At 48.1% G+C, this 184588-nt stretch carries 173 protein-coding genes; 78 read left to right on the top strand and 95 right to left on the bottom strand.

The features are described 5' to 3' along the window. Together BGO59_RS05295 and BGO59_RS05290 are read left to right on the top strand one after the other, a co-directional pair. The coding region (locus BGO59_RS05295; protein ID WP_293681652.1) for a fibronectin type III domain-containing protein at positions 1-1389 on the top strand (1389 nt) is incomplete at its 5' end. Between the two features lie 9 nt (positions 1390-1398). Beyond that, on the top strand, positions 1399-1836 hold the full coding sequence (locus BGO59_RS05290) for a hypothetical protein (protein ID WP_293681649.1): 438 nt from the start codon (positions 1399-1401) through the stop codon (positions 1834-1836). A 47-nt stretch (positions 1837-1883) separates the two neighbouring features. Here the strand turns inward: BGO59_RS05290 and BGO59_RS05285 are convergent, their stop codons facing one another. Both BGO59_RS05285 and BGO59_RS05280 read right to left on the bottom strand, forming a co-directional pair. Beyond that, entirely contained in the window at positions 1884-2870 is a 987-nt protein-coding gene (locus BGO59_RS05285; protein ID WP_293681646.1) for a glycoside hydrolase family 43 protein, read from the bottom strand. Positions 2871-2986: 116 nt separating this feature from the next. Next, positions 2987-3646, bottom strand: a complete 660-nt coding sequence (locus tag BGO59_RS05280; RefSeq protein WP_293681643.1) for an NAD-dependent epimerase/dehydratase family protein — start codon at positions 3644-3646, stop codon at positions 2987-2989. A gap of 205 nt (positions 3647-3851) precedes the next feature. Here BGO59_RS05280 and BGO59_RS05275 point away from each other — a divergent pair, with 205 nt between their 5' ends. The 3 genes from BGO59_RS05275 (at position 3852) to BGO59_RS05265 (ending at position 6136) form a co-directional block, all read left to right on the top strand. Next, the gene (locus BGO59_RS05275) at positions 3852-5225 is read left to right on the top strand and encodes an amidohydrolase family protein (protein WP_293681640.1); all 1374 of its coding nucleotides are present in this window, start codon (positions 3852-3854) and stop codon (positions 5223-5225) included. Positions 5226-5318: 93 nt separating this feature from the next. Continuing rightward, positions 5319-5831, top strand: coding sequence for an MBL fold metallo-hydrolase (locus BGO59_RS05270; protein WP_293681637.1), 513 nt, complete (start codon positions 5319-5321; stop codon positions 5829-5831). Continuing rightward, on the top strand, positions 5825-6136 hold the full coding sequence (locus BGO59_RS05265; RefSeq protein ID WP_293681634.1) for a hypothetical protein: 312 nt from the start codon (positions 5825-5827) through the stop codon (positions 6134-6136). The genes BGO59_RS05270 and BGO59_RS05265 overlap by 7 nt, the downstream gene beginning before the upstream one ends. A gap of 52 nt (positions 6137-6188) precedes the next feature. Here the strand turns inward: BGO59_RS05265 and BGO59_RS05260 are convergent, their stop codons facing one another. The 6 genes from BGO59_RS05260 to BGO59_RS05235 all read right to left on the bottom strand — a co-directional run bounded on the left by BGO59_RS05260 (position 6189) and on the right by BGO59_RS05235 (position 13422). Beyond that, positions 6189-7136 carry a hypothetical protein gene (locus BGO59_RS05260; RefSeq protein ID WP_293681631.1) on the bottom strand — a complete coding sequence of 316 codons (948 nt, stop codon included), beginning with the start codon at positions 7134-7136 and terminating at the stop codon, positions 6189-6191. Between the two features lie 101 nt (positions 7137-7237). Next, a complete protein-coding gene (locus tag BGO59_RS05255) occupies positions 7238-8830 on the bottom strand; it encodes an ABC-F family ATP-binding cassette domain-containing protein (protein ID WP_293681628.1) in 1593 nt (530 codons plus the stop codon). A 417-nt stretch (positions 8831-9247) separates the two neighbouring features. After that, positions 9248-9685, bottom strand: a complete 438-nt coding sequence (locus BGO59_RS05250) for a carboxymuconolactone decarboxylase family protein (protein ID WP_293681625.1) — start codon at positions 9683-9685, stop codon at positions 9248-9250. 63 nt (positions 9686-9748) lie between these two features. After that, on the bottom strand, positions 9749-10324 hold the full coding sequence (locus BGO59_RS05245; protein WP_293681622.1) for a Crp/Fnr family transcriptional regulator: 576 nt from the start codon (positions 10322-10324) through the stop codon (positions 9749-9751). Positions 10325-10333: 9 nt separating this feature from the next. Continuing rightward, positions 10334-11248 carry an aspartyl protease family protein gene (locus BGO59_RS05240; protein WP_293681619.1) on the bottom strand — a complete coding sequence of 305 codons (915 nt, stop codon included), beginning with the start codon at positions 11246-11248 and terminating at the stop codon, positions 10334-10336. Between the two features lie 272 nt (positions 11249-11520). After that, entirely contained in the window at positions 11521-13422 is a 1902-nt protein-coding gene (locus tag BGO59_RS05235) for an AAA domain-containing protein (protein WP_293681616.1), read from the bottom strand. A 186-nt stretch (positions 13423-13608) separates the two neighbouring features. On the opposite strand from BGO59_RS05235, the gene BGO59_RS05230 reads away from it, so the two are divergent. Then, positions 13609-15522, top strand: coding sequence for a hypothetical protein (locus BGO59_RS05230; protein ID WP_293681613.1), 1914 nt, complete (start codon positions 13609-13611; stop codon positions 15520-15522). Between the two features lie 141 nt (positions 15523-15663). Beyond that, the gene (locus BGO59_RS05225; RefSeq protein ID WP_293681610.1) at positions 15664-18375 is read left to right on the top strand and encodes a M14 metallopeptidase family protein; all 2712 of its coding nucleotides are present in this window, start codon (positions 15664-15666) and stop codon (positions 18373-18375) included. Between the two features lie 26 nt (positions 18376-18401). Here BGO59_RS05225 and BGO59_RS05220 read toward each other — a convergent pair whose 3' ends face one another. From BGO59_RS05220 to BGO59_RS05210, 3 genes are all read right to left on the bottom strand, one after another. Beyond that, positions 18402-19004: a hypothetical protein gene (locus tag BGO59_RS05220; RefSeq protein ID WP_293681607.1), complete on the bottom strand. Its 603-nt coding sequence runs from the start codon at positions 19002-19004 to the stop codon at positions 18402-18404. A gap of 62 nt (positions 19005-19066) precedes the next feature. Then, on the bottom strand, positions 19067-19306 hold the full coding sequence (locus BGO59_RS05215) for a DUF3820 family protein (protein ID WP_293681604.1): 240 nt from the start codon (positions 19304-19306) through the stop codon (positions 19067-19069). A gap of 29 nt (positions 19307-19335) precedes the next feature. Then, the gene (locus BGO59_RS05210; RefSeq protein WP_293681601.1) at positions 19336-20364 is read right to left on the bottom strand and encodes an LD-carboxypeptidase; all 1029 of its coding nucleotides are present in this window, start codon (positions 20362-20364) and stop codon (positions 19336-19338) included. Between the two features lie 252 nt (positions 20365-20616). Here BGO59_RS05210 and BGO59_RS05205 point away from each other — a divergent pair, with 252 nt between their 5' ends. The 4 genes from BGO59_RS05205 (at position 20617) to BGO59_RS05190 (ending at position 24469) form a co-directional block, all read left to right on the top strand. Continuing rightward, positions 20617-22005, top strand: a complete 1389-nt coding sequence (locus BGO59_RS05205; protein WP_293681598.1) for a DUF4403 family protein — start codon at positions 20617-20619, stop codon at positions 22003-22005. Positions 22006-22062: 57 nt separating this feature from the next. Next, the gene (locus BGO59_RS05200) at positions 22063-22854 is read left to right on the top strand and encodes a zinc-dependent peptidase (RefSeq protein ID WP_293681595.1); all 792 of its coding nucleotides are present in this window, start codon (positions 22063-22065) and stop codon (positions 22852-22854) included. Positions 22855-22922: 68 nt separating this feature from the next. Further along, complete coding sequence (locus BGO59_RS05195) at positions 22923-23714, top strand: DUF1080 domain-containing protein (protein WP_293681592.1); 792 nt, start codon at positions 22923-22925, stop codon at positions 23712-23714. Between the two features lie 320 nt (positions 23715-24034). Then, positions 24035-24469 (top strand): VOC family protein, encoded by a 435-nt coding sequence (locus BGO59_RS05190; RefSeq protein ID WP_293681589.1) that lies wholly within the window; start codon positions 24035-24037, stop codon positions 24467-24469. An 82-nt stretch (positions 24470-24551) separates the two neighbouring features. Here BGO59_RS05190 and BGO59_RS05185 read toward each other — a convergent pair whose 3' ends face one another. Beyond that, positions 24552-24854 carry a hypothetical protein gene (locus tag BGO59_RS05185; RefSeq protein ID WP_293681586.1) on the bottom strand — a complete coding sequence of 101 codons (303 nt, stop codon included), beginning with the start codon at positions 24852-24854 and terminating at the stop codon, positions 24552-24554. 186 nt (positions 24855-25040) lie between these two features. Here BGO59_RS05185 and BGO59_RS05180 point away from each other — a divergent pair, with 186 nt between their 5' ends. Further along, entirely contained in the window at positions 25041-26351 is a 1311-nt protein-coding gene (locus BGO59_RS05180) for an MFS transporter (RefSeq protein WP_293681583.1), read from the top strand. Positions 26352-26357: 6 nt separating this feature from the next. Here BGO59_RS05180 and BGO59_RS05175 read toward each other — a convergent pair whose 3' ends face one another. Together BGO59_RS05175 and BGO59_RS05170 are read right to left on the bottom strand one after the other, a co-directional pair. Further along, complete coding sequence (locus BGO59_RS05175; protein ID WP_293681580.1) at positions 26358-26849, bottom strand: DUF6169 family protein; 492 nt, start codon at positions 26847-26849, stop codon at positions 26358-26360. Further along, entirely contained in the window at positions 26782-26937 is a 156-nt protein-coding gene (locus BGO59_RS05170; protein ID WP_293681664.1) for a hypothetical protein, read from the bottom strand. Before BGO59_RS05170 ends, BGO59_RS05175 begins: the two co-directional genes overlap by 68 nt. A gap of 311 nt (positions 26938-27248) precedes the next feature. On the opposite strand from BGO59_RS05170, the gene BGO59_RS05165 reads away from it, so the two are divergent. The 3 genes from BGO59_RS05165 to BGO59_RS05155 all read left to right on the top strand — a co-directional run bounded on the left by BGO59_RS05165 (position 27249) and on the right by BGO59_RS05155 (position 30622). After that, positions 27249-29045, top strand: coding sequence for a peptidase (locus BGO59_RS05165; protein WP_293681577.1), 1797 nt, complete (start codon positions 27249-27251; stop codon positions 29043-29045). A gap of 234 nt (positions 29046-29279) precedes the next feature. Further along, complete coding sequence (locus BGO59_RS05160; protein ID WP_293681574.1) at positions 29280-29987, top strand: glycine zipper domain-containing protein; 708 nt, start codon at positions 29280-29282, stop codon at positions 29985-29987. Between the two features lie 179 nt (positions 29988-30166). Continuing rightward, on the top strand, positions 30167-30622 hold the full coding sequence (locus BGO59_RS05155) for a nuclear transport factor 2 family protein (protein ID WP_293681571.1): 456 nt from the start codon (positions 30167-30169) through the stop codon (positions 30620-30622). Positions 30623-30690: 68 nt separating this feature from the next. Here BGO59_RS05155 and BGO59_RS05150 read toward each other — a convergent pair whose 3' ends face one another. Next, a complete protein-coding gene (locus BGO59_RS05150; RefSeq protein ID WP_293681568.1) occupies positions 30691-31926 on the bottom strand; it encodes a multidrug effflux MFS transporter in 1236 nt (411 codons plus the stop codon). Positions 31927-32242: 316 nt separating this feature from the next. On the opposite strand from BGO59_RS05150, the gene BGO59_RS05145 reads away from it, so the two are divergent. Beyond that, on the top strand, positions 32243-33121 hold the full coding sequence (locus BGO59_RS05145) for an arylamine N-acetyltransferase (protein ID WP_293681565.1): 879 nt from the start codon (positions 32243-32245) through the stop codon (positions 33119-33121). On the opposite strand, the gene BGO59_RS05140 is transcribed toward BGO59_RS05145, so the two are convergent. Further along, the gene (locus tag BGO59_RS05140) at positions 33078-34976 is read right to left on the bottom strand and encodes a M1 family metallopeptidase (protein WP_293681562.1); all 1899 of its coding nucleotides are present in this window, start codon (positions 34974-34976) and stop codon (positions 33078-33080) included. The genes BGO59_RS05145 and BGO59_RS05140 overlap by 44 nt on opposite strands. Positions 34977-35145: 169 nt before the next feature. Here BGO59_RS05140 and BGO59_RS05135 point away from each other — a divergent pair, with 169 nt between their 5' ends. Further along, positions 35146-35370 carry a hypothetical protein gene (locus BGO59_RS05135; protein ID WP_155297196.1) on the top strand — a complete coding sequence of 75 codons (225 nt, stop codon included), beginning with the start codon at positions 35146-35148 and terminating at the stop codon, positions 35368-35370. Positions 35371-35491: 121 nt separating this feature from the next. After that, complete coding sequence (locus BGO59_RS05130; RefSeq protein WP_293681557.1) at positions 35492-35782, top strand: PIN domain-containing protein; 291 nt, start codon at positions 35492-35494, stop codon at positions 35780-35782. A 66-nt stretch (positions 35783-35848) separates the two neighbouring features. Here the strand turns inward: BGO59_RS05130 and BGO59_RS05125 are convergent, their stop codons facing one another. The 3 genes from BGO59_RS05125 to BGO59_RS05115 all read right to left on the bottom strand — a co-directional run bounded on the left by BGO59_RS05125 (position 35849) and on the right by BGO59_RS05115 (position 39748). Then, positions 35849-36487, bottom strand: a complete 639-nt coding sequence (locus BGO59_RS05125; protein ID WP_293681554.1) for a DUF892 family protein — start codon at positions 36485-36487, stop codon at positions 35849-35851. A gap of 159 nt (positions 36488-36646) precedes the next feature. Further along, a complete protein-coding gene (gene ggt / locus BGO59_RS05120) occupies positions 36647-38389 on the bottom strand; it encodes a gamma-glutamyltransferase (protein WP_293681551.1) in 1743 nt (580 codons plus the stop codon). 42 nt (positions 38390-38431) lie between these two features. Next, complete coding sequence (locus tag BGO59_RS05115; protein ID WP_293681548.1) at positions 38432-39748, bottom strand: gluconate:H+ symporter; 1317 nt, start codon at positions 39746-39748, stop codon at positions 38432-38434. 274 nt (positions 39749-40022) lie between these two features. Here BGO59_RS05115 and BGO59_RS05110 point away from each other — a divergent pair, with 274 nt between their 5' ends. Continuing rightward, complete coding sequence (locus BGO59_RS05110; RefSeq protein ID WP_293681545.1) at positions 40023-40391, top strand: hypothetical protein; 369 nt, start codon at positions 40023-40025, stop codon at positions 40389-40391. A gap of 161 nt (positions 40392-40552) precedes the next feature. On the opposite strand, the gene BGO59_RS05105 is transcribed toward BGO59_RS05110, so the two are convergent. Then, positions 40553-41701, bottom strand: a complete 1149-nt coding sequence (locus tag BGO59_RS05105; RefSeq protein ID WP_293681542.1) for a cellulase family glycosylhydrolase — start codon at positions 41699-41701, stop codon at positions 40553-40555. A gap of 200 nt (positions 41702-41901) precedes the next feature. Between BGO59_RS05105 and BGO59_RS05100 the strand changes: the two genes are divergently transcribed. After that, positions 41902-42765: a TIM barrel protein gene (locus tag BGO59_RS05100; protein ID WP_293681539.1), complete on the top strand. Its 864-nt coding sequence runs from the start codon at positions 41902-41904 to the stop codon at positions 42763-42765. A 157-nt stretch (positions 42766-42922) separates the two neighbouring features. On the opposite strand, the gene BGO59_RS05095 is transcribed toward BGO59_RS05100, so the two are convergent. Genes BGO59_RS05095 through BGO59_RS05085 form a run of 3 tightly spaced genes read right to left on the bottom strand, consistent with a single transcriptional unit; the run spans position 42923 to position 45971 of the window. Then, positions 42923-43666 (bottom strand): M15 family metallopeptidase, encoded by a 744-nt coding sequence (locus BGO59_RS05095; RefSeq protein WP_293681536.1) that lies wholly within the window; start codon positions 43664-43666, stop codon positions 42923-42925. 26 nt (positions 43667-43692) lie between these two features. Then, on the bottom strand, positions 43693-44748 hold the full coding sequence (gene bla / locus BGO59_RS05090) for a class A beta-lactamase (protein WP_293681533.1): 1056 nt from the start codon (positions 44746-44748) through the stop codon (positions 43693-43695). Between the two features lie 41 nt (positions 44749-44789). Next, positions 44790-45971 carry a cystathionine gamma-synthase family protein gene (locus BGO59_RS05085; RefSeq protein ID WP_293681531.1) on the bottom strand — a complete coding sequence of 394 codons (1182 nt, stop codon included), beginning with the start codon at positions 45969-45971 and terminating at the stop codon, positions 44790-44792. 225 nt (positions 45972-46196) lie between these two features. Between BGO59_RS05085 and BGO59_RS05080 the strand changes: the two genes are divergently transcribed. The 4 genes from BGO59_RS05080 (at position 46197) to BGO59_RS05065 (ending at position 48973) form a co-directional block, all read left to right on the top strand. Further along, entirely contained in the window at positions 46197-47117 is a 921-nt protein-coding gene (locus tag BGO59_RS05080) for a serine hydrolase (RefSeq protein ID WP_293681529.1), read from the top strand. Between the two features lie 142 nt (positions 47118-47259). Further along, complete coding sequence (locus tag BGO59_RS05075; protein WP_293681527.1) at positions 47260-48153, top strand: helix-turn-helix domain-containing protein; 894 nt, start codon at positions 47260-47262, stop codon at positions 48151-48153. A gap of 51 nt (positions 48154-48204) precedes the next feature. Further along, positions 48205-48624, top strand: a complete 420-nt coding sequence (locus BGO59_RS05070) for an ester cyclase (RefSeq protein WP_293681525.1) — start codon at positions 48205-48207, stop codon at positions 48622-48624. Positions 48625-48628: 4 nt separating this feature from the next. Continuing rightward, positions 48629-48973: a YciI family protein gene (locus BGO59_RS05065; RefSeq protein WP_293681523.1), complete on the top strand. Its 345-nt coding sequence runs from the start codon at positions 48629-48631 to the stop codon at positions 48971-48973. A 94-nt stretch (positions 48974-49067) separates the two neighbouring features. Here BGO59_RS05065 and BGO59_RS05060 read toward each other — a convergent pair whose 3' ends face one another. The 6 genes from BGO59_RS05060 to BGO59_RS05035 form a co-directional block, all read right to left on the bottom strand. Next, complete coding sequence (locus tag BGO59_RS05060; protein WP_293681521.1) at positions 49068-50294, bottom strand: DUF5009 domain-containing protein; 1227 nt, start codon at positions 50292-50294, stop codon at positions 49068-49070. 11 nt (positions 50295-50305) lie between these two features. Continuing rightward, positions 50306-51415 carry a family 20 glycosylhydrolase gene (locus BGO59_RS05055; protein WP_293681519.1) on the bottom strand — a complete coding sequence of 370 codons (1110 nt, stop codon included), beginning with the start codon at positions 51413-51415 and terminating at the stop codon, positions 50306-50308. Positions 51416-51611: 196 nt separating this feature from the next. Next, a complete protein-coding gene (locus BGO59_RS05050; RefSeq protein ID WP_293681517.1) occupies positions 51612-52022 on the bottom strand; it encodes a hypothetical protein in 411 nt (136 codons plus the stop codon). Positions 52023-52136: 114 nt separating this feature from the next. Then, positions 52137-53384: an MFS transporter gene (locus BGO59_RS05045; RefSeq protein ID WP_293681515.1), complete on the bottom strand. Its 1248-nt coding sequence runs from the start codon at positions 53382-53384 to the stop codon at positions 52137-52139. Positions 53385-53477: 93 nt separating this feature from the next. Beyond that, entirely contained in the window at positions 53478-54746 is a 1269-nt protein-coding gene (locus tag BGO59_RS05040) for an MFS transporter (protein WP_293681513.1), read from the bottom strand. Between the two features lie 71 nt (positions 54747-54817). Further along, the gene (locus BGO59_RS05035; protein ID WP_293681511.1) at positions 54818-55606 is read right to left on the bottom strand and encodes a sialate O-acetylesterase; all 789 of its coding nucleotides are present in this window, start codon (positions 55604-55606) and stop codon (positions 54818-54820) included. Between the two features lie 139 nt (positions 55607-55745). Between BGO59_RS05035 and BGO59_RS05030 the strand changes: the two genes are divergently transcribed. The 3 genes from BGO59_RS05030 to BGO59_RS05020 all read left to right on the top strand — a co-directional run bounded on the left by BGO59_RS05030 (position 55746) and on the right by BGO59_RS05020 (position 59642). Beyond that, a complete protein-coding gene (locus BGO59_RS05030) occupies positions 55746-56936 on the top strand; it encodes a hypothetical protein (RefSeq protein WP_293681509.1) in 1191 nt (396 codons plus the stop codon). Positions 56937-56973: 37 nt separating this feature from the next. Beyond that, positions 56974-57684, top strand: a complete 711-nt coding sequence (locus tag BGO59_RS05025) for a glycosyltransferase family 2 protein (RefSeq protein ID WP_293681507.1) — start codon at positions 56974-56976, stop codon at positions 57682-57684. A gap of 578 nt (positions 57685-58262) precedes the next feature. Then, positions 58263-59642: a hypothetical protein gene (locus BGO59_RS05020; protein ID WP_293681505.1), complete on the top strand. Its 1380-nt coding sequence runs from the start codon at positions 58263-58265 to the stop codon at positions 59640-59642. Positions 59643-59671: 29 nt separating this feature from the next. Here BGO59_RS05020 and BGO59_RS05015 read toward each other — a convergent pair whose 3' ends face one another. The 6 genes from BGO59_RS05015 to BGO59_RS04990 all read right to left on the bottom strand — a co-directional run bounded on the left by BGO59_RS05015 (position 59672) and on the right by BGO59_RS04990 (position 63648). Continuing rightward, positions 59672-60616, bottom strand: a complete 945-nt coding sequence (locus BGO59_RS05015; protein WP_293681503.1) for a hypothetical protein — start codon at positions 60614-60616, stop codon at positions 59672-59674. An 89-nt stretch (positions 60617-60705) separates the two neighbouring features. Next, the gene (locus BGO59_RS05010; protein ID WP_293681501.1) at positions 60706-61200 is read right to left on the bottom strand and encodes an NADH-quinone oxidoreductase subunit B; all 495 of its coding nucleotides are present in this window, start codon (positions 61198-61200) and stop codon (positions 60706-60708) included. Between the two features lie 4 nt (positions 61201-61204). Continuing rightward, positions 61205-61762 carry a hypothetical protein gene (locus BGO59_RS05005; RefSeq protein ID WP_293681499.1) on the bottom strand — a complete coding sequence of 186 codons (558 nt, stop codon included), beginning with the start codon at positions 61760-61762 and terminating at the stop codon, positions 61205-61207. Beyond that, positions 61759-62226 carry an NADH-quinone oxidoreductase subunit A gene (locus tag BGO59_RS05000; protein ID WP_293681497.1) on the bottom strand — a complete coding sequence of 156 codons (468 nt, stop codon included), beginning with the start codon at positions 62224-62226 and terminating at the stop codon, positions 61759-61761. Before BGO59_RS05000 ends, BGO59_RS05005 begins: the two co-directional genes overlap by 4 nt. A 120-nt stretch (positions 62227-62346) precedes the next feature. Further along, entirely contained in the window at positions 62347-62958 is a 612-nt protein-coding gene (locus BGO59_RS04995; RefSeq protein WP_293681495.1) for a porin family protein, read from the bottom strand. Between the two features lie 129 nt (positions 62959-63087). Beyond that, a complete protein-coding gene (locus BGO59_RS04990) occupies positions 63088-63648 on the bottom strand; it encodes a YqgE/AlgH family protein (RefSeq protein WP_293681493.1) in 561 nt (186 codons plus the stop codon). Positions 63649-63898: 250 nt separating this feature from the next. Between BGO59_RS04990 and BGO59_RS04985 the strand changes: the two genes are divergently transcribed. Continuing rightward, positions 63899-65137 (top strand): sulfite oxidase, encoded by a 1239-nt coding sequence (locus BGO59_RS04985; protein WP_293681661.1) that lies wholly within the window; start codon positions 63899-63901, stop codon positions 65135-65137. 3 nt (positions 65138-65140) lie between these two features. Continuing rightward, positions 65141-65548 (top strand): hypothetical protein, encoded by a 408-nt coding sequence (locus BGO59_RS04980; protein ID WP_293681491.1) that lies wholly within the window; start codon positions 65141-65143, stop codon positions 65546-65548. Between the two features lie 104 nt (positions 65549-65652). Here the strand turns inward: BGO59_RS04980 and BGO59_RS04975 are convergent, their stop codons facing one another. After that, complete coding sequence (locus BGO59_RS04975; protein ID WP_293681489.1) at positions 65653-66246, bottom strand: DUF4230 domain-containing protein; 594 nt, start codon at positions 66244-66246, stop codon at positions 65653-65655. Between the two features lie 96 nt (positions 66247-66342). Further along, positions 66343-67629: a glutamyl-tRNA reductase gene (hemA, locus tag BGO59_RS04970; protein ID WP_293681487.1), complete on the bottom strand. Its 1287-nt coding sequence runs from the start codon at positions 67627-67629 to the stop codon at positions 66343-66345. Positions 67630-67869: 240 nt separating this feature from the next. Here hemA and BGO59_RS04965 point away from each other — a divergent pair, with 240 nt between their 5' ends. Further along, entirely contained in the window at positions 67870-69078 is a 1209-nt protein-coding gene (locus BGO59_RS04965; protein WP_293681485.1) for a HAMP domain-containing sensor histidine kinase, read from the top strand. A gap of 83 nt (positions 69079-69161) precedes the next feature. Here the strand turns inward: BGO59_RS04965 and BGO59_RS04960 are convergent, their stop codons facing one another. Continuing rightward, on the bottom strand, positions 69162-69704 hold the full coding sequence (locus BGO59_RS04960) for a hypothetical protein (protein WP_293681483.1): 543 nt from the start codon (positions 69702-69704) through the stop codon (positions 69162-69164). Positions 69705-69742: 38 nt separating this feature from the next. On the opposite strand from BGO59_RS04960, the gene BGO59_RS04955 reads away from it, so the two are divergent. After that, positions 69743-70861: an acyl transferase gene (locus BGO59_RS04955; RefSeq protein WP_293681481.1), complete on the top strand. Its 1119-nt coding sequence runs from the start codon at positions 69743-69745 to the stop codon at positions 70859-70861. A gap of 68 nt (positions 70862-70929) precedes the next feature. Here the strand turns inward: BGO59_RS04955 and BGO59_RS04950 are convergent, their stop codons facing one another. Both BGO59_RS04950 and BGO59_RS04945 read right to left on the bottom strand, forming a co-directional pair. Then, positions 70930-72081, bottom strand: a complete 1152-nt coding sequence (locus tag BGO59_RS04950; protein WP_080054873.1) for a sigma-54 dependent transcriptional regulator — start codon at positions 72079-72081, stop codon at positions 70930-70932. A gap of 148 nt (positions 72082-72229) precedes the next feature. After that, positions 72230-75502, bottom strand: coding sequence for a glycoside hydrolase family 2 TIM barrel-domain containing protein (locus tag BGO59_RS04945; RefSeq protein WP_293681478.1), 3273 nt, complete (start codon positions 75500-75502; stop codon positions 72230-72232). A gap of 140 nt (positions 75503-75642) precedes the next feature. On the opposite strand from BGO59_RS04945, the gene BGO59_RS04940 reads away from it, so the two are divergent. Continuing rightward, the gene (locus BGO59_RS04940) at positions 75643-76590 is read left to right on the top strand and encodes an alpha/beta hydrolase family protein (RefSeq protein ID WP_293681658.1); all 948 of its coding nucleotides are present in this window, start codon (positions 75643-75645) and stop codon (positions 76588-76590) included. A gap of 69 nt (positions 76591-76659) precedes the next feature. Here the strand turns inward: BGO59_RS04940 and BGO59_RS04935 are convergent, their stop codons facing one another. After that, a complete protein-coding gene (locus BGO59_RS04935; RefSeq protein WP_293681476.1) occupies positions 76660-77199 on the bottom strand; it encodes a DUF2911 domain-containing protein in 540 nt (179 codons plus the stop codon). 82 nt (positions 77200-77281) lie between these two features. Here BGO59_RS04935 and BGO59_RS04930 point away from each other — a divergent pair, with 82 nt between their 5' ends. Beyond that, the gene (locus tag BGO59_RS04930; protein WP_293681474.1) at positions 77282-77770 is read left to right on the top strand and encodes a hypothetical protein; all 489 of its coding nucleotides are present in this window, start codon (positions 77282-77284) and stop codon (positions 77768-77770) included. 132 nt (positions 77771-77902) lie between these two features. Here the strand turns inward: BGO59_RS04930 and uvrB are convergent, their stop codons facing one another. Continuing rightward, on the bottom strand, positions 77903-79924 hold the full coding sequence (gene uvrB / locus BGO59_RS04925; RefSeq protein WP_293681471.1) for an excinuclease ABC subunit UvrB: 2022 nt from the start codon (positions 79922-79924) through the stop codon (positions 77903-77905). A 196-nt stretch (positions 79925-80120) separates the two neighbouring features. On the opposite strand from uvrB, the gene BGO59_RS04920 reads away from it, so the two are divergent. Both BGO59_RS04920 and BGO59_RS04915 read left to right on the top strand, forming a co-directional pair. Beyond that, positions 80121-80654: a DUF4234 domain-containing protein gene (locus BGO59_RS04920; RefSeq protein ID WP_293681468.1), complete on the top strand. Its 534-nt coding sequence runs from the start codon at positions 80121-80123 to the stop codon at positions 80652-80654. 33 nt (positions 80655-80687) lie between these two features. After that, complete coding sequence (locus BGO59_RS04915; protein WP_293681465.1) at positions 80688-81269, top strand: GNAT family N-acetyltransferase; 582 nt, start codon at positions 80688-80690, stop codon at positions 81267-81269. A 64-nt stretch (positions 81270-81333) separates the two neighbouring features. Here the strand turns inward: BGO59_RS04915 and BGO59_RS04910 are convergent, their stop codons facing one another. Continuing rightward, positions 81334-82107: an SDR family NAD(P)-dependent oxidoreductase gene (locus tag BGO59_RS04910; protein WP_293681462.1), complete on the bottom strand. Its 774-nt coding sequence runs from the start codon at positions 82105-82107 to the stop codon at positions 81334-81336. Between the two features lie 98 nt (positions 82108-82205). Beyond that, positions 82206-83864, bottom strand: a complete 1659-nt coding sequence (locus BGO59_RS04905) for a UxaA family hydrolase (RefSeq protein WP_293681459.1) — start codon at positions 83862-83864, stop codon at positions 82206-82208. Positions 83865-84039: 175 nt separating this feature from the next. On the opposite strand from BGO59_RS04905, the gene BGO59_RS04900 reads away from it, so the two are divergent. The 4 genes from BGO59_RS04900 to BGO59_RS04885 all read left to right on the top strand — a co-directional run bounded on the left by BGO59_RS04900 (position 84040) and on the right by BGO59_RS04885 (position 89019). Continuing rightward, entirely contained in the window at positions 84040-85242 is a 1203-nt protein-coding gene (locus tag BGO59_RS04900; protein WP_365981609.1) for a hypothetical protein, read from the top strand. Between the two features lie 22 nt (positions 85243-85264). Further along, positions 85265-86956 (top strand): adenine deaminase, encoded by a 1692-nt coding sequence (gene ade / locus BGO59_RS04895; protein WP_293681456.1) that lies wholly within the window; start codon positions 85265-85267, stop codon positions 86954-86956. Positions 86957-87044: 88 nt separating this feature from the next. Next, on the top strand, positions 87045-87644 hold the full coding sequence (locus BGO59_RS04890; RefSeq protein ID WP_293681454.1) for a sigma-70 family RNA polymerase sigma factor: 600 nt from the start codon (positions 87045-87047) through the stop codon (positions 87642-87644). A gap of 103 nt (positions 87645-87747) precedes the next feature. Beyond that, the gene (locus tag BGO59_RS04885) at positions 87748-89019 is read left to right on the top strand and encodes a replication-associated recombination protein A (protein WP_293681451.1); all 1272 of its coding nucleotides are present in this window, start codon (positions 87748-87750) and stop codon (positions 89017-89019) included. A gap of 71 nt (positions 89020-89090) precedes the next feature. On the opposite strand, the gene BGO59_RS04880 is transcribed toward BGO59_RS04885, so the two are convergent. From BGO59_RS04880 to aat, 4 genes are all read right to left on the bottom strand, one after another. Beyond that, positions 89091-89651, bottom strand: coding sequence for an OmpH family outer membrane protein (locus tag BGO59_RS04880; protein WP_293681448.1), 561 nt, complete (start codon positions 89649-89651; stop codon positions 89091-89093). 105 nt (positions 89652-89756) lie between these two features. Beyond that, entirely contained in the window at positions 89757-91007 is a 1251-nt protein-coding gene (locus tag BGO59_RS04875; protein ID WP_293681445.1) for a glutamate-5-semialdehyde dehydrogenase, read from the bottom strand. A gap of 105 nt (positions 91008-91112) precedes the next feature. Beyond that, entirely contained in the window at positions 91113-92147 is a 1035-nt protein-coding gene (gene proB / locus BGO59_RS04870) for a glutamate 5-kinase (protein WP_293681442.1), read from the bottom strand. A 36-nt stretch (positions 92148-92183) separates the two neighbouring features. Continuing rightward, positions 92184-92792 carry a leucyl/phenylalanyl-tRNA--protein transferase gene (gene aat / locus BGO59_RS04865; protein ID WP_293681439.1) on the bottom strand — a complete coding sequence of 203 codons (609 nt, stop codon included), beginning with the start codon at positions 92790-92792 and terminating at the stop codon, positions 92184-92186. A gap of 193 nt (positions 92793-92985) precedes the next feature. On the opposite strand from aat, the gene BGO59_RS04860 reads away from it, so the two are divergent. The 13 genes from BGO59_RS04860 (at position 92986) to BGO59_RS04800 (ending at position 111866) form a co-directional block, all read left to right on the top strand. Then, the gene (locus BGO59_RS04860) at positions 92986-94524 is read left to right on the top strand and encodes a biopolymer transporter TolR (RefSeq protein WP_293681436.1); all 1539 of its coding nucleotides are present in this window, start codon (positions 92986-92988) and stop codon (positions 94522-94524) included. 107 nt (positions 94525-94631) lie between these two features. Then, a complete protein-coding gene (locus BGO59_RS04855) occupies positions 94632-95555 on the top strand; it encodes a dihydrodipicolinate synthase family protein (protein ID WP_293681433.1) in 924 nt (307 codons plus the stop codon). A 48-nt stretch (positions 95556-95603) separates the two neighbouring features. Continuing rightward, positions 95604-96608 carry a 4-hydroxyproline epimerase gene (locus tag BGO59_RS04850; protein WP_293681430.1) on the top strand — a complete coding sequence of 335 codons (1005 nt, stop codon included), beginning with the start codon at positions 95604-95606 and terminating at the stop codon, positions 96606-96608. Positions 96609-96719: 111 nt separating this feature from the next. Then, positions 96720-97964: an FAD-binding oxidoreductase gene (locus tag BGO59_RS04845; RefSeq protein ID WP_293681427.1), complete on the top strand. Its 1245-nt coding sequence runs from the start codon at positions 96720-96722 to the stop codon at positions 97962-97964. 33 nt (positions 97965-97997) lie between these two features. Continuing rightward, positions 97998-99752, top strand: a complete 1755-nt coding sequence (locus tag BGO59_RS04840; RefSeq protein ID WP_293681424.1) for a DUF885 family protein — start codon at positions 97998-98000, stop codon at positions 99750-99752. Between the two features lie 110 nt (positions 99753-99862). Continuing rightward, entirely contained in the window at positions 99863-101425 is a 1563-nt protein-coding gene (locus BGO59_RS04835; RefSeq protein ID WP_293681421.1) for an aldehyde dehydrogenase (NADP(+)), read from the top strand. Positions 101426-101586: 161 nt separating this feature from the next. Then, entirely contained in the window at positions 101587-102435 is an 849-nt protein-coding gene (locus BGO59_RS04830; protein ID WP_293681418.1) for a glycoside hydrolase family 16 protein, read from the top strand. A gap of 144 nt (positions 102436-102579) precedes the next feature. Beyond that, positions 102580-104286, top strand: coding sequence for a beta-xylosidase (locus BGO59_RS04825; RefSeq protein ID WP_293681415.1), 1707 nt, complete (start codon positions 102580-102582; stop codon positions 104284-104286). Between the two features lie 98 nt (positions 104287-104384). Continuing rightward, positions 104385-106424 (top strand): transglutaminase domain-containing protein, encoded by a 2040-nt coding sequence (locus tag BGO59_RS04820; protein WP_293681412.1) that lies wholly within the window; start codon positions 104385-104387, stop codon positions 106422-106424. A gap of 2 nt (positions 106425-106426) precedes the next feature. Next, entirely contained in the window at positions 106427-108337 is a 1911-nt protein-coding gene (locus BGO59_RS04815; protein WP_293681409.1) for a DUF3857 domain-containing protein, read from the top strand. 58 nt (positions 108338-108395) lie between these two features. Continuing rightward, on the top strand, positions 108396-109010 hold the full coding sequence (locus BGO59_RS04810) for a hypothetical protein (protein ID WP_293681406.1): 615 nt from the start codon (positions 108396-108398) through the stop codon (positions 109008-109010). A gap of 166 nt (positions 109011-109176) precedes the next feature. Continuing rightward, positions 109177-110196 carry a PmoA family protein gene (locus tag BGO59_RS04805; protein WP_293681403.1) on the top strand — a complete coding sequence of 340 codons (1020 nt, stop codon included), beginning with the start codon at positions 109177-109179 and terminating at the stop codon, positions 110194-110196. 95 nt (positions 110197-110291) lie between these two features. Beyond that, a complete protein-coding gene (locus BGO59_RS04800; protein ID WP_293681400.1) occupies positions 110292-111866 on the top strand; it encodes a hypothetical protein in 1575 nt (524 codons plus the stop codon). A gap of 85 nt (positions 111867-111951) precedes the next feature. On the opposite strand, the gene BGO59_RS04795 is transcribed toward BGO59_RS04800, so the two are convergent. Continuing rightward, the gene (locus tag BGO59_RS04795) at positions 111952-112347 is read right to left on the bottom strand and encodes a hypothetical protein (protein ID WP_293681397.1); all 396 of its coding nucleotides are present in this window, start codon (positions 112345-112347) and stop codon (positions 111952-111954) included. A 263-nt stretch (positions 112348-112610) separates the two neighbouring features. Between BGO59_RS04795 and BGO59_RS04790 the strand changes: the two genes are divergently transcribed. Further along, positions 112611-113303: a type 1 glutamine amidotransferase domain-containing protein gene (locus tag BGO59_RS04790; RefSeq protein ID WP_293681394.1), complete on the top strand. Its 693-nt coding sequence runs from the start codon at positions 112611-112613 to the stop codon at positions 113301-113303. A 47-nt stretch (positions 113304-113350) separates the two neighbouring features. Here BGO59_RS04790 and BGO59_RS04785 read toward each other — a convergent pair whose 3' ends face one another. Beyond that, complete coding sequence (locus tag BGO59_RS04785; RefSeq protein WP_293681391.1) at positions 113351-115048, bottom strand: glycosyltransferase family 39 protein; 1698 nt, start codon at positions 115046-115048, stop codon at positions 113351-113353. 300 nt (positions 115049-115348) lie between these two features. Next, positions 115349-115894: a dTDP-4-dehydrorhamnose 3,5-epimerase gene (rfbC, locus tag BGO59_RS04780; protein ID WP_293681388.1), complete on the bottom strand. Its 546-nt coding sequence runs from the start codon at positions 115892-115894 to the stop codon at positions 115349-115351. Positions 115895-116009: 115 nt separating this feature from the next. On the opposite strand from rfbC, the gene pyrF reads away from it, so the two are divergent. From pyrF to BGO59_RS04760, 4 genes are all read left to right on the top strand, one after another. Beyond that, positions 116010-116831, top strand: coding sequence for an orotidine-5'-phosphate decarboxylase (gene pyrF, locus BGO59_RS04775; protein WP_293681385.1), 822 nt, complete (start codon positions 116010-116012; stop codon positions 116829-116831). A gap of 176 nt (positions 116832-117007) precedes the next feature. Next, positions 117008-118189 (top strand): site-specific integrase, encoded by a 1182-nt coding sequence (locus BGO59_RS04770; protein WP_293681382.1) that lies wholly within the window; start codon positions 117008-117010, stop codon positions 118187-118189. Between the two features lie 11 nt (positions 118190-118200). Beyond that, a complete protein-coding gene (locus BGO59_RS04765) occupies positions 118201-118620 on the top strand; it encodes a hypothetical protein (RefSeq protein ID WP_293681379.1) in 420 nt (139 codons plus the stop codon). A gap of 140 nt (positions 118621-118760) precedes the next feature. Continuing rightward, a complete protein-coding gene (locus BGO59_RS04760) occupies positions 118761-119279 on the top strand; it encodes a hypothetical protein (RefSeq protein ID WP_293681376.1) in 519 nt (172 codons plus the stop codon). Between the two features lie 68 nt (positions 119280-119347). Here BGO59_RS04760 and BGO59_RS04755 read toward each other — a convergent pair whose 3' ends face one another. The 17 genes from BGO59_RS04755 to BGO59_RS04675 all read right to left on the bottom strand — a co-directional run bounded on the left by BGO59_RS04755 (position 119348) and on the right by BGO59_RS04675 (position 129015). Further along, complete coding sequence (locus BGO59_RS04755) at positions 119348-119578, bottom strand: hypothetical protein (RefSeq protein WP_293681373.1); 231 nt, start codon at positions 119576-119578, stop codon at positions 119348-119350. Positions 119579-119599: 21 nt separating this feature from the next. After that, positions 119600-120346 carry a hypothetical protein gene (locus tag BGO59_RS04750; protein WP_293681371.1) on the bottom strand — a complete coding sequence of 249 codons (747 nt, stop codon included), beginning with the start codon at positions 120344-120346 and terminating at the stop codon, positions 119600-119602. 182 nt (positions 120347-120528) lie between these two features. After that, positions 120529-121788 carry a hypothetical protein gene (locus tag BGO59_RS04745; protein WP_293681368.1) on the bottom strand — a complete coding sequence of 420 codons (1260 nt, stop codon included), beginning with the start codon at positions 121786-121788 and terminating at the stop codon, positions 120529-120531. After that, complete coding sequence (locus tag BGO59_RS04740; protein WP_293681365.1) at positions 121778-122410, bottom strand: hypothetical protein; 633 nt, start codon at positions 122408-122410, stop codon at positions 121778-121780. The genes BGO59_RS04745 and BGO59_RS04740 overlap by 11 nt, the downstream gene beginning before the upstream one ends. A gap of 12 nt (positions 122411-122422) precedes the next feature. After that, on the bottom strand, positions 122423-123010 hold the full coding sequence (locus BGO59_RS04735) for a hypothetical protein (protein WP_293681362.1): 588 nt from the start codon (positions 123008-123010) through the stop codon (positions 122423-122425). 78 nt (positions 123011-123088) lie between these two features. Then, entirely contained in the window at positions 123089-123544 is a 456-nt protein-coding gene (locus BGO59_RS04730) for a hypothetical protein (RefSeq protein ID WP_293681359.1), read from the bottom strand. 26 nt (positions 123545-123570) lie between these two features. Further along, the gene (locus BGO59_RS04725) at positions 123571-123861 is read right to left on the bottom strand and encodes a hypothetical protein (protein ID WP_293681356.1); all 291 of its coding nucleotides are present in this window, start codon (positions 123859-123861) and stop codon (positions 123571-123573) included. Positions 123862-123864: 3 nt separating this feature from the next. Then, the gene (locus BGO59_RS04720) at positions 123865-124461 is read right to left on the bottom strand and encodes a hypothetical protein (RefSeq protein ID WP_293681353.1); all 597 of its coding nucleotides are present in this window, start codon (positions 124459-124461) and stop codon (positions 123865-123867) included. A 7-nt stretch (positions 124462-124468) separates the two neighbouring features. Then, entirely contained in the window at positions 124469-125188 is a 720-nt protein-coding gene (locus tag BGO59_RS04715) for a hypothetical protein (protein ID WP_293681350.1), read from the bottom strand. Beyond that, positions 125188-125520 carry a hypothetical protein gene (locus BGO59_RS04710; protein ID WP_293681347.1) on the bottom strand — a complete coding sequence of 111 codons (333 nt, stop codon included), beginning with the start codon at positions 125518-125520 and terminating at the stop codon, positions 125188-125190. Before BGO59_RS04710 ends, BGO59_RS04715 begins: the two co-directional genes overlap by 1 nt. Before the next feature lie 38 nt (positions 125521-125558). Next, complete coding sequence (locus BGO59_RS04705; RefSeq protein WP_293681344.1) at positions 125559-126098, bottom strand: hypothetical protein; 540 nt, start codon at positions 126096-126098, stop codon at positions 125559-125561. Positions 126099-126146: 48 nt separating this feature from the next. Beyond that, positions 126147-126278 (bottom strand): hypothetical protein, encoded by a 132-nt coding sequence (locus BGO59_RS04700; protein ID WP_293681341.1) that lies wholly within the window; start codon positions 126276-126278, stop codon positions 126147-126149. 106 nt (positions 126279-126384) lie between these two features. Continuing rightward, positions 126385-127032, bottom strand: coding sequence for a hypothetical protein (locus BGO59_RS04695; RefSeq protein ID WP_293681338.1), 648 nt, complete (start codon positions 127030-127032; stop codon positions 126385-126387). Positions 127033-127075: 43 nt separating this feature from the next. Beyond that, entirely contained in the window at positions 127076-127432 is a 357-nt protein-coding gene (locus tag BGO59_RS04690; RefSeq protein ID WP_293681335.1) for a hypothetical protein, read from the bottom strand. Further along, entirely contained in the window at positions 127419-127868 is a 450-nt protein-coding gene (locus BGO59_RS04685; protein ID WP_080057274.1) for a hypothetical protein, read from the bottom strand. The genes BGO59_RS04690 and BGO59_RS04685 overlap by 14 nt, the downstream gene beginning before the upstream one ends. A 2-nt stretch (positions 127869-127870) precedes the next feature. After that, the gene (locus tag BGO59_RS04680; protein WP_293681332.1) at positions 127871-128350 is read right to left on the bottom strand and encodes an LEA type 2 family protein; all 480 of its coding nucleotides are present in this window, start codon (positions 128348-128350) and stop codon (positions 127871-127873) included. Beyond that, positions 128347-129015 (bottom strand): hypothetical protein, encoded by a 669-nt coding sequence (locus BGO59_RS04675; RefSeq protein WP_293681329.1) that lies wholly within the window; start codon positions 129013-129015, stop codon positions 128347-128349. The genes BGO59_RS04680 and BGO59_RS04675 overlap by 4 nt, the downstream gene beginning before the upstream one ends. Before the next feature lie 110 nt (positions 129016-129125). On the opposite strand from BGO59_RS04675, the gene BGO59_RS04670 reads away from it, so the two are divergent. After that, a complete protein-coding gene (locus BGO59_RS04670) occupies positions 129126-129350 on the top strand; it encodes a hypothetical protein (protein ID WP_080057271.1) in 225 nt (74 codons plus the stop codon). 144 nt (positions 129351-129494) lie between these two features. On the opposite strand, the gene BGO59_RS04665 is transcribed toward BGO59_RS04670, so the two are convergent. The 6 genes from BGO59_RS04665 to BGO59_RS04640 form a co-directional block, all read right to left on the bottom strand. Then, complete coding sequence (locus BGO59_RS04665; protein ID WP_293681320.1) at positions 129495-130082, bottom strand: hypothetical protein; 588 nt, start codon at positions 130080-130082, stop codon at positions 129495-129497. A gap of 110 nt (positions 130083-130192) precedes the next feature. Beyond that, complete coding sequence (locus tag BGO59_RS04660) at positions 130193-130762, bottom strand: DoxX family membrane protein (protein ID WP_293681317.1); 570 nt, start codon at positions 130760-130762, stop codon at positions 130193-130195. Positions 130763-131300: 538 nt separating this feature from the next. Then, entirely contained in the window at positions 131301-132425 is a 1125-nt protein-coding gene (locus tag BGO59_RS04655) for an AAA family ATPase (RefSeq protein WP_293681314.1), read from the bottom strand. Further along, positions 132418-132912, bottom strand: a complete 495-nt coding sequence (locus tag BGO59_RS04650) for a hypothetical protein (protein ID WP_293681311.1) — start codon at positions 132910-132912, stop codon at positions 132418-132420. The genes BGO59_RS04655 and BGO59_RS04650 overlap by 8 nt, the downstream gene beginning before the upstream one ends. Further along, positions 132912-133073 (bottom strand): hypothetical protein, encoded by a 162-nt coding sequence (locus tag BGO59_RS04645; protein WP_293681309.1) that lies wholly within the window; start codon positions 133071-133073, stop codon positions 132912-132914. The genes BGO59_RS04650 and BGO59_RS04645 overlap by 1 nt, the downstream gene beginning before the upstream one ends. Before the next feature lie 280 nt (positions 133074-133353). Beyond that, positions 133354-133638 (bottom strand): hypothetical protein, encoded by a 285-nt coding sequence (locus BGO59_RS04640; RefSeq protein ID WP_293681306.1) that lies wholly within the window; start codon positions 133636-133638, stop codon positions 133354-133356. Between the two features lie 31 nt (positions 133639-133669). Here BGO59_RS04640 and BGO59_RS04635 point away from each other — a divergent pair, with 31 nt between their 5' ends. Beyond that, complete coding sequence (locus BGO59_RS04635) at positions 133670-134092, top strand: hypothetical protein (RefSeq protein ID WP_293681303.1); 423 nt, start codon at positions 133670-133672, stop codon at positions 134090-134092. Positions 134093-134234: 142 nt separating this feature from the next. After that, entirely contained in the window at positions 134235-135530 is a 1296-nt protein-coding gene (locus BGO59_RS04630; protein WP_293681300.1) for a DUF2851 family protein, read from the top strand. Positions 135531-135613: 83 nt separating this feature from the next. On the opposite strand, the gene BGO59_RS04625 is transcribed toward BGO59_RS04630, so the two are convergent. From BGO59_RS04625 to BGO59_RS04600, 6 genes are all read right to left on the bottom strand, one after another. Further along, positions 135614-136939: a Gfo/Idh/MocA family oxidoreductase gene (locus tag BGO59_RS04625; protein WP_293681297.1), complete on the bottom strand. Its 1326-nt coding sequence runs from the start codon at positions 136937-136939 to the stop codon at positions 135614-135616. 71 nt (positions 136940-137010) lie between these two features. Further along, positions 137011-137751 (bottom strand): DUF1080 domain-containing protein, encoded by a 741-nt coding sequence (locus BGO59_RS04620; protein WP_293681294.1) that lies wholly within the window; start codon positions 137749-137751, stop codon positions 137011-137013. Positions 137752-137833: 82 nt separating this feature from the next. Beyond that, on the bottom strand, positions 137834-138760 hold the full coding sequence (locus tag BGO59_RS04615; RefSeq protein WP_293681291.1) for a sugar phosphate isomerase/epimerase: 927 nt from the start codon (positions 138758-138760) through the stop codon (positions 137834-137836). A gap of 195 nt (positions 138761-138955) precedes the next feature. Next, complete coding sequence (locus BGO59_RS04610) at positions 138956-140659, bottom strand: RagB/SusD family nutrient uptake outer membrane protein (RefSeq protein ID WP_293681288.1); 1704 nt, start codon at positions 140657-140659, stop codon at positions 138956-138958. Positions 140660-140713: 54 nt separating this feature from the next. Next, positions 140714-143818, bottom strand: coding sequence for a TonB-dependent receptor (locus tag BGO59_RS04605; protein WP_293681285.1), 3105 nt, complete (start codon positions 143816-143818; stop codon positions 140714-140716). Positions 143819-143853: 35 nt separating this feature from the next. Further along, positions 143854-144642 (bottom strand): FecR family protein, encoded by a 789-nt coding sequence (locus BGO59_RS04600; RefSeq protein WP_293681282.1) that lies wholly within the window; start codon positions 144640-144642, stop codon positions 143854-143856. Positions 144643-145374: 732 nt separating this feature from the next. Here BGO59_RS04600 and BGO59_RS04595 point away from each other — a divergent pair. Continuing rightward, positions 145375-146028, top strand: coding sequence for a hypothetical protein (locus tag BGO59_RS04595; protein WP_293681279.1), 654 nt, complete (start codon positions 145375-145377; stop codon positions 146026-146028). 66 nt (positions 146029-146094) lie between these two features. Here the strand turns inward: BGO59_RS04595 and BGO59_RS04590 are convergent, their stop codons facing one another. Then, positions 146095-146544: an OsmC family protein gene (locus tag BGO59_RS04590; RefSeq protein ID WP_293681276.1), complete on the bottom strand. Its 450-nt coding sequence runs from the start codon at positions 146542-146544 to the stop codon at positions 146095-146097. A 314-nt stretch (positions 146545-146858) separates the two neighbouring features. On the opposite strand from BGO59_RS04590, the gene BGO59_RS04585 reads away from it, so the two are divergent. From BGO59_RS04585 to metK, 4 genes are all read left to right on the top strand, one after another. Next, on the top strand, positions 146859-147644 hold the full coding sequence (locus BGO59_RS04585) for a hypothetical protein (RefSeq protein ID WP_293681273.1): 786 nt from the start codon (positions 146859-146861) through the stop codon (positions 147642-147644). Positions 147645-147786: 142 nt separating this feature from the next. Beyond that, positions 147787-148665 carry a lipoyl synthase gene (lipA, locus tag BGO59_RS04580; protein ID WP_080054916.1) on the top strand — a complete coding sequence of 293 codons (879 nt, stop codon included), beginning with the start codon at positions 147787-147789 and terminating at the stop codon, positions 148663-148665. A gap of 84 nt (positions 148666-148749) precedes the next feature. Next, a complete protein-coding gene (locus tag BGO59_RS04575; RefSeq protein WP_293681268.1) occupies positions 148750-149946 on the top strand; it encodes a lycopene cyclase family protein in 1197 nt (398 codons plus the stop codon). An 85-nt stretch (positions 149947-150031) separates the two neighbouring features. Continuing rightward, a complete protein-coding gene (gene metK, locus BGO59_RS04570) occupies positions 150032-151309 on the top strand; it encodes a methionine adenosyltransferase (protein WP_293681265.1) in 1278 nt (425 codons plus the stop codon). Between the two features lie 134 nt (positions 151310-151443). On the opposite strand, the gene BGO59_RS04565 is transcribed toward metK, so the two are convergent. The 4 genes from BGO59_RS04565 to BGO59_RS04550 form a co-directional block, all read right to left on the bottom strand. Beyond that, on the bottom strand, positions 151444-151821 hold the full coding sequence (locus tag BGO59_RS04565) for an HPF/RaiA family ribosome-associated protein (RefSeq protein WP_293681262.1): 378 nt from the start codon (positions 151819-151821) through the stop codon (positions 151444-151446). A 207-nt stretch (positions 151822-152028) separates the two neighbouring features. Further along, positions 152029-153390, bottom strand: coding sequence for a cytochrome P450 (locus BGO59_RS04560; RefSeq protein WP_293681259.1), 1362 nt, complete (start codon positions 153388-153390; stop codon positions 152029-152031). Between the two features lie 62 nt (positions 153391-153452). Next, entirely contained in the window at positions 153453-154316 is an 864-nt protein-coding gene (locus tag BGO59_RS04555; protein WP_293681256.1) for an SDR family oxidoreductase, read from the bottom strand. 110 nt (positions 154317-154426) lie between these two features. Further along, positions 154427-155281, bottom strand: coding sequence for an SDR family oxidoreductase (locus BGO59_RS04550; protein ID WP_293681253.1), 855 nt, complete (start codon positions 155279-155281; stop codon positions 154427-154429). Between the two features lie 126 nt (positions 155282-155407). Here BGO59_RS04550 and BGO59_RS04545 point away from each other — a divergent pair, with 126 nt between their 5' ends. Continuing rightward, the gene (locus BGO59_RS04545; protein ID WP_293681250.1) at positions 155408-157120 is read left to right on the top strand and encodes a GMC family oxidoreductase; all 1713 of its coding nucleotides are present in this window, start codon (positions 155408-155410) and stop codon (positions 157118-157120) included. Between the two features lies 1 nt (position 157121). Next, positions 157122-157580, top strand: a complete 459-nt coding sequence (locus tag BGO59_RS04540) for a 3-oxoacyl-ACP synthase (RefSeq protein ID WP_293681247.1) — start codon at positions 157122-157124, stop codon at positions 157578-157580. Between the two features lie 177 nt (positions 157581-157757). Here the strand turns inward: BGO59_RS04540 and BGO59_RS04535 are convergent, their stop codons facing one another. Further along, positions 157758-159389, bottom strand: coding sequence for an amidohydrolase family protein (locus BGO59_RS04535; RefSeq protein ID WP_293681244.1), 1632 nt, complete (start codon positions 159387-159389; stop codon positions 157758-157760). A 214-nt stretch (positions 159390-159603) separates the two neighbouring features. On the opposite strand from BGO59_RS04535, the gene BGO59_RS04530 reads away from it, so the two are divergent. Beyond that, complete coding sequence (locus tag BGO59_RS04530) at positions 159604-160890, top strand: TolC family protein (RefSeq protein WP_293681241.1); 1287 nt, start codon at positions 159604-159606, stop codon at positions 160888-160890. A 43-nt stretch (positions 160891-160933) separates the two neighbouring features. Here BGO59_RS04530 and BGO59_RS04525 read toward each other — a convergent pair whose 3' ends face one another. Next, a complete protein-coding gene (locus tag BGO59_RS04525; RefSeq protein WP_293681238.1) occupies positions 160934-162001 on the bottom strand; it encodes a DNA topoisomerase IB in 1068 nt (355 codons plus the stop codon). A gap of 317 nt (positions 162002-162318) precedes the next feature. Next, entirely contained in the window at positions 162319-162759 is a 441-nt protein-coding gene (aac(6'), locus tag BGO59_RS04520) for an aminoglycoside 6'-N-acetyltransferase (protein ID WP_293681236.1), read from the bottom strand. A gap of 124 nt (positions 162760-162883) precedes the next feature. Between aac(6') and BGO59_RS04515 the strand changes: the two genes are divergently transcribed. Continuing rightward, a complete protein-coding gene (locus BGO59_RS04515; protein WP_293681233.1) occupies positions 162884-163729 on the top strand; it encodes a DUF1080 domain-containing protein in 846 nt (281 codons plus the stop codon). Positions 163730-163782: 53 nt separating this feature from the next. Here BGO59_RS04515 and BGO59_RS04510 read toward each other — a convergent pair whose 3' ends face one another. After that, complete coding sequence (locus tag BGO59_RS04510; RefSeq protein ID WP_293681230.1) at positions 163783-164157, bottom strand: hypothetical protein; 375 nt, start codon at positions 164155-164157, stop codon at positions 163783-163785. Between the two features lie 648 nt (positions 164158-164805). Continuing rightward, entirely contained in the window at positions 164806-165147 is a 342-nt protein-coding gene (locus BGO59_RS04505; protein ID WP_293681227.1) for a helix-turn-helix domain-containing protein, read from the bottom strand. Between the two features lie 126 nt (positions 165148-165273). On the opposite strand from BGO59_RS04505, the gene BGO59_RS04500 reads away from it, so the two are divergent. The 3 genes from BGO59_RS04500 (at position 165274) to BGO59_RS04490 (ending at position 167914) form a co-directional block, all read left to right on the top strand. Next, positions 165274-165684 (top strand): DoxX family protein, encoded by a 411-nt coding sequence (locus tag BGO59_RS04500; RefSeq protein ID WP_293681224.1) that lies wholly within the window; start codon positions 165274-165276, stop codon positions 165682-165684. 197 nt (positions 165685-165881) lie between these two features. Continuing rightward, a complete protein-coding gene (locus BGO59_RS04495; protein ID WP_293681221.1) occupies positions 165882-166808 on the top strand; it encodes a helix-turn-helix transcriptional regulator in 927 nt (308 codons plus the stop codon). 221 nt (positions 166809-167029) lie between these two features. Then, on the top strand, positions 167030-167914 hold the full coding sequence (locus tag BGO59_RS04490) for an NAD(P)H-binding protein (RefSeq protein ID WP_293681218.1): 885 nt from the start codon (positions 167030-167032) through the stop codon (positions 167912-167914). A gap of 86 nt (positions 167915-168000) precedes the next feature. On the opposite strand, the gene BGO59_RS04485 is transcribed toward BGO59_RS04490, so the two are convergent. Together BGO59_RS04485 and BGO59_RS04480 are read right to left on the bottom strand one after the other, a co-directional pair. Continuing rightward, on the bottom strand, positions 168001-171546 hold the full coding sequence (locus BGO59_RS04485) for a choice-of-anchor Q domain-containing protein (RefSeq protein WP_293681215.1): 3546 nt from the start codon (positions 171544-171546) through the stop codon (positions 168001-168003). A gap of 191 nt (positions 171547-171737) precedes the next feature. Then, positions 171738-173561: a helix-turn-helix transcriptional regulator gene (locus BGO59_RS04480; RefSeq protein ID WP_293681212.1), complete on the bottom strand. Its 1824-nt coding sequence runs from the start codon at positions 173559-173561 to the stop codon at positions 171738-171740. Positions 173562-173977: 416 nt separating this feature from the next. Here BGO59_RS04480 and BGO59_RS04475 point away from each other — a divergent pair, with 416 nt between their 5' ends. Next, the gene (locus tag BGO59_RS04475; protein ID WP_293681209.1) at positions 173978-175714 is read left to right on the top strand and encodes a hypothetical protein; all 1737 of its coding nucleotides are present in this window, start codon (positions 173978-173980) and stop codon (positions 175712-175714) included. Positions 175715-175833: 119 nt separating this feature from the next. Here the strand turns inward: BGO59_RS04475 and BGO59_RS04470 are convergent, their stop codons facing one another. Further along, a complete protein-coding gene (locus BGO59_RS04470; RefSeq protein ID WP_293681206.1) occupies positions 175834-176235 on the bottom strand; it encodes a hypothetical protein in 402 nt (133 codons plus the stop codon). Positions 176236-176447: 212 nt separating this feature from the next. Here BGO59_RS04470 and pgeF point away from each other — a divergent pair, with 212 nt between their 5' ends. Next, entirely contained in the window at positions 176448-177218 is a 771-nt protein-coding gene (pgeF, locus tag BGO59_RS04465; protein ID WP_293681203.1) for a peptidoglycan editing factor PgeF, read from the top strand. Between the two features lie 81 nt (positions 177219-177299). Next, a complete protein-coding gene (locus BGO59_RS04460; protein WP_020595199.1) occupies positions 177300-177542 on the top strand; it encodes a GlsB/YeaQ/YmgE family stress response membrane protein in 243 nt (80 codons plus the stop codon). A 76-nt stretch (positions 177543-177618) separates the two neighbouring features. Here the strand turns inward: BGO59_RS04460 and BGO59_RS04455 are convergent, their stop codons facing one another. Continuing rightward, positions 177619-178758, bottom strand: coding sequence for an acyl-CoA dehydrogenase family protein (locus tag BGO59_RS04455; RefSeq protein WP_293681195.1), 1140 nt, complete (start codon positions 178756-178758; stop codon positions 177619-177621). Between the two features lie 363 nt (positions 178759-179121). Here BGO59_RS04455 and BGO59_RS04450 point away from each other — a divergent pair, with 363 nt between their 5' ends. After that, entirely contained in the window at positions 179122-180453 is a 1332-nt protein-coding gene (locus BGO59_RS04450) for a UDP-glucose/GDP-mannose dehydrogenase family protein (protein ID WP_293681192.1), read from the top strand. Between the two features lie 244 nt (positions 180454-180697). Next, positions 180698-181678: a UDP-glucuronic acid decarboxylase family protein gene (locus tag BGO59_RS04445; RefSeq protein ID WP_293681189.1), complete on the top strand. Its 981-nt coding sequence runs from the start codon at positions 180698-180700 to the stop codon at positions 181676-181678. A 129-nt stretch (positions 181679-181807) separates the two neighbouring features. On the opposite strand, the gene BGO59_RS04440 is transcribed toward BGO59_RS04445, so the two are convergent. After that, the gene (locus BGO59_RS04440) at positions 181808-183157 is read right to left on the bottom strand and encodes a sensor histidine kinase (RefSeq protein ID WP_293681186.1); all 1350 of its coding nucleotides are present in this window, start codon (positions 183155-183157) and stop codon (positions 181808-181810) included. A 289-nt stretch (positions 183158-183446) separates the two neighbouring features. On the opposite strand from BGO59_RS04440, the gene BGO59_RS04435 reads away from it, so the two are divergent. Further along, the gene (locus tag BGO59_RS04435) at positions 183447-184202 is read left to right on the top strand and encodes a hypothetical protein (RefSeq protein WP_293681183.1); all 756 of its coding nucleotides are present in this window, start codon (positions 183447-183449) and stop codon (positions 184200-184202) included. Positions 184203-184588: the final 386 nt, after the last annotated feature.

Genomic DNA, 184588 nt, shown 5'->3' with positions numbered 1-184588 from the left:
ACCACCCTGAGTAATTCGGTCAATGCCCCTACCGAGTTGACGCTGACACCCTTGCTGGCCAACAATATGAACAATGTGTTGCTGAAATGGAAGGATAACGCCAGTGACGAAACCGGTTTCGAGATCGAGTCCTCGACCAACGGGACCAGCTTCACCAAAGCCGCAACGGTCGCAGCCAACACCACCCAGTACGAGATTTACCTGACCCCCTCTGCCCGAACCTACTTCCGGGTGCGGGCCATCAAGGGGGGCATCGTTTCTGGTTACACCAATGTGGTGGATTACGAGCTGGGTCCAGAGTCACCGCTGGATTTAAAGGCGACGGCTGTCTCCTCATCCCAGATTGATCTGGTGTGGTCGGATCGGTCGACCGACGAGACGGGTTATGAGGTAGAGCGTTCGGGAGATGGGGTAAGTTTCAGTCGGATTGCTGTTTTGGGTTCTAATGTGGTAAGTTATTCGAGTACGGGCTTGACGGCCAGTACGACCTACTATTATCGGGTACGTGGCCTGAAAGGCAGCGCAGGCTCTGCTTACACTCACATTGTGAATGCTAAAACATTTGAAAACCCGGGTACAATACTGCCAAGCCCTCCAACAAATCTGGTCGCTACTGCTATCAGCAGCAGCCAGATCAATCTAACCTGGACCGATGCCTCGACGAATGAAACCGGTTTTGACATCGAACGCTCAAGTGATGGCAAAAGCTTTACGAAAATTACAGAAGTTGGAGCCAATGTAACCACCTATCAAAACACTAACCTGACGGCCAATACACGTTATTACTATCGGATTCGGGCAATAAATCAATCAGGGGCATCTCCGTATTCGAACATTGCCGACGCGACCACCCTAACCGATTTAGGAGCACCGGGGGATCTGGTGGGTACCGCCGTAGGCAATTCGGCTGTATTATCCTGGAAAGATAATGCCAGTGTTGAGACAGGCTTTGAACTGGAACGGTCTGTAAACGGAGGGGATTTTGCGAAAATCAGCAGTTTATCCGCTAACACCACTACCTATAAAGACGAGCGTTTACGGGCACAGTCGCGCTATGCCTACCGTATTCGGGCGATGAACGGAACCAATACATCACCTTATTCCAATACAGCAACTGTTTTGGTTATCATCACCGACCTGTCATCTTCGGTTGCAGAAGGCAAACTGTATCCAAACCCTGCACAAAAAGTAGTTACTGTTGAAATGAACAGTAGTGAGCGTTGGCTACTAACGGTGCAAAATGCTGTTGGTCAATCGATTCTACAGTTTCAACAGGAGCGTAATAGCCGTGTGATGGATGTTTCGGTTGAGGGTCTGCCGACGGGTGTATATTATTTAAAAGTACTTGATAGCGAGCGGTATAAAGTGTTTCGGTTTGTCAAACAATAGCTACCATCCATGAAAACACAACGTGTCCACTATTTCTGTCTTTGCCTGTTTTTAGGGTTGCTGAGCCAATGCAAAGCCCCTGTTCCTGGCCCCGATCTTACTCGGAACTGGAAGGCTTCTGAAGTGAAGGAAGGTACGGTTATTGTGTATCGAGAGGGCTCATTGAGTAATATTTATCCCGGATATAGTCAGTTTCAGATGGCTTTTCAGCAGAACAGCGTCACCTACACTGAGTTTACAGGCGATACGTTTACAGGGACCTGGGAGCTTACAAATAATAACCAGAATCTTACGTTCCGGGGCTTGACTCCAGAGCCCTATGGCACGGAAGGATTGATTGAGTTTACCCTGCTGAAGTGGAGCACGAATCAACTGGTTATTCGCCGAAACACGCTCAATCCCAAAACTGGCGATCAGGTCAATGAATATACACTTATTCCAAAGTGAACATTCATCGTAGAAATCACCTGATGGCGGCAGATGTATTTTCGTGCCTAATGTAAAGGTCGCGCTTTAACGCCTTCGACGGTAATTTTTACAGGCTTAATGGCTCCTTTTTCGTCGAAATACATGCGATCAATGCAGGTTTCACGGTGGTTGCCATCGGTTTCGGTTAATGGTCGGCGGTGGTAAATAATATACCATTCGTCGGTTCCGGGAATCTGAATAACGGAGTGATGACCTGCACCTCTTGCTACCTGGGGGTCTTGCTGTAGAATCTTACCGACTCGTTCAAACGGACCAAACGGCGATGTCGAGGTGGCGTAGGCGACTGAATAATCGGGCCCTGTCCAGCCTCCTTCCGACCACATAAAGTAATAAACGCCTTTCCGAACAAACATGATTGGGCCCTCTACATAGTTCTTAGGCGTTATTTCGCGAAAGGTGGTGCCGTCGGGGAAAGGAAGGAAACCCGTAAAATCGTTTTTCAATCGAGCAATATTGCAGTGCCCCCAACCGCCGTAGATTAGGTAATACTGATTGTCTTTGTCTTTAAAAACAAACTGATCAATGGGTTGGGCACCATTGTGAATCTGGCCCACCAACGGTTTACCAAGGTAATCCCGGAACGGCCCCGCCGGATTATCGGCTACTGCTACGCCAATACCACCAATTTCGCCTTCATGCACGTCGTTGGCGCCAAAGAACAGAAAATACTTACCACTTTTTTCAACGATAGCGGGTGCCCACATGGCTCGTTTAGCCCATTTTATGGCGGTCGAATCCAGAATCCGGCTGTGCTTCGTCCAGTTTACCAAATCGGGCGACGAAAAGGCATCGAAAAACACCTGTTGATTATACGGAGCCGAATAGGTTGGGTAAATCCAGTATTTCTTGCCGAAAATAGTGCCTTCGGGGTCGGCATACCAACCTGGGAAAACGGGATTGCCCGACTCGGTTTTGCGGTTCTGTTGGGCCAGACTACCGAAAGAAATTGTGAAGAGAAAAACTAAGAATAAGACGGGACGTAAAAAAGGCATACGGGAATATGTTGTTGATTCAATTGGTACGACTAAGCTGAAAACAAGTAGTTTCTACCGTAGTACGCTCAGAGGGGCGAGTTGGCATAAGACGCTGAAACCTTGAAAGGGCCCTGTTAGCGTTTAGCCAGCTCGACAATGTCCTTCACCTCCAGAATTTGCTTTTCGTAACCTTTGGTAACGGTGTTGACCATGGCTTGACCAACTTCCTTCAGGGTACAAAAACCGGCTGGGTAAAGCGCCCGTCCGATGGGATATAACCAGGCTAAAAAAGTGTAATAACTCTTTATGTTTTTCTGGCCAGGAGTGGCTTTCATAAAGCCCGGTCGGAACATATAGGCTCGTTTGAATAGCCGCATCACGGCATTTTCGGTCGCTCCCTTTACCCGTGCCCACGCAACTCGACCCTGTTCTGAACTATCGGTTCCTGCTCCGGTAACGTAACAAAACGTCAGATCGGGGCTTTGCTTGGCCAGAAGCTCCGCAAAATTGAGGGTCAGATCGTAAGTCAGGTGCTTGTATTCCTCCTGGCTCATACCTACTGATGAAACACCCAGGCAGAAAAAGCAGGCATTATATCCCGTTAGTTGGTCGGCAATCGGCGTCAGATTAAAAAAGTCGTTGTGGACGATCTCGCGAAGTTTTGGGTGGGCAAAACCGCTGGCTTTACGGTTTATAATCAGCACCTGCTCCACATCGGGATGATTCAGGCATTCGAGCAGGACACCTTCACCGACCATACCTGTGGCCCCGGTAATAATTGTTTTTACTTTCATGAGTAGCTTGTTCGTGAATGAGTTGTCGGTTATTGATACTGAAATAAATAAATTTACCAACCTGATTGAGTGATTGTGCGAATTAGTGATTGAGCAATTGATTATCAGGATATTGTTTGCTCAATTACTTAGTATCCAATCGGAACGGATCGAAATTGGTTCACCATCGTTTATAGCTATTTCAGACAACAAACCCTTTCTTCCCATGCGAACCTTGCTTTCCCTTATACTTGGTGTACTGCTCCTGGCTCCCTGCGCCCTGCTCCCGGCACAAACCCTCACCAGCAATGCGCAACGTGACATTGTGTTTCGGTCGGTAAATGTGATCCCAATGGACCGGGAACGCGTAGTGGAGAATCAGACCGTTGTCGTGAAAAATGGTCGGATAACGGCACTAGGAAACGAGGGAAGCGTAACGTTTAGCAGGGATGCGCTGGTAATTGACGCCAAAGGGAAATACCTGACGCCCGGCTGGGCCGAAATCCACGCCCACGTTCCGCCCAACGATGATATTCAGGCTATGAAAGACGTGCTCATGCTGTATTTGGCGAATGGCATTACCACCATTCGGGGTATGCTGGGTCATCCTAAACATCTCGAACTACGCAGCAAAATTAACAGTGGTGAAATTCTGGGACCGCATTTCTATACCACGGGACCATCGTTTAACGGGCAAACCGTTAAAACTGCCGAGCGCGGTGCCGAAATGGTGCGCGAGCAGAAAGCGGCTGGCTACGATTTTCTCAAACTACATCCTGGTCTTACCAAAGAAACCTTTCCGGCTATTGCGAAAACGGCCCATGAAGTGGGTATTGGCTTCGTGGGACACGTATCGTTCAATGTGGGCGTCTGGCGAGCTATCGATGCGGGGTACTCGTCGATCGACCATCTCGATGGGTTCGTAGAAGCGATTGTACCACGCGCCGATACGCTGGCCGAGCCGGAAACGGGCTTGTTTGCGTCGTGGATTGCCTACCGGGCCGATGCGTCGCAGATTCCGAAACTGGTGAAGGGGCTGCGCGACAAACATATCCGGGTGGTACCAACGCAGGCACTGGCCGAACGCTGGCTTTCGCCACTATCTGCCGATGCCTTTGCGAATGCGCCTGAGTTCAAGTACATGAAACCGCAGGAGATAACGAACTGGTTAAATCAGAAGACTGGCTACAACAACAATCCTAACTTTTCGAGAGAACATGCCGAGAAATTGATTCAGATCCGCCGTAAATTGATTTATGAATGTCAGAAAGGTGGTGTCGAGTTGCTGCTGGGGTCCGATGCGCCACAAGTGCTTAATGTGCCGGGTTTCTCGATCCATCACGAAATGAAATACCTGGTCGATGCGGGCCTGACACCCTACGAAACGCTCCGTACCGGAACGATTAATGTGGCATCCTATTTCAATAAACCAGATTGGGGAACAATCAAAACCGGCAATGTGTCCGACCTGGTACTATTGAGCGGAAATCCCCTGAACGACATTAACCAGACCTGCAACATCGAAGGTGTCATGATCGGAACAAACTGGCTCTCGAAAGACTACATCCAGAGTGAATTGAAGAAGTTGGAGAAAAAGTAATTTTCTGACAGGATTGACAGGATGAACAGGATTGCTCTATCTGTAAAATCCTGTTCATCCTGTCAATCCTGTCGAAAGAAAAATGTGATGCCAATGCCCATAAACTATACCACCGACCAGACCATTTGCGCGACCTGCGGAACACAATACCCGGTCGGAAGTGTCTTACCCAGGCTGTGCCTGATTTGTAACGATGAACGGCAGTATATTGGCGATAATGGTCAGATGTGGACAAGCCTGGCTACATTGGCAAAAGATCGTACCATTCGGTTTAGTCAGATTAGCGACCAACTATACGACTTACGGATTACCCCCGCATTTGCCATCGGTCAGCGAGCCTTTCTGATTCTGTCCGAATCGGGCAATGTACTGTGGGATTGTCTGCCGTATCTCGACGAGCCAACCATTGCCTTTATCCGAGCGAAAGGTGGTTTGAAAGCCATCGTCATTTCGCATCCGCATTACTACAGCCTGATGGCCGAATGGGCACGGATTTTTGATTGCCCGGTCTATATCCATCAGAACGATGCCGTCTGGGTTCAAAACCTACTCCAGCCATCGAATTCTGGAACGGAGAGCGGAAGGCACTTTGGGATGGTATGGTGATCATCAATACGGGCGGTCACTTTCCCGGAAGCTGTGTATTCCTTCAGCCTGATTTGTCCGGGCATAATAATCTCCTGACTGGCGATACCATCTATGTAGCCCGCAGCCGACGACTCGTTACGTTTATGTACAGCTACCCAAATCTTATTCCCTTGCCCAAGAAAGCTATTGAACAGATTCGGGATCGAATGGCTGGGGTTTCGTTCGATCGGATGTATGGCGCTTTTGAGGGTATGCTCATTCCGGAAAACGGGCGGGCAGTATTCGATGCGTCGATCCAGCGCTACCTGTCTATTTTCGAATGATGTAGTGTTTGTTGCTCAACGATTAGTACGCATTGTAACACCCTTGCTATAACTATGCTGTTTCCAGGAATTTCTGCAAAGCGTCGGATGTTTGTCGGGCCTGGTCAACCTCCTGTTCAACTTGCTTTTTAAGCCTGCTTATCTCATTAACCAACTGGTTTTCGAGGGCCTGTGCCGTTTGAGCCGCCGAACGGATGCGTGACTGGACAGACAAGTCGGTAAAAATATTGTCGAAGAAAATATCCACGAATCGGGTAGTTGTATGGTCGAACCGCCATTCGGTCAGAAATGCCTGATTCAGATCGGCGTATTCGGCCCGGAACCGTTCCAGACTTTGCGTAACCCGGTACGACTGATCGCGCACATCGTCCAGTTTCTGATACTTGGCTATCGAAGCAATTGTCGATCCGCCCAGCATATCCCAGGTGCCCCAATTACGGGCCTGCTCAAGCAGTTTTCGTAGTCGGAACACTTCATTGAGTGCCTGTAAGCCTGCTTTATGGGCTTCTTCTAACTCCTGCCACTGCCGGTTTTGCGCCATGAGATTATCCAGGCGTTGTTGATACTGATTGCCCACGTAACCAGCCGAAAAGCTCAACGCAATTCGTTTCTCCTGAATGAATCGATCATAGTCAGTGTCGACGGTTGCATAGGCGGTGAGCCGATTTTTCTGCTCGGCCAGTTGTTGGGTCAGCTCATCGACCGAAGCCGTAACGACATCGTAGCGAAGCCGGGCCTGCTGTGCTTCCGCTTCTTCCTTACTACGCTGTTTTTCTTTTGTATTCAGTAAATCATAATACAAACTAGCCCAACTAAGCCGGTCCAGTCGGTCAACGTCGGCCTGTTCTGCCTGCCATTCGGTTCGAAGGTTGGCTTGTTGCTGCTGACGCGTAGTTAGCTCGGCTTGGGTCCGTTCCAGTTGTTTTTGCAAATGATCGCGTTCATTGCGACGCCGGATCACGTCCAGTAAGGCTTCCTGTTGTGCAGCCGTCCAGTTCATCGTTCAGGTTATTTTGCGACAAAGCAAGGGCTGATTGGCTGCCCATTCAATTAGTATGGGATAAGAGGAGTGTAGCGATGGCGAAATGCCGAAAAGCAGGATCAACTTAGCGCCATGGTCGAGTCGATACGGATCATGTCAATGAAGTACTGATCGTGCGAAATAACGACGATGGAACCGCTAAAGTCCTTAACAGCCGATGTAAGCACCTCCTGACTCTGAATGTCGAGGTTGTTGGTCGGCTCATCCAGTATCAATAGATCGGGCGCATTCGTACTTACCACCAGACAACAAAGCGTCAGCTTCATGTTTTCGCCACCGCTCAGTTCGTTGCAGTTTCGGTCCCAGGTTTCGCGGGGGAACTGGAAACGATACAGCATCATTTTCAACTCCGACTCCGGCAAATGGCGACTATTATAGTGCTGAAGTTGTTCATAGACGGTTAGTTTTTTGTTGATAAGCGAGTACTCCTGATCAATGTATGCAAAGCGAAAATCGGCCTGATAAAGGCTTCCTGTCGACGGCTGTAAAATGCCCGTTATCAGCTTGATCACCGTTGTTTTGCCAGAACCATTCTTTCCTGAAATGCGGACTCTGTCGCCGGAGCGGATCTGAAAACTTAGCGGAGACGACCAAAGCATTTCTTCACCAAAGGAAACGTTGATGTTTTGTGCTTCGACCAGAATCTTACCCCGGTGTAAATCCGACGGGTGAAGATCTATTTTCAGAATCTGATAATCCTGAATCTGGCTCCTGATTTGTTGCCGGTTGTCGGATAGGTCAGTAAGTTTTTCGTTCTGAACATCATTCAGTTTTGCTGTACTCAGCTCTGCCTGACTTTTTCGTCCGCCTGCAATGATCCGGGGAAGTGATTGTGTTTTGCCCTGCGCCTTCCCACGAGACTCCTGTTTTTGACGTTGTTCGGCCAGATCTCTGGCCTTTTGCTGAGCCTGCCTGAGCGACTTGGTATTTTCGTCAAGCTGGGCCTGTAAGGCATTTAGTTTGCCTACTTTCTGCTTCCGATAGAAATCGTAGTTGCCCCCGAAAACCTCAATGCCGCTTTTGCTTAATTCCAGCGTGGTATCGAGCCGATTTAACAAAGCCCGGTCGTGGCTAACCACCAGCATCGTCGCGTTGATTCTCTGAATAAACGTATACAGCAATTCGCGGCTTTGCGTATCCAGATGGTTCGATGGCTCATCGAGCAGGATAATACCTGGCTCATGGATGAGAATGCCTGCCAGAAAAACTTTCGTTTTTTCACCACCGCTCAGCCTGCGCATCGGTTGGTTCAGATCTACATGATCCAGATGCCAGTACGACAAAGCCGTTTGTACGCGCTCTTCGATATCCCATTCGTCGTTCAGTTGGGCGAATGTGTCCGCGCTTGCATCGCCTTCCAGGATGGCATGCAGGGCCTGTAGTTTCGTGTTCACTGCCAGGACTTGAGCGACCGTTTGAGCGTCGTATTGACCCAGATGTTGTGGGACATAATATAGATTCTCCGAGAGGCTAACTTCTCCTTCGGAAGGTATCCGCTTACCTGCAATGAGTTGTAATAAGGTAGATTTACCCGACCCGTTATGGCCAACCAGGGCTGCTTTGTCGCCAGTAGCTACCGACAGGTGGATGTGCTGAAACCGAATTTCTTGATCGGGATAGATATAGGAAAGTGCGTTCACAACAATACTCATGAGAGAGGAATGTAGAAGATGAATGTAAACAGCCATACGAGCCCCGATTAAACGGGCCGTATAGAGGAATCGTGGCCTTTGCGGGTATAAACCGGCCAATAGTTTAGCCAGGATGGCTCAGACGATAGTCGATTACATGATTGCTAAGTATAGGCCAACGCACAGAGGAACTGCTCGTTGACGATCTGACAAGAAGCTGTCAAACGTTCCGTTGGGCTGGAACTCAGGATGTGAGGAGTATCCTGTTACTTAGATCTTACATGTTGGGATGAGCTGGTTGTGTTAGCACTGCAAAGATAAGTAATTCGGTAGAGTTTTCTGCATGGATCAAATGGGTACGAACGCACAAGCCCAGGAAGAATGAAATTCTTGTCATTCTTCCTGGGCTTGTGACTGAAACGTTGTAGACGATGCGCTTTAGTCGATTGGCAGATTTGTACTGACAGCAATGCGGTTCCAGGCGTTGATGACCACAGCCGACATGATGATTTCGGCAATGGTTTCGGGGCTAAAGAATTGTTCAGCCTGTTGATAGGTAGCGTCCGAAACCCCATGCTGATGAATCAAGGTTACTTCTTCGGTCAGCGCCAGAATTGCTTTTTCTTCGGGGGTAAACAGATTCGTTTCTTTCCAGGCGTTGAGCAGGAAAATGCGTTGTGGCGTTTCGCCGAGTTTTAGTGCATCCCGCGTATGCATATTCAGACAGAAAGCGCACTGATTGAGTTGCGACGCTCTGATTTTGATTAGCTCTTTCTGAATCGGTGTTATGCTTAGTTGGCTGACACTGGCCGATAATCCATACATAGCCTTCCAGACCGCAGGGAGCGTTTGCTGGATAGTTACTCGTTGTTCCATTGCTGTGTTGTTTTGGTTGGAACAAAGGTAAATCCGCCCGTAGGCCAGACTTCTTAAACCAGTTTAAGAATGCTTCCGGCTTCTGATTTCACTCAGATATTCGGGCGTAAAACCCAGATACGAAGCGAGCAGGTATTGCGGAATTCGTTGCACAAACTCCGGGAAGAGCCGGGCGAACTCGTGGTACAGTTCCTCCCGTGAATGGTCGTAGTGGTACTTCATCCGATATTGGGCGGCTGCATGTGCCCGTTGGTGAACGAGCCGAAAATACCGTTCCAGACGAGGGTGCTGACTCAGCATCTCCTCATGTTGAGCAACGTCAATGGCCAGGACTTCCGACTTTTCGACGGCCTGAATCGAAAATACCGCAGGCTTTTGGGTAGAGAACGATGTATAGTCGGAAAGCCACCAGTTTTCAAGGGCAAACTGTACGGTTTGTTCAACACCCTTTTCATTGACGAAGAACATACGCAGGCAGCCGTTTACTACAAAGAAATTCGATTTGCAAACCTGTCCTTCAACCAGCAGATTTTCCTTTTTATTGAGATCGACCGACCGAAAGAACGTTAAGGCATCGGCAAGTTCCTGATCGTCGATGGTGATGAACTTTCGAATGTGCTTTTGTAGCGAATCGGACATGGCTCGACGTTAACTGGCGGAGTAAGCGGTTTTCAGCAATCGGTTCGGTTTCAGGTAAACATATTCGCGTTTGGCATCAATGATGAGGTTGAATCGCTTTAGAATATCACCGCCCAAGATGCTCATTTTTTGTCGGCCGAGGGCGCCTTTGAAGAAACCAACGGGCACATCGGCCAAGGTCTGACTCCCAATCGTCAATCCCGGCAGAATCGCTCTTTGGGTTTTTATGACGTTGCCAAAGGAGTCTTTTAACTCCTTTTCGCTAATCACGGTTAGAACGTCATCGAGTTTATGTCCAGCGACGAACTGATCGTCCAGCAGGATCGCTCCCGAATAACCCGAATGAATCAAAAACTGGTTCTTCAGCGTCTGATTGCCAACCATACAATGGGCTTCCAAAAAGAGCATGCCGTTGTCGACAATCAGTTTTAGCTTCTCATACTGACCAATTTTGTCGGGAAGCGTTTCGTGGATTGTCATTCGGTTGGTGTCGAAGTCCAGCTCAATCACCTTGCCTTCGAACAGGTCGATACCAAATTTGCCATCGGTTTCGGGTCCTGAGTTTTTGTTTTCCCAAATGGGCGTATTGGGCCACGTTTGCCCGCCAATCTGGAGTCGATTGTTCGTGCTGAACCGCGATGTATTGTTGGAACCGCCCCAGCTTTTTACACTGTCGGCTCCGGCGAAGGTCAGGCTTTTTACGGTTTTAAGTGCTTCTTCGGTCAGGGTGACAGCATTGGCAGCCGTATGAAACATCAGCTTTACGGTATCCTGCTCGTTGAGTACTGCTCTGACCGATAGGTTATTATGGCTGGTCAATTGAAACGGGATGCTGTACGGATAAGTCGTATTGGTCCGTTGCCCGAAAAGCACCTGACTAGGTAAAGCAAATAACAGCACCAGCAGAAGAAGGTAGTTGCGCATGATATAAGAGGGCTGGTAAGTAATGACAGAAAACTTTTATTATAATGTACTCTGTCACAAGAATTACTTGTTATGAAAAAGCTTTTGCTAAACACATTTAACAAAATCGACCGATACAGATGCAATAATGGCAATTTGTTCGATGGTGTAGTTTGTCTCAATTAACAAATAGCTCACAAACTTGCTGATGTTATCCATAGTAATGTCTTTGAGATTGCCCTCTAAATTATGCATTTGAGATAAAATACAAGAGATGGTGGTAGACTATCATCCTACTCCATCCATTCCCAGGCGCTTTGGTAGGTGTTCACGGATTCTGCATAGGTGATAAAGTCGGCGTAAAAGGGCAGGCTGGCCAGAGTGGCACTGTCGCCAACGATCACCAGCTTTTTACGGGCGCGGGTCATGGCAACGTTCATCCGGCGAATGTCGGACAGGAAGCCAATGTCGCCCTCGGTGTTGCTGCGGACCAGCGAGATATAGACAATGTCGCGCTCCTGCCCCTGAAAACTGTCGATGGTGTTCACCGAAATTTTATTGCCATAGGCCAATAGGTCCGGGTATTGCAGTAACTGCTCTTTCAGGATGTTGATCTGTTGCTTGTAGGGCGAGATGATCGCAATGGTCGGAAAGTTCTGTACGCTATAATGGCTCCCTAAATCAGCGACTTGCTGGCTCAGATGCCGCATCAGCAGGGCTGCTTCTTCGGGATTGGTCGAACTGGTGCCGTCCAGTTTTTCGTCGAAGCCACAACCGGCCGTGTCGACAAATACCAGCGACGTATCGCCCTCAAACAGCGAATGACGGGCCACCGACGCATGGGCTTTCAGCTTGTTTTCATAAAATACCTGCGACGAGTAACCCATAATGTGCTCATGCATACGGTACTGCTCATCCAGCAATGAGACGGCTTCGGGGTGTAGCTCCACGCATTTTTCGAGTAGGGTTTTAGCCAGACCTTTGCGGGCCGCTTCGGGCGATTTGATGGTGGGCGGAAGCTGACAATGATCTCCCGCTAATACCAGTTTCTGCGCTTTCAGAATCGGAATCCAGCAGGCGGGTTCGAGTGCCTGACCCGCTTCGTCGATGACTGCGGTATGGTATGTCAACTGGCGGACGGTGTAGTGGTTGGCACCGACCAGCGTGGCCGTAATCACCTGTGCTTTGGCAAGTAGATCGTCAATGACGTATTGCTCCGTATTGGCTACATCCTTCATGATCCGGTGGGCTTCGTCGAACAGAGCCTTGCGTTGTTCGCGCTCGGCTTTCCCGAAATTTCGCTTGTACTTATGGGCCATGTTTCGGAACTCGTTAGCCTGTTTTTTTAACTTTTTAGCCTCTTTCATGGCGCTATGCTCCGATACTTTATGGTCGAGCGTCAAGGCCATCAGGCGGTCGGATACGCGGGCCGGGTTACCGATTCGCAGTACGTTTAGTCCTTCGTCGTGCAGTTTCTCGCTCAACAGATCGACAGCCGTATTACTGGGAGCTACCACCAGTATTTTCTGATGCTCCTGTTTGATCAGCGTTTTAATGGCCTGAATGAGCGTGGTCGTTTTACCTGTACCCGGCGGTCCGTGAACAATGGCCAGTTCGTTAGCGGATACTATTTTTTCGACGGCTGCCACCTGACTTGGATTCAGACGGGGAAGCGTAAGTGTTGGGGTTTTCGAATGAAAGGTAGGGGCTTTTTCGCCCGTCAGAATCTGAATAAGCCGACTATCCGCTTTGTTGCTCAGGGTATTCGCCGTCTTCAGAGCCTGTTCCATTTCGTTGTAGCTGTTCTCATCAAACAGTACTTCGATACCCAGTTTGCCATCCCGCGACCAGTCGGGAAGTTCGTCGGTACGCAGCGTTATTTTGGCGCGGTTTCCGCTTTGGTGCGTAATCGTTCCTTCGACCCGGTCCGTTTTGGGATCGTGGTTGCTGAACAGAACGGCTGGCGCCCCAAACCGGAGCTGATGCGGAATATCCTGATGCGTCGTGCGTTCAACTTCAACCGTCAGGTAATCGCCCCGGCTCATCTCGGAGCCCCGAATGGCAATCGGATACCAGGCCAGGCCGTTGGCCCGTCGTTCGGCAATGGATGTGGTTTCGGTGAGTTTTTGGTATTGGGCGCGGTCTTCGGCTCGTTCAATTTTCAGAAGGTCGAGCAGATCGTCAAAATAAGTCATTCACAAAAGTAGCTACTTCCCCGATCATTGTCCGGGGCTATTGGGATAACACTATTTTGGCAAAAAAGCTTGCATGGGGCTACCGGGAAATAACAGCTACCATCTCACAAGGTCGTTCTTTCACAACGGGTATTATTTTTAAGTCTATTTACCCGAACATATAACGCTTCTAATACCAGACTACCCATGAAAAATTGCCTGTTGCTGCTGGGGTGTTTAGCCTGTTTCTCGATTGCCACTGCGCAGCACAGCGAAAAGCAGGTGCTTGAAGATAGTGTAATGGGATGGTACACTAAGCTTACGCCCGCCGACAAACCCGTGAAGCCTTTGCTGAGTGGTGGCAAAACGTTTTCAATCCGGCAGCAGGAAATTAACAACCTGTTTGTACAGTGGATGCAGCAATCCTACATACCCGTTGGGGGACTAGGCGTGTTCAAAAAACGGTATTATGCCAAAAAGGATGACTATTTTCCGCAGGCTTACGGCGTTTTCTTTCAGGCGTATAATGCTGAACTGGATGTGAGAGACAAGCAGGGGCGTCTGAAACCTGTCGATGAAACCTGGGTGCCGTTTCAGATTGCGGCCAATGTGGTGTTTGACATCAATCCGGCTTACTACCTCAACACGCCTTCTCAATACGTCTTTACGCAGCTGCCTGATGGGTATATGGACACCGATTTTTTTAAGAAGAAATTTAAGGATGCCAACCCGAAAAGCCACCCCAATATGGGTAAATACCTGACCACGATGACCAGTAATGGTATCACGGTTTATCTGGTTCCGGGAAATAAATTGCCCCTCCGTCAACTGACAAAAGGGGAGTTTCTCCAGCTTTCGGATGAGTCGTTTGACCGGCATTTGCAGCGTAAAAAAGAAGATGTGGTTGGTCAGTTCAGCAACGAACAGGCGCGAGCAGAGGTGATGGCGTTGGAGCGTGAAAAGGTAAAAACGTATCGGGAAAAACTTAAAGTGCTACGCGATCAATACGCCAATCGATTAAACGAACCGGCTGTTATTCGGGATATGCAGCCCACGATCTATACGGTCGAGGGTTCGTTAGACCCGTTTCAGATTGATCAATTCTCAAAGAATTTGAAGCATGAATATGGCGTGTATACCTACGAGCCGTCAATCTATGAAAAATGCCAAACCGATCAGCCGCAATGGATAGCCATTCACTTCCCGTATGCAACGAACGAGAACGGCCGGAAGGAGTATGAATTATACCGGGCTATTTCGGAGCATTTCAATTTCGAGTACGTATACAATTATTTTTTCGATCCCGACAAGGTGAAAGGACAGCCTTATCGCCCGGTCAACGAAGAGCTGTTGAAGCAAACCCTGGCCAATTACAGCAAACGGGCGTATTGGAAAAATACAGCCGCTACCAGCGCATCGTTACCCGCCGGAGTCGTATTTCTGGACGATTTTTCGGTTAATCAGCCCGGAGCGCGACCAGCAGGCTGGTATTTTTCGTCGTACGGGAAAGCGTCGCTGGTAACTACGGTGAAGAACCTGCCTGGCAAATGGCTGCAACTGGGTATCAACAACAAAGTAGACCCGACAGTTCTGCCTAAACCACTACCCGAAAATTTCTCGCTGGAGTATGACATCGCCACCGATGAGTTTAGCACCCGAACGGGTGGTGCTGTTGAACTGGAATTGACTGGCGGACTGAAAGGTGACCGCAAAAGTGCCTACACGCAGCTAAAACTTCAGATCACGGCGGGTAACGAAGCCGATTATCGTAACAACAACTACCGGGGGCTGGCCAAGATCGAGTTGGTAAGTTACCCGCTGGTGAAATCGAACACTTATGTTGAGGCTGGCGGGCAGTCGGAACAGCCGCTTCCGTTTTTCACCAATCGACAGACTAGTGTACATATCAAGCTTCAGAAGAAAGGAAATGAGGTAACCCTGTTCCTGAATAACAAGCCGTTTGCCACCTCATCCGACTTCAAAAGTAAGTACGGAAAACCCTGCGAGTACTGTATGATGTCGCCCGGCATCCAGTTTAACACCATCACCTGGCGAAACATGACCGACGATGCCGAGAATGTACACGTCTACATCAGCAATGTGAGGCATAGCAAAGAGTAGCGTCATTTTAATAATCTGTATTCTATTTGGTTTATATAAATTCCGTAGTTTCGGTAAATTGCCGAATAAAATTCCCTTGTTCGGTGCATATGCCTTTGGGTTGTGTATTCGCCGGAAAAGGGGAAATCTACAACCTGAACTATGCTAAAAAACGTGTACTTACGCAGGCAATTGAGCCTGCTCATGATTGGTTTGTATCTGCTGACTGGTTTGGCAAGTATCGCTCAGCAAAAGCCCATTCCCAAACCTGAAGAAACGCTCGGTTTTCCAGTCGGAGCCGATTATAAGCTCGCTACGTATGAACAGGCACTGAGTTATTTCAAAAAGCTCGATGAGGCTAGCGATATGCTCAAACTGGTCTACGTGGGCGAAACTTCCGAAGGACGACCGTGGTATTTCGCTCTGATTTCGTCGCCCCAGAACCTGGCTAATATCGACAAATACCGCAGCATTGCGCAACGGCTGGCTCATCCGGCTGGCCTTACCGACGAAGAAGCGAAAAAACTATCGCTGGAAGGCAAGCCCCTGGTGCATATCGACGGTGGTTTGCACGCATCGGAAGTGGCTGGGGCACAGCATACTATTTCTCTGGCCTATGACATGCTCAGTAAAGCGTCGGAGCCGAAAACGAAGGCTATTCTGGATAATGTGATTCTGCTCCTGTGGCCGTCGCTCAATCCCGACGGCCAGACCATGATTGGCGACTGGTACAAATCGAATGTGGGTACGCCTTACGAAATTGCGCCACCACCGTTTTTGTACCAGAAATATGTGGGACACGACAACAACCGCGACGCCTATATGCTCAACATGATCGAGTCGCGGGTGGTGGCCCGTACCTGGCGCGAGTGGGAACCGAACATCATTTTTGTGCATCATCAGACCTCCCCGTTTCCGACCCGGATCTGGCTACCACCCTTTGCCGAACCCGTTGCGCCCCAAACGCCACCCATCATTGCCCGTGAGGTGAATATGATTGGAATGGCGATGGCGCAGGCGCTCGAAAGCAACGGACAGAAAGGCGCTACACACATGGGAACGGGCTTCGACGCCTGGTATCCGGGGTATATCGACTACATGCCGGTGATGCAGAATATCCCGTCGTTCTGGACTGAAACGGCGCTCTATAACTATGCGACTCCGCATTTTTACACCATCCGCGATTTCCCACAGGACAAAAAAGAGTTACGGGTCGAATCCTTGTATTCGAGTCCGTGGCCGGGAGGCTGGTGGCGGATCAGCGATGCGATGGCGTACATGGAAACGGCTTCGCTGGCTACGCTCGACTATGCCGCCAAATACAGCGATGTGCTGCTGTACAATCGGTATCAGGCTGGTCGAAACACCATCCAGAAGTACGAACAGGAGCCTCCCTACGCCTATTTTATTCCGCAGAAACAACGTGACTCGGTGCGGCCTGTTGAACTCCTGCGCCGACTGGCCTTTCATGGCATCCGAATCGGACAGTTGACCAAAGAAATTCAGCATAACGGCCACACCTACCCCAAAGGGACCTGGGTAATTCCGATGAATCAGGAGTATGCCGAACTGACCCGGCAACTGCTGGACGTACAGGTTTATCCTGATCTGCGGGAGTTTCCGGGCGGCCCTCCCGAACAGCCCTACGATGCAGCTGGCTGGACGTTGCCCCTGCAATTTGAACTGAACGTTCAACCCGCCATGACGCCACTCACGGCCGATCAGAAAGCCGCCATTCAGCTGGTATCAGGTACGGCCAAAGACTGGCAGAAGGATGATAAAAAAGATGCGACACCCGCCGATTTTGTGGCGGGTATTGGCTTCGATACGAATCCGGTTTCGGCCGGGATCAACGCTCCGGAAGGGCGGTTGACGGGTTCGGGAACGACTGCGCTGGTAAGCCCTATTCAGAATAATTCGTTCAAGCTTATTGGCCGGGCATTGAAATCGGGCGGAACCGTTAAGTTCCAATCGGATAGTCAGCGGTATGCCGTCAGTGGCGTTAATACTACTACGCTGGAACAATGGGTGAAAGATCTCGGCATTACGGCTGAACGCACAGCCAACGCCAGTGGAGCAACCGTAAAGCCCCGCATTGCCCTCTACAAGCCCTGGACGGCCAGTATGGATGCCGGTTGGACCGAATGGGTGCTGGAGCAGTTCGACCTTCCCTTTGCGACCATCACCAATACCGATATGCAGGAAAATGATCTGAGCGACCGTTTCGATGTAATTGTGATGGCTTCCGATCGACCACAAACGATTAAAAATGGGTTTGCAAAGGGAGCGGTTCCGCCCGCTTACGAGGGTGGTTTAGGGGAATTGGGTAGTGCTAGTCTAACCAAATTTGTGAGCCAGGGAGGAACACTCGTTTGCCTGAACGCCAGTTGTGACTATGCTATTGAGGCCCTGCATCTACCCGTCAAAAACGTAGTTGCCGGGGTCGCTCGCAAGGATTTTTTCACGGGTGGTTCATTGCTTGAAGTCGAAACTGACCCAACGCATCCGGTGATGGCAGGGATGCCTGGCAAAGCCGCCGTGTTTGTGGACGGAAGCCCGGTTTTTGCCACGCTTGACGGATTCAAAGGGCAGGCCTTGGCAAAGTTTGCCTCCACGGGATCGCCGTTGCGGTCAGGCTATCTGCTGGGCGAAAAATACCTGCAAGGCTATGCGGCTTCGCTGGATGTGCAGCAGGGGAGAGGGCATGTCGTTCTGATCGGGTTCCGGCCGCAATGGCGTGGACAGCCGTTGGGAACATACCGGGTTCTACTAAACTCAGTGCTGTATGGTGGCGACGTAGCGAAAGGGAAATACGGGACGCCCGATTTCTGGAAATCTCCTTCTCAGAAGCCGAAAGACGAGGACAAGAAGTGATAGGTGCGATACGGCTACTTACTGGGTTAGCCGAAACGGGATAGTTTATAGGTACCGTCCTTCTCAAAGATAACTAGAGTACTCCCTCCGCCCCCCGTACTGAATCGTCGATTTCCTTCATTTCGCTTTCTATTGATATACGGAAGAACATCACTTGTCCAGCGTCTTCTAGTGGTTGGGCGCGTGAATACTCGATCGCCAATAATTTGTTCCAGACAACGGTTTAGAACAGCTTTATCGGCTGTCGTTTTTACGACACGCCCTGTTGAATCAGCATCATAAACTAAAATAATATCCCCTCTAAAGTCGGAGAACCGTAAAGGGGGGTTGTTTTTGTAAATATCGTCAATCGTAGCAGAAAGTATCCAACAGAGCTTATTTTCGGAGTTATGGAATTCGTATAAATGGACAATGCCTTTATCATAATTCGTATTAAACCATTGTTCTTTGACACAGTTCTGAATAAACTCAAAAAGGATTTTTTGTTTTATTGAGTCAGTCGCTATCGTGACTTGCTGTACGTCTGTACAGGGAGGAGGATTGCCTTGCTGGGCGTAGCTGTTGCTTAAAAATAGACAGCTTATAATAGGTAGCAATATTTCAACAATTAGTCTAGTGGGTATGTTCATAATGCCTTAATAAGGGCTAAACGGTACTGTAATTAATTGGCTTCGTTGCTTCGTTTATAAAATTATCCTCTTCTCTGAATCCGGGTCAATTCGTCCAGCAAGTAGTCTAGTCCGTTCAATTTGATTTCGTACATGGTTTGCAGTAGCATACCCAGTTTACCCGCTGGAAACCCTTTTTGGGCAAACCATTCCAGATACGAAACGGGCAACGCCCGAATCAACTGGCCTTTATATTTGCCAAAAGGCATCTGATAATGAAGTAATTCCTTGAGTAATTCGGGGTTTCCGTGTTCCTGAGTCATAAGATGGGGTTAGGCGTTAAACAAGTACGTTAACTGACTGCCGATTCCAGCAGTCGGATGGTCCCGGCGGTTGCGTCAATTTCGGCGTCGATACCCAATGGGACGGTAAATTTATCACGGATGTGGCCGATCATCGCACCCGAAAAAGCCGGTTTGTTCAAGGGGATGATGTGTTCGGTCAGAATGTCATCGAGTGTGAGGGAGCCGTAGCCACCGTTGCTAGGGTTGCAATCGCTGCATTTGCCGAACACAAACCCGGCTATCTGGTTCAGAATACCTGCCAGTTTAAGGTGGGTTAGCATCCGGTCTACGCGGTAGATGTCCTCGTGTGTGTCTTCCAGAAATAGAATGGTATTTTTCCAGTCGGGTAAGTAAGGCGAGCCAATCAGGTGACTCAGTACGGTCAGATTACCGCCCACCAGACGCCCCCGCGCTAAACCAGGCCGCAAGGTGGTAATTCGGTCCTGTACCTGGGTAAGATTGTCGCCTTTTTCAGTTGGGTTACGCATCGTCAGCGCTTCGCCATCCATCAGGAGCCGTTTGAACCAATCGACCGTATAGGCATTGAACGTCGCTGATCCCACCGGGCCGTGTAGCGTTACCAATCCGGTTTTGGCGTATATAGCCAGCAGTAAGGCCGTTACGTCGCTATAGCCGATGACTACTTTCGGATTGCGCTGAATCAGGTCATAATCCAGCAACGACAACAACCGTGCGCAACCCCAGCCGCCATGAATGGCCATAATGGCTTTCACGCTCTGATCGTTGAAAAAGGCATGTAAATCTGAGGCACGGTCGGCATCGCGGCCAGCCAAGTAGCCGTATCGGTCGTAAATATGCGGTCCGAGTTTGGTTTGGAAGCCAAGTGCCAATAGCGATTCCTGAGCGATTTTTACCGTTTCCTGACTGTAGGCGGGTGCGGCCGGACAAAACAAACCAACAGTGTCGCCTGGTTTTAAGCGAGCGGGTTTGATAAGGGCCGGAGGAGTTGCTGCAGGAAGTAACGAAAGAAAAGGGGCCAGGCTACCCGCCTGTAAGAACGAACGACGTGATGGCATACGACTAGTGAATTCAAGTTCAGAAAGATAACCGAAAGCACTGATATGACACGCAGGCTGAGACGATTCGGCGTATTTTTTCGATTCGTTTTGTGTATGTTTCTAAGCATGGTGCCATAAACCGAAGAATTGAACCGCCCGTTCAAAGGCTGGCTTTCAGGGGTCTTTGGTACAGACAGAAAAACAACTCGAAACAAGGACGGTTATTATTGATTGAACATGCGCTTTTTAGGCTGGCTAGTTCAATCAATAATGACAAAGTCACCATCACTACTTCATGGATGTTTCAGTTTTGTAATGGTTCTGCTGCTGAGCCATTGCCAGACCAAAAAAGCCCAGCCTCCACAGGCCGAAGGCTTCGATCCGCCTATACCCGAAACCATGTCGTATGTAGCCGGACCAATCGTTTTTCAATTAGGCGAACTTCAGGAGAAAATCAACCGGGAGTTAGATCCGGTATTGATCGGCAAGCAAACAAAAGACGGTAAAGTAAAAGGCTTTATGTCGTTTCGGGTCAAACGGTTAGGTCCTGTTCAGGTGCAGTATGCCAATCAGAAAGTCAGCTTGTCGGCTCCGCTGCAAATGTGGCTTACCAAACCCTTCAGTAAAGATACGACTCCCCCTAAAAAGCCATTTTGTGCGCTTCACGTTAATTTTCAGACCCCTATTCAGGTAACCTCTAACTGGCGACTCAACAGCCAGACCAAATTCACTGACTACACCTGGATTAAAGAGCCGGAAGTACGTGTGCTGGGCAAAGAGATTTCATTGGCGAAGGTTGCCCAGGACATCCTTGATAAACACCGGACGGATATTGAAACCATGATCGATTCGGCTATTCATCGGGATTTAAGGCTCGACAACATGGTAAAGCCGATCTGGCGTGACTTACAAAAACCGCTGCTTATCAACCGAGATTATGGCCTGTGGCTGGTGCCGATACCCGTTAGTGTAGCGGCTGGGCCCGTCACCGGTGATGCCCGCCAGTTGACGACCCACATCCGCATGGCGTTTCGGACGAAAACCGAACTGAAACCCAGCCCACCCGTACACCCTAAAACGGAACTACCCCGGCTACAGAAACGCGACACGGTTTCGCAGGTGTCCGATTTACACCTGATGAGTTTTATTCCCTATGCCGATATTAATCGCATCATGAAACTCACCATCAGTAAACAGCCCAAAAAAATGGCGTTAGGGTCGGTTACGGTAAAAGGCGTGTCGGTGTATGGAGCGCAACAGGCTTTGATTGTGAAAGTCGATATGGATGGACTGGTCGATGGGCCGGTTTATCTGCGGGGAAGGCCCGAATTTGATACCTTAACCAACACGCTGAACGTGAATGATCTGGATTTCGATGCCCAAACCAACAACTGGTTGGCCAGGAGTACTAAACCCGTCTGGCACAAACCCTTACAACTCATACTGAAGCAGTTGCTGACCATTCGGTTGGGAGACGACATTGCACAGTTGCCTCGCAAAATTAACGAAGCTTTCGAGAGTGGAGGAGCGGGGAAAAAGACCGATCTGAACATTCATTCGTTTCGGTTTGTACCCCAGAAAATAGCCATCCGACCCGATGGTATTCAGGCCCTGATTAAGGTTGAATCACAGGTTGGTCTAAAAATCAATCAGTTATAAACAGTCTTGGCCTGGCTTAGCCTGTTAGCGTGACCAGCTTACAGTTAATTTTACGCAATGGTTTTTCTAATAAGTATACCTGTTTTATTGCTGCTGGGCTGGGTTATCTGGCAGTATGCCCGGCCCCGAACGATCGATACGTCGGCCATTGCTGCAACCTATCCGCAACTTTTGCAGCAACATGTGGCTTATTATCGGTCACTGCCTGATGATCGCAAGAAAGAATTTGAAAAGCGAGTGGCTCATTTTTTGAGCACCGTCCGCATCGAAGGCGTTGGAACGACGGTCGACGAACTGGATAAAGTGCTGGTTGCCAGTAGTGCTATCATTCCCATATTTGGATTTACGGATTGGTACTACCCGCTCACGAACGTATTGCTGTATGCCGACCGATTCAATGAGGATTATCAGACTGAGGGCGATAATCGAATGATACTGGGCATGGTAGGCGAAGGGGGAGCCTTACAAAGTACAATGGTTTTGTCGAAACCAGCTTTGCATGAAGGCTTTGCCAACAAAACCAGCAAAGGAAATACCGGTATCCATGAGTTTGTGCATCTGCTGGATAAGGTCGATGGGGCTACCGATGGTTTACCGGAATACCTACTGGAAAAAGACCACATTAAACCGTGGCTACAGCTCATTCACAAAAGTATTCAGGACATCAGGGCCAATCGGTCGGACATTGATCCGTATGGTATCACAAACGAAGCGGAGTTCTTCGCCGTCGTGTCGGAATATTTTTTCAAACGACCTGATCTGTTACAGGAAAAGCACCCGGCCCTGTTTGCCCGACTGGAAGAAATCTTCCATCAGAATCCACTCGCTAATGATAAGACAGTAAGCTGAGCCGAAACGGGTAAATACAACCAATTAGCGGCTTATGGTAACACATATAAACCCGTCGCTATTTTCTCATGAAACTCGTTGTTGTGAAGTCATCCATGATTCGTCAGGCTCTTTTACTCACCGCATTGACCGGCCTTGTCTTGACAAAGTCGCTGGCGCAGATTGGCGTTGGGGCGAAACCTGCCAAAGGAGCCGAAGTGCTGTTTGACGGTTCCCGGAAAATGCTCGATGAGAAATGGACCTATTGGGAAGGCCCACGACTGGCGGCCACGTTACCCATCAAGTGGAAAATAGAGAAAGACCCAGCTGGGCCGGGTACAGTTATGAATACCAACGACCCAGCGGCTGCGGGGGGGAAATATGGTTCTGCGGATATTGTTACGAAAGAGACCTTCCGCGATTTTCGACTGCATATCGAGTTTTACATCAGCAAACCCGGTGGTAATAGTGGGGTGTATTTGCAGAATCGTTACGAAATTCAGGTATTGGACGGCGACTCCACCAGCCATGGCCTGGCGGCAGTAATCAACGAAACGCCATCGCCGTATTATGCCTACAATGGCGTTGGGAAGTGGAATGCGTATGATATTCAGTTTCGGGCCGCTCGATTTGAAAATGGCAAGCGGGTCGAACCGGCTATGGTAACCATGTACTTCAACGGTAAAAAGGTGCATAGCAATCAGAAAATCAGTCAGGTATGGGGCGGGCCTAATTCCGGCATTGATGGGGGCAACGACGGCGGCAAAGGCATTACCGACACGCCCGGCGGCTTAAAACTCCAGGCCGAAGGCCACGACGTATTCTACCGTAATATCTGGATCAAGCCCCTGGATCTGAAAGCCTCGAATACGGATTTTTGATTAGTACTAGTGGCGAGGGCTGGGCCATCGGAATGGTGAGTAGTAGGACAAAAGCTGACTCCTCTGCTGATTATGTCCTTTCGGAAAGATAGATGAATAAAAGGCGTATCGCGGGGCATTTAGGCTTTCTGAGAAGGTAAAATACCGCATATTGAAGGGTGTGCTTTTATACGATATACAGTTAGTAGACCCTTTAAAATACAGGGGCAGAGGTGCGCTGTGAGGTTGCCGCAATCGACCCGTTTATTGCCGCATTTACCCTCCTCCTTTTTCGGGCTTTCGAGGTATTTTTGTTACGTAAACATCAAATACAACTACGTATGGCAACGAAAATCTTTGTAAACCTGCCCGTTAAAAACCTGCAAAAATCCGTCGAATTCTTCACACAGGTGGGGTATACATTCAACCCACAGTTTACCGATCAGAACGGTACCTGCATGATTATCAGCGAAGATATCTATGTGATGCTGCTCGTTGAGCCGTTTTTTCAGGGCTTTACCAAAAAAGAAATCGTAGATACCTCAAAAGCTGCTGAGGCAATTCTCTGCCTGTCGGCCGACAGCCGCGAGGGGGTCGATGAACTGGTGCGTAAAGCCGTTGCGGCAGGTGCCACCACGCCCGGCGAGGCCGATGATCAGGGTTTTATGTACAGCCATGGCTATCAAGACCTGGACGGTCATTTGTGGGAGATTATTTACATGGACCCCAGCGCTATCAATCAGGAACAGCCAGCCGCCGAAGCCGGTGTTTCATGAGCGAATCGTATCCGGTGCATTCATGCAGATTGCCTATAAACTAAACTCCCCTGACCAGCATCTCGGTCAGGGGAGTTTAGTGTTAACTTTCAACAAATTCTCTATCTTCCAGAATCTGCACAACTTCAATAAGCGATTCGGTTTCGAGATCATCCCAGGTGAAGATCTCGTCAATTTTATTGTCAATAATATACGCTAACCCCTGTTCGGTGATCGCATTTAATTCCTGACCTTCGTATTCCCATTCTTCGGTCAAAGTTGCTTCAGCCATTACCTCGCCATGTTGATTCGTTACATTCGCACGATACAATTGGCTAATCATTGTTTTGATTTTTGTTCGAAAATCTTCGAGTTCTTCCTGCAGCGTAGATGTACTTTTTTTCATGGCTGTTTTTAAAGGTTGATTGTGAATGACTTATTTTGGTGAGTTGTCCCTTAGACGGGCTGCTGTAGGAATAGTCTCATGCTGGCCTGCATTATTTTGTATCTTTTAATTTGGGCGCAGGCGGAGGGGGGCGGAATACGTGTTGATTGGCTCTGCGCTGGCGAAAACTTGATAAAGTCAGGTATTATGAAAACATTTTATGCCGTCTTGGTAAATTCACTGACGGCTTCGTTAACCAATAACTCAGTGTGGTTTGCGATTACGTTTTGGGTGTATCTGGAAACTCAGTCGGTCGTGGCAACGTCCGTTATGGCAGGCGTTTATTCGGGTACGGTGGCGCTATCGGGCTTTTTTCTGGGTTCCCTGGTCGATCGGTATAAGAAGAAGCGAGCGATGCTACTCTCAAGTATTGCATCGCTTGGGCTGTATGCGCTTGCCCTGACTATTTATTTAACGACCCCCCAATCGACATTTACGAATCCATCCAGCCCTATTCTCTGGGTATTTGTGGTGGTGTCGCTGATGGGCGCAATTGCCGGGAACATTCGCTCCATTGCCTTGTCGACGCTGGTTACGGTATTGATTCCAGAAGAAGGTCGGGATAAAGCCAATGGACTGGTCGGAACAGCCAACGGCGTATCGTTTCTGGTTGCCTCAATTTTTAGTGGACTGATTATCGGATTTCTGGGCGTTTTCTGGATGCTTGTGCTGGCTATTGGGCTCACCTTCCTGGCGGCTATTCATTTAGTGTCGCTTACCATACCCGAGTCCGGAATTGCCCACGTTGACGGACAAACCAAACACATCGACATTCCCGGAACGATACGGGTTCTGCAAGGGAGTCAGGGGCTGTTTGCACTGATCTTTTTCAATATGTTCAACAACTTCCTGGGTGGTGTATTTATGTCGCTGATGGATGCGTATGGCCTGTCGTTGGTGTCGGTGCAAACGTGGGGTATTCTGTGGGGTGTACTGAGCCTGGGTTTCATTATGGGTGGATTGGTTGTTGCTCGGGTTGGTTTGGGTAGCAGGCCGCTTCGAACCCTGTTTATCAGCAACATCGTTATGTGGACGCTCTGCGTTTTCTTCACCATTCAGGCGTCGATTATCTTGCTGGCGATTGGTATGTTTACCTATCTGTGTCTGATTCCGGTTGTTGAAGCGGCTGAGCAAACGATATTGCAGAAATTGGTGCCGCCCGAACGGCAGGGACGCGTATTCGGCTTTGCACAAAGTGTAGAAGAAGCGGCATCGCCCATAACCGCCTTTATGATTGGGCCCATCGCGCAGTATATTTTCATTCCGTTTATGACCACTGGTGTGGGCGTTGACCTGATCGGCGGCTGGTTTGGTACAGGCAAAGACCGGGGGCTGGCATTACTGTTTACCGTAACAGGTCTGATTGGCCTGTTAATTACCATACTGGCTATGCGTTCCCGTGCGTATCGGCTGTTGTCTGAAAACTATCAAAACCAGGCCACCGAATCAGTTGTATAAGGGTAACTATTTATCAAAGGATTCGGTAAATCGGTTCCGTATTTCCTCCTCTGCCGGATGGTTATTTCGAAAAAGGACAGAGGTATAAATTCTGTTTTCGTGATCCGTAAAATCAAGTTTGACGAACTGGGTTGCCCCAGCCTTATGATACCACCTATGGAATAGTCTGCTGCGGGCTATTTGCTGGTCATTATCCAGGCTACAGACATAATTGATAACCGCATCGGGTAAAGCCTCAAACGTTAAAAGAATGGCCCTGATAACGGTTTGTTCAACACGTGGGTCTTTTTGCTTGACCAGCCCGGCTATAGGCGTTATAGAGAAAGAGAATATTGCATGGGCAAATGACGATTCAGACACATAGCCCGCGTCATTTGTAAACCGAATGGCGTACGTTGTACCGAATTCTGTTTCAAAAATGAAGCCTTCCTCAACGTTCTTCAGTGGGTATGGTAAAGGGCTTAACGAACTTAACCCCAACTGGTTTTTTAGACTCATCGCCACTTTTTAGGTATTCCTCAATTTGCTTTTTGCGCTCTAACATTTGCTTGGCGATGTTTTTCGGGCGCTCTGCTGTCGTTGCCATGATGTTTAGCTGCTTATGTAACTTAATTTGTGTTAAAGGTATGAATTATAAATTGAAATACGAATCTATCGTGCCCGTTACTGTCGAACATAAAACAAATAGATAAGGTGCGGTAAGAAGGCTTACCATTTATCCAACTATAGCTCCGTTAAAGAAGAGCTTATTTCATCGCATTTGCGACGTTCACTATCTTGTTAACGTTAACAAGTTTTAGCAAACGACCAATACCAATTCAAACCGGGAAAGACGTTATAGATGAATACATCAAGTCATCATAAATAGTCCTTCATCCATCGAGAATAGTATAGTACATGAAGATCATACGCCTTTTGATTCCGGCTGTTGCAGTCCTGTTTTTTCAATCTGCCATTGCCGACCCAACTACGCCCTTACGCTATGAGGTCAACCTCAACGACCGGGCCGACGACCAGTTTAAGGTAACCCTGCACGTCAGAGGCTTAACTGATGGCAATGCCATTTATCAATTTGCATCTACCGCACCCGGAACCTATCAGATTATGGATATTGGCCGATATGTTCGGTCGTTCAAAGCCTTTGACGCCAAAGGGCGTGAGGTGAAAACAGAACAGATTTCGACCAATCAGTGGAAATTGGACAAACCCGCTCAGGTTCGGACGGTTCGGTATAGCATTGCCGAAACCTGGGATACGCCCGTCAATGAGCACAAACCCTACAATATGTGTGGTACTTCCATCGAGCAGGATCACGTACTCATCAATGGGCAGGGCGTATTCGGCTATCCAACAGGGATGCAGGCAACTCCTATAGAAGTTAAACTCAACTATCCGACCGATTGGACTGTCGGTACGGCGCTGGAAAAAAACGAAAAAGGAAATTTCGTAGCTGCCAACTACGACCGGATTGTCGATTCGCCGATTTTGCTGGGCCGCTTGACCAAAGCGAGTACTACGGTGGCCGGGGCTCAGGTAGATGTGTATACCTACTCGAAAACCGATAAGATCAAGTCGGATCAGTTGCTGAACAATATGCAGGCGATGCTTACGGCAGCCGGGAAGTTTCTGAAACAGTTGCCCGTAAAACGTTACACGTTTCTGTACCACTTCGAAGATCAGGACTGGGGGGCCTGGGAGCATTCGTACAGTTCGGAATACGTGATTCGGGAGGAGGAGTTCTCGAAAAAGCTGGCCGATAACATGACCTCCATTGCGGCTCACGAATTTTTCCATGTGGTTACGCCACTGAACATTCACAGCGAGATCATTCAGCAGTTTAATTTCGTAACCCCTACACCATCAGAGCATTTGTGGCTGTACGAAGGCGTAACCGAATGGGCCAGCGATGCTATGCAATTGCGGGATAAACTGATCGACCTGCCAACCTACCTGAATGAGCAAACGCAGAAAATCGTTTACGATAAAAGTCTGGACACCACCTATAGCCTGAGCAAGCTTGGACTGACCTGTTATACCGACGAAGGACAGCGACAGTACGGCAATATTTACGCCCGTGGGGCACTCGTAGCCGGTTTGCTTGACATCCGTTTGCTAGAGTTGTCGAACGGAGCGCGGGGGCTGCGGGAAGTGATCAACGAACTGGCTACAGAGTTTGGCCCGAATAAAGCGTTTCCTGAGAAAGAGTTCTTCGATCTGTTCACGAAGAAGACGTATCCTGAAATTGCGGATTTCTTCAATCGTTATGTGAAAGCTGCCGAGCCGTTGCCGTTTAAAGAGTATTACGGTAAACTGGGAATCAACTACATCCCCGCCATGGACGGTGGAGAGAAAGTGCCCACCCTGGGTATGAAGGCATCATTTAACGGTTCGAAGTTTGTATTGTCGAAGGTACCGGAAGCACTGCAAAAGGCGGGTATCCAGGAAAATGACGAGTGGATTGCCTTCAATGGCACAACTGTCAACATGGATAATGTCGCGAAAATTCAGGCGGACATAAAACAGTTGAAAGCGGGTGATCCCTACAAAATTACCATTCGGCGGAATGGTCAGGACAGCACGGTTGACGCGACTATGCAGGAAAAGGCAAACATCAAACAATTTGTCTTCGAGGTGAACCCTCAGGCTACCCCGCAACAGGTGCAACTCCGTGAAGTCTGGATGCGGAACCTGTAAAAAAATCGCCCGTTCATTTGTCGCCGGATCTGCCCAACATGAGCAGATCCGGCGTTTTTTTTTCTTGCTGTTGCTAGTCTGCGATTCAATTGCAGATGAACCGTTTTGACTATATGGGCGAAGTGTATCTGATTAAACCTTTGGGTGTTGAGATCGTCTTACAGAAAACAATGACGTAATCGTCTGGGTTATTTGGACATTACCATCCATCGTATCCATTAAACAGAAACTGTTATGAAAACCATACATCAGATTGTTGCCCTGGTTGGGTTGGCAGTCATTCCCTTCAATCAATTTGCAGAGGCTCAGGCCGTGAAAGGCTGGGGGTCAGGTACAAAAGGTGCTGTGATTGGCGCTGGTGCTGGTGCCGCTCTGGGAGCCATCATCAATAAACAGAACCGCGTTGTGGGCGGTGTAGTTGGTGGCGTGGCCGGTGGTGCAGCCGGATACGCCATTGGTAAAAATGCAAAACGACGCTGGAGCCCGCAGGCAAAAGGCACAGCTATTGGTGTCGGTGCTGGAGCAGCTGCCGGGGCCATTATCAATAAGCGGAACCGGGCTGTTGGGGGTGTCATTGGTGGGGTAGCCGGGGGCGCTGCCGGTTATGCCATCGGTAAGCATATCGATAATAAGCAAAAAGCGGAAGCCGCCCGAATTGCTGCGGCCGAACGGGCAGCTGCCCAGAAAGCGGCTGCTGACCGCGCTGCCGCCAACCATGCCGAACAGGCCAGAGCCGTGGCTCAGAAAACAGTTCCGGCAACTCAGACCGTTAGGCCGGGTATGGAGGCTGTAGCAGGTGCTCAGGGGCAACCCGTTAGCCTGGTCGATACAACGCAGGTGGTCGCTTCTTATGTACTTAAGTCGGGTTTTCTACCCAATGATACCTACGGTGACCCTTCATCGCCGTATCCTACCTCCGAATATCGTCGGAAAAGCTGGTAGGCTTTCGTCAAAAACAGTAGGGCAGGGTTAGGAGTTGTCAGAAAAGACCAACTCCTAACCACGTTCGGTCATGCCTAATTCATTGGAAATAGGCAGTTTATCGGTCATGTACATAATTGGCTGGCCTGCCTGGTCAGCCAGCGTACCTGATGCATCATTCACCTAAAAAACGTTATGTTATGAAAGCTTTTAGTTGTGCACTGCTCGCAGTTGTGCTGTTCTCTTCCTGTTCAAAGTCCGGCGAAACGGTCAATATTCAGGATCTTAATCGGCAGTTTATTGACGCCTGGAATAATAAGGACTCGTCTAAGATAATCTCATTTCTGGCCGACGACGCCCATTTTCTGCAGGGCAACACCCATTTCAAAGGGAAAGGGGAAGTAGCGGATAAATGGGTACGTGAAACTTTACCCACGCTATCTGACCTGAAAACGAATGTGGTTAGTTCAGGCACCGATACACAAACCGCTTACGAAGCCGGCACTTTCTCGGTCGATGTATTGCCGTTGAACCCAAAAGACCCCCATGCCTACGGCGAGGGAAACTACATTCTGCTCTGGAAAAAAGGGTCTGACAATAGCTGGAAACTCAGCTACGCCCAGCTTGAAGATTTACCCGTCCAGGTGAAGAATTAAGGAGAGAGATTTAGTGTGGTATTGAACAAAAGCTCCCGAACGTTTTAACTGTTCGGGAGCTTGTCCTTTCAGAGCATTACTTCGGCCATCGGCTCATCAACATCCGTTCGTCTGCGTCGATGTTTGATTGCCTGGCTGCCCAGCAGAAGGATAAATAAGCTACTGACCACGCAGGCTGTCATGACACTGACCATCGGAATGGCGGTGTTGTTGTGGAAAAAGCTTACAGCTCCCGAAACGCAGGCACCAATTCCCATACGAAAACTACCCATAAGGGCGGCCGCACTACCGGCATGGCGTTCAAACGGTGCCAGCGAAAGGGCCGAGGCATTAGGCCCCGTTATATTCTGACCGCACAGAAACAGGAACAATATTGTAATGAGTCCGTATTGGCCATACCAGCCTGCCCAGGTCCCAAATACCATAATCAGCCCAATAACCGATTGATAGAGTAGGGTAGCGAAAATGATCTGCTCACTGGTAAATCGTTTCAGAAAAAGGCGGTTCAACTGAGTGGGCGCGATAACCGCGATGGACAAAAACGCAAATATCCAGCCGTACTCCTGGGGACTCGTATGGTAGATATTGATGAACACGTCGGAGGAACCCGCCAGATAAGCAAACGGAGCGGCTGTGGCAACGCCACCTACCAGGGCATAGGTCAGAAATTGCGGTTGCTTCAATACCATCAGAAAACTGCCTAATACCGCTTTGGGCCGCAGAGAAAGCGATGGGTCGGCGGGTTTGCCATCTGGTAAAGCAAAGTAAGAACTGACCAGAATCAGCACCGTAATGACGGCCAGAATGATGAAGATGGAGTGCCAGCCGAGTAGTTCAGAAGCATATCCGCCTACAGTAGGGGCTATCATTGGCGAAACGGCCACAACCAGAATGAGCAACGAGAAAATCTGAGCAATCTGATTAACTGGAAACAGATCGCGAACCAGTGCCTGAGCAGCTACCAGACCTACACAGCCACCCAGCGCCTGAATGAGCCGCATCGCAATCAGCGTTTCGATAGAAGTAGCCATTGCGCAGCCAAAGGATGCCAGAACATACACCGCCAGACCCGCATACAAAGGGAGCTTACGCCCGAATCGGTCCAGAAGTGGACCATAGAGAAGTTGGCCGACCGAGATACCAATCAGGTAGGCCGTTAGTGATAACTGAACCTGAGCAATAGACGTATGCAGATCGCGGGCAATAGCTGGAAAGCCCGGCAAATACATGTCGATGGAAAATGGACTGATCGTGGACAACGTGCCCAGAATCAGGATGATAACAAAATGCTGTCGGCGAGTCATTCGCTCAGAAGGGAGGTACTTATCTGTATAGACGCTCAGACGTTTCCGATTGTTCCACCATCGGAAATATTGTTAGGTTTTCTTTAATTGATAGCGGCTACGTCTGAATAACGTAATTGGGCAGTTGAACCAACGATTCATACACTTCAGGCAATACGGGATAGACAACCGTCTCGGAGAAACCTAATTTGCATTGTGATAAATCCTCAAACACACAATGTTGAACCGCAAGGACGCTAAGGCGCAACGAATTATTACTAATTGATTCGTTGCGCCTTAGCGTCCTTGCGGTTCAAAAAACCATAAAACAACATCGATGAACGTCAACGCTTACCTAACCCGAATCCACTACGCTGGCCCCGTAGACGTTTCGCTTGAAACGCTACGAAATCTACACTACCAGCATCTGCTAACCATACCCCTCGAAAACCTGGACATTCACTATGGCCGGGATATTGTGCTGGATACCGATGCCCTGTTTATTAAGCTCATTACAAAAAAACGTGGCGGGTTTTGTTACGAACTGAACGGCCTTTTCTGCGAATTGCTCCAGGCAATTGGCTTTTCAGCTAAACTGGTGTCGGGGCAGGTCTATGAATCGGGAAAAGGATTTAACGATGAGTTCGATCATGCAGCCATTATCGTTCATCTGAACGGTATCGACTGGCTGGTCGATGTAGGGTTTGGTCGTCGGTTTCCACTTTACCCAATAGCTATTCAACCCGGTAAGATTCAGGAAGATCGGACGGGTCAATACACAATCACGTCCTACAATGCCGACTACTGGGTCGTTCAGCATCAGAATGAAACGGGTAACTGGGCTCCTGCCTACCTTTTTACTACCATTTCGCGGCAACTGACCGACTTCAGAAGTATGTGCCGCTATCATCAAACGTCATCGGCATCCTACTTTACGCAGAATATGCTTTGTACGCTCGTAACGCCAAACGGCCGGATTACCCTTACCGACGACAAATTGAAAATTACAGAGCAGAGCCGGGTAACTGAACAACCTGTCGATGATGCGGATGACTTTGAGTATCTGCTGGAAACTTACTTCGGCATTCGGATGAGTTGGGACATTTACGCCCTCCGTCCCGAAGTCCTGTTGTTTGCCATACAGGCCAGTGATTCTAGTTTCCGAACTCCGGTCAATGGGCTGGCCAACTATTATTTTTCGCATCCGCATCCATAAACACACCACCCGTTAAGTTCACCGACTGAAGTTTCTTCTTAATTGGGAGCTTGACCATAGCCTGTTTCTGATTAGCCTGCCAGATAGCTGGAGTCTGATGGAAAGTTTCCTTTGTACCATCGGCAAAGGTGACCACTATATCCACTGGTACGGCAAATCCACCGATGTTTTGTAGGGTAATGGTTACCTGTGATGCTGACGATTCTACCTTCTGAATGGCCAGGTCGATGTAATTATGGCTGAAGAACCAGTTATTCCAGAACCAGTTGAGGTCTTTGCCAGATGAGCTGTTGAAGCTGAAAAACATGTCCCAGGGGGTTGGGTGCTTCCCATGCCAGCGGTCGATAAACGTGTGCAGGCTTTTTTTGAATTCGACATCGCCGAGTAAATCCTTGAGGGCTAAATAGCCCAGTGCCGCTTTACCGTATTCGTTGTTGCCGAGCGCTGCCCCACTCAGGATGTTAGCGGGCGTGATGATGGGTAGATCCTGCTCGGCCGATGGGTCTTTGATCCAGCTATTGACCCGGAAATTCAGGAAGTTTTTCGTCGCCTGCTCGTATCCCAGATCGGCCTGACTAATGAGGTATTCGAAGGCAGTAGTCCAGCCTTCATCCATAAAGCCGTAGCGGGTTTCGTTGACACCCATGTAAAATGGGAACCAGGTATGGGCCAGCTCATGCTCGGCCACGAAGCGCGAAAAATTCAGATCGGGCGTGCTGCTGTCGTTGACCAGCATCGGGTATTCCATATCGGCAAACCCCTGCACGATGGTTGTTTTCGGATAAGGATACGGAACGCCGGGAAGGTTGTTCGAAAACCAGTCGAGTGCATGCCGTCCGAAGCGAACCATCTGGTGAAAGTCGGCCGCGTTATCCAGAAAAGCCGCCTGCACACTAGCCCGTCGGTTCGTCTTTTTATCGACTACCACACTGGATGCATCCCAAACGTAGTGGTTACTGATACACAGCGCCATATCCGGTACATTACTCGCTTTCCATTTCCAACTGTTAACGGCCTGCTGAGCCGTGACCTTCCCGCCCGTCATATCAGCCAGCGTGGCTATATGCATAACCGAATCGGTAGTCATCGACTCATTCAGGCGTTTAGCGAAAGCGGGTTGTAATACCTCGGCGGCATTCTGTAAATCGCCCGTTGCCCAAACTACGTAGTCTTTAGGAACATTGACGGTGAGCGTATAGTCGTTGAAGTCATTGTAAAACTCCTGTGCTTCGGTAAACGTGGTACGATCCCAGCCGTAATAGTCGTCCATAACTGCTATGCGCGGATAGAAATACGCCAGAAAGAACGTCGTTGAGTCGAGCATACCTTCCCGATTACTTTCCAGCGATATATCGAAGTGCCAGTCGAAGGAAAGTTTTACAGAATCGTGGGGCATCAGTGGTTTAGTCAGAACAACCTGCCGCCAGGTAGCCGTACCAGCATCCCGCCAGTTTTTGGTAGCCCCGTTTTCTGCATAACGGTCGATGTGTATACCCGATGTCAGGTAATCGGGCGAGGCTGGGGCCTGTCGGATGGCACCCGGTTGATGACTATTGAGAAAGAGCTTAAAAACGAGGATAGTAAGTGTATCGGGACTGTTGTTTGTATAGGTGATGTCTTCCGTTCCCCGAATTGTCCGATTGGGTGGCGTTGCCGTAACAGTGATAGCATACCGGGCCGAGTTTTGCCAGTAGTTTTTGCCGGGCTTTCCATCCATCGAGCGGGTGCCTTTCTGGTATGCCTGTTTGATATTTCGTGGCATATATAAACTCTGGGCCTGCATAAGGCCTACGCTGGTGGCTATCAACAAAGTAGCCATCAACGGTTTCCTGAAGGCAAATGGACTGATTCGCATACTGATTATGACTAAGAATACGTGCAAGCTACTAAAAAGCCGAAAAGTCGATGCTCAAATTTGGAAGAGCGGTAAGCGTAATAAAGTTGATCGGGAGGCTCATGAAATCGGTTATGAAACGTTACAGAATATTTTGTGGTTTTACTCGTACTACTAAAAAAAGATCGCCATGGAACAGTCTGCTTTATCAATGCCTTCTGGACGATTAAATCCATTACAAGTTAGTTTACTCCGACTTTTTAATCGAGAAATGACTGATGACCAAGTGCTTGAATTAAAGCGCGTATTGGTTCAGTATTATTCAGAGCGATTGAAGGATGAAGTAGAACTAGCTGTAGTTGAGCGCAGCTATACACAGGCCGATTTTGACAATATGTTAAATGAGAACTCCTGATGTTACGGATTGTTGTCGATACAAATTGTCTTTTAACGTCTATCTCTCCTCGTAGCTCATATTAAAACTTTATCGACTATTTGAGCGTGAAAAGCTTGAGTGGGTAGTCAGTAATGAAATTTTGACGGAATATGGCGAAAAGCTAATTGAAAAATATTCGGTACAAACGGCTGATCTAGTGCTGACTATTCTGACACTTGCCCCCAATACATTATTTCAGGAAGCTTATTACAACTGGCAGCTTATTGAAGAAGACCCGGACGATAATAAGTTTGTAGATGTTGCTATTGCGGCTGGGGCAGATTATCTGATTACGAATGATAGTCATTTCCGTGTGATGAAGAGACTTGTATTTCCTAAAGTCAACATTGTTTCTTTAACTGACTTCTTAGATATGATTTCCGAAGATTAATAAGCGTAAAAAAACCGGGAATACGAGTAAACTCGTATTCCCGGCGAAAATCCATTATACAATTGCTTATACGCCCAGTGGGCCGCCCAGGGTAACATTCGTACCAGCGCTGGATGTGGAATGGATACCCGCATGATGGCTGCCTGGGTGATGTTCCTCTTCTTCCTTAGAGCCTTTATTGATGAACGATTCGGCCAGGATTGTCAATTTCCGGTCGGTTTCCTTTTCTTCTTCCAGTGTCATCGCCAGCAGTTCGGCCGATTGCGTAAAATCAAGCACATGAGCCAGCGTTAGTAAGGAGCCATAGATAGCGATTTCATAATGTTCGATAGCCTGTGCGGCAATAATCAGTCCGGCATCGCGGGTAAGCGAGCCTGATTCTGTATTGTCAATAACCCATTGAGCATCGTGGATTAATCCGTCGATTGCTGCTGATCTATGTTCCTCGGCCCTAATGCCGATAATTCGGAATATCTCTTCCAGTCGTTCAACCTGTTTTCGGCTTACCTCCTCATGATAGGCAAAAGCATTACCTACTTCGTCGGTTGTGCTGGCTTCAGCCTGATGTGCTAATGCATCGACTGCTCGCTTTTCAGCATAGTATACACTTTTCAGGTTAGTGATAAACAGGTCACGTAGCCCTTCATCAGCAGTGGAGTCGTTTCCACTGAAAAAACTCGCAATTCGTTCTCCTAAAGAGGCCATATCACTTTATTGTTAATGTAAATTAAATGATTAACAATGATGGTATCTAAATCTGTGCCATGTGGTGATAATCAGCAGGGTATTGATTGATAAATGTCAGAGTGGTACTATTTTTCCACAGTTATTGTGGGGAATTGTCGCTTTGTGGTAGGTATTCAATTAATACCCTGCCGCCTGCCCATCTTTCCGCATCTCGGAGGCTCCCCAATAGATTCGATGAACAGCATCCCATTGAATAGCCTGATAGCCACCGAAGAAATCGGTTGGTGCCAGGTGGTGCCCCCGTTTTTCCAGTTCATCCCGAACATCCTTACCAATACCACTCTCCAGCGCCAGCCGGCCACCATCCGTCATAAGAGTGCCAATCGGTTCGCTACTGCCCGAATGGCTAAATCGGGCAGCGTCGCCCGCTTCCTGTACATTCATGCCAAAGTCGATGATGTTGCACAATACCTGTAAATGGCCTTGTGGCTGCATAGATCCTCCCATAACCCCGAAGCTGAGAAATGGCTCTCCATTTTTCAGCACGAAACCGGGTATAATAGTATTGAATGGTCGCTTGCCAGGTGCGTAGACGTTGGCATGGCCGGATTGCAGGTTGAAACTGGTGCCCCGGTTATGCAGAACGAAGCCAAGCTTATCGGGTACCAGCCCACTACCAAACTCCAGCATATTGCTTTGAATGAGCGACACGATATTCCCCTGCTCATCAGCGACCGTCAGGTAAACGGTGTCGCCGGTACGAAGGGCTGGGTCGCCAGCGTCCAGATGTTCGGATGCTTTTTTTAGGTCGATCAATTTCCGGCGTTGGGCCGCGTATTCTTTGGTGAGTAGCCATTTCGTTGAGGCCCTGGCAAAATCGGGATCGGCATAGTACCTGGCTCGATCTTCAAAGGCTAACTTTTTGGCTTCGACGAGTAGATGGAGGTAATCGGCACTGTTATGGCCAAGTTTTTTCAGGTCATACCCTTCCAGAATATTCAGCATTTCCAGTACCGAAATTCCCTGGCCATTGGGCGGTAATTCATACACATCATAGCCCCGGTAATTCACCGAAACAGGATCGACCCACGTACTTTGATGAGCCGCTAAATCGGCTTTTCGTATATATATACCAGCCCGTTGCGCGTAGCGATCAATGGCATCGGCAATGCTACCCTTATAAAAAGCATCCCGGCCACCCGCAGCAATTTTTTCGTATGTAGTAGCCAGATCGGGGTTTCGAAACAATTGCCCTTCAACCGGCGCTTTGCCGTTGATCAGGAAAGTTTTGCGGAAGTTGCTGAATTCCTGAACGATAGCTTCACTAGCCGCCAGTCGGTTAGCGGCTACCTGCCAGGAGTAAGCAATAACCTGTGGAACGGGAGCCCCCTCGCGGGCGTAGCGGATGCTGGGAGCTAGAAGAGTGCGCATGGGTAACTTACCAAACCGATGATGTAACTGAAACCACCCATCCACCGCGCCCGGTACCGAAACCGATAAAGGGCCATAAAGCGGAAGCTGTTTTTTGTCGCCCAGTAGTTTCTGCAACGCTTCGTAGGTAAGCCCTTTTGGCGACCGACCACTGGCATTCAGGCCGTACAATTTTTTATCCTTCGCCGACCAGACAATGGCAAACAGATCGCCACCGATGCCACCGTTATTGGGCTCGACAACACCCAGTGCCGCATTCGCAGCAATGGCAGCATCAATAGCCGTACCCCCTTGTTTCAGTATATCCAGCCCGATCTGGGTAGCCAGTGGATGACTGGTGGCTACCATACCATGTTGGCCTAATACCGGGCTGCGTGTAGCAAAATTAGGCCCGGTAATCCGATCCCCTTTGCCCATCTGCTGGCCATGCAGAGGGAGATCAAGTAGCCAAATGGTTGATAGACAGAAATAAAGGCAAAGCCGATTCATAGAGCTAAACGGTTTACGTTTAAACGCAGGAGTACGCTTCACTTACTGTAGTAGCCAATGCAAGGTCATTACACCGGCCAGCCCGGATACGGAAACCAGTGTTTCCATGATCGACCAGGTTTTGAGCGTATCGACCATCGAGAGTTGAAAATACTCCCGAAACAGCCAGAAACCCGTATCGTTGACGTGGGAGAACATCATGCTCCCGGCACCGATACTCAAGACCATCAAATTCGGCTCGACACCCGAGGTCGCCAGGAGTGGGGTTACAAACCCAGCAGTGGTAATACCCGATACGGTCGACGAGCCAACACAAACCCGAATAAGCGCAGCCATACCCCAGGCCAGTACATACGGGTGAAGCGTTGAGTGTTGCATCAGATCGGCAATCGACTGATTTACACCGCCATCTGTCAATACTTGCTTAAGCGCACCTGCGCCACCAAAAATCAGAAACAGCATAGCCACATCCTTAATGGCATCGCCGAACAGGGCGGTTACTTCGGGCATTGTTTTTCCCCGCCACAGGCCTAAGGTGAATGACGCCAGAACGACCGCCAGAAACATACTTACGATGGGTTCGCCCGTAAAGAGTAGCGTTTGTTGCTGCCAGGAGTTAGTTGGCAGAAAAGGACTAATCAACGTGCTGATACCAATGAGCAGGATCGGAAACAGAACCGTTAGGAAGCTTACAGCGGTCGAAGGTGTCTGATGAGTTTCCAGGTTAGGAGCAATAAATGCTGGGTTGGGAAGGTTGGTGTACCGCTTTAGTGTGGAGCCGAATAAAGCACCTGACACCAGAATAGCCGGAATCGATACAAGGATACCGTAGAAAAGCGTCAGACCCATGTTGGCGTTGAACTGCTTTAGTATGGCCAGTGGGGCCGGATGGGGTGGTAAATAGCCCTGCGTAACGGACAGGGAAGCCAGCATCGGCAGGCCAATGTACAGAGCCGGTAGTTTATAGCGATAGGCTACGGTGATGACCAGCGGAGCCAGCAACATAAACCCCACCGAATAGAACAACGGTAAGCCAACAATAAAACCCGTGACCATAAACGCCCAGCGAGCATGTCGGGTGCCTACCAGCCCCATCATACTACTGGCTATTCGCTCGGCGGCTCCACTTTGAGCCACCAGTTTTCCCAGCATAGCACCCAGGGCAATAATGGCCGTAATCGAAGCCAATGTGCCACCGATCCCTTTCTGAATGGCCTCGACAATAGCTAAAGGTTTGAGGCCTAAAGCCAGTCCAACACCTACTGATACGGCTAAAAATGCCAGAAAGGTGTGTAAACGAACCCATGAAATGAGTGCTATCAGCGTCAGGATGCCAAGCAAGGTAATGGTTAGGGGCATGAGGGAAGTTGGGAAGTCGTTCCGGGTTTGTGTTGGAAAGACGCTGATTAGTAGATTTTAACCTTGTATAAGTAAGAGAAACGATAGAATACATTCTCTTTCGGCAGGTTTAGTTTCATGCCGCAAGCCGTATTATTGGGGCGCAAGAAATGGTAAACTTTAGATAATAGGGATTAAAATTTACAACTAAAAAAATAGTTTTATGTAAAATTTGTTATTTGTTATAATAAAATTCTCATTATTGCTATATGCAAAACCACAGATATTTATAGTTATGAGTAACTCGAATCAACTTCAATATTTCGTATCGCAGTCGTATCGACAGGTTCAGCTTTCGGTTGAGAAAGGAACAACGCCGTATCCGTACAGTGATTTTAATACGCAGTTTAACCAATTACTGGAAGCTTCGGGCGACGAAGCCTACGCCCGTAACCTGACCATTCAACTGGTGGAAGAAGCCGCGCAGTATCGCCAGAATACCGATTATCTGCGCCAGGAAATGACTTTTGAAGCCCAGGCATCTACTTTGGTAGACCGTACTACGGCTGTGGCGCTTGATCAGCATCACGACGCTGCATTGGTAGAACGCCGTATGCATCGGCATGCTCAACGTACCAATCAGCTAGTGGCTGAGTTGGCTTGATGAGTTTTATTTGCAAGTACGCCCCCGTTGGGGTCGCATATTTATAGGGGAATCAAGCTTACTATAGACATGCGACCCCGACGAGGTCGTACCAAGTCTGACAGAAAAATAAGATCAAGGTAACGCCGTTGACCCAATCTGACAGGATTGAAAACCACGTATTAAACCTTTCGAATCAAATCCAATAGTTTGCGGTCCAGCTTATGGCCGTACCAGTCTTCGTAGGCTACGTCCGTTCGGCCGGAGTCCAGAATGCCGAAAGAGCCCACAAACTCCCAGAGCGCGAACCCGATTCCATGGCTGGATAGAATGTCGAGCACATCACTGAACCAGGCTAGAAAGACGCCATGTGGCGTTTTGTTCCAGCAACCGCACTCGCCACAGTGGACACCCACGCCTTTGTTGACCAGTTCAATCCAGGGCTGATAAAACGTTTCGAGCATGGCCCGGCTGAGGTATTTGTCGCCTACCTGCCCCGGCCATTTGGGTTCAGGCAGATGGTCTGGGTCTTTATTGGCCCAGGGTGCTTTGTAGTGCGAAATAATCCCCGGATTATACCCCCGGCAACTTTGTGCAATATCCAGGTCGACCAATTCGGGAATGACCGAGCTGCCGGTATTGTTCCCATCGGCAATGATCAAGTGCTTCGGATTTTCCTTTCGAATGGCGTTGGAAGCGGCCATAGCCACTTTTCTGTATACATCACCAGGAACCGTACTATGGGGCGAATGCTGATCATTCATATCGGCCCGCATACTGGGTTCGTTGAGCAGATCGAAGCTAATTTTTTTTGATGATACGGATTTGTACCGCTTTGCCCACATGTTCCAGTGGAAGCAAAACGCATCCAGCGCAGCCTGGTCTTTCCAGAGATTATAGGGTTCATGGAAGCCCGCATTCACACAATAGCCCGGTGCCCGGTGTAGGTTCAGGCTTACATGCAGGTTATACTTGTGGGCCATTGATACTAACTGATCAATTCGATCAACGGCTTGTGGGTCAATGTGATACACTTCGTCGGGCGTGATGTTGCGGCTCCGGTCGAATTTCAGATACGACGGGTAGGCAATAGGTATCCGAACGAAGTCGAAGCCCCAGTCCTGCATCCATTTGAAATAGTCCTCTTTTGTGGCGGGTCGACTGTTGGCCGGGTCGGGTGAGAAGAAATCCAGCAGGTTAAACCCCTTCCATTTAGGCAGTTTGTTTTTGGCTTGAAGAGTTGTTTGCGGAGTTGCCAGTAGGTCCGGGCCTGCCGTGCTCAGCGCTGTTGCCAGCAGGCTTGTATTCCGAATAAATGTCCGTCGTTCCATACGTGGAAGAGGGTAGCAAATTCTTAATCTACTCGCAGAACCCTGCTGTGTTGTCATGTTTTCTGTAGTACCCGCTCCAACTGAAGGCTTGCAGGGAAAATTACGTATAGTTATTCGATTGGCTAGTCAAGTAAAAACGAGGGCATTGACGCCTTATAAGGCAAATCTTGCATGTTGACGATAAACAGAAACCGATAACTATGAAAAAAGACCTTTTCGCGTTGGGCCTGGCTACCCTTTCACTCCTGGGTGTATCCGATAGTTTTGCTCAGAAAGGAAAGCCGTTGTACACGTTTCCGATTGGGGTTGAGTCGTATACCTACCGGGCCAGCTTCCCCAAAAATGTTATTGCCACCCTGGATACCATCAAGGCGTTAGGCATTACGGATATGGAAGGAGGTGCCCCAAAAGGATATACCGAAGCCGAATTCAAGAAGCTATGCGACGAACGTGGTATTAAAATTTCGGCTACGGGTGGGGGATACGAACAACTGGCCAAAGACCCTACTGACGCGATCAATAAAGCAAAAGCACTGGGCGCTTCGTACATCATGTGCGCCTGGATTCCTCATGAAAGAGGCCAGTTTAACCTCGATAATGCCAAAAAAGCCGTGGAGGATTTTAACCGCATCGGCAAAGCCATGAAGGACCAGGGTATTACCTTTTGCTACCATAATCATGGCTACGAGTTCCACCCCTACGAAGATGGTACGTTGTTCGACTATATTGTGAAAAATACCAATCCCGAATACGTTTCATTCGAGATGGATATTTTGTGGGCGCAGCATGGTGGAGCCGACCCGGTTGCCCTACTGAAAAAATATGGTAGTCGCTTTAAGCTAATGCACCTGAAAGACCTCAAAAAAGGAATAAAAGGTGATCTGACGGGCGGTACTCCCCCCGAAAACGATGTAGTGCTCGGTCAGGGACAGGTGAATATTCCTGAAATTTTACGGCTGGCGAAAAAAGCAGGCGTCAAGCACTACTACATTGAAGATGAGAGTAATAAAGAGTACGAGCAAATGCCTAAGAGCATTGCCTATCTGAAGAGCTTGAAGGAGTAAGTCTTTTGCAAGCCATAAATACAGATCGCTTTTATAGTTTGCCATTTTGATCAAAGGGAGGAATCTCAACGTTGCCAATCAGGCAAGCTGGAGATTCTTCCCTTTGATCAAAATGGCAAAATGCTTTATAGTGTTGATATAGTGGAGGTTTGCTACGTTACTTTTTGCCTCTCTTCAATTTTCTATTGGCTTTCCGAATAGCATCGAACCAGAGGTCGTAGGTGAAGCAGCTTTCCCACCCCCGGAAATCGTAATGCCACCACTCCCACGGAAATATAGCGAAGCCAACCTGCTCCATCGCCGAACGTAGCAGGGCGCGGTGTGCCAGCGATGCACTATCCGAATCCATATAACTATGATAGGCACGTGGGGTCGATTCGTCATAACCTGACGGCATGGATAATCGTTTGCCCGTTTTCAGTTCATACAGCGACAGGTCGATGGCCATCCCCCGGTTATGTTTGGAGCCTTTTCGTGGATCGGCCACAAACGTGGTGTCACCATGTTCTTCATAAAAAAGCATGGTGATCGCGTAAGGTCGGTATCCGTCGAACAACACCAGTCCATAGCCCTGTTTTTTCAGATTTTCAGCCACCTGCTTTAGGGCTAATGCTGCCGGTTTACGCATGAACACATCAGCGGTTGGGTACAGCTTTCGTTTGAGAAAATTGGTGGTATCGGCATAGGTAACGTCGTACTGGGCATCCGGTAGAATCTGGCGCATATCGACCAGTTCATTGTCGGGGTCAGCCGCTACAATTTTTTCATAAATCCCCACATCGCTAACCACCGGCAAGCCGTACTTACTTTTGGGTAAATCAAATTTCAGTGGCTGAGCCAGAAGCGATACGCTTATTGACAAACAAAATAGGAGCGTGCTCAGGCAGATTGATTTCGTCATGTAGTTGCTGGTGAGTGGATTAGCTGTCAACGGCCAGCATTAGAGACCGTTGTGGGCTGATACAGAAAGTAATCATAAATAGCACGGGCCGACTGAGCAATAACCTGTTCTCGCTCGGCTAGCGGCATGGGCGAATCACCAACGAAAACCGCAATGGCTATATGGCCTGCCTCATCGGGTAATGTGATGATGCCTACATCGTCGGTAGCTAGGTTGTTCAGTGAGCCCGTTTTATGAGCAATAACTGTGTTGGGAGGCAGATAGCCTTTGAGTCGTGCGACCCCTCCCCGGCAACGTTCCATGACCCCCAGTAACAGGGCACGACTGTCGGGTTTGAGAGCCGTGCCCCGGTAAATTTGCGCCAGTAAATTGACCATCGCTTCGGGGGTTGAGGTATCGCGTGGGTCGGTTGCCAGTTTGCGGGAAGCCTGCTGCCTTATATCAGGTGTAATAGCACTGTCTAATCGGGCGTAAAAACCAAGCGTCCACTGATTCGCAGGTGGTAAGGTAATGCCATCGAGATCGGCCAGTAGTTGAATAATGGTTCGGTCCACCGACATACCCTGAATGCCCAATGCGTTGACCCGTTTCTGAACGGCCTCGGTTCCGCCAACCAGCCGGAGTAGAATATCCGTGGCCGAATTGTCGCTAATGACCATCATCAGTTCGAGCAGGTTTTGAACCGATAGCTGAACACCCGGTTTGGCAAACAGGACATCCAGCGTCCCACTTCCCGGATGCAGATCGGACGGTTGTAGGTCGACCATCGTCATTAGCGACAGCTTACCTTGCTCAATGAGGGTAAACAGTTGTACCGCTATGGCTACTTTTACCGTGCTGGCCATCGGAAACCGTTCCTGTATGTTCAGGCTGACCTGCTTTCCCGACTCAAGGTGAAGGGCACAGATACCGACTTTCCCCTTCGCCAGGGTTGAAATACGTTGGAGTTCGCGTTCCAGCCGTTGGGTGGGAATATCCGACGATTTTTTGATTGACTGGCCTGTTTGCGCAGTTACCGAAAGGCTCCCGAATAGCCATGCACAGAATAGAAGTAAAGACCGTTTCTGGAAAATTGATCGCATTGATTGGCTTGTTTATGAGGTGAGGTTCGCTTATCGACAGGTTAAACCAAAGCCAGTGCTCGTTCCAGATCAGTTATCAGATCACTGACATTCTCGATGCCGACAGAATACCGAATCAGACTTTCGGGAATGCCCAACAGGCTCCGTTGTTCTTCGGTTAGTTCAACGTGGCTGGTGGTTCGGGGTGGGCCAGCTAGTGTGCTGACAGAACCCAGGCTAGCGGCCAGATGAACAAACTGTAGGCGGGGAAGAAACTGCTTAACCTGCTCATAGCCTCCAGTCAGCGAGAAGCTCAGGATACCCCCAAAGCCTGACATCTGTGCTTTGGCAATGGCATGGCCGGGATGGCTCTCAAGGCCGGGATAAAATACCTCACTGACTTTGGGATGGGCTTTTAAATACTGAGCTACGGTAAGTGCCGATGCATTTTGTCGTTCGATACGTAGTTCCAGCGTTTTCATGCCCCGCGCAATCAGGTAGGCAGGGTCGGCCTGTAAGCTGGCCCCGTTGATTTCCCGGAATTGAAAGACTTTCTGGATGAGGTCTTTGCGTCCGCACAGTACACCACCCATCGCATCGGAGTGACCGCATAGAAATTTAGTCGCGCTGTGCAACACTAAATCGGCGCCCAGCGCCAGCGGATTTTGGTTGATGGGTGTCGCAAATGTGTTATCGACCACCGTAACTGCCCCTACTTTTTTAGCCGCAGCCGCTAAACGACGCAGATCGACAATTTTGAGCGTCGGATTCGTTGGGGTTTCCAGGTAGAGCAGGTCGCAGCCTTTCGCCAGTTCGGTTTCGATTGCATCGAAGTCGGTAGTGTCGCAGAGAGTAACGTTTACCAGATAGCGGGGTAGAAAATCAAGGAAAAGACGACTGGCTCCGCCGTAGGTGTCTTTGAGGGAAACCACCCGTTTGCCGGGTTCCAGTAACGCAAACAGGGTATTGCTGATGGCTCCCATACCCGTAGCGAAGGACGTTGCCGCTTCGGCCCCTTCCAGAATTCGGATTTTCTCTTCGAGTACGTGAACGGTTGGGTTGGTATTGCGGCTGTAGATGTATCCATCAGCATTGCCCGTTGCTACCCGATGCCATTCATCCAGGTCATTATAGCCGAAGGTGACACTTTTAATAATAGGAGGGGTTACGGCTCCCTGGGTAAACAAATCGGTTTCGCCCGCCCATACTGATGCCGTACTTTTCTTGTACTCCGAAAAATCCATACTTATCAGGTTGTAATTGATTGATGTCTAATTGGTAATGATACGTAAAAAAGGAATTAGCGCTAATCACATAGAACACAGATTTTTATGATCTCTATGATTTTTAAGAGTAGCCGTCATTACAACCGACGTGTTGCCAGGAATCGTACTGATTTGGATACTATTCGGGCAGAATCAACCGAATTGATTAACTTTTGCGTCTTCTTCACGACAACCTGTATGACAATGCGATTTTTAGACAAAACCAGCAGGCTGATTTTCCTGACTGGCTTTTTACTCGCTGGCGGAACATACGTCTCTGCTCAGTCCCGACCGTCCCTTCCTGAATTACGGCAGCAAATAGAGCAGGAGTTGGCCCGACATCCGGGTGTGTTTGCGGTTGCTTTTAAGGACCTGACAACAGGCCAGGAACTGCTCATTCGGGAGAAAGAACTGTTTCATGCCGCCAGTACCATGAAAACGCCCGTCATGATCGAGGTTTACAAGCAACAGGCCCAGCACAAGCTATCGCTTTCGGACTCGATTCTGGTCAAAAATGAATTCAAAAGTATTGTCGATGGAAGCCCGTTCAGTTTGCCCATTAGCGTAGATGATGATACGGTTACGTACAAACAGTTGGGTACGAAACGGACGTTGGCTTCGCTGGTGTACGACATGATCACGGTAAGCAGTAACCTGGCAACTAATCTGATCATTGAAAAGATTGATGCCCGGAAGGTAACCCAGACCATGCGCGAACTGGGTGCTAACGATATTCAGATTTGGCGGGGTGTAGAGGATTCGAAAGCGTTTGCGAAGGGCATGAACAATGCCACAACAGCCTACGACCTGATGGTCATCTACAATAAACTGGCGCAGGGGAAAGTGGTCAGCCCCGAAGCATCGAAGGCAATGATCGGCGTCCTGCTGGAGCAGAAGTTCAACGAATCCATTCCTGCTAAACTGCCTAAAGAGGTAAAAGTGGCCCATAAAACCGGCTCGATTACAGGTGTTCGGCATGATTCGGGTATCGTATACCTGCCCGATGGCCGGAAGTACGTGCTGGTTATTCTATCGAAGCAGATTAAGGATGATATAGAAACGCAGAATGCAATGGCAACCATCTCGGAATGGCTATACCACTATGTAGCGCAGGGAGGCAAATAAAATGAGAGGATTTATAACGTTTGTAAATCGCGTAGATGAGGCAGGTGGCTGACCGGAAGAACTTGCCCCGCCATTATCGACTTGATGTAAGAGTGCCATCTGGTAACCGTTCTGAACACAATACACCTTAACTACTTACACCATGATTGCTCCGGAAAAAGACAGGGCCATTCCAATTTATTCGCTTCAGCAAAGCAGTAGTCTGGGGAGTACGATATTCGAAGTGGTCGAATCGAACGGGGAATTCCGGCGGCATCGATCCAACTTTCTGATTCCGCATCGGAAAGACTATTATTTCCTGTGCTTCGTGCGTAATGGAAGCAGTCGCCACTGGGTCGATTTTTCGCCTTACACCTTACGGCCGAATACTTTCTATTTTTCGTTGCCGCAGCAGGTACAGGTGAAGGAAAAAACCGAACCGCTGGAAGGAATTATGCTGTCGTTTACGGAAGAGTATCTCCAACTGGACGAAAACCGATCGTTACGGCAATTGCCCATTATTCAAAACCCCGACAATGCCCACGAACTGACGTTAAAACCTGAGCATGTACAGTTTCTGGAAGACCTGCTACCGAAAATTCTGGCTGAGTTTAACACCGACCAAAACTGGCGAAGCAAAATGCTGCAATCCTACGTCAGCATTTTGTTGATTTATGTAAGTCGCCTATATACCGAACAGGTTCAGGCAATGGGGAGCTTGGCCGATCGGGGCTTGCTGAAACAGTTTCGGGCGTATATTGAAGAAAATTATGCTACACTCCATCAGGTGGCCGATTATGCGGAACTGCTCCATCTGTCACCGGGGCACCTGAACGACCGCATCAAGCAGCAGAGCGGTAAAACGCCCATTGAACACATTCACGAGCGGCTGGTGCTGGAAGCCAAACGATTGCTGTTGCATACTGACCTATCGGCCAAAGAGATTGCCTGGCAACTGGGTTTTGACGATGCGGCTTACTTCCATCGGTTCTTCAAGCGATTGACGGGCGATACACCGACCGCGTTCCGGACTGACATCCGCGAAATGTACACGTGAAACCGACAAACGGTCAATGATAGCCGTTCGATAGAGCTGTAGCTTTGCGGTATGAACGCAGAGACAGAATTCAATAAACAGATCGTTACCCGTTTCAACAAGGAGGCTATTGAGCAGGGGCGACTCGAAGCCTTTGACGAATTAATTGCCTCCGATTTTATTAACCATACGGCCCCTGCCGGTATGCCCAAAGGTCGGGAGGGCATGGTACAGTTTATCCTCGACGTAATACGCCCTGCTTTCCCCGATCTGCGCGTTACGATTTATGATCAGATTGCCGAAGGTGATAAGGTGGTGACCCGCAAAGCCTTTCACGCTACCCATTCCGGTCTGTTTATGGGGATTCCTGCTACCGGAAAATCTATTGTCTTTCCTATAATCGACATCGTACGATTGCGCGACGGTCAATACATTGAGCACTGGGGTATTCGTGATACATATGCCGTTCTAAAGCAACTTAATCAGGAGTGAGACTATGAAAACATACCTCGTTTTGGTCCGCGAACCCGACGGTCGAATGAGTATTCCACCCGCCGAGGACATTCAACTGCATCAGCTTGCCATGAAATCCTGGATAGAAGGGCTTATTACCAACGGGCATTGGCTGAGCGGTCAGGCGTTAACACTGTCGGGGCGGGTGGTTCGCCCAACGGCTGATGACCCACAGGTAACAGATGGTCCTTACCGGGTCGATGAGCTGGAAATTGTCGGTGGTTATATGTTGCTACAGGCAGCCAGCCTTGACGACGTTACGGCACTCATGAAAACCTGCCCTGTGCTGGATACCGACGGTTTCGTCGAGATTCGGGAAACAATGTAATGAGTAAGATTCGAATAGAACCGCGAGGACGCGAAGACGCAAGGTAGTTAGATACGTTTTGAGACCTGGCGTCCTGGCGGTTCATATAACTTCTTTACAATTTAAGCTTGATCGATAACCTGCCCATAACAGCCGTAATACCGATAATCAGCAAGGCAAACAGTAAGGATTTAACTAAACCAATTAGTCCGGTTGTCAGTACAGCCGGTAGCGAGAGGCCAGATAGTGCCGCCACGCTGTAATACACATACGGAATCAGATAGCAGGTTAACGTACTGGTTCCGGCGGGTTTGATAAAGTCGAACCAGTGGGCTTTCTGGCGCAGGTCGACCAGCCAGTAAACACCAGCGTAGACGATGTACGCAATGCCGCAGCAAAGGAAAATCCAGGTGGGTGTGGCCTGAATCTTGGAGATAATAAAGGCATTTCGGAGCAGAAAACCAGCGACGAGCAAGACGATACCCAGGGCAATAAACACCAGAGGTACTTGTTTTTCCTGACCAGATTGTTGCCAGCGCGTTAGCAAATGCGTAGCCAGAATACCCGCAAACGCAAATACATTGAAGGCACCATTGTCGGGAATCCAGGTGCGTGGGCCACTGGGCCAAAGTGCATGCAACCAGCCTGCATGACCAGCTATGTTCAGTAGTGTAAAAAACAGCCCACAGATGACCAGTAGAACAGGCTTTTTGTGGAGGAACAGATAGAGTGTAGCACAGGTGAGGTACGTCCAGCCGATTAGCCCTAAAATGCCCCACCATTGGGGTGTCATACCCGTCACGTGCGTAGCGTCGCCCCCTTTGAACTTGGCGGCCAGGTAGATCAGAATGCCAATTCCCAATGCTTGCAAGCCCATAAACAATGTGTTTGCCGTACCCGCTCGTTTAGGATATTGATTCCAGATCAGAAAGAAGCCAATGACCATCAGAATCTGAAACCAGGCCGACCGCATACCCGTAGCCTGTTCATTCAGATCGGGCAAATTGACAATGAATACGCCCATGACAAGCAGAGCGATCGACCGGAGTACGATGTGTTGGAGGAGCTGTATAGACGAATCCCCTTTGGCAAGTCGGTGTTGGATCGCGAACGGAATCGACATCCCAACAATGACCAGAAAGCAGGGGAAAACGGTATCGGCAAACCCCAGAAAGTCCTGATCCCGGTGCGCATGCTCAAGCCAGACCGGAATGCCCGATAAAGTCCCTAAGTCATTGACAAAAATCATGGTCAGCATGGTCAAAGCCCTGAATACATCAATCGAAAATACACGTTTTACCGCCTGACTAGTGCGGTTCGGTGAGGATTGAACGGATACCATTATTATACGATTTAATTTGTAGCGCCTAACTTTCCTATCTCGTCATACATCGCTTTGAAGCAGTTGGAAGGAGTATTTTCGCCTGCTTCGTCCGACAATTTTTTACCGTAAAATTCGTCCAGAAATGGCCCGGTTCCCGACCAGATTGTTTGCATCATCCCCTGGAATCGTTCTTTCATGATAGGCGTTACAGATTTTCGAAACCGGACCATATCCTGCGTTTGAGTAACGGCAAAACCGGGTTTGCGCCAGGGGCAAGTGATCACGCTCAATCCTTTTGTTGCGAAATAAACAGCCGTCTGATCGGGCCGTTCGTAGTGCCAGTCGCAAATCATCACATCTTTAGGAATCAGGTCAATGGCGCGGTACGTGTTATTAAAACTACCTTCCCACATACCGATACCCGTAGTTTTGCCGTCGATCAGTCGGTCGCCCCACATCCAGAGTTTCCGATTTTTTAGTGCCAGGTGATTACGTATCTGGGTCACTTCGCCAGCGAATAGTTCCGCTTTATCACGCCCGGAACAGCGTGGACATTTGTCGTGACCAATGTAAAAGACCTCGTCCAGACCGGCATGGAATGCATCGGCTTCGAACACATCGCAGATTTCATCGACCAGATCAAAGACGACGGCATGAACGCCCGGATGCAAGGGGCAATAGCTTTTGCAGTACAACCCATCCTCGTTGGGCCATACATACTTTTCAGGCATTTTTACGCTGGGCGTTTCATCGAAGTCGGGGTAAACGCGTAGCAGATTGCCGACTTTACTAGCCCAGGATTGATGCCCCAGCAGATTAATTTGCGGAATAAGCCGAATGTTGTGCTTCTGACAGGCTTTCACCAGCTTTTTTACTTCCCGTCTCGACAGGGCAATGCTGTCGCGTAGTTCAGGGTGAGAGTCGAACTGATAGTTGTAATCGACCCGAAGAATCAGGGTATTGACCTGCCGGGTCGCCAATTCGTCGTTGATAAACTGAATAAACGCATCGAGTTGTTTGGGGAGAGGAGCCGCTATGCAAAACCCACGAACGGGCAACAAACTATCCAGCTTCGTTTGGGCAAGAACGGGAACCACGGCTAAAAAAAACAGGCAAAGCAGCAGGTTGATTCGGACCATCGGAATGGACTTTCGTAAGGAGAAGACTACCTGATTAAAGCACGTTTATGTTCGAAAATACCGTTCAGCTAATTGGTTCATTCCTTCTGAAGTGTCGTTCCTCTAATTAATGGAGATTGCCTTCATCAAAAAAATACCCCCAGCCGAAGCCAGGGGTGTGCGGGTAAATCAGGTAGTATTGAGACGTAACGCAGCGTTATTTAATGGCAACCAGTCGGCTGGGGGAAGACTCCACAGAAGGGGTAGCCAGTTTGAACGAGAACTCTTCCGTTTGTGAACCTGCCGAAATCCGGAAAGTATAGGCCCCATCGGTAAGCTGGCTCATATCGAACTGCTGGCGAAACGTATTACGCTTGTTGTTCTTTCCGACTACAATTTCATCGAATACAATATCACCCCGTTCGTTGACTAATTCAAGATGGACTTTATTATCTGACTGGTATTTTTCAAGGCATAACCACAGCTTGGACGCATCGGCGGCCGGGAACATAACGGCCGTAAAGGCTTTTGCATTCGTGTGATCATCGATTGCCAGGGCTGGCGTAGCAACGGATACGGAAAGGGCCAGAAGTAAGGCGCTGGAAAGGAGTTTGATGGACGTTTTCATTGAGTTGATCAGGATTGTTAGAGAACCTTTAGCTGTCAACCCAATGATGGTTACGCAAAAATGAACCGCTGTTGTTCGGGAAAAACGGTCAAAATGGATGATAAACGGCAGAAACTAATCGACAAAGTCCAGGTCTTTACCGAAGGTTTCGTCCATCTGGCTAAGCGACCAGAAAGCCAGGCCATAGACAACTACCGCCAGGATACCGGCAGCTACTAAAGCCCCCGCCGTTGGTTTTAAGGCCTGAAACGACAGGGTCATCAGGATCAGGGTGCCGCGTACCACGCTTGGTACCGATGTGGTGGCCGTATTCCGAAGATTGGTTCCATACAATTCGGCCACCATGGTTAGATACATAGCAATGTAACCCGTGCAGAAACCGGCCAGCAGACAAATCGTGTAAAGTCCTTCGGCCGTTTTGATGCCCCCAAACAGATAAATTCCACTCAATAGGGCGCTGAAGACGAGTAGACCCGTTATCGCCTTGATCCGTGACCGTAACCACTGACTCAATGGACCACTGAGCAAGTCGCCCCCGGCCAGCCCCACATAAACCAGCATCACACAGCGACCCGGCTTTACAATGTCGGCAATACCAAGTGCCTGCCCAAACTCGTTGGCGAACGTTGCTAGTATACCTACAATAAACCAGGTAGGCATACCGACCGTAACGCAGCGGAAGTATTTGATGGCTTGTTTTCGGGTTTTGAAAAACACCAGAAAATTGCCCCGGCTAACCCCTTTGTGTTCGGTTTTCATGCGGCTGAAAAGCCCCGATTCGAATACGCTAACCCGAAGCAGCAGTAACGTCAGGCCCATGCCGCCCCCGACCCAGTAGGCCGTTCGCCAGCTGAAATATTCGACGGTCATATAGGCCAGCCCTGCCCCCAGATAGCCGATGCCTGCCACCATAGCTGACCCATAACTCCGAATTTCTTTCGGCAGAATTTCGGAGATGAGTACCATCGCGGCACCAATTTCGCCCGAAAGCCCGACGCCAGCCAGAAACCTCAACAGGGCATAGGTGTTCACATCCTGCACAAAACCACAGGCAATGTTGGTCAGTGAATAGGTGAGAATACTACCGAAAAGCACCGACATCCGCCCGCGTTTATCGCCCCAGACACCCCACAGAAACCCGCCAATCAACAGCCCGGCCTGTTGAAAATTGATGATAAACGTTCCAGCCTTCGACACCTCTGCGTCCGACAAGCCGAACGATTGCAGGCTGGGAACACGAATAATGCTGAAAATAAGCAGGTCGTATACATCCACAAAAAAACCCAGGGCCGACACAATGACGGGTAAGGTAAACAAGGGGCGTAACGACGTACGAGGGGACGTAGGAGAGAGGGTATGCATGAAAAGGAGAAGGGACGAAAGGAGAAGGCAAGAAGGGAGAAGGGGAGGGTAAAAATAACCTTTCCTCCCTTCCGACCTTTTCTCCTTCTTTTGTTATTCTTCCAGATAATTCAAATCCTTACCGTGAGTTTCGGGTATGGTCAGGATGGAGTAGAAACCGAGGGCAAACGCAATGAGCCCCACAACCGCTCCCGCATCGATAACGCCCAGTGAGGGTTTCAGATCGCCGTACAGGCTCGTCATCAGGATAACCATACCCCGTACCATATTGGGAACCGTCGTGGCGGCTGTGGCCCGGAGGTTCGTACCGAATTGCTCGGCTCCAATGGTGACAAACATGGCCCAGTAACCAATGCCAAAGCCCATGGCCAGACATAATCCGTACAGAGCTGCGGCACTTTTAATGCCTGTGTATAAGTAGATTAAGCCGAATATGAGCGAAATGATCATAAGCAGTGTAACCGCCTTCTTGCGCGATGCCATCGCCTGGCTGATAAACCCACTGGCCAGGTCCCCCACGGCCAGGCCTACATAACACCACATAATGGCTAAACCCGGCTGAATCTCTTCGCCGATGCCCAGTGCTTTGCCAAACTCGTTGCTGAACGTAGCCAGAATGCCAATGACAAACCAGGTGGGTAAACCGATGCCAATGCATTTGAGGTAGCGCTTCAATCGATCCCAGTTGGTGAAAAAAGAAAGAAAATCGCCCCGGCTTACATGCTTTTGGTCCGAAACGTCTTTAAACATTCCTGACTCAACCACACCTACCCGTAACAGTAGCAGGCCAAAGCCCAGACCTCCGCCAACAAAAAAGGCCATTTGCCAGTCGAAAAGTTTGACCGTGAAATACGCGACTACAGCGCCGAACAGCCCGATACCTGCTACCAGTGATGTACCAATGGCCCGTTTTTCTTTCGGCAACACTTCACTAACAAGCGTAATCCCCGCGCCCAATTCACCGGCCAACCCAATGCCTGCAATAAAACGCATGAGCGCGTAGTAAGTGATAGGGTCCATGAAGGTGATGTGCTTTATAAACCCACAGGCAAGGTTGGCAATGGAATACGTAATGATGGAGCCAAATAATACCGAAAGCCGCCCGCGTTTATCGCCCAGAACACCCCAGAGAATTCCCCCCAGAAGTAGACCGCCCATCTGCCAGTTCAGAATAGTAGCCCCAACACTTGATATTTGATCGGGGGCGAGGCCAAGGTCTTTCAGGCTGGGAACGCGAACGATGCCGAACAACAGGAGGTCATAAATATCGACAAAGTAGCCTAGCGCAGCGACAATAACCGGCAGGCTGAACAGCCCAACCGTAGATGATTGAGATTTGGAGGAAACAGTGGGAACGGCCATGCGGCAGTATCAGAGGTTAAGGGAGCGAAACAATTCTGCAATATTACAAAATGACCAAAGAAGATTAGGCTTTATTTGGTCTTCAATAATTTCTTCTGAATAAAAATATCAGCATAGCGACGGCCAAGAATGCGGGCCGATTCGGTATCGAAATGGGTGGCGTCTCCTTTGTCGGACAGGCCTGCCGAAAGCACATAATAGGCATTGGGAAGCTGTTTGGTCGCTGCCATAATGGCTTCATTAACCGTCTTGGCATCCGGGTTACGGTTCACGACAAAATCACCCAGGGTTCCAGCTACGAAAGGCGCATTGGGGGCATTGAGGTCTTTTCGTAATCGTTGAACCAGTTCGGTAAGTTTTTCTTCGTACTCAAGCGCTTTTTCCGGGTCGGAATCTGACTCGCCCTGGTGCCAGATAAAACCGGCCAGCTCCCCATTTTCGAGGGCTTTTTTGGCCCGAATCAGCATGTCATCGTACGGATGCGATTTGGTAGGTTCATAATAGGCCCCTGGTTTCCAGACATTGATGCCCGAACCACCAACGGCGCAGGGAACCAGCCCGATATTCAGGTCGGGGTATGTATCGGCGAGTCGTTGGGCGAAGCTCAGTCCAGGACCTACCCCCACAATATCGGGTTTATCGAAATGCATTGGGTCTTGGGCAGGTATCCAGTTTAGTGCTTTGTCGAGCATCCATATTCGGGGATTAGTTTGCTTCGATTCGGCATCAAGGTCACCTCGACCTGCCATGTTTGATTGACCGATGAGCAGAAAAATCTGGAGCCGGGGAGGAACATCCTGTTTGACGGTAAACAGGGTTAGCAGGAAGCTGCTCATTAAGAATAATAGATGAGTTGACATATATTAAAAGGTTTATTAATCAATGATTTGCAATATTTAAGTTATTAAAAATTGATAAATGGTGATTTGTGATTCTGTTATAACTCCAAAAAGACTATTATTTTAGGCGTGATTTAATCAGGCTCAACTTTTAAGTAACTTGAATTCTGCAAAAGTCGCTATTTCTGAATCACGAAAAACGGAATCATTCGTTCGTTATGGATTAATAGCCATTACTTTTTTTCTATTACTGTATTCAGCCATTACGCAGCAAGCTAAAGGAGATGAAGGAGGGGCGTATCTGCCTGCCTTTGAACAGGCGTTTTCGCTCTGGCCCGCGCTGGACTTGTCGCCCTATTGGTCAATCTCATCCTTTTATTTATGGGTTGTAGCAGCATTACAGGCTGTTGTTGATCCATTGGCTAGTGGTAAAATTCTGTTAACCGGACGTTTACTATCCTTAGCTTGCTGGTTTATCCTGGTCTGGGTTCATGCTCGTTCGGGTCTGTATAAATCTCTGGTTGTGCTGTTTAATCCGTATGTGCTTATCTACAGTGTTCGGGCTCATCCTTTATTGCCTGGTATTCTTCTGTTTTACATATTCTGGACGCTGGTACGTCAGAATAAAAAGGCTGGATTCCTGTTTCTACCTTTTGCGGTAAGTTTTCAGGTTTTCATTGGTGGAACTGTCGGTCTTTTCATGCCGACACTGCCGCTGCAAAAAGGTGCGGTCATTCGTGTAGTAACCATTGGCTTACTGGCCCTCTTGGGTGTATTGATTACCTGGTTGAGCTGGGGTGGCATGTATCCACCAAAATTTGTCAATCATGTTTTTTTTCAGGAATACCACGTTCATGGCAAGCCTTCGTTTGGGTATTTAGCTACCGTTTTTATGATGGCCGGCGGAGTGCTTTGGTTCATTGGTAACCGGACGTTTGAGGATATAAAAGAACATCGGACGTATTCACTGGTCGTTATCGGTTTGCTTATCCTAGCCAGTATTTTTTTGTACAAAACGGCGACTATTGTTGGTATTGCCCGTCAGCTTAGCCAGAGCTGCCTGGCTAATGACCAATTAGGCTGGGTTCTAATTTTTATACTCATTGGCTTAGGCTGGCTACGACTTCATCGGGATCACTACCCACTCTTTTTTGGTTTACTGGGAGCTGCCGTCTTGTTAGTGACACTACCCTACCTCTACGAACGTATTTCGGTTTTTGCAACGATTGCCCCCTGTTTGGCATGGTGTAGCCTTCAGTCATCAGAAAAGCAGCAGAAAGGGCTGATTTTAACGATGTGCTTCATTTTTGTCCTCTTATTTATCGCCTATCAACGGTACGGTTCCCTCTGATCTTTAGTATATCGAATTATGAAAAGTATATCTAACTATGAAATTATCCATAATAATACCTGCCTTTAATGAAGGGAAAACGATCCGGAATATTTTAAACAGACTAGTGGAAATACAACTGCCCGATTCGGTTAGTAAAGAAATAATTATAGTTAATGATGCATCCAGAGATGATACAGAACGTGTTGTCTTACAGTTTGTTGAATCCAGGCCTGAGGCCAATATTCAGTATGTTGCCCATGCGGTTAATCAGGGTAAAGGGGCTGCCTTGCATACAGGTATTCAAAAATCATCGGGCGATTATCTGATTGTGCAGGATGCAGACCTGGAATATGACCCTGCTGAGTTTAGTATTCTGCTGAAACCAGTATTGGATGGATTTGCCGATGTGGTGTACGGGTCGCGGTTTATGGGGGGTAATGCACACCGGATACTTTTCTTCTGGCACACCATTGGTAATAAGTTTCTGACGTTTCTAAGCAATATGTTCACGAATCTGAATTTGACCGATATGGAAACGTGTTATAAACTCTTCCGAACCGATATTATCAAACAAATACCTTTGCACGAAAAACGGTTTGGATTCGAACCCGAAGTGACGGCTAAAATTTCGAAAGTTCCTGGAATTCGCATTTATGAAGTGGGTATTTCCTACTATGGGCGAACGTATGAAGAAGGGAAAAAAATAAATTGGAAAGATGGGTTTAGAGCCATCTATTGTATTATTCGCTACGGTCTGTTTAGCTAATTGTCAGTCGTTTATTGAAGCACATAACTACAGCAAGTAGGGAAGTATCCTTGCTGATGGAATTAGCAAGGGGAGCATTCAGTTAACCCGAACGTACATAACCAAGACGTTCGGGTTAATATTTTAAAGTATCTTTACACTTTCTTTTGGGTAAGTCAGTGTTGCTCAGTTTGTTGGTCCAGTATGTGGTGTCGCTTAATTGTAGGGCTTTTCGTATTCGAGGTATTTTATGTTTTTATGTTGCCTTATAAAAAGTGTCTAAAATTTACGCTGTTGCCTGAAGGGATACATATTTTACCTCTTGTAGGATCTGATGAGAAGCCGTTCTTGTGGTGGAGTTTACACAACATCGTTCCCGGTGAAACTGCCCTGCACCTTTGCCTAATTGCCGGTCGGCTGATAGACAGGGGCCGGTCGTTGGCGCCACATCTGGGTAGCTTTCGGTTATTCCTATCATTGAACGGGCATACTACACCGTTCGCTGACAATTTCCTTATGAGTTTGGTTACATCTGCTGAGCGTGGTGTGCTGCGCATGGCTTGCAGAACGTGGACTGAATTTCTAAAACGCATTATTAAATGAAATTTTTTGCAACTACCGATCGGCTTTCTGCCTTTTCGGCATCTGTAGACTATACAAAACCGTATCGACAATACTTTATTTCGATCTGTGCGGTGTATTTACTGGTTGCAGGCTGGCTCGCGATTCGCGTTCGGTTTGGTGTAATGGATGAGTTGTTTCATCTGGAATACAGCCTTCCCTTTGCCAAGTCAGGCCTTACCAAAACGACTTTATATCGCCATGTTCCCCCAACGGGTGTGGCCAGTCATCTTTGGTTTGCCTTGTGGATCTGGTTGTTTCCGACGATCGATTATATTGGTTTACGGCTTATTACCTGTATGGCACTGGCGGGGCTGGCTGTAGCGACTTATGTTCACCTTAGGTCTTTTTCGGGTGTATGGCAGAGAAGAATACTGGCTGCCAGTGTATTTACGCTGGTTTGCCCTTACTTTTTCCTGAGTGTCTCAACCGTTATGACCGAAGGGCCTTCACTGGTATTTTTGTTTGCAGGCCTGTTGCTGCTATCGGTTTCACGGCTTGAGCGGCTTTTCCCATTTTTTCTGGCCTGCTGCCTGCTGGGTCTTACAACCATTGCCCGGTTTTATTACATCCCTCTTTTACCTGCTCTGTTTGTAGTGCTGGCGGTAGAGGATTGGGAACGCTATCGACAGATCGGAGTCAAAGCGTTTACAACGCACCGTATACTATTCTACGTATCGATTGGGATTAGTTTATTGCCTTTGGCAGGTCTGGTTAGTTTGTGGGGAGGATTTACCCCTCCACTATTCCATCAGTGGTCTAAACTGCGTTCGGGGGTCAGTTTCAATGCCTTACGTCCCATTTCGGCATTCATACTTACGGGCATCTATATTGCTCCTATTGTATGGCTTTCGGGTTTTCGGTATTTAAAGTCTGCACTATCGATCGTGATTGGGAGCTTTATGCTCGCGCTAATTTTGGCTCTTTTACAGATTAATCTTCTGCGCGATCCGGAGTCGGTCAATGATGTTTTTAGTGGGCCAATTGAGCATGGTTTGGGCTGGCTAATGGCTAAAGGCCAACTAGCGATCAGTCTGGGTTTGTTGGTGGTTTACACCTTAGGTTTCGTAAGCCTGGTCATTGTGATCCAACAACTTTTTCAGATACTAATGGCCGAAGGTTTTGTCGATAAGGGATTAGTATTTTCTATTGCCTTTGTTGCGTTGTTTATCGCATCTCAAGCGTTTATAGGCGGAAATCACCCATTTTTCGAGCGTTACCTTATTCATCCCTGGCCTTTTATTGGATATGGGCTAATAAGAGCCTTTCCCGAATCGACCAATATCAAAACCTACGCCGTACTGGCTGTATATACAGTTGTATCGGTACTTCTGTTAACAAAATGGGGGCTTTCTTGACCGAAACGATTGGGTCGTATTTCGACGTATCACTCAACCGATTCGGTGAAGGTTTCGTGGCTGGGTGGTGCAGCAGAGTGCTGGATCAATGTTCGGCTAATGCGCAAAACCGGTTCAGGCTTTGGTAAAATCGTGTAGGTGTTATAGGCTGTTCCCAGCGCCCAGACCTTCAATCCGATACGCCCAAAGATCATGGCCTGCTGAATGATAAACATGAGTAGTATTGTAATCCAGTTGCTCATGAGTATAGCTTCGTCGATCAGAAAGTACAGGCCAAACATACCTGCTCCGATCAGGATGAATAACCAGTATAGGCCATACGTACGAAGGATACTGCCAAGCACCAACCGGCCAGCCTGCCCAAACGATTTAAAAGCCTGATGGCTGTCTTCCCGAAACATCAATACTTTGGCATAGTCGCCAATGCAAAGGATAAGGGTACCGGTCAGAGCGGCACAGGCAAAGAAAGCAGCCCCGACCCAGAATTGACCGCGCTCGGTCAGGACATCATCGGCCACAATAGCGACTAACGACCCTGCAACCAGCCAAATACCCGCACCAATCAATAGAAACAGCAACGTGACGCCAAAGAGCCGCAGAAAACGCCCAAAATAATGCGTGCAGGCCTGCCAGAATAAACCCGTATCGAAGCGGGCTGTGGGTTGCGAAAACCGGAATAAAATACCGCCTGCAAAAAAAATACTTAAGAACAGATATAGCGCTCCAAGCCATCGGCCCACACTGATAAGGGGCAGAATCGCTTTCCGGCTGCGCTGCATAAAATCGGAATAGATGGTATAATCAAATCCGTTCAGCAGGTTCAGGAAAGCCCGAGAATCCTGATCTTCGGTAAGTAAGGTGCTATAAAACGGCAGGGCAACAACTAAGCCGAGAACCAGCGTAATGCCGTAGATCAGCCCTATCGGTCGGGTTGATCCAAGCGTTTGTCGGAAAGATAGGTTGATAGGCGTCACGGATACAGTGTTTCAGACGCCAAGTTTAACGTTTCCTGCTGGCTAACGCAAACAAACCCGTAAACTCCATCAGTAGCCTGGCTGAACCATTAAGCGTCTCGTAGCGGATGCTCGGTCCGTATCTTTTCCTGTAATTTCAAAAAGCCGTCAATAAGCGCTTCGGGCCGTGGGGGACAGCCAGGAACATATACATCGACCGGGATGATTCGGTCGACACCTTTTACTACATGGTAGCCATGTTGCCAGTAAGGTCCTCCACAATTAGAGCAGGAACCCATTGAGATTACATACCGTGGTTCGGCCATCTGCTCATACAATCGCCGGATTCGGTCGGCCATTTTATAAGTTACTGTACCCGACACAATCATAATATCGGACTGACGAGGGGAAGGGCGTGGAAAAATGCCAAACCGTTCAAGATCGTAATTGGAAGCCATGGCGCCCATCATTTCAATGGCACAGCAGGCCAGCCCAAAGGTTAGTGGCCAAAGCGATTTCTCCCGCGACCAGTTTAGCAAATCTTCTGAACGCATCAGGATTACACTGGCTTCGCCTGATTTATTGGATACGGATGGAGAGTTCATCGAATTAGCGTGTTTGGGGAATGCGATTAAATAGATCCTGCTGATAACGAACGGTAAACGGTTCCAACTGACGGTACAAACTAAGCTCCGGGTTGGACAGGTCCAGCGGACGAATGCTTCGACTCGACAAATTATTGACGAATGAGCCTACTACCAGACCGGCGGCTGCACCACCAGCCGCAGCGAAGGTTAACGTTATTCCGTAATTGATGGCACTACTGGGCTGGTTGCGCTGAAGGGATTTGTAGGAGGCAAAACCTGCGGCCAGTCCACCGATAATTGATCCAGTAATGATGGCGCTCTTTTTACTCGTCCGCCGAATCACCACCTTGCGAATCTCTCGTAAAGGAATTTCCTCATCGATTCGGTGGCCATGCTGGTCGCTCAGGAGCAGTTCGGTATCGGTCAAATCTTCCAGCAAGCCACGATAGCGTTCGCCCGTGTAAGTAACCACTTTTGCCCGGTATACATCAAGCGTAAGTTTTTGAGCCTGTAAGGTGCCTGATACTGAACTACTAATTAAAAGGACCAGCCAAAAGTAGAGTGGGGTAAAAGGCTTCACCGTTTATAGCGCTCGTTTACCTGTTCATACAAATGCGCTGGTACTTTGGTTTCGGTAGTAGGAAGTTTCGGTTGCGGCTTTACCCAGTCGAGGTAGCCTTTGGCCCATACATAGGCCAACCCTAATGCCAGAATGACGACAAACAGAATCGCTTCTGTAAGCGCGAACCAGCCCCAGAGGCCACCCGTTTCGCGTATGAGTCGTTCCTGACCAAATACGGTTGCCCATGGAAACAGAAAGACTAGTTCAACATCGAACAGGACAAATACCAGAGCTACAACGTAGAAGCGAATATTGAACTGTACATTGGCATTGCCAACGGGTTCTTCACCCGACTCGTATGTACTATTTTTTTCCACATTCGGTCGGTTTGGTCGTAGCAGACGGGCCACAAAAAGCACGATGGCAATGAAGGCGAACGCAGCCACGATAAATAACAGAATGACGCCGAAGTCGGAAAGCATGTCTTTTGTGTTAGAAGTGAGGAGCGAGAAGTGAGGAGAGAGAATGGCTGACGCATCTACAGATTTCGCGCGTCAGCCATTCTCTCTCCTCGCTCCTAACTCCTCACTTCTGCTATAAATTTATTTCTTCTTCTTTTTCGGAAATAGATTGTACACCATCGAAATCTGGAGGTTCCGATTGTAGTAGGAAGCTGTAGCTTCAGGCGATACGTTGGTAAGGCCGTAAATAAACCGGGCGTGCAGGCTGAAATTATGCAGCATATCCAGAAAATCGTAGTGGACGCCTGCCGCTATCCCCAGGTCATTATTTACGCCAGGGCCGCCCGTTTGCCCAGCATTGAGCGCGTAACTGAATTCAGGGCCAGCCTGTATTGTAAGTCCCTCGGTCGGTATGTAGCCTAGCATCAGTGGTAGGCTGGCATAGTAGTACGATACAGCCGTTGTCGTGCGGCTACCGTTACTTTGCTCTTGCTGAAAATTACCACCTCGAATAGACAGCAGGACTTCGGGTTGAACGACCCAGTGATTATACCGATACCGGTACATCGCACCCAAATGCGGTTGTAAGGTTCGGTGAGGGATGTTGGCAGTAGTTCCTGAAATGGCAATCTGCGTGAACGATGCCCCCACTTTCAAGCCAAAATGACCACCTATGGGCTTATTGCTTTGCGCCTGGGTTAACGCCGATGAGGTTACTAAAACGATAAAAAGGAGTAATCGATAACTGTGCATACGGGACGATGGAAAGGAAGTGACCCCTTTCGATAACGTTTTTTTATCCGAAACGTCGGACCGGTACAAAATTGGTGAAAAAAAGTTAAGATGCCCCTGTTTGCCTGGTGGGTAGACTGTCAAAAAATGTTAATTAAGTCGGGGATCGACGGGATAATGAGCAATGGATTTGTATTCGCCCCCCATACGTTTGAGAACACCGCGCCAAAACTCTTTCGTTGGCGTATCGAATAGGAAGCTGGCATTTGTGCGGCTCACAATCCAGGCTTTCTGTACAAGCTCTGCATCTAACTGACCTTCACTCCAGCCTGAATAGCCAATAAAAAAGCGGGCGTCGCGTTCGGTAAGCGTTCCCAGATTGACGGCTTGTTTAATCTGCTCGAAATCGCCACTCCAGTAAAGTCCATCCAGAACCCGAATCGAGCCGTCGATCAGATCGGGTCGGCGGTGGATGAAATGTAGGGTATTCTGCTGTACGGGACCTCCGACAAATAAGGGTAAATCGACGTGGATATCGTCAATCACATCGCTCAGGTGAATATCGGTTTGCTGATTCAGTACAAGGCCAAACGTTCCCGCCTGATTATGCTCGCAAACCAGGACTACGCTGCGGTCAAAGTTAGTATCACCCATGAATGGCTCAGCAATCAGCAGATCGCCATTTTTAACGGAAGTAGGAATCGTATTCATAGCTCATTGAGCAATTATAGATTTATGGCAAAACGCTTTTTTCAGATACTATATTCTTTAAAAACTGTTAAATACGCTACAGCCTCCCTGAATACTTTGTATATGGCCATGGCACAAATTCATGAGGGTTATAACATACTGGCATACAGCCTTTGGTACTTTTTTTCTTCGTACTGAAAAAATTGTATTCGGTTATGCACTACGGTATAGCCAACCGGAGCGTTACTTTTACATGAACAAAACTGATGCCATGAAAAAGCAGATCCATGATCGACGGGGATTCCTCCAGAAAAGTGCTCTGGCAACGCTAACCACTCTGGTTGGTACCCACATCGTTTTCGCCGATCAAATTCCTCCATATTATACCCCGCTGGCTTTTGAGTATGACCCACTTAAAGGGAAAGTTCCAGATATGAAAGTACTGGGCGATAAGCCCTGGAATGTCGAAGCACCTATCCACCAGCTTGATGATGCCATTACGCCCGTCGAAAAAATGTTCGTGCGGAATAATGGCTTGATCCCTTCAGAGCCTATCAACCCAGATACCTGGACGCTGACGATTAAGGGAGAGTCGGTGAAATCAACAAAAACATACACCCTCAACGACCTTAAAAAGCGATTTCCAGTCCATACGTATCAGCTCGTGCTGGAATGCGGTGGGAACGGACGCGCTGGGTACGAACCGCAAACAACGGGTAATCCCTGGGATCAGGGGGCTGTTAGCTGTGCCGAGTGGACAGGCGTTCGTCTGAAGGATATTCTGGCCGACGTGGGTCTCAAAGATGATGCCGTTTACATCGGTTACTATGGTAAAGACCCGCACTTGAGTCAGGACCCGACCAAAGTAGCTATTTCGCGGGGAGTACCCATAAAAAAAGCCCTTGAGGCCGAAACGTTAATTGCCTGGGCCGTAAACGGCAAAGATATTCCGTTGGTACACGGCTATCCGCTCCGGCTGGTGGTGGGCGGCTGGCCAGCGTCGGTATCCGGAAAGTGGCTACATACCATCTCCGTGCGAAACAAGGAACATGATGGGGCCAAAATGGAAGGGCATAGTTACCGGATGCCGATTCGTCCTGTACAGCCGGGCGAGAAAATTGCCGAAACGCCCGAAAATTTCCGCATTATAGAATCGATGCCCGTTAAATCGCTCATTACGTATCCTAAAACAGGCGCAATGTTCGATCTGAAAAAGCCGCTTGCTCTGCGCGGTCATGCGTGGGCAGGCGATCGGATGGTGGCGGATGTGCATACATCGATCGATTATGGAGCAACCTGGCAGAAAGCAAAACTCCAACCGCCTAAAAATCGACTGGCCTGGCAGCACTGGTCAGCGGAGATCACGTTCCCGCAGGCGGGGTATTATGAAGTGTGGGTACGGGCAACGGATACTAGTGGGGTTACACAGCCGATGGTTATTCCGCAATGGAATCCGGGCGGTTATCTGAATAATGCCTGCCATCGGATTGCGGTTAAATCGGTTGTATAGACGATGAAAGCAATAAGCATACTTTTCTTTGTTGGAGCTGTTCTGATAGGAACGTCGAGTTTCCGTGTTCAGAACCCGAAAACTACCACCGATTCTGTTGTCAATCTGGATACGTTGAAAATCGACGCTGAAAGCGGGCTTGTGGCTGACGCCAATCTAATGATGGTGAAGGCACAGTGTACGGCCTGCCATTCGTCGAAACTCATTCTACAGCATCGATTTACCCGAGCGGGCTGGCAGGAACGTATCCGCTGGATGCAGAAATATCACAAACTGTGGGACCTGGGTGAATCGGAAAAAGTGGTTCTAGACTATCTCGAGAAATATTACGGACCGTCCTCAATGGAGTCTAAAGCTACGTTTCGACGCGCTCCGTTGAAAGACATTCAGTGGTATAAGTTGAATGAATAGGTTTTTCGGCTTAATGCGTTTGTAACGCGGGTGGAAACCCGCGCTATTCGGTTAAAAATCGCGAGTTTCCACCCGCGTTACAAACGTATTAAGTCGGGAAAAATTTACTTCCGAAAGATTAGTCCTACTTTCTTTCCTGAAATACGCTCTAATGTAGGGCGTAAGATCTGATTGGCATTCTGGCGGGTTTGTTCCAGAATGCCACTGCTGAGTGCCGATTCTTTGACCTGATGCTCCGCTTTTCGGTAGGCATCGCTTACCAGTTGAGACTGGTCCAGGAACGAAAAGCGCGTATCATAAACCCGTGATCGATCATGATTGATTTTCCAGGTACAGAGTTCCGGTTCAGGTAGTCGGACCGTTACCGAATCACCATCGGCAGTCACGTCGGTAGCTGTAATCTTCGTTAAGTCGATACAACCTGTTGCTTCACCTTCCACAATCAGAATAGCATTCGCATTCGGCAGAAAGGTGTTGACCTGCTCATGCTCCACAATATCCTTAAAGGTGTATTTCACCAGTTCCAGCTTACCCAGCGAGATTACTTCTTTCAGGACAATGCTTTGCGTCGTGCGATCACCTTTTCGGAAGCGGCTCAACAGACTATTCCCCCGGATCTGCTCCCAAATGGCAATCAGTCCGGCTACCACAACAGCAATCAGAACCAGTCGGAAAATAGCATTGATGAGTCGAGTCATGAGAGCAGAAAAGGAAACCTGTTAAAATAAAACTTCCCGAAAGTTTATCGCTTTCGGGAAGGTAAGAAACGTAACGTCAAAGACGAAACGCATTAATCAGTAGCTATGTTTTTCGTCAGCAACAGGCTGCTTTTCAAGATCGAATAAATCATTAAGCACATCGATCAACGTTTCGGCTTCACCTCGTTTACAGGCTGCTTTCAGTTGCAGAACGGGCAGTTTGATAATTTTCTGCATGATCCCCTTCGTGATCTTATCTACTTTCTCTGATTCGTCGGGAGTTAGGTGTTTCAGATGTCGGGCAATCTCGTCGCGACGAATCTGCTCCAGTGCATTTTTAAGCTTGTTGATAGTTGGCGAAACAACCATTTCTTTCGACCAGTCGCCAAATTCGGCAACGGCCTGGGCAATAATTGCTTCTACCTGAGGGATAGCGGCCAGACGCTGTTGCAGGGCTTCGTCGGCCCGATTACGGATGTGGTCAATATTATAGACCAGCACACCCGGAATCTGCTCAACCGTAGCATCAACACTGCGGGGAACTGATAAATCGATAAAGTATTTAAAAGACAATACCTCAACGTTCTTCAGTAATTCGGGGGTGATCAGCGGTTCATCGCGCATAACGGATGAAATGATCACGTCGGCCCGGCGAATTTCATCCGTCAGATTGTCAAAATCGGCAACGCGGAAACCACATTGTTCGGCCAGAGCTTCGGCTTTAGCTTTAGTACGGTTGCAGAGGGTAATATTGGTATTACCTCCGCGAGCTTCGAGGTTTTTGCAGACGTCGGTTCCAATTTCACCCAGTCCGATTACCAGAATGTTTGGTTGGCTGTGCTCGCCTACCAGTTCGTCGATCAGTTCAACGGCGGCATAAGAAGAGGAAGCCGCTCCGTCGCGGAAAGGTGTTTCCTGAGCAACCCGCTTGTTGGTGAAGAAAATGGTATGCATGAGCCGGTGCAGGAATGGCCCCGCCATTTCCAGATCGGCCGACCACTGGTACGACTGCTTCACCTGATTGGGGATCTGCATATCGCCTACAACCTGCGAGTGTAAGCCCACACAAACCTCAAACAGATGCTGAACTGCCTGATCGTTTGCGTCGAAAAACTGAAAATAAGGCAAATAATTATCGGTGTCGGTCAGCCCTTTTTCAATCAGTAACAGACGGGCAATTTCGGTATTAAGATCCTGCTCAAAGGCATAATACACTTCAGTACGATTACAGGTTGAAATCACGAGCAAATCGCTCAGCCCGAAAAAGTCTCGTAACCGAAGCATGAGCCGCTTCGCTTCGTCTTCGTTTAATGCAATTAGCTCACGGACTCGCAACGGAGCCATTTTGTAAGACAAACTAATTGCTTTGAAGGTCTCTAACATGGTAAAAAAGCACCTTTACTGGCTTGTAGCCTTTACAAAATTACGGCATTATTATCGGATATGAATGCACGCAATCTAGACAGTTTGTTATTTAGAATTTATCCAAATAGATCGCGTCTTTCTTCGATCAATCCTATTCAGGTTTGTAACATTCGTACCTTGTCAGACGTTCAACCTTTGCACGTTTACTGCATTTTTATCGTTAGAAACTTAAGCTGAACTTACAGCCAGCAAGGCCACATGCTGAAGTCATTTGATATTTATAGTCAGAATAATATTCTGAAAATCATAGTAGCGCTCAATCTGCTTCTGGTGGGAACGGGATCGCTACTCTACACGCGTCGATTAATTCTGAAGCTTGAAGATCGTGAAGAACAATACGTCCAGCTTTTTGTGAAGGCGATGGAGTATCTGTACAGTTCAAGTAGAGCTGATGTCGATAATGGCGATATCACCTTTGTAACGAGCGAAATTTTACAGGCGAATAAGACAATTCCTGTTATTTATCTTGATCACAATGGGCAGATATCCAGTAAATTAAATATTGATTTGCCGGAAGGGTTCGATAAGCTTCCTGCTGCCGAACAACAAGCCTTTTTGCGGCAGCGCATTGCTGAAATGCGTAAAAACCATAAGCCGATACCGGTTGTAATGCCAGATGGCCAGCGTGGATTGGTATATTATGAGAACTCAAAAGTATTGCGCCAAATCAACTACATTCCTTATGCCCTGATCGCCATTTTAACGGCTCTGGGGGTGCTGGCCTATTTATCGTTCAGCTCATCACGACGGGCGGAGCAGAACCGGGTTTGGGTTGGGCTGGCCAAAGAAACGGCTCACCAGTTAGGGACGCCTATGTCGTCGTTGATGGCTTGGGTAGAATATATGCGATCAGACCCCGATCAGTATGATGCTTCTATAACGGATGAGATCGAAAAAGACGTGCAGCGCCTGGAAACGATTACAGCCCGTTTTTCAAGTATTGGCTCCATTCCGACCTTAAAAGAAGAAAACCTGAATGAAGTGGTCAAGCAGTTTACTGATTACCTGTCGCGCCGAATCTCGACGAAGGTTAGTATGAGTTTTGTTAGTCAGATTCCGGCTAACCAGCAGGTGAAAATCAATAAGTTATTGTTTGAGTGGGTCATCGAAAATATCTGCAAGAATGCCGTTGATGCCATGAAAGGTGTGGGCGAATTGAGGCTTAATATTATTCCCTTACCTCACCAGGAGGTAGCTATCGATATTACCGACACCGGGAAGGGTATTTCAAAAGCCAATATGCAAAAAGTATTTTCGCCTGGTTTCAGCACGAAAAAGCGGGGGTGGGGACTTGGTCTTACCCTCGCCAAACGCATTGTGGAGGAGTACCATAACGGACAACTGTTCGTCAAACATTCGGAAGTAGGTAAAGGGACTACGTTCCGAATTGTGCTGAATACAGATTGATGTCTGTTTGGCAGTTTATAGTTTACGTTGACTGTTGTGAACATAATACAAACCTAAGCCACCGTAAACTACAAACAGGCTTGTTACTTTAGGAACGGCAATGTAATTGTATCGGTCTCAATAACATTGCTGGTGTTAAGGTCGCGATCTCGAATCCGAATCTGGAACTTAGTGGGATAATAGACATTAACAGTACCGTACTGAAAGGTCTGGTTAAAGTCCAATGACCCCTCAATAGCCCCTTTGGGCTTATTTTTAGCTAAGTCGGGGAATAAGAGGAAATTGTAAATTGATAAAGGATATTCCACGTACTGCTTGTTAATTAAACGGAAGGCTTTAATTTCATAGTTTCCCCAGCCTCCGTTTGAAACATAGCGAAGTGAGTCTGCTTTAGGTAGTGGGATGTCATTTCCCAGATTACCGTCTCCATCTTTAAAGCCAACGGTAAGCACAACCGAATCCCGTTTCGATTGCCCTACACCCTTACCAGCGGCAAGCGTGTATTTAAATATCCCTTTAAATTCAATTTCGGGAGTTGTTGAGTAGTTGGGTTCGGTGAAGCAGGCCGATAAGGTAATCGCTACTCCGAAAACGAGGAGGTATGTTTGAATTTGTTGCCGTCGCATACTGTTGTACTCGTTGTGCAATAAACGCTTATTTTACTTTGTCTTTTTCATTAACACTTTCGGCTGCAGCAACTCCAGTTCGGGAGGTACTTCGGCAGCAGGTAATCGCCATCAGTTCAATTCTGCCAACTCCGGCTACGTTCGAGTCGCTGGCATTGGCGGTGTTTCGTTACCAGGCTGTTCATAACCCCGTGTACCGGGCTTATTTAACTCACCTAAACTGCCATCCGGAGCGAGTCGATAATCTGCGACAGGTGCCATTTATGCCGATTGGCTTTTTTAAAACGCACACGGTATTAACTGGCATTGACACAACCACACCTGCTCACTTCGACACTACGCTAACGTTTGCCAGTAGCGGAACTACCGGAGAACAGACCAGTCGTCATGTAGTGCCTGATTCTGCCCTCTATCAAGCCGTAAGTACCCGCATTTTCGAGCAGATCTACGGACCTCTTCACGACTTCCATATCCTGGCATTACTGCCGTCCTATCTTGAACGAAATAACTCCTCGCTCGTGTATATGGTTCAGCAATTTATGGCCCAAACTGGACAGTTGCAACGAACAGCCTTACAAGTCGAGCCGAGCGGTTCAGGTTTTTATCTACACAACCACGCCGAGCTTACCGAACAACTGAAACGGCTTGTACAGCATGACGATGGAAAGAAGATTTTACTGATCGGTGTAACGTTCGGTTTGCTGGATTGGGCTGAGTCGGCTTCTGACTTAACATCTTTAGGGCAATCGCCCCGGTTGATTGTCATGGAAACGGGCGGTATGAAAGGCCGTCGTCGGGAGTTGCTTCGGGAAGAAGTGCATGAAATTCTGATGGAGAAGCTGGGTCTGTCAACGGTGCATTCGGAATATGGCATGACCGAATTACTTTCTCAGGCGTACTCGATGGGTAATGGGGTATTTAAGGCAGGCCCGACCATGCGATTAGTACTGAGAGACATCAACGATCCATTTTGTCTCTATCCTGACGATTACCCACGAACAGGCGGCATCAATGTGGTCGATCTGGCGAATCTGGATTCGTGCTCATTTATCGAAACCCAGGATTTGGGGCAATATGCAGGTGCAGACGGCGCTTTTCGGGTAATCGGCCGTTTCGATAATTCCGACGTTCGGGGGTGTAATCTAATGATTGAATGATTGACTTTTGAATGATTGAATGATAGGCTTATACCTATTCAATCATTCAAAAGTCAATCATTCAATCATTAAGCATATAACTTCACATCCTCAAGCGTGATGGTGTCGCCACACATGATAACGAGCCGTTCGATGACATTGCGCAACTCACGAACGTTACCTGTCCAGGGGAGCGACTGTAGATACGTCATCGCATCGGGGGTCAGCTCTTTGGGAGGGGCACCATACTCGTTGCCGATGTCGTGCAGGAATTTGTCGGCCAGTAACGGAATATCGACTTTACGTTCTGCCAGGGGCGGTACATGAATCATGATGACGCTCAGGCGGTGGAATAAGTCTTCGCGGAAGTTGCCGTTGACAATTTCCTGCCGAAGGTCTTTGTTCGTAGCCGCAATGACCCGAACGTTGACTTTAATTTCCTTGTCGCCCCCAACACGGGTAATTTTATTTTCCTGCAATGCCCGGAGCACTTTCGCCTGCGCCGACAGACTCATATCACCAATCTCGTCGAGGAATAGTGTTCCACCATCGGCCTGTTCAAACTTACCAACGCGCCGTGCCGAAGCACCGGTAAACGCACCTTTTTCGTGACCGAACAATTCACTTTCAATGAGTTCGCTTGGGATGGCCGCGCAGTTAACCTCAACGAGCGGCTGATTGGCCCGGCTGCCCTTTTCGTGAATCTGCTTGGCAACCATCTCCTTACCAGAACCGTTGGCGCCTGTTACCAGCACCCGAGCTTCGGTAGCTGCTACCCGGTTGATGGTATCCTTTACCTTTTTGATCGGTTCTGACTCCCCAACAATTTCGTTCAGTTTGTAGATCCGCTTTTTGAGGGTCTTGGTTTCCTGCACCAGTTTGGCCCGTTCGATGGCATTACGAACGGTAATGAGCAGGCGGTTCAAATCGGGTGGTTTGGTAATAAAATCAAAGGCTCCGCGCTTGGTGGCTTCAACAGCATTTTCAACATTGCCGAAGGCCGACACCATGACAACCTGGGTGCTCTTTTCAGCCTCGCTTACTTTGGCCAGCACTTCCAGACCATTCAGCTTTGGCATTTTGATGTCGCATAAGGCTACATCATAACTGCCATTCAGAATCATGTCCAGTCCTTCTTCTCCGTCTTTTGCTTCGTCTACTTCGTAGCCTTCGTACTCTAAGATATCGCGTAGCGCTGCCCGAATCGGTTTTTCGTCATCCACGATAATCAGTTTGGCCATATAACTAGGGTAAGTTTAAACGATGGATCAGTATAGGCCCGAAAATAGGTGATTTTATATCGGCATTTGATATACCCACGACTAAATTTGATAAAATCCCTTTCTTTTTTCATAAACCTGGTGCTAATTATATCCGTCGGTACAGTTATTAACGGGGAAGGTCTAAATGAACGACCTCGGCTATATTGGTTCGTAAATCGATTGGCCGCATCCGAAAGGAGTAGGTATAAGGCTTTGTTGCCGGGAGTTGGTATTCAGAATGCAGACGTGGTGACCAGCTATCATCGCCACCCAGGCCCATCTGAGCCATATCAACATTTACGACGGTCGCGTTACCGCGTTCTACCTCCTGGGCGTCGGGTTGCTTGGCTTTCAGAAGCGCATCGTCGGTGTAGTCGCGCACATTGACAGTCAGCAATGAGTTGAGGGCTGGGTCACTGATGATAACCAGACTCTGGTTCAGGTCGTTGGTAAGTTGTGCCCAGCGAACATCCGTTTTGTTACCATTTTCCTGCGCCATCGTGTAGGGAAAAAACTGATCGGCCACTTTGCTGGTATAATGTCCCACTTTAGCGGCATCTTTTCGGTCAGCGTAACTTTCAAATGGCCCACGGCCATACCAACTCAGTGTATTGAACGTAGCGGGTAATTGAAATTGTAGCCCCACCCGAGCCAGCGGAGGCAATGAGCCAGCAGGAGTGTAGGTGGTGGTAACCTGCACATCGCCCGTGCCATAAACCACATACTCGGTCTGCTGGGTAATGCTGCCTCCCTTGCCTGACCACTCGTTGGTGCAGCTAATCCGAACCAGTTGCGGTCGGGTTTCAACCTTGAAATCGACCGGACGAAATTGGGCCGTATCCAGACCGGCTTTGCGCCACCGAGCTGCAAATGACTGACTGCCTCCGCCTTCATCATTATCGGTCGGTACACGCCAGAAACTCGGCTTAAGTCCTTTATCGAGCATATTCTTGCCTTTATAAAACCATTGCTGTAGGGTCCCGGTCGTTTTATCGAATACGATGGCAAAATCTTTCCCCCGAACAGTGGCTGTGGTAGGGGTTTGGGCCAGTTTTACGGCCGGAATACGATTCATGCCGATCACGGGCACCGTAGGCGACTCCATTTTAATGGGAAACTGACCTGATGCGACCTCATGGTTGGCTGGCGACCAACTGGTGGCCTGTTTCTGACGGATACTCACATTCAGGAAATATTCACCAGCCTGAGCGGCCTGTTCGGCCATGGCAGATGCTGACGGCCGGGCGTTTCCGTCGATCGATCGCGAATCAACAAGGGCATTCAGCCGGACGGGTAAGGTTAAAACCTGTGTTTGTCCGGGTTTTGCGACCAGATTTGTTTCGGCTCCGCGCTGTACGACATCCCCATTACGAAGAAGTTCCCACTCCAATCGAAACGGTTCGAGTGACTGAAAGTCGTAGGTATTCCGAACGTTTATTTTAACGGGTTGGCCAGCCGCCAGTGGCGTTGGGGTTGCAAGCTTAACGTATTGGTAAACTAATTTTACTTCATTGGTTTCGGGTTGTGGTATACGGTCGGGGTTCACCAGGCCGTCGCAGGCATTTGCTCCGTCGATGTAGTTGATATGATCGGTGAATTCTTTACCTGCCTTATTTTTAATCCGAAGACCCTGGTCAACCCAGTCCCAGATAAAAGCCCCTTGTAGACGCGGGTATTTGTCGATGGCTGCCCAGTAGTCTTTCAAATTACCAACGCTGTTGCCCATAGCATGGGCATATTCGCAGACGATGACGGGACGAGACGGGTCTTTTTCCATCAGTTTTATCATGTCGTCGACGGAAGGATACATCGTCGAAATGATGTCGAAGCTGGTGAGTGAGGTATTGGTATAGGGCTGACGACCTTCATAATGGATAGGGCGTGTGGGGTCGATCAATTTCATGATATCAGCCATGTCCTTGAAGTTCTGTCCCATACCCGTTTCGTTGCCCAATGACCAGATCACAATGCAGGGATGGTTTTTGTCGCGTTCAACCATCGCTCGGCCCCGAGCTACGAAGGCATCCCGCCATTCAGGCTTTGCGGCTGGAGTTTGCCCTTTACCCCATAAATCATGACTTTCAATGTTAGCTTCATCAATCACATACAAGCCATATTCGTCGCACAGGTCGTACCAGTCGGTAACGTTGGGATAGTGCGATGTTCGTACGGCGTTGATATTCAGTTGCTTCATCAAAGTAATGTCCCGAATCATAGATTCCCGGCTGATTACCCGGCCTGTATTGGGATCAAATTCGTGTCGATTGACGCCTTTGTACGTAACGGGCTTACCATTGAGCAGCAACTGTCCGTCGGTTAGGGACATTTCCCGAAACCCAACTCGCTGGCTAACGACTTCGGTAGGTTGCCCATCAGACTCAATTAACTGAACAGTAAGTGTGTATAGTGAGGGCGATTCGGCACTCCACAAAGCAGGGGCCTTTATATCTTTCCGTAGCCGGAACAGACTTTCCTGCCCGGTATCGGTTGCGTTTTCGGAGTTAATCGTTTCGGTGAAAACGGGTGCTTTTTTGGGGTCGTACAGGGTAACTCGTAAACGATAAGGCGCTTGCGCAGCTAAACCCGATAGATTCCGAACTGACGCGTTAATTTTAAGGACGGCGTCACGATACTGGTCGTCCAGATCAGTCACCACAGCCAGATCGCGGAGGTATGTTTTGGGCGTCGATACCAGGAATACATCCCGGAAAATTCCAGAAAGTCGCCAGAAGTCCTGATCTTCCAGGTAGCTTCCATCCGACCAGTTAATGACTTCAACGGCCAGCAGGTTTTCGCCGACTTTTAGTTTATCAGAAATCAGAAACTCGGCTGGTGTCATACCATCTTCGTGATAGCCTACAGGCTGACCATTCAGATACACCCGACAGGTCGATTGTACTCCTGCAAAATGCAGAAATATGGCTCGATCCTGAAAATTGGCCGGTGCCGTGAACCGGAGTCGATACAGTCCAACAGCATTTGTATCGGCTGTGATGCGCGGAGGAGTGGCCGGAAAGGGGTGTTTGATATTGGTGAAGATAGGTCGGTCGTACGGGCGTCCTTCGCGTGCGCCAACAACCTGCCAGTTTGACGGGACCGGCATATTGTCCCAGGTTTGATCGCTGGTAGCGGGTGAATAGAAATTGGCAGGTATCAGGTTAGGATGTTTCACCCATCGAAATTTCCAGTTTCCGTTCAGCAGCGTAATGTTTGGAGAGGTTCGCCAGTTAGTTGCGTTGAGTACCTGCTGCTCGGAAGCAAATGGGATCAACGTAGCGTGAGGTTTCTCGGTTTGCTGGCTGATCACTTGTGGGTCTTCCCAGTCGGGTAGGGTTTGAGCCTGGGTAGTATACGATAATAAAGTTGTTAAAAAGAGGAAGGAAATTAAGCGTTTGGGCATCGTAGACACGTTTAATGGATGACACAAGCGAAGAGATCGGCCTGGATACAATTGACAAAGAAACGGTCAATTTGTGGCTCCAGGGCGACGACTGGAAAAATTCGCATAAATTTAACCTCCTTTCATCGCCTTTTACACTAATGCCGATTCGTAGTTTTATACTCTGTGCTGTTCTGGCTTTTTTAACGCTTACAACGCTGGCTCAATCGCGTCGACGGGCCCAGTTAACAAACGCACAATCGACAGGACCTGTTCCTGTTTTGCCGGCACCACAGGCCCGATTGCTGGAGAGTATGCGCTTTAATAGTTCACTATTGAATCAGGCTGTCAAGTTCTCCATTTATCTACCTCCCGATTATTATACGTCGAACCGACGCTATCCGGTGTTATACCTGTTGCATGGGTATGGTGATGACGAAACCAGCTGGATTCAGTTTGGCGAAGCGGATCGAATTGCCGACGAAGGACTTAAGACCGGTGATTTTCCGCCCATGATTATTGTCATGCCGAATGCGGGAGCAACCTTTTATGTGAATGATTATCAGAATAAAATTCGCTACGAAGATATGTTTGTGCAGGAGTTGATCCCACATATCGACTCGATGTTCCGAACGCGTACTCAGCAGGAGTTTAGGGCGGTAGCAGGCTTATCGATGGGGGGCTTTGGGGCATTGATGCTGGCCATGCACCATCCCGATTTATTTGTTGCCTGCGCAGCCTTGAGTGCGGGCGTTCGTACCGACGAAGCCTTTGCCAGTATTCCCGACGAACGGTACAATACTGTTTTTGCTCCCGTGTTTAGTGGACCCGTAAAAGGGGAGGAGCGACTCACGTTGACCTGGAAACGAAACAGCCCGATTACACTGGCGCGTTCGGCCCCTGAAGCTGACCTCAAGAAAGTACGTTGGTATATCGATTGCGGGGATGACGATGCCCTAACCGTTGGCAATGCCATGTTGCATCTGGCTTTGCTGGAGCGAAAAATTCCGCACGAATACCGAGCCCGCGATGGAGCGCATACCTGGTTGTACTGGCGAACCGGCCTGCCCGATGCCCTGAAATTTATCGGAGAGAGCTTTCATCGATAATGAATAATTTAAAATGAACAATGGAGAATGACCGCGAATTGAAAGTCATTCTCCATTGTTCATTTTAAATTATTCATTATTTCCTCTCTTCTGAATCGGCACGACCGCTTCGGTTTGATCCCAGGCCAGAATCATATCGGTGCCATTCGCTGATGGGGAGAAACTAATGTAGAATTGTTCGGCCATTGGGCTATGTTTACGGGAGATGATCGGTACGCGTAGAACGTCTTTAGTTTGATCGTAATTAGTACCCCACTGACCGGTTTCACTGTTGAAAATGGCAATCCAGCCATCCTGCGACGGAATTGTCCAAAGAGAATATTCCCCTTTATCGAGGGGCTGCCCGGCTGCAATGACATTCTGATCGAACTCGATTACAGTTGCTTCATTGGCTCCCGTTCGCCATACTTTTCCATAAGGTACCAGACCTCCGAAAATTTTACGCCCTTTTTTATAAGGCTGGCAATAATCCACCTTGATTTTCAGCCCTCCCTGATTCACCTCTGCAATCGCTTCGGGGCTGGCCGATTTTGTCCAGCTACGTAACGAAAAAAGGCCCACCAGGACAACGGCGGCAATAACGCCAAGAATAATCAGGATACGTTTCATGAGTAGTTTTAGGTTTTGATTTCCAGATTGCTAAGGTAGAAAGATTTTGTAACTTTCGGGCTTTATTCGTTGCTCTCGCTTCATGTCTGATACCCGTAACTACCGACTTGTTTACCCCGACTCCCGTACAAACGAAATTGAGCCTTCGGGCGGCTACGTAGAAGTACACCGAACGCACAATTCTGAAGAGGCCGAGCGTAATATTGAAACTGCTATTCTACTAGCAAAGTTAGGCTATCAGGTCCGTCTTTTGTTGATTGATAATACTCCTCATGTCAAAAACCCGGATGCCTTTTTGGTAAAGGAGCAAATTACGATTGAATTCAAACACAATCAGCAGCCAACCACATCTGCCATTGAAAAGGAAATCAGATATGCTCATCGCCAGGCTGACTATGTATTAATTCATATTCAAAGCAATATTCGCAGAAACGACTTGATTAAAGCAATTAAAAACCGCCTTAAACTGAGTATTGGGGTACGTGAATTATGGATAATTTGGAAGGGTGAATTAATTCGACTAAAACGAAAAGACGTTTTTGATGGTACTATTAGCCATAAAATACAATGAGGTAATGCTATCCGGCCGGTCGCATTACCTCAAGGAATGGCCGAGGATCTCTCCCCAACCGTTACAAAAATAATCAATTGTTTTCCGTTTTGCAAAGAATTGTTATAAAGGCGAAAGCAATTGAGTTGGTTATCAGGCAGTTTTTTGTTTCAGTTTATCGCGTAACTGGAACAGTTCGTCGCGTAGACGGGCGGCTTCAAGGAAGTCGAGGTCTTTGGCGGCTCGCTCCATTTTTGACTGCGTTTCAGTAATCATTTTTTCCAGGTCGCCCTTACCCATGTACTGTACGATGGGGTCGGCGGCAATCCGAATTTCTTCCGGCTCTACATAGAAATGCTTGACCTTCGAGTCGGCAACTTTGGTTTGGCCCATAATCGCTTCCCGTGATTTCAGTACGGTAGTTGGCACAATGTTATTGTCGGCATTGTATTCCATCTGGATGGCCCGGCGACGGTTGGTTTCGTCGATGGCTTTCTGCATGGAACCCGTAATGGTATCGGCATACATAATCACCTTGCCATTCGCATTTCGGGCGGCACGACCGATGGTTTGAATCAGTGATCGGATGTCGCGCAGGAAGCCTTCTTTATCAGCATCCATGATCGCCACCAGCGAAACTTCAGGCAGGTCGAGACCTTCGCGGAGGAGGTTGACCCCAACCAGTACATCGAAGTTGCCCAGTCGTAAATCACGCAGAATTTCGACCCGGTCCAGGGTCTTTACTTCGGAGTGAATATACCGGGTTTTGATACCAACACGGTCCAGATATTTCGTCAGCTCTTCGGCCATCCGTTTCGTTAACGTCGTTACCAGTACACGCTCATTTCGTTTGACCCGACTGTCTATGGATTCGAGCAGGTCGTCGATTTGATTCAGACTTGGACGGACTTCGATTTCGGGGTCGAGTAGTCCAGTTGGGCGGATAAGTTGTTCGACCACAACGCCTTCGCTTCGACGAAGTTCGTAATCGGAGGGGGTGGCCGACACAAAAATCGTTTGTCCCGACAAGTCCTCGAATTCCTGAAAGGTTAGTGGGCGATTATCCAATGCCGATGGAAGCCGGAAACCGTAATCGACCAGCGCGGTTTTACGGGAGCGGTCGCCACCCCACATGGCCCGAATTTGCGGAATCGTTACGTGACTTTCGTCGATAACAAGCAGGTAATCATCCGGGAAATAGTCGAGCAGGCAGAACGGGCGCTGACCGGGTTTTCGTCGGTCGAAATAGCGGGAGTAGTTTTCGATACCGGAGCAATAGCCGAGTTCGCGCATCATTTCCAGATCGAACTCGGTTCGTTCGCGAATTCGGGTAGCCTCCTGCTCACGAAAATCCGATTCGAAGTAGCGAATCTGAGCAACCAGATCGTCCTGTATTTCGTGGATAGCCCCTTTCAGCGTATCGCCACTCGTTACAAACAGATTGGCTGGAAAGATGGTCACCATACTCTCCGAAGAAAGCTTTTTACCCGTCGATGGGTCGATTCGCTGAATCGTTTCGATCTCGTCGCCGAAGAAAATCACCCGATAGGCAAAATCGGCGTAGGCGACATACAGATCGACGGTATCGCCTTTGACACGAAAATTTCCTCGCTGAAATTCGGCTTCGGTTCGGCTATAGAGGATACTAACCAACTGATGCAGAAACTGATTGCGGCTCATCCGTTCGCCAACGCCAATCCGAACCACGTTGTTTTTAAATTCCTCCGGGTTGCCCATACCATAAATGCAGGATACTGAGGCTACCACAATCACATCGCGCCGACCGCTCATCAGAGCCGAAGTGGCTGCCAATCGAAGCTTGTCGATTTCTTCATTAATAGCCAGATCTTTCTCGATGTACGTGTTTGTGGTGGCTATATAGGCTTCGGGCTGGTAGTAGTCGTAATACGAGATGAAGTACTCGACCGCATTTTCGGGGAAAAACTGCTTGAATTCGCCATATAGCTGGGCCGCCAGGGTTTTGTTATGGCTCAGAACGAGCGTTGGCCGATTGGTTTGGGCAATAACATTGGCTACAGAAAAGGTTTTACCGGATCCAGTGACCCCAAGCAAAACCTGAGAAGGTTCACCCTCATTGATGCCTTTGACAAGTTGACTGATCGCCTTTGGCTGATCGCCGGTAGGCTGGAATTCTGAGGTTAATTTAAAGCTCATCAGCGTCGTTTAGAATCTGGCTAATTTACGAAGATTTTGCCCTTTTTCCAAGGCGAGTTTGAAACAAACCCGGGCTATAATGGAGCAATAATGCCTGTAAACGCAACGCTTTTCAACGTAATTAGTTGCTGAAAATTTTCAGGTTGGTCAATTGGTTGCTGATCAACTATATTGCCAGCTCATTCACCCCATTCGCATGGAAAACAACTACAACGATATAGAAACGGTACCTTATATAAAAAGCCAGCCCGTCTGGGCTTTTTGTTTGCTATCCTTTTTTACGTTTGGCATCTACACAATCTATTGGTTTTACAAAAACTGGGCTTTTTTCAGAGATGTATATAACTGGGATATCTATCCATTCTGGCGAGCCATTTTCAATATATTCTTCGTACATACTTTATTAGAACACGTCAATGATGTGGCTGTCGAAAAAGGGCATCCGGGGATTCGTAGCAATGGATACGCTACTGGGTTTGTCGTATTAGCAGTGGCCCAACGAATTCTGGATAGAATGTCGCCGGACAGTCTGGCGTTGATGGCGCTATTTATACCTCCTTTCCTGTTTTTAGTTCCGAGTGTAAAACAGCTCAACTACATTTATCGACAGGCATATCCGAATAAGTATAACCCTGCATTGGGGCCAGGTGAATTTCTCATAGTAATAGGAGGAGGAATCGTTATGGTACTGGCCATTGCTGGCCTTTTGATGGGAGAGAATCCATCGTAACAATAGAGATTACGTTATCGGCTAGTTGTATTTATGGAAGCATTTTCACCCGAAACCATTCAACTTTCACCGGACGAATCAATTATCATTCGTCTATTGGATTCAACGGATGCGCCTAAACTGACGGCCTATTTTAAGGGATTATCGGCTGAAACCCGAAGTTACTTTGCCCCTCATTCGTTTGTTGAGGAAACGGTACGGCATATCTGCAAGACATTGAATCCAGCTGAAATCGTGCGTCTGATTGCGACATCGGCCGATAACCAGACCATCATTGCCTACGTTTTGTTACTGGCGGGGGCCACACCTTCCGATGCTGCCCGCTATCAGGCGTTGGAAATACCTATCAACGTCGAGACCGATTTTTCGATAGCGCCTTCCATCGCTGATGCGTATCAGAGCCGTGGTTTGGGGAGCCACCTCATGAAAAAGGCCCTGACAATAGCCAGGGCCATGCATAAAGAACGGATTGTTCTGTGGGGTGGAGTACAGGCCCGAAACATCCGTGCCCATCGGTATTACCAGAAATATGGATTTATCGAGGTAGGGCAGTTCGAAAATGACGTACTCAACTTCGATATGTGCCTGACGCTTTCAGAAATGAATAATGTATAATGGTTAATGGATGATTCCTGCCAGTTAGATTATTGTACATTTTTCATTATCCATTGCTCATTCTTTAGTTGTTCAGCCGGGTAAAGCCACCATCTAGTGGGTAATCGCAGCCAGTAATGAAACCTGCTTCGTCGGAACAGAGGTAAAGAGCCAGCGCTCCCACTTCTTCAGGTTCGGCCATACGGCCAATAGGCTGCGTTTTCGATAGCTTTTCAAACATTTCGGCTTCGCGACCGGGATAGGTTCGGGCGATGAAACCATCCACAAAGGGTGTATGAACCCGTGCAGGCGAAATACAGTTGCAGCGGATGTTATCCTTCAAATAATCTTTAGCGACTGATAGGGTCATGGTTAGCACCGCTCCTTTGCTCATCGAATACGCAAAGCGGTCAGGAATCCCAAGCGTAGCCGCTATCGAAGCCATATTGAGCAACACGCCCCCTCCCGCTTTTTTCATGTGCGGAATGGTCGCAAAAAGGCAGTTGTAAACCCCTTTGGTATTGATCCGAAAAATGCGGTCGAAATCGGCTTCGGTTGTGGTTTCGACGGTTCCGATATGCGATACCCCAGCGTTGTTCACTAGAATATGAATCGTTCCCTGTTCGGCAATCTTATTGATTACCTCGACCGTCTGGCTTTGATTCGAGACATCGACCGCATGACTGGTGGCCAACCCGCCATCCTGACGAATTTCGGAAGCTGCCTGTTCAGCCTGATCGGCGTTTAAGTCAAGAATATGGACAGATGCACCGGCCTGCGCAAATGTTTTGGAAATGGCCAGCCCAATGCCACTGGCTCCCCCTGTGATGAGGGCGGTTTTGTTTTTGAGAGAAAACATAGGTTAAAGGGTGAATGAGTGAAAGAGCGAAAGAGTGGCTGACGCGAACACCATCCGGTAGGTTCACACTTTCACTCATTCACTCTTTCGCTCTTTAATTAAAGTGAAACCCCCCGCTTCCAGGGAATGAAATCATCTTGTCCCAGTCGTTCGGCCTGGGTTGTTTCTTCGCCCGATGCGAGCCGGATGATGTACTCCAGCATAGCGTCGGCATTCTGCTCAATGGTTTGTTCGCCATCAATGATCGGACCGCTATCGAAGTCAATCACATCAGGCATCCGGTTTTTAAGAGTCGTATTGGTCGATACCTTTACCACCGGACAGATTGGGTTACCAGTCGGAGTGCCTAGTCCGGTCGTAAAGACAATAACATTGGTGCCCGAACCGGCCATACCTGTTGTGGCTTCCACATCGTTGCCGGGGGTACAAAGCAAATTCAGTCCGGGGGTTGTGGCGGGTTCGGCATAGTCGAGTACATCGGCTACAGGCGAAGTACCTCCTTTCTTGGCGGCTCCTGCCGATTTAATGGCATCGGTAATGAGTCCGTCTTTGATATTTCCCGGTGATGGGTTCATATCGAAACCAGAACCTACCGCTTCAGCCTGGGCCGAATAGGTACTCATCAGGTCGATGAATTTCTGGGCTTTCGTCGTGTCGTCAGTGCGATTTATAAGCTCCTGTTCCACACCGTTCAGTTCGGGGAATTCGGCCAGTACGGTTTTTCCACCCAGCGTTACCAAAATATCGGACAGTTGCCCTAATACCGGATTGGCCGATATACCCGAAAAACCATCCGAACCACCGCATTTCAGACCAACAGTCAGCTTGCTAAGTGGTGCGGGCTGACGCTCAATCTTATTGACTTCAATCAGGCCCAGGAACGTCTCTTTAATAGCCTGTGACATCAGCGTGTATTCGGTGCCGGCCTGTTGCTCGAACAGGAGCAGGGGTTTGTCGAACTTCGGATTTTGCCGTTTAATTTCCGCCGAAATCATGTCGACCTGTAAGTGCTGACAGCCTAAGCTCAGAACCGTTGCTCCGGCTACGTTTGGGTTGTTGATAAACCCGGCCAGTAGTGAGCCCAGGTAAGCTGAATCCTGGCGTGTACCGCCACAGCCCATTTCGTGTGTCAGAAATTTGATGCCATCAACGTTTTTAAACGGCCGTTTGGCGACTTGCTGATGCACATAAGCGGGCTCAACGAAGGGCTGCATTTTTTTGACAACATCCAGTTCGCCCGCTTTATAGAGACTGATTAATTCATGAACCTGTTCCCGGTAGATTTCGGGTTGCGCATACCCCAGCTCACGCTCAAACGCATCTTTCAGGATAAGCACGTTCCGGTTTTCGCAAAAGACGAGGGGCACCACGAGCCAGTAGTTACGCGTACCCACGCTGCCATCGGCCCGATGGTAGCCCATAAAGGTACGGTTCTGCCAGGGCGATACATCAGGTGCCTGCCACGAATAGGGCTGCTTTTTGTCGAGACCGTACCGGTCGGCATCGTGCTTCAGATTGAAGGTCGTGATCGGTTCGCCCCGTCGGATGGGTTGGGTTGCTTTGCCAACCAGCACGCCATACATCGTAATCGGGTCGCCGGGTTGTCGGTCTTCGGTCACAAATTTGTGTTTCGCTCCAACGGTGTAGGGTAGCTCATAAATCTCGTTGTCAAACTCAATTTGTTCGCCAGCGGATAGGTTGCGTAGGGCGACAATAACATTATCGGCAGGGTGAACTTTTAATACTCGGGCAGCCATTTAGCAATCTGGTTTAAACGTATTGTCGGGAGTAGTCAGACTTGGCCACTCCTGACAGCTTAATAAAGAGACGTATTGGCCCGAAATATACCACCTCTGAAAAAACTTTACTCTATGCTGTTGCGAATATGAGTGCCAATGCGGAGTTTGGCCGAAGAATTCCTTACCCTTTCCTATGCCCCAACTCACGCCCGACAAACAGGCTGGCTTTCTGGCTGGCCGATTGATGTCTATGGACGCTTATCGAGGTTTTGTGATGACCTTGATGGCGGCCGAAATTTTAAAGTTCCATCACCTTCACGACGCTTTTCCCGATAGTACCTTCTGGGCGTTTCTGACCTTTCATCAAAGCCATGTGGCTTGGGCGGGTTGTTCACTGCACGACATGATTCAGCCGTCGTTTTCGTTTTTGGTCGGTGTTGCGCTTCCGTATTCGATTGCCAGTCGGGTGAAGCAGGGCGAATCGTTTGGCGTTCAGTTCGGGCACGCGGTCCGGCGTTCGCTGATTTTGATTTTGCTGGGTATCTTTCTTCGTTCCACCCATGCTGAGCAGACGTACTTCACCTTTGAAGATACCCTTACCCAAATTGGTCTTGGTTATCCGATCCTGTTCTTATTGGGCAATACCACAGCCCGAACCGGCTGGATTGCTTTTAGCGCTATTCTGATCGGCTACTGGCTGGCGTTTGTATTGTATCCGTTGCCCGTAGGTTTAGACTATACAGCCGTTGGCGTTCCGGCAGACTGGCCGAATCATTACACAGGGTTGATGGCCCATTTTAATAAGAATAGTAATCTGGCCTGGGCGTTTGATACGTGGTTCCTGAATTTATTTCCCCGGGAAAAGCCATTTCTGTTCAACGGGGGCGGGTATGCAACACTTAGCTTTATTCCTACACTTGGTACTATGTTGCTTGGCTTACAGGCAGGGCGCTGGTTACGGTCCGGTCTGACAAACCGGGAAATAGTAAAGCGGTTGGCTATTGCTGGCGCTGTAAGCCTCGTGTCTGGATTACTGCTCCAGTGGGCTGGTATCTGCCCGATTGTGAAACGAATCTGGACACCCGCCTGGGTGCTGTTCAGTGGCGGTTTGTGCTTTTGGTTTCTGGCGGCTTTTTATGGAATCATTGACGTAAAAGGCTGGCGAAAGTGGGCTTTCCCGCTAGTCGTTGTTGGTATGAACTCCATTGCGATCTACTGTTTGGTCGAATTAATCAGTCATTTTATCGTCACGTCGTTATATACTCATCTGGGGCATCGACTATTCCAGGTGTTTGGTGAACCGTATGAACAATTGCTTGTTGGACTGGCCACGCTGGGGATTTTTTACCTGATTCTCCGATGGATGTACAATCGGAAATTATTTATCCGTATTTGATCACTCCTCACTTTTCTTATTTATGCTTACTGCCAACATCCTGAATCTGTTCGACCAAACGATTTTCTACGGTACGATCACCTTTGAGAATAATCGCATTCGTGAAATTAATAAACTTGGTCCTGAGCGTTCGGATGCTCCTTATATATTACCTGGTTTCGTCGATGCTCATGTGCATGTCGAGAGTTCGTTGCTTACCCCACCACAATTTGCCCGGCTGGCGGTTGTGCATGGTACGGTAGCTACAGTTTCGGACCCGCACGAGATCGGCAATGTGCTGGGCGTGGCTGGGGTACAGTATATGATTGAGGAAGCCCGGCGGGTACCTTTTAAGTTTATGTTTGGTGCTCCGTCCTGTGTACCGGCCACTACGTTCGAAACCGCTGGGGCCACCATTGGGGTTAAGGATGTTCGCAACTTATTGGCATTGAAAGAAATCGGTTATCTGGCCGAAATGATGAACTTTCCGGGTGTGCTGCATCGGGACCCGGAGGTAATGGCAAAAATTGCGCTTGCCCAGGCATTCAACAAGCCTGTAGATGGACATGCACCCGGTTTGATGGGCGATGAGGCTCAACAGTATATTGATGCAGGAATTACGACCGACCACGAATGCTTTACCTATGAAGAGGGCCTGGATAAAGCAAAGCGGGGCATGTATATCCTGATTCGGGAGGGGAGTGCGGCTCGAAACTTCGACGCGCTAATACCGCTTCTGGCTCAGTTCCCAGAACAGATTATGTTCTGCTCCGACGATAAACACCCCGATACACTGGCCGTAGGGCACATTAATCAGCTGGTTATGCGGGCGTTGGCAAAAGGTCATTCGATTTGGAACGTGCTTCGGGCTGCCTGCCTGAATCCTGTATTGCATTATCGGTTGCCCGTGGGCTTACTACGCGAGGGCGATCCGGCCGATTATATTGTGGTAGATAATCTGCATTCTTTCCATGTGCAGAGAACAGTCATTAACGGAGAAGCCGTAGCTGAAAATGGTCAGTCGAACATTCAGGATTTGCAAAGTGAGCATGTCAATCAATTTAACTGCTCCCCTAAAAAGGCCGACGAGTTTGTGGTGATACCCTCGTCCCCAGTCATACAACAGGCCGAGGGAGCGAGGGCAATACGTGTGATTGAGGCACTTGATGGGCAGCTAATCACCAATGAGCTTCATTTGGCCCCTAAACTGGATGGCGACCAGATTGTACCGGATGTGGAGCGTGATGTGTTAAAAGTAGTAGTTGTTAATCGGTATCAGGATGAGCCACCAGCTGTTGCGTTCATTAAAAACTTTGGTTTGAAGCATGGAGCGATTGCTTCATCTGTCGGGCATGATTCGCATAATATTACCGCCGTCGGTTGCGACGATGAGAGCATTTGTAAAGCGGTCAATCTGGTTATTGAGGCCAAAGGCGGCTTATCCGCTGTGAGTAATTGGCAGGCAGTTGATGGTAAAAATGACGAGGAATTATTGCTACCACTACCTGTAGCTGGGTTGATGAGTGACTCCGATGGGTATGCTATAGCCGATCAGTACACGTTGTTAGACCAGTATGCCAAGCACGAACTGGGTAGTACGCTAGCTGCACCATTTATGACTTTATCATTTATGGCACTTTTAGTTATCCCTAATTTGAAATTGAGTAATAAAGGGTTATTTGATGGAAAAAAATTCTCTTTTGTGTCACTAGAAACTGAAAATCAGAGATTATAAAATTTTTTTACAAGTATTTTTTTAATTCTATTTTTTATGGGTAAGTTTACACACCTCAAGGCTATTCCTAACCTTTATTCCCTCTATCATGGCCCGCTCTCGTACCCAAAATGGCCCCGACGACGAAACCTTATGGAATCTGTTTCGCGGTGGTGATGAAAACGCGTTTGCCCGATTATACCAAAATTATGTTCAAACCCTTTACCATTACTGCGTCCATTTTGCCACCGACCGGGCGTTAATTAAAGATTGCATCCACGATTTGTTTGTTGAACTCTGGAAACACCGCAGTACCATCGGCCCAACCACATCGGTACGGTTCTATCTGATGGCTTCCATCAAGCGTAAACTGGTTCGCCACCTCACTGCCGAACAAAAATTAGTAAGTCAGGATGATATGATTAACGGACGCCGTGTGGGCGATACGCTGCCCGGTTCCGACCCTTCTTACGAGAATATGCTGATTCACCACGAAGAAGATATGTTCATCAACGATTGCCTGCATCAGGCACTTGAAAAACTTCCTCGTCGTCAGCGCGAAGCCGTTCATCTTCGTTATTTTCAGAATATGAGCAACGAAGAAATTTCGGCGCTCATGCAAATCAATATCCAGTCTGTTTACAATTTAATTTTTGGTGCCATGAGCAACCTCAAGCGGTATGTCACGCTTGAAAATGTGTCGCTCTGACGCTGACTATTCCGAAACTCTTTCCTAAACCCCGATAACCGAAACCTGGTTGTCGGGGTTTGTTTTGTTAGTGCGTAGCGTGGACTTTAAGTACCTTCGTTAAATGAATACAGACTCAACTCCTTTGCCTGAGCGAGTGCGTCCACGTACACTCGACGACGTAATTGGTCAGCGAAAACTAATTGGCCCATCCGGCGCATTACGTCGGGCTATTAACGCCGGTCGGTTGCCTTCCATGATTTTGTGGGGCCCACCGGGCGTTGGAAAAACGACACTGGCTTTATTACTGGCCGAAGCGGTTAAACGACCCTTTATTGCCTTAAGTGCCATTAATTCAGGCGTTAAGGAAATCCGTGACGTATTGAGTCGGCCTAGCGGGATGTTTCCGCCCGTAGTGTTTATCGACGAAATTCATCGATTCAACAAAAGCCAGCAGGATGCTTTGCTGGGGGCTGTCGAGAAAGGGCAAATTACCCTTATTGGAGCCACGACCGAAAATCCATCCTTTGAAGTGAACGGCGCTTTACTGTCGCGTTGCCAGGTTTATATTCTGGAAGCACTTAGCCGGGATGAACTCATTCAGGTAGTGGATCGGGCCATTGCGCAGGACATTTTTTTACGATCGAAAAATATTCAGGTTGAGTCATACGATGCCTTATTGCGTCTGTCGGGTGGTGATGGGCGTAAACTCCTGAATTTGCTTGAACTGGTTGTTTCGGCACATGTCTCTTCTGACCAATTAGTGATTACAGATGAAGGCGTAACGACTGTTGCCCAGCAGAACATTGCCCGGTACGACAAATCGGGCGAGCAGCATTACGATATTATTTCGGCGTTTATAAAATCGTTGCGGGGTTCCGATCCTAATGCGGCCTTGTACTGGATGGCCCGGATGATTGTGGCCGGTGAAGATCCTGTTTTTATCGCTCGTCGGATGTTGATTATGGCATCGGAAGATATTGGCAATGCAAATCCAACGGCTATGATTATGGCTTCCGAAGCGGTTCAGGCTATTCGCGCTATCGGCATGCCCGAAGGACGAATTATACTGTCGCAGGTGGCGGTGTATCTGGCGACGTCACCTAAGAGTAATGCCAGTTATGTGGCTATTGATGATGCCATTGCCCTGGCGGAACAAACGGCTCATCTGCCTGTGCCAATCCATCTGCGTAATGCCCCGACGAAACTGATGAAGCAGATCGGTTATGGGAAAGAGTACCAGTACGCGCACGCCTACGAAGGCAATTTTGTTCCGTTAAACTTCCTGCCGGATGAACTAAAAGGCCACAAGCTATACGAACCTGGCCAGAATGCCCGCGAAGCTGAAATCCGCCGGAGCCTGCAAAAATGGTGGGGAGACTGGTATGGATATTAGGCATACTACATAATGAAAATGCCCACGCAGTTGACGTTCGTGGGCATTTTCATTATGTAGGACCAAAACACTTATTTCTTTTTAGGGGGCGTTGCCGCCTTAGGGGCTGTTGGTACCGAAGAGGGTGTATTAGCCGGTTTGTCAGTATTCTGGCCTGGTGTAATGCCCATTTTTTTGAGGACCAGATCGGTGATGTTCAGTTCTTCGGCGGCATAGAGTACATCTGAATTAGACGTTACATTGATGATATAATGGTAGCCATTCTGTAAAGCGACCGTGTCAATCGCTTGCTGAATTTTGGTCAGAATAGGCTTCATCAATTGGCCATATTTGGCTTGTAAAGACTCCTGGGCTGTTTGACTAAACTGCTGAATGCGTGTTTGAAGTGTTTGCAGTTCGGTTTCCCGATCTTTTCGAATGACATCGGTCATCTGGGCAACACCCGACTGATAGGCCGAATATTTAGTCTGAAATTCGGTTTGCATCCGCTTTAGCTCATTCTCAGCCTGGGCTTGCTGTATATTCAGCTGATTGGTAACTTCTTTGGCCTCAGGCGATTGCGATACAACATAGTCAATACGCGTAAAGCCGACTTTTAATGATTGGGCCTGAGCACCTAAACTTGTTAGCATTAGCAGGCTAAAAAGGACTTGAAATAGCGTTGATTTTGGTTTACTCATAGGAGGTGTTTGGTACAAGTATAGAATTTACTGCTGCAATTGTAATCAGGTTGTAGCTTACCAGCGAACCTGACCGTCACCCACAACAATCCATTTTTCGGTGACTAATTTTTCCAGGGCAAATGGGCCACGGGCATGAAGTTTCTGCGTCGAAATACCGATCTCAGCCCCTAGTCCAAACACACCGCCATCCGTAAAGCGGGTGGATGCATTCGCGTACACTGCAGCCGCATCGACCTCGCGCAGAAACTGGTCAATTAGTGCCTGGTTTTGGGATAGGATAGCCTCTGAGTGCCGCGACGAGTACGCTTGTATATGGGAGAGGGCTTCTTCCAGACCATTTACAACTTTAACGGCGCATTTATAATCCAGAAACTCACGGCCAAAATCTTCGGGCTGGGCATGTTGCAGATTCGTATACCCTGCTTTCTCGAAAATGGCGTAGGCTGTATCATCCGCAAATACTTCAACGTTCCATTTGATGAAATCGTCTGTCAGCATTGGCAGAAAACGCTCGGCAATTTGGTCATCAACCAGCACACAGTCGAGCGAGTTGCAGACCGATGGACGCGAAACACGGGCATTTACGACAATAGCGACTGCTTTATCGAGGTCGGCCGATGCTTCGACGTAGGCATGACAGACACCTGCCCCCGTTTCGATGGTAGGGACCAGCGAATTTTTCCGAACAAACTGAATCAGCGAATCCGATCCACGCGGAATGATGATGTCTACGTACCGGGTAGCGGTGAGCAATTCATTGACAACGGCCCGATCGGGTGGGAGCAGCGTGACAGCGGCTTTCGGTACACCGAATTCCACCAATACACCCTGAATCAGACCAACCAGATAGCGGTTCGAGAAATCGGCTTCTTTGCCGCCTTTCAGCACGCACGCATTTCCTGAGCGCAGACATAGCGACGCTACATCAACTGTTACGTTCGGGCGAGCTTCATATATGACACCGACGACACCAAGTGGGACGGCAATCTTTTTCAGTTGCAGACCTTGCTCAATAGTACGTTCCAGAATGACTTCACCAGCCGGATCGGGTAATACGGCCACCTCACGCAGGCTTTTCGACAAGTCGGTAATTCGGGCCTCGGTCAACTTCAGTCGGTCATATTTCGGATCTGTAGCCGACATTCGGTCAAGATCTTTCTGATTTTCAACAACGATCTGAGCCGTATGAGCGGCCAGTACATCGGCCAGCCGATTCAGTAAAGTGGTTTTCTGGTCAGGGCTCAACCGGCGAACAGCGGCTGCCGCTTGTTGCGCTGACTGAAGTAAAGGTGTAATTGGGGTCATTAGCGAAAAGGAAATAAAGGAAGGAATACATAAAAGGAGGAACAAGCTGCCTATAAGGAATTCGTATTCCCCAAGCCTTCCTAACTTTCTAGCCCTTCTGTCTTTTTACAAAAGTACAATATCATTGGCATTCGCTACTTCAACGTTTTGCTGATTAAGCTGTTGCGCTAACGTTTCTGATGAAATTCGGGTTCGGGCAACGGCTACTGTTTCCTGGTTCTCATCTAAAATTTCAACCATTTCGCCCGTGGCAAATTCGCCGGGAATAGCCCGGACACCTACCGCCAACAAACTCCGCCGTTGTTTTAACGCCCGTACAGCTCCGGCATCCACCTGAATCTGTCCGACGGCCAAACTTCCGCTTCCGAGCCAACGATTTCGTGCTGAAAGTGTATTCGCTTGTGGAACAAACTCGGTGCCGGTTTCGCCCCGTAGGGCTCGGCCCAGACTATCCGGCTCGTTCATGCCGAAAATAACGACCCTGATGCCCATGCGAGTGGCTAGTTTGGCAAAGGTCAATTTGGAGGCCATACCCCCTAATCCCAATGATGACTTATCGGTTCGAACAACACTAAAGACCTGCTCATCGAAGGCCGTGACCTTCCGAATAATCTGACCATTATTATCGAGTAGACCGCCTACCGATGTGCAGAGCATAAGCACTTTGGCCCCAAAGCCAGCGGCAATCAGCGTTGCCAGTTCATCGTTGTCCGAAAATTTCAGTTCCCGATTGCTCACTACATCGTTTTCGTTGGCAATCGGAATCAGTTCATTGGCCCACAGTTCTTCGTAGGTTTGTTTTAACTGAAGAAATTGATCACGGTTAGCAAAGTGGTGGCGCTCGCAAAGGCTTTGGGCGATGGAAATACCGTAGATAGCAAAAAAACGAGAGTATTGGTTGAGTAATAATAAATTCCCTATAGCAGCTGCGGCTTTTCGCTGGATAATATCACCTTTATAATCATGAATCAGGGCTTTTCCGGCCCCTACGGCCCCAGATGATACCAGCACAATTCGATAATGCGGATGCAAAGCGGCTACCTGTCGGGCAATGTCAACCATGACCGGCTCATTAGGCTCGCCAGTTGGTTTGGTAATGGATGCAGTACCGAATTTAAGGACAAGAACGGGTTTCGACATGCGGCAAAGATAGGTGGTTTTCGGTATACCGAAGTCTCACACCTTCAGAGGCACCTGATCGCTAAACTTTACTTTGTTGCGAAGGGCCATTTTCAATTGCCGGAGATAATCGGCTTTGGGAATTTCAATAGCCCCGTACCGCCGGACATTATCGTTGATAAACTGCGTATCCAGAAGGGTAAATTTCTGTTGCCGGAGAATCTGAATCAAGTAATGAAACGCCACTTTCGACGCATTACTGACCTGCGTAAACATCGATTCGCCAAAGAAAGCGGAGCCTAATGAGACGCCATATAAGCCCCCAACCAATCGATTGTCGATATACGTTTCTACGCTATGGGCAAGCCCCATTTGGTGCAGTTCGGTATAGGCTTCGATAATTTCATCGGAGATCCAGACACTATCGTCCTCAGAACGAGGCTTTGAGCAACCCTGCATAACCTCTTTAAAGGCAGTATTCAGACGAATCTCAAACTGATTCCGATTCAGAACTGGACGGAGCGACTTGGCTGGTTTGTAGGTATAAATGGGAATAATGGCACGCGGATCAGGGGCGTACCAGTAAAGCGCACCGTCGGAATCGGCCATTGGGAAAATGCCATTTATGTACCCATAAATCAGGTCATCGGCGGTGAGCTTGTCCATGAAAGTGGTGGATGTGTATGCTGACAAAGATAAAAAAAGCGGCAAAGAATTGATAGGCCTTTTTATGGCTTTCCTATACGAACAACGCGCAAGTCAAGTCGGCTGAGTAAGCCACTGATCGGTAACGCTTTGTTGATAAAGTGATACCTGCCTCGTCTCCTGAACCTGTATAAAACGAACCCAATCAAGCCTGATGAAGATTCTAAAAATCACCTCTTTAATCATTTTTGTCGGTTTACTGCTGGCATTGGATGGCCAATCAATTGCGCAGGATGTTAAGCTGGGCCTGTTTGAGGGCCAAAGCGATATTGGTGCTGTCGTGAAACCCGGCTCGGGTACTTACGATCCCAAAACGCATCAATATGAGCTATCGGGTTCGGGGGCTAATGTTTGGGCCGATCACGATGAGTTTCATTATGCATGGAAACGCATGAAAGGCGATTTCCTGCTGTATACGAGGGCGTCGGTAGTGGGTAAGACGGGCGATCCGCATCGAAAAGTAGGCTGGATGGTTCGTACTAGTCTGGATGGCAAGTCGGCCCATGTGAATGTCTGTACGCATGGAGATGGCAGTACATCCTTACAATACCGACGGACAGCGGGGGCCACTACGGAAGAAATCCGTACAAAGTTGGCCGGTGCTGACGTGATCCAGCTCGAACGGAAAGGCAATATCTATACCATGCGGGCGGCCCGATTCGGAGAGCCTTTCGTAACCGAACAGGTTACCGACCTGGAATTAGGCGAGGAGGTGTACGTGGGTCTGTTTGTCTGTGCGCATAATAAAGACGCGCTGGAACGGGGAACGTTTCGGGATGTTCGTATCAGTGTACCAGCACACGATAAATTGGTGCCCTATCGGGAGTATCTGGCCAGTAATCTCGAAATTCTGGACGTAACAACCGGCAACCGACAGGTTATTTTCAATGTGCCGGGTTCGATTCAGGCACCAAACTGGATGCCCAATGGCAAAACGTTGCTGTACAATGGCGATGGATTGATTTACACCTTCGATCTGGCAAAAGGGCAACCAACTGTGCTTCATACGGGAGCTGTTAAAAATAACAACAACGACCATGTTCTTTCCTTCGATGGGAAAATGCTGGGGTTAAGTAGTGGCGTGAAGGAGCTGGGTGGTTCGATTGTTTACACGGTTCCGGTTACGGGCGGAGAACCAAAGCAGATCACTCCCCAAGGGCCATCATACCTGCATGGCTGGTCGCCCGATAAGAAAACACTGGTATTTACTGGCTCGCGCAGCAATGAGTTTGATATTTACAGTGTACCATCGGAAGGTGGCCCGGAAACGCGATTGACTGATGCAAAAGGACTGGACGATGGCCCGGAATTCACGCCCGATGGTAAGTGGATTTATTTCAACTCCGACCGCACGGGAACCATGCAAATCTGGCGCATGAAACCCGACGGCAGCGGACAGGAAGCGGTTACACACGGTGATTACCACGATTGGTTTCCACACATTTCGCCCGATGGCAAGTGGATAATTTTCCTGTCGTTCCTGAAAGAGGAGGTTAAATCCAATGAACATCCGTTTTACAAACATGTTTATTTGCGGCTATTGCCCATTTCGGGCATTGGGCAGCCTAAGGTGATTGCCTATATTTATGGAGGGCAAGGGACCATCAATACACCTTCGTGGTCGCCCGATAGCAAACGAGTGGCCTTTATCAGCAATACGGCAGCAAGTAGTATAAGCCCTATCGAAAAATAGAAAAAAACGAGCCTTTTGCTGTGGTTCTTCGGGATTTGTGTCGATATGACATGAAATATTTCGCAGAATTTGCAACTTTGGTTGTTTAACTCGATCCCCATTGCTTCATGAACGTTTCTGTACGCTGGGAGGGTGTTTATCCTGCACTCCTGACTCCGTTTACGGCTGATGATCAGCTTGACTTGCCGCTTTTTGAGAAAAATCTGCGGGCACAGCTCGAGGCTGGTGTTCATGGTTTTATCATTGGCGGATCGCTGGGTGAAGCCAGCACGCTGCTCAACGACGAAAAAATTGAGTTGCTGAGGTCGGCATTGGCAGTGAGTGCCGGAACTGTGCCAGTGCTTGTCAATATTGCCGAACAGGCAACCAAACAGGCTATTGCTCGTGCTCAGGAAGCCGAAAAAGCCGGAGCCGACGGGCTAATGCTGCTCCCTCCGATGCGTTACCCTGCCGATTCCCGCGAAACGGTCACGTTTTTTAAAGCGGTGGCTCAGGAAACGTCGCTTCCCATCATGATCTACAATAATCCGTACGATTATAAGATCATGACCACGGTAGCCATGTTTGAGAAACTGGCTGTATTGCCCAATATTCAGGCGGTTAAAGAATCGACTCGTGATCTGACTAATATAACCCGTATGCGCAATGCGTTTGGTGACCGCTACAAATTGCTGGGTGGCGTGGATACACTGGCGCTCGAAGCCCTACTGCTCGGCTGCGATGGCTGGGTAGGCGGTCTGGTCGATGCGTTTCCAGTAGAAACGGTGGCTATTTACGAACTGGCTAAAACGGGACAACTTGTAGAAGCACTCGCCATTTACCGCTGGTTCATGCCCCTGCTCGAACTGGATATTCACCCAAAACTGGTTCAGTACATTAAACTGGCGGCTACGGCTACAGGCTTAGGTTCAGAATATGTGCGCCCTCCCCGGCTGCCACTCATAGGCGCCGAACGCGAGCACGTTCAGGAAATTATTCAAAAAGCATTAGCGAACAGACCAGTACTAATGAGTGAAAGAGCGAAAGAGTGAAAGAGCTATTTCACCCTTTCGCTCTTTCACTCTTTCGCTTTTTAAACCATGTCCGAATTTCATTTTTTCTGCATCGATGCACACACCTGCGGCAACCCGGTACGGGTTGTTACGGGAGGAAGTATTCCCTTCTTACAGGGAACAAATATGAGCGAGAAACGGCAGCATTTTCTGCGCGAATACGACTGGATTCGGCGGGGGCTGATGTTTGAGCCACGCGGCCACGATATGATGTCGGGGAGCATTCTCTATCCGCCAACCGATCCGGCCAATGATGCGGGTGTGCTGTTTATCGAAACGTCGGGATGTTTGCCGATGTGTGGTCACGGAACAATCGGTACGGTTACCGTAGCCATCGAACAAAACCTAATCAGGCCCAAAACGCCCGGTGTGCTCAACCTGGAAGTACCGGCTGGCCTGGTGCGGGCTGAATACAAACAGGAAGGGAAAAAAGTAACGTCGGTTAAGATTACCAACATTAAATCGTATCTGGCGGCCGAACAGTTAACCGTCGAATGTCCGGATTTGGGTACACTCACGGTCGATGTGGCCTATGGCGGTAATTTTTACGCTATTGTCGATCCGCAACCCAACTTCCCTGGTCTGGAGCACTACAAAGCCGAACAACTGATTGGCTGGGCGCGGGTGATGCGCCAGCGGATGAACGAGCAGTATACTTTCGTTCATCCCGAAAATTCGACCATAAACGGTCTGAGCCATATTCTTTGGACAGGCAAGACGTTAGCGGAAACATCGACGGCCCGCAATGCGGTTTTCTACGGCGATAAAGCCATAGATCGTTCGCCCTGTGGTACAGGAACGTCGGCACGTATGGCGCAATGGTATGCTAAAGGAAAGCTTAAACCCGGCGATACGTTTATCCATGAGAGTATCATCGGGTCAATTTTCAACGGACGTATCGAAGCCGAAACCGAACTGGCAGGTAAACCGGCCATCGTTCCCAGTATCGAAGGCTGGGCTCGAATCCACGGATATAACCACCTGATCCTGGATGAAGATGATCCGTATGTGCATGGATTTCAGGTTATTTAAATAAAGAGTGAAAGAGTGAATGAGTGAATGAGCGAAATTGAATTCGTCAGCCGGAATGCCGGACCACACTCTTTCACTCATTCACTCTTTCACTCTTTCACTCTTTAAAAAATGGCGCACATTGGTGTAATCGGAGGGGGTATCATTGGCCTCTGTTCGGCTTATTATCTGCATAAAGCGGGACATACGGTAACCTTGTTTGAACAGGCACATATTGCCAATGGCTGTTCGTTTGGCAATGCAGGTATGATTGTGCCGAGTCATATTGTGCCGCTGGCTCAACCCGGTATGATTGCCAAAGGATTGCGCTGGATGCTGAAATCAACCAGCCCGTTTTATGTCAAACCCCGGCTCGATGCTGAGCTTATGCGTTGGGGATGGCTTTTCTACAAGCATTCTACGCCCGAGCATGTGGAGCGCTCGATTCCGGTTCTGCGCGACCTTAGTTTTCTGAGCAAACGACTGTATCAGGACCTCGCTAACCGCGACGGTTTCTCGTTTGGCTGGCAGGAGCGGGGCTTGTTTATGCTGTATAAAACGGCTGCCGCCGAGCATGAAATGGCGGAAGAGGCCGAAATTGCTAACCGGGCCGGTGTAGAAGCCCAACTCCTGAACGGTAAACAGGTGCAGGAGTTGGAGCCCCATGTACGGGTAACGGTGCAGGGGGCAGTGTATTATCCCGGCGACGCTCATCTGAACCCTAATGAACTGATGCTCGCCCTGGTCGACTATTTACGGCAGGAGGGCGTAACCATTCTGGAAAATCATCCGGTTACGGGCTTTGGTACGTCGGGGGCTCGCATAACCACTGTTCATGCGCGGGGTTCGTTCGAAGTCGATGAGGTCGTGATTGCGGGTGGAGCTTGGTCGCCGGGAATTGCCAGGCAACTGGGTTTGTCGTTGCCACTACAGGGCGGGAAAGGATATAGTTTTATGCTCCCTGGTACAGTTAACGATATCCAGATACCGGCCATCATGCTGGAAGCACGGGCTACGGCTACACCCATCGGTGGTAATCTGCGTTTTGCAGGTACGCTGGAAGTAGCGGGTACCGATATGAGCGTGAATATGAATCGGGTGCGAGGGATTGCCGAGTCCATTAACCAGTATTACCCCGATATTCGGGTGGATATGCCCGTTGCCGATTCCATTTGGCGTGGATTACGTCCCTGCTCGCCCGATGGGTTGCCCTATATTGGCCGGACAGAGCACTGCGACAATGTGGTGCTGGCTACGGGACATGGGATGATGGGCGTTAGTCTGGGACCTGCCACGGGTAAACTGGTCAGTGAACTGATCAGCCATTCGCCCCAGAGTATGGAATTGACAGCCTTTAATCCTAATCGTTTTGCTTAATGAGTTGACAGGTTTTATCAATCGCTACACTTCATGCCATCACTGAAATCATTCCTCCTGCCCCTTATTGCCCTTAGCCTAGCTATTACTTTTCCGAAAGCTATTGGCCAACCGGCTTACCTCAAAGCTATCAATCCGCAAACGAGTGATGTTCATCATCAGTTGACTCAGTATGAGGCAGATTACGGAAGCTTAAGTCGTTTTTATACGATAACAGGATCGCCAGAGCGTCGGGAGCGATTTCAGAAACTGCACAGTGAGTATCTGGAAAAACTACAGAAGTTGGATTTCGACCGCATGACGACTGACAGCCGGGTCGATTACCTGCTGTTTCGGCGGAATTTACAGCAGGAACTGTATAAACTGAATCAGGAAGCCGAAGAGCGTTCTACGATAAAACCGTGGTTCCCCTTTGCCGATTCGATTTATGCCGTTGAAAAATTACGTCGGCGGGGGCATGTTCTGAATGCACAGGCGTTGGCTGCCAATCTGAATAAGTTGGGGCCGCAGATTGTAGCTGCTCAGAAAGAAGTGGAGAAAAGCGGTAAACTGGACCCGGCTTTGGTACGACGGGCTGAATCGACGGCGCAGGGATTACAGCAAGCACTTAAAAGTGTTTATACCTTCTACAACGCCTACGACCCTACCTTCAGCTGGTGGATGGAGAAATCGTATCCGAAAGCCGATAGCCTATTGAATGCCTATGTGAAATTTTTTCAGAAAAAGGCGAAGGAAGCTGCGCCGACGAAAGACGATGGGAGTGGCATTGCGGGCGTAGCTGTTGGGCGAACCGAATTACTTCGCCAGCTACAGGTCGAAATGATTCCGTATTCGCCGGAAGAGTTGATCGAGATTGCGAATAAGGAATTTGCCTGGTGTGACCGTGAACTGCTGAAAGCTTCCCGCGAGATGGGTTTTGGAGATAACTGGAAAGCGGCTCAGGAGAAAGTCAAAAACACCTACGTGCCTGTTGGCAAACAGCCCGAAATGATTTTAGGACTGTACAACGAATCCATCGCTTTCCTCAAAAACAAAGACTTGATTACGATTCCTCCATTGGCCGAAGAAACTTGGCGCATGAACATGATGTCGCCCGAACGCCAGCGCGTAGCTCCATTTTTTCTGGGCGGTGAACAGTTACTCATTTCCTATCCCACCAGCGACATGTCGCACCCCGATAAACTGATGAGTATGCGCGGAAACAATCCACATTTCTCCCGGGCTACGGTCCATCACGAACTCATTGCTGGGCATCATTTACAGGGCTTTATGAACAATCGGTATAAGGTATATCGGCAGTTCGACACTCCATTCTGGATTGAAGGCTGGGCCTTGTACTGGGAAATGGTCTTGTGGGATCAGGGGTTTCCCCAGTCTCCCGAAGATCGGATTGGTATGTTGTTCTGGCGGATGCACCGTTGCGCCCGCATTATTTTCTCGCTCAATTACCATCTTGGCCAATGGTCGCCCCAGCAGTGTATCGACTTTCTGGTTGATCGCGTAGGGCATGAGCGGGCCAATGCCGAAGGAGAGGTGCGCCGGTCGTTTGTGGGAGGCTATCCACCCCTATACCAATTGGCGTATATGACGGGTGCGTTCCAGTTCTGGGCGTTGAAAAAAGAATTGGTCGACAGTGGAAAGATGACCTACAAGCAGTACCACGACGCGGTTATGCAGCTTAACTCGATGCCAGTAGAAATGGTACGGGCCATTCTTACTAACCAGAAATTAGATAAAGATTTTAAAACTAATTGGCGATTCTACGCTGTTGAATCAGCAACACGTTGATCGTTTTTTGTTTACCGTTTTCGATATATAGTGGCTGATACAAACCATCCTTATACATCGGCCATCGTATACCGTAAACCCTAAAGCACACTTATTTTATCCCATTTGTTATGATGGACTTACCAACGGTTATGCCCTCCACTCCCGAAACATTTCAGGGTATTAATCCCGCTACTGGTCAATTCCTGCCTGGTGATTTTCAGGAAGCAACAGCCGCCGAAGTAGCGCAGGCTTGCGAACGGGCTGCCGAAGCGTTTACCGAATACCGGAAGAAATCGGGTGCCGAAAAGGCAAGATTTCTGGAGCAGATTGCGACCGAAATCGAAGCATTAGGTGATGAATTACTCAATCGGGCTCAGGCCGAATCGGGCTTGCCACTCGCCCGGCTGACAGGCGAGCGTGGGCGCACAACAGGCCAGCTACGGCTGTTTGCCGAATACCTGCGTGAAGGCTCGTGGGTAAATGCCCGAATCGATAAGGCCCTGCCCGACCGTCAGCCTCTGCCCCGGCCTGATTTGCGTCAGATGTTGCGACCACTGGGGCCGGTTGGCGTTTTTGGCGCGAGCAATTTTCCACTGGCCTTTTCAGTTGCTGGAGGGGATACCGCTTCGGCGCTGGCGGCTGGTTGTCCGGTTGTGGTAAAAGGGCACCCAGCCCATCCGGGGACTTCTCAACTCGTTGGAGATGCCATTAGCCGGGCCGTTGAAGTCTGTGGATTGCCTGCCGGAACGTTCTCGCTGGTACAGGGCCGCACGGTAGCCGTAGGTATGGCCATTGTGGAGCATCCTGCCATTAAGGCCATTGGTTTCACAGGGTCATGGCGGGGTGGCAAAGCTATATTCGATGCGGCTGCTCGGCGGCATGAACCCATTCCAGTTTATGCTGAAATGGGTAGTACAAACCCGGTTTTCTTTTTGCCTGAACTGCTGAAAGAGAAAGGGAGTGCCATTGCTCAGAGTTATGTCGGTTCAGTTACGTTAGGCGTAGGGCAGTTTTGTACCAATCCCGGACTGGCCATTGTGCAACAGTCGCCCGAATCGCAGGCGTTTGTGCAGGAAGCAGGTCGGGTAGTGGCTGGTAGTCAACCTGCTACTATGCTCACTCAGGGAATTCAACAGGCGTTTACAAACGGACTGAGCAAGCTGAGCAGTACAGAAGGTGTTCAGGTTGTGGCGCAGGCTCCAAGTGCTGAAAGTTTTGCCAACGGTACGCCTACGTTATTGGCCACCACGGGCGAAGCGCTGCTGTCCAACCCTGCCATTGCCGAAGAAGTATTTGGCCCAAGCAGTGTTGTCGTTGAAGCGGGTAGCCGCGATGAGTTGCTGGCGGTAGCAAAGGGGCTTGAAGGACACCTGACCGCGACCGTTTACGGAACCGACGACGAGTTACTGGAATATGCCGATCTACTGGAGATACTGGAACAAAAAGTTGGGCGATTGTTGATCAATGGTTTCCCAACGGGTGTCGAAGTAAGCCACGCCATGCAGCATGGAGGTCCTTATCCGGCTACAACTGATTCGCGTTCTACGTCTGTCGGTACGAATGCCATTCTGCGCTTTGCGCGCCCGGTTTGTTATCAGAATTTCCCGGATGCCTTGCTTCCTGATGAGTTGAAGGCTGCCAATCCATTGCATATCTGGCGGCTGGTGAATGGCAAGTTTACGAATGAGTAGTCATTGGGCCTCTTCCTGCTGAAGGGGTTCAAACGATTTTTTTGCCATCCCGACGAAGGTGGGATCTCAACATGGTGAATGTTAGTGGATCTTCTTCGTCGGGATGTATCATTTTAAATCAAGTATCTAGTAGAGAGATACATAAGGGAAAAATGAACTCTATGAACCGTTTACTACTCCTATTAACCGCGATACTCATCAGTCAGGCTGGATTCGGTCAATCTGTCGCTCCATCGGATAAATCGAAAGGCAATTGGAAACTCGTATGGGCGGATGAATTTGATACACCTGGCCCTCCTAATTCCAAAAATTGGTCTTTTGAAAAGGGGTTCGTGCGGAACCATGAAATTCAGTGGTATCAGCCCGAAAATGCCAGCTGCGAAAATGGCATGCTGATTATTGAAGGGCGACGGGAGCAAAAGCCGAATCCAACCTACCAGCCAAATAGCTCCGACTGGAGGACCAATCGCCCTACTATCGACTATACAGCTTCTAGTCTGCACACGCGTGAGTTGCATAGCTGGCAATACGGCCGCTTCGAAATGCGGGGGCGTATCGACATCAGCCCCGGTTTGTGGCCTGCTTTCTGGACATTGGGTGTTGCCGGTGAGTGGCCTTCCAATGGTGAAATCGACATTATGGAGTATTACCGGAGTATGTTGCTGGCGAATGTAGCCTGGGGAACGGCAAAGCGATATACAGCTGAATGGCGATCAATAAAAAAGCCGATTAGTACCTTCAACGTTCCCGATTGGGCGAAGAAATTTCATATCTGGCGGATGGACTGGGACGAATCGGCTATTCGGCTGTATGTCGACGATGCGTTGCTGAATGAGGTTTCATTAGCGGAAACGATCAATGGGGATGGCACGAAGAGTAATCCCTTTCGCCAGCCGCATTATATCCTGCTGAATCTGGCCATTGGTGGCGATAATGGGGGAGACCCTACCAATACTGCCTTCCCAACTCGATTTGAGGTCGACTACGTTCGGGTATATCAGAAACAATAATATGTTTGACCAGGCGCAGCACTTTACTCACGGTTGTAAAACGTTCGGGGATTCATCGTGGTCAGTAGGCATGCATTTTAAGGCATCTAAGGGTAAACCGTACCCGGTCGGTTTCTTTAGGGTACAATATCTTCCCTACACGCAATGAAATTACGGAAAGTCTTTGCCTGCATAACCGCTATTTTGATCTATAGCTGGGCAACTACGATTAGTTCTGCACAGGGGTCTCAACCCCAGCCAATTAACATCAACGTTGATTTACAAGCCGACAAAGGACCTCTGAAACCGATCTGGGCGTGGTTTGGCTACGATGAGCCGAACTATACCTACATGAAAGATGGGAAAAAACTGCTGACAAAAATTTCGCAGTTGAGTAAAGTACCTGTCAATGTACGGGCACATAGCCTGCTGGTTACGGGCGATGGCACAGCCGCTCTGAAATGGGGATCAACCAACGCGTATACGGAGGATAAAAAAGGTAATCCCGTCTATGACTGGACCATCGTCGATAAAATTTTCGATACGTACATCGAGCGTGGTATGAAACCCATTGCCCAGATCGGATTCATGCCGGAAGCGCTTTCGACCAAACCAAAGCCCTATCGCCATTACTGGAAACCCGGCGATAACTACAACGATATCTATACGGGTTGGGCCTACCCGCCAACCGATTACAAAAAATGGAGTGAACTAGTCTTTCAGTGGGTGAAACATTCCATAGCCCGTTATGGTCAGAAAGAGGTCGAAAGCTGGTACTGGGAATTGTGGAATGAACCAAACATCAGCTACTGGAAAGGCACTACGGAGGAGTATATCAAGCTCTACGACTACACCGCCGATGCAGTAAAACGGGCCTTACCGACGGCTAAAATGGGTGGCCCCGAGGTAACAGGCCCCGGTAGCGAAGGCTCGCAGAAATTTTTCAAGGCTTTCATGGACCATGTGGTGAGTGGAACCAATTATGTTACCGGCAAAACGGGTTCGCCCATTGATTTTATAACCTTTCATGCGAAGGGAGCACCGAAGTTAGTCAACGGCGTGGTGCAAATGAATATGGGCACTCAATTCCGCGACATTAGCAAAGGGTGTGAGATTGTGGCCTCGTACCCGACCTTGAAACAGCTACCGATCATTATTGGTGAATCGGACCCGGAGGGATGTGCCGCCTGCTCGGAAGATTTACACCCGCAGAATGCCTATCGCAACGGAACCATGTACTCAAGCTATACAGCCGCTTCGTTTGCTCGCAAATATGACCTGGCCCAATCGCATGGGGTCAATCTGGAAGGAGCGGTTACCTGGGCGTTTGAGTTTGAGGATCAGCCCTGGTTTCGGGGCTTCCGCGATCTGGCCACGAATGGTGTCGATAAGCCCGTTCTGAATGTATTTCGAATGTTTGGCATGATGGGCGGAAATCGGGTAGGTGTTTCGGGTGGTTCCGGCTACGATTACGCCCGGATTCGGGATCAGAGTGTGCGGGCCGAGCCCGATATCAATGCCTTAGCCACAAAAGATGCGAAAACGGCTTCGGTACTGGTCTGGCATTATCACGACGACAATGCACCGGCCCCTGATGCGCCTGTGTCGGTGCAATTAAAAGGGGTGCCTGCCCAACGAGTGTTGATCCAGCATTACCGCATCGACAAAGAGCATAGTAACTCGTATGAAATCTGGAAAAAAATGGGATCACCCAAGACGCCTACCCCCGAACAGGTTGCGGAACTGGAGAAAGCGGGCCAATTGCAACTGCTAACCTCACCAGAGTGGATCACCGTAAAAAATGGCGAAGCCATTCTCCCATTTTCATTACCTCGTCAGGGCGTGTCGTTGCTGAAACTGTCGTGGGAATAGTCATGAACTAGATATTGTTATTTTCTATACGGGCATTGTAGAAATATGGCTAAACGCTTATCTTGGCCGCAAATAGTTACGTACCATATCCACCATTTATGTTCCCTTCTTCGCTTGCCCATTGCTCGCTGGCAACAGTAGTTCTATCATTTTGTCTCAGTTTTTCGGTTTCGTTCGCTCAAAAGTCAAAAAATAAAGCCCCTGATCCGGCACCAGTAGTCAAATTTGGGGTCATCGCCCGCGAGGAGTTTGCCAAAGTGTCAACAGACTCCACTGCCGAAGCGCTCGTACTCTACGATTTTGGCGAGGTAACGTTTGAGGAAAATCAGGGTGAAGTCTGGCTGGTGTTTACCTGTCATAGCCGGACTAAAATCAACAAAAAGTCAGCCTATAATCGGGCAACCGTGCAGATTTCTACCCGGCGCGGTCGATCGGGGCAGCACGAATACGTTTCGGAGTTTGACGGTTATAGTTACAACATCGTCGATGGTAACGTAATGATCGATCACTTTCCGAAAACAGCGCACTTTTCGGAGAAGGTTTCGGATGATTATTACCTGGAAAAATACACATTGCCAAACGTACGCGAAGGCACCATCATCGAGTATAAATACACGGTCCGAACGCCCTTTAGTGTTCGATATACGCCCCGAACCTGGACGTTTCAGCAGGATATTCCCGTTAACTGGAGCGAATACCGAATCACGATTCCCGATTATTTTTATTACAAAATCCTCCAGACTGGGTATATCCAGATGGTGGTAAATGAACGTACCGTCAAGTCGGTCGATTTGTATCCTGGCCAAAATGGAGCGTCGGCATCAGCCTATCGATTTGCCATGAAAGATATTCCGGCTTTCCGCGACGAGGCCTATATCACTACCGAAGATGATTATATGGCTAAAATCGAGTTTGAATTAGCCAGTTACCAATGGGTCGATTTACGGAAACACGACTTATCGGTAAGTTGGACCGACCTCGACCGGACGCTGCTGAACGATGTAGACTTTGGTGGTCAGATTAAACGTGCTCCGTTTCTGCGAGAAACGGCTAAAACCATACTCAGCCAGCATGCCGATACGCTGGGCCGGGTGACGGCAGCTTATGAGTTTATCCGGAAAGCTATAAAATGGGACGGAGTCGGTGGATTTGTTTCTCAAGAGGATATTAAACGGGTTTTCGAGAACAAAAAAGGAAATGCGGCCGGTATTAATCTGATGTTGGTTGCTCTCCTGCGTGAAATGGACCTCGATGCGAATCCGGTTATTCTGAGTACCCGGTCTAATGGCCGCATCAATGAATCTTATGCGCTGATTCGAAAATTCAATTACGTCGTCGCTCAGGTTTCGGTTGGTGGTAAGGATATGCTGCTGGATGCTACCGACCCATTCCTGATACCAGGTATGTTGCCCGTTCATTGCCTGAATGGAACCGGACGACTAGTGAACTCCTCGGGGGCACGGTTTATTTCCCTGATGCCCACTGAACGAGAGGTTGATTCGTATACGGGATCGTTTACGATCAGCGATGACGGAGAAATAACGGGTACATTACGGCAGTCGCAGGTAGGGTATAGTGCGTTGAGGGCTCGCAAATCATTTGCTTCAGAGGGTAAAACAAAATACCTGGAAGGCATTCGGAAACGAAGACCGATCTGGCAAATTGAGAAGGTTGATTTTTCAGGGGCGGACTGGAACAGCAGTGCATTTAATACCGATTATACGTTTTCGATCCCCGATGCCTGTGGCCGCGCAGGTGACCGGCTTTACTTACGACCGATGCTGACCGAAGGCCATGGTATTAATCCATTTAAAGAACCTGAACGACTTTATCCGGTTGATTTTGGTTACGCCAAGGAAGAAACGTTTATAGTTACCTACACCTTACCGCAAGGTTACCAGGTTGAGGAAATGCCAAAACCTGTATCGATGACGCTGCCTGAGAATGCCGGCCGATTTATCTATCAGATAGGCATGAATGCCGAAAATAAGCTTCAGATTATGAGTCGGATCATGCTGCGAAAGCCAATGTATTATGCAGAAGAGTATCCCAACGTTCGGGAGCTGTTTAGCCGAATTGTAGCCAAACATGCCGAACCTGTCATTCTCAAACGTGGTCCCGTAGCTGAAAAGAAATAGTCATGAAGCATCTTTTACTGATGGCTCTATTAAGCTACTCGAGTGGCTGGGCACAGACTGAATATAAAGCCGATGCTATTCCGGCATCCCTGAAAGAAAATGCCCATAGTGTTATTCGGCAGCATGAAACCTCCTTTACCATAAAGGCACCCGGAGAGGCAGTACGGCGTGTACATACTGTAGTGACTGTACTTGATAAAGAGGCTGATGACGATGCTACAATTGTGGTCGGATATGATAAGCTTTCAAAAGTAACAGAACTGGAAGGTGCCCTTTATGATGAAAATGGAAAACTGATCAAGCGACTGAAAAAATCAGATATTGAGGATTATAGTACGCTCTCTGACTATAATTTTTTTGATGATCAACGGATTAAAGCGGCAAAGTTCCCCAGGCAACCAACCTATCCCTACACGGTTGAATTTACCGTGGAGACAACGGAACGTAATCTGATGTTTTACCCAACCTGGGTGCCGTTGAAAAAAGAACACGTTGCTCTGGAGCAGGCTACCTATTCCGTCTCCATACCCGCTGGGCTGGCGTTGCGGTATAAAGAAATGAATATACCCACAGCCGGTACTGTTTCGCCGTCGGCCGATGGAGGAAAAACCTACGTCTGGAAACTGACTAATCGACCTGCCCTGGAACTGGAGCCATTATCGCCCCCAAGTTGGGAGCAATTGCCGATCGTGTATACCGCTCCGACGGATTTTGAAGTGCAGGGATATAAAGGGAAAGTAACCTCCTGGAGTGATGTAGGGCGGTTCTATTATACCTTAAATACGGGCCGTGATGCCATTCCTGCCGATCTTCGACAGCGTATACAGGAGTTGACCAAAAACGAAACGACCACAGTCGGTAAAGTTCGGAAGATTTATTCGTTTCTGCAGGACCAGACTCGGTATGTGAGTATCCAGCTGGGTATTGGTGGCTGGCAGACGATCGAGGCCGATAAGGTAGCGGCCAGTAAATACGGGGATTGTAAAGCCCTTACTAATTTCACACAGGCATTACTGAAAAACGTTGGCGTCACCGCCTATCCGGCTCTGGTGAAAGCGGGAGACAACGAGCCTGATGCCCTGGTTGACTTTCCGAGTTTTCAGTTCAACCATATCATTTTATGCGTACCTGATGGCCGCGATACGCTATTTCTGGAATGTACCAGCCAGCATGGCCAGCCTGGATATGTTGGTGATTTTACGGGTAATCGTCATGTCCTGCTGATCACACCCGATGGTGGCCGACTGGTGAAAACTCCCAGCTATCGATCTGCCGATAACCTTCAACAACGACGTATTTCGATTGTGCTGACCGATCAGGGTGATGCCACAGCCGACGTCAGAACGCGCTATACAGGTCTCCAGCAAGACGACTACGGACAGGTGATTCATGGTATGAATCGGGACGAGCAACGAAGCTGGCTGCTTAAGCGCATTCATGTACCCACTTTTGAGCTGACAGGGTTTTCGTTTTTGGAACAGGAAAGTTCAGTCCCGGCCGTTACGGAAACACTCTCGCTGGCCGTCAGAAAATGGGCAACGCCAAGTGGTAATCGACTCTTTCTGCCACTCAATTTAATGTCGGCTTTGTCATTAGCGACGCCGATGCTACAACCCCGACAATCGGCCGTTGATTTAGGGCCCAATTATGATTTTGAGGATAGCGACACCATTACCTACCAGATTCCGAAAGGTTATACACCCGAATTTGCCATTAAGCCCGTGGCCGTGGATTCTAAATTTGGCCAGTATACGGCACAAGTAGACGTAGATGGTGACCGGATCAAGTATGTCCGTCATATAACTATGCACGGGGGGCGTTTTCCGGCATCTACTTATACAGAATGGATCGATTTTCGGAAAAAAGTGGCCAAAGCTGATCGAATGCAGATGGTGTTTGTTAAGAATAATTAAACCAAACACTTTCCCCCCTGTCGAACGTTTATAATAAAAGGACGACAACCATCAAATCATGAAAAAAGTACTTATTCTGGCCTTAGTGGCTTTACCCATTTTGTTTTACCGTTGTAGCGTTAATCAGCAAATTGCGCAGGCAAAGGCGCTGGGCGATTGCCGATATACGATTGCATCGGCCGATAGTGTATATCTGGCTGGTACCGATGTTCGCGAGTTCCGCAATATCGAAAATATGGATGTAACCCGGTTTCCCCGGTTGGCTGCTGGTTTGCTGACCCGCAACATACCTCTGGATGCACGTATTAATCTTGATATAACGAACCCGACGGGTAAACTGGCAGGTATCAACCAATTGGAATATAAAGTTTTGTTGACTGGACAGGAATTGTTTAACGGATTTGTAAATCAACGAATAGAAGTGCAGCCTGGTGGCAGAACCCGTGTGCCTATTCGATTGAGCGCTAATGCGTACCAGCTTATTTCAGACTCGAAAACGCGGGATGCCTTTACCCAACTGGTTAGAAATTTGTCTGGTGCCACTAATACGCAACCATCAAAACTGACGATTAGAATTAAACCAACGCTGGCGCTCGGTAATAAAGCCATCAATTACCCAGGCTATATTACGATCGATCAGGAAGTGAACAATAAAATCTTGTCTGGTAATTAATCGGTTCTGGACCGATTTTACTAGCAATTCCCTGCCTGAATAGTACATCTTAATGCATGAGGAGTAGTATATAGGCGGTCAATTTCGTGCCCCGACTTTTAGTCGGGGCATTTGTTTATTGCCTGTTTTGACGTAAACTTTGTGAGTCTGATCAATACATTTTCTAATGCGCTACCCTATAATAACCCTTCTGCTTTTTACCTCGATGGTATCGAGTTTTGCCCAATCGATTCAGCTTACGCATAACGAAGCCCAGAAACGCGTTGATGTTACCGTTGATGGAAAACCATTTACTGCGTATATCTATCCTGGTCCAACGGTGCTGAAAAAACCTGTACTCTATCCGATTCGGTCGGCAGGGGGCAATTTTATTACGCGCGGCTGGCCCCTCGATCCTCGTCCGGGTGAGCGGATCGACCACCCACACCATGTAGGTATGTGGTTTAACTATGGTGATGTAAATGGACACGACTTCTGGAACAATTCGATTCAGGTCGGACCAGAACATAAAGGGCCATTTGGAACCATTGTGCATACGGGGATTAAGTCGATGAAAAACGGCAAAGGGCAGGCTGAACTGGTGGTAACCGCCGACTGGCTCGACAAGGACGGGAAGGTAATGCTTCAGGAAACGACAACCTATGCATTCAAAGCAACGGGCAATAGCCGTACAATTGAGCGGATCGCCACCTTGAAAGCGGCTGATAAAGATGTACTATTCAAGGACAACAAAGAAGGTATGATTGCGTTGCGAATGGCCCATCAGCTTGAGCAACCTGCCACTAAACCCGAAGTATTTACGGATGCCCAGGGCGTAGAGACCAAAGTGCCTATAATGAATAACGAGGGGGTTACTGGGCTTTACCACAGCGCCGAGGGCATTGAAGGCGATGCGGTGTGGGGTACCCGCGCACCCTGGATGAAACTGACAGGAACGATCAACGGGGAAGCTCTATCAGTTGTTCTGCTGGATAATCCTAAAAATGTAGGTTATCCAACCTACTGGCATGCACGAGGTTATGGTCTGTTTGCTGCTAATCCATTAGGAGCAGCGGTGATGAGTAGTGGTAAGGCTCCTGCTATGAACTATACACTTTCTGCTGGTAAATCGGTTACATTTAAGTATATACTTCTCATTCAATCTGGTCAACTTGCTGATAGTGCGTTAAGTCAATTAGTTAAATAGTTTATAGAATTGGTAAATTGTTAACTAGATATAGCCTGGTGTTGGCATGTTATTTGTTGGTCATCGAAATTGGTACACTTAATCGTACTGGTTTTATGGCCCACATCTCTTTTTTTTCCATTCAACGTTTTGGCTGCCTGATAGGGGTAGCCCTCTTGCTGGCTCCAGCGTTTCTTTTCGCACAGATTCGAACTAGTACTACAACCACTACACCAAGTAGTAGTACATCTCCCTCGCTTCGGTCAGGAACTGATGGCTTGTTGACCATCGAAAACTCACAAATTCGGGTGGGTATCAATACCAATGCCGGGGGTGCTATTACCCACCTGACTTTTCTGGACGATCATGGGGGTAAGGTTACTACCCGTAATATGGTCAGTAACCCGGATTTGGGTCGCCAAATTCAGATTGGCATGTATGGGGGCCCACTTAATTACTCCGAGAATGGTAACGTAGCCTGGACCGGATTGGGCTGGAACCCAATTCAGGCTGGCGATGTATATGGTAATCCCTCACAGGTGGTGGCTGTTGCCAAACAGGAGAACTTGTTGTATACCAAAACCATTCCCAAACAGTTTGCCTTCAATAACCAGGCTGGTGAGGCCACAATTGAGCACTGGATTCGACTGGATGGTAATGTGGTAAAGGTGCATGCGAAAGTAACGATGGCCCGATCTGACAAAAATCAGTACGAATCGCGCCAACAGGAGTTTCCATGCGTATATCTGACAGGCGATTATCACAATATGTGGTATTACTCGGGCAAAACCCCCTTTGCAAACGGCGATCTGACGCTCTCTCGTATCCAGCCGCCAGCAACATCTATGTTTGGTGACGTATTTCCGACGGAACCCTGGATGGCATCGACTAACGACAATGGGTATGGCGTAGGGTTATACCTGCTTGGCAACAACTATGAATGGAAAAGAGGTTATTTTGGTGCAGATTTGAGCGGGGATGAGTTTAGTACTGTTGCATCGTATATTGCCGCTACCCCGCGAATTGTCCTCGATTATAATCTGGTTCATGAATGGGATTATGAATTGATTTTAGGCCACCTAAGCGAGATACGGTCTCGCGTATATAGCCGACCGAAATCAAAACCTGGTCCTAACTATGTATTCGATAATGCGCGTAAAGGCTGGACATTGGGGGGCGCGCAGGATACGGGCTGGCCTATTTCTGGAAAGCTACACGTGTTTTGGGATGATGCTGTAAATGCAAAAATTATATCACCTTTTGTTTTTTGGAAAGGAAGCGATAATCCTAAACTATACGTACGGGCAGCTTTTCAAACCCCAAATACAAAGCTTCGAATGAAGTGGCGACGGACTGACGATCAGGTTATGTATGGTACGGGTGATCGTTACATGGATTTTCCCATCAAAAATGATGGACAGTATCATACGTATGAGCTTGACTTGAGCCAAAATCATAACTGGCTGGATTACACAATTGGGCAGATCGAATTCGTCTTAGTGTCTGATGGCCCAACACCAGGTGCATGGTCGGAGTTTGCCTGGATTGCCACCAGTCCAGATGGGCCAACGCCAGAGGCACCAGGCGAGCAGTTTTTGGTAGGTACCCCCGGTGCTGCTCCCTGCGAACCTGGTTGTATAACTGTTGATGTACAGAAGTTGCAATTTGTTCGTTCGAACCGTAAGCGGTAAAATCGGATTAGATACAAAAAGGTCATTGGTTGCGAGGCAGATCGTCTGGCAACCAATGACCTTTTTGTATGTCAAACAAAATGAACTAGTTAAGATGGACGAGTGCTGATCGATAAACACGCCCATCCAGTGATTTTAAACAGGAGCGCAGATTCGAATTTTCGTTTGAAGCACGGCCCAGTTCGCTGTCTATCTGGCGAAGCAGAAAGAATAACTGGTGAACGTGCTCCCATTGAGTTGCCAATTGGCTGTTTTTCTGCGATTGTAAACTAGTTTGGCGAGCAGCCTGTGTAAGCTGGCGTAGGCTCATTTTCAGATGATATCGAAGGATAATTAGCCGACTGGCCATTGGAAGTTCCTTAGGATCTCGCTCCATATGCGAAATGCTTTTCGCCAGGACATTGTTCCGTTGTTGAAGTTGATCGCAGACGAGCATCCAGGCATGTTCGGCCTGGAGTGATTCATAAGAGAGAGTTTGCATAAAAGCTAGCACAGTACGGTTTACAAACAAATATACTAATATGCAGTCTATTCTGACAGTGAAATCATATGTTGAGCAAATATTAATTTATGAAATCGACAACCTGCCGATTATTTATAATTCATCGTATTGGAGTGAGAGCTGGTGACTACCTTGACGGTCGAATTTTATGGTAGCCAGGGGGTTGCAGAAGTTCCTGGAAACCATTTAACTTCGCTCTGAAGTGGTGGATAACCTTCGTAAACGGACTACTGCTTTTACTTATGGACCCTACCTATCGCGTACTAATTGTTTGTACGAACCATACGGACTTTCCGACCAAGCCCCATAAGACCGGATTGTGGTTAAGTGAGGCTACGCATTTCTACGATGAACTGGCCGATCGAAACTTACCTTACGACTTCGCCAGCCCGAACGGTGGTGTTATACCGTTGGATGAAAAAAGCATAGATCGACGGGATACTATCAATGAAAAATGGTATAACAATACTACGTTCCGATCAAAATTAGAGAATTCCCTGCGCTTGGATGATATCGATCCAGCTCGATATCAGATCATTTATTTCGCAGGAGGGCACGGAACGATGTGGGATTTTCCGGCTAATGAGTCTATTCTACGCATAACCCGGCAGATTTACGAACATGGTGGGATGGTAGCTGCCGTTTGCCACGGTGTAAGCGCGTTGCTTAATGTTAAGTTATCGGATGGAAGTTTTCTCCTGGATAAACGGCAGGTAACGGGCTTTTCCAATATGGAGGAGAAATTGGTTCGGCTTGATGAAGAAGTCCCTTTTTTGCTGGAAGACGCTTTAAGGCAGAAAAGCGCCCTTTACAGTAAGAGTCTGATTCCATTTATGCCTTATATTGAGGTTGATGAACGGCTGGTTACTGGACAAAATCCTTTATCGGCTCGCAAGGTAAGCCGAAAAGTGCTGGAAGAGATGTACGAAAAATAACCTACGAAGTTACCATCTATCCAGGCGTTAATGGCACCGGAAGATGATTATTGGGTTGATTGCGGACTGGAATTATTTATTTTTTTGCCGATATAGAGCTTCTGAAGTCCATATGGGAGCCATGTGTTAACGGGTAATTCCTGATATAGAGTAAAACCTGGTAATACACTTGCTCCAAGTACATAGTTATCGTCATGGACCCACCAAAAGCTTTTATCAGAGCTGACCTTATAAGATGAATTATACAGGTGCCACCCGTTAAATTCAAACCCACCATCAATATCTGTTAATTTTATTCCTTGTTTTAGGAGATTATTAAGGGATTGCCAACGGACACGGTTCCAGGCCAGATAGTCATGAGTCGTACAGATGTTATAGGCAAGGCTGATCAGAAATATGCTTGTCGATAAATAGAGCGGTATTGATAAAGTGGGGGATGGTTTAGTCCGAGCAGAATTTGCTCGAACCATATAAATCATGATAAGCAGTAAGGCAGGAATAGGAAGAAGGTATCGATCAAAAAGGCCCTGTAAACTCATCGGAAAGTAATAAATGCAGGTTACTGAAAGGAACAGGATACCGATAGAGCGTTGTATGGCTGAGGTAGGGCGATGAGTTAAATAACGAATGATCCTGATAAAATAGTAAATAACGCAAACACTACCGAAGATACTGCCTATCGTTACGAAACCCATGGCAACGCGTAAAAAAGTAGGTGTTGGCAGGGTATATAATCGATAAAACATATCCCGCATAAGCATAGGGCCTAATCCAAATGCATTCAGTACATTCCACCAGATAGGCATGAGCGTGCCCTGAAAAAAATACAACCAAAGGCTAAGAACTATACCAGTCAGGCAAATAAATAGTAATAGATTTTTCCGCAGACTGGCCAGGCTCCCTTTTGTAATTAATAGGAGAAAATAAGGAGTCATAAAGACGCCCGTATACATTACAACGACAAACGTATTATTAAAAAAGTCGTGAATAAGCGGCCGTTCATAAAAACTTTTACTGAAGAAATTGTTAGCCTGTACATTGTAGGCAATCAGTTCAGGCATCATATAGTCAAGCCATCGCTGATAAAGCAACTGGATGGCCAAGCATGTAGCTATGCTGATTGCTCCAACGGATATTGTTTTCCAGTTAATGCCCTTACGAACCACATAGGCAAGACTAAAGCCTACAAATAGGCTGATGCCTAACTGGCGAACCAGCAGCGCAAGGGCCGCAAGAAATAAGCCGATCAGCAGGGGTAAAAACTCGTCTTCCCGCAGCCCCTCAGCCATATAGGCCAGCGACCATACCATTAGTGTATAAAACGGTATATCGGTCATGAAGGAAGCCGATAAACCCAGATACATTGGGTTCGCCAACATCAACAAAGTACCAATGAAGGCGTAACGGCTGTTATCAGTCACTTTATAGATAAGACGGTATGTGCCCCATAGGCCTAGTAAGCCGGCTACTAGTGTTGAAATACGGAGGGCGGTAAAGGAAAAGCCAAATGGAAGGCAGAATAAAGTTCCCCAGCCAATCTGAACCACCAGGTTCGTGCTAGTCCATGGAGACATGTAAAAGGTATGCTTTTCAACTAAGGCTTGTACCGATTGTGCATAGGCCCAGTCGTCATTGAAAGGGAATTCTCCATAAGGGTTAATAGCTGCAGCTGAAAAAATCCAGATTGACGAGATAAAAAGAAGTTGATTTTTTTGGGTGGAAAGGTACCTGTAAACATGTTCCATAAGCAGCTAGAACGGAATAGTAACAAAGAGATAAGTTTAGTGAATATGTATACCGTTTAATACCCCCAAGGTATTATTTCTACAAAAGAATCGGTTGTGATTCTAGTAGAGACAATCTGGGAAACTGCAATCAAAATAACTTTGCTAATTGTAATAAACAAACCAACCCCTGATGAATCCTTCTCATCAGGGGTTGTAATTAATAAAGAGCCTTGTTATCAGTATATTTTTCCAGGATTGCCCTTGGGTTTTCCATGCATTAAGTTTAAACCGATTGGTATCAGAATAAACGATGGTCCATCAGACAACAGACTGGGGGAACACTTCACGTAGTAACTTTAACTCTTGGTCTTTTTCGGACACTATTGGATTTTTAATGCCCCAGTCAATATTCAGGTCGGGGTCGTTCCAGATAATACCAGATTCAGAAGCTTTGTTGTACACATTTGTACATTTATAACTGAATATACTATCTTCCAGTGCCACAAATCCATGCGCAAAACCTTCAGGAATATAGGCCATATTGGAAAGTTTGGCATCCAGCAGAAATGTTTCGTATTGGCCAAAGGTTGGCGAGTCGGGTCGTAGATCGACCGCAATATCCAGTACCTGTCCAGTAATGACTCGTACTAGTTTTCCCTGGGCAAAGGGTTCATTTTGCATATGCAATCCCCGCAAGACCCCTTTAACAGAAAACGACTGGTTGTCCTGTACAAACTCCATAGGCAGCCCCAGCGATGCAAATAGAGGTTTATTATAGGATTCGAAAAAATGACCACGTTCATCGTCAAAGATGCGTGGAATCAGTTCGATGAGACCCTCAATGGCCGTTTGGCGGACTTGCATGGTAGCAATTTGTTTCGTAGGCAATACGTTATCTTGCTGGCAAATTTATGAAACCGGCTCGGTAAGTTGTACTTTTGGGCAGAATCATTTTTAAATGGTTTTTTGTTGATTCAGCATGACGTACTCCGAATTAAGTAGCCAGATCCTTCAGAAACAGTCTTATCTCTGTGTTGGTCTAGATACCGATCTCCGAAAAATCCCCACTCACTTACTGGCCGAAAAAGACCCGGTTTTTGCATTTAATAAAGCAATCATCGACGCAACTGCTGCCTATACTGTAGCCTATAAACCTAATATAGCTTTTTATGAAGCGCAGGGGCCACGTGGATGGGAAAGCCTTCAGAAAACGTTGGACTATATTCCTGCCGATTGTTTTACAATTGCAGATGCCAAACGGGGAGATATTGGCAATACGTCAGATTTGTATGCCCGTACATTCTTTGAACCAACGGCGGCAGGATTATCGTTCGACTCGGTCACTGTGGCCCCCTATATGGGACATGATTCTGTAACGCCTTTTCTGGCTTATGAAGGGAAATGGGTCATTTTGCTGGCATTAACATCAAACCCTGGAAGTGCCGATTTTCAACGACAGGCTGTAGCTGACCAGGAGTTATTCGAAACCGTTATTGAGACGGCCCAAACATGGGCTGGGCCTGATAAGCTTATGTTTGTAGTAGGTGCCACCCAGGCTAAAGAACTGGGAAGAATCAGAACGTTAGCGCCAAAAAACTTTTTGCTGGTTCCGGGTGTAGGTGCACAAGGGGGCTCGCTGGCCGATGTGTCCAGATACGGACTCACTGCCGATGGCGGGCTATTGGTTAATGCCTCACGGAGTATACTATATGCTTCCACGGGGACTGACTTTGCCGAACAGGCTCGTGCGGAGGCTAAACGCCTGCAACAGGAAATGAAGAGTTACTTAGGGAGAATGTAAAACAGTACGGATTTGGGTTTCGTTAGCCAGCCTGATGTATTTGGTTTTCTGCTCACACATGCAGATAATTGTACATTATTTTCTATTTCGTATCTAAAAGGCTGTTTATTAACCATAAACAGTCTTTTTTTATGTATAGCCTTTTGAGCTTAACAAACCGATTAACAGTATCCTCCATGCAAGCCCCTGAAAAAGGAGAAAAACACAGTCCGCCGTACAGGCTGTGTAAGTTGTATCATTATGACTACAACCCCGGAAAAACATGGTTATTAGAGTTCTATCAGTGGAATGTTGTAGCCCAGCGTAAGGAGCGTAGATTCTTTTCTAAGTTCAACAACATTAAAGACCCTAAGAAACGATTAATTGAAGCCGAAAAATGGGAACGGTTTATCAATCAGCAGTTAGAGAACGGCGCAGTATATAATCCGAGCATTAAGAAAGCCGAGCCTGTAGAAACAACAGCCAAAAAGGAGCCCTCATTTATCAATGAGCTTGCCAATTATTTAGATTATCAAAAACCAGTATTAGCCGAAAATTCACATAAGGCATACAGAATGTTTGTCGATAAGTGGAAAGCCTATGCCAAAAGTGCGGGATTAGAGGATTTAAAAACAAAGGACTTAACCCCGGCAATCTGCAATGATTTTGTGCATTATCTGGTACGCCTGCCCATTAGTAATTCGAGCCGTAACAGTATGATAGCCCGGTTAAAGGTTGCTTGTAATTTCTTTGCGGAACCCGGACGCGAACGATACTCAGTAAGCCCGGCCCGGCATATAAAGGATTTCCCGTCAAGTTCAGAGATGCACGAGCCTTTTACCGACTTAGAAGCAGATCAGGTTTTTTCTGAGATAAGAAAGAGGCAAGATTGGCAACTGCTTCTATTTGTCTACTTCGTTCATTACACATTCGCCCGGCCTGGCCAAGAAGTCAGATTGTTACGGGTTAAGGATTTGCGGGATCGTTCGGTAGTGTATAGAGCTAAATACAATAAGACCGATATAACCAAAACACCGACGATTCCTAAACCGCTTGAGCAACTGATAGAACAGTTATCTATCCGTAATTATGACCCTGATTTCTATATTTTCGGCAAGGGTGGTAAACCGGGTTTAACAGTAATTAGTATGAGTGCTTTGTATAGTCGTCATGCTAGAATTCTGAGGGACTTAAAAATAGTTGGAAAGCATACCCTTTATAGCTGGAAGCATACCGGCAATATTAAACTATTTAGAGCCGATGTAAACCTGAAAGCTATACAGCAACAGAACGGACATAGTAACCTTAGAAGTACAGAAGTGTATTTGCGAAAGTTGGGAACGTTCATAGATAACGACATCTACGAGAAATTTAAGTAGTACCATTCACAATGAAGTATTTAACCACATCCCTAATTTTATTGATGGCCTTATCTGGCTGTAAGAAAAATGTAGACGTTGACCCTAGAGATAAGTATTTGGGGAGCTACGATTTAAAAGTAAAAATGACTTCTCCAGCAATATCACCAGAAAGTAACGATTTGTTGTTGATGACAAAAACGGATAAAGAGAATGGTGTTGCTTTATCGACATCAACAGGCAAGTTCACTGCAAAACTTACAAGTGATGGGAATTTTAAGTTAGATACCTATGTCTCGGATGAGAATAGAAACGGCTTTCCCTATCATGTTGAAGTTGATGGAGAAGGGGCTATTTCTGGCAATGACCTAGTTATGACACTAAGAACAACATTGCAGGAAGTGGGAAAAACAACTAAAACGGTCACAGCTTGCACTGGCAAAAGACGATAATTGTAATAACCTCTAATTAACTCAATCAAAAAGCCCGGCTGAATTGGACCGGGCTTTTATTGTTATGGGAGATATGAACTTTCTTTTGTTTCTTTGTTAAAACTTGTATCTAAACAAAATAATAAAAAATATTTAATACGATGGATTCCCTATTTATACCTGCTATAATTACGCTCTTAGGTAATATTCTATTTTATGTTGCAATCAAAGAAAAAATAGATAATTCTATAGAGCAATTTAAAATATCATACAGTGGGGTTTTTAAGGAGAAGATTGAGGTTCATAAAACACTTTTAAAGCTGATATACGATTTGAAAAGTAAAATACAGTATTATCAATATGCTGGGAATAATGATGAAATGAGTAATGAAATCTTTATGTTATTTAAGGGTTTTATTGATTATTATACTATAAATAAGCCATTTATAAAAGATGAGATATTGCACGGGTTAATAGCAATTAGAGAAGAATTGCAATCTTGCTTTGATGTTTTTTATACTCATAATACATTGCTCAAAATAGAACTCGATAAGGAGCAAAGGATAGATTTAGCTAATAAATTTTTTAAAGCTGGCGAAAAATTCAAAACAGATGAGCCTTTCAAGAGTATTGAGTCGAAAATTATTTCGGAAATGAAAAATGAATTGAGAATTAAATAGTATCAAATAAAAAAGCCCGGCCAATTGGACCGGGCTTTTTTATTGTAATTGTTCTGATTTTACTATTGTTACTGGTTTAGTTTGCCATAGTCAACTGGCAAACTTGATACGGCACTCGCTACCGTTCCGGCTGTGAGCAGATAACCGCCGATGGTGGCAATGATCGGCGCGACTGGCGCGGCTATTACGGCTCCACCGACAGCCGCTAACGTTAGCCCGATGGTACGGAGCGTCTTAAAGAATTTCGGCGTAGGAGCCGTAAGCCGTTGGCTTAACGTAATGTTGTCTTGACTAATCATTAGAGGAAAGTTTAAGTGAAACTAAGGAAGCAGAATTAGTAGGTTTCCGTCTGCATCATTGGAGTAGCGCGGCCTTTTGCGCTCTTCAATATAGAACACCACACAGGCCAGCAGTAAGCAGTATAGCGCGGCATGACGCCCAACTTTGCCCAGCGCAAACAGGATTAGCAGAATACCGCCAGCTACAAACAAATAATACTTTTCGGCATCGCGTAACGCCCGTAACGACATCGGGGCAATAAACCCACTATATAAACTTATATGGGTGCTGGTGGCATCCTTATCGTCTCCAACCAATAGAGCTGATGGCATCACGACGGTACGGCCTTCGATGGTAATTGGTAAATACGAATTGTGCCTATCTGCCGAACTGGTACGGTCATAAAACTTTATCCCTTGACTATCATAGGCCGTGTCACCTGTGCCGGTTACAGGGTGCGTATGGAACGTAATCGGCAAAGCCCCCGAATTAATGCAATCCGATAGTGCAGAGCTTAACGCGGCTTTGCTGGTTGCATAGGCTTTGCGCGGGTCGTCTAACAGGTTCGGTAGTTGTACCCATTTGGTAATCCTGAGCGTTCGGGCCTGAGCATCGGGATAGGTAAACAGAACGCCCCCGATTTCTGAGCTTTTGGGGTACGCCTTATGTAAGGATTTCAGAACAGCCGGGGTAATGGTAATCAGCAACGGAGCCGCTAAGACCAACGTTGGCCGGTTTTCGGTCGTTATCTGCCGGAATATCCCTGCCTTTTCTAAGTCTGCAATCATGCCTGTTTCCGAATTAAATTTGGTTGGAGCCGGTAAAATTTGCGATGTGGGTCACTGGCCAGCGTAGGAGCCGGGACAGATCGGCAGCTATCTGGGTAAAAAATAGCCTGGCTAACAAAATATTCTCCTGAATTAAGAAACAGCCAGAGCAACGCCCCGGCTGTTATCTGGTTCATGGAACACTACCGGACTAATCGAGCCAAACACAGGAGAGCCAGCAGTAAAAAACTTATGCCTATTGTCCGGTTACGTCGGATGTAGAACAACACGAACACGATGCCCGTAAAGATTAACAGTACCCAATCAATGGCCTGTATGCCGGTCGGTGCATTAGCTACGGCATCGGTACTACTGTCAATCATGGCCGGAACATCCCTAGCCAGATAGGGGATAGACTGAGCAAAAAATGAAGGGGTTAAACTATCGGCCCATTGTTGGGCAAACAGATCAATCATATACCCGTATAAATGGTCATGGTTGGTAAAAAGGCCATTCCACGCCGAACCGTTAAAATCCGGCCCTTTCCAAACGGCTGGAAAGGTTGCCATAAAATCTTGCTGTGCCTGTGCGGTTGGGATGTCATACAAAGAGCCTGGAACGGCGGTTAACTGTTCCTGTACCATCACAATCGGCAAACGGTCTACTTGCCAATGTTGCCGCACATAGCTAAAGAACTCGTTTAGTTCGCTTAGAAACGTTTCCCGGCTGGTTCCCCGGTCGTTATACCCATGCTCTACCAAGATGGCCCGAACCCCCGTTTTAGGCACGTAGTTGGTTAGTACCGTTTCTAAGGGGGCAAAGGGTTGTCGGCTTTGTGGCCCGGCATAGCCCGGTGGTTCGTGGGTAAGCGGTAAGCCGTGAATGACTTCTAAGTTCATCTTCAGGTTAGAACCGCCATAGGCACTCCCGTAAATCAATACCGGCACATTGAGCCGTTTTACCAGCAGATCGCCAAATTGACCCCAAGCATCAGGAGTGCCGTTCATTGGGCCAACCTTTCCGGTTAGCTTACCAAACTGGTAATTGCGGCTTGCCATATCATCGAGCAGGGTAATAACTCGTTCGTCGTTGGCCGGTAGTTGGTGGGTGGCATCATGGCCCCCGTCCATATAGCTGTGTCCGAATTTTATGAACACTTCGCCAACGCCTACCCGACTGATAACGGCCTGTTCACTACCCGCCGAAACGGTGAGTTTGTACCAGCCACCCGGAACCGATACGCTGTTAGCAAACGAACCATCGGCATTTACGGGAATAGTAGCCGCAATCGGAACGGCATAGGCTAACATCTGAACGTCGCCAACCGGCACAACTTCAAAGGTTGCTGTTACTTCGCTTGCTCCCGGAGCATTGCCTGTTATCGGAATTAAGGCACTGTTATCGGCATTGCGCTGGTAAACGCATTGCTCATAAGGGGCAGTTAGGGTTAGGTTAGTTGCCATGAGTTGCCAGCGTTGCCAGAACGAACAGGATGGAAAAGAACAAACCCAGCAGGAGCGCAAGCCGAACCGTTGGCCCGGCCTGTTTAAAATCGGCCCGAACGTCCTTTAGAATGTAGTCGGAAAGGAACGGAGACAATACGGAATAAGCTAGCCATGAACCGCCCAAAGTAATCGTAACGGCATAGAAAATAGACGTTACGGACTTGAGCGCAAAGGACAAAAAACCCTGTTCGACGATGGCACTGCAATAGTCCCCTAGTAAGTAGGTTAAGTATAAAAACAAGGCTTTACGGAGCAGATCAGTTAACCGATACCGGGTCTTTTTCTGCTTATCGGTTTCATCATCCTGCAATTGTTCAGGAGTCACTAAACCTAGCTCTTTCCGTAATTCTTGGGCCTGAGTCTCGGCATCATCGGCATAGCGGTAGAGCCGTTGTTTGTCATCATCGCTCAACGCCTTAACGGCCTGTTGGCGGTAGATTTGGGCCTGTTCTTCATACCCGGCAATCTGGTCTAGTTTCTCTTCCCGTTCGCGTTCTGCCTGTTGGGTTTTCTCTAAGGCAAGCCGGGCTAATTCGGCCTTTAACTCGGCTTCTTTATCTTCGATTTCGTAGGTTCTCATGGTGAAAGGTGGTTAAACGTTGGAAGGCACTAACCGCCGTATCTGGCTCTTTACATCGGCTATGGTGATTAGCCCGTCGCGGTTAGTATCGAGTGTTTTATTATAGCGGTATCGCCTACGGTCTAAAGCCGTTGGCCCGTCAGCGCGGTACAATACTTGCCGGTCTGGTTTACCCAGATAAGCCGGTGCGAATACCACGATATAGCAGTCGTAAACGCTGTGCATTTGCCCGGCATAGGGGGCAAAATATCGCTCTACCCAAACAAGCTGTTCGATGGCATCCATCCGGCCTAATTTGGGTACGGTCGTGTCTAAACGTCGGATACCGTATTTGGTAAACTGGATCAGACCAACGGCCCCGGAATAGGGATTTTTGATGTTAGCCCGAAACGTTCCCGCCGTTTCAAAGCACATCACAACCATCAGCCATTCGGGTTTAACCTGCAATCGTCCGGCTATTTCCGTTACCTGAGCGACAAACGCGGCCCGGTAGGGAGCCGGTACTCTATCGGCATAGAGCAAGCCGTTAGGGGCATTGGTTGGTGGATGGGCAAATAGGAGGGTAGGTACTGCCAACAGTACAAATAGAAACCGTTTCATAAAAAGAGGAAGGTTGAACAGAAAAAAGGCCGGGACGGTGGCCCCGGCCTGTGAAGGACTACGTGAGGACTGAACGACTTACGCGCCTATCATCTCAACCGGAACATAATGAACGGTTTCGATGCAGATGTTTAATGGGAAAGAGGTATTCGTTGCTTTCAGGTCGATATATTCTTTAATGCCTACGTTTTGGCTTCGAATACGTTCAGTGTTCATTGTCTGGCCTGCGGTCGTAGTGATTTGAAGGTTCTGCAAGGAACCGGCCAAATTTGGAACATCTAACGACACCCGGCCATACAGATAATCTACTATAGGCCATTCCGACAATGATGGCTGTGTACTTATCAAACCGGAAGCTTGTAAAACTTTTTGCTGGTCTCGTTCCGATTGCCTTCGGACTGCACATTGGTTGCCAGCATTTGAGTTCATAACGCAAATATAGGCTTCGTCACCCTCTACAAGTATCGTCTTGATACTTGCATCAGTTAGGGAAATAGTTTGAAACTGAGAGCGTTTTACAAATCCTTTATTCATTGCTTTGAGGAGTGTTTTAGGTGAGACTATGAATTATTTTCAACGAGCAATACAGCCGATTGCCCGAACCCCATTGCAAACGAAACATTGACCGCCCCGTTTGCCGTTGACAACGATTTACTTGCCCCCGGTGTCAGGCTGTAAAGACTGTTTAGAACGGCCATTTTTTCAAGATAGGGCAATGAGTTTAGCGCCGTATCAGTTGCTTCGTCGGTAATGAAAATATTGCCCGATGATGCGTTGATGATTGTTGTTTTGTCTCCGACTTTGGGGGTTACAGATTGTGCTTCGGATAGCACTTTGAACGTTTTTGCCATTGGTTATGAACGGTTAAAAAAGAGGAAAGAGAAAACGACTAGAGCCAGAATAGGCAGGACTTTGTTTTCAGGACTTACGCCCGAATCGACCGTAAGAGGAACCCGGTTTCTGATTACCTGTTTGATTTCCCAAATGGTAATGTTCCCGTCTCCATTCGTGTCTAAGGCTTTATTTAGCTCATACCGACGTTTGCCAATGTCGGTGGTTGCCGATTTTGTATAGACGATAGTTGCGTCTGGCTTGCCCAGATAGGCCGGGGCAAACACCGCTAGGTATACATCATAGACGGTCGCAAACTTCGACTTGTAGGGCGTTAAATACTTCTCTACATAGTCCAATTGTTGCACGGCGGTCATGGCCTTCAATTGCGCCAGCGTTACCCCTAAACCACTGATGCCGCTTTCGGTAAACTGGATTAGACCAACGGCCCCCGAACCCGAATTGGTTACGGTTGATGTGAACTTACCTGCACTCTCAAAGTCCATCACGATCATCAGCCAATCGGGATTAATTCCCAGTCTTGAGCAGATCGCCTTAACCTTTTCGACAAATGCCGCCCGGTAAGAAGCCGGTACTTTGCTTTCATATGCCAGTGCCATAAGTGGGTTATTTAATCGAGACGGCGGTTTTAACTATCCAGTGATACGAGGTAACTAAACCGCCTAATGAGGTTTCGGCATAGCGAACAAAGGTGTTTCGGTTGCCTTTGTTGGGTACATCGGGAATGACTTTTTCCGAGACGTATTTACCAAGTACCTGTCCTTTCTTAGCCTGAATGTTTCGGCCTAAGAAGTCGGTTTCTACACCGTAGGGAGCCTTATCAATTCGGATGTTGGCCGTAGTGGTAGCCGTTACCATTTTGCCAGTTGCCGTGGTTGCAGGCTGGGTAGTGGTCGTGCCAGATGTTGTTCCGGTGCTGGTTCCCCCGGTGGTCGTGGTGGCCTTCGTTCCGTTGATGATTGCCCATAATTGGGCCAAATCTTCCCGGCTTAACTCGTTCGTTAGATCGCTGGTCAGATCGTCACCGTACAAAGCCCGGTATGCCTGTGACACATCGGCAAAGCTTTTGATTTGTCCCGCCGTTGCCAGAATGGACGCGGTATCTGTTCCGTCGAAACTCATGAGCCAACCCGAACCGCTTGGGTTCATGGCTTGCCGGAATTGGATAGCCTGTTGGGTAGACAGATCAGACCCGGCATTCTCCGAGTACACCTGTGTTTTGCTCTTATCCCAGCCGCGTTTTATCTGCCAGAACAGATAAAGCAGGAGCACCCAGAACAGCACTTTGTTAACGTCGATTTGCGATTTGAACGAGTTGGTTTCCATTACTTTTTGAACGGGTTAAACGATTGCTTGACAGCGTTGCCGATGTCGGGGAAAGCATTGAAGAAGTCCAGAACCCCAACGCCCCCTTTTGCCTGTTTCTCCTGCAAGGATTTCAGAGCGCGTAGGTTGTTTTCGGTCAGAACGGCCTTAATCATAGTCGGATCTTCTTCAATCATATCCGCCAGATTTTCAATTACTTCGATGGCTTTTACTGAACCTTCGCCCGGTGCATCTGGATTGTTGAAGGATTTCTCTAAGGCTTTATAGAGCCGCTTTAATTGGCTCAATACATATTCCTGGGTAAGTTCGATTTGCTTCGTGGTCTGTTCCATTTTTGAGGTTATAAAAGGCTTGTAGGGCTTTGGCTAGATCAGTCACCAAAGACACTTGAGCCGGTGAATACTTTCTTGATTTCGCCAACCTTTTGCACCGTGTCGGCTGCATTTTTTGCGGTCTGGAAAATGTCGGGTGTACCGTCTCCGTCTGCATCTTCTTTAAGGTATTGTTCGATTTTTCGAACCGTTTCCTTTAGTTCCCGAACCTCATTGGTTAGCTGTTCGAGCATAAAGTCTTTACGGGCTTGTGTTTCAATTTCCCGCTTTACGTGGTCAGGAATACCGTAAGCATTGGTAGATGGAGCCTGAAACGAATTTTGTTGCATAGCCGGGCTGTTTTGGCCTTTAGTGAAGGTGGTTTCAAATGCCCCGTTGTACTTATCGGGCTTGTCTGCGGCCTTTAGCTTGTATGTGCCAGCCGGAAGGAAGGTTAAGGCCGTTTGAAAGTCTGCAATCGACTGTTCTAAATTGTCGTTTGCGGCATACTCGCCAACCTTAGCCGAACCGTTCATTATCCGCCAAAATGGGGTTTTGTAATGGCGTAAGTAGCTGATTGCATCCTGTGTATTGTCCATCGGCTTAGAGATTTAGCCCGGCCCCGATAACAGAGCCGGGCTAATGACTTACTTAGAGTGCTTCTTTACGAGAGCATCCTTTTTCTTTTTGTTTTTATCATACTCCGCTTTTTTAGCGTCGTAGTTTTCCCAGCTTGAAAGAGGAGCCGATTTTTTGGGCTTACGCGGTGCTTTTGCCATTGCTTTAAGAGAGGTTAAAAAGTGAATGAGGTTGATGTATGGCCGGGTCTTATTGATATTGCCCGGCTCCGTTGGTGGGCCTTATTGACGTTGCCCTTGTTGGTTCTTACCGATAAGAGCGTTTACGCTTTTTGCCCATGCCCAGCGCGGGGGCAATGATTGGATTCCAAAGCAGGAGCAGAGCCAGAATAACCACTACCCACCAGTAGTTCGATAGGAAGGTCGTTATCTGTTCGCCAATCGTTGCGGCTTGGTAGGTCACGGTTCCGCCCGTATCGGTCGAGCCACCCGAACCCGATGAACCCGAGCCAGACGAACCACTACCCGAGCCAGACGAACCACTACCCGAACCCGACGAGCCACTACCTGAACCCGACGAACCCGACGCCCCCCAAGTTGTCGTAATGGTATCTTTAGGATAGCCCGACGCCCAGCCCGTTGTACGGTCGTAGCCTGTAACCATCTGGAAACCATCGCCCAGACTGGCAACCGGGAAACGGCTGTCTAAATTGGTGGTGTTACCGGCACTCAGTTTGAGAGCTGCTTTAATATCGGCATCGGCCCCGTCTTCAAACTGGTTTGCCAAAGCCTGAGCATAGCCCATGTTCAGGAGCCATTGCCGCGTTTTAACGAGCATAACCCCGCCACCATCGCAACCGATCACATACTTTCGTCCGGTTGTCGTCAGAACCGCTTCATAAAAGGGTAAACTAGCGGTCTGTTGCCCCATCTGGGAAATCTTTACATCTGCCATTGTAGTTGTTGTTTACTGGTAAAAAAGAGGAAAGAGAAAGTGATTAAATAACCCGATTGACGAAGTTGACCGGGTTAAGTGATTTCCAACCCAGATACGGCAGGAAGTCCGTAACATAGGCTAGTCCGGTGCCTATTTGCTGATACGGGAACCGGCTATCATAAAAGGTCTGCGAACCCGTGAAGCCAAGTGCTGAAACGATTTCTGCGTTTAGGGAGCGTTCGAGCGTATCGGCATAAATGGACGAAATGCCAAGACTTCGGATAACTGCCGGGCCAGCAAACTCTACCTGATTGGCGTAGTTTACGATAGCCGCGAATTTGCGTCCATTCAATGCGATTTCGTAGATAGGTCGGTTGGCCCGTACCTGCCCAATCTGAGCAATTCTAACGTTTGCCATTTTTAGATTTTGGTTTAAAAAAGAGGAAGTAAAAGAGCAGGACAACGACCCCGAAAACGATAATCAACGTGGTTGGGCTGGTAAAGTCGATGTTAAAAACGCGGTTGCTGGTATCGGGTGCGTTGTCAGTGTTGGTGGTATCGGTCGAACTGCTACCGGCCAGATTGCCCAGCGTAGGGTAGGTGCTGGAAAGCTGTTGTTTGCCGATAATGCCGTTTTTCGACAGTACACCAATCTCGGTATTGATAAAGCCTAAGATCGTGTTGACCGTGTTGATGAGCTTAGAATTGCCCGTCTGTTGCGCGGTCGTTTTGCTTTGCGTAATCGTGGCTTTATCCGAATCACTTAACGCCTTGTCCGGGTCAATACCCATGTCGAGCAGGTACGCCCGTATGTCTGCATCGGAAATGCCTGAAAGGTCTACTTCTTCATTCATCGTTAGAAAATTTTGGTGAAGTTTTTCAGCAAGTCGCTTTGCAGGTCAAAGGACTGTTTTACCGGGAATTGGAATAGTTCGGCATACACGAGCCCGTCTAAGGTCAGGTTAACTTTTCCGGCCTGTAACGACGCCCAGACTGAACTAGCTGCGCTGATGGTGTCCAGCAGACCGATGGTAACACTAACAGGCATTACCGTTACGGCTTTTGGTGCGGTTGTGATTGCCTGAGTGACCAACGCCCGGCCAATCACTTTGCCCGAACTCAGCACATCGAAATCCGCCGATTTGATACGGATAGAACCGCTTGAGTTGTTGGTTATCCGAACCGGCAAAATGAACGTCAACGCCCCCGATTGTACGGAAATCTGTTGGGGTACTCCCAAGTCAAAAATGAGCCGTTGGGCTGTGTTGACCTTGTAAAGAATCCATAGGACTAGTAAAGCGATAGCCGCTATGAGTATGAAACCTTTCTTATTCATCGCTTACGACGGTTACGTTTTTTGAGGTAGACGAACAGCAGGAACAGGAGCGCGAAACCAGCCAGCCAGTAATAGACTGCGTTGGGGTTTGGTGCTTCGTTTTTCGGCCCGGTTCCGGTCGTAGATGGAGCCGCTTGGAGTTCTTTTAGGAGTCCTGACCGTATTTGCCCGATTTGGTTTAGGTCTGCCGTATAGTCACGAATTAGCGTCTGAACCTGTAGCAGTTGAACGGCTTGCGCGGTTTGCTGTTGACCGACAAAGTAATTGACCACTTGCCCCACTACCGGGACTGCCGAAACAGCCACCGTAAACGTTTTTAGCAGGGCATCATAAGTAGGGTCGCCCGAATCCTTTAGGTTATTCAGCAATTGGTTAACCCGCCCTTTGATGAAGGAAACCCGGTTGTCAATAGCCGTAATTCGGTCGGTTAACCACTGGGTTCGTTCGGCTTGTGTTGTGCCGCTATAAGCCACTTTTACGGCTTGTATGGTAGAGCTAGATGCTTTGTTGATTGCATCCAGTCCGGGCCAAAACGGCATTTCTTCGAGCCATTTATTATTGCCTACTGGGTTGAAAATATTCCCGTTAAAGTTTGGCACCCCACTATCGGCCTTTGGGTCGAAGTATTCCGCTACGCCAGCATAAACCGTGTTAATATCTGCCATTACTAACCTTGCTGTTTTGAACGGCACAAGATTAGTATTGATTTTGCTATTGATTTAGGTATAACTAACTTAGTCGGGCAATTCGCCCGAAAACCCTAGTTAGTACGAGTATGAGCGAGAAAACTGGAGTTAAGACACAAGCCAAATTTTGCAAACAGGATTTTTTGACGATGTACGACGGGGTTTCTATCGAGGTGTTTGAGTCGTGGATTGAGGAGATAAAGCAGGAGATTGGATGGAAAGCGAAAGGCAAACAGGTATTTCCGCCCAGAGTCGCCCGGCGAATCATCGAACACATAGGCCAACCGATAAGCCTGAAAGTGTTGAATCAATAATATTCTTAAAATACAAACGGTGGCTCATTTGGCCACCGTTTGTATTTTGTATAATTTCCAGACGGGTTTTATAACTACACTTATGTAAAGGGAATAAAATGAGAAGCTAGTCAAGATTTATAATCACTGCTTGTTGTTAGAATACTATTGTCGAACTAAGTCTATTCGTTCAACTCCTCGGTTTAAGCCTCGCCAAATCATCTTTGGTTGTCCTGAGACTACTTCTAAAGAAAAATTGTCTCCAACTAAACCAACATTTTGCAGGAAATTTTCCTCTGGTTCCGTAATGTGCCAGCCATCCGGAAAATGATATTGAAATAGAAAGAAGGTTTGAGGCCCTTTTTTTGAGACAATCCACTCTGCATTGGCTAACATATCGAAGGAAATAGGATAGGTTTTGCCACCATAGCTTATCGTTCCATCATATTCACCACGTCGAGTATCAACAGGCGAGCTACGAGGGACCTTCGCAGGTATAATTGTTAAGGTTGCTAAGTTTTGGAAGGTAGTATCCTTGGTTATCTTAAGTTCACGCTGACCATGCTCATTTTTATATTTAACCTGAACTTGGCGTAGATTCCACTGACCCACAATTTGAGGAGCCAATTCTTGCATTAGTTGACGACTAGCCTGATCATAATCAACCTTAACTGGTGCTACCGGCTCGTTGGGTGAACATCGCCAGTTCAATAGGTTAAGAAGAGCAAAAAGGACAAGAATGTTAATTTTCATGATGGTTGAGCTGTTTTGTAGTAGAGACTCTAAGTTATCAGGAAAGGTTGCCGCTATTGTTGTATAAGTGCGTTTATGTTAATCAGCTGCTCATTTTAACTACCCGAAAATCACTTTCCCCAAAGACCAGTATAAAACAAAATAGCATTTGGAATAGCCCCTAGCACTTCCAGACAAATTGCCGCTACGGGTAGAGTTAAGTACACCCAATAAGGGTAAGTTATTGTAGACCTTTTTTCTGATACGCTCTGCAAGGCAGGTAGTACTTTATCTCTTGACTGATAGAGTATTAATCCCGTTAGCAGTAGATAAAAAGATAAACGAAAGGTAAAAGCGGTAGTCATTCCTTCCATAAAGGTCATATCCCACATTAAGATGTTAAGCCAAATGGGAATGGAAGCAAAAGCGCCAATGATAAGTGTCCGGTTGAAAATCAATAGTAAAGCCACGCTGATTTGGGATACACCAATAAAAGCTTTGAAGGGTTGATGGTCTGCCAAATACCAAGAGAGCCGAAACAAACCAATCTCTTTTAGGGGTAAGTTCATGGTCTTCTGATCTACTCCAAACTGATTACCGGTCAGTTTTGCCCACCCGTAGTTGAACAAGGTATAAGCTAATAATACCCTAGCGGCCAAGAGCAAGTAGGGCCAATACTGATCTTTGGGTAGGAATTTCATACTTTAAATCTGTTATATAATCTATTATATGTAAAGCTAGCTAAAAAGTTGTCGAAAAGTCCTACCCGAAAAATGGCCGAATGGTCGTAAAGACCTTAGAAAGTCCTCAAAAAGTTGTCGAATAGTTGTACCCGTCTCCCTTTACAGATCGCCCGGCATTGGCCGGATTACTCCATTTATAGAATATTTGGACATAGACATTTGGACACGGACACGGACAATATTTATATATAAGGCCTTTTTGTCTGTCTGTCCAAAATATTATTCTGCCAATAGGTCTGATATTGCTGATTGTGTGGAACATTATTCTGTTTTGAGCCTGTTTTTGTGGCTTCATTCGGAAATTCTTAGACAAATACAATGTCTAAAATCGTTTGGACATTTTGGACAGACAGACATTTTTACCTTATATATATTTTTGTCTGTCTGTCTATATATATCGGGGGGTGTCTGTCTTTGTCTAAAAATTTGAATCGTTCAATTTTCGACAACAAAAAACCCGGCTTGTCAGGCCGGGCTATGTCATTTAAGGCATAGGTTAAAATGGTGAGTCTTTTACTAGCTGGTAATTCTTCTGAGCATCGACGGTGAATAAGCCAAATTCTAAACCGTCCTTAATGGCTCTGTCGGCGGTCTTCTCTGAAACGATGCCTTTGTTTGGGTTGTAGTAACGTGTTACGCGGGTAGTTAGCTCCTTCTTACTGAGCATAGTATCAATGCCAAAGGACTGCTTAAATATAGCCCGTAGCTTTTCGCGTTCTTCGGCTTCTAATTCTTCTTCGGTCTTCTTGGATTCCTTCGATAGAGCTTTTGCAATGGTTTCGTCTACAAGCGCCAGCCGTTTAAGATCAATGTCCCATTGGCAAAATACCGGGTCAAAATCGGGAGCATGACGGAGCGTTTTACATTCGATAGAGGTAATGCCTTTGGCCCGGTCTTTCTTGATCGAGATAGTACCGGCACATTTCCGGCCTAAACCACTACCGATGTGGCCCCTAGCTTGCCCGTTGCCAAAGTTTTCGTGTATCACTGTAATGATGGTGCATTTCTTTTCTTCGGCGTAGTCTCCGAGCATTTCCAGTAATTCGTTAGCTTTTACTTCATCGTTGACCGATGCCATAAAATCGGCTATACCATCAATGAAAATGATATGTATGTCCGGGATTAGCTCAAAGGTTGCTTTTAAGGCTTCGATACGGTCGTCAGGTCGGTACTTTTTCCAGTTCCAGAAACGAAGGTTTTTAGGGGTGGTTTTTACGTCGATCATTCGCAAAACTTGGTTATGGAGCTTCTGCGTACTGCCTTTACTCATTTCGGTATCTATATAAATGACATTGCGCCCCTTAACTGGTGGCGCGGTAATGCTTAGGGTGTCAATGTCTTTCCCCGATACGAACGGCGCGGCTATCATGGCCGTAATAACTGCCGATTTACCGGCTTTTGGTAGCCCGGTTATGATCGACAATTCGTTTTCTACGGCATAGGTTGAACCGTTGATGCTCAAAACGGGTATAGGTTCGGGAAAGCTGGTTTCGTGGGTTATCCGGTTGCTGTCTAGTTCGGCAATATCAAATTTCCATTTTGACGGTTTTTTGCTGACTAAAGGCACTACCGGCGTAGTGGTGTTGTTGCGCTCAATTAGCGCGTCGATGTCGTTAGGCATTGGTGAACTTGGTGGAAGTGGCTTGTTGCTGGATATAGTCACCATAGAGTTTAAAAGCCGTTTCGCCCCATGTATGGGCTAGTTCGGTTTGTGCGTCGAGCAGTTGGTTTAAGATTAGATTCTGATGTTTGGTCTTATACCATTCTTCGACAAATCCGGCTGTTTCATCCTGCATAAATTCGGCCATACGGTCAAAGGCTTTTACGAACGCCAACAGCGTAGAAATTTCGCTTTCTACGCTGGCTATCTGTTTATGTAGTTGTTCGTTAAATTCTTCATCCTGCCGTTTTATCAGGTATTCTTTGCGGCTGATTTTGCGGCTAATGAGGGTTAACACATCGGCCCGGCTTTCGTCGTATAGCGTTCGGGTAATGTGGCTACTGAGTAGGTTTTTAATGGTCGCAAACCGGGCAAATGATTTGCGCCTGTTGAGTTCCGCCCAGATTCCCCCGGCCATTAGGTAAGAACCATTTTGAATGTCGTTCATTAGTCGAACAAGCTGGTTTGCTGTTTTCCTGCTTCTTTCTTTACCTGCTTGGTATGTCGTCCGATAGACGCCAAAATATCTTTGGCTTTCTTACGATCATCGGCCCGGCCACTGGCTAGGAGCCTACGCATTTCACGGAGTTGGTCACGTTGGTTAGTCATTGCTGGATAGGTTGAATGTGAAGGAGTTGGGAGAGGGGAATAATTACAGAGAGTTTACAGCCAGCTATATGCCGGTACAGGTGTACGCTATTTGCGGTGTATTTGCCAACACATAAAAGAGTGTGTGTACGCTCTATATTGGCATACCAGTCTATTCCAACCCTTTCAAACGTAATTCTTTCGGATTGGTTTAGGCTTATGCGTCGGTCTTGAAAGGTTGCCGAAAATGGTTCTTTCGTCTCTAACAGCCTGTTAATGAATTGTTGTTTAATGTTCGTTCTCATGCGGCTTGCTCCATTTGAAGGGTTTCTAACATTGAATCCGTTGGCATAGGTTGCCCATCGACATAGCCCAAATGCTTACGGGCTAAGTCTAAATAGATCGACAGCACTTCATAGGGGTTTTCGCAGTACTGGTAATGATCGCGAAACCGTTTTGCATAATCAGTTCCATACTGTTCCTGAGCCTTAAGGAGTTCGGCCCGGAACATCAATTGTTCCGACGGTTTAGCCAAATCATACAAGCGACCAATTAAACCTTTGCTTTTACTTATTCTCTTACGCATAATAAAGGGAGTGTTTTAAGATAGAATTAACTTGCTTTTTGCCGTTATAACGGTAAATTTTACCGTCTTAACGGTGGCAAGTATACACACCTTGCAAGATGTAATCAAAGAAAAAATCAAAGAAAATTTTAAAATGGAGCACCACGGAAAGAAGTTAAAGCAGATTGCTAAGGAGCAAGGTTTTGATATTCAAAGGCTTGCAGATGCACTAGAAATGCATAGAGTTACCGTAGAAGGTGACTTTAAGGCTGAGAAGCTTACAAGGCGTATTCTAAAAAAATACGTATCAATCTTAGATATTGATATGGATTTATTCTTTAAAGGGGAACCTCAAGCGGTTGCCCCATCTGATGCTAGTAAGGTCGAAAAACTACAAGCTGAGATAATTTATTGGCAACGGAAATACATTGATTTACAGGAACGTTTTTTTCCGAACGCGGCACAACTGGTTTAACAAAATAGTTAACACTTAAACCACTTACACAATTTAACAAGGTTGATAAACGCCTTTTAGATAGTGTTTGGCCTAAATAGGCCAGTGCCGCGAAATAGAAAAATACTTGTACATTATACACTGTTTGTTATACATCATACCTGTGCTGGAATCGTTTCTTTATTTTATCTGGCAATACCAATACTTTTCGCGAGTCAATCTAACAACAACCGAGGGTGATGCCATACAGGTTCTTCAACCTGGTTTCCGCAATCATGGTGCAGGACCTGATTTTACCAATGCTCGTTTGCTGATCAACGATGTCGAGTGGGTAGGAACGGTAGAGATGCATACGCAGGCATCGGATTGGCTGGTCCATAAGCATCAATATGACCGGGCTTATGATAATGTGATTCTTCATGTGGTGTGGCAGGATGATAGTGCAGTAACCGGTCGTCGTGTTAATCGGACGAATGGAACTGCTCTGCCAACGCTTGAGCTACATCATCGTACAGACCCTTTACTGCTTGAGCGATATCACCTTCTCACAACATCGGCCGACGCCATTCCCTGTGCAGGGCGATTCCGCTCTGTATCGCCACTTCGAATAACATCTATGCTGGATAAGGCAATGCTGCAACGGCTTGAGCGAAAGGCAGTTGTCGTGCGTGATTTGTTTGATAGTACGGGTGGAGATTGGGAAGAAACGGCTTATCGATTGCTGGCTATTACGATGGGGTTCAAGACAAATGCAGAACCTATGGAGCAACTCAGTCGGTCTGTGCCGTTGAAAGCTTTGTTAAAACATCGTGATAATCTTGTTCAGGTTGAAGCACTGTTGTTTGGTACAGCCGGTTTACTGGATGAGAATGCAAAAGGACAGGATACGTATATAGAGACTCTAGAGCGTGAGTATCGGTTTTTGGCGTCCAAATATGGGCTTACGGATAAGCAGATGTCGGCGTATGTCTGGAAGTGGGGGAGGTTGCGCCCTGCCAATTTCCCGACTCTTCGTGTTGCCCAGTTAGCCTGCCTGATTACGCGGAATGCCAGCTTGTTTTCCCTATTTGCCGGAACTGCCGATGCTAAACTACTTGTGGAGTCTTTACAGATAACACCTTCTGTGTATTGGCAATCACATTATCGATTTGGAAAAGCATCGGAAAAGACGGTTCCAACGCTGGGAGAATCGTCAGCTGTTAGCATTATTGTCAATGCTGTGGTGCCTTTATTAGCGGCTTATGCGCACCACCGGGGAGAGCCTGCTTATATTGATCGGGCTATCAGCTTGTTGGAACAATTACCTGCCGAAAAAAACCGTTTGACAGAAGGCTGGGATACGCTCGGACTGGGTATCCGTACCGCTTTCGACTCGCAGGCGGCTATTGAACTCTATAACGAGTTTTGTTCTGTAAAAAAGTGCTTAAGTTGCCAGATAGGAGCAGCCCTGTTAAAGTGATGGATGACATAGGATGTATGAAGCATATAGTAATGGGCTACCAAAGTACTACATCATACATCCTATATCATCCATCAGAACACTTAGCTCACTACCACATCCTGCTTAGTAGAATCCCAGGTCACACGTTTGCCGGTGTGTAACGCCATCGTAGCCATGATGTTGGCGACTGAGTGATTGAACCCAACGCGAGCGGGCGCATTGGGCTCTTTGCGGCTCCGAACGCATTCCATCCAGTTCAGCATGTGTAAAGACGTCATTGGATCACCCCCCGTGTTCGCCGATGTTTCAACTTTAGCCGCTTCGCCAAGCGACATGCTGGGCAGAAGATTTGCTTTCATGCCCATGTCCTTTGCATATTTCTCTTCCAGGCCTCCTTCGGGTGAAATCTTGTTGGTGTCAAGGTTGATCATACCCCCGTTTGAGTAGTAGTATTCTTTCACACCACCCGCTTCGTTGTTCATACGGGAAGAATATAATACCTGGAAGCCTTTGGCCTTGTCATTATCCGGGCCATAATCGAATACCGCCGTGAAGGTATCAGCATTCGTACGGCCATCTTTCCAGCTATAGATCCCGCCATTGGCCACTACCGAGCGCGGATGATCCAGCCCACTGAACCAGTGTACCGTATCAATCTGGTGCGACATCCACTGCCCAGGAATCCCTGATGAGTAGGGGTAGAACAACCGGAACTCAAGGTATTTGCGTGGATCCCAGGCTACTTTGGGGCGGTTGAGTTGGTAACGATCCCAGTCGGTATCTTCTTTCCGAATTTCGGAAACGAGTTTAGCCCGGCGCCAGCGACCAGGCTGGTTTACGTTCCAGGTCATTTCAACCATGGTAATATCACCGAATTTACCTGACCGGATAAATTCATTGGCCGAATGGTAGTTGGGTGCCGAACGACGCTGTGATCCAATCTGAACGATCTTTTTGGAGCTTTCTACAGCTTTCAGAGCTTTCCGGGCATCTTCGAGCGATTCGGCAAACGGCTTTTCGCAATAGACATCATGACCTGATTCAACAGCAGCCGCGCAATGCAATGCGTGCTGGAAGTCGGCGGTACTGATAATGACCGCATCGACGTCTTTCCGTTCGAACAATTCGTCGTTGTTACGCGCTTTGAAGAAGTTGCTGTCGTTCAGACCTTTGCCTTTAAGGTATGCATCAGCCTCTTCACGACGACGATTCCAGATGTCGGAAACGGCTACGAACGCAAAATTCTGCGTTTTGGCATGTTCTGCAAAAGCAGGGGCCAGCGATTGGCGGAAGCGATCGGAGAAGCCGACAATACCCACCCGAACCCGGTCGTTCGAACCCAGGATGCGAGCGTAGCTACCTGCCGAGAAGCTCATGCCGAGCCCGGCCAGTGCAGATTTTTTTATAAAATCACGACGATTTTCCATGTGATTTGAAAGGGAAACGTTTGACTGTAAAAATAAAAAAGAAGGGCCAGACCCGTGTGTCCGGTACCTGATTAAAGTGTTCTTATCTTCATGTTGCGGTAATAAACCCGGTTTCCGTGATCCTGAAGCAGAATATGCCCTTTGGGTGCTTCACCAAACCGTCCGTTGGCGTTGTAGTCGGGCGCTTTATACTTGCTCATAGCGACCAGTTCACGGAATTTTTCACTGCCTCGCTCGTATTCGACGACCTTCGTGCCGTTGAGCCAGTGCTCCACATGCTTACCTTTCGATACCACTCTGCCTGTATTCCATTCGCCGATCGGGTTGGCTTTTTTGCCCGATGCTGGAATCAGATCATACAATGAACCGACAGTGCGATTTCCGTTTCGACCCATTTTAGCATCAGGATGCTTATCATCGTCCAACACCTGAAATTCCAGGCCGAAAGCAGAGCCTTTTGGCTTAGGCGAATGCTCAACGACGAAGTATTTTACACCACTGTTGGCACCTTCGGTCAGTTTAAAATCAAACATAAGATCGAAGTCGCTGTACTCACCATCGGTGACAATATCACCGAAACTTTGCGATTCGGATCCGTCCGATTGTTGAATGGTCAACATACCATCCGTTACACTCCAGCCTTTTTCGGGGAATTTATCTTTGTAAGCCCCTCGCCATCCATTCGTTGTTTTACCATCGAAAAGTAGTTTCCAGCCTTCTTTTTTCTCTTTGTCAGTTAACGTGTTGGGCGTTTGTGGCTTGTCAAACGCCAGTAAACCGAGCAGAGCAGCACCGATGATTAGTTGTTTCATAAGCGATTGAGTGATTGAGCGAAAGAGTGGTTGAGTGAGAAATCTACGCGTCTGTTGTTCACTTAATCACTCAATCGCTCAATCACAATTGATGATGTAAGGTTTTTGTGATGTAATCTTTATTGATCTGAGCGCACTGGAGGGGTGTTTTGTCTTTTTCGGGTACGCCATCCAGCTCGATTATGCCCCAGCCTTTGAACTTGATGTCTTCCAGGGCTTTGAACACGGCCGGAACATCGACATTCCCACGACCTAACTCAACGAATTTATAGGCTTTCGGATCGTTGGGTTTATCGGGCAGGGGCGACATCGTATCTTTCAGGTGCAACGCATAAATAATATCCTTGTATTGTTTCACCGCTTTTTCAGGTTGCCCTCCACCCTGTTTATAGTGGGCAATATCCAGTTCAAGCTTTACGTATTTAGGGTTCATGGCCTGCACAATCACATCAACCTCTTCAGGTGTTTCGCCAAGTTGATGCATGTGGTTGTGGTACGATGCCTGAACGCCCAGGTCGGCGGTTTGCTTACCGATTTCATTCATCACGGTCGCTAGTCGTTTCAGTTCTTCCGTGGTTGGGAGCCGATCTTTAGGGCGGGCTGAGTTGGTCAGCTGAATAGCCGAACCTCCCAGTGCTTTTACAAAACTGGCATGAGCAACGTGCATATCAATCGTACTCTGCTCTTTGGCTGGGTCGATTTCTACGTTGCCACTTGAGAACATAGCCAGTGCCAGATGATGCTGCTCGAGCAGCGCCTTCAGTTCAGATGGTTTGGCTTTGTAAGGGCCAAAGGTATTAGCCCGAAGCTGAATGCCTTTAAAACCAAGTGCTGCCAGATCGCTGATGGCCTGAGCGTCGTTACCACCCCAAGTAATGGCCGAATAGGCTATCTTAAGGCCAGATGGATTGGTAGCGAAGGCAGCTAGTCGGGAGGTGCCTATCGTAAGAGCTAGCGTGGAGAGGCCAGCCGTTGTAAGAAACTGCCGTCGATTTACAGGCTCCTGCATGATTGGAAATGGGGATAATCAGATAGCTAAAAGACAGCTACTGATGGTGGAAAAATTCAGGTTCGGTTAAAAGAAGAGGAAGGAAATTTGATTCTACTGTTTATAAAGCGCGAAAGAGCGAAAGAGTGAATGAGCGAATTGCTGATGCAGGTTTTTTCGCTCGTTCATTCTTTCACTCTTTCGATCACTTAGTCGTTAGAAGCCCGCATTTTGCGGGAAGTTGGCGCTACCCCCTTCGGTACGGTCAATCTGGGTTTGTGGGATCGGGCGGTAGTTATGTGTCTCTTTCACGTTGGCTGCACCATCCGAGTTGTACAATTTGACTCGTTCAACCAGATTGCCCCAACGCTTCAGGTCGAACCAACGGGTTTGCTCACCAGCCAGCTCACGGGCACGTTCCTGCATGATCATTTCCATATCTACCTGTGCAGGGGTAATTTCCATAGCGGCTTCTTTACCTGGCCAGGCTGCCCGACGACGAACTACATTAAGTGCGGCAGCTGCTTCGGTGGTTTTGCCCTGTTTGAATTGGGCTTCGGCCAGAATCAGGTAGGTTTCTGCCAGGCGGAAAGCCAGATAGTCACGGCTACCTTGTTCGTAGGTCAGGTCGGGGCGGTTCGGGTCCAGGAACTTCTGTAAGGTTGGGAACAGCGCCTGTGTGTAAGCACTAGGTACTAACACCTGATATGGCTTCGCAGCGCGTTGTGCCAATGTCCATTCAACCCCAGGAATAAAGATGGCTGTATCGCCTGCTTTATAGGTAACCTTGGCCTTACTGTTGTCAAAAGAGGTATTCAGGTTTGTGCCAGGGTTGTTCGATAGCCATGTATCCTTAAACGTCTTCTTGTATCGAGAGTCATTAACTCGATCTTTAAACACCGTTTCCAGTAAGTAGTTAGTTGGCTTTAGGCGTTTGAACGGGCGGTCGTTGGCGATATCCCGTTTCATACCCGGCTGCACATCATACTGCATACCGAAGTAGAGGTGCAGTTTGTTACCATCACCGTTGTTTGTATTGGCTGTGTTGATGTTGGTTAACGGATCCGATGTGTACTGTACCGAAAAAATAACCTCATCATTAATTTCACCACTTCCCTGCGCAAACACACTGGCAAAATCAGGTAATAGCTTGTAGCCATAGTTCGAAATGACATTCTGGGCATAGGTAGCCGCTTTGGCGTAGTCGTCGGTTGCTTTGGCCGACGAGGTGGCTTTCGTTAAATAGACACGAGCCAGCAGGTGTTCTGCCGCCGATTTAGTAGCCCGTCCGTAATCACTGGCTGCTTGAGCCGACGCTTTCGTGGTTGGTAGGTCTACGATAGCCGCTTCCAGGTCAGCTGTGATTTGCTTGTACATTTCCGCTTCCGTTGCCCGCTTCGTTATTTTTGTGGGGCCTAGCGTTTCCGTCAATCGTAGGTCCACTCCGCCGAATTGTTGGGTCAGAATGAAGTAGTAATGCGCCCGCAAAAACTTCATTTCAGCTACCCGCAGTTTCTTTGTAGCGTCCGAAACCGTAGCTGCTGGAGCCCGTTCGATGACCGCGTTGCAGGTATTGATTCCCTTATACAACTCTTCCCATACCTGCTGAATGATATCGACAAAGCTATTCATCTGGGTATCATAAAAATGAAACCCTTTGTAGCTTCCATCGGCCCCGGCTTGATAAATATCTGTGCCGTACTCAGTCATGGTCAGCCCCCGTTCTGAGCCGTAAAAGTTACGCATGGAGGAATAAGCCGCTCTGCTGGCATCTTCAAATCCTTTGGGCGTATTGATGTAATCGTTCCCGATAGCGGATACTACCGTTTCCTTCAGCACATCCTTACAGGCTTGACCGCTAAGCATAAGGGTCGCAAGTGCCAGGACGCGAATTGATTTATGTGAAAATTTTGATTTCATGTTTCGATTAGAATCTTAAGATGTTTATAAATACATCATTTATCGGTTGTGGGCCTAGAATTTCACATTCAACCCAAATGTCGTAACCCGGGTAGCAGGCACAACACCGTTGCTGACCGTACCGTCGCTTGTTTCAGGGTCAACACCGTTATACTTCGACCGATAGGATGAGAAGATAAACGGCTGCTGAATGCTGGTGAATAGCCGGAGCGATTGCAGATGTAGTTTCGAGGTAATTGATGCCGGGAACGTATAGCCAAAGTTGATATTCCGCACTTTTACGAATGTTCCGTCGAAGTAGATAATCGCTGAATTGTAGACGGGAAATTCCTGGCTTGAGTTAGGCCGTGGGAACTCATTGGTTGGGTTATTGGGTGTCCAGTAATCGACTTTAATCTGCTCATAACGGCCTGCCAGTGCGTTGTTGTCCCGGTGGAAACCACTCAGAATGGTCTGGCCAACCCGGGCGTAGATAAAGAAGTTCAGGTCAAATCCTTTGTAGCTGAATCGGTTTGTGATACCACCGCTCCAAGTTGGAATATCGGAGCCCAAGTACACGCGGTCATCGGCCGTAATCTTACCATCACCGTTTGTGTCCTGTACTTTAATCTGACCGACTGCACTTTGGTAAGACTTAGCGGCATCGGCTTCATTGGTTTGCCAGATACCCGCTTTTTTGTAATCATACATGGCCGTCAGCGGTTTACCAATGAACCGTTTGTTACCTACGTCGTCAACAGCTCCATTGAATAGGGAGATGATGGCTTCGGTGTTTTTCGTAAATACAATATCAGAAGTCCATTTAAAGCCGCTCTTTGTATTTACGTTTACGGTCGATATGCTGGCTTCTAACCCTTTGTTCTGCGTTTCGCCGATATTCTTGGTTACCGCATTAAAGCCGATTGAAGTGGGCAGCAGGTCAGACAGCAGCAGGTCAGTGGTACGCGTATTATATAATTCGATAGCACCCGCTACCCGGCCCCGCCATAGGCTAAAGTCAACACCAATGTTCGTGGTGGTCGAGGTTTCCCAGTGCAGATCGGCATTCCCGATTGTTTCAGGACGATAGCCATAGGCAGGCGTGTTACCAAATGCATATACAGTACGACCCAGCAGCCCTTGTGTTTGATACGGTACTACCCCCTGGTTACCTACCGATCCTCGGCTAACCCGTAGTTTCAGCAGATCAACCCAGCTTGAGCCTTTCATGAAATCTTCGTTACTAATATTCCAGCCTAAAGCAATACCGGGGAAGTTACCGTATTTCGTATTCTCACCGAAACGGCTCGAACCATCCCGACGTATCGTGGCTGTTACCAGGTATTTGTCTTTATAGTCATAGTTGACCCGGCCCATGTATGAGTTAATCGTCCACTGAACTAAGCCACTACCGACGCCCAGCACCGAACTGGCATTACCTACGTTATAAAACGACTGAGTTTCTGCCGGAACCCCCTGAACGTTAATGCTATTTCCTTCAGAATTGTCTCGCTGAATAGACTGGAGCGCGGTTATTCCGAAGTTATGATCACCGACCTTCTTATTGTAAGTAACGACGTTTTCGAGCGTGTAGTCGAAATTGAAGGTGCTGTTAAACGAAGCTTGTGGATCGCCATTTTTTCGGGCATTGGTTAAAGAGCCAATGAAGCGGCCATATCGGTTGATGGTGAAATCGGGGCCGAAATTGACCCGGTACTTTAACCCATCGAGGATATTTACTTCCGCATAAACGCTATTGAAAATCCGGTATTTCTTCCGTTCATCGATTTGCGCACCTGGTATAACCTCAGCAAGTGGATTGGTTAACAGGGCGTCGTTGGTTGGGAAGAAAATCAGGTTGCCGTTATCGTCATAGGGCCGTCCAAGCGGATTTTGCTGAAGGGTAAAGTTGTATGGGTTCAACGACTCACCATTGCGCAGGCTATACATCATATACGAGGCAATACCTACTTTCAGTACCTTATTGATCTGGTGATCGATATTGGCTCGTAGCGAATAACGGGTGAAATCTAATCCCGGCATGATCCCTTTATCCTGGAAATAACCTGCCGAAATGTAGAATTGCGTTTTTTCGTTACCGCCCTGAACACCTATGGTGTGGTTCTGCTGAAAACCCTGTTTCAGAATCAGCGACTGCCAGTCGGTGTTTCGGCCGGCAGCAATACCAGCCGCTACAGCCGGGTCACCACCTAATACGGCTACCTTCGAGTCGGCATACGCATCGGCTACGCCCGTTGGAACGGGATTGCCGTTCGCATCTTTGTAGTTTCCTGTGGTTCGGTAGGCCTCGCGTACAAATTCCGCAAATTCGGAACCGCTGAACAGGTGTACTTTGTCCAATACGTTGGTAACGCCCACATAGTTGTCATAGGAGATGGTCGTTTTGCCGGTTGGATTACCCCGCTTGGTGGTAACCAGCACAACGCCATTAGCACCCCGGGCACCATAGATGGCTGTTGCTGTAGCATCCTTCAGGATTTCCATGGAGGCAACATCGTTCGGGTTGATGTCTTCGTATTCCCGCGCGAGTGGAATCCCATCCACTACATAAAGTGGATCATTACCTGCATTGAACGAACGACGTCCGCGAATCCGGATCGTTGGTACAGAGCCAGGCCGGCTACCCGACTGGGCCACATCCACCCCCGCTACGCGACCCTGCATGGCCTGTCCAATGTTGGTGATGGGTTGTTCCGTGATTTGCTTAGGCGTAATCGATGAAATAGCACCAGTAGTCTGGCTTTTCTTCTGTGTACCATACCCCACAACGACGACTTCGTTTAGTGCGCGCGTATCGGTACTTAGGGTCAGGTTGATGGTTGACTTGTTACCAACAGAGACTTCTTGACTAACAAAGCCTACGGCTGAGAAAACAAGAACTGACTGACCAGCAGGCACATTGATCCGGTATGTTCCAGATGCATCGGTTGTGGTGCCGCGCGTAGTTCCTTTAACCGCTACGCTAACACCGGGAAGCCCGGAGTTGTCGTCACCCGATAGAACTTTACCTGTTACAACTCGTTCCTGAGTTGGGTTATCGACAGTCAATGAGTGGGTGGGTGGAGCACTGTAGGCCGGTTGACCTAGTAGTGCGAGTGCCGTAAGGCCAAGCAGAGGTAGCCACGATCTCCGTGGAGGTTGGGTAATTGTGTTTTGCATTGTAGGTTCGAGTAAGAGTTAATTATAAAAAGCAGCTAGGGTAATGATTTGTCCAAACTGGTTGGAACCTCAATCCACTCACCCGAACGGAGCCGAATCGGATTGTGGTGTTTGACGAGCAGGTTGACAGCTCCCGACGTTAAAGCGACTGACGTACAGGCAGCTTGCTGACTGACCTGAAACGCTGTGCCGAGAGCTTCGATCGTAAGGTCGCTGGTATGCACCCGAAATAGTCGAGCCGAGGTCGTATCATTCCGGTGCATGACAGAGAAATCGGCTTCACCCTTCAACCAGACCGCCCGGGGGGTCTCATCCGTCCATCGACGAGCATACCGAACCGAGCTATTGGGATATAAAGTAACGGTTGAGTTGTCGGGCAAGCGGATCTGCTGAGTTTGATGGGCTGATGTGCTAACCGTCGAAATGCGTTGGTTAGGACCATACTGCATCCATAAAGCCCAGCCGATCAGGAGCAGGACTCCCATAGCAGCAGCAATTGTTCGGAAAAAGTACCACCAGCCCACTACTGCCCGCACATCTGGCTGAAGTGGACGGAGGTCTTCCATCGTCTGGAGTGACTCCCGAATCCGTCCCCATACTGATGACATTTCATCGGCCGATAGTGCTGGCAAAATTGGCTGACTGCTTGTCAGAATGAGCTGACGAGCGGTCTCTATTGTTTCGGCACAATCTGGATTTTGTGAAAGCCAACTTTGCCAGTAAGCCGCTACCTCATCGTCGTTGGGGTGTTGTACCCAACGTACAAAAAGATCATCGAGGGCAAGCTCCTCAACGGTGTAGGCAGAGTATGGCTTATGGGACACGGTATTTAGCTGTTGCGTGTAGGCCAAAGCGTCAGATGTAAGGGTTTCTACTTATTAAAGGCATCGTTTGGAGGCAGAAAATTTGTCTGGTCGATTAATTAGGTTACTGGATTATTCTTTGACGAAACTTTATTATGTACTATTTTACACTCTGATAATACCATTATAATATTCTGAAAAAAAATGGATAAAGAGAATAAAATTTCTCACTTTTTTTATGCAAGCGTTTCCGGGAACGTTACCAAGCTAGAAAACTATGAGAATGCGGAGATATAATACTAGTAGAGTACGAATTAAAACAAGTTAATCCAGGTAGATTTATAAAAAATAAAATTTGAATAAAATTGTATTAATCTAATAATTGCTGCATTGGTAGGCCAGCTTTGACGGCTGGTGAGCATACGTGCAGACAGAGATGGATTAGTAGGCCTAACGATGTTTCTCTAAAAAATAGATGGTTATAGTCAGCGCATCAGCGCATAGGACACCCATGGCGATTTCAAAACAACTTGGTAAACTGTTCTACTAAAACCATTGGCTTCTGTTGGGGTTATTGATTTTACTAACGTTGTGAAAACTATGCGTTTATTATGGAACATTGTGTATGTATGTTGCTTGGTCGGACTATTGACTGATAATCGTGCGTTTGCGCAAGCAAAAGTGTCGATTGATGGAGAAACTCGATTAAAAGAGAGAGCGACTCATCAAAAAACGGATACTCTGTCGAGTGAGATGCCCACGTCATTGACCTTTACAGCGTCAACCGATCAGCGGTTTACATTTTTCAATGACACGCGCACGGAAGATAACCGTCGAACGCCAGTCAGTGTATATGGTATACGGGCCGGCTTTCTGTTTCCGCCAAGTCACCGAAGGGCCAATCTGAAAGGAGGACGAATGGCCAGTTTTAAGGCCGGAGCTGGCTTTTACTTCGTAAATCAGTTCTTAAATCAGCCAGGGTTGCTTCCCAACTCATCGGAATCAGTCACTCGCCGTTTGCGAATGGCTACCGTATATTATGAACGCTATTTATACCGCCAGAAAGCGTTTGAAATTAGTATGCCACTTGAGCTAGGATATGGCCATTCGCGGTATGAACGTAATGATGATGTTGCAGAGAAGCATGAACTGGCTCGTGGGGTTTTTATTCCTTTGGGCGTTGGTGTATCGGGAGCCTACCATTTTCCGACAGTACGTTGGCTACCTCCATTGCATTGGTTCGGTATTAATTTGTTGGTTGGTTATCGCTTCATTCTAAAAAAAGATATACCCGAAAGCCAGATTAATTATTCAGGCTTATATCTGTCGGTTGGGCCATCGTTTTTTCTGGAAAACCTCACAGCCGACATTAAACGGTGGGGGCAGAAGCGAAAGCGAAATAAATGATGCTACACATAGTTAACAGACTGGGGCTTTTCCCAGTCTGTTAAATTGACCAGTCTGCTAAACTAATTAGCTATTACTTGGGATGGATTCTTCCCATTGTATATGAACTGCCTGCTCCACATCGGCATGCAAACAGAGGGCAACCGGGCAGGTATGGGCGATCCGCTCCAGCCGGGCACGGGTTTCGTCGTCAGGAAGAAAAGAAACGCCTTCCCGGTTAGCCTGAAGGGTCAGATTAATTTCTATACGGGCTATTTTGCGGGGAAGCTGAGTCGTCATTATTTTAGTGACATCAAGCTTGCTACCTGTCAGGTCTATACCGTCGCGTCGGGCGTTAATCGCCATAGTCGTGATGATACAGGTGCCAAGCGCATTAGCGACCAGATCGGTAGGAGAGAAGGCTTCTCCTTTCCCCTGATTGTCGGTAGGGGCATCTGTATTGATGTGTGTACCCGACTGGAGGTGTTCGCAATCGGTGCGTAGGTCGCCAATGTAGTCAATATGAATCGTTGCCATACTAATAAACGTATATCAAATGGGTAGCTCAAGGAGCTGATAAGGAAAATGCGTTTGATCGAGTCGATTTTATGGATTTGGATAGTTTCCGGTTCTGATCATGTGACATTAGTTAGCACTGTAGAGTCCAGAAAATCAGTCGAATCCACGTAGTTGGCCTTAGGATACCATTCCCTAAAAATCCTTCAGAAAATAGGTCCGGCTGCTATTTTAGCGTTAAACATATAAATAATGCTGTAGTTACGCTAATTGTGCAGACCGATTTTGCGAATACGTATAAAAATGTTTAGTTTTAATTTTAGGATATCACGAAAATGCGAACTCTATACAGATTACTTGGTCTTGCGTTGGGGGGATTACTTGTATCCGGGCAAGCTGTAACCGCTCAAAATACAGATGCCGATGACGAGAGTTATCACACCATTACCACATTTGGTATCACAACCAATACGAACTCCGGCATTATTGGTGGATTTTCTTATCGGCGTTCTAAACTGCTGGCGGGTAAATTGATGGGGATGCCTCAGTATCGGTATCTTAGTATAGAGATTGTTAATGTAAAACATCCTAAAGAGATTCAGTCTTCGCTTAACGCGGTTGGCTCACGATATATCGATGGCAAAGAAAATTACCTGTTTGTGTTACGGCCGCAGTATGGTCGGGAGGTAAAGTTATTCCAGCGTAGCAGCGACGAAGGCATAGCCGTGAGTGGTATTTTAGCCGCAGGCCCCTCGTTGGGCATTATCAAGCCGTATTATCTTGAAGTATCCTACGGGAATTCGTCTCGAACAGTTCCGGCTTCTCAGGTAAATGGATTTGCTACCGCTACCGGCGAAACGGTTACGGGGGCTGGAGGGTTTTTCCAAGGCCTCGATCAGTCGAAACTAACGGTTGGCCTGAACGTAAAAGCAGCTTTAAATTTTGAATTAAGCGCCTTCAGAGCCAATACAACCGGCGTAGAAATCGGTTTCCTGGCCGAGATGTTTCCGAATAAAATTGTGATAATCCCTAATCGTAGCCCCAACGGGAATCGGGAGGATGGCAACCGCAGCTTCTTTACATCCGCTTACTTAACCTTATTTTTTGGGAGTAAGAAATAGGCATTGACAGGTGTTCGGAGTTCAAAGCGAGGAGGACTATCTCATCACCAGATGGGTGCTCACTCCTCGCTTTGAACTCCGAACGCTTTTTTATGAACTTTCCAGCGGAAAAACGAATTTTGCTGGAAAGGATTGAGGAGCTATGATTGAACTACCTGTAATACCCTCCGAACAACAAAGGAAGAAACGTCCCGACTGGTTACGGGTCAAATTACCCATCGGCCCTGAATACGCCAAAGTTCGTAAACTCGTCGACGAGCATAAACTTCATACCATTTGCGAAAGCGGTAATTGCCCCAACATGGGTGAGTGCTGGGGGGCCGGAACGGCTACATTCATGATCTTAGGGAATGTCTGTACCAGAAGCTGTACATTTTGTGCAGTGGCTACCGGACGACCAAATGAATATGACACCGACGAACCCCGCCGAGTAGCCGAAGCCATTGTGCTGATGAAGGTAAAACATGCCGTTATTACATCGGTAAACCGCGATGAACTTAAAGACCGGGGGGCCGAAATCTGGTATCAAACGGTCCGGCTGATCAAAGAAGCGTCGCCGACTACCACCATCGAAACCCTGATTCCTGATACAAAAGGGAATTGGGAAGCCCTGGAGCGAATGATTTCAGCAGGTCAGGAAGTGGTGTCGCACAATATGGAAACCGTAGAACGGCTATATCGACGCGTGCGTCCACAGGCCCGTTATGAACGCAGTCTGGAGCAGATTCGTCGTACCAAAGAATATGGTCAACGGACCAAATCAGGTATTATGCTGGGCCTTGGCGAAACGCATGAGGAAGTGTTCAAAGCGATGGATGATCTGGCTCAAAACGGACTGGATGTGCTGACATTAGGGCAATATTTGCAGCCGACCAAGATGCACCACGAAGTTATTGAGTGGATTCATCCCGAAACGTTTGCGATGTACCGTGAAGAAGGTTTAAAGCGTGGCTTAAAATATGTGGAGTCAGGGCCACTGGTTCGTTCGAGCTACCACGCCGAAAAACATGTGAATGTATAAACGCACTTGAAACAATTTAGGCAGGTTCATTAGTTTAAAAGACGAGAGTCCGGACCCACACGGCCCGGACTTTTTCGTTACTGCATGAAAAAATACGATTTCATCATTGCGGGAGGAGGAATGGCAGGCCTAAGCCTGGCTTATTATTTGCTACAGTCACCCTTGCGTGACCGACGCATCCTGATTCTGGACCGCGATCAAAAAAACCGTAATGATCGTACGTGGTGTTTCTGGGAGCGCGAGCCTAGAGAGCCATTAGCTGCACGCACGAATCAACAACTGGATTCCAGGCGCCCGTTTGAGTCGATCCTGTTTCGTACCTGGAAGTCGATTTCGTTTCATGGCACTACCTATTCCGGGCTGCTCGACATGGGCAGATATCGGTACAAAATGCTGCGTGGTATTGATTTTTACAGCTTTATGGAAGCTGAGCTGGCCAAGTGGCCCAATGTGGAACAAAAGCAGGCGACCATTCAGCGACTAAAAGATACGCCCCAGGGTGGATTTATCATTGCCGATGATGAACCGTATATCGCTGACTACATTTTCGATAGCACCTTTGCGTTAAAACTTGATCAGCCCGAAAATCATAATCTGCTTCAGCATTTCAAAGGCTGGGTCATTAAAACGCAATCGCCCTGTTTTGACCCCCAACGCCCCGAAATTATGGACTTTCGCGTCGAACAGCACGGTGATTGTCGGTTTCTGTATGTACTGCCTTTCGATGAACACACCGCACTGGTCGAGTTTACGTTGTTCAATGATAAACTGCTTACGGATGCGGAATACGAAGCTGATCTGCGTCAATATATAGATCGGTATCTGCCTACGGGTGGGTATGTAATCTGTGAAACAGAATATGGCGTTATTCCAATGTCGGATGAACCTACGCAGGAAAACCCTTCTGAGCATGTAATCCGCATTGGTACGGCTGGTGGCTTCACAAAACCGTCGACTGGCTATACATTCCAACGGACACAACGGTACCTGCAAGCTATTGTTAAAAATCTGGTCGAAACCGGAAAGCCGAATCGAAGAGAACCCTGGTTCAAACGTCGTTTTAAGTTTTACGATAGCATTTTCCTGAATGTGCTGGAAAAACATCGGTATCCGGCCGATGATATCTTTACCCGAATTTATACGGAGAATCCTCGTCGGGTATTTAAATTTCTGGACGAAGACACCCATTTTCTGGAAGAATTACGACTATTCGCCACTATGCCATTCTGGCCCTTCGTATCCGCGTTTTTCGATGTGTTGCGGAGAAAGATCATCAGTTAATTGGTTAAGTGTAGAGCTCCAAATTTGTCCCCTGCTCAGAAACTCATAAATTTGTCGTTTTAAACCAAGTCATACGGATAGCGCCATGCCTTATCTCTTCACTTCCGAGTCTGTTTCTGAGGGACATCCTGATAAAGTCGCCGACCAGATCTCCGACGCACTGATTGACAACTTTCTGGCTTTTGATCCATCCAGCAAGGTAGCTTGTGAAACCCTCGTAACGACAGGCCAGGTTGTGCTGGCAGGTGAAATCAAGACGGACACCTACCTGGATGTTCAGAAAATTACGCGTGAGGTGATCCGTAAAATCGGCTACACTAAGAGCGAATACATGTTCGAAGCGAACTCCTGCGGGATTTTTTCGGCACTACACGAGCAATCAGCCGACATTAACCAGGGCGTTGACCGGGAAGTGGCCAACGACGACTTCGAAACCAAAGCCAATGCGCAAGGTGCTGGTGATCAGGGTATGATGTTCGGATATGCCACCAACGAAACCGATAACTACATGCCTCTGCCGCTCGATCTGGCTCATGCCATCCTGCGGGAAATGTCCAATATCCGTAACAACGAGCTTTCCTTGATGCCCTATCTGCGGCCCGATGCCAAGTCGCAGGTGACGATTGAATATTCCGACGATCACCAGCCAATCCGGATCGATACTATCGTTGTATCGACTCAGCACGATGATTTTGCTGACGACGAAACCATGCTGGCAAAAATCAAGGAAGACATTATTAACATTGTTATTCCACGGGTAAAAGCCGCTCAAAAATCAGAACTCCATAGCCTGTTTACGGACGACATCACCTATTATATAAATCCGACCGGCAAATTCGTAATCGGCGGCCCTCATGGTGATACTGGGCTGACTGGTCGTAAAATCATTGTGGATACGTACGGCGGGAAAGGTGCCCACGGTGGTGGTGCTTTCTCGGGCAAAGACCCCTCGAAAGTTGACCGTTCAGCTGCTTATGCTACTCGTCATATCGCCAAAAATCTGGTAGCTGCTGGCCTTTGTGATCAGGTTCTGGTACAGGTTTCGTACGCTATTGGGGTTGCTAAGCCCTGTGGCCTATATGTCAACACGTACGGAACGGCCAAAGTTGATTTGCACGATGGCGAAATTGCCGAAAAAGTGGGCAAAATTTTCGATATGCGCCCCTACGCTATCGAACAACGTCTGAAGCTGCGTAACCCGATCTACTCGGAAACAGCCGCCTATGGACATATGGGCCGTAAAAATGAGGTAGTGAAGAAAACTTTTGGGGCAAACGGCCACTCGAAAGAAGTGGAAGTTGAACTATTTACTTGGGAAAAGCTCGACTTTGTTGATCAAATCAAAGCCGAGTTCGGTCTGTAATGTACCCATGGGCTTCAGCCTGTGTTTGTTAATTCGAATATAAAGTTACGGGCTAAAGCCCGCTTGTACAGTTAATATATGTGAAAGCCACTCCAGACGGAGTGGCTTTCACATGTTAGACTCAATAAAATGGTTTATAACTCATCGGGTTCAAAAACTTCTTCTTCCGTTTCCACCATGGATTTGGCTTGAGCAATAGCCGGGCTGGAAATGTCGTTGCGTTTTTGTTTGCAGCGAACGAGTTTGTCTTTCAGGACATCCATCACCCGGTCTGTAGCGCTTTCGAAGCTTTTATCGTGTTCTTTCACGAAAATCTCCTTCCCCGGAATCATAAGTCGAACTTCGACTATTTTCTCTTTAATCTTGTTGGAGTCGGCGCCTTCTAATCGTAAGAACACTTCACCACTAATAATTCGATCATGAAATGTATCGAGCTTATCAAGCTTAGCCTGGATAAAATCTAACAGGCTCTGGTCTGCCGTAAATTTAACGGCGTGCATTTGTAGTCTCATTGTGTCGCTTTTAAGGTGAATTGAATTAAGAACATCAATGGACTATCTAAGTTTGGGTATACGAACCAGAAAGTCAAGGCTTCCTACGAAAGATGCAACTAGGTTTCACGCAGACGAAGATAACAATCTGTTAATAATTTGATAATACAAGCATTTTGGGGTTGACGTGGAACGGTTGACGATGAAAATTCTTTAAAAAATATAAATTTAAAATCGCTCAAAACGAATTCGAATTGGCTTATTGGGGCGTAGGGTAATCAGGGGCTTAGGTACGATCAGTTGATTCGGAATGGATTTGAATGAAAAATCTCTGGCCAGCATACCCAGCAAAATCTGCATCTCCATCAGGGCAAACTGATTTCCAATACACAGGCGCGGGCCTCCGCCAAAAGGTAAATAGGCATACGAATGTAACTGATCTTTAAGCCCTCCCGCATCAAAACGGTCGGGGTCAAATCGATCCGGGTCTGGCCAATTATCTGGGTCGCGGTGGAGTAGGTAAGGAGAAACCAAGGCCGTATCACCAGACGGAATGGTGTAAGGGCCAATGTGATCGTTCTGAAACGCCAGTCGACTCATAATCCAGGCAGGTGGGTACAGTCGCAACGATTCCTGAATTACCTGCATGGTATACGTTAGCGAGCGAAACACTTCGGGAGCGGGCAAATCCGCATCGCCCAGCACTTGGCGACATTCGGTTTGGACCCGTTCCTGTATATCGGGGTGCTGGCTAAGCAGATACAGGGTCCAGGCCATCGAAATGGCAGTGGTTTCATGGCCAGCCGAAAACAGCGTTACGCACTCATCGCGAAGTTGCTGGTCTGACATACGCTCGCCTGTTTCTTCGTCTTCGGCTGTTAGAAACATAGAGAGCAAATCGTCCTGTTCATGGTTTTGGCTTCGACGCTGCTCAATGACGCTATAGATAAACTCATCAACCAATACGGCAGATTTCTGAAACCGTTTGTTGTTAGGAGTGGGCCAATGCATCGGAAACCGGATGGGCGATAGCATTCGGTTATTGGCCAGGTAGTTAAGCGTATCCAGTGCCGATGATAATCCCGACAGGTTACCGACCGTATCTGAGCCAAATAACGTTTTGCAGACAATCCGCATCGTAACGTCCATAAAGGCTTGTGATGCGTTGATCGGTTGTTGCAGATTCTGTTGCTTCAGATCAGCCAGCCAATCGGCTGTTTCAGCGATCATCGTATGCGTAAGCGCAGCCAACTTTTGCCGATGGAAGGCCGGTTGCGCCAGTCGCCGTTGACGTCGCCAGAAATCGCCATCGCTGGTCAGTAGTCCATTACCGAGAAAGATTTTTAGCACCTGAAAAGCGGGGGATCGGCCATAGTTCCGATGGTTTTCCTGCAATACATGCTTAGCGTCGTCGGGTCGGAAAACCAGGTACTGATTCCTGCCTCCAATGCGCAGATGCACCAGCCGATCCTGTCGCTGTTGTAGGGTACGTAACGTTCTGAGCGGATTATACAGAAAAGCGAGCGTATTCCCCAGAAGCGGTACGCCCGGATGCAACGGAACAGCAAGTTTAGCGGCAGTTGTTTCCATAAAAAAGCCGTTCTGATCCTGATCAGAACGGCTATAAATATAAGCTAGCAGCGGCAGAATCGCTATGAATTGATTACCTCTCCGCCATTTACATGAATAACCTGACCAGCGTAGTACGATGCATCTTCAGATGCCAGAAATACATAGGCAGGTGCTAGTTCAGCAGGTTGGCCAGGGCGTTTCATGGGCGTATCTTTTCCAAATTCGCCTACCTCTTTCAGGGTTTTTGTCGCCACGATCAAGGGTGTCCAGATAGGGCCGGGGGCTACGGCATTGACCCGAATACCCCGTTCAAGCAGGTTCTGCGACAACGACCGGGTAAAGGCTGTGACGGCCCCTTTGGTCGACGCATAATCAATGAGCGCTTCACTACCCCGGTACGAAACGACCGATGTGGTGTTGATAATGCAATCGCCGGAAGTCATGTAAGGCAGCAGAATTTTAGTCAGCCGGAACATAGCCAGAATGTTAAGTTCAAACGTTTCGCGCATTTGCTGATCCGAAATACCCGTAAATTCCGTCTGTTCGACATGATTAGCCGCATTGTTAACCAGAATATTCACATGGTCGTAGGTGTCAATAACCAGATCAACGGCATCCTGAATGAACTGTATATCTTTCAGATCGCCTGACATCAATAAACACTGACGACCTTCGGCTTCAATCAGGCTTTTGGTTTTCTGAGCATCTTCTTCTTCACGCGGATGATAAATAATGGCCAGATCGGCGCCTTCTCGGGCAAAGTGAATCGCGACTGCCCGCCCAATACCCGAATCGCCACCCGTTATGAGGGCAATTTTGCCTTTCAGTTTATCGGCTCCTTCGTAATCATCCCGAATGTAAATGGGCTCGGGGTCCATTTTATATTCCATGCCCGGCTGTTCATTCTGATGCTGGGGCTTGGTTTCAATTTCCATTTGGTTCATGTCTTTTTTAGTAGATAGGAGCGAGTATTAGGAGTGAGAATGCTGGCGCATGAAACATACTAATGCGTCAGCAACTCCTCACGCCTAATACTCACTACTCGGTTCTATTTTTACGCATTAACAATCGTTCCTCCGTTGGGGTGTAATACTTGTCCGGTGATGTAGGAGGCATTTTCGGATGCCAGAAACACGTAAGTGGGCGCTACTTCGCTGGGTTGGCCGGGGCGTTTCATCGGAACGTCTTTCCCGAACTGGGCCACTTCTTCGGCACTGACCGATGCAGGGTTAAGGGGTGTCCAGATGGGGCCGGGGGCTACGGCATTAACCCGGATGCCTTTCGAAATCAGGTTGCTCGATAAGGCACGTGTAAAGGTCATGATCGCCCCTTTCGTTGACGAGTATTCTAACAGATCGGCTCGCCCCTGATAGGCGGTCACGGAAGTTGTATTGATGATACAATCGCCTTTTTGCAGATGGGGTACGGCTGCTTTGGTAACCCGGAAGCACGAATAGATATTGGTTTCGTAAGTAGCCAGCAGGTCTTCATCAGTTTCTTCTTCCAGTGTTTTATGTTGCAGCTGTAAGGCCGCATTATTCACCAGAATATTGAGCTGGCCGAATTGCTGGACCGTTTCTTCTACGATCTGCTGGCAATACGCTTCATCCCGAATATCGCCGGGTAGAAGGAGACAGGTTCGGCCTTCGGCTTCTACGAGTTCTTTGGTTTTTTGGGCGTCGATCTCCTCGCGCGGGGTGAATGAAATGGCAACATTGGCGCCTTCGCGGGCGAAATGAACGGCCACCGCTCGCCCAATACCGGAGTCGCCACCCGTAATAAGTGCCACTTTGTCTTTCAGTTTATTGGCTCCTTTATAGGAGGGCCGAATGACTTCTGGTTGCGGGTCCAGTTCGGCTTCAATACCCGGCTGGATATCCTGATGTTGTGGAGGAATGTCAAGTACCATAACGTTGCTTTTGGTTTTCTGTATAAATTAAATGCAACGGCGGTTGTTCGAGAAATCTAGTAAAATAGTGGATTTTGTGCGCGATGTTAGAATATGTAATATCGTAGCGATATAAGCGACTAAACTATGTATATCAACGGCGATGCAAAAGCGGCCCGGACGTACGATGCCATCGTAATTGGTTCAGGTATCAGTGGCGGATGGGCGGCTAAAGAGTTGTGTGAGAAAGGGTTAAAGACGCTTGTGCTGGAGCGTGGGCGCGATGTGCGGCATATCACCGACTATCCGACAGCGACACGTAATCCCTGGGAGTTCACGCATCGAAATCGAATGCCGGAAACCTTTGAGCAGGCTAACCCAATTGCTACCAAATGCTATGCCCTCGATGAGGCAACGGAGCAGTTTTTTGTGAAAGATGCCGATCACCCCTATATCCAGGAAAAGCCCTTCGACTGGATTCGCGGCTATCAGGTGGGAGGGAAGTCACTCATATGGGCCCGGCAAACGCAGCGATGGAGTAAATTCGATTTTGAAGCCAACGCCCGAGACGGGGCCGCTATCGATTGGCCAATCCGGTACGACGATCTGGCTCCCTGGTATAGTCACGTCGAGCGGTTTGTGGGCATCAGTGGCAATAAAGATGGCCTGGAGACACTTCCTGATGGCGAATTTCTAAAACCATGGGAGCTGAACTGTGTTGAAAAGCACATTCAAAAACGGGTGGCCGAAGCGTATAAAGACCGGCACGTAATCATTGGCCGTTGTGCGCACCTGACCGAACCGAAACAAATCCATTACGATCAGGGACGAGCCCAGTGTCAGGCGCGGCATTTATGCTACCGAGGCTGTCCGTATGGTGGCTATTTCAGCTCCAATTCATCGACCATTCCCTGGGCGGCTAAAACGGGTAAATTGACTCTCCGGCCCGATTCTGTGGTTCATTCCATTATCTACGACGAGCAGAAAGGTAAAGCAACGGGTGTCCGGGTTATTGACACGCACACAAAACAGATGGCCGAATACTATGCCCGAATTATCTTCGTCAACGCGGCCTGCCTGAATTCCAACCTGATTCTGCTCAACTCAACCTCCCGGCGTTTCCCGAACGGATTAGGCAATGATAGTGGATTGCTGGGTCGTTATGTGGCGTTTCATAACTATCGCGGAAATATTGTGGCGGATTATGAAGGGTTTGAGGATGGCTATTTTTATGGCCGTCGGCCGACAACAGCGTTTATGCCCAATTTTCGAAACGTTCGGAAACAGGAAACCGATTTTCAGCGAGGGTATATGGTTGCCTTTAGCGCTTCACGGTCGGGTTGGCAACGTGCTTTAGGGCAAGCAGGTTTCGGCGCTGATTTTAAAGACCAGTTGAGTAACCCCGGTGGCTGGCATGTGTTTATGATGATGCAGGCCGAAACCGTTCCTCGTTACGAAAACCACGTCAGGTTGAGCACCACCCAAAAAGATGCCTGGGGGATTCCGCAACTCATAACGGCTATTGATTACACCGACAATGACCTGAAAGTGATGAACGATTTTCTGGAACAGGGGGCCGAGATGCTCCAGAAATCGGGCTGTAAGAATATAAAACCGTATGATGATCACCGAAATCCCGGTCTTGATATTCACGAAATGGGGGGCGTGCGCATGGGTCGTGATCCCAAGACCTCTTTGCTGAATGCGCACAATCAACTGCATACTGTCAAAAATGTGTTTGTAACGGATGGGGCTGCCATGACCTCAACAGGCTCCCAAAATCCATCCATTACGTTTATGGCTTTAACCGCCAGAGCTGCCAACTTTGCAGTCAGAGAAATGAAACGAGGAACTTTATAACGTGTCGAATCAACAACTAAAAGAAGCGCTATACGCTCGCTGTAAGGCCTATGTCGAACAGCGGATCAATACCGCACAACAAGCCATGAATGCGGCTCAGGAAGCGGCTAATTCTGAGTCGAAGAGTAGCGCGGGGGATAAGTACGAAACGGGCCGGGCCATGGCACAGCTCGAACGGGACCGTCATGCTCAGTTATTGGCCGAAGCGCTGAAAGTAGAGCGCGATTTGAAGCAGCTTCAACTTGATAAAAGCTACGAAGCTGTACAGCCGGGGAGCGTCGCTGTTACCAATCGGGGCGTGTTTTTTATCAGTATCGGAGCCGGTAAGCTCAGTCTGAATGGAAAAGACTATTTCGCTGTGTCACCTGCTTCGCCTATTGGTGTTGCACTGGCTGGCCGGAAAGCTGGCGATTCGGTTACGTTCAACAAATTACCTTACCAGATTTCGGAAGTGTTTTAAGTTAGTCAATTTACAGCATTTTGCCCAGCTGGGGTGAGGGCAGATTCTCAAATCTGCCCTTCGTGAGGTTTCTCAAAACCGAACGGTCAGTCTGGCTCGGTTTTGAGAAACCGATCACGTCAGGTTTAAGAACCTGACACCACGAACGCAAACAACTTCGTAGAGGTGGGCTATAGTTTAAAATACACGTTCACCGTTGATCCAGGTTTGACGTACTTTAGTTTGCCGGATTTTCGGGTTGGGAATCAGCATAATGTCCTGATCCAGAATGACGAAGTCCGCTTGTTTGCCGGGAGCGATACAGCCGCGCAGGTGATCTTCGAAACAGGCGTAGGCCGCCCAGCGGGTCATGGCCAGCAAAGCTGATTTTCGATCAACCGCATTTTCCATCTGATAGCCACCTGCGGGATAATTCTTTGCATCCTGCCGGGCTACAGCCGCGTGAAAGCCAAATAAGGGATTGACGGCTTCTACCGGAAAATCGCTGCCGAATGCAATCAGACTATTCTGTTTCATCAGATCGTTGAATGCATAGGCACCTTTTACCCGAATGGCTCCTAACCGATCACCTGCCCAGTACATATCGGAGGTAGCATGAGTAGGCTGGACTGACGGAATAATGGAATAGCGGCCAAATTTCCAGACGTCTTCGGGCGAAACCACCTGAGCATGTTCAATCCGCCAGCGACGGTTGTTTTTGCCTTCCAGTAAGCGCCCATACAGATCGAGCATCAGGTGGTTGGCCGAATCGCCAATGCAATGCGTATTGGCCTGAAATTTAGAGTTGTACAGTAACTTAGTGACCCGTTCCAGTTCGGAGGGGCTAAGCAAAAGAAAGCCACTGGTTTCGGGGCGGTCGCTGTATGGTTTGCGAAGGCAGGCCCCCCGCGATCCTAAGGCTCCATCGGCATATAGCTTGAACGAGCGAACCGTTAAACGGTCGGTTTGAAACGGACCACGCTTCAGAAAATAATTCAGGTTAGGCTCGCCCAGACTAACCATCGCATAATCCCGGATTTTCAGCTTGCCAGCCTGTTGAAGGCTATCGATCAAATTGATTTCGTCGGGGCTAATACCCGCATCGGATACGGTGGTGAGGCCCAAAGCTACACAGGCCTTTTCGGCATTGAGCAGCATCCGGGCTTTGTCGCTGGCATCCGGGCGAGGGATGACCCGTTTTACAAACTGCATGGCATTATCGACCAGCACACCTGTGGGTTGCCCAGCGTCCAGAACTACTTCTCCACCGGCTACCTGCGATCCGCCTGTTACGTTTGCCAGACGAAGTGCTTTTGAATTGACGAGTAAGGCGTGCCCGTCAATACGGGTCAGAGCAACCGGAACGTTTGGAAAGGCTTCATCTAATTTCTCTTTGGTAGGGAATACTTTTTCGGGCCAGTCATTTTGATCCCAGCCCCGGCCCGTCAGCCAGATTACATTTGGATGAGCCTGATAAAAGGTTTTGAGTCGATTAATGACTTCATCGTAGGATTCGGCGCCAACCAGATCGGCCTGATCGAGTACCTGGCCAAGCCCCAGGAAATGGGCATGTGGATCGTAAAAACCGGGATAGACAGGTTGGCCAGCCAGATCGACCTGCGTAGCAGCTTCGTATTCCTTAGCCAGTGTCTGACCGTCGCCGACAGCTAAAAATTTTCCATCTTTTATGGCAAAGGCATTGGCCATCGAAAAGCTCGAATCAGCGGTGTAAATGCGGGCATTGGTTACGAGCAAATCTGCCTTTTTTTTGAAGGAACACCCAGACAATAGGAGCGATAGAGTAGAAAATAGTAGAAAAAGGTGTTTCATACAGGTTGGGGAAAAAAAGATAGTGTGCAAGTTAAACGAAAGGTTGATAAGCTGACGGGCCAATTGCAGATTCTCTTACTTTTGTCCTACTTGTAGTTATAACCGTTAATCAATGAAACTCAGCAGTTGTCTTCTTTTTGCCTGCCTACCTTTTTTGGCTTTTTCTCAACAAACTCCTAATGCAATCCAACGCGCTCAGCAACGAACTTTCACCATGGCCACCCTGCCCCAGCCGGGTGAGTTGTTAACGCTTCAACAGGCAATTGATCAGGCTGTTAGTAAGAACTATCAAATTCATATTAATCGTTCTCAGGAGGAGATTTCCCGGAATAACTACAGTAAAGGGAATGCAGGCTATCTACCTTCGTTGACATTCAATGGCAACTCAAACGGAAGCCTGCAAAGCTTTCGGCAAACAACCATTGGTAACCTTCAGCCTCCCCGAGAAGGAAGTGGGATATTTAACCGGACATCGAACCTGGGGGTCAACCTGAACTACACCGTTTTTAATGGGTATTATCGGCGATCATTCTATTCGCAACTTGAGCAGTTGCTCAAGATAAGCACCGTCAATACCCGCGCAAATGTAGAAGCTACTATAGCCAGTGTAACTACGAGCTACTATGATGTGGTTCGCCAATTGCGTCGGCTAATCACCTTTAGCCAGGCCCTCGACATTTCGCGTGAACGGCTTGAGCTGGCCCGTGCTAACTATGAAGTAGGAACGCGTTCAAAAGTCGATTTCCTGAGTGCGCAGGTTGATTATAATACGGATAGTGCAGCGCTACTGTCGCAGGAACAGGCATTACGGAATGCGAAAATCATCCTGAATAATTTGTTGATCCGTGATCCACAGACAGAGTTCTCTATTCGGGATACCATTGTCGCTCGCCCAAATCTTCAGTTAGCTCCTCTTCAGGAATCGTTAAACGCGAACAACCCCTTACTGGCAGCGGCTGTACTTAACCGGGCTGTAGCGGATTTAAACGTACAATTAGCGAATTCAGCGCAACTTCCGCTTGTTACCGCACAGACGGGCTACAACTACCAGTTTATCGATAACCAGGGGGGCTTTGGGGTTGCTACAGGCCGAACAAGTGCTATTACGTATAACGTGGTGGCGTCGATTCCCATTTTTAATGGCTACAATCTGAAACGGCAGATTCAGAATGCCAAGGTCAATACAATCATTGCTCAGGACCAGGAATCGAGCCAGCGGCTTCAACTCATTACGGCACTTAGTCAGACATACCAGGCCTATCAGAACAGCCTGCGTATTCTGAATCTGGAAGTATTAAATAACCAGTTGGCTAACCAGAACGTCGAGATTGCCTATGATCGCTACCGGATCGGGAATTCAACCTTTGTTGAATTCCGGGATGTACAGCGTACGTCTGTAGATGCTCAGACCCGTCTGATAGAGGCTGAGTATACGGCTAAAGCGACTGAGATAGAGTTACTTCGGTTGAGTAGTACGATTACTCAGCAATTGGGATTGTAAAGGATATAGGATTGAGCGTGGCGAATTAATTCGCCACGCTCAATCATTTGGCTACCTTGATCTGATCATTCAGAAACTTGAGCAGAAGTTTCTCAACGCCATCAAGACCATAAGGGCTGGTTTGGCGGAACCGGGCTTTTTGCCTAAAGTAAGGTACCAGATCCTGACACTCATAGGCATCCAGGATTTGGGGATGTACGTAATGTTTTCGGCAAACCGTTCGCGTATTACCTAATCGGTGTGCAACCTGATCGAGTACTGTATTAACGTTTCTTTTCGCTTCTTTCTCATTATCGCAAGGCCCCAGTTCAACCAGCAGCCGTAACGCATTGACAGTACCTGCCCAGGTACGAAAATCTTTGGCCGAAAAATCGCCATCCATCGTTTCGCGCAGATAATCGTTAACCATGCCCGAATCGATCGAGTGTCGTTCACCCTGCTGATCCAGGTATTGAAACAGTTCTTTACCCGGAATATCACGGCAGGCTTTTACCAGACGAGCCAGCCGTCGGTCGTGGAGCATAATATCGTGATAAATGCCTTTCTTTCCCTTAAAGCTAAACCGAACATCGCTGCCTTCGAGTTTAACGTGTCGGTCTTTAAGCGTGGTTAGTCCATACGAGCCGTATTCTTTCTCGTAACTTGCATTGCCTATTCGAATCAGTGTTTGCTCCATGACACTCAGCGCAATGGCAATGACTTTGTCACGGGATAGGGTCTGTTGTTTTAAATCCTTCGTAATGCGCGCTCGCAACGACGGCAGGGCTTCACCAAAAGCAACCATCCGAAAGAATTTCGTTTCACTCCGAATGGCGTTCCATTTGGCATGGTATCGATATTGTTTTCGTTGTTTGGTGTCGATACCCGTAGCCTGTAAATGCCCGTTGGGTTTAGGACTGATCCAGACATTTTCCCAGGCCGGAGGGAGGGCCATACTTCGAATACGGCTCAAGGTTGTTTCATCATCCAGAGGGTTGCCTTTAGGATCAACATAAACAAACTGTTGACCATGCCGCTGCCGATGAATACCAGGCATGGTATCGTTCATGTAAATAAGCCGGGCGGCCTGAGCAGCCTGAACCGGATCGTGTGCTAATTCCAGTAAATTCACGTTCGTTGGAAAGGGTAGTGAAACCAGTTAAACAGCCTGGGTTTATCCACCCAGTTATGCTGCCTTCTGTAACTACCACGCGAACGGATTGGTTAGATTAATTTAGTGCAGATTATGGGATTGGCTCTCTTAGAGCGAACGGTGGTTAAAACGTCCTATCCACCACCTGTTTTAATCTAAGGTTTATAGTGCTGTTTGTGAGTAAATTAGTGTTGAACATTCGCATCGGCTACATTGAACGACTGCGTAATTCGATCATTGATACCCTCTCAATATACAGGCTAGAGCCGCCAGAGATAATAATCAGCTATAAAACACTACAGGATTTTGATGAACTGAATAACCCGTTCTACTTCCTCAAAACCAGCTTTCTTATGAAACGCTTTGCCGGTCGAATTCGAGAGCTCTACGTCGGAAGCGAGTTCGAGGCAGCCTTTGTCCCGTGCCCATTGTTCGGCTCGCTGAACCAGCATCTGACCGATTCCCCGTTGTTGATACGCAGGCTGTACATAAATGCCTTCCAGAAAGGCGACGGGGAATTTTGTAGCACCCGGCACATAGTCGGTGCGTAGGGATAGATTCATAAAACCAATGGCTACACCCTGATCATTCCGTACAATAAATCCATCTTCTTTCGCTGATTGATGAATGTTGATCAGTATCTCTCGTAGTTCATTCGAATCGGAATCGGGCCAGAGCGCCAGCGTCAGTTTCAGCCATTCGTCCAGGTCGTCTAGTGTTGCTATATGAATCGTCATGCGGCTGTGAGTAAAGTGAAAGAACCTCATCAGGTTCACGATTATTTTATGGGAAAGCCAGACAATTTCGGATACTTTATTCTTTTTTGTACAGGAATCGTCCGTATTAATCAATCAATGCCCTATGCGCCAACTGCTGTTACTAATTTGTGTATGGTTTATGACCACCGTTTGTGTGGCTCAGTCTGCCAAAAACAAACTAGCTGATCGATGGATTCAGCTTTTCAACGGAAAAGACCTCATGAACTGGTCTGTTAAAATAGCAGGCCATCCACTGAACGATAACTATGGAAATACCTTCCGGGTAGACGATGGTAAGCTAGTCGTACGGTATGATCAGTATTCTGCCTTTGATGAGCAATATGGCCATATTTTCTATAAAAAGCCTTTTTCTGCCTACTTATTGGTGGTCGAATACCGATTCGTTGGCGATCAGGTGAAGGGCGGGCCTGGTTGGGCAGTGCGTAATAGTGGGGCTATGTTACATGGTCAGGCGCCTGAAACGATGGGGCTGAAGCAGGATTTTCCGATCTCGCTGGAAATGCAACTGCTGGGGGGCGATGGGAAGCATGAACGGCATACAGCGAACCTGTGTACCCCTGGTACGAATGTAGTGATGAATGGAAAACTGTTCACTCCGCATTGTATCGACTCCAATTCAAAAACCTACGCTGGCGATCAATGGGTTCATGCCGAAGCGTTGGTATTGGGCGATTCGCTCGTGAAGCATATCGTGGAAGGTGATACGGTGCTATCGTATGAAAAGCCACAAATTGGTGGAGGGAACGTAATCAACTACGATCAGGCCGTTAAGAATGATGGACAGCTTATCCGCGAAGGGTATATTTCTCTGCAAAGCGAAAGCCACCCGGTCGAATTTCGTAAAGTAGCTTTATTTGATCTGTCGCCCTATATGCGGAAGCCCAATGAGTTACGGGCCATTCTGCGCCAGTTAAAGAACCGCCAGTAAACATAAAAACCCGACCTGTGTCGGGTTTTTTATGAGGTGTCCTGTGTCCTGACTTATTGCATGGCAATGATGCGACCTGTTTGCTGAACAGCCTGGGTCGACAGGTTTAATTGCTTGGTGATGCTACCTTCCGACGACTTGATCTCTAGTTCGTAATCACCGTCGGCAAGCTCTTCTACATTTAGTTTGACTGCATATTTGGCTTCTTTGCGGCCAATGCTTTGCTCATAGAGGACTTTGTTGTTCTTGTTCTTCAGCAGGACGACGACCGGCATATCAGTCGATTTCTGGACAGCCACCCGAATTTCGTGGTTAACGGTTACGTAGGCGCTGGCATCGAACGACAGCGTTTTGGGCGTGGTTGGGTTGAACAGGGTAGAAGCACTCAATAGGATTGAAGCGGCCAGGGTATTCAGTAGTGGTAACATGGTAGTTGCTGTGTTTAGCGTTTAAGGATGTTGTTTACTGGTATGCCCTAGTTAATCCAAAGCTTGTGCCAATTAAGTAATATTACTGATAATCAGTATGTTATCTTTTGTGCCATTTTGCTACTCTGTCCGCTTGTGGACAAAGACTGTTCACTGTCGGACAAAGCGGACAGATTAGTATGACCAGAAAGCCCTGTAAGGTCATTATCACGGATACGTACTGACTATAATCAGTTTAAGGCATGATCCTGGTTAGTTTGAGCCCGCTGTCAACGACTACTTTTGTAATACCAATAAGAGTTTTAAAGCCCCTAGTAATCAAAATCCCCTTATCAGATTTTCTGGTAAGGGGTTTGTTGTATTTGGACATTTCCAGTCAGTCATCAGGAGCGTTTCAGGATCGGCTTGTTGGCTGGTCGGGCGCTATAAACAAAAAATGCTGACTCTAACCAGAGTCAGCATTTCTTAATTACCCATAAGATAAGACCTTTCTAACCAACCGCCAGATCAGTAGAAAGGCTGTATAAATAGGTAACGAAAATTCACCGTAAAAAGATTGATTAAGCGGTGGATTTTATTGAAAAATAACGAATTAGCTATTATTGAATTGCCTTGTAAGCCACGAATTGGGCTGGGTTGAAGCTGCCTTTATTCTTTGCCAATAATCTTCCGGCGATGGGATAATCCCCAGTAATGCAGTGCTTCGACAACGTTTTCGAGCGATAGCCCGTGGGGGGTGATGGAGTATTCAACTGTGGGCGGGAAAGTATCGAATACATCCCGTTTGATAAGTTCATTTTCCTCCAGGCTTTTCAATTCTTTTGACAGGGTTTTATCTGTAATCCCGGCTACCTCTCTGGTCAATTGTGTAAACCGTTTGGGGCCTGATGATAGCACAAATAAGATCATCAGCTTCCATTTGCCTTCTACGGCTTCTAACGCATCGTTGATGGAACGTATCGATTTGGGGCAGCCTTCACCAGTCAGCATGTCTTTATGGGGTTTCTGTGCAATGCATTACTATCCAGATGGCTAGTATCGACCGATCGGGATAGTGCTTTCAGGCAAAAGGCAAGGGGGAATACTTTTGTTCCATTCATGCAAAATCTCTGTAGAATGGTAACACCGAAACAATCATCGCAAGTCATTCACATCTTTCTTTGGATTATCCAGATCGTACTAGCTGTCAGTTTTGTCTGGGCAGCCTGGATGAAGCTATTTCAGCCCATCGATAAACTATCGGCTATGTGGCCCTGGACAGGGCAAATTCCGGCAATACTGGTAAAATCGACTGGCATCATTGATGTATTGAGTGCTCTGGGGTTGATTCTTCCTGCATGGCTGCGCATTCGGCCCATTCTTACGCCTATAGCGGCAAGTGGTATTATTGTACTTATGCTGTGTGCCAGTATCTTCCACGTTATACGGGGAGAAGCATCGGTTATTGGCGTCAATATTGTTTTTGCCAGTCTGGCGGCTTTCATAGCCTGGGGCCGATTTAAGAAAGCCCCGATTACGCCAGCATGAATGACAGTGGTTATGGGTTAACGTTCTGGACGGGTTTACCCACGAAGCGGCTACAAAAAGTTAGGATTTGGCTACGGGCTTGGCACCTAAAATCGGGTTCTTTACATAGGTTCGTACAAGCATCAGCCATCGTGAGGGGAACGATTTGCGCGAAGGTGTTTGTAACAGCTATTGATCATAAATCAGTATATTGAGCTATGCCAAAAACAGGACTGTGCCGGATTAAGGCCATTGCTGAATTTCACCAGTTTAGAGGATTGCCCAAGCCTGAGCATCCCTTGATCAGTGTGGTTGATGTGGCTTTATTGAAGCAACTGTACGAATTTGAGCCCACCAGTTTAGTGTTCGATTTTTATTCCATTGCCCTAAAAAGGAACTTCAATGGTAAAATGAAATACGGGCAGCAGGAATACGATTTTGATGGGGGCCTGATGACGTTTATGTCGCCCGGTCAGGTTTTTAGCATTGACGCGGGTAAAGACGGCACTGGAACCAGGCTCCAGTCGGGCCTCCTGTTGCTCATTCATCCCGACTTTTTATGGAATACCGCTCTGGCTAAAACGATCAGGCAGTACGAGTACTTTGATTATTCGGTCAATGAAGCATTGTTTTTGTCGGAAAAAGAAGAAACAATTATTGCCGGTATCATGCACAGTGTTCAGCAGGAATATCATGCCAACCTGGATCAGTTCAGCCAGTCGATCATCATCGCTCACCTCGAGCTCCTGCTTTCGTACGCCGATCGGTTTTATCATAGGCAGTTCATTACCCGAAAAATCACGAACCATAAATTACTCGATCGGCTGGAACATCTGCTGTTCGACTATTTCAATAGCGATGCGTTGGTTACGAAGGGATTACCCACTGTTCAGTCGATTTCCGACGCCTTGAATGTATCGCCCAATTACCTGAGTACCCTGCTGAAATTACTGACCGGGCAGAGCACCCAGCAACATATTCACAATAAACTGATCGAAAAGGCTAAAGAAAAACTGTCAACAACGGATTTATCGGTCAGTGAGATCGCCTTCACCTTGGGATTCGAGCATTCGCAGTCGTTTAGCAAACTGTTCAAGAACAAAACAGCCCTGTCGCCACTCGAATTTCGCCAGTCGTTCAACTGATACAGCGTGTATGTACGTTGAGCCGCTGGGTGTACAGTCTGGTAAAAAAGGCCCAGAATTAATCCATTTGTATCCCTACATGAAACCCCTACAAGCTTATAAAGAGGTAAGGGGTTGGGGGAAAAGAAACGCTGACAAACGGCTACAACAACCCAGGATTCGGCTACAAGACACCGCTCAGGCATTTCGACTTTTGTGTAGCAAACAAAAACGAAAAAACGATGAACATTGTCATAACCGGGTCATTGGGGCATATCGGCAAACCCCTCACGGAAGAATTAGTCCAGAAAGACCACGTCGTAACCGTTATCAGCAGTAAACCCGACAGGCAGGAAGCCATTACTAGCCTGGGAGCAACGGCTGCAATTGGCTCACTGGACGATGTTGATTTTCTGACAGCAACCTTGACGGGGGCAGACGCCGTATTTGCGATGGTGCCACCCAACGTTGCCGAGACCGATGTGGTAATTTATTACCGTCGGATCAGTCAGAACTACGTCCAGGCGATTCAGAAGGCGGGTGTAAAGCGGGTCGTGTTGTTGAGCAGTTATGGTGCCCATCTGACTCAAGATACGGGCTTCATACTCGGTGCTCACCATGCCGAACTATTGCTGAATCAACTGGAAGATGTAGCCATTACCCATCTTCGTGCGGGGTACTTCTACTACAATCTGTTCAGCTTTATCGGCATGATTAAAGAGGCTGGACTAATGGGCGCCAATTATGGTGGCGACGATCAGATAGGACTCGTATCGCCCGCTGATATTGCGGCCGTCGCGGCTGAAGAGTTGGTGAAACCCGCTACGGGTAAAACCATTCGTTATGTAGTAAGCGATGATCGGACCGCCAGCGAGATTGCTCAGGTTTTGGGTTCGGCTATTGGTAAACCCGATTTGCAATGGCTCGTTTTTACGAGCGAACAAATGCGGGAGGGTATGAAACAACGAGGCTTACCAACTCACATTATCGAAAACTTCGTCGAGCTAGGCGCTAGTCTGCACAGTGGGGCCTTGCTGGACGATTACAACCAACATAAGCCGACACTGAGAAAAGTAAAGCTGGAAGCGTTTGCAACGGAATTTGCAATGGTTTACCAGCACCAATAATCGTTGGAGTACAGATCAACAAAGCCCGTCTTTACAAGGACTGGCTTTGTTGATGGTGGGCTGGGTCGTTCTGATCGCAGGCAAGGCTAGAGCCCATTCAGGATTCGGGCGTAGACGTTGTTAGTACTGAATCGATCGTACTGCCCACTACTATCGTTGGCTACATTGATGGTCAGATTGGAGACGCTTCCCGAGTTGGCTGTCGTACGCACTAACGTGAAGCCCAACACCGATTGACTACCTCCCCGGATATACACCCCCGACCGAGCCCGTAACGTTAGCTGCTGGTCGTTGAGATTGCCGATTACCTCCCAATCACTATTATTGATGGTTACCGGATTGGTGTTTCCCCCGGATACATTGGTCGAGGTCTGACTAGCATCGAACGCCAGCGAATAGCCCGCTGGAGCGGTCAGGGTAATGGTAATACTGCTGGGCGAAGTTGGAAGCCAGCCAACTTCAAAAATACGGACTAGTGATTGTTTGGCACTCGAACCAGGACTAAAGTTGGCATCGGGTAGCTCAATGATAGGGGAGAGGTCGGGACCATTGGTGGCCGTGACGCTCACGGTTCGGGTTTGCTGACAGGTCCCCAGAGTGATCACGACCGTAAATGTCTGTGGCCCCGCTGACAGTAGTCGGGCCGAAATGTTGGCACTGGTGCTGGATGTGGTGAAGGAGGCTGAAGAGGGCGATGTCCACTGATAGGCATTACCACCTGTGGCCAGCATATTAACCACTGCGTTCACCGGAGCCATAGGGGAGTAGGCCGAAGCGCTCGAATTTAAGGTATTTCGGAAGAATAAGGTAACGGAAGCCGTAGCCGAGCATCCCAGCGCCGACGAAACGACAACCGAGTAGGTGCCTGCCTGTGAGAGTACGCGCACGGGCTGTGTGGAGGTATCCTCCCATTCGTAAGTAGTGCCACCGTTGGCCGTCAGGCTGACGGTGGGGCTTCCGCAGGAGAGTGTCGTGCTCCCTGGCCCCGGATTCAGAATAGCGGCATTAACGCTATTGACCGTTAGACTGAAAGTACTACTAGTAAGGGAGTTACAGGTGCCGATGGCGACCAGCGAGTAGCTACCTGCATCGGAGGTTTGTAGACTGGATAAGGAGAGGGTATTGGTCGTTTGGGCGCTAAGGGAGGTTCCACTTTTGAACCACTGATACGTGATGGGTCCGGTTCCGGTAAGGCTGGTGGGAATGTTCAGCGCTGTGCCGCCACAGAGTGCTGAGGCTGAGGGCGGTTGTTGGGTAAAGGCAATAGGAAAGCTGGGATCACCCTGAAACTCGTAGGCTCCCATATCGACAGACGCTCCTACAAGGCGAGGGTTATTGGCCAGATCAGTGCTGATGCCATTGAGGGCTGAGGTCGAGCTGAGCCCGGCATTGATAGCAGGTGTACAGGCGTTGAGGGTCAGGCTCGCCGTAGAGCTGAAGGGGTTGGTAGTGGCGGTGAGATTACTGGGGTCGGTAGTATAGTCGATGGTGGTGGACTCGATCAGGCAGGAAAGCAGTCGCACTGAGGAGAGGTTATTGTAGAAAGCATTACTGCCCTGGTTGAAGAGGACACAGTTGATTAAGGTAGATTGGCAGATACCATCCAGCCCAGCGCTGATCATCAGGGAGCCATAGTTGGCGATATTTCCCTGAAAGGAGCAGTTGGTAAACGTGGGCAGACAGTTTCCGCCGGGAGCGAAGTTGTTGATGGCACCTCCGTTTCCTCCCCCGGCGGAGTTATTGAGGAATCCGCAGTTGACCAGCGTAGGGCTGGCGGTACCCTGCCGGGCCATGTTGGTGATGGCGGCCCCGGTAGTGTTGGTCTGATTGCCGACGAACAGGCAGTTGGTTATGGAAGGGCTGGATACCCCCAGGAAACCGTCATTGTAGATGGCCCCGCCATCGATGCGGGCGTAGTTGCCCGTGAAAGCGCAGTTGATGAGGGTAGGACTCGACAGGCCGCTGTTTCTGCCGCCATTGTAAATAGCTCCGCCGTAAGCGGAGGTCTGATTATTTGCAAACAGGCAGTTGGCAATGGTGGGGTTACAGACATGTCCGCTGCCGCTGCCATCGTTGTAGATGCCTCCGCCATTGAGCTGGTTGTCGAGCAGCCCATTGGCATTGCCTCCAGAGATAACAAAACCGTCGAGCCTTGCCGAGCTGGTGAGGTTGAGGCTGCTTGGATTATAAATGACATGGTAGGCCGCTAGCGAGGGTCCAACATCACCGGAGAGTGTCGAACTGGAGGGTGATCCGTTGATGGGGTCAATTCGGGGCCGCTGACTAAGATCAGACTCTGTACCCGTAAATCCCCCGTAGATGCTGACATTGGGTAGCATAGCGAAACTGGCGGAACGGGTAGTGCCGGGTTTATAGGTTCCGCTGGCAACCCATATTTCGGTAAGGGCAGTTGGGCAGCCGTAATTAAGGGCATCCTGGAGGCTGGTAAAGGCGTCGTTCCAGGAAAGGCCGGTTTGGACCCCGCTCGCGTTGGCCTTCACATAGAGCCGAGTAGCCGGGGTTACGATCTTGACGATAGCGCTGCCAGTAAGGGTAGTTGATTGGGTAATGCTATTGGTATAGGTGGCCGATGCAATAGTGTAGGTAGTAGAGGTTGTAGGCGATACAGCCACGGCAAACGTGCCGCTATCAGTACCCGAAACGGTCGCTCCGCCGGAGAGTTGCAGGGTCCAGGTTCCGGTGGCGGTGATGGAGCCTGGGATCGAAACGGTCTGACCCGAGCAATTGGTGATCGTGGTAGAAGTGAGGATAGCTTTGATGGAGTTGGCAGCAAACTGGATGGTAGCAAATCCATCGGCTTTCGCACCACCCCCATCTACTCCCAGGGTAATGGTGCCGGTGCCATACGAATTGCCTCCCTGACTTACACCACTACCACCTCCCCCGCCATCACCCCCTCCATATCCTCCGCCACCCCCGCCACCATAACTCAACGTTGTACCACCACCTCCTCCGCCAAAACCGCTTCCGCCATAGCAATTACCAGCGTTGTTATTCCCTCCTGAACTGATGTTGGTTAATGAAGCCTGTTTACCTCCGGTTCCACCTCGCACTGGTAAAGACGTCCTGCCGTCACCACCGGCGCTCAAGTAGCCTCCGCCACCACCACCTCCGCCCGAAGTGGCGTTTCCGGAACCCGCTCCGCCATCGCCGGAGCCTAAGCCCTGTCCACCGCCACCACTGCCCCATCGTTGTGATGCGCCACCACCTCCGCTACTTGCCATAAGTAAGGTTAAATCATTCCCTCGCTTCAGAATGATAGCCGTGCCACCACCCCCGCCACCCGTATTGCTTGGCTGGGGTTCATCGCTGGACTGACCTGCCTGCCCAACAATACAAATGAGTTGATCTCCTCCCTGTACCGTAGTGGTCGATACCATTTTAGCACCACTACCTCCTTGATATGATGGGGAATTACCGCCATCACCTCCTCTGGTTGTCAGGGTTACACTGAAGGGGCCTCCCGCTGGTACGGTATAAGAATAATATCCAGTGGTGGTGTAGGATTGCGTAACGGTCTGAGCCAGGCTACTGATCGACAAGCCCGTTTGAAGAAACAATAACCAACTGAAGAACCAGCGGGTTGCGGTTGGTAGAGCGTATGTTTTCATAACAATTGATTGGGTACTTGTAGGCGTTTCTGGAAAGCTAATGAGATAGGCCCCACTTAGTTGGGGAATATGTTCACTAAAATGGCAAGTATACCTGGCTAGGCACGTTTTTAGAGCATAGACAAACGTATAGACAAAAGGCTAAGTTCTTGTCTTATAGTAAGTTGTCGGGCTGTGTTTAGCGAAGAAGCTTAAGCGTCGAGAAGTTCGTCCAGTTGTGATTGCCCGTCAATACCCAGGCGTCTGCGCAGTCGATATTTGGTGGTACGCACCGAACTGGGCGAAATACCCAACATACGGCTCATCTGGCGAGTATCGATCTTGAGTTTAGAAAGGGCCATTAACCGCTCTTCGGCTGGGGTCAGATTTTTGAACTGTGTGTGTAGTTGCGTGAAGAAGTAAGGAAATACCCGCTCGAAGCGTCGCCGGAATTCATCCCAGTCCTCATTGGTCAGCAGGCTGGCATTGAGCAGGTTGTGCTGCATATCGAGCATGATCTGGCTGGGTTCGCCAGCGGCCTGGGGAAGTCGTTCCAAATCAGCGTTGATGGTATCAATGAGCGTGTCTTTCTGGCGAAGGTTTTCGATAAAAACGGTTAAGTCCGTACGGGCCCGTTCCAGCTCATCAACGGCTCGTTGCTTTTCCAGTTGTAAACGTTTTTCCCGCTCAGTATTGGCGAGTGCTTCCTGCCGCCGTCGGCGCTGGGTAAGCTGATAGAGTCGGAAAAACAGCGCCGACGTAATGACCAGCATTGTGGCGATGGCCCACACCCGGAATTGCTGTTCGTCGTGCTTGGCTCGTAAGGCCGATACTTCCAGTTGGTGTTTCTGAATCAATAGCTTCTGCTCAACCAGCGAAATCTGCTCCGAATTGTAGCGTTTATTGATCTGTTCATCGAGCCGGGCCATGCTGTCGAGATACCAGTACGCTTTCGGCAGGTTGTTGACGGCCTGGTAATACTGACGAGCCACATCGCAGTAAAGACGTCGATAGTTTTCGTTTTTCAGATTTTCGCCAAACAGATCAGACCCCTGGTTACGCTGGTGAAATTTCGCCGACTCTCCCAGGAAATAAGCACAGCTATCTAGTTGATGCTGTAGCAGATACGCCCGGGCCAGGCTTAGAGTCGCCTGATCGGGCAGATTACCTTTTTCGGCATTCAGGTGGAGCGAATAATCGAATTTTAGGGCCGCAATAGCCAGCGGGAGCCGTTGCTGATGCAGGTAAATTTTAGACAGGTTGCCATATAGGTTGGCCTGGTTAGTTTGGTCTTTGTTAGCCTTCGCAACCTGTAGGGCCTTCTGAAAACTCTGTTCGGCTCGTTTTACATCGGATGGGTTCTGCAACTGGCTGATTTTCAAATACGCTAATCCTAGGGCGTTATGAACCTGGAGGGCCAGGCTTGGGTTGAACGCTGGGTAGCGGGCCGATTCCTGAAACATCTCAATCGCTTTGCCGTACTCCTTGAAGTGGTAATAGATGAGCCCGAGTTCATAGAGGTATCGGCTAATGGCGGGAACGGTTTCATAACCGATTTTTCGGAAGCGATTATTGGCCAATAGCAGGTACTCGAAAGCCTGGCCATAAGCCTCGGCCAAAAAATAGTATTCACCGGCAAAGTGTTCGCATACCCCGGTCATCTGTTCGTCGCCCTCCTGTTCGGCTTCCTGGGCTGCCTTCACAAATAGCTCGGCTTTTTGGGGGTTACTTAGTTTGTTGCCATTCTTGGTATATGAATCCCGAATGAAGCGGACATACCGTTTCAATTGCTGGTCTTTCACCTGACTGCCCAACGAGTCAAATTGGTCCAGCCATGTGAAAGCTACCCCCTGATTGGTTAGCGCTGTATAGCATGTATCAAAATAATTTAGGGTAATAACGACTCGCCTGGCCGGAGCAGCCTGGGCAAGCTGACGAAGAATGGGTTGAGAGGTAGTGTTCTCGGGGTGAAAATAAGTAAATATAACAAGTAGAATAGATAGGTTTTTTGATAACCTCAACGATACTCTTGCCATAAAATGGTGTGTATTGATTGTTAATTAACGTTGGGTAAAGCGCTATTTATTAAATGAATAGACTAAACTATCATATTCATTCAATAAATTGAAATGATTGCAAATGGTTGGACGCAAAATGGATCTGAAATGTGCAGGGAGCCAGCTATTGATGAAGTTGTTTTAACCGAAATAACGAAGTGCATTCATTCCGGAGCCCATTCACTGAATAGGTATTCATACAAATGGATTGTCTTTAAAGCTGTTTGCGTTAGTCATTTTACAGCTTTTACGAGTTAGGGTGAGGGTAGATTCTCAAATCTGCCCTCACCCTAACTCGTAAGCAACTGCTTAAGTATCAGTCGAAATCGGTTCGGTAGTTACTGCTGTTGGTTGGCCAAATTATATAATAGGATTATTCCCAATTTCCTCAAACCATGAACAAGAAAGGACTCTCAATGCCTGTCTATGTTGGTCTGATAAGCCTGAGTCTGCTTTTAGCTTGTCAGTCTACTCAGAACTCTACTGACAACCAGCCGATTGCACAGGTTATATGCCGAACGCTGCCAACCGATAAGGCTTGGTATACTTCAGGTCAGAAGGCGCCCTTATTCAATGGGTTGGGTAACCTGCATTTTCCCATCACTACCCGACGTAAGGACGCTCAGCGCTACTTCGATCAGGGGTTGATGCTGGCTGGCGGGTTCAATCATGCAGAGGCTGCCCGTTCATTTTATGAAGCGATCCGACTCGACTCCACCTGTGCGATGGCCTACTGGGGGTTTAGTTATGTGTTAGGGCCAAACTACAACGCGGGTATGGAATCGGATAATTATGATCGGGCTTATGCCGCTATTCAACAGGCTCTCAAGTACGCAGCCAGGGGTACCGATAAGGAAAAAGCACTGATTGCAGCCCTCGCCAAACGATATCCTGCACGGCCAGTTGTTGATCGTCGGCCGTATGATGTCGCGTATTCACAGGCTATGAAACAGGTGCATGAGCGTTTTCAGGCAGATGCGGATGTGGCGGCTCTCTATGCCGAATCGGTCATGGACCTGCATCCCTGGGATTTGTGGGAGAAAGATGGTCGGCCCAAGCCCTGGACGCCTGAGATCGTAGCCATCCTGGAGAATCTACTGACTCGCTATCCCGATCATAGTACGCTCCATCACTTATACATTCACGCGGTTGAGGCCTCATCAACGCCGGAACGCGGCCTGAAAAGTGCAGCTATTTTGAGTGAAGTAGCCCCTGGTTCCAGTCATCTGGTGCACATGCCATCCCATATCTACATCCGAACCGGCAAGTATCACGAAGGCTCCGTCAGCAATCAGAAAGCAGTAGCCGTTGATAGTGCGTATTTGATAGGGTGTTATGCACAGGGTATTTTTCCGCTATCCTATTTTCCTCATAACTACCATTTGTTAGCGGCTACAGCAACCCTGGAGGGCAACCGAAAATGGGCCATGCGATCGGCACGAAAGATGGCCGAGTATACCAAGAAGTCGTTGATGGCCGATTCGGGCTGGAGTATGCTTCAGCATTATTATACCATTCCATACCACGTAGCACTCAAGTTTACTGACTGGAACGAGGTGCTGGAACTGAGTAAAGCCGATACTGTTCGATTACCGTATCCAACCGCTATTCGGCATTATGCCCGCGGATTGGCCTTGCTAGGCAACCAGCAAACAGCGCAGGCAAAAGCTGAACTTCGGCAATTCGAGCGAGTCATGGCTGATCCGGGTATAGCAACGCTAACTACGGGGGGAATTAATCCGATGAGTGCTATACTGGCTATTGCTGAACGAGTATTGAGGGGCGAAATACTGGGGGCTGAAGGGAAACTGATGCCAGCTATAGTCTTACTGCGTGAGGCCGTTGCCCTGGAAGATAAACTGAATTACAACGAACCGCCTGATTGGTTCTTTTCAGTACGGCATAACTTGGGGGCTATGTTGCTGAAAGCGAAACGATACCCGGAAGCCGAAGCCGTTTACGGGGCCGATTTGAATATATTCCCGCGCAATGCCTGGGCGCTGGCTGGCTTGCATAAAGCACAGGTAAGTCAGCACCTAATGGCGAAAGCGCAACAAACGCAGACATTGCTGGCACAGGCTTCTGTGTGGGCCGATCGGGATATAAAAACAAAGCTGTTGAGTGGCTTGTAGGAATTGAGGCTAGTCAGGGAATTTCTGGCAGAAAACAGGGTAAACAAATTTAGCCCACATGCGAAGGAATTGTTCCTTCGCATGTGGGCTACTTACGGTGTTGGTGACTGAGAGTAACGTTATTGTATCGCAACGACCCGGTTCACGATAGACGGTTTGTGGGTTGATAGTTTGACCGCTTGCGTTGTGGTTTCTACACCATTAGTCACTTCCAGTTGATAAACACCGTCTTCCAGATCGGTCAGATTTAATTGAGTCCGGTAAATTTCCTCTTTTTTGCCCAGACGGTAGTTGTACAGAACACGGCCATCAGAGCTTTTCAGGCGGATATCAACCGGGCCGCCTTTTTCTTTATCGAGCGCAATATTCAGTTTACCACTGACCGTTGTGTAAATGCCGGTTTTAAACGTAGCAGCCTGAGCCGCTTTTTTGGTGCCTGGATTGGTTTCGGCAAACGTAGCAACTGTAGAAACAAGGCCCAGTGTAAGAGCTAAAGCGAAGGTTTTGACGAGCGTTTTCATTATAGTATGTTGTTTATGTTATGTTCTAAGCAGGTCGGGATCTTCCCGATTGGTGAAACAAAGATATATGCTGTGGATGGTACTATGTAATGCAAACTACTGGAGCGGTTTCCTAATTGGATGAGTGGTTAGAAAATAGGGCCGACTGAGCAAATGGCCCAGTTGGATTGCTGGTCGTTTGCTTGCAACTTTGTTGAGCAATCTGTCTGTATATGGCTTTATCCGTAGCGTATTCTGAAACTTCCTATCGTATTCCCACCGTATTTGCCGACGTAAAAAATCTCATTGCTGCCGAAAGTACCCGGCATGGTGGGGTTAGTCGGGCTCCGTTTGCCTCTCTCAATTTAGGGATTAACACCGCCGATCTGCCTGGCCATGTAGACGAAAATCGACGCCGTTTCTTTGCTGCTATCGATGCCAATGCCGACCAGTTGGCTTCGTCGTATCAGGTACATGGCACTGAGGTGTTGAATGCCAATGAAGCAGGGCGATACGAAGGCTATGATGCGCTGATCACCAATAAGCCGGGCATACTGGTTGGCGTTACGGTCGCCGACTGTGTACCCATCCTGATTTACGACGCCAAACAGCAGGCTGTAGCGGCTATTCATGCGGGCTGGCGCGGAACGGCCGGGCAGATCGTAACGAAAACGCTGGCACGAATGCAGACGGAGTTTGGTAGCAGGGGGGGCGATTGTTTTGCCTATATTGGAACCTGCATCGATGAATGCTCCTTTGAAGTCGGCCCCGAAGTAGCCAATCAGTTTGAACCAGCCTTTAAGCGCGAGGATGAGACAACGGGGAAATACTTTATCGATCTGAAAAAGGCCAACGCGCAACTGTTAATCAAGTTTGGTATTCCTGTAGCCCAGATCGAGATTTCTCCGTTTTCAACCGCTATCAACAATAACGACTATTTTTCCTACCGCGTCGAAAACGGCAACACCGGCCGGATGCTGGCCGTAATCGGGATAAAACTATAAACAACATGAACAAATCATTGAGTGCCTAGTTATATAGCTGTTTTAGTACAAATTACTAGTGTTCACTCAACGATAAAAGTCATGGGAATCTTAGTGTCAATTTTAGTTGGTGCCGTAGCCGGTTGGCTGGCCGACCTCGTGTTCAGACGGTTTTCGTTTTCCTTATTCGCTGAAATTCTACTGGGTATAGCCGGAGGATTTGTGGGCGGCTGGATTTTTGGCCGCGATGGCGGTATTATTGATCAGATTTTGACTGCCTTTGTAGGTGCCGTTATTATTTTGGGTATTGCTGCCCTCATTAAAGGCCGAAGCAGTACTGTATAGGAGGAAGAGAGATAGAAGAAAAGAGCCGGACAGAGACAGGGCATACGCCTTCCTCCGTTCGGCTCTTTTTCATTGTCTATTTCAGAATTTGCCTCGAAATCACTATTTTTTGTATTTCGCTGGTGCCTTCGCCGATGGTACATAGTTTGGCATCCCGGTAAAATTTCTCGACCGGAAAATCTTTTGTATAACCATACCCACCAAAGATCTGCACGGCTTCGTTGGCTACCCGGACGGCCGTTTCCGACGCAAATAACTTCGCCATGGCCGACTCTTTTGTAACAGGTTTGCCAGTGTCTTTCAAATCGGCAGCCTGATAGGTGAGTAATTTAGCCGCTTCGATGTCGGTTGCCATATCGGCCAGTTTAAAGCTGATTCCCTGAAAATTAGCGATGGGCTGCCCAAATTGTTCCCGCTCTTTAGCATAGGCCAAAGCCGCTTCGTAGGCTCCAGTAGCAATACCCAGGCTTAAAGCTGCTATCGAAATGCGGCCACCATCCAATACTTTCAACGACTGAACAAACCCATCACCCACTCCTCCTAAGCGCTGGCTGTCGGGAATGCGGCAATCCTGGAACAGCATTTCGGCGGTTTCGGAAGCGCGCATACCCAGCTTGTCTTCCTTACGGCCACCTGAAAAACCGGCTGTGCCTCGTTCTACAATGAAGGCTGTTGCATTATGTTGGGTATTGGGTGGGCCTGTGCGAGCTATGACCACGGCGACATCACTGCTTTTACCATGGGTGATAAAGTTTTTGGATCCGTTCAATACCCAATGGTCGCCATCCTGGGTGGCTGTGGTGCGCATATTGGCCGCATCAGAGCCCGTATTGGGCTCGGTTAGGCCCCAGGCACCCAGCCATTCTCCCGTTGCCAGGCGGGGCAGATAAGTTTGTTTCTGAGTCTCGTTACCAAACAGCAGGATATGATTGGTGCATAACGAATTGTGAGCAGCCATCGACAAGCCAACGGCTCCATCAACCCGCGACAGCTCAACAATAGCCGTTACGTATTCGCGATAGCCCAATCCTGACCCTCCATACTGAACTGGAACCAGCATTCCCATAAGCCCCTGTTCGCCCAATTGATGGAACAAATTGGATGGGAAATGCTGGTCGGCGTCCCATTGGCGACTATGTGGACGGATAAGCCGTTCACACAGTTCGCGAATGGACTGGGATATTAATTCTTGATTTTCTACAATTTCGTTCGTCATAAAAAAAAGCCGCCAGATGAAGCGATTAAGTAGAAATTTAGGGATAATATGGTACAAACACAAGCCTTTTTTAGAATAGTATTATTTGTTACTTATATGAATATTTGTAATCATTTTATATTATTTATATTTACTGTATATGTTTTTAATAAACTAAAAGATACTTTTTATTTTTTTATCGTGTCAAATTGACAATTCAAAAAACGAGGTTTTAAGCGATGAGTTATTTTGGTGAGCTAATTTGCCGATTAATCACTATTGGGTGAAGAATAGAGGTAGTTATTGAAAAACTCCTATTTTTGTGACAACGGACATCAACAAAACGTCTATAAAATCTTGTAAAAAAATTAGCTAACTATATTTATGAAATTAGCCGTTGTAGGAACCGGATACGTAGGTCTTGTTACTGGAACATGTTTTGCCGAAACGGGCAATCAGGTTACGTGTGTTGACATTGATAGCAGAAAAGTTGAGAAACTGAATAACGGGATTGTCCCCATTTATGAGCCAGGTCTCGAAACATTGTTCCACCGCAATGTTGAGGAGGGACGCTTGTCGTTCACGACTGACCTGGAAGAAGGGATCAAAGGGGCTGAAGTTATCTTCCTGGCCCTGCCAACCCCACCGGGCGAAGATGGTTCCGCCGATCTGAAGTATATTCTGAAAGTAGCCAGCGACTTAGGGCCGATCCTGAGTCAATATGCTGTTATTGTCGATAAGAGTACGGTTCCGGTCGGAACGGCTGAGAAAGTATACGCCCACATTGCTGATAACGCCAAGGTTGATTTTGATGTCGTTTCGAACCCCGAATTCCTGCGGGAAGGGGTGGCCGTCGAAGATTTTATGAAGCCCGATCGGGTGGTGATTGGTACCAAATCGGAGCGAGCCAAAGCGGTCATGAACAAACTGTATGCGCCATTGGTGCGTCAGGGCAACCCCGTTATTTTCATGGACGAGCGGTCGGCCGAAATGACCAAATATGCCGCCAACGCATTCCTGGCCACGAAAATTACCTTCATGAACGAAATCGCGAACCTGTGCGAACGTGCGGGGGCAAACGTCGATGATATTCGCCGGGGAATTGGTACCGACAGCCGGATTGGAAAGCGATTCCTGTTTGCCGGTATCGGTTATGGGGGTAGCTGCTTCCCTAAAGATGTGCAGGCACTGGCCAAAACAGCCAAGGATTTCGACTATGATTTCAAGGTATTGAAATCGGTTATGGAGGTGAACTACCAGCAGAAAACGAAGCTAATGCCAATCATCCTGAATCACTTCGGTGGCGATTTGAAGGGCAAAACCATTGCGGTCTGGGGGCTGGCGTTTAAACCGTATACCGACGATATTCGGGAAGCTCCTGCGCTGGATAACATCCGGGCGTTGCTGGATGCTGGTGCCAAAGTGACGGTGTATGATCCTGAGGCAATGGATAATGTTCGTGAGCAGATTGGTAATGCGGTTACCTATGCCCACACGCAATACGCTGCCCTCGACGATGCTGATGCCCTGGTGATTATTACCGAATGGCCGTTGTTCCGTACGCCCGATTTCGAGAAGATGAATTTGCTGCTGAAAAACAGAGTCATTTTCGACGGTCGTAACGTATATGAACTCGATCAGATTCGGGAGCAGAATTATACGTACTATTCCGTAGGGCGTGAACCGATTTTAGCACCCGTCGAGCAGAAGGTTTAACGGCTATTTAGCTAATTATACATCGCATACGGACGTATTCTTACTCAATCGTATGCGATGTATTCTATTTTTGTGTCAACTTTGATTGATCCCTCTGTTGCTGGGTATCGATTGGAGTATTTAAGTTTTACTTTCTTTAATTTTTTATAATACGAGTTTAAAGTAGTTGTGTGCAGGTAAATCGGTGTCTGTAGAGCAATCGACAGGTATGGGTCTATCCACTCATTTCACAAACCAGACTTTAATGAAGCGTGTACTGATCACCGGCGGGGCCGGATTTCTCGGATCGCACCTTTGCGATCGGTTTATTAAGGAAGGCTATCATGTGATTGCCATGGATAACCTCATCACCGGGGACATCCGCAACATCGAGCATTTATTCCACCTGCCCAATTTTGAGTTTTATCACCACGATGTATCCAAGTTTATCCATGTGCCGGGTCAACTGGATTACATTCTGCACTTTGCTTCACCAGCCAGCCCTATCGATTATCTTAAAATCCCCATCCAGACACTGAAAGTTGGGTCGCTGGGGATTCATAACTGTTTGGGGTTGGCGCGGGTTAAAAACGCCCGGGTGCTGATAGCGTCTACATCGGAAGTGTACGGCGATCCAACCGTTCACCCTCAGAATGAAGAGTACTGGGGTAATGTTAACCCAGTGGGGCCTCGGGGTGTGTACGACGAAGCGAAGCGGTTTCAGGAAGCCATGACCATGGCGTACCATACCTACCACGGACTGGAAACCCGTATCGTTCGGATTTTCAATACCTATGGTCCGCGTATGCGCCTGAACGACGGCCGGGTGTTGCCTGCATTCATTGGGCAGGCACTGCGGGGTGAAGACCTGACCGTTTTTGGCGATGGTAGTCAGACACGTTCATTCTGCTACGTTGACGATCTGGTCGAAGGAATCTATCGGTTGTTGCTGAGCGATTATGCTTACCCGGTCAACATCGGAAACCCATCCGAAATTACCATCAAGGAATTCGGTGAGGAAATTATCAAATTAACCGGAACGAGCCAGCGACTGATTTTTAAAGATCTGCCTAAGGACGATCCGAAGCAGCGCCAGCCCGATATAACCAAGGCAAAGGCCATTCTGGGTTGGGAGCCAAAAGTATCACGAGCTGAAGGGTTACGCATTACCTACGACTATTTCAAGAGCCTTCCCGAAGAGGAGTTGTACCGGGCGGCTTATCATCGTGAGTTTGTGAAGAAGTAACTGTACGGAGCCGACGATTCTTTGGCAGTGCCAGAAAAATTGCGTACTTTTACTTGAGTAACTGCTTTGGCAGTACACCTTTAGCTGTCTAATAAAAACCTGCGGGCCTTTGCGCGCAGGTTTTTTTTGTTACAATTCCGTGGCGATATTGGCCATAACGGATTGCGGCATCAACAAGGGGAGAGTGACTTGAAACCAGCCGTTCTGTTCCTCAATGCGTGGTGCGGGCTGATTTAACAGCTTGTATTTATCGGCAATATTCGACAGCCCCACACCGTTCGATTCGACCCGGATTGTTTTCCGTTGCAGGGTGTTTTCGACGACTAATTGCTGTTCTGTGGTTGTTCGGATACGGATATGGAGTGGCGTTTGGCGAAGCACAACGTTATGCTTGACCGCGTTTTCGACCAGTAGCTGGAGCGTCAGAGGAGGGAGTAAGGAGTCTTTGTAGCTTTCGTTAACATCGACGTCTAAACGAACCGAGCTACCAAACCGCGTTTTGAGCAGGTGGAAGTACGAGCTGATAAAACTCAACTCAACACCCAGAGTGGTCAGTTCTGCGTCGTTACTCCGTAACAAATAGCGGTACACCTTCGATAGCTCATCGACAAATTCGCCCGCCTGGCCCGGATTCTCATCGATTAGCGACGATAGGGTATTAAGGCCGTTGAACAGGAAGTGCGGATTAATCTGACTCTGCAAAGCCCGCATTTGCATCTCGGTCTTTTCCTGCTGCATTTTCTGTAAAGCCAGGTCGGCCTCCAGAAATTCGCGATGATGCTGCTCCCGTTCGCGTTCCAGTTCCTTCTCTACAACGGCTTTGTTGACGGCTTCCCGTCGGTGTCGATATGAAATGCCCAGCGAGAAAAAGATTAAGTCCAGCACAACACCCGTCTGGATAAACAGATCCGGATGCTGCCAGAATGGTAAATCAACACTGATGTTAGGCGAATGAATCAGCAGGATCGTTGTAATGGCGTGGTTGACTAATAAGGAAGCCGTACCCGCCACAAAGAAACGTGCGACCACATCTTTTGACCGGAAAAATGAGTACACGATGTAGGCGCCAACCGACAGCAGGGCAAAACGAACCGGCTGGAGCAGAATGGTATGGAGCTTGGTCTGCCAGAAATCCGTAAACAGGTAGATATAAGTCTTTACAACACAATAGGCGACCAGCAGCCCCTGCACAATAATGACCCAGCGAAGAAACCGGGGCCGATCTTTCAGGTTCAGAAAGATTTTGGCCAGTTCCAGGTAAAGGATGTAGCCGGAGTAGGAGAGAATCAGCTTATAGAAGTTGGAAATATTGTAGGGTAACGAGAAGTGGTTAATCGTGAAGTAGACCGCCCAAATCAGCGTATACACCGAATAAATACCATAGATACGTTCCCGGTACATAAACCATTGCACCGAATTGGCCAGCAACATGGCCAGTACCATGCCCAGAAAGAGCGGAGACCAGGCTTCGTACGTCATTAATTGACTCGTTGGTTTTCAAGAGGATAAACAAAGATACAAAAACCAGTCTGTATTCATTGATACCCGGCTAGTGAGCGGTTCATGCCGAGTAGGGTTGGTCAGTTAGACGGTCCGATGGGGAAGTCAATAGCTGTATCGTTCAGGTTGTAAGGCTGCTGTTTCAACTACCGTCCGTTACAGTTCAGGGGAGTCTTTTCTCAGTTCAGGCAGTGGTCTCTGGCCTACCGGGGGTGGGTTGTTGTAGGTTTGTATCGTTCCTTACGAAAACTAAAAACAACAACGACTAATGAAAACGACTACTCAATTGACTGCCCTGGCCGTGGCTATTTTTCTTTCGGCTTCTTCGGTACTGGCTCAGCAGCCGGTTCGTCGCACCGCAGCTAAACCAGCCGCCCGGCCTTATTCATCGGCTAGTCGCCCAGCAACCAGCACAACTACCCGACCAGCCGCTGCTCCGGCAACGGCACGCCCTCAGCAACAGCCGACACAGGCTCAGACTACTGCGCCTGCTCAGGAAACGCCGGTAGCTCGCCCGGCCGAAACGCGCCCGCAACCCGTAGCGCACTCAGCCCCGGCGCGGCCTCGCACGACGTATTCACGTGGACACAAGAATGTGTATGTGAACCTGGGCCTGGGTCTGGCAACGTACTACGGAGGTGGGTTCCCGGTGGGTGTATCAGTGGAAGCCGATGTGAAAAACAACTTTTCGGTTGGCGGCTCTATCGATTACTACCACTACAATTATTATTACTCCAGCGGGTATAACTTCATTTATTTCGGTGCCCGTGGGTCGTATCACCTGGGCGAAGCACTGAACGTGCAATCGAACAGCTTCGATCCATATATTGGTGCATCGCTGGGATTCCGGTATGCCGGTTCGGGCTACTCCGATTACTATTACTACTCGGGTGGCTATAACAGTGGCGTCTGGGTAGGGCTACACCTGGGTTCACGCTTTATGTTCAGCCCTAAAGTTGGCGCCTTTGCCGAAGTGGGTTATGGCGTTTCGGCCGTGAAATTGGGGCTAACCGCTAAATTTTAATCAATTAGTTTACCTTCCACTAAAAACCAAAAACAACAAAGACAATGACAACGACACGACAAATCCGTACAATTTTCAGCGCACAGCGTTCGCGCTTGCTGGGGATGGAGACGACAGTAATCCGCCCGACCCGGCGTACCTCTGTCTTCACAACCGGCCGATAGACTGTGCACAACCGATTGCAGCGTGGTAGCGCTTCTGCCCAACCCGGCGTATGACCAAACAATCGGTAAGCAATCCTTAAAACGCAGCGTAGGAGCTTCAATAGGGCTCCTACGCTGCGTTTTAAGGATTGCAGATGGCTCAGATTCCGTTGATGATTCGGGCGTAGATGTTGTTGAGCCGGTTCACATCATAGGTGCCCCCACTGTCATCGGCCACACTTA

The sequence above is a fragment of the Spirosoma sp. 48-14 genome (genome assembly GCF_001898575.1).
Taxonomy (GTDB): domain Bacteria; phylum Bacteroidota; class Bacteroidia; order Cytophagales; family Spirosomataceae; genus Spirosoma.
Note: the sequence above shows the minus strand (reverse complement) of the source record. Positions and strands in the feature narration are given on the sequence as shown.

Coding starts and splice junctions, on each gene's coding strand:
- BGO59_RS05290 (WP_293681649.1), top strand. CDS start 1,399: ATGAAAACACAACGTGTCCACTATTTCTGTCTTTGCCTGTTTTTAGGG.
- BGO59_RS05285 (WP_293681646.1), bottom strand. CDS start 2,870: ATGCCTTTTTTACGTCCCGTCTTATTCTTAGTTTTTCTCTTCACAATT.
- BGO59_RS05280 (WP_293681643.1), bottom strand. CDS start 3,646: ATGAAAGTAAAAACAATTATTACCGGGGCCACAGGTATGGTCGGTGAA.
- BGO59_RS05275 (WP_293681640.1), top strand. CDS start 3,852: ATGCGAACCTTGCTTTCCCTTATACTTGGTGTACTGCTCCTGGCTCCC.
- BGO59_RS05270 (WP_293681637.1), top strand. CDS start 5,319: ATGCCCATAAACTATACCACCGACCAGACCATTTGCGCGACCTGCGGA.
- BGO59_RS05265 (WP_293681634.1), top strand. CDS start 5,825: ATGGTGATCATCAATACGGGCGGTCACTTTCCCGGAAGCTGTGTATTC.
- BGO59_RS05260 (WP_293681631.1), bottom strand. CDS start 7,136: ATGAACTGGACGGCTGCACAACAGGAAGCCTTACTGGACGTGATCCGG.
- BGO59_RS05255 (WP_293681628.1), bottom strand. CDS start 8,830: ATGAGTATTGTTGTGAACGCACTTTCCTATATCTATCCCGATCAAGAA.
- BGO59_RS05250 (WP_293681625.1), bottom strand. CDS start 9,685: ATGGAACAACGAGTAACTATCCAGCAAACGCTCCCTGCGGTCTGGAAG.
- BGO59_RS05245 (WP_293681622.1), bottom strand. CDS start 10,324: ATGTCCGATTCGCTACAAAAGCACATTCGAAAGTTCATCACCATCGAC.
- BGO59_RS05240 (WP_293681619.1), bottom strand. CDS start 11,248: ATGCGCAACTACCTTCTTCTGCTGGTGCTGTTATTTGCTTTACCTAGT.
- BGO59_RS05235 (WP_293681616.1), bottom strand. CDS start 13,422: ATGACTTATTTTGACGATCTGCTCGACCTTCTGAAAATTGAACGAGCC.
- BGO59_RS05230 (WP_293681613.1), top strand. CDS start 13,609: ATGAAAAATTGCCTGTTGCTGCTGGGGTGTTTAGCCTGTTTCTCGATT.
- BGO59_RS05225 (WP_293681610.1), top strand. CDS start 15,664: ATGCTAAAAAACGTGTACTTACGCAGGCAATTGAGCCTGCTCATGATT.
- BGO59_RS05220 (WP_293681607.1), bottom strand. CDS start 19,004: ATGAACATACCCACTAGACTAATTGTTGAAATATTGCTACCTATTATA.
- BGO59_RS05215 (WP_293681604.1), bottom strand. CDS start 19,306: ATGACTCAGGAACACGGAAACCCCGAATTACTCAAGGAATTACTTCAT.
- BGO59_RS05210 (WP_293681601.1), bottom strand. CDS start 20,364: ATGCCATCACGTCGTTCGTTCTTACAGGCGGGTAGCCTGGCCCCTTTT.
- BGO59_RS05205 (WP_293681598.1), top strand. CDS start 20,617: ATGACAAAGTCACCATCACTACTTCATGGATGTTTCAGTTTTGTAATG.
- BGO59_RS05200 (WP_293681595.1), top strand. CDS start 22,063: ATGGTTTTTCTAATAAGTATACCTGTTTTATTGCTGCTGGGCTGGGTT.
- BGO59_RS05195 (WP_293681592.1), top strand. CDS start 22,923: ATGAAACTCGTTGTTGTGAAGTCATCCATGATTCGTCAGGCTCTTTTA.
- BGO59_RS05190 (WP_293681589.1), top strand. CDS start 24,035: ATGGCAACGAAAATCTTTGTAAACCTGCCCGTTAAAAACCTGCAAAAA.
- BGO59_RS05185 (WP_293681586.1), bottom strand. CDS start 24,854: ATGAAAAAAAGTACATCTACGCTGCAGGAAGAACTCGAAGATTTTCGA.
- BGO59_RS05180 (WP_293681583.1), top strand. CDS start 25,041: ATGAAAACATTTTATGCCGTCTTGGTAAATTCACTGACGGCTTCGTTA.
- BGO59_RS05175 (WP_293681580.1), bottom strand. CDS start 26,849: ATGAGTCTAAAAAACCAGTTGGGGTTAAGTTCGTTAAGCCCTTTACCA.
- BGO59_RS05170 (WP_293681664.1), bottom strand. CDS start 26,937: ATGGCAACGACAGCAGAGCGCCCGAAAAACATCGCCAAGCAAATGTTA.
- BGO59_RS05165 (WP_293681577.1), top strand. CDS start 27,249: ATGAAGATCATACGCCTTTTGATTCCGGCTGTTGCAGTCCTGTTTTTT.
- BGO59_RS05160 (WP_293681574.1), top strand. CDS start 29,280: ATGAAAACCATACATCAGATTGTTGCCCTGGTTGGGTTGGCAGTCATT.
- BGO59_RS05155 (WP_293681571.1), top strand. CDS start 30,167: ATGAAAGCTTTTAGTTGTGCACTGCTCGCAGTTGTGCTGTTCTCTTCC.
- BGO59_RS05150 (WP_293681568.1), bottom strand. CDS start 31,926: ATGACTCGCCGACAGCATTTTGTTATCATCCTGATTCTGGGCACGTTG.
- BGO59_RS05145 (WP_293681565.1), top strand. CDS start 32,243: ATGAACGTCAACGCTTACCTAACCCGAATCCACTACGCTGGCCCCGTA.
- BGO59_RS05140 (WP_293681562.1), bottom strand. CDS start 34,976: ATGCGAATCAGTCCATTTGCCTTCAGGAAACCGTTGATGGCTACTTTG.
- BGO59_RS05135 (WP_155297196.1), top strand. CDS start 35,146: ATGGAACAGTCTGCTTTATCAATGCCTTCTGGACGATTAAATCCATTA.
- BGO59_RS05125 (WP_293681554.1), bottom strand. CDS start 36,487: ATGGCCTCTTTAGGAGAACGAATTGCGAGTTTTTTCAGTGGAAACGAC.
- ggt (WP_293681551.1), bottom strand. CDS start 38,389: ATGAATCGGCTTTGCCTTTATTTCTGTCTATCAACCATTTGGCTACTT.
- BGO59_RS05115 (WP_293681548.1), bottom strand. CDS start 39,748: ATGCCCCTAACCATTACCTTGCTTGGCATCCTGACGCTGATAGCACTC.
- BGO59_RS05110 (WP_293681545.1), top strand. CDS start 40,023: ATGAGTAACTCGAATCAACTTCAATATTTCGTATCGCAGTCGTATCGA.
- BGO59_RS05105 (WP_293681542.1), bottom strand. CDS start 41,701: ATGGAACGACGGACATTTATTCGGAATACAAGCCTGCTGGCAACAGCG.
- BGO59_RS05100 (WP_293681539.1), top strand. CDS start 41,902: ATGAAAAAAGACCTTTTCGCGTTGGGCCTGGCTACCCTTTCACTCCTG.
- BGO59_RS05095 (WP_293681536.1), bottom strand. CDS start 43,666: ATGACGAAATCAATCTGCCTGAGCACGCTCCTATTTTGTTTGTCAATA.
- bla (WP_293681533.1), bottom strand. CDS start 44,748: ATGCGATCAATTTTCCAGAAACGGTCTTTACTTCTATTCTGTGCATGG.
- BGO59_RS05085 (WP_293681531.1), bottom strand. CDS start 45,971: ATGGATTTTTCGGAGTACAAGAAAAGTACGGCATCAGTATGGGCGGGC.
- BGO59_RS05080 (WP_293681529.1), top strand. CDS start 46,197: ATGCGATTTTTAGACAAAACCAGCAGGCTGATTTTCCTGACTGGCTTT.
- BGO59_RS05075 (WP_293681527.1), top strand. CDS start 47,260: ATGATTGCTCCGGAAAAAGACAGGGCCATTCCAATTTATTCGCTTCAG.
- BGO59_RS05070 (WP_293681525.1), top strand. CDS start 48,205: ATGAACGCAGAGACAGAATTCAATAAACAGATCGTTACCCGTTTCAAC.
- BGO59_RS05065 (WP_293681523.1), top strand. CDS start 48,629: ATGAAAACATACCTCGTTTTGGTCCGCGAACCCGACGGTCGAATGAGT.
- BGO59_RS05060 (WP_293681521.1), bottom strand. CDS start 50,294: ATGGTATCCGTTCAATCCTCACCGAACCGCACTAGTCAGGCGGTAAAA.
- BGO59_RS05055 (WP_293681519.1), bottom strand. CDS start 51,415: ATGGTCCGAATCAACCTGCTGCTTTGCCTGTTTTTTTTAGCCGTGGTT.
- BGO59_RS05050 (WP_293681517.1), bottom strand. CDS start 52,022: ATGAAAACGTCCATCAAACTCCTTTCCAGCGCCTTACTTCTGGCCCTT.
- BGO59_RS05045 (WP_293681515.1), bottom strand. CDS start 53,384: ATGCATACCCTCTCTCCTACGTCCCCTCGTACGTCGTTACGCCCCTTG.
- BGO59_RS05040 (WP_293681513.1), bottom strand. CDS start 54,746: ATGGCCGTTCCCACTGTTTCCTCCAAATCTCAATCATCTACGGTTGGG.
- BGO59_RS05035 (WP_293681511.1), bottom strand. CDS start 55,606: ATGTCAACTCATCTATTATTCTTAATGAGCAGCTTCCTGCTAACCCTG.
- BGO59_RS05025 (WP_293681507.1), top strand. CDS start 56,974: ATGAAATTATCCATAATAATACCTGCCTTTAATGAAGGGAAAACGATC.
- BGO59_RS05020 (WP_293681505.1), top strand. CDS start 58,263: ATGAAATTTTTTGCAACTACCGATCGGCTTTCTGCCTTTTCGGCATCT.
- BGO59_RS05010 (WP_293681501.1), bottom strand. CDS start 61,200: ATGAACTCTCCATCCGTATCCAATAAATCAGGCGAAGCCAGTGTAATC.
- BGO59_RS05000 (WP_293681497.1), bottom strand. CDS start 62,226: ATGCTTTCCGACTTCGGCGTCATTCTGTTATTTATCGTGGCTGCGTTC.
- BGO59_RS04995 (WP_293681495.1), bottom strand. CDS start 62,958: ATGCACAGTTATCGATTACTCCTTTTTATCGTTTTAGTAACCTCATCG.
- BGO59_RS04990 (WP_293681493.1), bottom strand. CDS start 63,648: ATGAATACGATTCCTACTTCCGTTAAAAATGGCGATCTGCTGATTGCT.
- BGO59_RS04985 (WP_293681661.1), top strand. CDS start 63,899: ATGAAAAAGCAGATCCATGATCGACGGGGATTCCTCCAGAAAAGTGCT.
- BGO59_RS04980 (WP_293681491.1), top strand. CDS start 65,141: ATGAAAGCAATAAGCATACTTTTCTTTGTTGGAGCTGTTCTGATAGGA.
- BGO59_RS04975 (WP_293681489.1), bottom strand. CDS start 66,246: ATGACTCGACTCATCAATGCTATTTTCCGACTGGTTCTGATTGCTGTT.
- hemA (WP_293681487.1), bottom strand. CDS start 67,629: ATGTTAGAGACCTTCAAAGCAATTAGTTTGTCTTACAAAATGGCTCCG.
- BGO59_RS04965 (WP_293681485.1), top strand. CDS start 67,870: ATGCTGAAGTCATTTGATATTTATAGTCAGAATAATATTCTGAAAATC.
- BGO59_RS04960 (WP_293681483.1), bottom strand. CDS start 69,704: ATGCGACGGCAACAAATTCAAACATACCTCCTCGTTTTCGGAGTAGCG.
- BGO59_RS04950 (WP_080054873.1), bottom strand. CDS start 72,081: ATGGCCAAACTGATTATCGTGGATGACGAAAAACCGATTCGGGCAGCG.
- BGO59_RS04945 (WP_293681478.1), bottom strand. CDS start 75,502: ATGCCCAAACGCTTAATTTCCTTCCTCTTTTTAACAACTTTATTATCG.
- BGO59_RS04940 (WP_293681658.1), top strand. CDS start 75,643: ATGCCGATTCGTAGTTTTATACTCTGTGCTGTTCTGGCTTTTTTAACG.
- BGO59_RS04935 (WP_293681476.1), bottom strand. CDS start 77,199: ATGAAACGTATCCTGATTATTCTTGGCGTTATTGCCGCCGTTGTCCTG.
- BGO59_RS04930 (WP_293681474.1), top strand. CDS start 77,282: ATGTCTGATACCCGTAACTACCGACTTGTTTACCCCGACTCCCGTACA.
- uvrB (WP_293681471.1), bottom strand. CDS start 79,924: ATGAGCTTTAAATTAACCTCAGAATTCCAGCCTACCGGCGATCAGCCA.
- BGO59_RS04920 (WP_293681468.1), top strand. CDS start 80,121: ATGGAAAACAACTACAACGATATAGAAACGGTACCTTATATAAAAAGC.
- BGO59_RS04915 (WP_293681465.1), top strand. CDS start 80,688: ATGGAAGCATTTTCACCCGAAACCATTCAACTTTCACCGGACGAATCA.
- BGO59_RS04910 (WP_293681462.1), bottom strand. CDS start 82,107: ATGTTTTCTCTCAAAAACAAAACCGCCCTCATCACAGGGGGAGCCAGT.
- BGO59_RS04905 (WP_293681459.1), bottom strand. CDS start 83,864: ATGGCTGCCCGAGTATTAAAAGTTCACCCTGCCGATAATGTTATTGTC.
- BGO59_RS04900 (WP_365981609.1), top strand. CDS start 84,040: ATGCCCCAACTCACGCCCGACAAACAGGCTGGCTTTCTGGCTGGCCGA.
- ade (WP_293681456.1), top strand. CDS start 85,265: ATGCTTACTGCCAACATCCTGAATCTGTTCGACCAAACGATTTTCTAC.
- BGO59_RS04890 (WP_293681454.1), top strand. CDS start 87,045: ATGGCCCGCTCTCGTACCCAAAATGGCCCCGACGACGAAACCTTATGG.
- BGO59_RS04885 (WP_293681451.1), top strand. CDS start 87,748: ATGAATACAGACTCAACTCCTTTGCCTGAGCGAGTGCGTCCACGTACA.
- BGO59_RS04880 (WP_293681448.1), bottom strand. CDS start 89,651: ATGCTAACAAGTTTAGGTGCTCAGGCCCAATCATTAAAAGTCGGCTTT.
- BGO59_RS04875 (WP_293681445.1), bottom strand. CDS start 91,007: ATGACCCCAATTACACCTTTACTTCAGTCAGCGCAACAAGCGGCAGCC.
- proB (WP_293681442.1), bottom strand. CDS start 92,147: ATGTCGAAACCCGTTCTTGTCCTTAAATTCGGTACTGCATCCATTACC.
- aat (WP_293681439.1), bottom strand. CDS start 92,792: ATGGACAAGCTCACCGCCGATGACCTGATTTATGGGTACATAAATGGC.
- BGO59_RS04860 (WP_293681436.1), top strand. CDS start 92,986: ATGAAGATTCTAAAAATCACCTCTTTAATCATTTTTGTCGGTTTACTG.
- BGO59_RS04855 (WP_293681433.1), top strand. CDS start 94,632: ATGAACGTTTCTGTACGCTGGGAGGGTGTTTATCCTGCACTCCTGACT.
- BGO59_RS04850 (WP_293681430.1), top strand. CDS start 95,604: ATGTCCGAATTTCATTTTTTCTGCATCGATGCACACACCTGCGGCAAC.
- BGO59_RS04845 (WP_293681427.1), top strand. CDS start 96,720: ATGGCGCACATTGGTGTAATCGGAGGGGGTATCATTGGCCTCTGTTCG.
- BGO59_RS04840 (WP_293681424.1), top strand. CDS start 97,998: ATGCCATCACTGAAATCATTCCTCCTGCCCCTTATTGCCCTTAGCCTA.
- BGO59_RS04835 (WP_293681421.1), top strand. CDS start 99,863: ATGATGGACTTACCAACGGTTATGCCCTCCACTCCCGAAACATTTCAG.
- BGO59_RS04830 (WP_293681418.1), top strand. CDS start 101,587: ATGAACCGTTTACTACTCCTATTAACCGCGATACTCATCAGTCAGGCT.
- BGO59_RS04825 (WP_293681415.1), top strand. CDS start 102,580: ATGAAATTACGGAAAGTCTTTGCCTGCATAACCGCTATTTTGATCTAT.
- BGO59_RS04820 (WP_293681412.1), top strand. CDS start 104,385: ATGTTCCCTTCTTCGCTTGCCCATTGCTCGCTGGCAACAGTAGTTCTA.
- BGO59_RS04815 (WP_293681409.1), top strand. CDS start 106,427: ATGAAGCATCTTTTACTGATGGCTCTATTAAGCTACTCGAGTGGCTGG.
- BGO59_RS04810 (WP_293681406.1), top strand. CDS start 108,396: ATGAAAAAAGTACTTATTCTGGCCTTAGTGGCTTTACCCATTTTGTTT.
- BGO59_RS04805 (WP_293681403.1), top strand. CDS start 109,177: ATGCGCTACCCTATAATAACCCTTCTGCTTTTTACCTCGATGGTATCG.
- BGO59_RS04800 (WP_293681400.1), top strand. CDS start 110,292: ATGGCCCACATCTCTTTTTTTTCCATTCAACGTTTTGGCTGCCTGATA.
- BGO59_RS04795 (WP_293681397.1), bottom strand. CDS start 112,347: ATGCAAACTCTCTCTTATGAATCACTCCAGGCCGAACATGCCTGGATG.
- BGO59_RS04790 (WP_293681394.1), top strand. CDS start 112,611: ATGGACCCTACCTATCGCGTACTAATTGTTTGTACGAACCATACGGAC.
- BGO59_RS04785 (WP_293681391.1), bottom strand. CDS start 115,048: ATGGAACATGTTTACAGGTACCTTTCCACCCAAAAAAATCAACTTCTT.
- rfbC (WP_293681388.1), bottom strand. CDS start 115,894: ATGCAAGTCCGCCAAACGGCCATTGAGGGTCTCATCGAACTGATTCCA.
- pyrF (WP_293681385.1), top strand. CDS start 116,010: ATGACGTACTCCGAATTAAGTAGCCAGATCCTTCAGAAACAGTCTTAT.
- BGO59_RS04770 (WP_293681382.1), top strand. CDS start 117,008: ATGCAAGCCCCTGAAAAAGGAGAAAAACACAGTCCGCCGTACAGGCTG.
- BGO59_RS04765 (WP_293681379.1), top strand. CDS start 118,201: ATGAAGTATTTAACCACATCCCTAATTTTATTGATGGCCTTATCTGGC.
- BGO59_RS04760 (WP_293681376.1), top strand. CDS start 118,761: ATGGATTCCCTATTTATACCTGCTATAATTACGCTCTTAGGTAATATT.
- BGO59_RS04755 (WP_293681373.1), bottom strand. CDS start 119,578: ATGATTAGTCAAGACAACATTACGTTAAGCCAACGGCTTACGGCTCCT.
- BGO59_RS04750 (WP_293681371.1), bottom strand. CDS start 120,346: ATGATTGCAGACTTAGAAAAGGCAGGGATATTCCGGCAGATAACGACC.
- BGO59_RS04745 (WP_293681368.1), bottom strand. CDS start 121,788: ATGGCAACTAACCTAACCCTAACTGCCCCTTATGAGCAATGCGTTTAC.
- BGO59_RS04740 (WP_293681365.1), bottom strand. CDS start 122,410: ATGAGAACCTACGAAATCGAAGATAAAGAAGCCGAGTTAAAGGCCGAA.
- BGO59_RS04735 (WP_293681362.1), bottom strand. CDS start 123,010: ATGAAACGGTTTCTATTTGTACTGTTGGCAGTACCTACCCTCCTATTT.
- BGO59_RS04730 (WP_293681359.1), bottom strand. CDS start 123,544: ATGAATAAAGGATTTGTAAAACGCTCTCAGTTTCAAACTATTTCCCTA.
- BGO59_RS04725 (WP_293681356.1), bottom strand. CDS start 123,861: ATGGCAAAAACGTTCAAAGTGCTATCCGAAGCACAATCTGTAACCCCC.
- BGO59_RS04720 (WP_293681353.1), bottom strand. CDS start 124,461: ATGGCACTGGCATATGAAAGCAAAGTACCGGCTTCTTACCGGGCGGCA.
- BGO59_RS04715 (WP_293681350.1), bottom strand. CDS start 125,188: ATGGAAACCAACTCGTTCAAATCGCAAATCGACGTTAACAAAGTGCTG.
- BGO59_RS04710 (WP_293681347.1), bottom strand. CDS start 125,520: ATGGAACAGACCACGAAGCAAATCGAACTTACCCAGGAATATGTATTG.
- BGO59_RS04705 (WP_293681344.1), bottom strand. CDS start 126,098: ATGGACAATACACAGGATGCAATCAGCTACTTACGCCATTACAAAACC.
- BGO59_RS04700 (WP_293681341.1), bottom strand. CDS start 126,278: ATGGCAAAAGCACCGCGTAAGCCCAAAAAATCGGCTCCTCTTTCAAGC.
- BGO59_RS04695 (WP_293681338.1), bottom strand. CDS start 127,032: ATGGCAGATGTAAAGATTTCCCAGATGGGGCAACAGACCGCTAGTTTA.
- BGO59_RS04690 (WP_293681335.1), bottom strand. CDS start 127,432: ATGGCAAACGTTAGAATTGCTCAGATTGGGCAGGTACGGGCCAACCGA.
- BGO59_RS04685 (WP_080057274.1), bottom strand. CDS start 127,868: ATGAATGAAGAAGTAGACCTTTCAGGCATTTCCGATGCAGACATACGG.
- BGO59_RS04680 (WP_293681332.1), bottom strand. CDS start 128,350: ATGAATAAGAAAGGTTTCATACTCATAGCGGCTATCGCTTTACTAGTC.
- BGO59_RS04675 (WP_293681329.1), bottom strand. CDS start 129,015: ATGGCAGATATTAACACGGTTTATGCTGGCGTAGCGGAATACTTCGAC.
- BGO59_RS04670 (WP_080057271.1), top strand. CDS start 129,126: ATGAGCGAGAAAACTGGAGTTAAGACACAAGCCAAATTTTGCAAACAG.
- BGO59_RS04665 (WP_293681320.1), bottom strand. CDS start 130,082: ATGAAAATTAACATTCTTGTCCTTTTTGCTCTTCTTAACCTATTGAAC.
- BGO59_RS04660 (WP_293681317.1), bottom strand. CDS start 130,762: ATGAAATTCCTACCCAAAGATCAGTATTGGCCCTACTTGCTCTTGGCC.
- BGO59_RS04655 (WP_293681314.1), bottom strand. CDS start 132,425: ATGCCTAACGACATCGACGCGCTAATTGAGCGCAACAACACCACTACG.
- BGO59_RS04650 (WP_293681311.1), bottom strand. CDS start 132,912: ATGAACGACATTCAAAATGGTTCTTACCTAATGGCCGGGGGAATCTGG.
- BGO59_RS04645 (WP_293681309.1), bottom strand. CDS start 133,073: ATGACTAACCAACGTGACCAACTCCGTGAAATGCGTAGGCTCCTAGCC.
- BGO59_RS04640 (WP_293681306.1), bottom strand. CDS start 133,638: ATGCGTAAGAGAATAAGTAAAAGCAAAGGTTTAATTGGTCGCTTGTAT.
- BGO59_RS04625 (WP_293681297.1), bottom strand. CDS start 136,939: ATGGAAAATCGTCGTGATTTTATAAAAAAATCTGCACTGGCCGGGCTC.
- BGO59_RS04620 (WP_293681294.1), bottom strand. CDS start 137,751: ATGAAACAACTAATCATCGGTGCTGCTCTGCTCGGTTTACTGGCGTTT.
- BGO59_RS04615 (WP_293681291.1), bottom strand. CDS start 138,760: ATGCAGGAGCCTGTAAATCGACGGCAGTTTCTTACAACGGCTGGCCTC.
- BGO59_RS04610 (WP_293681288.1), bottom strand. CDS start 140,659: ATGAAATCAAAATTTTCACATAAATCAATTCGCGTCCTGGCACTTGCG.
- BGO59_RS04605 (WP_293681285.1), bottom strand. CDS start 143,818: ATGCAAAACACAATTACCCAACCTCCACGGAGATCGTGGCTACCTCTG.
- BGO59_RS04595 (WP_293681279.1), top strand. CDS start 145,375: ATGCCCACGTCATTGACCTTTACAGCGTCAACCGATCAGCGGTTTACA.
- BGO59_RS04590 (WP_293681276.1), bottom strand. CDS start 146,544: ATGGCAACGATTCATATTGACTACATTGGCGACCTACGCACCGATTGC.
- BGO59_RS04585 (WP_293681273.1), top strand. CDS start 146,859: ATGCGAACTCTATACAGATTACTTGGTCTTGCGTTGGGGGGATTACTT.
- lipA (WP_080054916.1), top strand. CDS start 147,787: ATGATTGAACTACCTGTAATACCCTCCGAACAACAAAGGAAGAAACGT.
- BGO59_RS04575 (WP_293681268.1), top strand. CDS start 148,750: ATGAAAAAATACGATTTCATCATTGCGGGAGGAGGAATGGCAGGCCTA.
- metK (WP_293681265.1), top strand. CDS start 150,032: ATGCCTTATCTCTTCACTTCCGAGTCTGTTTCTGAGGGACATCCTGAT.
- BGO59_RS04565 (WP_293681262.1), bottom strand. CDS start 151,821: ATGAGACTACAAATGCACGCCGTTAAATTTACGGCAGACCAGAGCCTG.
- BGO59_RS04560 (WP_293681259.1), bottom strand. CDS start 153,390: ATGGAAACAACTGCCGCTAAACTTGCTGTTCCGTTGCATCCGGGCGTA.
- BGO59_RS04555 (WP_293681256.1), bottom strand. CDS start 154,316: ATGAACCAAATGGAAATTGAAACCAAGCCCCAGCATCAGAATGAACAG.
- BGO59_RS04550 (WP_293681253.1), bottom strand. CDS start 155,281: ATGGTACTTGACATTCCTCCACAACATCAGGATATCCAGCCGGGTATT.
- BGO59_RS04545 (WP_293681250.1), top strand. CDS start 155,408: ATGTATATCAACGGCGATGCAAAAGCGGCCCGGACGTACGATGCCATC.
- BGO59_RS04535 (WP_293681244.1), bottom strand. CDS start 159,389: ATGAAACACCTTTTTCTACTATTTTCTACTCTATCGCTCCTATTGTCT.
- BGO59_RS04530 (WP_293681241.1), top strand. CDS start 159,604: ATGGCCACCCTGCCCCAGCCGGGTGAGTTGTTAACGCTTCAACAGGCA.
- BGO59_RS04515 (WP_293681233.1), top strand. CDS start 162,884: ATGCGCCAACTGCTGTTACTAATTTGTGTATGGTTTATGACCACCGTT.
- BGO59_RS04510 (WP_293681230.1), bottom strand. CDS start 164,157: ATGTTACCACTACTGAATACCCTGGCCGCTTCAATCCTATTGAGTGCT.
- BGO59_RS04505 (WP_293681227.1), bottom strand. CDS start 165,147: ATGCTGACTGGTGAAGGCTGCCCCAAATCGATACGTTCCATCAACGAT.
- BGO59_RS04500 (WP_293681224.1), top strand. CDS start 165,274: ATGGTAACACCGAAACAATCATCGCAAGTCATTCACATCTTTCTTTGG.
- BGO59_RS04495 (WP_293681221.1), top strand. CDS start 165,882: ATGCCAAAAACAGGACTGTGCCGGATTAAGGCCATTGCTGAATTTCAC.
- BGO59_RS04490 (WP_293681218.1), top strand. CDS start 167,030: ATGAACATTGTCATAACCGGGTCATTGGGGCATATCGGCAAACCCCTC.
- BGO59_RS04485 (WP_293681215.1), bottom strand. CDS start 171,546: ATGAAAACATACGCTCTACCAACCGCAACCCGCTGGTTCTTCAGTTGG.
- BGO59_RS04480 (WP_293681212.1), bottom strand. CDS start 173,561: ATGGCAAGAGTATCGTTGAGGTTATCAAAAAACCTATCTATTCTACTT.
- BGO59_RS04475 (WP_293681209.1), top strand. CDS start 173,978: ATGAACAAGAAAGGACTCTCAATGCCTGTCTATGTTGGTCTGATAAGC.
- BGO59_RS04470 (WP_293681206.1), bottom strand. CDS start 176,235: ATGAAAACGCTCGTCAAAACCTTCGCTTTAGCTCTTACACTGGGCCTT.
- pgeF (WP_293681203.1), top strand. CDS start 176,448: ATGGCTTTATCCGTAGCGTATTCTGAAACTTCCTATCGTATTCCCACC.
- BGO59_RS04460 (WP_020595199.1), top strand. CDS start 177,300: ATGGGAATCTTAGTGTCAATTTTAGTTGGTGCCGTAGCCGGTTGGCTG.
- BGO59_RS04455 (WP_293681195.1), bottom strand. CDS start 178,758: ATGACGAACGAAATTGTAGAAAATCAAGAATTAATATCCCAGTCCATT.
- BGO59_RS04450 (WP_293681192.1), top strand. CDS start 179,122: ATGAAATTAGCCGTTGTAGGAACCGGATACGTAGGTCTTGTTACTGGA.
- BGO59_RS04445 (WP_293681189.1), top strand. CDS start 180,698: ATGAAGCGTGTACTGATCACCGGCGGGGCCGGATTTCTCGGATCGCAC.
- BGO59_RS04440 (WP_293681186.1), bottom strand. CDS start 183,157: ATGACGTACGAAGCCTGGTCTCCGCTCTTTCTGGGCATGGTACTGGCC.
- BGO59_RS04435 (WP_293681183.1), top strand. CDS start 183,447: ATGAAAACGACTACTCAATTGACTGCCCTGGCCGTGGCTATTTTTCTT.